This window comes from Flavobacterium sp. 102 (genome assembly GCF_003634615.1).
Lineage (GTDB): Bacteria > Bacteroidota > Bacteroidia > Flavobacteriales > Flavobacteriaceae > Flavobacterium.
The window spans coordinates 2,768,019-2,998,704 of record NZ_RBKX01000001.1 but is presented as its reverse complement, the minus strand read 5'-3'; the positions used below and the strand labels follow the sequence as shown (position 1 = coordinate 2,998,704).

The following is a 230,686-nucleotide window of genomic DNA, read 5'->3' as shown; positions in this document are numbered from 1 at the left end:
GAAGCGGCACAAGCAAACATCAATTCTGCCAAAGCAAGATTGTGGAATGCTGAACAAAATTACAACCGCTACAAAAATTTATTGGCAGACGAAGCCGTTACACGCCAGCAGTTTGACCAAATAAAAACCGAATATGATGCCAGCAAAGCTCAATTGGGAGTCATAATTTCTCAATATCAAGCAATTACAAATACAAAAGAAACAAGTGTGTTGACAGTTAATGAAGTGCAATCTCGTTTGGGAATGAATGATGCGGAAATAAAACGTGCCGAAAATGCACTTCAAATGGCAAAACTCAATCTTTCCTATACGGTAATTACCGCCCCACACGATGGAATTATGGGAAGAAGAACCGTAAATGTAGGCCAGTTGTTAAATATAAGCCAGCAGGTGGCTACAATTGTTGACATTAACAACATTTGGATTTCAGCCAACTACCGTGAAAAACAAATGGAAAAAGTTGCCATCGGTGGTTTTGCAAAAATTAGGGTTGATGCATTGGGCGGAAAAGAATTTGAAGGAAAAATAACGGCTATTTCCGGAGCTACAGGAGCCAGATATTCGGCTGTTCCGGTTGATAATTCGACAGGAAACTTTGTAAAAGTGCAGCAGCGTATCCCAGTGCGGATTGAGTTTACCAAAAACAACAATCCTGAAGATCTGAAATTGCTGCGCGCAGGCATGAACGTAGAAGTTACCTTAAAATAGCAGCGTTATGTACAATAAAGGACCGTTTGCCACTTGGGTTCCCAAACCGATTATGCTGCTGCTGATTATTATTTTTCTGTTACCGCTGTTAGCGTTAAATGGCATTTATACCAGCAATATATCTGATATTTCTGGAGCATTGGCAACCTATTCGGAATATATTTCTATGGCAAATAATGCCACAACTATCGGAATGGCTGTTGCCGGTACTATCGTGATGCGTGTCAAAATGCGTTTTCGCTCCAAAGAAATAATTGTTTTTTGCACTGTTGTCGTTGCTGGTATTTCTTATTTGATAGGAACAACAGACAATATATTGATGGTCATTGGAGGAAGTTTTTTTATTGGCTTGCTTAAAATGTTTGCCATGATAGAAATGATGTTGCCAGTTATGTTCATCCTATCACCAACAGGAGAAAGAGGGAGATTCTACTCTATATTTTACCCTATAACGATTGGCATCGGGCAACTCTCCTCTTACCTTATGGCTGATTTAATCTTCAACAGCAGTTGGCAGGCACCTTACTTCTATATGTCGATAATGATGTTAGTTATTGCTTCCCTGTCGTTGATTTTCCAGCACAACCAACGCTTTGGCTTTAAAAAGCCTTTGTATCAGATTGACTGGCTGTCTTTGGTTTTATTTTCCGTTTCCGCAATGTGCCTGAATGCAGGGCTTACCTTTATGCGACAGCAAGGTTGGTTCAGTTCACCCTTTATTACAGGTTCCTTTTTGATAAGCGTAATACTTTTGGCGGCCCTTATTTACAGGCAAAAATTTCTAAAACGCAAACTCATCAAATTTGAACTGATTGTTCAAAAAGTAAATGTATGGCATGGGATGATATTACTTTTGTTTCTAGGCGCATATTTGGCAAGCAGCAGTATTTTTGTCCAATACACAGTGGGTGTTTTAGGGTATAACAATCTTATTAATGCAAAGCTGAACCTATGGATGATTCCCGGAATTGTTATAGCAGGGTTTCTTGCCTTTCATGGTTTTAAAAATAAATGGAATGTAAAATACTATATTATTTTGGGCTTTATGGCTTTTTTTCTTCATACTCTGATGTTGTATTTGATGATCCAACCGCAAATGAATATAGAGTATCTCTATTTTCCAATGTTTATAAAAGGTTTAGGATTAGGAATTCTTTTCATTGGGATCTGGTATTATGCTACCTTAAACTTACAAATAGACGATATGCTTAGCCTTATAGGCATCATGTTGTTGGTGCGGACTTTTATAGCAACAGCGTTTGCAGGAGCAATTATTAGTTGGGCAGCTTATCAGGGACAATGGCAAAGCCTGAGTGATATTTCTGTCTATTTGGATACAGGAGATTTCAGCGACGGCATGAGTATGTACCAAACAACACAAGTCAATGCCATGATGGCTTCTTCCAAGATTGTGTTGGGATATTTGTGTTGGCTCATTATACCAATATTGATTTTTGTATTAACCCATCATTACGGACAATTCAATAACCGGAGGATAGTGTTTTTAAGAAAGGTAATAAGGGGGAATAGGTTACGGGGTTATAAGTTTTCATAACAGAATATCAGAATTATTTTTATTAAGATTACAAGAATTAGGTATTAAATAAATCAAGATGACGATGAGACCAATAGTAGGCCTTTTACTTATATCGGCGATAAGCATCCATAATTGCAGAGCGCAAGAAAAATTGGAAGAACATGCTTCCTTAAAAGGGAAAATAGGGATATCTGCTATAATGGGGGATGCCTTCATCAAACACAATATCGATACGAAAAAAAATGAAATCAGTTCTGCAGCTGCTCTCGGATTGAACGTAAATTACTGGATTTCCAATAAATTTGCTTTAGGGGTGCATTCGGATATGATTTTTGAAAGTTTTATCATTGAAGAAAAGAACGGAGAACTGGAAAATAATTTTATTGAAAGAGAATATCCATTATCTGTAAATGCGGTAGTTACCTATAACCCTTTACATTCCTTGGGATTGCTGGCAGGATATGGTAAGGAGTTCAGTGAGGAGAAGGATTTTTCTATGTTTCTTGTTGGGGCAGAATATATGGTAGAAATTCCCCACGACTGGGAACTTGGCCTTTCTGCAACGTATGAAGTGAAAAATGACGCCTACGATACTTTTGTGGTTGGGTTAGGGCTTACTAAATTAGTAAGTTTTGAAAAAAAGCATCACTTATAAATTTAAAATGAAAAAGATATTATTTCTAACGGATTTTTCGGACGTAGCAAAGAATGCCTTTATTTATGCGTTGTCGCTTGCCGAAAAAATGAATGCTGAGGTACACATACTTCACATTGTCCCTATTGTGGAAACTAAAGACCCCGAAGAATTGAAAAATGTGCATCCGTTAGCAAAAATTTTTAACGACACTTTGGAAGATGAAGAATGGGGAAGGTTTAAGGCTGAAGCGAGGAAACTTGAAAAAATAGCCCAGGATAATAATAAATTAAAAATTCAAGTAGAGTTTCATTTTGAGAAAGGAATATTTCTTGATACAATTACAGATTATATTTACGAAAAGGCAATAGATATAGTGGTAATGGGAACTTCAGGGGCTAATACCATTGACAAGAAATTATTTGGTTCCAATACAAGCAAACTCATCAATCATATTGACATTCCGTTTTTAGCAGTTCCCGAAAAAGCAGTATTTGTTGCCATGAATAAGGTCACAATTGCAGTTATGTTGAACACAAACGAGCATTCCATTATTCTACAATTGCTGGAGAACTCACTGAAATATAATTACAGATTTAATTGCGTACACGTAGTTGAATCTGAGAAGATGGCTGCACAAGCAGAAAATAAAAAAAGAATTTGGCTTGAAAATATTGGGAATGACAATCTCATCGTTGATACTGTCGTCGATACCGATGTTGAAAAGGGTTTAGAAAACTATATAGCGCATAATGGAACGGATATTCTCTGTATAATACATCGTAATCTACCATATTTGCAAAGATTGTTCAAATTGAATCATAGCAATCGTTTGCTGCAAAATTCAAAAACAGCTTTGCTTATTTATAATAACAAAAGTTAGTAACAATATAAAATAAGGGATTTTTAGGTTTCTTCAAAAATGCTGCCTTATGGATAACATTTATCTGGAAAACTAAAATTAGGAACCCGAATTACGTCCTTTAAGCCAACCTATGAAACAACACGAGGCACGACAAAAACCTCCTGTCCCTAATTCCAATCAAATAAAAAGGGAACCCAATTGGGTTCCCTTTTACATTGAATTAAGTGGTATGCTTGGGATTAAACCCGTCGCTCAATTCTGTATGCTCATAATCGGCTACCATTTCAGCCTCATAATCAGTTTTCTCACCTTTGGAGAATTTGGCGATTATTTTCTCCATGATTTCGTAGATTACAGGAACCACAATTAAAGTTAAGAATAAAGAGGAAATCAATCCACCAATGATCACCCAAGCCAAACCGTTTTTCCATTCTGCTCCAGCTCCAGAAGCCAATGCAATTGGAAACATACCAAAGACCATGGCAATGGTCGTCATTAAGATTGGACGCAACCTCGCGTGATTGGCCTGAATTAATGCCGTTCTAATACTTTCTCCAGCTTTACGTCTTTGGTTCGTGTAGTCCACCAACATAATCGCATTTTTACACACCAGACCAATTAGCATGATGATACCTAAAATGGTGAAAATATTCAATGTATTGTTTGTTAAAGCTAAAGCTAACATGGCTCCAATAAACGAAAGCGGAATCGCAAACAATACTACAAATGGATGCACAAAACTGTCGTATAACGAAACCATTACAAGGTAAACCAAGATAATAGCAGCTAATAAAGCAATTCCAAGTGTTCCGAAACCTTCACTTTGGTTTTCCATATCACCACCCCAAATGTAATCTACACCGGTTGGTTTTTCTAATTTATCAATTTTTTCTTGCCATTGCGAAACAATAGTTCCCGAAGCAACTCCCACATTTTGACCTTTTACAGTTACGGATGCTGATTTGTCTCTTCGTTCTAATTCACTTGGACCAGAACTTTCTGTTACTGTAGCAAATTGTGTTAATTTAATTTGTTCGCCTCTATCATTAATGAAAATTAAGTTACTTACATCTGCAATACTTTTTCTATCGAACGCATTATATTTAATATTGATGTCATATTCGTATTCACCAGCTCTAAATTTTCCATCGGTATTTCCACTAAATGCAGTTTGCATAGTCATACCTATCGTTTGTAAACTTAATCCAAGAGCTGCCATTTTATCTCTATCCACCTGAACATTCACTTCTGGATTTCCGTCTTCTACTGATAATTCGATTTCTGTAGCTCCTGGAATAGTGCGTAATTCTTTTTCAGCTGCTTTTGCAAATGCCATAGCCGTTTCTACATTTGGTCCTGTTACAATTAAACCTAAAGTTGCATCTTGTGCAGTTCCTAAAATACCTACTGGAACTGTTTTAACTTTTGCTCCAACTAATATTTTTTCTAATTTACGTTTTGTTTTTGCCGCATACACGTTTGCAGGTTCATCACGTTTATCTAAACCAACCATTTTTACATTAATCTCAGATTTATAGGCTGTTGCTTGAGAAGCTCCAAGACCTTCACTGGTTTGACCAATAGTTGTAATTTGACTGTGAACGTATGCTTCTTTTTTTAAGAAAGCTTCTGCTTTTTGTGTCATGAAATTGGTTTGTTCTAGTGAAGCGTCTTTAGGCATTTCAATTTGAACTAAAAATTCACCACTATCAGATGCTGCGAAGAATTCACCACCAATAAATCCACCACCCATTAATCCTATGGTTGATCCAAAGAATAATACTAAAACGACCAAAATCGTTTTGATGTAATGATCTAAGCACCACGTTAACAATTCAGTAACCCAATTTGTAAATCGAGTTAAATAACTTTCAAATCCAAGAATAATTCTTCCAAAAAAGTTTTTCCCTTCAATGTGTTCTAATTTTGCGTATCTTGATGATAGCCAAGGAATAATGGTAAATGATGCAAGTAATGACAACATTGTTGCAATTATAACAGTTACACAGAATTGCGTAATAATGTTAGAAACCAAGCCAGTACTCATAGCAATTGGTAAAAAAACCACAACAATCACTAAGGTAATTGATACTACTGTTCCGCCTATTTCGGCAGTTCCATCATAAGCAGCCCGAGCTTTGTTCTTGCCCATTTCCATGTGCCTATATATATTTTCAAGTACCACAATGGCATCGTCAACAAGAATACCTACTACGAGTGACAATCCTAATAAACTCATTAAATTTAAGGTGTAACCCATTAAATATATCCCAATAAAAGTTGCAATTAATGAAGCAGGAATAGAGACCATTACAATTAATGAGTTTCTGATACTATGTAAGAAAAATAACATTACTAAAGCAACTAAAAGCACTGCAATTAACAAATCGTGCACTACTGCGTCTGCTGCTTCAAGTGTAAAAATGGTACTATCTTTTGCAATTTCGAGTTCTAAACCATTTGCTGTGTATTCAGTTTCAAGCTTTGCAATTGTTTTAACTAATTCTTCACTTACAGCAACAGCATTCGCATCCGATTGTTTTATAATTTGTAAAATTATTGCACTTTTTTGATCTACTCGAGCAACTTTTTCAGCAATTTTTTGGGTATCTTGAACATCTGCAATATCACCTAAGCGAACTTGAATTCCGTTTTTAGAAGATACAATTAGATTTCTTAGTTCTTCAACATTTTTATATTTTCCAGCTAAACGTATTAATATTTTTTGCTCACGCGTTTGAATGTTTCCTGTAGGGAAGTCTAAATTAGAAGATAAAATATTTTGTTGCACTTGCGGAATTGAAAGTCCGTAACCTTGCATTTTTACAGCATCAAGATTTACTTGAATTTCTCTCTCTTGCCCACCAATAATGTTTACTTGAGCAACACCTTGAACTCGAGATAAAATTGGAGCTAATTTTTTATCAATTAAATCGTAAAAAGCAACTTCGTCCATTTTCCCGTTGGCACCAATTGTCATAATTGGTAAATCACTTAAGGAAAATTTGGTTAACGAAGGTGTCTCAGCATCATCTGGTAAATCACTAATGATCGCGTTAATTTTACGTTGCGCATCGTTCATTGAAACATTAACATCAGCATTTGAAGTTAATGTGATAGAAACTGTTGACAAACTTTCGTAAGATTTGGCATCAATCTTTTTGATGTTTTCTAAAGATGCTACAGCATCTTCAATTTTTTTAGTAACCGTATTTTCAATTTCACTTGGTGATGCACCTGGATAAATTGTGGCAATTGTAATTACGTTAGTTTCAAATTTAGGAATCAATTCGTAGCCTAAATTGCTATAACTGAACAATCCACCAAGTGTTAGAATTGTAAACAATACAATTACTAACGACGGACGTTTTATCGATATTTCTGCTAATTTCATATATTTTTATTATTTAATAATTTCAACAGCGTTTTCGTTTTGAAGGTTGATTTGTCCAGTTACAATTACAATTTCTCCGTCAGATAATCCGTTTAATATTTCTACTTTATCTCCTAAAATTCTACCCGCTGTTACTTTTTTAAGTTTAGCTGTTCCGTTTTCAATCACAAAAATTTCGTTACTACTAACACTTCCTACAAAAGCATTTCTTGGTACGATTTTCAAGGTTTGTTTTTGTTGGTTTGAAGCGAATTTTGCGGTTCCATACATCCCTGCTTTTAAGTCGTTTGAAGTGTTGTTTGTAATTTCAATTTCAACAGGAAAATTTAAACTTGCATCTGCTTTAGGAGCAATAAAAGTAATTTTTCCAGTAAATTCTTTGTCTGGATACACATTTGAACCCACTTTAATTAAGCTTCCTACTTTTAGACTTGAAACTTGACTTTCGTTAACCGTAACGTTTAATTTTAATTTAGAAACGTTTACAATTTCAAATAAATCGGTAGATGGCATTCCTGTTAATATTGAACCTGGTTCAATGAATTTTTTGTTGATAAAACCACTAATTGGTGCTTTAATTCTAGTATCACCTACACTAATGTTAGCTTGAGTTAAATTCGCTTTTGCATTTACCATTGCCAATCTTGCTTGGTCTAATTGTTGTTTGGTTACACCACCCGTTTTAAATGCATTTTCAAATCTTGTGTAATCTGCAACAGCGTTTTGATATACGGCATTTGCGTTTTGTGCATTTACATTTATAACATCGCTTCTCACAATAGCAAGCGTTTGTCCTACAGTTACATAATCACCTTCTTTTACCAAAACTTGGGTTACTTTTCCAGATTTTTCAGCTTTGAAAATTAATTCTTGAATTGGTTTAAAGTTACCGTTTGAAACGAAATCTAATGAAACTTCTTCTGTTTTTACGGTATCAACTTTTACTGAAACTGAAGCGTTTTTTTCGGCAACAATAGCTGTTTTAGCTTCGTTTTCTTTTTTATTATTTGATAAAACAACAGCTATTAAGGCTAATGCTCCTAAAATTACTACTATTGTGATTATAATTTTTTTCATTTTGATTATTTATTGGTTAGTGTTTTAAGTTCTCCTTTTGATTTTATGAATTGAATTTCTGCTAATTTATATTCTAATATGGCTGTTGTATAATTATTTTGTGCTTCTACTAATGCATTTTCTGCATCTAATAAATCGGTTAATGTAGCTAATCCTTGCGTATAATTGTTATTGGTATTATTAAAAACTTCTTGCGCAAGTTGTGCGTTTTCTTTTTGATTATTAATGGTTATCAAACTGTTTTCAAGTTGTTTTTTTGCATTATCAAAAGCCAAATCCAAAGCTAATTTGGTTTCGTCTAAATCAACTTTTACTGATTTTAAAGCATTCTCAGCTTGTCTTACTTTTGATCTTGTTCCAAATCCTGTAAATAATGGAACTCTTAAACTTAATCCAATAGAGGCAAAGTCTGACCAATAAACACCATCTACAGGTTTTGCAAACAATGGCATTTCTGGACCTTGACCAATATAATTATAATTTCCACTTAAAGTAAGAGTTGGATAATATGCTGCTTGTACTGCCTTTTTTTGGTATGTTAATAATTGTTCTCGTTTTTTAAGTAACAAATATTCGGTTCTTCCAGTTACATCAGCTGTTGCAGATAAATCTTGTGGTGTTACTTCAAAAGCAGTATTAGGAATAATGATTTTGTTTTCAATTGGCATTCCCATATAAAACTTCAACGCATTTTCTTGTAGTGTAATTGCATTTAAAATTTGTTGACGTTGCGAATTGATATTGTTTACACGAACGGTAATTCTGTCAAAATCAATTTTTTTTGCCAAACCATTGTCAAATTGACCTTTAATAATATCTTTAACTTTGTTGGTATTTTTCAAGTTATTATCAACCACAATTAGTTTTTGTTGCTGAACATACACTTGATAATACGCATTTGCAACACGTTCGATAACTTGTTCTTCGGTTAACTGTGCGTTAATTTGATAAAATTCTCTTGTAGACTTAGCTGCTTTTAAACCCGTAAAAACAGATTGGTCAAACAAAGCTTGATTCAAAGAAACGCCAGCAATTGAGTTCCATTCTTGTCCAAGTGGTGCTAAAATTGTAGTTCCTGGTGCTCCAAAAAAATCGCCTGGTAAAGCATTTAGTTGAAGAATAGGATTGTATGTCATGCTTCCATTAGCCGAAATTTGCGGTAACGCTTTAGAACGTACTTCTTGAATTTTATACTCGCTATTTTCAACTTCTAATTTAGCCTTTTTCGCATCAGCTTTGTTTTCAAGTGCAAAGGTGATAGCATCTTTTAATGTTAGCTGTGCTCCTTCTTGCGCACTTACAGATAACGTAAAAGTTAATAATGTTATGAGAATTGTTTTCTTCATCGTTTATATAATTGGGTTTTTAAGGTGTTTTTCTAATTCAATAATTCCTGCTAATGTAGCCATGGCTCTAATATGATATTCCAAAGCTTTCACTTCTAATTCGTGTGCGTCTTTTTCTAACATGGTATTTTCGTTAATGTTGAATATTAAAGTGTAATAAAATTTTATATAATTTTCGATGTCTAAATTTTCTCGGTATAAACCCTCATTAATGCCTTTTACGATGTTTAGACGTAATATTTGATTAAAATCTTCCATTTCATTAGCTATCGTTTTTTCATAAATTTCAGGATAATGTTTTTTGAGTTGATAAGCTGGAGATTGATCAAAAGACTGAAACATTTGCTTGAACATTTCTCTGATTTGAAAATTCTCAACAATCGCATTATGGTTTTGAGCCACTATATTATCCATTAATAAGTGAATTTTTTGATGAACCACTTCAGTGCCTTCTTCAATCAATTTTTCTTTATTGCTGAAGTATTTGTAAATTGTTTTCTTTGAAATACACATTTCAGAGGCAATATCATCCATAGTAACGCTCTTGAAACCCAGCTTCAAAAACATGTCTGTCGCTTTTTTGATGATCTTATCTTTCATGATAGTGTTAAAATTATAGCGCAAAGTTAACGCGGAAACTAGTAATACTAAATTAGTTTCTATTTATTAACGTAAATTTAACATTGAAGAAAAAGTAGCCAACAAAATCTATCTAATCATGCTGATAATAAGTATGAAGTTTCACGCTCAGCAAACGATTACAGAATTCTAGTGGGTAATAAAAATGAAATTTGACAGAATTGAAAAATAAATAAGTTCGCATAGCCGATGAAAGCTAATAAACGGAATTGATCCTTTTTAGGTTTCAGAAAGATATTTTTCAGAACTTCGTTTCAGTTTATGGTGAAAATTCCATAAATTGCAGTGCCAATTGGGAGAACCTTAACCGTAAGTTAAAACTAAAAAATGGTAGAAAAAAACATTGAATTTATTAAACAAGTAATTGAACAAAACATCCCAATTCATAGATTTTTAGGACTAAAATTATTAGTTCTCGAGAAAGGGTTTGTAAGGGTTAGTGTTCCTTTTAGAGATGAAGTAATCGGAGACTTTAGAAGAAACAGATGGCACGGAGGAATTATTGCAACAATAATGGATTCTGTTGGAGGAATAGTTGGAGGAACTTATTTCAAATCTTTTGAAGATAAATTAGTAACAATTGATTTAAGAATAGATTATTTAAAAGGAGCAGAAGCTTCATCTATAATTGTAGAAGGTAAAATTGTTAGATTCGGAAATAGAATACTTGTAACGAAAATGAAGGCCTTCCAAAATAATGAACTAATTGCAGAAGGAAAAGGTGTGTATAATTTTTTTCCAATTGATAATTCAATAGAAAAGTAAAAATGACTTGAAATTAAAATATAACGAAGAAATAAATTAAAACCTTAATAAATATTTATTATGCTTACTAAGATAAATCCAAAATTACCAATGCGTGACAAAGCAGTAACCAAGCACTTTTATTTAATCAATTTGAGTTTTAAAGAACTTGGAGATTATGATAAATATTTAATTGTTGGGAAAGACAACATAGAAATTCACTTTTTTGAATTTAAAAAACTTGACCCAAAGAAAAACTATGGTCAGGTATATATTAGAGCAAATGAAATTGATAAACTTTACCAATCATTACTTGATAATAAAACGAGTATTCACCCAAATGGAAATTTAGAAATCAAACCTTGGGGACAAAAAGAATTTGCTCTACTTGATCCTGACAACAACTTGCTGACCTTTGGAGAAAGTATTTAAAGAATAATAAATGTTAAATGTTTAAGTAACACGAAACATTGTTTGAGGATATATTTGGTCATTATCGAAGGAAAATGAAAAAATCAAACAGATGCGACTCAGGTTTTGAAAAATAAAAGAAATTGACATAGAACATAAGATTTACATAAAATCTTTCACTAATTGCTATGTTTACTCTCTTTATGTAAATTCATTGTGAGTACTGAACAAGTAGTCGTACCTTCTTTAAACTATATAAACAAAACATTTTAAACGAAAAAAAACGTTTCCAACTTGGAAAAGCACACAAAAAATTTTGAAGAAATAAATCTCTCCTGACTTCATGTACATCACCGTAGAAAAAAGCATTGTAATACTTTCTTTAAACGGAGGTATATACAAAACACAATATTTTTCAAAAAAAATACGAGAAACAGACAAGGTTTAATATAAAGAACAAACTCAAATCATTGAGGAAATGAACAACGTTTAGGGTTCTTTTGCCAGTCCTGGCCAACGCTCCTAAAAAAATTACCGTCACAATTATTGATGCAATAATGCGTACACTGCGTGACTTGCGCCGGTAATTTTTTCTCCCAAGCTTCTTTACATAACGTGGCGTTATAGTTCATAAAGAAACTCCCTGCTACTATTGACGCCATAGGATGAACTATAACAACATTATGTAAAAAAGCCGCGCACCCAACGCTCTCGTCGGCGGTTCAGCGGCAACTTTTTTAATAGCTCCCGTCGCATCACCCAGCTATTAAAAAAACCACCACTTCACCGCCGCCATAAACAACGTTCTCCATTTCTAATGAAGTATTTGGTTATCTCCATTTCAAAGAACTTTTACGTTCACTGTCTTTAGCAACTAACTGGTTAAATCGGTAGTATTTGCATTGCTTTTGTAAGTACTGAAAAATGGCTTATAAGTGCAGTTGTTTTGCCTATGGTTATAGCCATTTTCAATACCCACAAAACCAAAAGAGCCAGCAAGAGTATCATTTTTCATTTGCCACCAACCACCAATACATTGCTTTCACAACTAGCCAATGCCTTTGCCATTTCATAACATTATTTTTCTGCAAACTAAACCCGGTATACTGAACACTAATCAAGGCATCGGCTATTCATAAAAGCAATCACAAAAATCCCGATATGCAAATAAAAAATAATACCCTTGCCCGCGCTACTGCCACGCCGCACTCGGTATTATAATTCATTGTTTTTTGAAGATGCTTTCCTTCAGCACAACAACTTTTACTGTAAATGGAACCCTCCGTCTGCAAACTCGTTAAGGCATCCTCAAAAATCAAACGGTAGGAAAGAGTATTAAATTTTAAAGCAGAAAAAAGAGTTTTAAATTGATTTGCATCTGATATTTTTTCTGCTTTAAAATTTAATACCCTTTCTGAAGAACTAATGTCTATCTCAAGACCGTTTTTAGATTTTTCTTCGATTGAAACTTCTCGGATTAAAAGAAAAATAAAAAAATAAAAAAAAGATAGCAAAGGTAAGTTCCGGGTATTCAAAAAAGCAAGTTCAAGCCCTGCGGGTTTTGAAAAAAATCTCCACCCAAAACTTTCCACAACACCTTCTGTCTTCAGTATAATATTACCGGTACTATAGTACGAATCGGGTAGTATTTTTTTCAAAAAACTTGCTTTTTTGAAACCCTCCACTTCAACGACTGGCTTTCTTTTTTTCCTTTTTTTCTTTTGAAAAATTTTGTGTGCGAAGCGTTAGCGAAGCCACATCACTTTAAATCCGAAGCCATGAAGAATTACATTATTAGAACCCACAGAAAAGACACCTTTTACGCAAAACCCCATTTATTCATACTTAACAAGGGGATGAATAGCGGCAAGCCCCAGAAAGAGCAATTTACTAACAGTTTTGTTGTCATTTTTGAAAATGAAGAGGACTGCGAAAATATCTTTTGGATAACTTACAGCCTTTGGCAATCCAAATTTTGGCACCGTAACCTCTGCGGTTCTGTAATCCCTTTTTTGAGATTAGCGGATTTTATAAAAGAGTTTTCAGCGAAAGCTGACGAAATGCTTCAAGACTTTGAACAGCACAAAAAAGATGTGCACGCGCTGCGGTTATTAGAATTGCAGGAAAAACAATTCCATCAAAATATGAATCTCATAAATGACTTGCGCAGAGTTATTCTGCACAGGTATTGCAAATAACTAATCTAAAACCAATAGCTATGACACTATTTATTCTCTTTCAAACTGATGTTTGGAAATCTAAAGCCTCACGCGTTTTTTTCGGAGTATTTGACAGCCGAAACAAAGCAGTAGACTGCGCAAAATACCACGGTCTATATTCCAATGCTACTGAAGTAGTAATCGAAGAAGTAACACTAAATTTATGTGAGGAATGCCAATAAAAAAAGCCTGGTCTTGCGACTAGGCTTTCATTTTGTTTAACCCAAAGGTCACCACAACTAGAGTTAAACTATTTTTTGTGCTTCTTAATAATACTTTTGAGTACTAATGAAATTGTAAAACTGACAACCGCACCGATAGCTGCTAATAAAACAGTTTTCAAAACATCCGCCGATTGAATATTGGGAATAATACTCAAAAATGTCCCTCCGGCGGTACCCATTAAAGTATGACTATTTGTTTGCATAGTCTTGAATTGTTGTTAACTGGCTTACCGCAGAGGCGACACCACCAGCAACAACCAAATAGCCACCAACTGATGTTACTAAAACTGGCAAAGCAATTGGAGCCGCCAAGATAGTTCCGCCAACAGCTGCCAATACCAAACCAACATTTCGAAGCACTTTAAAAAATTTCGGAGTGGGAGCTTGCGCTCTTTTAACAAGTTTCATAATTGATTTTGATTACTCGGTTATGTCCAAAGGTCTAAGGACACAACCATATCTTTCAATTTTCGAAAGTTTGGATAAAGCACCCTCTTCGTAAAAGCCAATTCCTCCCGGAGTTCTTCCGCCTGTATCAAATATAAATCCTGTTCCGACATCGCCTCTTCCTCCAATGTCACCAAATGGATTTAAACCTCCTCCAGTATCCCGACCTCCGGTATCTGAAATGGCAAATTCGCCAGTGGTGCTTTTTCCTCCATTTCCTCCACCTGTATCAGGACATAATGGACAGTAAATTTCCAAACCTCCTGTGGAGTTTTTACCTCCTGTGTCAAGGTCTGTCAAATCTCCACCAGTACTTCTACCTCCAATATCCATTATTGGTAAACCGGGATTTAATCCACCGTCGGTACTTTTTCCACCGCCTGTATCTCCATCAAACAATTGATCGGAATAAGTTATTTGTCCTGTATCGGTTGAAGTGCCTTTACCGCCTATATCTGAATCATCCATATCATCAGGAGAGTCAACTTGACCAGTCCCTGAATCTGTACCTTTTCCACCTCGTCCGCCAGTATCATTTAAATAGGCAAACGTACATTTTGTCGGCTGACTAGCAAATGGAGCTATTAGACCAAGACCTCCGTCGGAACTTTTACCTCCGCCGATATCGAGCAAACTTCCAATATCACCAGGCGTATTTTTTCCTCCAATAGTTGGGTTTTGTGTTGACTGCGAAAAGCCAACAAATGTTCCTAGAACGGCAATTAAAAGAAACAGTACTTGTTTCAGTTTATTTAAAAAATTTGTTTTCATAATAATAAAAATTTAAGATTTGATAATGATTAAAACTCGTTGCTTTTCATCCAAAGCTCTATAAACAATAGTTCTAAGCTTGGTAAAAGCTTTTCGGGACATTAGACCTAAACCGGCTCCCGAAATCTTTGTAACCGGTGCGATGCAACCATTAAGTTCTTTTATCGCATTATTGGCTGGATGAAACAAAATCGATGTTCGATTGGAAACATTCATAATTTCAATATGCCATTTAAACTTTTTGCTATATCGCTTTTGTAATAAATATTTCCCTTCCGGAATGCAGGAAACCTTTTTCTGATTTTCCATCCAAGGCAATTCAATTGTTTTGCAAATTAATTTGCCCTCATATTCAAGATTTCCGTTAGTTCCTTCAGGGAAATAAGTTCTGGTAATTAGGAGAACCATTACACACCGCTGTCAACTTTCACAAGTGATAATGGGTTAAAAGCACCGTTTTTAAGCGGATACATCTGTCCATTAACCTCTTGGTAAAACTCGATTCCTAAAGCAAGGAATAGCGGTTTAGTGCTAGCTGCCGTAACTTGATTGGTTTGTGCAATTGCTACAGTAGCTACAGCATCCCATGGTAAAATAGCAGTCTCCGAATGTTGTTCGAAAAAAGTTTCAGCTTCAAAGTCAATTTCTGCACCTGCAGAAATGATTTTGTAATGTGTAGTCCCAGATGGAGCTGAAATCATGTTAACAGGAACAAACGGTGGAATATCCACTGTAACTTCACCACTAACGCGGTCAATAGCACCAGTATATGGAGCATAAAGACTAGTTCCAAGCTTACCTCTGATGTTAAACTCAAAGCCCAATAACAATTCAGCTTCTCCATCAATCACGTTTCGCAAACCTCTTTCACTGACCAAGTCAGCTTGAATAACTTTAACCATTTCTTTGGTAAGTCGACTTACCATTCTGCCATCGGCAGAATTCAATAGCAAAGCTCTTAATGCAGTTCTAAGTAATTTTCCGGCCTTCCCAGCCCGTCCAAATTCAGAACCGTTTTCTCGGGTTCTTTGAAACGCAGGATCACTTTCAATCCTACTTTTTTCGATACCTCCTTTCTCGCGGGCAAGGTGCCCGTCTTGAGAAGTCTTGTAAAAGGTAATACCTCCGATAGTACCTTTTAGTTTAATTATGCCTTTCTGTCTTGCCATAATTTCTAAACTTTTGATTAATACTCATTTTCACAATTCACTTTCATTTCGATAATCGTTGCAACTAAATCCCGAATGATTTAATCAAAGGTTCATACATAAAAATCACATTTCAAACACAGGTGGTTGGTAACCATACATAACCATATATAATCGACTCTATTAGCGCATAGTGATTTCAAAAAAAAGCATAGATTTGTAGTAGCCACTTACTCCTGGTCAAAGACTAGGCAAAGGCATGGTTAAAGTATTAAAAGATAAAAAAGTGATTCCAAGCAGCACGAGGGTATGTATATATCCAAAAGACGTGCAACGTATCATGGGAAAAGAATATGCTCAGGCAAGATTATATTTATTGAAAATAAAAAAGCACCTAAATAAAGAACCTCATCAGCTAATATCGATTGAGGAATTTTGTGAGTATACGGGACTTAAAATAGAGCATGTAGTGCGTTGCATAGTTGGATAAAAAATGAACAGCTAAAAGACTGCTAAACCTCTGAAAATAAAGGAAACCTGTTCAAAAAATAGTCTACATGATTTTGCAGGATAAAGTTAATTTATTATCTTTACGAAGTCAAAAAGGTACAAATCGAATTAATCCATAAGGGGCACAATTCGGGGTACTTTAAAGTAGTAAAGCTGCAACGTCAATAAAATCAAGACATACGAGAGCGGGTTGCAATCCCTCTTTCTCCGCAGATTAAAAACGTAACTAATTAATTAATAATTGGTTACGTTTTTCTCATTTAAGAATAAGTCAAAATTTAGACAATTATCCTCACTTTTTACATTAATCAGTAATTTGTATACTAATCATGGATTGTGACAATTTAAATTTCTTAGCACTTCCAAACGAAGTTCGACGCCAAGCAGAAAATGCGTTGAAAGTATATTCCAGTATCGGAAAATTAGTCTTCAATCAAGAAATATTTGATTCTATTGGTCAACTTCGTGAAGAAAATCAGGTTTTCGACATCCAACTTGACGATGTTGAAAATGATATATATGTTCCTATTTCGGATGAGAAGTGGGACAAATTTCTTAACATTTACTCTTCAGCATTTGGTGAGGGTAATAGTGATGCCCGAAAAGCAATTTCGATTTTGCCGAAAAATTCTGATGAGCAACTATTCAAAGTTTTTTCAGGTGTCTATGGCTTGAGTGAACAATTTCACCTACCAACAATAGTTGTTGATGGCAAACACATAATAAATAATTCTACAATTAGCGATTTTGGATTTAGGACTGGCAGGTTCATTGCGTTTTGGGATTTTATATTTCTTAATCCACAACCTTTTGAAAATCTGTTCCTTTCAAAATTAGGAAGGTCTTACGCGGGAAAAGGTGTGAAATTTCGAGGTACACAAATGCAGTTATTTGAAGTAATGCATGCAATGATTGCCAATGGCGACTTGTCAGGAACAAAGAAAGAAATTGCCGAGGAGTTCAGTATTTTTTTTGGCGTCGAACTCACACACATTTACAAGTATAGGAATGACCTCAATAAAAGAAATGAAGGAAACGAAAGTAAGTATTTGGATACTCTTAAAGCTTCCTCATTGCGCGATCTCCAAAAATAATCGCACGTTAGGTTAACGTTATATCAAGTGTAGGTATGAAGCAATAGATAGAAGTTTGTCGGGTAAAATTTAAAACCCAAAAAAAATGAACTCTATCCAATTCACACAAATCGAACCTCAACAACTTAAAGAGGAAATCGCTTCAGCGGTAAAAGGACAATTACAAAATTTCTTTAATGAATTTAAGCACCTACAGCCTGACGAGTGGTTGACACGCGAAGATGTCGCCAAACTGCTGAAGGTTAGTATTTCGACAGTCAACAATTGGAAGAAAGCCGAAAAGTTGATTTCCTACGGTATAGGAAATCGAGTATATTTTCGTAGGTCAGAAGTTGAACGCTGTTTGCAGCCTTTAAAATAAGGGTGCAATGAAAAAAAAAGATACTCGTTACTTTAACTTTCCAATACAGTTACTTCACGGTTTCCTTGATGACACTCCTGCTGTCCTAAAAAATATTATAAGTTATAGCTTATACTCTCACGCCATTAGCCTCGATTGTCATGAGTACAACATCGAGAACGCAATGAATGTTGCAGCAAAGTTTCACAAGGCATCTTTAAGAGACTTTCAGGCAACTTACGACCGTGGAATGGAACTTTATGATTCTTTGCCGCAAAATAGTCCTAAGTGTGGAATTAATACAACTACCTATTGGGATTTTCGAAAAAATCACAAATCGGAGTTTGAGAAAGTTGCTTTGCTGGCTTTTCTTTCGATTAAGAGCATTCTCGGAAAAAAGCCTTATTGTAAAATTACTAATGAGTTTTTTATTGCACGGATGGACGGGAAAATCAAAACATGTGAACAATCCGAAATATCTCCTGCGCTACAAAAATACTGTAAAGAGTATCGACTTAACAAAATAAAAAATAATCTAAAATTAAAATGGTACTTAGTGACCTACGGGAGACGAATGCGCGGCTTTTATGTGGCGTTCGACATGCTTCTTGAGGATTTAATTTTGCATGCCGAAATGAACCGAGAGAAGAACTTGAAAAAAAAATTGAAAACAGAAGAAGATATTGCTTTAAAGAAGGCATTGGAAAGAATCAGAGCGGAATGATTCCAGAGACACGACCTATATAAAGATATTCTACAAACATACTAAAGTAAGATACTGTATTAAAAAAAAAATAAGATAAAAAAAAGAAACAAAACAAAGATGGTGTATTCGGAATTCATGGCCGCAGCTTTTCCATTGCATTACAGTGCTGATACCAGTTACAGTACCATGTTAGAGCCGTGGTAATGCCGTGGCAATGCCGTGGTAAATGCCGCGGTAAATGCCGCGGCATTATAACCTCAAATACTATACATTCCGAGAAAAAAAGTCAAAAACCTACAACGCTTTTCAATAAGAAATACCCCATCCCCTAAAACAATTCGGTTTTCCTTTTGAAAAGCAATTTTCGACGGGTGGGTATGGTCGCAACTATGGTCACATATCATCTTTAGGTTTTAAACAAATGTGCCGGATATTTCAACACCATCAGCAAACCATTTTTATAAACAACACACCTAAAATAGTTCAAGTTTGTAGATGTATTTAATCGCCCCGCGCCTATGCATTATGGCATAATCTACGCGCGCGCGTAAGACTTGGTTTTAGACAGTTGAAAATATGCACATATTACACTTGCAGAAAAACGGTCATAGCGTATTTTAAATTAAAAAAAAAGTATGTAGTGGGATAATTTAAAAATTGTCCTTTAAAAAAATTCGAGCATCAACATAGCCTTTATAGTCTGCTTGTTTGAGTAGATGTTTCGCCCGTTTGCGATATTTCCTGTCATCCAGTTCAATCGAAATTTTAAAGCACGACACAGCGGCGATATACATGAATGAAGCATCAGATAGGTATTGGTTTATGCCACTTGCCTTTTCGTATAGATAAATGCAGTTCTTAAAGTCATTTTGTTTAAATGCTACCTGTGCACTGTCTTGCAGTTTTTTGTATGCTTCTCGTTCTTTTTTCCCAGCCTCACGAAGAAGTTCAATTTGGGTAGTATTAGGCTTTGACAAAGATTTTTCTTCAGGCAAAATAACATCACCAGATAAAGGTTGTAGTTTTTGATTTGCAGTCTGATTTTGCGAGTAACTACTGCACGAAATAAGAATGACGAAAAGTATAGTCTTCATGGCGTTCCCTTTAAGATTTGATTCAAACATTTTAAAAAGAAATCAAATATAGTAAAAGTTCGTACTATAGTACGTGTCAGAAGAAGAAAATTAACCCGCTCGTTTGTTTTCTTTGCTTCATGCAGAATCAAATTGATAATAGCGAGGCACAACTTAGCCAACGGATTTACGAGATTTTCCTCGTGAAATTCGAAGGCAATAAGTCGGCATTCGCTCGTGCTTCAAAATGTTCAGAAGGTGCTGTTAGAAAGGTTTTTCAAAACAAACAAAGCATTACTTTTAATCTTTTGCTTCGCTTTTCCCGTGCGCTTGATGCTGATCTTTCTGAACTTGTGAAAGGATTGGATTTAAAAGCAGAAAAAGAACCATCATAGTGTGGTTACCAAAAGCCCCGTCATTTGGGTTTTAGTTAACAGTACTTATATTTTTGACTCTATTATAAACTTTTCTTCAATTATTAGATTTTTAGAAAATATCTGTTAATTTTACCATTGTGAAATTGTTAACTGTCATATTATCCATCTATATTTTTACTCTTTCGGCTATTCCTTGCGTTGATGTCGAAATTGGAAGTGCAGGACATTCAACAGTTATTCTATCATCGGAAAATGAAAATCGTTCTCACAATAAGGATAATGACTTATGCTCTCCTTTTTGCATTTGTAATTGTTGTTCAGGGGTAACATTGTCTTATGTTCCTACAATCGTCTATGATTTTCCTGTTCAGTTTGAACAAATTCAATCTACAGATTCAATCTACACTTCAGCCTTTCATTCCAATTTCTACGGAAGTATTTGGCAACCGCCAAAAATTAGTTAAATGAACTCACTCTCTTTTAAGAGATAATAAGCACTCTATTTATTTAACTAATAATCATCATAATGACAAAAATTGCTCTGCCATTGCTTTTGCTATTTAGCATTTGCAGTATGGCACAAGTCCAAAATGACACTATAAAAAAAGAAAAAGAACCTGAAGAACTTGAAGAAGTTAAGGTTCAATCAACAAGAACAAGCCGAACAATCAGGAACACACCAACAAGGATTGAAACAATTGATGCCGAAGAATTAGACGAAAAAGGTAATATGAAACCTGGAAATGTATCAATGGTTCTTCACGAAAGCACAGGTTTACAAGTTCAGCAAACGTCAGCTACAAGCGGAAATGCAAGTATTCGTGTTCAAGGATTAGATGGTAGGTACACACAACTATTAAAAGATGGTTATCCAAATTTTGGAAACTTCGCAAGTGGTTTGAGCATACTCGAAATCCCACCTCTTGACTTAAAACAGGTTGAGGTTATAAAAGGTCCGGCATCTACTTTATTTGGTGGTGGTGCTATCGCCGGAGTAGTAAACTTCATTTCTAAAACTCCAAGCGAAGAAGGAGAATACAATTTCATACTAAACCATTCCAATATTAGACAATCCAATTTTGGAGCTTATGCTTCAGAGCGCAAAGGGAAATTTGGTTATACGGTTTTAGGGTTGCTTAACCTTCAAAAAGCTTATGATGTAGATAATGATGATTTTTCAGAAACCCCAAAATCCAATAATTTCACCATTAATCCAAAAATATTCTATTACCCTAACGAAACAACAACCTTTATGCTTGGTAATAGTTTTACTAAAGCATCAATGACAGGTGGTGATATGTTTGTAATTGCTGGAAGTTCCAATGACTTACATACCTATTTTGAAAAAAACGAAACGATAAGAAACACAACAGTCTTTGAATTTGACAAAATAATGGCCGGGAAAAACAGTTTCAAACTCAAACAAAGCCTGAGTATCTTTGACAGAAAAATAAACATCCCTAATTATGAATTTGCAGGGTTTAATACAAATGTTTTCACTGATGCTTCTTATCTGTGGAATACTAAAAAACAAACTATAATTGCAGGGTTGAATATTTTGTATGATAATTTCGAGCAAAAAAATATTTCCACGCTCGATTCAAAATCATTTACAACAGGCGCTTATATTCAGCAGACTTGGGATATTTCAGAGAACATTAAACTTGAAAATGGATTACGTATTGACAATGTTAGTTATTCCAATCCTAACTTTTCGAAAAACCAAACTTTCATATTGCCAAAAGTATCGGCATTGTTCAAATTCAACAGCAAATGGAGTTCGAGAATTGGCGGTGGTTTAGGGTACAAAATCCCAACCATTTTTACAGAACAAACGGAAACCATCCAATATCAAAATGTAGAAGCTCTTAACAATGTGAAATCAGAGAAAAGTATTGGCGGTACAACTGATGTAAACTTCAGAACCAACATTTCAGAAGATTTTGTTTTTAGCATTAATCAAATGCTTTTCCTGACACAAATAAACAAGCCATTGATTTTGCAAAATAATGGCAGTAGCATTTCCTTTATTAATGCTGAAAAGCCAATAGTAAGCAATGGCTTTGAAACCAATGTTAAGTTCATTTTCAAAGAAGATTTAAAGTTCTTTGTTGGGTACACTTTTACTGATGCTAAAGGGAAGTATTTATCAGGTAATCAGTTCTTACCCCTACTGCCAAAAAACAAGCTAAATATGGCATTGATTTTTGAGAAGGAACACAATTTCAAACTTGGTTTGGAAGGTTTTTTTACTGACAAACAATATTTATACAACGGAACACAAACTTCCACATTTTGGGAATTTGGATTTATGGCTGAAAAAACTTTGTGGAAGAACTATTCCTTTTTTATAAACTTTGAGAATTTCACCGATACCCGCCAAAGTAAGTATAAGCCTGTTGTTAGTGGTTCGCACAGCAACCCAACTTTCGACGATATTTGGACGCATACCGAAGGTGCAACGATTAATGGAGGGATAAAATTGAAATTCTAAATCTAAATATCATAAAATGAAAAATGTATTAAAATCAGCAGTATTATTATTCACATTGCTATTAGTTTCTAACACTGCCATTGCTCAAAAGAGTAACCAAAAAGCAGTAATCAAAACAACCTTACATTGTAGCCATTGCAAACAATGTGAAACCTGTGGATTAAAATTCAGTACTGAAATGCTGAAAATAAAAGGTGTTAAGATGTATGAGCTTGATGATAAGAATATGACTTTCACTATTTATTACAACCCAAAGAAAGCAACTTTGCAGGAAATCAAAGAAGGAATTTCTAAGTTGGGGTATGATGCTGATGAGGTAAAAGCTACTGCTGAAGGTATAGCTTCTCTTGATGGATGCTGTAAAGCTTAAAAAAATGAAACATCAACACAAATATGATGCTCAGGGAAAGCAACTCTGTTGCACTCAGGAAGAAAAAATCTATACCAAAGCCGGTGCAAAAGATTTGATTCAGGATGATAGTTGCTGTACTACCAAAAGCAAAAAGCATCACGAACATCCAGAGGATGACGGTCACGACCATAGCCACAATGCAAATGAAAGCACTTTCAAAATGTTTTTGCCTTCAATCATCTCATTGGTATTGCTTTTAGTGGCTATTGCTTTTGACTACTATTTTACTCCTGTTTGGTTTACAGGCTGGTTAAGAATTGTATGGTATGTAATCGCCTATATTCCTGTTGGTTTTCCTGTAATGAAAGAAGCATTTGAAAGCATCAGGGAAGGTGAAATATTTTCAGAATTTCTTTTGATGGTTATAGCTACTATTGGAGCGTTTGCCATTGGCGAATATCCTGAAGCGGTTGCTGTAATGCTCTTTTATTCTGTTGGTGAGGTTTTTCAAACTTTAGCGGTCACAAGGGCAAAAGCCAATATCAAATCACTATTAGACCAAAGACCGGATGAGGTAACAATTTTGATCGGTTCTGATACACAAACCATAAAAGCCACTGATGCTAAAATTGGTGACATTATCCAATTAAAAGCTGGTGAAAAGTTAGGTTTGGATGGTGAATTGATTTCTGATTCTGCTTCCTTTAATACCTCAGCGCTAACAGGTGAAAGCAAACCTGATACAAAGGCAAAAGGAGAAACGGTTTTAGCTGGAATGATTAACCTAACAAAAGTTTCACAGGTAAAGGTTACCACAGCCTATAAAGATAGTAAGCTTTCAAAAATATTGGAATTGGTGCAAAATGCAACAGCACAAAAAGCACCAACCGAATTATTCATTAGGAAGTTTGCCAAAATCTATACTCCTATTGTCGTTTTATTAGCCGTTTTGATAGCGCTTCTGCCTTACTTCTTTGTTGAGAATTACATCTTTTCAAATTGGTTATACCGTGCTTTAATATTCTTGGTTATTTCCTGCCCTTGCGCCTTAGTAATCTCTATACCATTAGGCTATTTTGGTGGAATCGGTGCTGCGAGTAGAAACGGAATATTGTTCAAAGGAAGTAATTTCCTCGATGTTATTGCTACTGTGCAAAACGTTGTAATGGATAAAACCGGAACAATGACTGAAGGCGTTTTCAAAGTACAGGAAGTTGTATTTGATAAGCAGTTCAAAGAAAAGGAAATACTAAAAATGGTAAATGCCTTAGAAAGTCAAAGCACGCATCCGGTAGCAACCGCCATACACGAATTTGTTGGCAAAGTTGACACTTCAATCAAACTTAGTAAAGTTGAGGAAATTTCAGGGCACGGCTTGAAAGCAACAGTTGACGGAAAGAGCCTTTTAGTTGGAAACTTTAAGCTTATGGATAAATTTTCCATTCCATACGACATAGACCCAAATTCAATCGTTTACACGCTTATTGCTGTTGCCTATGATAAAAAGTTTGTTGGTTATATCACAATAGCCGATGTTATCAAAAAAGATGCTCAGGAAACCATTAACAAACTAAAGGCATTGAATGTGAGAACAACAATGTTAAGTGGCGATAAAAGCACCGTTGTTAAATTTGTGGCAGATAAATTAGGCATAGCAAACGCTTTTGGCAATTTGTTGCCTGAAGATAAGGTAAACAAGGTTAAGGAAATTAAAGCCAAAAATGAAACTGTTGCCTTTGTTGGTGATGGTGTTAATGATGCTCCTGTGGTTGCATTAAGCGATGTTGGTATTGCTATGGGTGGTTTAGGCAGTGATGCCACTATTGAAACCGCTGATATAGTGATTCAGGATGATAAACCAAGTAAAATAGCAATGGCTATCAATATCGGTAAGCAAACCAAAAAAATAGTTTGGCAAAACATCACATTAGCATTTGTAGTAAAAGGGATTGTTTTAATTCTTGGCGCTGGTGGCTTAGCAACTATGTGGGAAGCGGTTTTTGCTGATGTCGGAGTTGCATTATTGGCTATACTTAATGCAGTTAGAATTCAACGTATGAAATTTTAGTTACTGCGAAGTAATGTCAATACAGTTTGAAAATATAGCATTGAGTTGAGGTTTTGGCTTATATTTGTGATGCATTGTTAACAATAGCAAACACTCTTTAACAAGAACTTTTGATTATGATTATAGGATTTTAACTAAATTTGCATTAACACAATGAAAAAACACTATTTCATATTATTACTTCTTTTTGGCTTATTCTGTATGCCTAACAGTCTTTATGCTTGTGGTAGCTCTACTAATAAAACAGAAAAGCATTCTTGCAAAAAGGAAAACTCATCAAAATCATTAAAGGATTGTTGTTGTAGTAAAGCAAAAAACAAAAAACATAATGGTTGTGGTGGAAAGTGCGGACATTCAAATTGCACTACCTCTACTATTAGTGTTAGTTCTATTCTTAATAATGAAATAGAACTTAATCTAAACAGATTTGATTTTTTTGATAAAAAAGAAAAGTTCTATATGTCAGAAACCAATACTTCTAATGGTTTCTATTCAATGTGGCTTATACCTAAAATAAGCTAAATTTCAATTCTTGACAGCCATAGTTGTGGCTAATTGAAAGCGTTTGCTTTCAAAATTATTATTTCCAAAAATTAAAATTTTCACTATGAATCTAATATCAAAAACATTGATAGCAATTACCGTATTGTTATCGTTCAACTTGTGCAAGGCACAAATAAAAAATGCAACTACTGAAAAAGTCAAAATATATGGCAATTGTGGTATGTGTGAAACAGCAATTGAAAAAGTAGGAAGCATCAATAAGATTGCCAAAGTGGATTGGGATAAAGACACCAGTATGGCTACTTTAACTTATGATGAGAAGCAAACCAGTCAGGAAGCGATACTTAAACGAATTGCATTGGCAGGTTATGACAGTGAAAAATTCCTTGCTCCTAATGAAGCTTATTCGAAACTTCCCGGATGTTGTCAATATGAGCGTCAGGCAAAAATACCAGTTAAAACCGAAGAAAATAAAATGGTGATGGAAAACACTCCTTCTATGCCTGTACAGCAGGATTCAAATCAACTTCAATCTATTTTCGATAATTATTTTGCAATAAAAGATGCTTTAGTAAAAACTGATGGCAGTACTGCATCGGAAAAAGCAAAAGAAATGCTTTCAGCAATTAATAATGTCAAAATGGAAAAATTGGAAATGGATGTTCACATGGTTTGGATGAAAGTTGTTGCAAACCTTAAAGAGGATGCTGAACATATTTCAGACACTAAAGACGCAGGACATCAAAGAGACCATTTTATGACCTTATCAAAAAGCATTTACGATTTAATAAAAGTTGCTAAACAGGAAACGCCAACTTTTTATCAGTTCTGCCCAATGGCAAATGATGGGAAAGGTGCTAACTGGCTAAGCAAAGAAAATTCAATTAAAAACCCCTATTACGGTTCACAAATGCTAACCTGTGGCAAAACGGTGGAGACTATTAAATAACTTAAAAAATAATAAAATGAAAAAAGTAATCTTTTCAGCCATAGTAATGGCTTTCGTATTGGTTTCATGTAACCAAAAAAATAAAGAAGAATCAACAGAAATTCCAATGGAAACAAGTAATGATACTGCTACAACTCCAATTGATACCACCAAAGTGGATTCTAAAGTAACAGCAGAATTATATGCCTGTCCAATGCATCCTGAAGTTAAAGGGAAATTGAATGATGAATGCCCAAAATGTGGTATGAAATTGACAGAGCCTGTTACCGAAGGTGAAGCTAATACTAAGTAAAAGGAATACACCTTGAAAATTAAATTAACCTTGCTAAATTCTTAGCAGGGTTAGTTTTACAGTATGTACGCTAAAGGAATCTACTATGAAACTTTATATAAAGAATATGGTTTGTAGTCGCTGCAAAATGGTAGTGAGATCAGTTTTTGAAAACATGGGAATTAACCCTATCGCAGTTGAATTGGGTGAAGTTGAATTGGAAAATGACATTCAGGAAAGCCAAAAACAGGAATTGCTCAAAAACCTTCGTGCTATTGGCTTTGATTTAATTGATGATAAGAAAAGTAAAACTATCGATAGGATTAAAACACTCATCATTGATTTGGTTCAGAACAAAAACAACGATTTGAAAAGTAATTTATCCGATTATCTTGCACAACAACTGCATCAGGATTACAATACTTTAAGCAATTTATTTTCAGAAGTAGAAAACACAACTATTGAGAAGTATTTTATCAATCAAAAAGTTGAGAAAATAAAAGAGTTAATCATTTATGATGAACTCTCATTAAGTGAGATTGCCTATTCTTTAAATTATAGTAGCGTTTCCCATTTGAGTAACCAATTCAAAAAAGCAACTGGCTTTTCACCAACCTACTTTAAGAATTTAAAATCGATCAAAAGAAAGCAAATAGAAGATTTATAAATCTTGCAAATCAAACCCAAAATTGTGCAAGTCCAAAAAACTGTTAAACTGGAAATTTGTATTAAAATAACAAAAAGATGATACATACCTATAACATTACCGGAATGACTTGTGATGGTTGTCGCACCAAAGTCGAAAAAACATTGAATACTATTGATGGCGTTGAAGCTAAGGTTTCATTAAATCCGCCAATAGCAACAATAACGATGGAAAAACATATTCCAACAGAGCAATTGCAACAAGCATTAACAGCCGTTGGAAAATATACCATAGAAATGAGCAATGGTAAAATTCCACAACAAGCAGCAACGGATGGAGTTACTGAAAAATCTTGTTGCGCTGCGCATTCCCATAGCGATAAAAAAGAAATCAAAGTCCCCGCTAATGCCAATGGTAAATACTATTGTCCAATGCATTGCGAAGGAGAAAAAGTTTATGACAAGCCGGGCGACTGTCCTGTTTGTGGCATGGACTTAGTTAAAGCTCCTGATTTGACCGTTAGTAAAGCCCTATATACTTGTCCGATGCACCCCGAAGTAATTAGTGAAAGTCCGGGTTCATGTCCTATTTGCGGAATGGATTTAGTGCCTATGAATCCAAGTGATACCGAAGACCAAAAGACTTATAAAGATTTGGTGAAGAAAATGAAAATAGCAGTAGTCTTTACTGTTCCTGTTTTCGCCATTGCCATGATAGAAATGGCACACAACAATCCTTTATTGAAATTAATGGATGCCTCAAAATGGAATTGGGTACAATTACTGCTTTCACTTCCTGTAGTTTTCTATGCTTGTTGGATATTCTTTGTCCGTGCGTGGAAATCAATACTCACTTGGAACTTGAATATGTTTACCCTTATCGGAATTGGAACAGGTGTAGCGTTTCTATTTAGTTTAGTCGGAATGTTTTTCCCTGATATTTTTCCGAGTGAATTCAAAACCGAACACGGTACAGTACTATTATACTTCGAAGCGACAACCGTTATTCTGACTTTGGTCTTATTGGGACAATTACTCGAAGCCAGGGCACACAGTCAAACCAGCGGAGCTATCAAGGAATTATTAAAACTGGCACCAACCGAAGCTACTTTGGTGATTGACGGAGGTGATAAAGTAATTTCAATAAACGATATAAAAAAAGGTGACTTATTACGGGTAAAACCCGGAGACAAAATTCCGGTTGACGGAAAAATAACCGATGGCGAAAGCAGTATTGATGAGGCTATGATTACCGGCGAACCAATACCGGTAGACAAAAAGAAAGATGATCCCGTAATTGCAGGAACAATCAATGGTAACAAATCATTTATAATGGTTGCCGAAAAAGTAGGTTCAGAAACCTTGCTTTCCCAAATTGTGCAAATGGTAAATGATGCTTCCCGTTCACGAGCACCAATTCAAAAATTAGCCGATAGTATTTCCAAATATTTTGTGCCAATTGTAGTCATCATTTCTGTAATTACCTTTTTCGTTTGGGCAAAGTTTGGTCCCGAACCGGCATTGGTATATGGCTTTATAAATGCCATTGCCGTTTTGATTATTGCTTGCCCTTGTGCTTTGGGTCTTGCAACGCCTATGTCCGTAATGGTTGGCGTTGGTAAGGGCGCGCAATCAGGAGTCTTGATAAAGAATGCCGAAGCGCTGGAAAACATGAATAAGGTTAATGTTTTAATTACCGATAAAACAGGAACCATCACCCAAGGAAAACCATCTGTCGAAAAAATATATGCTGCCAATAACAACGATAATGATTTACTCCAAAGTATTGCTTCTTTAAACCAATACAGCGAACATCCATTAGCACAGGCAGTAGTCAATTATGCCAAATCAAAAACAGTTTCATTAATCAAAGTAAAAGATTTTGAAGCCATTGCAGGCAAAGGAGTTACGGGAACTGTTACCAATAAAAAAATAGCATTAGGAAATAAAAAACTAATGGAACAGGTAAAAGCAACAATTGCTGACGATTTAGAAAACAGAATTATTGCCGAACAAAAACTGGGAAAAACAGTTTCATACATTGCCGTTGATGGCGTTGCTGTAGGTTTTGTGTCAATTTCCGATGCTATTAAAGAATCAAGCGCAGCAGCCATTAAAGAATTGATGCGCCAAGGGGTTGAAGTAATTATGCTAACCGGAGATAATGAAAATACCGCCAAAGCTGTTGCTGATGAATTGGGACTAACGTCATATAAAGCAGGATGCTTACCTGAAGATAAGCTAAAAGAAATTAAAAAATTACAAGCCGAAGGTAAAATTGTGGCGATGGCAGGCGATGGTATAAATGATGCTCCGGCATTAGCACAAGCCAACATTGGAATTGCAATGGGAACAGGAACCGATGTAGCCATCGAAAGTGCCAAGATAACTTTAGTAAAAGGCGATTTACAAGGCATCGTAAAAGCCAAGAATTTAAGTCATGCCGTTATGAAAAACATTAAGCAAAATTTATTTTTTGCCTTTTTCTATAATGTGTTAGGAGTGCCTATTGCAGCAGGGGTTTTATATCCGTTTTTTGGAATTTTACTATCTCCAATGATTGCCGCTTTAGCAATGTCATTCAGTTCAGTCTCTGTAATAATAAACGCATTACGATTACGAAATTTAAAACTTTAATTAAATGAAAAAAATAGTCTTACTTGTATTTGTTCTATCTATATTTTCTTTCGCTGATGCTCAAGTCAAAAACGAAACACAGCAAACATTCTATACCTGTGTTATGCATCCCGAAATCCATTCACCAAAGCCGGGAAAATGCCCAAAATGTGGAATGGCTTTAGTAAAAGAAAAAACTAAAACAGTAAAGAAAAAAGCAGTTGTCCAACAGCCTAAAACACCACCAAAGAAAGAAGTTAATAGCAATGTTGAGGTTGTCACTCCAAAAAAACAGGTAAATGTAGAAACTGCACCAACTATCAACGTGCTAAAAAACGAACCGCCAAAAACAGTTCGATACGATTTATATGTGCGTGATACCATTGTAACTTTTGGAGATAAGCCAAAACGGGCTATTGCTGTAAACGGGCAAATCCCCATGCCTACACTCACATTTACTGAAGGAGACACTGCCGAAATTTACGTTCACAATGAATTAGATGAAGATACTTCATTACACTGGCACGGTTTGTTTTTGCCCAATCAATATGATGGCGTTCCAAACCTTACCCAAATGCCGATAAAACCACATACTACACACCTTTATAAATTTCCAATAATACAACATGGAACGCATTGGTATCATAGCCATACTGAATTGCAAGAGCAAATTGGTATGTATGGAAGCTTTGTAATGAATAAAAGAAATGAAGACCCAACTTTTAGGAAAGGAATTGATGATTTGCCTACTAATCCAATAGTTTTAAGTGAATGGACAGATTTAAACCCTAAAAATGTACATCGGATGCTGCATAATGCTTCAGATTGGTTTGCCATTCAGAAAGGCACAACACAAAGTTATTTGGAAGCTATTCAGCAGGGACATTTCAAAACCAAAGTTACCAATGAATGGAAGCGCATGAATGCTATGGATGTGAGTGATGTTTATTATAATAAGCTTCTAATTAATGGAAAAAACGAAAGCCAACTATCCCAATTCAAAGGAGGTGATAAGGTACGTTTGCGAATTGCCAATGGTGGTGCTTCAACTTATTTTTGGCTCACTTATGCCGGAGGCAAAATAACTGTTGTTGCCACTGATGGTAATGATGTTGAACCTGTTGAGGTTGACAGACTGATTATTGCTGTTTCGGAAACTTATGATATAATTGTAACAATTCCTGCTGATAAAACCGCTTTTGAATTTTTAGCGACCTCTGAAGATAGGACTAAATCTGCATCATTGTATTTAGGTGATGGCATCAAACAACTTACTTCTCCTTTACCAAAGTTAAAATATTTTGACGGCATGAAAATGATGAACGACATGATGAAAATGAATGGCGATTTAGATGACATGGGAATGAATATGTCTTACAATCAAATGGACATGAATGTGGTGATGTATCCTGAAATTACAGGTGGAGTAATGAAAGGAAATGGTAAAATGGAAGAAATGAAAATGGATGATAAATCAAAATCTGATGCTCCCATGAATCATGCTGAACATAAGATGGAAAATCAATACGATAGTAATGGTCTTTCTGATATTACTACATTAAATTATGCCATGTTAAAATCTCCGGTAAATACAGCATTGCCAAAAGATGCACCAGTGAAAGAATTTAAATTTGAACTTACCGGAAACATGAACCGCTACGTTTGGAGCTTAAATAACAAAGTCGTTTCCGAAACAGATAAAATCCTTATCAAAAAAGGCGAAATCATCCGATTGGTAATCCATAACAATTCTATGATGAGACACCCAATGCATTTACACGGTCACGATTTTAGGGTAGTAAATGGTCAAGGTGAATATGCTCCAATGAAAAACATTATTGACATTATGCCAATGGAAACTGATGTTTTAGAATTTGCGGCAACTGAAAGCGGCGATTGGTTTTTTCATTGCCATATCCTTTATCATATGATGGCAGGAATGGGAAGGATTTTCTCCTATGAAAACTCACCTCCAAATCCTGAGATACCCAATCCAAAATTGGCGCAAAGAAGGCTGTTTGCTGATGACAGGAAATTTCATTTTATGGCAGAAAATGATTTTGCTTCAAATGGAAACGATGGTGAAGCAATGTTTAGTAATACGCGCTGGAGCATTGGGACTGAATGGAGATTAGGATATAATGAAATGCATGGTTATGAAACCGAAACCCATATTGGAAGGTATGTTGACAAAATGCAATGGATTATGCCGTTTATTGGATTTGACTGGAGATACAGAAAAATGGATGAAGATGAAATGGAAGAAAACCTTTTCGGGCAAACAAGTACTAAGGATGAAAGGTCTGTTTTTAGTGCCGGATTAGAATATACTTTGCCAATGCTTATAAAAGCACAAGCTGAGGTATTTACTGATGGCAATTTTAGGCTTCAGTTTGAAAGGATGGATATTCCGGTTTCAAAAAGGCTACGAATGGATTTGATGTGGAACACTGACAAAGAGTATATGGCAGGACTGAGATATATCATAAAACGCAATTTTGGAGTAACAACACATTATGATAGTGATATGGGATTAGGTGTCGGTGTCAATCTCAATTATTAGGCTGAGGTTCTTTAACTGTGAATGACTCTTTTTTTCTCGGCATTTAATCCAAAACACTCAAACATGCGGATGCCTTTCATAGCTGTTGCTTGGATGGCAAGATAACAACAATTTTAAAATCTGTCATGTCACATATTTTTCTAATAAAAAAAAGCCCATGAAGGGCTTTGAAAATAAAAATATTTTATTACTAAACTGCTTTAAGTGTCAGCAATTGAGTTGTACATTTTTTTTCAGACTTTGCCGCCCAAATCTCCGCCAACTGAATCGCATAATCCATAGGTTTTTTACCGATATACTCCAAAAACATTGTTTCTGTCGAATGTCCAGTAACCGCCATCAGTAGTGGGGTTGGATATTCGTTTTTAGCATAAAAGTTTGTGGCAAAGCTTCTTCGTCCAATGTGTGACGAAACCAACATCCACTTTGGATAGTTTCCTTTACCATATTTCTTGGTTTTGGGATCGGTGAGGTTTCCTTCTGTGATGGTATTGATTTTTGCTATTGCGCACACATCTTTCAAAAGTCGGTCATACATTGCGCTGTTGCTGCCAAGATTTTTAGCGAAAAGCGGCGGGAATTGACCGCTATACTTTTTGAGAATAATATCCACTTCTTCGTGGATTGGTATCTGCACCGCTTTTTGTGTTTTCTGTTGTGTTAGAGAAATAAATCGGTATCCGTGATGCTTTTCAACCATCTGTTTATTCATCCTGAAAAGGTCACTCGCACGCTGTCCGAGAAAGCAAGACATCACGAGCCAATCGCGTGCAATATCCATTTTCTCGTCTTTGTAAACAGCCGCTTTGACTTGCTCGATTTCTTTAAAGGTCAGCGTCACAATTGGAACTTTTATGGAAAATCCCTTGAAGTCGGCAATTTGAGGGCTGATTGTGATTCCGTTCTTTTGTGCGTTTAAAACGATAGTTTTTACAAAGGCCAAATAACGCCCGGCTGTATTATCACTAATACTTTCAACAGTTTCAAGATACTCGAGAAACTCAGCATGGAATGTCATATTTACATCACGTACCAAATACGTTTTATTCATGTGCTCTTGAAATCCTCTAAGCTTTTCGACAATCGTTTTATATTTTGTAATGGTTGAAGCATCTACACCTTTCTTTCCCTTCGAAGTAGTTTGATATGGTAAACGTTTCAAAAAGTGTTCGCCGTATGGAATCAAGTAATCCAAACTATCAGGTTCGATGCGGTCGTGGAACTTGTCAATCGTTTTCTCTAACCAGTTGCCATCAATTGTCAGCCCTTTGGCATCATCAGCGTTTAATTGCTTCTGTACGTATGATTCAAGGTCGATGAGCTTTGATTTTAGGTTTTTGCCTTCGACTTCCTTGTCGTTCGGATAGCCTTTTGCCTTGCTCCATGATTTGGCATCGATGAACTCTCTCGTCTTACGTTTTGGAGTATTGCCCTTTCCGACTGATAGTCTGAGATAAATCGGAGCGTTGTTGCTTTCGCTTTGCAACATAAATTTGATTGTCGCCATTGGTACTGTAATTTAATATATAACAAATATAGTAATTAAAATAACTTAGACAACAATAAGACAACAACCTTTATGTTTGTTTGATTTTATTTGCTCTCATCTGTGCTGTTAAAATTGTAAATTTAACAGTATTTACAAGGGTTTGTAAAAATTCATTGAGTAAGCAAGATTAAACATGAACAGTTGTTGTAGTCCCTCTTTCTCCGCTAGCTGAAAAGCAAAATGAAATAAACCTCACTAAATTCAAGGATTTAGTGGGGTTTTTTCTTTTACAGAATATCAAATTATTCATAAAATATCAAACCTTAGGTGTCCTAAAAGGAGTCACTTGCTTTTTCAAAATTAAGTGACTCCTCGCAGAAATCTTCTCACCAATCCGGCAACCTGTTCACTAACCTATTCAAATAGTGAACATCTTGTTTGTCATTATTGAAAATTTTAAATTTAATAATAACTAAAGGTTACCACTTATGAATTCACCCGTTTCAATTCTCTTTTATATTAAGAGAGCAAAAGTCAACAGTAATGGAGTTTGCCCTATTTATGTTAGGGTTACAATCGATGCCAAAAGATTTGAATTTAGTGCCAATAAAAGTGTGTCTCCTGACAACTGGTCTAGCGAAGGGTCTAAAGTGAAGGGCGGCACTAAAGAAGCCCGTACAATAAATGAATATCTTGATTATTTAAAAACAAAAGTTTTAGACGCTGAAAAGCGCTTGTTTAAAAAAGATATGGAAGTAACATCTGAAAATTTGAAAAACGAAATTTTCGGAGCCAATGACCGCAAAAGAATGTTGATACCGATATTCCAGGATCATAACAATAAAATTAAAGAATTGGTAGGCAAAGAATATGCTCCAGGAACATTGGAACGTTACAAAACATCATTAAAGCATACGGAAGAGTTTCTGCAATGGAAATATCAAATATCAGATATCGACATCACAAAAATAGACAATGCATTTGTTTGTGACTACGAATTCTATTTACGAAGCGTTAGAAACTGTGCTAATAATACAGCGGTCAAATATCTTAAAAACTTCAATAAAATAATCAAGCTTTGTTTGGACAATGACTGGATAGATAAGAACCCATTTGCTAATTATAAATCAAAAATCAAAGAAGTTGAGAGAGTTTATCTAGCTGAAGCAGAAATCCAATCAATAATTGAAAAAGATTTCAAAACAGAAAGACTTTCACTAGTTCGTGATATCTTTCTTTTTAGCTGCTTTACTGGTTTGGCATACATAGATGTCAAAAACTTAACAAAATCGCATATAAGCTATGGAATAGATGGCGAGAAATGGATATTCACACATAGGCAAAAAACTGAAAGTGCTTCCAAAATTCCAATCCTTCCTGTAACACAATTGATAATCGATAAATACGAAAATCATCCACAGTGTGTAAATGAAGATAAGCTACTACCTATCCTATCCAACCAAAAGATGAATGCCTATTTAAAAGAAATAGCAGGAGTTTGTGAAATTGAAAAAGAATTAACCTTTCACATTGCTCGACATACATTTGCCACTACTGTGACACTTACCAATGGTGTTCCTATTGAAAGCGTGAGCAAAATGCTTGGGCATAAAAATTTAAGAACTACACAGCATTATGCTAAAGTTTTGGATAGAAAAGTGAGTGATGATATGAAGATTTTAAAAGATAAATTTTCAATTTTAGACAATAATATATTGAAAAAATCTTCTGTCGCAAGCTAAAAATTTCTAGTAATCAAGGCTATTTAAAGCTATTAAGATTTTATTATTTGTTAAAAAAAGCATAAACACCATTTTAGTAATTTTCTTTTAGTAATTTTGTTAACCAAATAGTTAAACTATATAATTAAACAATATGGATAAAATTAAAACTGAAAATACTGAAAATGAAATATTAATAGCTGCAAAAGAAATCTTTCAGCAAAAAGGAATGGCAGGGGCAAGAATGCAAGAAATAGCAGATAAAGCAAAAATTAATAAAGCATTATTGCATTATTATTATAGAAGCAAACAATTATTATTTGAAGCTGTTTTCAAAAGTGCTTTTTCGCTTTTAGCACCACAATTAAATAAAGTGCTAAATGATGATAGTGACTTATTTGAAAAAATACGAAAGTTCACTGAAAATTATGTTTCGTTTGTAATCAAACATCCCTATTTGCCAAACTTTGTAATACAAGAATTAAATAAAAACCCAGAATTTGTTAAAAAGCTTCGCTCTGAAAAAAAATTTCCTTCCATTGAAAAATTTAAACTTCAAGTAAGTGATGCTATAATTCAAGGAATTATTAAACCAATTGAAGCGGAACAGTTATTTATCAATATTATCTCTTTAAATATTTTTCCTTTTATTGGAGAACCTCTATTAATGACCCTTGTTAATGTGGATAAAGAAAGCTACAATAAAATACTAGAAAATAGAAAAACTGAAGTGGCTGAGTTTATCATCAATTCAATAAAAATATAAATTATGAAAACTAAGTTAATCATACTGATATTATTGCTTTTATCAATATATACAAATGCTCAACAGACTTTAACCTTGGAAGATTGTTACACATTAGCCACTAAAAATTATCCTTTATCAAAACAAACAGGATTAATAGAACAAAAATCAAGCTATGAAATTGAAGCATTAAGCAAAGGAAAGTTACCAAAAATCGATGTAAACGCACAAGCAACTTATCAATCTGAAGTGATAGGTTTACCTACTTCTCTGCCAGGAGTTCAATCTTTAAAAAAAGATCAATATAGAGCAACTTTAGATGTAAATCAATTATTATACAATGGTGGAATAATTGATGCAAATACTAAATTAAAAGAAGCGCAAACCAAAACACAACAACAACTAATCGAAGTTAGTTTATATCAGATAAAAACTCGAATCAATCAATATTTCTTTTCTGTTTTGTTACTTCAAGAAAAAAAAGCACTACTATCTTCAAAAAAAGAGTTATTAAATTCCAAAGTTAAGGAAGTGAAATCGGGAGTCAAATTTGGAGCAATTCTTCCATCATCAGAACAGGTTTTAGAAGCAGAAATTATTAAAATAAACCAGCAATTAACAGAAATTAAATTTGAAAACATCAAATTATTAAATAACCTTTCAGAATTAACTTTTTCAAAAATTGATACCGAAACAACTTTAATACAACCATTATCATATACAAATAGCACTAATTTAATAAGACCCGAAATTGCTTTTTATGATTTACAAAATCAGCAATTAGAGTTCTCAAAAAATGTTTTATCTAAATCAAATCTTCCAAAAATAAATGCTTTTGGTCAGGCGGGTTATGGTAATCCAGGATTAAACATGTTAGACAATTCTTTTCAAACATTCTATGTTGTTGGGGTAAAAGCTAATTGGAATATTTTTGATTGGGGTAAAACAAAAACAGATAAAAAAGCATTAGATATATCAAAAGAAATAGTGACATCTGAGAAAGAAACATTTGAATTAAATAACAAAATACAATTAGAAGAGCAAGATTATGAAATTAAAAAAATAGAACAACTGCTACTTTCTGATGCCGAAATAATTCAAATACGTGAAAAAATTATTAAATCCTCAGATGTTCAATTGAAAAATGGTGTTATAACATCGTCTGAATATCTTATAGAATTAACCAATTTATTTGAAGCAAAAAATATTTTGAAAACGCATGAAGTTCAATTAACAGCGGCTAAATCAAATTACGAAATAATTAAGGGAAAATAAAATAGGATCCGAAAAATTTAAAAAAAATGAAAAAAATAAGCATTATAATTTTAGCAACGATAGGGTTAATTTCTTGTAACAAAAATAACGACAAAGCTGACGGTTATGGGAATTTTGAAGCAACTGAAATAACTATTTCTTCAGAAGCTAACGGTAAAATAGAGTTTTTAAAAGTCGAAGAAGGAGATGAATTAAAATCTCAATTACAAGTAGGATTAGTTGATACATTACAATTACATTTTGCGAAACAACAATTAATTGCCTCTAAAAGCACCGTGTCGTCAAAATCCGCAAATATAATATCACAAAAAAGCGTCTTAAATGAACAATTAAAAACAGCTAAATTAGAGAAAAACCGAATCCGTAATATGTATGCTGAAAATGCTGCAACTAAACGACAAGTAGATGAAATTGAAGGAAAGGTAAAAGTTATCGAAGAGCAAATAAAAAGTGTCGGAACTCAAAATGCACCTATTTTAAATGACTTAAAATCGATAGATGTACAAATTGCTAGAATCAATGATCAAATAGCAAAAAGTAAAATTATTAATCCTATTAATGGAACTGTTTTAACTAAGTATGCTGAACCAGGCGAAATAACAGCATTTGGAAAACCACTATACAAGGTAGCTGATATTTCTGAAATGACTTTACGAATCTATGTAAGCGAAACACAGTTGTCAAAAATAAAAGTTGGACAAAATGTATCGGTAAAAATTGATGCTGAAAAAGATATGAAATCATATCAAGGAAACATTTCATGGATTGCATCTTCGGCAGAGTTTACTCCTAAAATTATTCAAACAAAAGAAGAACGAGTAAATCTCGTTTATGCCGTAAAGGTAAAAGTAAAAAATGATGGCAGTCTAAAAATCGGAATGCCGGCAGAAATGTGGTTTAAATAATAATTAAAAAAATTACAAGAAATGTTAAAAATAAAAATTGCCTTTTTAGCCACAGTTATATTACTCCTTTTCTCTTGTAATACGAAATCGAAAGAAGAAAAAGCTACTGAAATTAAAACTGAAGAACACCAACATTCTCAAAGCGAAACAATTCAATTAAACAATGGTGAAAAATGGAAGGTAGATGATAATATGATGATACACATTCGTAATATGGAAAAAGATGTAGTCCATTTTGACCAAGAAAAAAACACTAATTATTCATTATTAGCTGATAAATTAAAGACAAATATTGATATACTAACATCAAATTGTACCATGAAAGGACAAGCTCATGACGAACTTCACAAATGGTTAGTTCCTTATATAGAATTAGTCGATTCGTTTTCTAAAGAAAAATCAGCAAATCAGTTTACAGAAATTCAAAATTCGTTTAAAACATTTAATCAATTTTTCCAATGATTTTAAAAAACTTACATACCGAAAATAAACCCGTTCAAACACAATTATTATTTGAACCAAAAGACGCTAAAGTAATTTCATTGCAAATAGCAAAAGGTGAAATACTTAAAGAACACGTTTCAAAAATACCTGCATTGTTAGTTTGCATTTCGGGAAATGCTGTTTTTACAGATGAAAAAGGAACAGTCATTAATCTCAATTCAGGCACTTATGTAATGATCGAAGAAAATGTTAAACACGCTGTAAAAGCAATTGACGAAAGTAATTTCTTATTGATAAAATAATGAGTATTGCAGTAAACAACATATCAAAATCTTACAAAAACATAAAAGCAGTTGAAAACATTACTTTTAATGTAAATGACGGGGAATTATTTGGCCTAATTGGTCCAGATGGTGCCGGAAAAACAACTATTTTCAGAATACTGACAACACTTTTAGTAGCCAACGAAGGTAGCGCAGAAGTGGCAGGTTTTGATGTAATCAAAGGCATTAAAGAAATTAGAAATTCTGTGGGATATATGCCTGGTAAATTCTCATTGTATCAGGATTTAACCGTAGAAGAAAATTTGGAGTTTTTTGCCACTATTTTCGGAACCACCATCGAAGAAAATTATGATTTAATCAAAGACATTTACGTTCAAATTGAGCCTTTCAAAACAAGAAGAGCTGGAGCGCTTTCTGGCGGAATGAAACAAAAATTAGCTTTGTGTTGTGCGTTAATTCATGCGCCAAAAGTATTATTTCTTGACGAACCTACCACTGGAGTGGATCCCGTTTCCCGAAAAGAATTTTGGATTATGCTCAAACGATTGCAAAAAAAAGGCATTACCATTTTGGTTTCAACTCCTTATATGGACGAAGCTTCGCTTTGCGATAGAATTGCATTAATTCAAAAAGGCAAAATTTTAAAAATAGAAACACCTGAAAATATCATTAACAACTACGAAAAAGTAATTTATGATGTACGAGCAAAAAACACACATGGTTTGATTCACGACTTGAAAAATTATCCCAATCAATACAGTGTTTATGCGTTTGGCGAATTCATTCATTACATTGATAAAAAAGCAGATTTTAATCCAAATGATTTACACGATTATTTAAAAAATAAAAATCATGCGGATATCGTTATTAAACCCGCAATAATAACGATTGAAGATGTTTTTATGGACTTATAAATAAAAAAATGGACAAAGAAAAAATTATATCTGTACAAAACCTAACCAAACAATTTGGCAACTTCACGGCTGTCAAAGGTATTTCTTTTGATGTGTATAAAGGAGAAATTTTTGGGTTTCTAGGAGCCAATGGAGCAGGAAAAACAACGGCAATGAAAATGTTGATTGGAATTTCAAATCCCACTTCTGGAGAAGCCAATGTGGCTGGTTTTGATGTACATACACAAGCCGAAATGGTTAAAAAAAGTATAGGATATATGAGCCAAAAATTCTCTATGTACGATGATTTAACGATAAAAGAAAACATTACTTTTTTTGGTGGAATTTATGGATTATCAAGAATTCAAATTAAACAAAAAATAGCCCAATTAGTCGAAGAATTACAGCTTCAAGATGTGGTCAATAATTTAGTGGGATCGTTACCATTGGGTTGGAAACAAAAATTGTCGTTTTCAGTTGCATTACTGCACGAGCCAAAAATTGTTTTTCTCGATGAGCCAACAGGAGGCGTTGACCCAATAACCCGAAGACAATTTTGGGAAATGATTTATACACAAGCTTATAAAGGTACTACCATTTTTGTAACCACACATTACATGGATGAAGCAGAATATTGTGACCGTGTTTCTATTATGGTTGACGGCTCTATTGAAGCTTTAGACACTCCAAAAAATTTAAAACTACAATTCAAAGTAGATTCTATGAATGATGTTTTTTTAAAATTAGCAAGGAATATAGAATAATAAATCACTACAACACTTGAAACTTAAACTAGAAACAAAAAACAAATGAAAAGATTTATCGGATTTGTAAAAAAAGAATTCTACCATATTTTCAGAGATAAACGTTCTTTGTTTATTCTGTTTGGTATGCCGATTGCCCAAATTTTATTGTTTGGTTTTGCCATAACAAATGAAATTAACAATGTTGACATTGCCATTTTAGACCAATCAAATGATATAGAAACACAAAAAATTATCTATAAAATAAAAGCATCACCTTATTTTAATGTTGAAAACCAAATTGAAAAAGAAAGCGACATAGAATCAGAATTTAAAAAAGGAAAAATCAAGGCAGTTCTTATTTTCGAACCAAATTTTAGTAAAAATCTAGAAACCAAAAAAGTAGCAGTAGTTCAAGCAATTACCGATGCGACCGAACCTAATGTTGCCAACACAATAGCAAATTATACCTCAGCAATTATACAAAATTATCAATCGCAAAAAAAACAATCCAATAGTAATCCGGTAAAGGTTGAAGTACAATCGAGAATGTTTTATAATCCTGAACTCAAAAGTGTTTTTAATTTTGTTCCAGGTGTAATGACCGTTATTCTAATGCTTGTTTCAGCTATGATGACCTCTATTTCTATCACACGAGAAAAAGAATTAGGCACTATGGAAATTCTTTTAGTTTCTCCATTAAAACCATTTCAAGTAATTATTGGAAAAGTATTTCCTTATATTTTTCTTTCCATTATCAATGCAATCGTAATATTAACATTAGGCTATTTTGTGTTCAAAATGCCTATAAATGGAAGCATCTTTTTGTTAGCTTTTGAAAGTATATTATTTATCATTTCTGCTCTTTCATTGGGGATATTAATTTCTACCGTTTCTAATTCTCAACAAACCGCAATGATGTTATCATTAATGGGTTTGATGCTACCAGTAATTATTCTATCAGGATTCATATTTCCTATAAATAGTATGCCTTTACCCATGCAAGTAATCAGTAACATCATACCTGCAAAATGGTTCATTATTATTGTAAAAGCCATTATGCTCAAGGGAGTCGGAATTCAATATATTTGGAAAGAAACCCTTATATTAATTGGGATGACCGTATTTTTTATAACATTGAGCATCAAAAAATATAAAATTAGATTAGAATAATTTTTAGGAGCTATTTCCTGCTTTCCGCTCCAATCTTTTCTTTTTTAAAGAAAAAAAGAAAAGGATTTCCACTGCAATCAGGGCTAAAAATCACACAATGAAAACAATATTATTCATCATACAAAAAGAATTCAAGCAAATTTTTAGAGATAAAAGCATGCTTCAACTTATATTTATATTACCCATTTTGCAATTATTAATCTTGTCAAATGCAGCTACATTCGATGTTAAAAATATTGCAATAACCTTTGTTGACAATGACCAAAGTCGGGAATCAAGAGATTTAATAAATTCGTTTAAATCCTCAACCTATTTTAAAGTTACAGAACCCTATTTTTCTGAAAAAGAAGCTATCCAAGAAATGCAAAAAGGAAAAACCGACATTATTGTAAATATTCCAATTCACTTCAATCGTGACCTTCAAAAAGACCAAAAAACAAGTATTTCAGTAAGTATTAATGCTATAGATGCTGCAACAGCAGGTGTTGAAAATGTATATGTAACACAAATCATAAATACATACAATCAAAATATTCAAATGCAGTCCAACTATTTTTCAGGAAACAAAGAAATACCTCAAAATATTATAGTTATACCGTCTTTTTGGTACAACAAAACCTTAAACTACAAAACCTTTATGGTTCCAGGTATCTTGGTTTTATTGGTTACTATGCTTACTTTATTTCTGTCATCAATGAATATAGTTAGAGAAAAAGAGTTAGGTACATTGGAGCAAATTAATGTAACACCAATAAAAAAATATCAGTTTATAGTTGGAAAATTATTTCCATTTTGGGTACTTGGCTTAGTGATTTTGACTGTTGGTTTGCTTATAGCTAAAGTTGTTTTTAATGTTCCCATGCTAGGTAATATTTTCCTTGTTTATGGTTTCACATCAGTGTATTTACTATTAATTTTAGGATTCGGACTATACATATCTAATCATACCGAAACCCAACAACAAGCAATGTTTATTGCGTGGTTCTTTATGGTGATTTTCATATTAATGAGTGGTTTATTTACACCTATCGAAAGTATGCCAAAATGGGCGCAAAGCTTAACATTGTTAAACCCTATTCGATACTTTGTAGAGTTCATAAGAATGGTTCTACTAAAAGGATCCGGATTTTATGAAGTATTGCCAAACCTATTAATTGTTACCGGATTTGCAGTATTTGTAAACGGCATGGCGGTTTGGAGTTATAAAAAATCAAATTAGAAGTTTAAGTTTTTAAAAGGTATTAAAAATGAATGGTAATAAATTAGTTACGAATGAATCTTTATTCTTTCGAGGTCCGCTATCGAGATTTAAAGAGCTAATGTTCACATTTAGGGTTCAAATTAATTTTATAAGAGCATTTAGAAAATTACATTTCCTTGGTCCATGCGTAACTATTTTTGGTTCGGCTCGAACGCGTATCTAAAAGAAATTGCTGGAGTTTGCAAAATCGATAAAGAGTTGACTTTTCATATTGCGCGGCATACATTTGCCACAACAGTAACATTGACAAATGGCGTTCCAATTGAAAGCGTAAGCAAGATGCTTGGTCATAAAAACATCAAGACTACACAGCACTACGCAAAAATTTTAGACAAAAAAGTTAGTGATGATATGGCAATTTTAAAACAGAAATTCGCTCAAAAAAGCTATAATGTAAAACAAGCTTAATAATTCATTTCAATAGCGGACTTATTAGACTTTTTTTAAATAAATTTGACTTTTAAGAAACTATTTTATGAACGAGTCCTCCTTAGTAAAAAACGAATATTTTTCAGGAAAGTATTATGCTATTCAATTAAATAACTCCAGTCATAGAAGTTGGAAAGAGCAAGACAATAATTTCAGTACGGTCAAATTTGATTGGTCGGAAATTCATGGAAGCATCCATGAAAATATGAGCAATTTGACAATTGAGGTTGCAAAGGCTCACCCGGAGCAGGAAAATGGTGAGATTAGAAACTTAGTAGCAGCTGTTCGAAATACCTCCAAAATACGAAAGCATGATAGAATATTAGGAGTTGAAAATCAAACAATTAAAAAATTAGGATTTATAGAGAATAAAAATATTTTAGATGGGAATGAAGTAATTTTAACTATTCAATGGGCTCGAGAAAGTGATTTTGGAGAAGTAAATAGAAAAATTTTTCATGAAAGCAATGAGATACAACAACTGAAATCAGTTGATCTCTCTAACATAGAACGTCAATTTGGAAATTCAATCACACGAATCTATGAAAACTTACATGGTTTTAAGGATGATTTAGGTTTTCAATCTTACGAAAGTCATAGCGCATCTCATGAAATCGAAAAGTTAAATTACATTTTACCTGCAAAAGAAGATAAAGGCGGTAAAATCAAAATATTTTACGCTACTAATCGCGAAGTCCTTCAAAAGAAAGGCAACATACAATCATATGGTTCAAATAGCGGAAATGAGCTTCAATATGGACATTGTGAAGTTCAAATACCTATGGGGCATATTCAAGGTGAGCTTGAAAGACCTGGTAAAATTATTTTGTGGAGTTTACCAGAAGATGAAAATGAACATGTTATAATTAAAAGTGTTGAAGCCTTAGATGATACGACATTTCTTAAGGAATTTAAAAAACATATTTCAGGATTTCCAAAAAAAAATGCACTCCTTTTTGTCCATGGTTACAACACAAGCTTTGAGGATGCTGCGCGTAGAACCGCCCAACTTGCTTGGGACTTACCTTTTGATGGTTACGCTGGGTTCTTTAGTTGGCCTTCTTCCGGAAAACTTCCAGATTATTTATCTGATGAAGCTAAAGCCCGAAGTAGCGCCCCCGAGTTTGAATTATTTTTACAACAGATATTGACAAAGACTGACCTAGAGCATTTACACATTGTCGCTCATAGCATGGGTAGTTTAGTACTTACACTTTCATTAAACTTACTCAGACGTAACCCTCTTTACGTAAAGGAACTTATAAAAATTCAACAACTCATTCTAGGAGCACCTGACATTGATCAAGAAGAGTTTCGCAATACAATACTCCCGGAATTTAAAATGATTGGACAGAGAAGAACCATTTATGCTTCAGACCATGATAAGGCGCTAAATGCTTCAAGCTTCGTAAGGCGAAAAAGATTGAGGTTGGGACAAATTGGTGACGAAATGTTTTTAGATAAAAATGTTGACACAGTTGAAGCATCTAATATTCTAAGTCAAAACTCTCATAGCTACATCTTTGAAAGTAAAATTTTATTAAGTGATATTTATTACCTTCTAACCCAAGGCTTGAGTCCCATCGACAGAAGACTCCGAGAAATAACAAAAAACAACTTGCCTTACTGGCTTTTTCCAAAATAGAATTTTATTTCATTCATCCACCTCATCCATTCTCCTAACCAAAGTTTCCCTCAAAGAATTTAAAAACTTAGTCCGCTCACTCTTCCGCGCGCGCATTTCAAAAAACGTTCTGTGAAATTGCCCCAAGTCAATATCAAACGTTTCCTCAAAGAACTTCGCAGTTTCTTTTAAGTCAGTCATTCCATTATTGAAAACGCCTTCGGCGTGTAGCGCATAAATTAATTCAATCAATGCAACTTTCGAACCGGTCCATTTTTGCACCTGCCTTTCAGTAATCGCATACGGCACCGGTTTATTATCCAGCTTAATTATTTCCCGTTCAAGATAAGTCTGGATTAAATCATTAGCGATAATCTTGGCCACTTTAAAATCATGCGATGTAGTAAAACGATTGTCAGCCTGAAAATATGAACTATCTAAAGTCAGTTTAATATCATAGCGGCCGCGGACAAAATACTTCTTATCAAGGTAGACACTTCCTGTCCTGTAGTACTTATAAAATTCCACGTTTTCATTAAAGTAGGATTTCAATTTAGAAAGTTCGGCCGAATAGTATTTCCGTAGATACTTTGTTCCACCAAATGGCTTGTTCGATTCAATGTTGTAAATCTCATTGTGATAGATCAACTTCGAAACAAATTGTGGTTTTACGAATTTGAAAAAATTAATTTCATCAATTTTGTTCTCAAACTCATGTCGGACGAAGTGAGTTTTGAGTTTTTCTAAAATAACAATTGTTGCCTTAATGGAATTTTCAGCTGCTTTAATTAAATCTCTCTCTACTTCAATTTCATTTAACTGAGCCTCTAAATTTTCCAACAACTCGGTTGCAAAATCTGTCATAGGGAAAACTGGTAATGTTTGTTCGTAACAAATCTAAAATCAGAAGTTCTGATTTCCAAGCCATAGCAAAAGCCATTAAACAATTGTTGATTCGCAAAAATGCAAGGATTAATTAATCCTTCTCTAATTTATTAAATGTAATTAATTGTTTATTAATCAATTACACATTCAAAGATTGAAGCTTTGAATTTCCCCTAAATTCTCAATTTGACATTATTATTTTAATTACTATTTTTCACACCTCAATTAAATACCCGAAGATTTCATACAGATTGCCCCAAATAGTAACCTACATAATCAAGAATGAAAACACTTAAAATCATTTTGGCAGTTGCCTTTATTCTTACTCAAAAAAGTAACGCGCAGCAAAAAGTATTTAAAATTCCTGACACGCTTAAAAACAAAAGCATTAATTACATTGTTGATAGAATGGACGAAAATGAGGACAATGATTCTCTGGATTCCATTTATGCCTATACCTATCTTTTAAAATCAAAGTCCGCAAATGATTATGAGAATATAATCAAGGCTTACAATACTGTGCATTGAATAGTTAATCTTTCCGCTTCAACTTTGCTTCATCAAATTAATAGTAACAATTTTAAAATTTAAAAGCATGAAAAATTTAATTTTAACCATCGGATTATTTACAACATTATTAACTAATAATGTATCGTTTTCACAAGAAAAAAGAACACCTGCTTCTTTAGGTAGAGCAGAATATATTGAAGTAGAAAAAGGCGTAAAACTTCACGTAACCGACCTTGGCGAAGGCCAGCCCATCGTTTTAATTCATGGTTGGCCATTAAGTGACGCCATGTATGAGTATCAGTACCAATATTTAAGTCGTAAAGGCTTCAGGGTTATTGGGATTACCTTGAGAGGTTTTGGAAAATCAGACAAGCCTTATGGGCGTTATGATTTTGATGTTTTCTCGGACGACATTAAAGTAGTTTTGGAAAAACTGAAAATTCAAAATGCCGTGATGGGTGGTTTTTCAATGGGTGGTGCAGTTGTGATTCATTATGTAACAAAATATGACTCGGCACATGTTAGTAAACTGGCATTATTTGGTGCAGCTGCACCTTCTTGGAAAAAAAGAGCCGGCGCTCCTCATGGCATTTCAGAGGCAGATGCAAGTGGATTAATCACACAAACCATGACCGCAAGACAAGATTTAATTGCCGGATTTGGCAGTGCTTTTCCTGCGAAAGAAGGTACTATTTCTAAAAATGTAGAAAAATGGTTGGAAAGTATCAACTTAGAAGCTTCTCCCTATGCTATCACGGAATCGATAAAAGCCTTATTGGACCTTGATTTACGTCCGGAACTATCAAAAATTAAAATTCCGGTGGCCATATTCCACGGTACTCAAGACAAATTATGTCCATTTGCATTTGCAGAAGAACTCCATAAAGGAATTAAAAACTCTTTCATCATTCAATTTGAAAATAGCGGACACGCCTTATTTGTGGAAGAAATGGAGAAATTCAATACAGAGTTAGAGAAATTTGCCAAACAATAATTTAGGTAGCTTAATGCTAAGAAACGAAAACACACGAAGAAAAAAATCAACTTCATGTGTTTTCGTTTTATTAAAGGTGGTATTCTAAATAGTCAATACTTAACTTTCATTACTTCATAATCTTAATAAGCCAAGATAATTAATTTTCAACTCTATTTCATAATAAGAGTTCTCAACCGTTCTTCATTTTCATCACCCCAATTGCCCAAAGCTGAAATCACTGGAATTAAAGTTGCTCCAAAATCGGTTAATGAATATTCAACTTTAGGAGGAACAACAGGATAAATGATTTTTGTAACTAATTCATGTTCTTCCAATTCTTTCAACTGAATATTTAATACGCGTCGAGATGCATCAGGAATTTTACGTTGAAGTTCACTTGGGCGTTTATGACCTTCATTTATAAACCACAGCAAACGAATTTTCCATTTGCCATAAAGCACTTCGCCAATCAAGTCAAGACCACAATTTAAGTTCAAAGGAATTTTTCTTTCTTTCATAAAACAAATTTAGTTCAATGTACCAAATTGAGCAATAGGGGAGAAATTTATCCCTATGTGAATCGTATTTCCGTAATTGACTGATATTCATATATAACTGAATTTTGTACAAAAAAGTAAACAATGAAACACGATTTTAATTTTAACAACGAATTATCCGGAAAAATTGCTTTGGTAACCGGAGGCACAAAAGGTTCAGGAAAAGCCATTGCAGAAAGACTTTTAGCGGCAGGTGCAACAGTAATCATCACAGCAAGAAACTTTCCGGACGAACCCAATGAAAAACTGCATTTTATTGCGGCTGATTTGACTATTCCATTAGGTACAAAAAAAGTAGTTAAGGAAGTACTTACCAAATTTGACACATTAGACATTTTAGTAAACAATTTGGGTGGTTCTGAAGCAAAAGGAGGTGGGTTTTCCGTTTTGAATGACGAAGATTGGCTGCAGACTCTTCAAAGTAATTTGCTGGCACCTGTTCGTTTAGACCGTGGTTTTCTGCCACAAATGATAGCACAAAAAAGAGGTGTGATTATTCACATCGCTTCCATTCAGGGCAAATTACCTTTATATGATTCCACATTGCCATATGCTGCAGCAAAAGCAGGTTTAATTAATTACAGTAAGGGTTTATCGAACGAGGTTGCTTCCAAAGGCATTCGTGTATTGACGGTTTCACCGGGTTGGATAAATACTAAAGCCTCAAAAGCAATGATGGAGCGAATTGCTGAAAGTTCAAACACAACCATTGAACAGGCAACTCAAAGTGTTATGGATGCTTTGGGCGGAATTCCAATAGGCCGTCCGGCAGAACCGGAAGAAATTGCAGAATTTGTCGGTTTTTTAGTTTCGCCAAGGGCTAACTACTTATCCGGAACCGAGTTTGTAATAGACGGTGGAACAATACCAACAGTTTAATAATCAACATAATTTTAATGAATATGAAAAATTTACCTAAAGTAATTGTCGACCTTGTAAAAGCACAAGATAATTTTGACAGTATGGCTTATGCCAATTGTTTTTCTGAAATGGCTGTTGTATTTGATGAAGGAAATACACACAAAGGCAGAAAAGAAATCGAAAGATGGATTGATAAAGCCAATAAAGGATATCAAGTCGTAATGAAACCTCTTGAATATTCCGAAATTAAGAAGACTTTGAAAGCACAAATTTCAGGAACCTTTCCGGGAAGTCCACTTGTGTTGACGTATCAATTTGAATTTAAAGACCAACATATTCAATCGCTGAAGATTATCTGATAAATAATTACAATTAATACTCAAAATTTATAACATTAAGAGCTGATGTTTATTCATCAGCTCTTAATGTTATTGGATTGAATCAGGTCTGTAATGAAATTAAATAAAAGCTGTATAAAAATTAGCTTATCATTTTTATATCAAAAGTATGTTTAATAAGCCACATATTCTGTAATCTCCAATCCATACCCAATCATCCCGACACGCTTGGTTTGGGTAGTATTAGAGATTAATCGAATCTTTGCGATATCAATATCGTGCAATATTTGTGCACCGATACCAAAGTCTTTGATGTCCATTTTGATTTGTGGGGCTTTTAAAATGCCTTCGGCTTGTAATTGTTTTAATTCGGTTAGCCTATTTAATAGGTCTGAAGAGTCTTTTTCTTGGTTAATGAACAATACCGCTCCTTTGTTTTCTTGGATGATTCTGTTGAATACATCGTCTAGTTTTTTATCCGGACAATCGGTTAAGCTATTCAGGATATCGTTATTGGCTTGGGTCGAAATTATACGTGTTAAGATAGGTTCTCCGGCATTCCAACTGCCTTTGGTCAAAGCCAAGTGTACTTGTTTGTTTGTCGTTTGCTGATAAGCTCTCATGCGGAACGAACCAAAACGGGTTTCTATGTCAAAGTCTTCTTTCTTTACAATCAGACTATCGTGTTGCATTCTGTAGGCTACCAAATCTTCTATAGAAACCAATTTCAAGTCAAATTTCTTAGCTACTTCTACCAATTCCGGTAAACGCGCCATGCTGCCGTCTTCATTCATAATCTCCACAATCACACCAGCAGGTTTGAAGCCGGCAAGTCTTGCAAAGTCGATAGCCGCTTCAGTATGGCCAGTTCTTCTCAAAACACCTCCTTGCTTAGCGGTTAAAGGAAAAATGTGTCCCGGACGTGCTAAATCATGGGGTTTGGTCTCTTCATTCACTAAAGCCAATATAGTTTTAGCCCTATCGGCTGCGGAAATTCCCGTGGTAACACCATGACCTTTTAAATCGACCGAAACCGTAAAGGCAGTTTCCATGTGGTCGGTGTTGTTTTTCACCATCGAGTGAAGTTCCAATTCGTTGCAACGACGTTCGGTTAGTGGGGCGCAAATTAATCCGCGTCCGTGAGTGGCCATGAAGTTGATCATCTCCGGAGTTACTTTTTCGGCTGCTGCCAAAAAATCGCCTTCATTTTCACGGTCTTCATCATCAACAACGATAATTATTTTGCCTTGGCGAATGTCTTCAATGGCTTCTTCTATAGTGTTGAGTTGGATTTTTGTTGTAGTGGTTGTGTCCATTAGACAGTAGTGTTAGATTCTGAAATAAGTTGGTTGACTAAAAGCCTATTGTAACCATAGAACAGGAAGTAAAAAGGAAACCCTGCCAATAGGAGTACAAAAAGTGGAATGTCAATGTTTTTATCGGCACGAATACCTAAAGTAGTTAAAGCTTGTTGTGATTTATATACACTAAAGAATAGCGAAACAGCGATTACCGCCGCCATAATTATCATGGTTAAAGTATCGGGTTTGCCCCAAAAGAAAACAGCAATCAAAAGAATATTACTCACTAAAGCAATCAAACTAAACAAGTGGTATTGTTTGGTTATTAATTCGATAGTGCGATTATCAGTAGGTCGTACTTTTTCTTCAATTATAGTCTGCGGCATGCTATCTTCCGGTAAAGTATTCAAATACTGCTGTACTTCTTCAGCATCAATAGCCAAATCAGGGGTTAAGGTTGAGGCTACCGGTACCGGCTGAGTTTTATCAGGAAAGATACGGTTGAAGAAATTGGTCAACCAATCAAAGTTCATACTAAAGCCTTTGTCATCGGTCGCTCTTTTGGTTAACAAAATAGCAAAAGGCGTCAAGACAAAAGACGACATCCAACAACCTAAGAAAGGAGAGATTTCATCTTGTTGTGCTACTTTTTTGCCAAAGGTATTAATGAAGTGGAAGATGATAAAAATAAGTATGGCAAATACAATTGGCAATCCTAAACCACCTTTGCGAATAATCGCTCCGAGTGGTGCGCCGATAAAGAACATTAGCAAACATGCATAGGCAATCACAAACTTGTCATACAACGCAATCCAGTGTTGGTTGATGTTTTTCTGTTTGTCCTGCATTTCATATTTTGAAGTTTCCAACGAAAAGTTGATGCCATCCACATTGCTGCTGGCGACTTTCAGAATTTGGCTTTTATCACTTTTGGAATAGGTTCTTAACAGATCAGTGTTATTAAGCGTTGGCGCAACGGAATCCCTATTAATGTCAACCGCAGTCATATTCGCCCGCTGGTTGATGTTTTCGGTATAAGAGATAATGTCTTTTTTATAATTTTTTTGAAGAGAGTCGAGTGTGTATTTCAATTCTCCAACGTTCAACATGGTATTGGTGTTGGTGATTTTCTCTTCTTCTAAACTGGAACTGTTCAATTTAGATAAATCGATATTGATTACATAGCGCTGAAATTCACTTTTGGCAAAAGGCAGTTTATTGCGTTCTTCAAACTTCTTTGGGACGATGTCTTCGTAATAGTTACCATCTTTGAGAATCAACTTCAAGGTGTTCGAATCTTCGCTACTGACCAATTCGCCTTTTTTGGCTTTGATCACAGTATTACTTGCCGAACCCAAAGTCGATTTTTTGTGAATGGTTACGCCGCTAAGGTATTTGCCGTTTTCTCCCGATTTCTTTTCGACTTTAATGTTATAGCTCCCAACTTCACTAAACTGTCCTTCGGCTATAGCCATAGCGGGCTTAACCTGAGCAATGTTTCTTCGGAAGTTAATGAACTTATATTCGGCAAAAGGAATGACGTTATTGGCAAAGAAAAACGCAACGATACTCAACAGCAGGATAAAAACCGTTAGACTTCGCATCGCCCGTTGCAGAGAGATTCCGGATGATTTCATTGCGGCAAACTCATAGTTCTCGGCCAAGCTACCAAAAGTCATGATAGAAGCCAATAATACTGAAAGCGGTAAAACTAAAGGAATGATACTTGGCATTTTGAAAAGTAAGAACTTAAGAATCATAAAGATGTCTAAGTCTTTTCCGGCCAATTCGGAAATGAAGAGCCAAACTACTTGCAATACGAATATAAAAAACAAGATTACAAATACCGTAGTAAATGTAATCAGGAAAGATTTTAATAAGTACCTGTCAAGTATTTTCACCCGAGCTTAATCTATTTTGTTGATATAGTAATTTGGATATTTACTCGGCACAAAGGTAAACTGATTTTTTGATAAAGGTTGGTTGGTTTTAAAAGAATTAACAGTAAGGGTGGTTTTAGTTCCGTTTTTGCCCATTTCAATCACATTGTAGATGTTTTTGGTTTGGGAATCGATACCTAATAGCACTTCTTTGCGTTGGTCTTTAGGGTTGATAGGTACCAATTTGATATACTGAATTTTACGTCCTTTTACGTCTTGAAGAATGTCCCAATAATACTTATAACCGCTATTGAAAAAGGTAAGCATTTTAGAAGGCGTAATAGCATTTTCGTCTTTGTCATTTACGCTCGAAATCGTTACTTCTTCGTCTTCTGGAACGATGGTGTAGCTTTTTTTGCCATCATATATTTTGGTTACACCTAAGAAATTTAAAACATATTTGTTGCCTTCCAACACCAGATTGCCTTTGCTTTCTTTGTTGATGTTCTCTTTACTGTTGTAGAGTGTGTATTTAAAATCGATGGAGATATTCTTATAGGTTTTTACCTTAGCGGTAACTTGGTCGAGCAAGTCTTTGGCTTTTTTATCTTGTGCATTAGTAGTAAAACTAATGAGTAGTAGTAATGCAATAGATAGTAGTTTGTTCATTTTAATGATTGTTTTGTTCATTGCTAAAAAATTGGTCTAACGAAGTCAAGTCGGGAATGTTGACACTACGCGCTTTACTTCCTTCAAATGGCCCTACGATTCCCGCGGCTTCGAGCTGATCTATCAGTCTTCCGGCACGGTTGTAGCCTAGTTTCAATTTTCTTTGCAATAATGATGCCGAACCTTGTTGGGCAGTTACGATTATTTCGGCAGCTTCTCTAAACATGCTGTCTCTTTCGGAGATGTCAAACTCTAAATTCACGCTACTACCATCTTCACCCACATACTCCGGTAACAAGTAAGCACTGGCATAAGCTTTTTGAGAACCTATGTAATCTACAATCTTTTCTACTTCAGGCGTATCTACAAAAGCACATTGCACACGCACCAAATCATTTCCGTTAGAGAACAATAAATCACCACGACCTATCAATTGGTCAGCACCGCCTGAATCTAAAATAGTTCTGGAATCAATTTTAGAAGTTACTCTAAACGCAATACGCGCCGGGAAGTTGGCTTTAATCATACCGGTAATTACATTCACCGAAGGTCTTTGCGTAGCGATGATTAAGTGAATTCCAATCGCACGGGCTAATTGGGCCAAACGCGCAATAGGGGTTTCTACTTCTTTACCGGCGGTCATAATCAAATCGGCAAACTCATCGACCACCAAAACGATATAAGGCAAGAAACGGTGACCGTTCTCCGGATTCAATTTTCGGCCTTTGAACTTTTCGTTGTATTCTTTAATGTTACGCACCATGGCGTCTTTCAGTAACGAATAACGATTGTCCATTTCCAAACAAAGCGAATTCAGTGTATTGATTACTTTGTTGTTATCGGTGATAATCGCGTCCTCGGTATCGGGTAATTTGGCCAAATAATGGCGTTCTATCTTATTAAATAAGGTAAGCTCTACTTTCTTTGGGTCGACCAAAACAAACTTTACTTCCGCAGGATGTTTTTTGTATAATAAAGAAGTCAGTACCGCATTCAATCCAACCGATTTTCCTTGTCCGGTTGCTCCGGCCATCAAAAGGTGCGGCATTTTAGCTAAATCGACCACAAAGGTTTCATTCGAAATGGTTTTTCCTAAAGCGATAGGCAATTCCATTTCCGCTTCTTGGAACTTAGCCGAAGAGATTACACTCTTCATCGGTACCATAGTCGGATTCTTATTCGGTACTTCAATCCCGATGGTTCCTTTCCCCGGAATAGGCGCGATGATACGAATTCCTAAGGCAGAAAGCGATAACGCAATATCGTCTTCCAAACTTTTTATTTTTGAAATACGGATTCCGGCTTCGGGTACGATTTCATAAAGTGTTACCGATGGTCCAACCGTCGCTTTGATTTGGGCAATATCGATTTTATAGTTGCGAAGCGTTTCTACAATTCGGTTTTTATTTTCTTCTAATTCTTCCTGATTGATGGTAATGCCTACGGAAGCGTATTCTTTAAGCAAGTCAATCGTTGGGAATTTATAGTTGGACAATTCTAAGGTTGGGTCAAACAAACCAAAATCGGCTACTAATTTTGCAGCCAAATTTTCTTCCATTACATCTTCATCCGCTGCTTTTTCAATGGTAAAAGCTTCGTCATTGGTTTCTATGATTTGCTTTACAGGCTCTACATAAACCGGTTCTACCGGAGTAGGCGTAACCGCCATTTTAATGGTTGGTTCCAAATTGATTTCAGAAGCATTTTCAATGGTTGGTTTCAACGCTTCTTTATTGATTTCAAATTGAGAAGGTTTGAGCGTTGGCTCTTCGATTGGCTCTTCTTCCGTGTCATTTACGGCAAATTCTTCTAAGTTGTAATCGACACCTTTGTCATTGGAACCTACAATACTGCTTAAATCTTCTTTGATGTCTTTGTGTTTCTTTTCGAAGAAAGACTTAATCGCATCCGGAGATATTTTTATTTTAAAGATGAGATAAATAATGATGGAGAAAACCAACACCAATCCGGTTCCGGTCTTTCCGATATAATCCTGAAGGAATAAATTCATTTCAAAACCAATCGTTCCGCCTAATTCCGGTAAAGTATAGGCAAAGAAACCAAATAGGATGGACAATACCACTAGGGCAAACAAATCCCAAAACCAAGTATTTTTTAGCTTTTTAACCGGTAAATCCAATACCAGGAAAGCACCGCTCAAAAAGAATAGCTTTACGAATAGGAAGGAAGCGATACCAAAACCACGGTAGATAAATAAATCGGCTAAGTAAGCGCCGAATTTACCCAACCAGTTTTTCACCGGTTCGTTTCGATCTGTTATAGCATTAACAGCACTTTGGTCGGCTTGACCATGTAAAAAGAAAGAAATGAAGGAAACCAAAAAGGCGATAGAGAGTAAGACCAATACAAAACCAAACAGCATTCTGTATTGCTTTTTAGTCTTGAGTATTTTAAGTTCCAGATTTGGATCTTTCTCTTTTGCTTTAGTCTCTTTTTTTACTGTTTTTGCCATTAGTTAAGTATAACGCTATAAAAATAGAAATTTAATCGACTATTTATAAAAATTTTGGAACATAAATGAGCAAACCTATCGCTATTGCAGCTAAGGCAGCAAACATTACGGCACCGGCGGCAATATCTTTGATAAAACCAATTCGGTCATGAAACTCAGGATGCACAAAGTCGGCTATTTTCTCCACGGCTGTATTCAAACTTTCAATGCCTAACACTAACCCAAAAGCCAATATTTGCATCATCCATTCATAACGGTCAATCTCAAAATAAAATCCGGCTATAATCATAATGATGGCCAGAGTAAATTGCACCATCACACTGTGTTCCGTAGTGATAAGTTTGAGGGCACCTTTGACCGCATAACCAACGCTTTTTAATCTTCCGGTGATGAAGGAATTGTCTTTTTCGAATGCCATAATCTTATTTATAGCGCTGCTAAAGCGGATTCGTAGTTAGGTTCGTTGGCAATTTCGGCAACCAATTCGGTATGGGTTACTGTTCCGTTTTCGTCAATTACAATTACAGCTCTTGCGTGTAAGCCTGAGAAAGCGCCATCAACGATTTCCAAACCATATGCTTTACCAAAGTTTCCGGTGTTGAAATCAGAAAGGTTGATTACGTTGTCTAAACCTTCCGCACCGCAAAAACGTTTTTGGGCAAAAGGCAAATCGCGAGAAATGCACAATACTTTGGTGTTTGCTAAAGTACTCGCTTTGGCATTAAACGTTCGTACTGAAGTAGCGCAAGTATTGGTGTCAATGCTTGGGAATATGTTTAAAACAACTTTGCTTCCGGCAAAATCGGCTAGCGTAGTGATGCTTAAATCTTGTGTTACTAATTGAAATTCAGGGGCTTTTGAACCTGTTGTTGGTAATTCGCCATTGGTGTTTATTGGATTTCCACCCAAAGTAATTGTTGCCATTTATTTGCGTTTTTTTGAATGCCAAAAGTAGTGAAAATATTTAGGATTCAGGATTTGCGAATTATGATTTGTTAAATTCTTCAGGAAATGTTTGGTTCTTATTATTGTTTTATCGTAATATTGCAATATAATAATTTAAATAAACCATGGGCGCATCAAAAACAGAATCTTTTTCTATTGAACAAAACGAAATGGCCACCTTATTCAAAGCTTTGTCGCATCCGGCGCGAATAGCCATTGTGGATTATTTATTAACGGTAGATAGTTGTATTTGTGGCGATATTGTCAACGAATTGCCATTGGCACAGCCAACCATTTCCCAGCATCTAAAAGAATTAAAAAACGCCAATATCATCAAAGGCACTATCGAAGGAACCGCCATTTGCTATTGCATTAACCCGGATACTATTGATAAAATTGAAAACCATTTTGGTGTGATTCGCCACAAATTAAAAAATAAATGTTGTTGAATAGGATGGAAAAGGGAAAAGGGAAGAGGGAATAGGGAAGAGGGAATAGGGAAGAGGGAATAGGGAAGAGGGAATAGGGAATAGGGAAAAGGGAAAAGGGAAAAGGGAAAAGGGAAAAGATTTTCTTTCTAAAAATCTAACAATCTAATAAGTCTAATAATCTAATAAGTCTAACAATCTAATAAGTCTAATAAGTCTAAAAATCTAATAAGTCTAACAATCTAATTATGAAACTCTCAGAAATTAAAAACGAACTAAAAAGCTTGTCAACTATAGCTTTCCAATTGCCAAACGGCGAGTTGGTTCCCAGTCATTTCCACGTAACTGAAGTGGGCAAAGTGACCAAACATTTTATCGATTGCGGTGGCGTAATTCGAAAGGAAGAAGTGGTGAATTTCCAACTTTGGGAAGCCAATGATTATGACCACAGATTGCATCCGGAGAAGTTGGTTCACATTATTGAATTGTCAGAAGCAAAACTTCAAATCCCCGATTTAGAAATCGAAGTGGAGTACCAAATGAAAGACACTATCGGTAAATTCAGTTTAGATTTTGACGGGACTAATTTCCAATTAAGATCCAAAATGACCGATTGTTTGGCGAAAGACCATTGTGGCATTCCACCGGAAAAATTAAAAGTCAAAATAGGCGAGTGGAAACCAAAAGAAGCTTCATGTTGTACACCTGATTCGGGTTGTTGTTAGTTAGAATAATATTACGAAAAATCTAATAAAAGTCTTAGCGAACTCTGCGTAAACCTTTGCATTCTTTGCGGTTAAATTTAATCATATGTTTGAAAATTTATCAAAAACGATCAAAACCATCACTGAAATTCCGGTTCCAAATGAAAGAAAGGATGTTTTAAATCCCTTAGTGGATTACATTCAGACTAAAGTCAATAGCCAAATGGAAATTCGTTTAAATTTCATTTGCACACACAATTCCCGCAGAAGTCATTTGTCCCAAATTTGGGCTCAAATGATGGCGTTTCATTTCGGAATTCAAAATGTATTTTGCTATTCGGGCGGAACCGAAGCTACGGCTATGTTTCCTAAAGTGGTTGAAACTTTGACTAATGAAGGATTTGAAATTCAAAAATTGAGTCAGGAACAAAATCCGGTATACGCCGTCAAATTCGATGTAAATCAGCATCCGATAGTTTGTTTTTCCAAAACGTATTTTGATGAATTCAATCCGAAAACCCATTTTGGCGCTATCATGACGTGCAATAATGCCGACGAAGGTTGTCCGATGGTTTTTGGTGCAGAAGCCCGATTCCCTATAAAATATGATGATCCAAAAGCCTTTGACGGAACGGATTTGATGGATGAAAAATATACGGAACGCAGTTTGCAAATTGCGAGTGAGATGTATTATGTGTTTTCTCAAATAAATTAATATTTTGATTATGTCAACAACTGCAACCTTACTTCAATTGTGGATGGAGTCCAGAACCCGATTTACCAATCAATTGGCAACTTTAACCGAATTGGATTTGGTTAAAAAATTACCTCCGGCAAAGAATAGTGTTGGTTTTTTAATTAGACATATTGGAGAGGTTGAATTGCTTTTTGCTAAAAATGTTTTTGGCTCTGAAGAGGCAAAAGTGGTTGCCAAAACAGTGATTGAAAAGAAAGACACCGGTGAATGGACAGATCTGGATGCACTCAACGCCTTTGTTGATTATTCTTTTGAAACTTTGAAGAAAATAGTGGAACAACAAAAGGAAGAAGATTGGGAAGTGAAAATTGAGACCAAGGAGTTTGGGATAAAAACTAAAGCAGAAGCTTTTGGGAGAATTGTTTCACACACCGCATACCACGCCGGACAAATGGCCATTACAATTAAATATGGCAGTAGTCAATAAATGATAAATGTACTGTAGATAAGAAATTTTACTATGAAAAAAAGACTTACTTTTTTAGATCGATTTTTAACATTGTGGATTTTTTTAGCAATGTTAGTCGGCGTTGGAATTGGCTATTTTATTCCAAATTCAGCTGATTTTATCAACTCGTTTTCTTCGGGAACAACCAATGTTCCTTTGGCGATTGGGTTGATCTTGATGATGTATCCGCCGTTAACCAAAATCGATTTTTCGAAAGTGCCGCAAATGTTCAAGCAGCCTAAATTGCTTACGGCTTCCTTTTTTATCACTTGGCTAGTCGGGCCGTTCTTGATGTTTTTATTGGCGACTTTTTTCTTGAAAGATTATCCCGAATACATGACCGGACTAATCATCATAGGGATTGCGCCTTGTATTGCGATGGTGATTGTTTGGAACGAATTGGCCGAAGGCAATCGCGAATTAACCGCAGGCTTGATTGGGATTAACAGTTTGCTGCAAGTTTGTTTTTTTAGTTTGTATGCTTATTTTTACTTGGAAATCATGTTGCCTTTGTTTGGGATTAAAGGACTGGAACTAAATATCACCATAGCCGAAATAGCCAAAACGGTTGGGATTTACCTTGGTATTCCTTTTGCTTTAGCGGTTATCAGTCGGTATGCGATTAAGAAATTTATAGGCGACAAATGGTTTAACCAAAAATTCATTCCCTTCGTTTCACCGATTACTTTGATTGCGTTATTATTCACCATTGTCATTATGTTCAGTTTGAAAGGCGAAATGATAGTCGATTTGCCGATGGATGTGGTTCGAATCGCTTTTCCGTTAGTAATCTTTTTTACCGTTATGTTCTTTTTGATGTTTTTTGTGTCGAAAAAGATTGGTGCCAATTACCGTGATGCGACAGCTTTATCGTTTACCGCTTCGGGAAATAATTTCGAGTTGGCGATTGCGGTTTCTATAGGTGTTTTCGGTATCAATAGTGGACAAGCTTTTGCAGGCGTAATTGGTCCGTTGGTGGAAGTACCGGCATTAATCATTTTGGTCAATGTGGCCTTTTGGCTTAGAAAAAAATATTTCACCACAACCGTTTAAATTTATGGAAAGAAAAGAACATTGGGAGAATGTGTTTTCCACTAAAACCGAAATGGAAGTGAGTTGGTACCAAAAGTATCCTAAAACTTCCGTTGATTTTATCACAGCTTTGCATTTGCCTTTGGAAGCTAGAATCATCGATATTGGTGGTGGCGACAGTTATTTGATGGATGCTTTGCTGGATTTAGGTTTTACCAATTTGACTTTGCTTGATATTTCGGCAAAAGCCGTTGAAAGAATCAAAAGTAGGTTAGGTGATAGAGCTTCAAAAGTCACTTTTATCGTTTCAGATATTTTGGATTTTATGCCTAAGGAACAATATGATATTTGGCATGACCGTGCTTGCTTTCACTTTTTGACTAAAGCCAATGAAGTAGAAAAATATTCTAAGATTGCTAGTCAGGCTGTAGCCAATGACGGAAAGCTTTTTATGGGTACTTTCTCTGATGCTGGTCCGAAAAAATGCAGTGGTTTGGAGATTTCCCAATACAATATGGAAAGTTTACGTTTCGTCTTTGAAAGAGATTTTGAATTAAGCGGATGCTTTACCGAAGCGCATCAAACGCCTTTTGATACAATCCAAGACTTCCTTTTTTGCGGATTTAAAAGAAAATAATGTATGAAAAATATACTAGTTTTATGTACAGGCAACAGTTGTCGAAGCCAAATGGCGCATGGTTATTTGGCGCATTTCACCGATTCGGATAAAGTAACCGTGTATTCAGCCGGAGTGGAAACGCATGGTGTAAATGCTTTGGCAGTAGCTATTATGAAAGAAGACGGTGTTGATATTTCGAAACACACTTCTAATCATGTGGAGGAATATTTCGAAATTCCTTTTGATTATGTGATTACCGTTTGTGACAATGCCAAAGAACGTTGTCCGTTTTTTCCAACGCAAGCGGTAAAGTTGCACTATAATTTTCCCGATCCGTCGAAAGTGAAAGGTTCTACGATGGAAGTTATTGAAGAATTTAGAAGGGTAAGAGAAATGATTAAAGACTATTGTAAAGACTTTGTTGCAACCCATAATCTATAAATGAAAACGTCCCGAAATCATCGGGACGTTTTTTATGGTCTAATAATCTAACGATCTAAAAATCTGATTACACGTGTAATGCTCTGTTATCCGTAGCGGCTAAAGCAGCTTCTTTTATAGCTTCTGCAAAAGTTGGATGCGCATGTGACATACGTGAAATATCTTCGGCACTGGCTCTGAATTCCATGGCGGTTACGGCTTCAGCAATCAAATCGGCACAACGGGCACCAATCATGTGGATTCCTAAAACTTCGTCAGTTTTAGCGTCTGCCAAAATTTTAACAAAACCATCGTTGTCTGCACTGGCACGAGCTCTTCCTAACGCTTTGAAAGGGAAACTTCCGGCTTTGTAAGCCACTCCGGCTTCTTTTAATTGCTCTTCGGTTTTACCAACAGCTGCTACTTCAGGCCAAGTGTAAACTACACCCGGAATTAAGTTGTAATCGATGTGTGGTTTTTGTCCCGCCATAATTTCAGCCACCAAAGTACCTTCTTCTTCGGCTTTGTGAGCCAACATGGCACCACGAACTACATCACCAATCGCATAGATATTTGGAACATTCGTTTGTAAATGGTCATTGACTTCAATCATACCTCTTTCCGTTACTTTTACACCGGCTTTATCAGCATTTAATCCGTCAGTATAAGGACGACGACCAACGGCTACTAAGCAATAATCGCCTTCAAAAGTTACCGTATTTCCTTTAGCATCATCGGCTTGAACGGTTACGTTTTTACCTTTTCGGGTTACCTCTTTCACTTTGTGAGAAGTATAGAATTTCATGCCTTGTTTTTTCAAGACTTTGGTCAATTCTTTAGACAAACCGGCATCCATACCTGGAATGATTCGGTCTAAATATTCTACCACAGAAACTTGTGCGCCTAATCTTAAATAGACTTGTCCTAATTCGATGCCAATAACGCCGCCACCAATGATGATTAAGTGTTTCGGTACTTCAGGCAATTTCAAGGCTTCGGTAGAAGTGATGATTCTTTCTTTGTCGATTTTGATGAATGGCAACGAAGACGGTTTTGAACCGGTTGCGATTACGATATTTTTTCCTTCGATTATTTCAGTTGAACCGTCGGCTTTGGTTACTTTAACGTGAGTGGCATCTTCAAAAGAACCTAATCCTTCGAAAACGGTGATTTTGTTTTTGTCCATTAAGAACTTCACGCCGCCGGAAGTTTGGTCAACCACTGCTTGTTTGCGGGCAATCATTTTTTCTAAATTGACTTTTACTTCGCCCGAAACCTCGATGCCGTGATCCGCAAAGTGTTGCAATTCTTGGTAATGATGAGAAGAAGCTAAAAGTGCTTTAGACGGAATACAACCTACATTTAAGCAAGTTCCTCCTAAAGTAGCATATTTTTCAATGATGGCGGTTTTGAAACCTAATTGGGCACAACGAATAGCTGAAACATATCCGCCCGGACCTGAACCTATGATGACAACGTCAAATGAACTCATAATACTATAAAAATTAGTGTGTTTTGTTTACTGTGGCACAAAATTACGAATTAAATCTCAATGCCCATATCAATGACAATGGCAAATTTGCAATCAATTTTTATAGTGTAAAAGCCGTAGTGTTTTTGACCTCGCCGATCATAAAAGTGCTGTGTGTACTGCCGATGTGTTGCAGTGTAGTCAATTTGGTTACCATAAACTCTCGGTATTCTTCCATGTCTTTGACACAAACTTTTAAAATGTAATCATAATCGCCACTCACGTGAAAACACTCTAAAACTTCATCGAGCTTTATAACTTGATGTTCAAAAGTAGTTAGGAATTCTTTCGAATGTTGGATGAGTTTGATATGGCAAAACACGACAAAACCTTTGTGGATTTTATTGCGATTGAGTAAAGCGACATATTTATCGATGATACCTTCGCGTTCCAATTTCTTGATGCGTTCGTAAACTGCTGTCACGGAAAGATTGAGTTTTACTGATAACTCTTTGGTGGTTTTTTTGGTGTCTTGTTGGAGTAGGGCGAGGAGTTTTTTGTCGATGGTATCCATGTCGCAGGTTCTAAGTTGTAGGTTTTTAAATAGTTTTAAAAACTGATAAAGTGTGTTTCTTGATGTAAAGTTAAAAATATTTTCTATAAATTTCTACAAATTTAGTTTTAAAATCTATATTAATCTATTTGTGTTGTTTTTTTAACTGTAATATATCAATTTTGAATCGTAATAAACCAAATCCAACTTATGACACACAACTTAGAACCTACAACCACTATTGATTTTCATCCTGCAGATAAAATTCAGGATTTACAATACTTCGGAGAATTCGGAGGTGTAAATCCTTCAATATCTGACAGTTCTACTTATACCTTTCTTTCGGCCAAAACCATGTTTGATACTTTTGAAGGCAATGCCGAAGGCTGTTATTTATACTCGCGTCATTCTTCGCCCATGAATTTGTATTTAGGGCAAGCTTTGGCCGCGATGGAAGGTACGGAAAGTGCCAACGTTGCTGCCTCAGGAATGGGTGCGATTACGCCTGTTTTGCTCCAGTTGTGTGCTGCCGGAGATGAAATCGTCTCCAGCCGCACCATCTATGGCGGAACTTATGCTTTTATGAAAAACATGTTGCCAAAATGGAACATCAAAACTCGTTTTGTTGACATCACCAAATTAGATTTGGTTGCCGCAGCAATCACGCCAAATACTAAAGTGCTGTATTGCGAAACGGTTAGCAATCCTTTATTGGAAGTAGCTGATATTGAAGCTTTGGCGATTATTGCCAAAGAACATAATATTAAATTAGTTGTTGACAATACTTTTTCACCATTGTCTGTTGCGCCGGCAAAATTAGGGGCTGATGTGGTGATTCACAGCTTGACGAAGTTTATCAATGGAAGTAGTGATACTGTTGGTGGTGTAGTTTGTGCTTCACAGGATTTTATCAATGATTTGAAGAATGTGAACGATGGTGCTAGTATGCTTTTAGGACCAACCATGGACAGTTTAAGAGCGTCGAGTATTTTGAAAAATATGCGTACACTTCATATTCGCATGAAACAGCATAGTCATAATGCCATGTATTTAGCCCAAAAATTTGAGGCAGCCGGACTGAAAGTAGTTTATCCCGGATTGCCCAGTCATCCGAGTCACGAATTGTATACCGGCATGATTAATCCGGAATATGGTTTTGGCGGCATGATGACAATCGATGTTGGAACTTTAGACAAAGCCAATGAATTGATGGAATTAATGCAACACCGTAACTTGGGTTACTTAGCCGTAAGTTTAGGCTTTTATAAAACATTGTTTAGTGCACCGGGAACATCAACTTCGAGTGAAATTCCTTTGGAAGAGCAACATGAAATGGGTTTGACCGACGGATTAATTCGTTTTTCCATCGGATTGGATAATGACATTGAGCGCACGTATCAAATGATGAAACAGTGCATGAATGAATTGAATATTATTTAAGTTGTTATAATTTGATTTTTAAAAGTCCGTTGGAATGCCATATCCAGCGGACTTTTATTTTAAAATTAAATTTTCCCAAGGTATTCCACCAAGGAAATATTGAGGATGTGGTTCCAGCCCATTTCAAAGTTTTCTCTTTTGAATGCCGGTTCGTTAACATCAAAAGGAACCGTAAAGACGTGGCTGAAATGCAATTCGGTAGTATTTTCATCTATGGGATGTAATTCCCAAGTAACCACAGAAGTTCCGGACGAACCTACATATTCCCAGCTGTGAACCAGTTTTTTATGGGGGATAATTTCGAGCATTACTCCACGATGTTGCCATTCTTTGCAATCATTATCTGTTCCGTACCAGTCAAATTGTTGGCCTACTTTTAGTTGCCAATCTTCGGTAAATTCAAAGTACCATTGTTTTAAATGTTCTCTTTCGGTAATTACTTTCCAAAGTGTTGTTGCCGATGCCTTATAAACTTTTTTGAGCGTAAGGCTGTTGTCTGTTTTTTCCATTTGTCTTTAGTTTATAGATTCTTTAAATAAGCTTCCATTTTTTCTATGTTTTGCTGTAAGCCTTCTGAAATATTGTATAGATTCATAATCCTTATTAATTCTTCTTTAGACTCAAATAGCATTTGCCAATGAAGATAGGTTTGATTGCCTCTTTCTTCGAATAGAATAGTGGCTATAAATTCATGACCAGAGATATGATGGTAAACAATTTTTTTCTGTTATTCGACTTCGGTAAAAATGCTTTCATTGTCGTAATCGGTTCCGTCAGGTCCGTGCATTACTAAGTTCCATAAGCCGTTGGAAATAACTTCCATTTTGGTGATGGTATTGGTAAAACCATTTGGTCCCCACCAATTTTTTATGTGGTCAGGATTGGTCCAGACTTCCCAAACCAAGGCTATTGGAGCGTTTAGCAAACGAGAAACAGTAATTTCTCTGTCTGCGGTGTTAGCTGATGTTGTCATTGTTATTGTCTTTTTGAAGTTGGTCTAAATAGGTTTCTAAAGCATCGAGTTTGGTTTCCCAGAACTGTTTGTATTGTTCTATCCAAACTGAAACTTCATTGAGTTTTTCAAGTTTGGCTTCGCAATAGCGTTCCCGACCTTTGTCGGTAATTTCGATTAGGCCACATTCATTTAGAATTTTAATGTGTTTGGATATTGCCGGTCGACTGATGTCAAAATTTTCGGCAACTGCATTGAGCGTTAAAGTTTGTGCAGCTAAAAGGCTAAGAATGGCTCTGCGAGTTGGATCGGCAATGGCCTGAAAAACATCTCTTCTCATTAATTAATAATTTAATAGGTAACTAATCGGTTACAAATATATGTGTAACTGTTCAGTTACGCAAATAAAAATTATTTTTTTTAGTTCATAAACCATTAATTTCCAATTTGTAATCAAATACTGGTGATTATTTTATAAATTTATATGCTATAAACTATTATTGTCGTGGTAAAAAAATACTTTTTTATGTTTTGTGTTATATGGGGATTAAGTACACAAGCACAGATAATCAATATTCCTGATGCCAATTTTAAAAACGCCTTATTGAATACTTTGTGTGTTGATAACAATTCTTTTTATGGTGGTGATGTTGATGCGGATGTCAACAATGATGGAGAAATTCAGGTTAGCGAAGCTTTTTTGGTCACTAAATTGATCTTAAATAATAGTAACATTTCCTCAGTGATGGGTATTGAATATTTTACCAATTTAGTTTCTTTGGAAGTTGGTAATAATCCTCTGGTAACTTTAAATTTGCAAATACCTTCCTTAAAAAAATTGACTTGCCACAATGCCCAGTTGACTGAACTTATGGTTGATGGATTGCCAAATTTAGAGGAAATTTATTGTGGAGATAATTGGATAACTTATCTCGATTTAAGTGCTACTAATGTTTTTCAATTAAATGTCAGTAACAATCCTAATTTGGTTTGGGTTAATATTCGAAACGGTGTTTTGAATGGATGTGTTATTTTATTGATGCCCGGTGTTGATTACACTTGTGCTGATTACTTGAATTGTCCGGCTTTGCGTTTTGTTTGTTTGGATGATGAGGAAGCAAGCAGTCAATCTTTTTATTCCAATTTTCCTCAAGACGAAGTTCAATTTGTTACCGATTGCAGTCTAGCAGTGAAGGACAATGTGATTAATAAACTATTCACCCTTTATCCCAATCCCACAAACGGAGTATTAAATATTGATATAATTAATGGAGAAACCGTAAACCAAATTAGTATTTATAATGCTTTAGGACAAAAAATATTGAACAGAACTAACACTGACGCTATTGATGTAAGTTCCTTAGCTCAGGGAACCTATTTAATTACAGTAGAAACGAATAATGGAAATAAAACTCAGCAGTTTGTAAAGTTATAAGTTCTGATAGGCTTCCAATTTTTCCTTGATATTATACAAAGGCGTTGCAATTGCATTCACATATTGGAAATTCCCGTCTCGTTTGTTGTCAATCGATAATTGTATTGGACAGGCTTCACTTTGAATGGCATTGACCTTAAACTCATTTTGCTTTGTGTCATAAACGAAATAAGGTGCGCCCGAAGAACCAAATCGGAAATAGCCTTTAATCAAATAGCGTAATCCTTCCAAAATATAATTGCCGCCAATGCGTTCTTGAAAAATGGCAAAATGCTCCGTAAAACCGTCAATTTGGGCTTTGTTGAGTAATTTGCCGACTTCACTTGTAGGTGAGCTCTGCAAACAATAATAGTGTTCTTGTTCATCACTTAAAATGGAGTAATCGATTGTGGCACTTGGCATGGCATCAATGACTTCCTGTGGTGTATTGATGATTTTGTACAAAGCAATATCGTCACTGTAAAAAGCTTCTACGAGTTCTACTTCAACTAAAAAAGTATGGCGATTGATTGCAGGTTCTGCAAAATAAGTGGCTGCCGTAAAATGTTTTGAAAGTGTAGCATTATTATAAAATTGATCGTTTTTAAACTGAATTATTAAATGTGCTTTGCAAATCTTTTTCTCCAGAAAAGTAACCCAACGTGTATCAAAATTGATTTGCTTTAAAGCATCAATGGTGAATTGAAAATCACTTGGGTTGTTGCTGTTCCAATATCTTTTTTGGGTTGTAGAATCTAATGGATAGCAATTTAAAAATAATTGTTTTTGAGCTTCATTTAGATAGGGCAGAATGTCGTTGTTGAAAATACTTTCTTCAATTGATTTAAAAATTTTCGCCTCCGGTTTTAAGTTGTGTGCTACCGATAAAATATAACCGTTACCAATGTGAAATGCACAAATGTTATTTTCAAAATGTCTTTTGTTAGCTATATTGATGTTTTGTGTAAACATAATGCGAAATAAAGGAGAAGTTTGTTCGTTAGTGAGTTCGAGTTGTTTTTGAAGTCTTTCTTTATTTGTCATTGAAAATTTTTTTGTTGGTGTTTATCAAATATACCAAAGATATTCTAACGGATATTATAAGTGTAGTGTCTTTTAGCTCATTGCTCTAACTTATTAACAAGAAATTCGTTAATAAAAAAAAGAGGTTTAGTATTTTTTGAAAGTTTAACAGTTTATTTTTGAGCTAAATAGAGGTGTTGTTATCGGCTTTTATTTTCCCCAAATTTTTATTGAATTAGCTCTGATTAAGAAACAGGGTTCATTATTTTTTTTGTCTAACTCAACAATAAATTAAATGAGTTTAAAGAAATCATTGTTTGTGGCTGTGCTTATTAGTGCGGTTAGTCTCGGAGCTTTTGAGTTTATTGGCGTTAGCAACTTATAGTTTTGTCAATTTTACTTGGGTTTTCTTTAGGGTCAGAAAGTTTGAAACGGCCTAAAACATGATTGAATGGATGTTGTTTATGAATGGAGATGGTGCGAAAATATTATATGGTTTTTTCGATTATAAAAGTATTTACGTTGATTTTATTGACCTTTATTTGCCCTTGTATGATGAGTACTTCATTAGAAATGGTGTCTTAAACGAAATCTCCTTTAGTTCTGGAAGTGGTTTGGGCTGTTATGTTTTTCCTAATAGCCATTGCTCAGGGAAATGGTAAACAGTTTATTTATTTCGAGTTTTAATTGCGTTTTTTTTTGGATGGGAGAGTCGCTTTTTAGCGGCTTTTTCTTTTTTATGTGGTTGTGATTTTAGAGAAATGATGTCAGTTATAAAAGAAATGACTTCACTTAGGTTGGAAATGACTTTAGTTATGGAGGAAACGACTTTAGTTAAGGCGGAAATGATGTTACTTATGGAGGAAACGGTGTTACTTATGGCGGAAACGACTTTAGTTAAGGCGGAAACGGTGTTACTTATGGAGGAAACGATGTTACTTATGGAGGAAACGGTGTTACTTATAAAGGAAACGTTTTTACTTATAGAGGAATTGACAATGTTTAGAGTAGATTGGTAGTAACTTGTTTTAGCAGAATGGCGAGGTTGGATGAAAATGATTTGAGCATAAAAAAAGTCCCACGGAGTACGCAGGACTTAAGATTTTCATCTACGGCATATAGCCTTATTGTGATAAGATTAAAGATTAGAATTTTAATCTGAAGTAAAAATAAAGAATTATTTTTTACTAACAATGTGGAAAACCGTAAAAAGTAAGAAAATTATTTTGTAGTTTTATTCTTTACTTAAAAAGGCAGTTTATTATGGCAAAGATTTTAGGATTGGATTTGGGGACTAATAGTATTGGGTGGGCGATTGTAGATAAAGATGGAAGTGAATTTGCCCTTGTTGATAAAGGGGTAAGGATATTTTCTGAGGGGGTGAATATTGAAGCAAAAACTAATAGTGAAAGTTCTAAAGCCGCTAAGAGAACAGAGTACAGAAGTGCAAGAAAATTAAAGTATAGAAGGAAAATAAGAAAGATAGATATACTTAAAGTATTGTCGGATAATGATTTGTGTCCTAAATTATCAGATGATGACTTAAATAAATGGAGATATAAAAAGATTTATCCTCAAAATGACGAATTTAGAGTTTGGTTAAGTACTGATAGTCATGAAAATGAGAATGAAAGAAAAAAGCAAAATGAGAATCCATATTTTTTTCGATATAGGTCAGCTAATGAGTCATTAAATCTAAACAATAAAAAAGATAGGTTTGTTTTAGGTCGGGCTTTTTACCACATAGCGCAAAGAAGAGGTTTTTTAAGTAATAGATTGGATAGTTCAGACAATTCTATTATTGAAGAAAAAAAAGATGAAATAACATCTTTAATCAATGATGCAGTTACTATATTTGATTTTTCAGAAATGTTTTCTGATTTCCTTTTGAATTTTGATAAAGATGAAGCAAGTGATAAACCATTATTTGCACTTTCAAGAGCCTTTAATACTATAATAAAGGAACAAGCAGTTTTGAACTATAATGATTTAAAGGAAAAGCTAATTGAGCGTCTAAACAGAAAAGAATTTCTTGGTCCGGTAAAGAGAGCTATAAGTGACTTGTCTGAAAAAATTGTAAAATCGAATTGTTCCACATTAGGTCAATATTTTTATACATTACATCAAACTGGCCAAAAAATTAGAGGAGAATATACTCATCGAGAAGATCATTATTTAGCAGAGTTTAATTTTATATCTGATAAGCAAAGCTTAGATACTGAATTAAGAGAAAAAATTAAGGAAGCTATCTTTTTTCAGAGGCCTTTAAAATCTCAGAAGGGTTTAGTTGCTAAGTGTCCATTAGAAAACAGAAAAGCATGTGTGCCAATATCTCATCCTGATTTTGAAGAATTCAGAATGTTAAGCTACTTGAATAATGTAAAAATTAAATTGCCTATTGATGAAAAATTAAGGCTGTTAAACGATGATGAGAGGCAGCAAATTCAATCTTTATTTTTTAGAAAGTCAAAAGCAAATTTTGATTTTGTTGATATTGCAAAAAAACTCACTCCAAAAAATCTAAAATCAGGTTACTATAGAGATAAAAATGTAACAGAATATGATGTTTTATTCAATTATAATTTTGGCAGTAATGTAGCTGGTTGTCCTACCATAGCAAATTTAATCGAAGTTTTTGGTTTAGATTGGAAAACCTATTTATACTCAAATTTTGTAAAAAATACTAAAATAGAAAATAATGTAAGGGTTAAAAAGACGGTTGAGGATATTGTTGATGATGTTTGGCATGTATTATTTCGCTTTGATAAAGAAGAACGTTTAAAGCAATTTGCTATTGATAATTTTAATTGTGACGATAAAATCGCCACAAAATTTTCAAAGATAAAACTCAAGCTAGACTATGGTTCTTTAAGTTTAAAGGCTATTCGAAATATACTTCCTTATTTAAGAATGAATCTTATTTATTCGCATGCTGTTTTCTTGGCTAACATGAAGAATGTTTTGCCAAAAGAAATTTGGGATAATGAGGAAAACAAAGCCATAATAAATAATGAAATAAATTCAATCATTGAAAATTATAAAGCTTATAGTAATAGAATTGATGTTGTAAATGGATTAATTAAGAACGTTAAAAAAGACAATGGTACATGGAGTTCAGATAACCAATTTGTAGCAGAAGCCTATAGGAATAGCTTAAACAAACAGATTAAAGATTTTTTTGGTGCAAAAAAATGGAATGAAACCTCTGAGACTTATCAAAATGAGATTTTATCTGAATGTTTTGAATTATTTGTAAATCAAATGAAACTCAATTCAGGAAGAGGAGAATTTGCTAAAAAGAAAACAATTGATGAAATTTTGAAGGTTTTTTTAAGCGATAATTTTGATGTTAATGATGATGATTTAAAACGCTTATATCACCCTTCAGCAATTGAAGTATATAAAAAAGCTAAGCGTGGTGAAGACGATGGTAAGTTGTACTTGGGAAGTCCTATAATTTCGTCTATTAAAAATCCAATGGCAATGCGTTCATTACATCAATTGAAAAAAGTAGTTAATCAATTGATGAAAGATGATTTAATAGATGAAGATACGATTATACATGTTGAAATGCCAAGAGAATTAAACTCTGCTAACGAAAGAGTTGCTATCAGGCAATGGCAAGAAGATTTGAAAAATAGACGTAGTAAATATGGCGCAGAAATAAAGTCTATTTTTAATGGAGAAATTAAAAATGATTCTTGTAATGATTCAAATACAGGTTATAGTGATTATGAACCAACTGAAACAGATATTTTAAAATACCAACTTTGGATTGAGCAAAACAAAGTATGTCTTTATACAGGGAAAACTATTTGTTTATCTGATTTTATTGGTAATAATCCAAAGTATGATATTGAGCATACTATACCTAGAAGTAGGAGTTTAGATAATTCACAAGTAAATAAAACCTTATGTTGTGCTATTTACAATAGACAGATAAAGAAAGATAAAATTCCATTTGAATGCGAAAACTATGATGAGATTTTACCAAGAATTAAACATTGGTATGCTAGGTATAAAACTTTAGAAGAACAAATTAAAGAATTGTCTAAAAAAGTTAAGGCAGCTTCAATCAAAGAGAAAAGAGATAAATATATTATCGACAGAACTAAATTAAGATTTGAGCACACTTATTATTATAAAAAGTATAAATCATTCACAATGGAAGAAGTTCCTGAAGGATTTAAAAATAGTCAATCGGTTGACATAGGAATTATTAGTAAATATGGAAATTTATTTCTTAAAACAGTATTTAGTAAAGTATATCCAATAAAAGGTAAGACTACAGCCAATTTGAGACAAATGTGGGGATTGGAAGAAAAGACAAGAGATAATCATGCGCATCATGCTAAAGATGCAGTAGTTGTTGCTTGTTGTACAAGAGATATAAACGATGCGTTGGCAAATTATTATCATGATTTAGAACAATTTGAGTTTTTTGGAAAACCAAAACCTTCTTTTGCCCACAGAATTCCATGGGATGGATTTCATAAAGATGTTGCTGACTTTGATAAAAACACATTGATAAGTCATCATACACCGGATGTTTTACCTATTCAAAGTAAGAAAGCTATTAGAAAGAGAGGAATCATTCAAAGAAATGAAAAAGGAGAAATCAAATATAAGCAAGGAGATACTGTTCGTGGTGCATTGCACAAAGAGAGTTTTTATGGAGCCATTTTACGAGAGGAGATTAGTAAAAAAACCGGAAAACCTGAGGAAGTTGTTAAATATGTGAAACGTCAAGCAATTGAATTATTTAAAGACGCTGATTTAAAAAATATTGTTGATGATAAAATCAAGGAAATTGTTATAAATGGGAGAGAGCAAGAGAAGCAATTAAAAAAGGAAATTGACGACCTAAAAAAACAAATGCGAGACCTTAAAGAAGAGGATGAGCAACCGCTTAGAGATTCTATTCAACTTTTGGAGAATAAAATAAAAAATGGATTGTATGTTTTGCCAAATGGTAGTGGTGCTCCAGTTCCAATAAAAAAGATAAGATATTATACTAGTGATGTTACGAATCCATTATTTATCAAGAAACATAGGGATGTTTCAAGGCATGAACATAAACAATTTTATCATGTTAAAAATGATGGGAATTATTGTTTCGCTTTGTACAGTGGAAAGGATGATAAAGGCAAGATTATATCAGAATACAAAGTTGTTAATAATTTTGAAGCTGGCAAATACTATAATTCAAAAGAAAACACTCATAAATATCCTTTAGAGTTTAATTTGCAGGATAAAAATAAAAATATTTTAGATTTAAAATTTCTATTAAAAACGGGAACTTTAGTATTGTTTTATAAAGATTTTGAAGATGAAATCTGGGAGCTAGAAAATTTTGATTTAGTAAAAAGATTATATAAAACAGTTGCTATAGAATCTGATGGAAGAGTACAGTTTAGACTACATTCTACATCAAAACCTGATGGGCTATTGGAAAAATCATCTGAAATTAACTTTGATATTGCTAATGAAAAATTAAGATTGTCAAAGTCTGCATTGAAAATATTAGTTGAAGGGTTTAATTTTAAAATTTCAGTTTCTGGAAAAATTCAAAAAGTGTAGTGTTGTCATTTCGACGGAGGAGAAATCACATAATTTTGAATGGTGTGATTTGATTCTTCCTTTGTCTGAATGACAAAAAGGGAAGGCGGAATGATAAAAAAGGAAGTTGAACGATTATAGAAAAAACGATGAATAATAGCATGATTGAATATAACGAAGGACACTATTCTTTTTATGTTTATATCATTACAAATAAATACCGTTCGACTTATTATATTGGGATGACAAATAATCTTGGTGAACGATTGAAGCAGCATAAAGAGAATATTGAAAAAGGAATTAAAACTTTTGCATCGAGATATAATATTGAGTTTTTGGTGTACTATGAAAAGTTTACTTGGGTACAAGAAGCTATTGCTAGAGAAAAGGAATTGAAGGCTTGGAGAAGGGAAAAGAAATTGGATTTAATTAGGAGTTTTAATCCCGAATTTGAATTTTTGAATGATAGGTTTGTGAATAATAAATAGTTTGTCATTTCGACGAAGGAGAAATCACATAATCTTGAATGGTATGATGAGATTTCTCCTTCGTCGAAATGACAAAAGAGAAGTCGGTTTGACAAAAATAGAATAGTTCTTTGACATAAAACTTTTTAATCTTAAGCAACCAAACCACAACGGAGTTTCTACGGAGTCACTCCGTTGTGGTTTGATTAAAGATTAGAAAACACGATATTGATTTGACTTGAACGCATCTACGCCGGTAGGTTGTGGTTTGATTAAAGATTAGAAAACACGATATTTATGGATGTGTTGTATGTATTAGGCCAAGGGTTGTGGTTTGATTAAAGATTAGAAAACACGATATTTTGCCATCTGATGCTGTTGGAGTAAGCCAGTTGTGGTTTGATTAAAGATTAGAAAACACGATATTCTAAATCAGTTTCAGATACACGCTTACAAGTTGTGGTTTGATTAAAGATTAGAAAACACGATATTTACACCGAGGCCCCGATACGAAACGGTAAGGTTGTGGTTTGATTAAAGATTAGAAAACACGATATTCCGTTTACGGATGCAACCAATACACCTGTAGTTGTGGTTTGATTAAAGATTAGAAAACACGATATTAGTTGGCTTGTTACCTTCTAATAATCAAGGATATATGGTGTATATCGTGATAAAAAAATGCTTCTTTTACAGGATGATAAGCTGTGATTGAGGCATTTTTTGTTTTCTGAGGTTGTGGTTTACAAACACTTTGTGTTTATTTTTCAGCGGAGTGTTTGTTAATCTCCCGAAAAGGGAGATTTGATTAAGATTAGAAAACACGATATTTACACACAAAAAGATATTTACTGTATTGCGAGGGAGATTTGATTAAGATTAGAAAACACGATATTCCAACATCCTCACGTTCGTAAACTTCGATAAGGGAGATTTGATTAAGATTAGAAAACACGATATTAGTTGGCTTGTTACCTTCTGATAATCAAGGATATATGGTGTATATCGTGATAAAAAAATGCTTCTTTTACAGGATGATAAGCTGTGATTGAGGCATTTTTTGTTTTCTGAGGTTGTGGTTTACAAACACTTTGTGTTTATTTTTCAGCGGAGTGTTTGTTAATCTCCCGAAAAGGGAGATTTGATTAAGATTAGAAAACACGATATTTGGTGAATGATTTTATCAAGTTTCATTATCAGGGAGATTTGATTAAGATTAGAAAACACGATATTAGTTGGCTTGTTACCTTCTAATAATCAAGGATATATGGTGTATATCGTGATAAAAAAATGCTTCTTTTACAGGATGATAAGCTGTGATTGAGGCATTTTTTGTTTTCTGAGGTTGTGATGAGATGTTTCCTTCGTCAGCATGACAAGTTTGAGGGAGAAAAATTGTGGGTATTCCCCTGACTGCGCTCGGGATGACAAAAAAACGGTTGATAGAGATAACTGATATGTTTTAGAAAAGTTCTAATTGGGTTGGTTGTGGTTCTTTGGGTATTTCTGCTTTGCCCCAGAAGTTGAGGATGTTGCCGAATTGTTTGTCGGTTATTCTTAGGACGCTTACTTTGCCTAGTGGTGGTAATAGTTTGTGAATTCTTTTTTCGTGTACATCGGCGCTTTCGCTACTGGCGCAATGGCGGACATAGACGGAGTATTGCATCATGGCAAAGCCATCTTTCAAGAGGTTGTTTCGAAAGCCACTTGCGAATTTCCGATCTTTTTTGGTCTCGGTTGGTAAATCAAAAAATACAAATAGCCACATAATTCTGTATCCGTTTAGCTCCATAGTTTTGGATATTTTATTTTCTTGCGGTCACCGGTATAGCATTGTTGTAATGAGCTTGCGGTTTTTTGAAGTGCTACCATTAAAGGGCTTTTTTCTTCTTTGAAGTATACTGTTCGGGTTAGTATTTGTAAAAGTTCGGCTTTGATGGCTGTATTTAGTTCTTGTTCTTCGAAGTTTTGCATTATTTCATAGACCTTTTCATCGACTATTGGTCGGAATGGTTCCATGATGTCGTCTGCTAGGGCAAAGGCATTGTACTTGCTTTTGTGATGGATGCCAAGTGTGTTGAGTAATCCGCTTCCGGATAATGCTCTGGCGGTTGCTGCTCTTAGAATGGCATAGCCGTAGTTTAGAAAACTATTAGGATAGTCGCCGAAACGTTCGCGTTTAAACTTTATTTCGAAGAAAGATTTCCAGTATTGATTAGCGGCAACTCCTTCCATATTAGTGCTATCTCCGCTAAGCACTTTTGAGGCTAGGAAAGGAAAAGTGTTTTTTGCTTCGGTAATTTGTTCTAATAGTATTCCTTGATTGGTTATTTTTTCGACAATGGTTTGTTGCCATAATTGCTTTTTTAATGGAGTGCTTGCGTTTATTTGATTTTTAAATATTTCTTGTTGGATGTGATGACTATTAAGGTTTAGAAACATACCGTTAGGTAAATGATTGGTGCTACAAATGATGACAGCGGTATTGTTTTGGATTAATAAGTTCATTGCAGGAATACTGAGGTAGGTTTCGGCATTGTCTATTACTAAAAAACCGATGTCTTCAATAGGAACTGTGCTTTCTTTGATTTCTGATTTTAAAACAAGTTGTAAATTTTTTGTTGTAATGGTTGTCTTGTTTTCTACTAATAAAGTTCTTTTGATCATGCTAGTGTTTATTTGTTGTTAATCAGATTCTTATGGTAAGAAGTGGTAGTTTGAATATATTTAAAAGTAATTATTTTACTATATAAATTTTGTTTTCGGGTGATTTGGTGGCGTTTTTTTTGAAAAAATGTTAATTGGAGTCATTAGAATATTATTTTGTAGTAATTGTCTTGGTCAATAAATCTTACATTTTAATGAGAATATTTTAAAAATGAGAACGTTATTGATTTGTGTAAAATGAAATTATTAATGATTTGTAAGAAATATTAATTATTTAATAAAAATGTATTTTCTGATGTTTTTGTGTTGTTTCGTAGGGAAATATTTTTATAACTTTGGCTTGAGTGAATCCCAAATCACTGAATGTTAACCTATTAATATTAAAAATTATGAATCAATTACAAGAGCGAAAACGCTCAATGTACTATGTTGTAGAAGATTTTCTTGCAACAGTACCAGCGGCTATTATAGCCAGTATGCCTGAGTTTGAGGCAAAACTTGTTACGTTTACCAAAAGTGTTGCGGACATTAGACAACTCAGCGAAAGTCAAACCACTAATCGGGTTGGTTACAGAATTGTAAAAGACGACCTTAAACTAGCCTTGACAAGAAAGGCTATTGATGTTGCTACTAGAATTAAGGCTTACGCCATCAACATTGATGATGTAGTTTTACGAGAAGAAATGTATCAGCGCATTAGTAATTTAATTAAGAAGCCCGATACTATATGTGCTGACATTTGCCAATACATTCACGGTAAAGGAAGTTCGTTATTGGCTAATTTATCGGATTATGGTGTAGATAATGTGATGTTAGATTCATTAGATGATAGTATTAGTGAATACACATCTTATATCCCTAAGCCTAGAGCCGGAATAGTAGAGCGCAAACAGGCAACAAGTGAAATGAGTCAACTTTTTGCAAGTTGTGATGTAGTTTTAAAAAAAATGGATGCTTTGGTTAATATGCTTCAGTTTAGCGATTTGGAGTTTTATTCTACTTATTATTCAAGTAGAAAAATCATAAGACCAGGTTATCGCACGATTGCAATAAGAGGCATTGTTACTGATGCGGAAGGTTATCCGTTGAATAAAGTTGATGTTGCTATTGAAGATACTGCATTTAGCCGTAAAACAACTAATAATGGTGGTTTTGAGATAAAAGACATTGACAGTGGTATGTATACTGTTATTGTTAAAAAACCGGGATATGCCGATACTAGAACTATAGTTGCTGTTACTGCAACAGAGCGAACAGATGTTAGTATTGTGATGGAATCAGTGAATAGTAATGCTCAAGAAGTAGCTTAAAAAACTATGATGCCATTTGGAGAGCCGCTTTTAGCGGCTTTTTCTTTTAAGTGTTTTGGTAATTAAATAAAATAGGAGGTCTTTTCAGACCTCCTCAATTTTATGATTTTGATTTATCATTATTAACTTGCACCACTTGATGCATCCAACTATTGAATTCTCTCTTTGAGACCTTCAAGTAATTAATCAAAATCATATTCAAATGTACTTAATTTTTAAATGCAATTATTTTAAAATAAGGACTTTAACACTCATTTAACTTTGCTTTAGTAGTGTAAATTTGATGTCTTTTTTGAGATTATTAGTTAAGCGTATGACTGACGCTGATTTTGGTATTTAGTAATTTTGAAATTGGACAATTTGTTTCAGCATCTTTTACCAATTCGTCGAATTTATCTTTTGAAATTCCGTCAACAGTTGCGGTCAAAGTAAGATTTGATGCTACAATGGATCCGTCTTCAAAAACAATCTCGCAATTGGTTTTTAATTCGGTTGGTGTGAAACCTGCTTCTTGTAAGTTGAAGGCCAGTTTCATTGAAAAACAACCTGCATGTGCTGCGCCAACTAATTCTTCTGGATTGGTTCCGATTCCTTCTTCAAATCTAGAGCCAAAGGAATATTGTGTCTGATTTAATACGGTACTTTGTGTGGTTAAATGTCCTTTTCCGTCTTTGCCTGAGCCGTTCCAAACGGCAGTTGCTCTTCTTTTCATATAGTAGTTATTTTAGTTTTAAAAACTTCTAATTTACAAAAAAGGAGATTAGGAGTTGTTACTTTGAAGTTAAATATTCACTGACCGGTTTACTGTTTTGTTACTTGATTTTTTTGAAATTAGTTTCAGCGAATTCAAACCCCAAAAAAAAGAGGTCTTTTGACAGACCTCTCATTTTGACTTTGATTTATTATAACCTCCATTTTGCGCTTTTCAGCACTATGGTATATTAAACAATTTTTCAACTGTTCAGGTCTTTAATTAATCAAAGTCTTAATATCAAATTTAGCTCAAAAAAAATATAAGCCTTCTCTTTTTTTATGCTTTAGTTATTAATTAATACCTTAGTATTGTTAATCCTAGCGCTCTGAGAAAGTATTCGAAATATATGCCGCTAAGGTTTGATCCAATTCAGTAATGGCTTTTTTGCTATAGGTGAATAAAGTGATTTCAACAGTAAAAGCTTTGAAAATTTTATAATCGGGATGATGGTCCATTTCATCAGCTTGTTTGGCTATTTTCAATATGAATTCGGCCAATGCTGTTTGAGATTTAAATTCAAATGTATTGACTAGTTTTCCGTCTTTAACAATCCACTCCATTATTTTAGTATTACGATTTATAAATAGCCTAACAAAAAGTAGATAATTATAAAAACTATAATGGTTCCTATGCAACCACCACCTAATTTTTTGGCACTGTAACCGGCAATTAATGTTTTGAAAATCCCATTCATACGCTATACTTTTAGGTTACTATTTCAATAACATAAAGATAATCAAGCCTAAAAAGAAAGAGTTATATAATTTTCAGTAATTTTTTTATAATTCTAGTACTTTCCGTTTAACAATTCTCCACCAATAGCCGATTTGGCTTCAATACCCAATTTTTTCATCATTTCATATGTCGTGCAAACCGCAGCAGAAGTGACCGGAATGCCACATTCAGCCTGAATCAAATCAATCGCTTCCAAAGAAGGCATTTGCACACAAGCCGAAGCAACTAAAACATCCACATCAGTCAAATCCAATTGTTTGTAGATTTCCAATAAGTTCATTGGGTTTTGTGCAGCTACTTCCAAGTTGTCCGGAATTTCGAGTGCAATACTTTGCTTGACTTTGATTCCTTGGTGCTCAATATAATCGACAACCATATCGGTTAACGGACGCATATATGGCGTAATAATCGAAATTTGTTTGGCACCCAAAACTTTCAAACCGTTAATTAAAGCACCGGCAGAAGTTACGATAGGTGTTGGAAAATCATTCGCCACAGTTTCTTGGTGTAAATTCACTTCGGAAACGCAATGGTAACCGCGTCCCATACTCATAATGGCTACCAAACAAGCATAACCCATCACATCTACATGTGCATCGGACAATTCCTGAGCACATTTTAAACTCATCGCATCCATCGCTTCTAGTTCTTCTTTGGTGACTTTTTTCATGCGCATGCGACTGCTGTGGAACGTAAAATGTTCCGGTAGGATGGTTTCTCTGGCTCTGAAAATAGCCGGTATTTCGGTTTCCATCGTTACGTTGGATGATGGCACTATTTGTCCTATTCTAATTGTTTTGTTCATTTTATTAAATTTAAAAAAGGAAATATTATTACTTTCTTTTCGATTGGAAATAAGCCAAAGTCTTTTAAAATAAAATCGGAAAACCTTATTTTCTTTTTGTTTTTTCCAACAATAACCGTGTGATTATAAAAATTTGAAGGTATCACATGCTTCCCAAATGTTTCTTGGTACCTACTGCCTTGACACCTTACTATTGATTCGATTTCATCAAAGTTAATTTCAGCTTTGATATTGTTCTTGTAGTGGATAATCTTTTTTTCGGAATAATCAATTTCTAATATTACGTCTTTATCATTAAAATAATAATTTACATGAAGAGTAATTTGTAATAAAAACGGAATAGACAGAAAAAGAAAAACCCCAATTAAAAATTCAAATTCCTTAACAAAATAAAGGGCTAACAATGTAAAAATTAAGATTTCTAAATAAAACCATTTTGATTTATGAATAGGTTCTAAACTTTTCTTTTTATCATAAGTATACTTGACTTTCATTCAGTTTAAATCTCTTTCACGGTATTTACAATTGTTCCTATGCCTTCCACAGTAGCTTCAATAACATCGCCATCATGCAACCATTCTTGCGGATCACGACCGGCACCAACGCCCGCCGGAGTGCCGGTGGCAATGATATCTCCGGGTTCTAAAGTGAATACGATACTCAAATCTTCAATCAAATCGTTAATGTTGAAGAGTAAGAATTTAGTATTGGAGTTTTGTTTTTCCACGCCGTTTACTTTCAAGGATAAGTTCAAGTTGTGTGGGTTTTCGATTTCATCTTTGGTGACTAAAATGGGTCCCATCGGCGCAAAAGTATCTTGTCCTTTGGAAACGATCCATTGACCTTCTCTACGACAATCACGTGCCGAAATATCGTTAATTACGGTGTAACCAAAAACATAATCCATCGCATCAGCTTTGGGAACATATTTGCCGTGTTTTCCAATTACTACAGCCAATTCCACTTCCCAATCCAATTGTTGGGTTAATTTGGTGTTCTTGATTACTTCAGTATTTGTTCCTGTAACCGTTGTTGGCGGTTTGGAAAAGATAATTGGTTTTTGTGGTAACTTTCCGGTGGTGTCTAAAGTACGGGCACTTTCCGAAACGTGTTCCGTATAATTCAAACCAATACCAATGATATTTTTTCTCGGTTTTTGAATCGGAGCGAGTAGAGTCACTTCGTCAAGCGAATAGGCGATTTCTTCGAAGAAGTTTTCCGGTGTATCGGCTACCATATCGTTTAATTCTTCTACCAATTCGATGCCCATATCAATCAAATCGAGCATATCGCTTGGTAACGGGAAATTAGAGATTTCGCCAAAATCTTCCATGTCGATGACTTGGTTGTTGTGGAGAAAGCCTAAACGTGGTTCAGTGTCTTGAGTGGCGTAGGTGAGTAGTTTCATTTGTTTTCTATTTTTACTGTTCTAGTTTGATTGTCTTTAGATCGTACTTCTATTTCATAAGGTTTTTGGGTGTCAAGGTTTTTTTTCAGTTTAATGATGTCACAAAAATCCATTTCACTCAATAGGTGATTGTCAATTCTGATGACTTCATCTCCAAATTTTAGTTGGTCTTTATAGTTCTTGTCCCATACGTGACCTATTACAAATTTTTGACCGATTACTGTTGGTGAATAAACCGGTGCTTTATGATCTAAAGTGACTGTTTTATCGGCTTCAAAATAGAATTTTTTATTTTTAAAATCAATTACAATATCACCATATTTGAGCAAATCCAGTCCTAACCTTGAATTGTTGTCATCGGTAGTATTGGTGATTAAGTTTTCGAAAGTAGTATCGTTTATTTTTAACAAATAGGGTTTTACCAATATTTGTTCTTTAACCGGTGCGGCACCAAATAAACCAATATTAGAAGTTCCCATGCTTTTAGAGAGTTCTTCAAAAATATTCTCTTTAGAAAATACGGAATAGGCTCGGTTTGAAATTTCGTAGAAACCATCCATGCCGGTATCTACTAAGACATCTTCACTTCCTTTTTCGTTATTATTTCCGGTAAAGTTTATCTTGATGAATGGCGATTTTTGGTCACCAAATAATGTTAAGTTGCTTGGTTTTGATTTGAGTTGTAGCTTCTTAATGTTATCAGTAATGGTAATTTTTTTATTTTTAAGACTTATCTTTAGAATTGAATTTTTGAACAAATTACTTCCAATAAACCCATCAATTTTATAACATTTTAGAATAAAATGATTGTCCAAGTCGGTGGTTAAAACCACGTTGTTTTCAAAGTTTAGGTTTTTTAATTTAATCGATTTAATGGCAACCATTTCAAGTGTGTCTACTTGATTGTTGGCATCATAAACAGGGATTTTTTTTAGGTTTTCTGTGCTGATTTCGTTTAGTAAGCGTTTGGTAATTAAATTTGGAGCTCCCGTATCCAAAAGAAATTTGTATGTTTTGTTATTAATAGTTACCGGAATGATGATTTTGTCATTAACGATTTCAAAGTCGATTTCTTCGTAATACTGTTTTTGATTTATTTTTCCTTGGTTAAGAGCTAATTCTTGTGCTTGAATACTGGTCGCCAAAAGAATAAAGAACAACAACAGATTTGTCTTCGATATGTTTTTAAGTATTATGTTACTCAGCAGTTTCATGTATTTATTGCTTTTTAAAAAGTTTTATTACTGCTAACAGAATGATTCCGGAAAAGAAAATGACGTTGGCATAACCCACAATAATAGCGGTTTTGTCTTCTTTTTGAATTAAGTAAAGTCCGAGCAAAACAAAAAGGATTGCTATTCCGATTCCCATTAATGGTTTTAAATTCCTCATGTTTTTTTGTTTACTGAAAATGATTCGTTTCTTTAGCCCTGATGGAGCCATTGTTGGAGCTCGTTCGCAAAGCGGACAGCGACTGGCGAGAGCAGGAACCAGAGTTGCTGACAGCAGAAAACAACTGCTCCTATATCAATTGATGCCCATTGTTTTCTTCATATGCTCTTTCCTGATACAATCCCAGTTTCTCAATCACCGGTAAATCATTGAAGGAGAATAAGCAGGCATCTTCGGTATCGGAAGCATTGTGGTGTTCGTGCCAAGCCCAAGACGGGACGCAGAAAATGTCTCTTTCCTTCCAATCATAACGTTTGCCATTGATGATAGAATAGCCTTTGCCTTTGGCGCATTGGTACACAAAAGATCCCGTATGCTTGTGGGCTTTTCCTTTGAAACCTGCAGGTAACAATTGAATCGATGCGCCCATGGTTTGCATCACATGACCACCGGTTAACGGATTGGAATAACGCATGATGATTCCGTCAAACGGATTGCCATCATTGACTTTGGCTGCTTCCAACAACGCCGGATACACTTTTTTCCAAGAATATTTGAATAGAGGAGAATAAGGCTTGTCCCAAACCAAATCGGCCGGAACAATACCATTACCGTCAAAAGACATCGGTAAATGATTTACCGGTGCAATCAAAGGTTGTTTGCCGTCATACACCGCATAATCATTGGCTTCTAAAGCATTAACGAGTGGAATATCTAAACCATCTTGCCAAATGCAAGTTTGCCCGCCTTCTTCTACACCGTGTTCGTGCCAAGTAGAATTAGGCGTAATCACGAAGTCATTCACTTCGAGCATGATTTTATTACCATCAACCACCGTATAACCTTTATCGCCTTCCATAATAAAACGTAGGGCAGAAGCTTTATGTCGATGAGCCGAAGTACTTTCGCCCGGACGTGTGACTTGGATTCCGGTGTACAACCAACCAACAGCAGCGGAAACATCTTTTCTCTTGTCGTTGACCAAATACACTACGCGTCTTCCGGCTTGTTCCGGTGTTACGAGTTCGGAGGATTTTAAAACTAAGCTTCTCAAATCTTCATATTTCCAAAGCATCGGCACAGAAGAACTTCTCGGTTCCCAAGGTTCAATATCGTTGGCTACTGTCCATAACGCACCAGCGCCAAAACCTTCGAGTTCTTTATAATAGGCTTCGAGTTCCGGGCTGTCTTGTACTCGGGCACGACCGATGACGTCGTCTGAATGTTTTGCTTCCATAAATTATTTTTTTGGAGCGAATGGTTTGGGCTTTTTTGGTTTCCTTATTCCTGCTTTCCGTCTCGTCCAAAAAAACGAGACTGCAATCAGGGCTAAGTAGCCATCCATTGGCTTTTATGTTATCGTTTGTTAAACTCCTCGTGATTGTCTACAAAGGTAATCTTTCTCGTTGGAGCAATATTCACTCGTAAATCAAAAATATCAAATCGGTTGTAATGACCGAGTATGTCATGCATTTGTTTGGGTTGGATGCATTTCTCCAAATCGATTTCGGCGTAAATTATCCCTTCGTCGTCAATGAGCGGTTCGCCAATCACGGCACCATTCGGACCAATAAATCCGGAGAAAGCCGAGTTTTTTCGCGTCAGCAGTTCATCTACATTCGGTACATCATCGCGCAAAGCGTCTTTGATTTCCTGCGAAATCGTTGAACACGACACTATCGTAAACAATTTGCCTTCAAAAGAATGCGCAGCAGCTCGAATCTTAATCGCTTCCGCCATGTCGTAATCCGGTGGCGCAACCGGTAGTGAAATATAATTGGCAATGTGAATCAATTCGCCTTGTGATAACAAAGTAAAACGTGCTAACGTATTCGTGTTTTCACCGCAAGCCAAAGTCCCGATTGGTCCAACTTCTGTATCATACACTTTCAATGAAGAACCGTCGCCGCTTGTCCACGTGAGTTTTTCGGCCCAAGTTGGAACAAGCTTTCTGTGTTTTCCGATGAGATTTCCTTGGTTGTCAATAATCAAATTGGTATTGTAAATTTCGCCATAACTGTCGCCGCGTTCGTTGATTCCGATGACGATATGAATATTATGATCTTTCGCTGCTTGGAACAAAGGTTTCATACTTTCATCAGTAACCGTAACTGAGTTTTTATACAATTGCTCGTACCATTTGCTGCCTTGAACAGGAGTCATAATCCAGTTCCAATATGGATAACCGGCGACAAATACTTCCGGAAAAGCAATGAGTTGCGCACCATTGTCGCTGGCTTCTTTCACGAATGAAATCACCTTTTCTATCGTTTTTTCTACGTTGAGAAAAACGGGTGACGTTTGGACTGTGGCGGCTTTGAATTTTTTGAAGTTTAAACTCATGATTTTAATTCGTATTTCGTAATTCGTAATTCTTAATTTTTTTCTTCATTTCTTCGTTGAAAGCTTCTGCTTTGATGTTATTTCTGTCTTCGGCTATGGCAACATTAACCAATGTCACTTCGCCTTCTAAGCAAGTTTTTCCGTTTTCATCTTCAAAACGGAAGCCGCAATTTACAGAAGCACCACCAAGATGGATTACCCAAAGTTTCTTGGTTAAGATTTCGCCCAAGCGTGCCGCTTTTTTGAATTGGACTTTTAAATCCACGGTTGGAATGCCATTGGTTTCATGGATTTTAGAGAATGGTCTCTCTAAAGCTTCTTCGAACCAGTCTTCGACTAGGTCGTTGAGCATTTCTAAAAAGCGTGGATAGAACACTATGCCGGCATAATCGACGTGTTTGAAGCGTATTTTTTCTTGTTTGGTAAAGGGTTGGTTCATGTTTTTATTTTTTGCCGCGGATTAGACGGATTGTACTGATTTCTGTTTTTTTGCCACGAATTACACAAATTTTCACAAATTTTAAATTTATTACTTGTCATTGCTGATATGTTTAGCCCCGATTACCTCACTTTCTCCTATTTTCAATTGGAGTTCGGTGAACACTACGTGTTTGTAGTGGAAATCATTTTATTGCTTTTTAGAAAAGCCCTTCGACTGCGCTCAGGGTGACAAAGTAATAAAAGATTGGAACGAATAGCGGGAATAGCTCCTAAAAACTCTCCGCAGTGGCTCTTTTCCAAAATTTGAACATATCGTTAGGCACTTTGCTACCATCGAGTAAAGATCCGACTTTTAGTTCAGGATAGGTTTCTTCAAATGTTTTTATTAAGGTTCTGTCCACGCGCATACTCACGACGCTTCGGTCAACTTTATCCGGATGATCGATTCCGGCTGAGGCCATTAATTCCATCGCACTTTTGACGGTTTCGTGTTGGAAACGTGCCACGCGAATGCTTTTTTCTTCGGGAACTAATCCTTTTGTTAGTCTTGGATTTTGTGTTGCAATTCCGGTCGGACATGTATTGGCGTGGCATTCTAGTGCTTGGATACAGCCTAAGGCAAACATCATTCCGCGTGCCGAATTGCATAAATCCGCTCCAATGGATAGTGTTTTGATGATGTCGAATCCGGTGATGATTTTTCCGCTGCAGATGATTTTGATGTCTTTCTTTAAATCGAAACCGACTAAACAATCGTAAACAAAAGCCAAAGCGTCTCGCAAAGGCATTCCTACATGGTCTGAATATTCTTGTGGCGCTGCACCGGTTCCGCCTTCGCCACCGTCAACGGTGATAAAATCAAAAGTGATTTTGGATTGTACCATCGCTTTGCAAATGGCAATAAATTCTGATTTGTTACCGATACAAATTTTCATTCCGATGGGTTTTCCGCCGGAACCTTTTCGCAATAATTGGACGAATTCCATTAACTCCAACGGTGTTTTAAAGGCTGAATGTGTTGGTGGCGAAATGATATCATGTCCTTTTGAAACCAAGCGAATGTCCGCAATTTCATCGGTTACTTTTTCTTTGGGTAAGATTCCTCCATGACCTGGTTTTGCGCCTTGTGAAAACTTGATTTCAATCATTTTGACGTTGTCTAAAGTCGCTCTTTTGGTAAATTCCTCGTAAGAGAAATTTCCATCATAGTCGCGGCAACTGAAATAACCGGTTCCAATATTCCAAACGACATCGCCACCTTGTAAATGATAAGGAGACAATCCGCCTTCGCCGGTATTGTGGTAAAAACCACCTTCTTTCGCACCATTGTTTAAGGCCAAAATAGCGTTTTTACTGAGTGAACCAAAACTCATAGCGCTGATGTTAAACAAGCTGGCGTAATAAGGTTTTGTACATTGAGAAGAACCAATTTTAACTCTTGGATTACTGTTGACTTCAGAAAAAGGAATCGCTTTGATGCTGTGATTGATCCATTGGTAACCGATTTCATAAAGGTCTAATTGGGTTCCGAAAGGGTTAGAATCGGTTTCTTTTTTACTTCGTTGGTACACTAAACTTCGTTGCAAACGGTTGAATGGTTTACCGTCGGTATCACTTTCAATAAAGTATTGTCTGGCACCAGGACCAAGGGCTTCGAGTAAATAGCGCATTCTACCTAGTAGAGGGAAGTTCCTGCGAATGGTTTTTTTGGATTGGTACATGTCGTAAAAACCCATTAAAATCAGAGGAACAAATATCAATCCTAAAAAACTAAACTTCCAGTTGATATAAGTCAGTATTCCTATAATAGATACGGAAGTGATTGCGAATATTATGAATGCCTTTCTCATTTTTTATTTTTTGCCACGAACTAAACGGATTAGACGGATTATTTTTTTTATCACTAATTAGGCAAGTTTTCACCAATTTTAAATTGATTACTTGTCATTGCAGATAAGCTTAGCCCCGATTCCTTCGGCAGTCGCTGCGCTCGTGTGGAGCGAGTTACCATGTAACGCGGAAAGCGGGAAATAGCTCCTGATATTTTTAATTTTTCAACTTAAATCTTTGAATTTTTCCGGTCTCTGTTTTGGGCAAAGCTTCGGTAAAATAAATCACCCTTGGATATTTGTATGGTGCGGCTACTTCCTTGAACCAGTGTTGAATATGGTTCTTCATATTGTCAGTCGCTTTACTGTGTTCCTTTAAAACAATGTGCGCACAAACTAACATTCCTCGTTCTTCATCGGGCAAACCCACTACGGCACATTCTAAAATCTCTTCATGGGTTAACAGGACGCTTTCTACTTCAATCGCTGCGATATTATATCCTGAAGAAATAATCATATCATCACCTCGTGCTACAAACCAAAAATAGCCTTCTTCATCTTGGCGGAAAATATCTCCGGTGACATTCCAACCGTTTTCGACGTATTCTTCTTGTTTCTCAATTCGATTTAAATATTTACAACCGGTGATGCCACGTACAACTAATCTTCCGGGTTCATTTGTTGGAACATTATTTCCCTCTTTATCGACAATTTTGGCTTCATAACCAGTAATCGCAACACCGGTTGCGCCGGGTTTCATGTTTTCTTCCTTTGAAGATATAAAGATATGCAACATTTCGGTAGCACCAATACCGTCAATGATTTTTAAACCGGTTGTATCGTACCAATCTTGCCAAACTTTAAGCGGTAAAGTTTCTCCGGCTGAAACACATTTGCGCAGACTGGAAATATCAAAATCATTGACTTTCGTAGTGATGATTCGCCAAGCTGTTGGTGCTGTAAAACAAATGGTGATTTTAAAGTCTTGAATCGCTTGCAAAAGCATATCGGGCGTTGGTTTTTCGATTAAGAAAGTGGAAGCACCGAAATACATAGGAAATAAAACCAATCCGCCTAAACCAAAGGTAAATCCGAGTGGCGGACTTCCGGTAAAGATATCTTTTGCTGTTGGTTGGAGTGAATATTGAGGAAAGGCTTCGCAAATGTTTAGAATGTCTTTGTGGAAATGCGACGTCATTTTGGGTAAACCGGTTGTTCCGGAAGTAAAACCGATTAAGGCGATGCTGTCTGATTTTGTATGGTAATTGGTAAAGGTTTTGGGTTTGTTTGCCATTAATTCTTCCAAACGAGAATTACCGTAAAAGCAAACCGATTTTAAATGTTCGGATTTGACCAAATGCATTTCGTCAGCCAAACTGTGGTCGCAAATGGCATGAGAGATTTCGGCACAATCGATAATCGTAGTCAATTCTTTGGCACGCAACAAAGGCATAGTTGCTACGACTATGCCACCGGCTTTTAAAACCGCATACCAAACGGCGACCATCATTGGGTTATTGGCCGAACGAATTAATACGCGATTGCCTGATTTTAACCCTAAATCGTCTACTAAAACATGGGCAATTTGATTCGCTTTTTCGAATAAATCTTGGTAGGTCCAAGTGGTTTCGAAAGTGCGGATGCAGACATTATTTCCGCGACCTTCTTTGATGTGGTTGTCCAAAAGAACGTCCACACAATTGAGCATTTCCGGTCGGTTAAACTGTGGTAAGTCGAGGAAAACATAGTCGGGTTGCAAGTCGGGACTTGGTAAATGATCGTGAGCGAAATTGTCTTGGTAATGTTTCATTTTTAGGTTCTAAGGCGCTGAGGCGCTAAGGTTCTAAGGTTTTATTCTTTTTTATTGCTTTTTGGTTTCAAGGCGATTTTCATGCCTTCTGTTTGCTTTCTTTCTGTCGCTTTTAGCGGATAAAGATGCGAACTTCCGGCTTTGTATTGGTTTGGAATGTCTGTGGCTTCAAATTGCTCGTAGGCTTGTGCGTTGCGAACGAAATTGGCATCGGCTAATAAAGGTCGGCCCAACGCCACCAAATCAGCTTTGCCGTTTAAAATAATGGTGTTGATTTGATCAATGTCTTGAATAAAACCGGTGGTTATGGTTGGGATGTGAACCGTATTTCGAACGGCATCCGCAAAAGGGGTTTGCCACATTCTACCAACTTGTGGTTTTTGATTGGCGACCGTATTTCCGGTTGAAACGTTGACAATATCGGCTCCTGCATTTTTGAAGACAGTTGCTATGGTAATAACTTCTTCTTCTGAAATTCCGTTTTTTGCCCAATCGGAAGCGGAAATTCTCACTGACATGGGTTTGTGTGATGGAAAAGTGTTTCGCATTTCGTTGAAAACTCTTAATGGGAATTTTAATCGGTTTTCGATGCTTCCGCCAAATTCGTCTGTTCTGATATTGGTTAAAGGCGATAGGAAAGAGGCCAATAAGAATCCGTGATGCGCTTGTAAATCGATTAAATCAAATCCGGCTTGGTCCGCATTTTTGGTGGCTCGGACAAATTCGGAAACTATTACATCCATATCTTCGGAAGTCATTTCTCTTGGAATCGGAAGTTTGTCATTGAACGCTATTGGCGAAGCCGAAATCAAATCCCAAGGTGTTTCAATCGGTTCGTTTTGTCCTTCCCAAGGTTTTTTGGTAGCGCCTTTTCGGCCAGAATGTCCCAATTGAATTCCGATTTTAGTTTGGGTATTTTGATGGATGAAATCGGTTATTTTTTTCCAGTCAAGAAGTTGTTCTTGAGTATAAATGCCGGCGCAACCTAAAGTGATTCGGCCTGTTTCTGAAATGGCTGTCATTTCGGTGATAATTAGTCCGACACCGCCGGTAGCTCGACTTCCGTAATGGACTAAATGCCAATCGGAAACCTTACCATCGATGGCTGAGTATTGTCCCATTGGTGACATGACGATTCGGTTTTGGAGTTCTACATCACGGAGTTTGAATTTAGAGAAAGCGGCAGGTGCTATCTTAGGCACTTCGACAGGCTCAGTGTGACAGTTGTTATTTGTATTGAATTCGGCTAAAACTTTATCCGTAAAAGATTTATCGCGAAGTCTTAGGTTTTCAAACGTTACTTTTTTGGCGCGTGTCATACAGCCGAAAGCGAATTGATAAAATGGATGTTGGTTATTTCTATCCATATTTTCAAACCAATCGAGTGACACTAGCGCGGCGTGTTGAATCATTTCAACGGTGTTTCTTCTGGTTTTTTCGTATTGTTCGAAAGCGGCTTGCACATTGTTTGGATTTGCAATTACGGCATCGGATAAACCTATGGCGGAATCCATTGCCAATTTGGTTCCCGAGCCGATAGAGTAGTGCGCTGTGGCTTTGGCATCTCCTAATAAAACAATATTGTTGTGAAACCATTTTTCATTGGTCACATGCGGAAATTGACGCCAGTGTGATTTGTTTGAAATCAATGGATGTCCATCGAGTTCGACTTTGAATATTTCGGAAATTTTGGCCATCGTATCTGCTTCATTGGTCACTTCGAATCCGTGTTTTTGCCAAGTTTCGTCGCTGCATTCAAAGATCCAAGTGCTCATGCCTTCTTCGTATTGGTAGGAATGTGCGACTATGATTCCGTGCGGCGTAGTTCTGAAAAAATAGGTAAAAGCGTCTAACGGTTTGGTTGAACCTAGCCATACAAAGCGGTTTTTCTTTAAAGTGATTTTGGTGCCAAATTCGGATTCGTATTGTGTTCTGATGCCGCTTGCAATACCATCCGCAGCTAAGATAATGTCGGCATCTTGGTATTGGCTTAAATCATCTATGTTTTGCTCGAAATGAAGGTTTATACCTTCTTCACGACAACGTTGGTGTAGTAACTTGAGCAATGTTTTTCTCGAACAACCACAAAAACCGTTTCCGGCAATACTAACTTCTTGTCCGTCACGCGCTACGATGATGTCGTCCCAATAGGCAAATTTGCTTCGGATTAACTCATAGGATTGCATGTCGCGTTTGAGAAATTCGCCTAAAGTTTCATCGGAGAAGACTACGCCAAAACCAAAACTATCATCGGGTTTGTTGCGTTCGTACACATCGATTTGGCAATCGGGCATTGCTTTTTTGGTTAGTATCGAAAAGTAAAGTCCGCCCGGACCGCCACCTATAACTGCTATTTTCATTTTTTTGAGATTCTAAGTTTCTAAGGTTCTGAGGTTTTTTTAACCTCTTTTAATCGAAAATAATTCTCCTAATTTGGCATAATTAGAACCTGCTAATCGCGAAATTGGTTTGTAGGTTTCTAAATTGATTTTATGATTTTCTAATAATACTTCGTCATTGAAATGCATCATTACGATCCTGCCGATAACGATACAAGCACCGCCGTGTTTGTGGTCTTCCAAAAAATAATGATGTACCAATTCGCATTCGAAAGTAATTGGACTTTCTTTAACGCGCATTGGTTTTACTTTGACTGATGCGATTGGTGTAACACCTGCTAATTCAAATTCGTCCACATCGTGTGGAACTGATTGTGCAGTGGTATTCATTTGTTCAGCCAACTCTTCGGTGACCATGTTTACCACAAATTGTTTGGTGGCCAGCACATTATTTAAAGTATCTTTATTAGTATTGTTGCCTCTTCCGGTAGAAAACATCACGGTTGGCGGATCATCACCAACAGCATTGAAATAGGAAAAAGGCGCTAAATTGTTGATTCCGTCTTCGCTTACTGAAGAAATCCAGCCGATAGGTCTTGGGATAATGGCACCGGTTAGTAGTTTGTAAACAGCCGAATACTCGAGCTCGTTAGGATCAAATAGCATGTTGTTGTTTGTTTACTACAAATTAAAGCTATTTTTTGTTATTTTTTTGAATCGAAGTTAAATTTATGAGCTTGAAAATGATAATTCTTGAATTTTAGACTAAGGTTTGTCTCTGCCGATAAAATGCTCTTTTTCTAATAAAAAATTAATGGCTTTTGTTACATTTCTATCGATGCTTTCTTCGGTTTTCAGGAAAGAAATGTACTTGACAATTTCCAATCGGCGTGAAGCAGGTAAATTATCGAATTTGCCTTTGGCTTCTGTATTGTTTTCTAAAGCTTTTGCCAATTTAGGATGTATGGTTATTTCTCTTGGCTTTGGATCAAAAGCAATGGTAAATAGGGCAGTATCGCCCAATTCTTTTCCAGTGGCTTTTCGCATAGGTGTGTTTAAGTACAATCGCCAATGTCCGCTATATTTGACTAAAGTTTGAAGAAATGGATGTCCGTCAATGGATATGGTTACCGGTATTTTGCCTTTGTCTTTTTGGGCTTGACCCAAAACAACTAGTAACACTTCTTCGGGCAAATACACGAATGGGTTGATACCAATAATTTCTATTTTGGCACTAAACGAAATAGGCGCATTAGCTTTCATGAATTTTGAAAAAGCGTTTGACTAAGGAAACTATTGTTGTGGCTAAAATGGCTCCTAAAAAGGCTAGAAAAATGTCTTTTTGGGCATCCCAAATATCGCCTTGCGTTCCTAAATAAGCAACACCTTGCGCCGGAAAGAAAATATCGGCTACAGCCCATTCAATCAATTCGTAGAAACCGCTTATGGACAAAGTGATTTCGATTGGTAAAACCCATGCGACTATTGTTGGGTATTTTATCCATTTTAGAAACAATTCCCTCATGGGGTAAGCCAATAAAAATCCGAAACTGAAATGCACAATTCGGTCGTAGTGATTGCGCTCCCAAACCATATAATCTTTGAGCCAATAGCCAAAAGGGTTTTCGGCATAAGTATATTTGGCGCCATAAACGTGCAAACACATGTAAACACAAATCAGCAGATAAGTTAAATCGCTGAACTGGTATTTTTTATAAGTGAAAATTAAAAACAAGAAGAAAATAACTGTCAAAGTATTTTCGAGCAGCCAATTATTCATGTCGTTTGTGCCTATTAATGTGCTTGTCCAAATGATGGTAAATATGCCCAGAAACGCCCACAACCATGGGTTTTTGGCAAATGGAGTTCTTTCAGGTGAAATGGCGGTGGTGAATGGCATAACTTATTGGTTTAGGAATCGAAGATAGGAAAATAAATGGTTTTGTATTATTTGGACAAAAGAATTTAAATCTTTAGCATGCCACGAAATGCTCGCACAGCATAGTAAGATTCGGCACCGTTGTGGTACACAAAGACATTTCCATAACGATAATCACAGAAAAGTGCGCCACCGAGTTTTCTAATTTCGTCCGGTGTTTTTATCCAGCTTGATGTTTTGGTGTCGAAGTTCCCAAATTGCTGTAATGCTCTGTATTGTTCTTCTGTTAAAAGTTCAATACCCATGGCAGTTACAACATCAATAACGCTGTTTTGCGGTTTGTGTTCTTTTCTTGAGTCTAATGCTTGTCGGTCATAGCATAGACTTCTTCGTCCTTTTGGACTTTCGGCTGAGCAATCATAAAAATGATATTCATCAGTTTTTTGATCGTAACCAATGACATCCGGTTCACCTTCAGTTTTTTCCATTTCATTGAGCGACCATAGTTTTTGAGGATTCGCTTCTAGTTTGGCTTGTATTTTAGCCCAATCCAAATTTGGATGGCGGTTACTGTTTTTCTCAAAACGATTTTTTAAAGTGTTGAGTAGTTCATTACGCTGTTCCGGTGACAACTGTTTTTTATCTTCCATTGACATGTTATTTTTAGTGTTTTTTTTATCATTTCTAAAAGACTATCATTTTTTAGTTTTCTACTTCTGCAATCTAAAAGTCCTTTACCTTTCTTGCTTATAGAATATGTAAATACAGTTAAGCTAAATTACTATTTTTTCAAAAGTATTGGTTATTTCTTTAGATTCTTCAACGGCTATTTTAGGATTTTGTTTGACACTCAAAAAAAAACCATCTGAATATCACAGATGGTCTTTTAAAACAATTAACGTAACTAAAATTTAGAAACAATAGCTATTTTCCGCCACTAACTTGGTGGTAATAGTTTCTCTTAATCCAACGATGTTTGGCATGTTGGTGTATTTGGTAAATCGGCGTAATCCCATTAGCATCATGCGTTGTTCGTCTCCTTCAGCAAAAGAGATAATACTTTCTTTTCCTTTTTGGGTCACAACGTCTACTGCTTTGTATAAGTATAGCTTAGCCATCGCGATTTGCTCCGTTACTTTTGATTCTCCTTCTTTCTTGGCCAATTTTTCTGTTCTTAAAATCGTACTTTCCGCAACATAGATTTCAATTAACATATCGGCAGCAGCCATTAATAATTGTTGGTGTGCGTCTAAATCCATTCCATATTTTTGAACCGCAGCACCAGCTACCATTAAGAAAGCTTTTTTCAATTTGGCCACCATCTCTTTTTCTTCTGAAAATAATTCAGAATAGTCAGGTGTGTCAAATGATGGAATACCCATTAATTCTTCTTGTACTTTCATCGCCGGTCCTAATAAATCAACATGGCCTTTCATGGCTTTTTTGATTAACATGCCGACTGACAACATTCTGTTGATTTCATTCGTTCCTTCGTAAATACGAGCGATACGAGCATCACGCCAAGCACTTTCCATCGGTGTGTCTTCAGAGAATCCCATTCCGCCATAGATTTGGATGCCTTCATCTGCTGCATTTTGTACGTCTTCTGAAACGGCTACTTTTAGAATAGAACATTCGATAGCAAATTCTTCAACGCCTTTTAATTCGGCTTCTTGGTGTGTTGCACCTTCGGCTTCACGTAATTTGATTCTGTTCTCAATGTCTTTCGCAGCGCGATAGGTAGCACTTTCTCCGGCATAAGCGGAAGTCGCCATTTCCGCTAATTTATAGCGAATGGCACCAAAACTGGAGATTGGTGTATTGAATTGGATTCTTTCATTGGCATAATTAATTGCATTCGATGTCACTCGGCGTTGGGCATCTAAGCAAGCGGCAGCCAATTTGATACGACCAACATTTAACGCATTCATTGCAATTTTAAAACCTTCGCCACGTCCGGCCAACATATTTTCAATCGGAACTTTAGTATCAGCAAAGAAAACTTGACGAGTAGAAGAGGCGCGAATGCCGAGTTTGTGTTCTTCTTCATTCATCGTGATTCCGTTGCTTGGATCGTTTTCTACGATGAAGCCGGTAATGTTTTTGTCATCTTCAATACGGGCGAAAACAATAAATACGGAACAAAAACCTGCGTTCGAAATCCACATTTTTTGTCCGGTAATATTGTAATGTTTTCCGTCAGTAGATAAAACTGCTTTTGTTTTTCCGGAGTTAGCATCAGATCCAGCGCCCGGTTCGGTCAAACAGTACGCGCCAAACCATTCGCCGGAAGCTAATTTAGGGACGTATTTTTGCTTTTGCTCTTCGGTTCCGTACAAAGTAATCGGCATCGTTCCGATTCCGGTATGTGCTCCAAAGGCTGTAGAAAACGAACCGGTTGCGCCCGAAATATAGTCGCAAACGAGACACGTATCTACGAATCCCATTCCCATTCCGCCATATGCTTCCGGAACAGCAACACTTAGAAATCCCATTTCTCCGGCTTTGCGCATTACTTCTTCGGTAAAGGCATAGTCTTTCTTTTCGAAACGGTCTTTGTTAGGCCAAATTTCTTTGTCGACGAATTCTTTAACAGAATCGCGCATCATAATTTGTTCTTCTGAGAAATCTTCAGGAGTGAAGATGTCTTCGCATTTGGTTTCTTTTACGAGGAATTGACCTCCACGAGTGATATCGCTCATTTTTTTATTTTTTTAGATTGTTGATTATAATAATTCATAAACGCCTGCGGCACCTTGTCCGGTTCCGACACACATTGATACGATTCCGTATTTATCACCTCGGCGTTTCATTTCGTCAAATAATTGTACAGATAATTTTGCCCCTGTACAACCTAGTGGATGTCCCAAAGCAATGGCGCCACCGTTTACATTTACGATATCAGGATTGATGCCCAATTCGCGAGTAACTGCTAAGGCTTGAGAAGCAAAAGCTTCGTTTAACTCAATTAAATTGATGTCGTTTAAAGTCAAACCTGCTTGTTTTAAAGCTTTCGGGATGGCTTTCACCGGACCGATTCCCATGATTCTTGGTTCTACACCGGCTGCGGCATAACTTACCATGCGAGCGATAGGAGTCAGGTTTAATTCTTTTACCATTTCTTCGCTCATGATTAAGACAAAAGCCGCTCCGTCACTCATTTGTGAAGAGTTACCGGCAGTTACACTACCATCAGCGGCGAAAACAGGGCGCAATTTACTTAAAGCAGCTGCATTCGTATCGGCTCTTGGTCCTTCGTCTTTGGTTACGGTGTAGGACTTGGTCTCTTTTTTACCATTTTCATTGATAAAGGTTTGTTCGATAGTAATGGGAACAATTTGTTTATCGAATTTGCCTTCGGCTTGCGCTTTGATGGCTTTTAAATGTGAATTAAGTGCAAATTCATCTTGGTCTTCACGAGATACGTTGAATTGTTTGGCTACCGCTTCTGCTGTTAAACCCATTCCCCAGTAATAATCTTCGTTGCCTTCTTTGGCTACTGCATAATCAGGCGTTGGTTTGTAACCGCCCATTGGGATAAAACTCATGCTTTCGGCACCACCGGCGATGATACAATCTGCCATACCACTTTGTATTTTAGAAGTCGCCATGGCAATGGTTTCAATTCCGGAAGCACAATAACGGTTCACGGTTACACCCGGTACATCGGTTACTTTTAATCCCATTAACGAAATCAAACGCGCTACGTTTAATCCTTGTTCAGCTTCGGGCATGGCGTTTCCGACCATGACGTCGTCAATTCTTGTTTTGTCGAAATCAGGCAGTTCATTCATCATGAATTGAATGGTTTCGGCGGCTAGTTCGTCAGGGCGTTTGAATCTGTAAACTCCTTTAGGTGCTTTTCCGACGGCGGTTCTGTATGCTTTTACTATATATGCTGTTTTCATATTTTTTGTTTTGAGATGATAGACAAAGAGATTATAGATGATAGACTTTTTGTCTATTTTCTTTTCGTCTATTATCTATTATCTAATTTCTCAACGGTTTTCCTTTAGTTAACATAAACTGAATTCTTTCCAATGTTTTTCTTTCAGTACAAAGTGATAAGAAGGCTTCTCTTTCAATATCCAATAAGTACTGTTCGCTTACCAAAGTTGGTTCAGACAAATCGCCACCGGCCATTACGTAAGCCAGTTTGTTTGCAATTTTTTGATCGTGTTCCGAAATGTATTTTCCGGCTACCATTTGGTCTGTTCCAACTAAGAACATTCCTAAGGCTTGTTTGCCCAAAACTTTTACATCGGTTCTTTGAATTGGTTGTGTGTAACCGGCTTCTGCCATTAACAATGCATGTTTCTTGGCTTCGGCTATTTGACGGTCTTTGTTGACTACAACGACGTCTTTTCCTTTTTGTAATACGCCCATATCAAAGGCTTCGTAAGCTGATGTAGCTACTTTTGCCATTGCGACTGTTAGGAAATATTCTTGTAGTGTATTTAATTCAACGTCGTTTTTACGGAATAGGTCGGATGCACGCAAAGTCATTTCTTTAGAACCACCACCGCCGGGAATTACACCGACACCAAATTCTACCAAACCAATATAAGTTTCTGCCGCAGCAACCACTTTATCAGCGTGCATACTCATTTCACAACCGCCGCCAAGTGTCATGCCGTGTGGCGCAACGATTACCGGAATAGAAGAGTAGCGACAACGCATCATCGTGTCTTGGAACATTTTGATGGCCATATTTAGTTCGTCATATTCTTGTTCGACTGCCATCATGAAAATCATTCCGATATTGGCTCCGACAGAGAAATTGGCACCTTGGTTTCCTATTACTAATCCGTTGTATTGTTTTTCGGCTAAGTCGATAGCTTTGTTGATTCCGACTAAAACGTCACCACCGATGGTATTCATTTTCGATTGGAATTCAAGGTTTAAGATGCCGTCACCTAAGTCGTGAATTACAGCACCGCTGTTGCTCCAAACTTTCTTGCTTTCGCGGATGTTGTTTAGAATAATGAAACTGTCTTGTCCCGGTACTTTGGTTTGTGACTTAGTTTGTATGTTATAATAATAAGTTGCGCCTTCTTTAACTGTGTAGAAGCTTGTACTGCCTGAAGCAAACATTTCATTTACCCAAGCGGCCGGTTGATAGCCTTCGGCTTGCATTAATTCGATTCCTTTGGCAACTCCTATAGCGTCCCATATTTCGAATGGTCCGTTTTCCCAACCGAAACCTGCTTTCATTGCGTCGTCTATTTTGTAGAAGTCGTCTGTGATTTCGGGAACTCTGTTAGAAACATAAGCAAACATCGCTGAGAAGTTTTTTCTGTAGAATTCGCCTGCTTTGTCTTTACCTTTTACCAAAACCTTGAACCTGTCGATAGGTTTGTCAATCGTTTTGGTCAGTTCTAAAGTACCGAAAGATGCTTTTTTAGCGGCTCTGTATTCTAAGGTATTTAAATCTAAAGATAAGATGTCTTTGTCTACTTTTTTATAGAAACCCTGACCGGTTTTGCTTCCCAGCCATTTGTTTTCCATCATTTTATTGATGAAGTCAGGTAATTTGAATAGTTCGTGCGCCTCGTCGTTTGGACAGTTTTCATATATTCCGTTGGCCACGTGAACCAAAGTATCTAAACCAACGACATCAACCGTTCTGAAGGTGGCCGACTTTGGGCGACCAATTACCGGACCGGTTAACTTATCAACTTCTTCGATGGTTAAGTCCATTTCTTTTACCAAATGGAATAAACTCTGAATGCCAAATATACCAATACGATTTCCGATGAACGCCGGAGTATCTTTGGCCACGACCGAAGTTTTGCCTAAAAATTTAGAACCATAATCAAATAAGAAATCTAATACTTCGTTAGCAGTTTCTGGTCCCGGAATGATTTCAAATAATTTTAAATAACGCGCCGGATTAAAGAAATGCGTTCCGCAAAAGTGTGCTTGAAAATCCTCGCTTCGGCCTTCGCTCATAAACTTAATAGGAATACCTGAAGTGTTTGAAGTCACCAAAGTTCCCGGTTTGCGGTATTGGTCGATTTGTTCGAATACCAATTTCTTGATGTCTAAACGCTCTACTACAACTTCAATAATCCAATCGTAGTTGGCAATCTTAGACATATCATCAGTAGTATTTCCTGTAGTGATTCTGCCGGCAAACTTCTGACTGTAAATAGGCGATGGGTTAGACTTCAAAGCATTCGCCAAATGTTCGTTGACCAAACGGTTGCGAACCACTTTACTGTCAAGCGTTAATCCTTTCTTTTCTTCGGCTTCTGTTAGTGCATTTGGAATAATGTCCAAAAGTAAAACTTCTACACCAATGTTAGCAAAATGACAAGCAATTCCCGAACCCATGATTCCGGAACCTACGACTGCCACTTTTTTAATTGTTCGTTTCATAATTTATTTGTTGTCTGTTATCGGTTGTTTGTTGTCAGTTGCAAGAATATATCTGATAGCAAACATGGATTAAAATATTTTTTTCTCTGAAATTAAGTCATTGATTATATCAGCTACTTCTATAAAATGCTGTAGCTTTTCTTCGGTGATGTTTTTTCTGATGGTTTCGTTAAATTTTAGAACGGTCTTTTTGGAGAGTTCTCTTTTTTCTTTGCCTAAGTCGGTTAAGTAGATTAACACACCACGACCGTCTTGTGGGTTTTTCTTCCGGATGATTAGTCCTTTTTCTTCCAAGGTTCTTAGGGTTCTGGTTAAGCTTGTCGCTTCCATTCCCATTCGTGAACTGATAAAAGTGGAAGGTGTTCCTTCTTCTTTATCGATACTCAATAGTGCAAATCCTATCGCCATCGAGCCTTCAAACTTGGACGCTTCTTCGTTGTACATACGGGCAACAGCTTGCCAAGTAGCACGGAGTATATAATCTATAGTTTTATCTTTCATACCTAAAAATGCTAAAACGTTTTCGTTCTGAATTCAAAGATAATAAAAATATATTATGCATGCATACTATTTAGTAAAAAAAAATTAAGTCCTCTGAATTACTGAGAAATGAAAGCGGTAAGGGGATGAAAAAAGGTTAATCCAAGCCATTCATTTCTCAAAAATGAGGTTGAGTTGACTGACGAACAAACTATTTGGTATTTTTCCAAAACACTTCAACCTCATTTTTTTTAATTCTTGTTTTTACCCATAGCTCTAATTTTTGGGTATCATCTTTATTTAAGGCTTTTTCACTTGAATAAATGACTACAGGAACGATATTGTTTTTTTCCTGATCAACATTAAAGGGATGGTTAGAAATTGAAATATCACGTAAGGAAGGGAAAAGGATTCTTGCTTCATTTAGCAGAGATTTATTGTCAAATTTATTATCTTGAATTTCTTTTCTCAATGTGGCAATTACAGCATCTTTTTCATTTACGTTGGTCCTTTCATTTTTTATTTGATTAAGGATATCTTGCTTTAAATTGGTCGTGTCCTGACGAATTTTAAATTGAACACCCTTTAAATCATAAACGTTTAACCGTTGCTTGATTTCTGCATTTTCTTGAGCGTTGAATTTTTTAGAAAGTAATGCAATTTCCAAACTACTATTATTCGATTTGTAACGTGTTTTTTTGTAAATTATAGTGTAACCTTTATCCGTGAATTCATTTTGGATAAAAGTATTTACTTTTTGTTCAAATTTTCTTTCCTCAAAAAGCGTGTAGCCAAAGTATATACTTGGTAAAAGGAGTATGATTGTTAGTAGGGTAATGACAAAAGTAATTTGTTTTTCCCGTGCTTTTTCAAATTGAATTAAACGCGGATAATCCAAGAATTTAACGATTAGAAAAGTAGCCACACAGATGAAAACACAATTAATAGTGTATAGATAAATGGCTCCCCCAAAAAAATGAAAATTCCCTATAGCCAAGCCGTAACCTGCAGTGCAAAGTGGCGGCATCAAAGCGGTTGCGATTGCAACTCCGGGAATAGGATTTCCTTTTTCTTTTCGGGTGATGGCAATTACACCGACCAAACCGCCGAAGAATGCAATCAAAATGTCATATATATTTGGTGATGTGCGGGCGAGAAGTTCTGATTGCGTTTCTTTAAAAGGACTTAAATAGAAATAAATAGTAGACACTGCCAAACTCACAACAGTCGCAATCAGTAAGTTTTTTAATGATTTTTTTAGAAGCTCGAAGTCGTATATACCAAGTGCAAATCCAGCTCCGATTATTGGTCCCATTAAAGGAGAAATAAGCATCGCCCCAATGATTACAGCGGTTGAATTTACATTCAATCCAATGGATGCTACTACGATTGCACAAGCAAGAATCCAAAGATTCGCACCTCTGAATGAAATGTTTGATTTTACATTTTCGAGTACGGATTGTTTGTTGTCTTCTCCTTTTGTAAGATCTAAAAAGGTTAATAACTTATTCATTTAATTTGATATTTATCTCAAATATAATGATTTTTGTTTCATATGCTTGCAGATGGGTTCTTGGGTTGCAACAACGGCGATGCATAATTAATTTAATCTTTTTGGTCGTAAGGAATATAATTTTCCCAACGCCATGGAGTATAAATATCACCAAAGGTAATTTCCAATAATTCTTTAAAAATACTTTCTGCATTATCACTATTACTCATTATTATAATCCCTTTTCCTTTTTGTGGAAAAATAATGGAATAATGTTGAAAGCCATCACCGTGCCCTTCTTTGAAAGCACCAAATCCGTATGGGGAGTCAAGTAATCCCCAACCAAGTCCGTAACCCAAATTAATTCCGTCATTACTATCAGAGTCTTTTAGGCGCATTGGTCCAAATTGGGCTATCGACCTAATTTTGATTTGCTGAGTAAACATCTCTTTTGTAGTAGATGATGTTAGTAATTGGTTTTTAAGTACGGCTTCGGTAAATAGTGTATAATCATCGAGCGTAGTTTCTAAAGTGCTGGCAGCTCTCGCCTCATTATCTTTATCTTTTTCATACAATTCACCGGTTACGTTGTGACCAATACAATAATTTTTTTCAAATTTCGGTTGCCATGTGTAAGAAGAATTCTTCATTTTTAATGGTATAAAAATGTTTTCCTGCATTAGTTGTTCCAATGACTTGTTTAAAAGATGTTCTATTACAACTTGAAGATAAACCAATCCTTCTCCAGAATAACTATATCGAGAACCAGGAATTGATTTGACTTTCAGTTTTTCGTCTGGTTCATCCCAACGCCAATTTGGAAAACCGGATGTATGATCTAGGCACATTCTTGTCGTTATTTTTAAGTAAGCTGGGTCGTTTTTTAAATCTACGTATTTATCGTGCCATTTTTTTGTTGGTTTGTAATCAAAAATAGGTTTAGGCAAATATTCCTGAAGCGGTTTATCCAAGTCAAGTATGCCTTTTTCAACAAGTTGCATTACCATTACAGCAAATACAGACTTGCTTAAGGAGGCGCCGTAAAAATTGGTCTCAGTTTTAATTGGCTCTTTTGTGATTGCATTTTTATATCCGAAAGTTTTTTTGTACACAGGTTCGTTATTATTAAAAACAACTATACCTAAACCATGTACATTGGCAACTTTCATTAATGTTGTAATCTTATCATCCAAGTCATCTTGTGAAATTTTAGTTTTGTCAAGCTTTACAATTTCCTGTCCTAAGCAAACAGTTGTAAGATGAACTAATAAAATAAGAATAAACCAATATTTTGATGTTACCATATTGTAGTTGTTTAATTGTGCATATCGTGTTCCGCTTCTTGCAATAGCTGCTACGATTTATTACTGTCCATTTCAAATATAAAACTCCTCTTTGAGTTTTCAGAGAAAATTCGGGACAAGCCCAAGCGCGCAGTTGTTACAAACTGCCTTAAGTTTACAATCATTAAATTTATACTTCAATCAGAAAGAACAAAAGAGAGGATTAAGGTTCTCCATAACTGCAGGAACTATAGATTCCGTTAACAGTGATAATCCCCTCTCTTTTCTACTTTTATTTCGTACAGTTCTGTGAGACCTGGATCTCGATTTCAAGGTGATGAAACATAAGTAGATTGTCCTTTCCAAAATCATTTTCTTATGGATAAAGATAAAAAAACATTTGGTATCGACATCAGTAAAAATACATTTGATGTCATGGATTGTTCGGGTAATTATTATCAGTTTGATAATAACACTAAAGGATTTGTCAAGTTTTTAAAGCTATTATGTCCTGTTAGTCATTGTGTAATGGAAGCTACAGGTTATTATCATTATCAATTAGCTTACTTTCTTGTTGATAATAATATAGCAGTATATGTTGAGAATCCATTATCGATAAAGCGTTTTATTCAGATGAAACTCAGTAGAATTAAAACCGATAAGTCAGATGCCAAAATGATTTGTATGTATGGTCAGGATCAGGAATTAAAGCTATGGGTTGGTTATTCAAAAAATCAAATGGAATGCCTTCAGCAAATACGCTTATTGGACACTTACACTAAACAAAGTACTGCTCTTCAAAATAAGGTTCAAGCTGAGCAAACATTGGGTAATCCGAGTAAAGTTGTTATTAGTTCTCTCAAAAGAAGCTTACGCAACATAGAGAAAGAAGTAATTCTTATTGAAACCCAATTATTAGAATTGGTTAAATCAGAATATCAAGAAGTATTGACCAAAGTAGAGAGTATCCCCGGAATCGGCAGAAAAACAGCTATGATGTTGGTAGTGTTGACAGATGGGTTTAAACGCTTTGAAAGCAGTAGCCAGCTTTGCTCTTTTTGTGGTTTAACACCAGTTTTGCGACAATCAGGCAGTAGTGTAAAAGGCAGAACCAGAATAAGTAAAATAGGGAATGCCAAACTTCGAAATCTACTCTTTATGTGCAGCTTCACAGCTTGTAAATGCAATAAAGCTTGCAAAGCCATTTATGATCGAATTACAGAAAAAGGGAAAAGTAAAAAACTGGCATTAATAGCAGTTTGTAATAAACTGTTGAGACAGGCTTTTGCCATCGCAAAATCAGGAGTAGAATACAGTAAGGAATATAGAAGTCCTATGCCAAAATTTATTTAAAAAATATCATTTTTTATTTGTTTTTAAGCACAGTTCTTTGTTAGTGGCTGCGCTAATTTTTCTTATTCTGCTTTACCCAATCTTGAAACTTTTTATCATCATCACAAACATTATTTCTAAATTTTCCGTTTTCATATTCTACTTGAATAACCTTTCCACCAAATTCTTTATTATGAATTTCACTGTCTGTGCTGTAACTTATTTTAGCTTTGTTTTTCTCAAACCAATCTTTCCAAATTTGAATTTCACTTTCTGTCGGAAAAAAAGAAATTCCAAAATAATTTCCATCTCCATTTTTAGGCTCAATATTTGTCAAGCAAACTATTTCTTTTAAATCTCCTTGATTTAGTTGTTTTTCTTCTTTTAATGCAACTTCAGCTTTTAGGATTTTAGATAATATTTCATCAGCAGCTTCATTTTTTTGCGCTTCCATTTTTAGAATTCCAAAACTAAATAATATCAAAATTTGTATGATTATTTTTTTCATAAAGAGTTCTATTATAGCGATTTTTTCTGGCGTTGCCACTAACGTTCCGCCGCTTCTCGTCAGTTGCGAAGTGCGGAACTGCGTACTTTCTGCTAAAATAAGATTTTCCAGCGGAAAATCAACAACCGGCTTAAACAAAATTCGCAATTGCGAGAAACGGCTGTTATGCGACGTTGCTTTACTTTTTCATTAAACTTCCAAAACATTTACACAAACTGCAAAAAACTAAAATATGGATAAAATTTAATCCAATTCCCCAATTTTCTCCATTCGACGTCGTATTGACAAAAGCGAATATATTGAAAACTTTAAAATCCAGTTTAGTAGTTAAGTCGCCTTGCCTAATTAAATAGAATGATAAGTCAGTTCCAATGATTAATTTCCAAATTAAATTTCCGATTAAAATTGAAAATGATTGCAAAAAATAAATAACACACAAGACAAAATAAGATGTTTTTACAATTCTATTCGATTGAATACAGAAATAACAAATTAAACTCAATAAACTTATTAAAGTTAGACTTATGTCGCTAAATTTTGGGCCATTTAGAAATTGATTTACCAGACAAATTATCAAGCAAATTGAGTTGACTATTAAAACATAAGTTAAGGCTATTTTTTTCATTTCAGCAAAGTTGAGTGGCAATGTCGCATAACGTGCCGCCGCTTCTCGTCAGTTGCGAGCTTCGTGACGGCATATTTTCTACTAAAATAAGATTTTCCAGCGGAAAATCAACAACCGGCTTAAGCAAAATTCGCAATTGCGAGAAACGGCTGTTATGAGCTGCCTTTTATTCTCCCCATAACTGATAAACTGTAAGTTGAGTTCTTTCTGAATTAATTATTGCAAAGCCATTTATTTCCGTGTCGCTTTCATTTCCTGGTTTAATTGCAATCCAGCCAGTTTTGAATCTGTAAATTGTCAAATCGTTTTCTTTCAGAGTTGATAAAATATTATCGATCAATATTTCGTTTGAATAATTTGATTTCTTTACTTTTTCTGAATCAGGTTTTAAACTATCAATTAATTTCCACCCATTATTTTCAGCATAATTTATTACATCACGACTTTCAAATTTTTGTTTGTTTTTCCACGTAACTTTAGTTTCTCCACCATATGGTCCATTGTCAGTATGTTTTGATGCAATTAAATTGTCTTTATAATCTAACCAAAATCCCGAAGGTTTTGTTTTATTACAGGCAATGAATAAAAATGAAACTACAATTAAGATATTAGGTTTTAGAAACTTCATTCGTTTAGTTTTTTACGATTCGTGTGAAGGTTGCTCATAACGTGCCGCCGCTTGGTAGTCGTGGCGACTTTTTAAATAATTAGTTGTAAATATAATCAAATTTTGAACTTAGTACTTTCCGGCTAAGAAATGCAAAACCAGCCATGCTACCAAACGGCTGTTAGCAGTAGTGCTTTACTTTTTCCAGTATGTTTCGCCTTCCACTAGTTTGGCTGAAATAATTTCTTTAGAACAAAACATATTTTCTTCTATTTCGTTTACTTTAATTTGAACCTTAACTTTCTTTTTATGCGCTAACAACTCTTGAAGATTAAAATTTAATAGTCTTTTATTTTCCTTCTCAGAAATGTATATTGTTATTATGGAATCCGAACTGTTTTTTAAATTTATACACGGCGAATTGAGAAGGTTATGTCTCTTCAGTTTATCATAAAGATCAAGAAACTTTTTTTCTTCTTTAGAAAGTTCAGATTTTGTATGCAGCTGACCCATTTTGAAATCAATTTCTCGTACGTCGCTTTCCGAAAAACCATAGAAACTACCTGGATTAACTAATTTGAAATATAAATCTCCAGAAACAACTTTTTCACTTTTTTGACATTGAACAAAAATGATCAAGAATAAAAAAAATATTAATTTCTTTTTCATGGTTAAATTATTTACGCAGGTTTTTGAGCATTACTGCTAACGTCTTGACGATTGGTATCGTGGCGATTTTTATAATTTATAGTTGTAAATATAATCAAATTTTGAACTTAGTAGTTTCTGGCTAAGAAAAACAAAACTAGCCATGATACCAAACGGCTGTTAGCGACCGTTCCTTTTTTATTAAGCAAAATTTTGCCACCAACTGAAAATGTAGAGTTTTAGTGTATCAAATTGTCATTTTTTTCGGCTAACTTCACTAAGCTTTTAAGCGGTTTCGCTTAGAAAATAAATTTTCTCACGAATGGCTTAAAAGCTTACCGCGTTTGTTTTATAAATTTTCGATTTCATTTCAAATAACGCTAAGTTTCTTGCTGTTCTGCAGAGATTGAATTAGCAATACAGTCGATCTGTTCTGCACTTTGGAATGGACGCTAACGTTCCGCCGCTTGGTAGTCGTGGCGACATTTTAAATTATTAGTTGTAAATATAATCAAATTTTGAACTTAGTACTTTCCGACTAAGAAAAGCAAAACTAGCCATGCTACCAAACGGCTGTTATGCGCTGGAGCGTTTTCCTTTATTCAAAAACCAATTCCTTATATTTTAAAAACCTTCTTCCAAATAAAGTAAAAACTGGTTTCTCAATTATCTCAAATTTTTGGCTTGAAAAATTATTAATGTATTCTAAAATATCTTGTTGCATTTCCTGAATTTTAGTTTCTTTTGAACCTTCATAATAGTCAAACCATTCACTAAAAATTTTTTTCTTAGTCAACTTTTCAGTTATCAAATATTTCCAGTCAATGTTTACGGAATCATATTCTATTTCTTGAACATCATCATTTGGAAATTCCAACGAAATTTCAACCTTATCATCAATTTCAAGTATCAATTTATGAAATCTCTTTTCTTGGTCAATTTTGTAACCAACTTTAATAGCATGTTCAACTAAATTACTAAATGTCATTTTATATACGGTTTTGAGCTCTTGCGCATAACGTGCCGCCGCTTGGTAGTCGTGGCGACTTTTTAAATTATTGTTGTAAATATAATCAATTTTTGAACTTAGTACTTTCTGGCTAAGAAATGCAAAACCAGCCATGCTACCAAACGGCTGTTAGGAGTAGGCAAGCCACGTCACTTGAGCAACCCAAACTTTTCAGTAACTTCTGTTTGCGTTATCATTTTCAAAGTCGGCGCGCTTCCACCATGATATTCAGAATTTGAATAAAATAACAACCAATAACGTTTATCTTTTGGATCTTGGTAAAGTATTTCCCAACCACTTTTGTCAACGGTAACCTTTTTTAGATAATTATCTTTCAGTTTTTCAATTCTCTCGCAAACTTCGTCCACGACAACTTTTCCTCCGTCCATTTTCCACGAACCGATGAGTAAATTTTCGTCTGATTTTAATTCGATGTTGAATTTCATACTCGGTTTCAGGTTTGCTTACTCCTAACGTCCTGACGATTCACACAGTTGCGAATTTCGGAACGGCTTATTTTCTGTTAAAGATAAAAATTATTGCGAAACGCAAACGTGAACTTACAACAAAACTCGCAATTGTGTGAAACGGCTGTTAGCATTTCTGTGCTTTGAGTTTGATTGTCACGCAACATAACCATAAACACTTTCAAGTTTCATTTCGTTTTCTATTCCGGTTTCCATATCACTCAAACTTTTGTAACAATAAATTTGTAACATTTTATTTTGTTACACTTTTTTTTGTTACAACTTTTATCCGCAAACTTTTCACGCAATCTTATTCAACTTTCAAGATTCTAGCGCAACTTTTCAACGAGAAAATTTCCATTTCTGTTTCCACAAAACTTGGCAAATAGGAGTGAAGTTTAATCAAAAAGTTGTTGTTTGGAAAGCACTGAATGCTAACGTGCCGCAGATTGTGATAGTTGCGACGATTTATTACTGATGCTTACAAATATAAAATTCCTTTTTGAGTTTTCAGAGAAAACTCGGGATAATCCCAAACCTAGCAATTATCACAAACTGCTGTTATAAGCCGTTCTTATCTTCTTTCGGTTTAATTTTATTCTCCAATCTTTGAATTAGCTCAAAAATGTATTTATAATATTCGAAAGCATTTTCTTTGGCAAAATTTTCCAGTTGAACTTCTGCTATTGTTAACATAACTCTTCTGTCAATTTCAACATCTTTAATTTCTTGAGTTTTAAAATCCCCCATTTTCATTGGGATTTTCGTTGGAGTTTTACCAAGAATATTTTCAAAACTAGCATGAGAAAATCCGTTCCGTACCACATCATTTATAATCTTTTCTAAATGGTTCTTTTCTTCATTACTGATTAATTTTCTATTCCAACAATTGGTGATAGTATTTTTCATTGCCATTCCTTGAAACTTGTTGTAAGCCTTAATGGCAATTTCTTCTGTTTCTCCCAAACTGTTTTCATAAATTAATGCCAATTTTAGCAACCTTTCAATTATATGATTACTTATTGTAATACTTGCTACATATGCTTCCACCATTAAACATCTGTAGTTTTCATTCATTAATCTATTCAGTCCTGAAAACAAATCACTATCAACGTCAAAATATGGATTTAGCTTATCAAAATTTAAATTGATTTTTTCTTCAAAATATTTCTGATATTGATTTTTATCTATGTGCATTTGTCTTCAATTAAAAATGTGCTGGAATGGCTTATAACGTGCCGCCGCTTGGTAGTCGTGGCGACTTCGTGAATAATTTGTTTCTGCTAAAGTAGAGATTTTCCAGCGGAAAATCGACAACCGGCTTAAGCAAAACCAGCTATGCTACCAAACGGCTGTTATGTGAAGGTTTTTTTAGTTTGGTGGAGTAATTTCTTTTTCAATTTCTTCTGACATCATCATCATTTGATAATCTTCTACGCCACGGTAATAAGAATAATATTTCCAACTTTTATTTTTTGTCAAGCAAGCAATTATAAAATCCCCTCCGCCAATATCTTTTTTATACCTTCTTTCACCTTCTTCAAAATGGTAAGCTCTAATTAAGTTTCCAATTTTTGATTCATCAGCTTCATTAAATTTCACCCAAGGTTTTTCCATTGATACTTCAGTTCCTACCATCATTATGGTTTCCGGTTTAGTTAGTTTTGAATAAGTAAAAAGACTAATAATAATTAGCAAAAAGATTAAGAAAAAATATTTTAACTTTTTCATACAGAAGGTCTATTGAATTCGGGGTTAAAAACTTTCACATAACGTATTGCAGATTGTGATAGTGGCGGAATTCAATCACTTTCCATTCCAAATATAACTAAAATTTCAATTAGCGAATACATTTCCGATAAAGCCAAAACCAGCCATTATCACAAACTGCTGTTATAGCCAGTTTTTATGCAATTTCCTGACCATTGTAATCAAACTTATACTTTCTGTTTTCCCAATCTTTAGCTAAAATGAATTCATCGGTAATTTCAAAGTTATCTTTTCCATCCAATGTGATAAAAATATCTTCACCGCTTTGTTGCCAAATTATTTCTCCATTTTGGTTAAGTCGTGAAATTTGTAATTCTCCATGAATTATATAACTGTCTTTGTATTTATAAATTCCAAAACACGTTGTCGAGTCTGCTTTTGTCTGCCAAAGTAAATTCAATTCAGGAATGGATAAGCAAAAAATAGAATGAGAGCAACAGATCAAAATTCTATTGCTTTCAATTATCACTGAATTATCATATATTCCTGTTCCACCGCCGGAAGAACCAATAACTGCACTTTTTATTTCGATGTTATTTTCAAAAACTTTAATGCCAACAATTGATGTACAACGAAACTCTGATTCTTCAAAGTATGCAAAGTCATATTTGCTTACATTTTCTTTCGACCTTTCGTCGAAATCTTCCTCTAAATAAATATCAATTCTATATCTGTCCATTTAATACTAGGCGTTCTGAAAATTGGCTATAACGTGCCGCCGCTTGGTAGTCGTGGCGACTTCGTGAATAATTTGTTTCTGCTAAAGTAGAGATTTTCCAGCGGAAAATCGACAACCGGCTTAAGCAAAACCAGCCATGCTACCAAACGGCTGTTAGCGGTGGTTTTGACTCGTTAACTTCCTCACAATTAGCCAAGAATATTCCACGTATCTTTTAAACTCTTCGGAACTTAATTCGTTTCGCGTTTTTCCCTCATTTTGAAATATACAGTCTACTTGAAAATCAATTTCTAAATGACCTAAATCTGCGTTTTGCTCTGTCCAATTAATACCGTCATAAATTGCTTCTTGAAAGTGACAAGGAATTAATGAAAGTCTTTCTTTTGTGAGCGCTTTCGGAAAACCATTTTCTAAGAAGTAATCATAAATTTCTTGAAGCGTATTACGTCTATGACTTACAACTGAAGTGTTATTTCCATTGTATGCTTTGAGCATTATTTCGATTTTGCCTTTAAAATACTCGTTATTGTCCATATTCATTTCGTTCTATTGAAAAGCGGTCTGTTAAAATCACCGCTAACGTGCCGCAGATTGCTACAGTTGCGACGATTTATTACTGATGATTCCAAATATAAAACTCCTTTTTGATTTTTCGGAGAAAATTCGGAACAAACCCAAGCCTAGCAATTGTAGCAAACTGCCTTAAGTTTACAATCATTAAATTTATACTTCAATCAGAAAGAACAAAAGAGAGGATTAAGGTTCTCCATAACTGCAGGAACTATAGATTCCGTTAACAGTGATAATCCCCTCTCTTTTCTACTTTTATTTCGTACAGTTCTGTGAGACCTGGATCTCGATTTCAAGGTGATGAAACACAAGTAGATTGTCCTTTCCAAAATCATTTTCTTATGGATAAAGATAAAAAAACATTTGGTATCGACATCAGTAAAAATACATTTGATGTCATGGATTGTTCGGGTAATTATTATCAGTTTGATAATAACACTAAAGGATTTGTCAAGTTTTTAAAGCTATTATGTCCTGTTAGTCATTGTGTAATGGAAGCTACAGGTTATTATCATTATCAATTAGCTTACTTTCTTGTTGATAATAATATAGCAGTATATGTTGAGAATCCATTATCGATAAAGCGTTTTATTCAGATGAAACTCAGTAGAATTAAAACCGATAAGTCAGATGCCAAAATGATTTGTATGTATGGTCAGGATCAGGAATTAAAGCTATGGGTTGGTTATTCAAAAAATCAAATGGAATGCCTTCAGCAAATACGCTTATTGGACACTTACACTAAACAAAGTACTGCTCTTCAAAATAAGGTTCAAGCTGAGCAAACATTGGGTAATCCGAGTAAAGTTGTTATTAGTTCTCTCAAAAGAAGCTTACGCAACATAGAGAAAGAAGTAATTCTTATTGAAACCAATTATTAGAATTGGTTAAATCAGAATATCAAGAAGTATTGACCAAAGTAGAGAGTATCCCCGGAATCGGCAGAAAAACAGCTATGATGTTGGTAGTGTTGACAGATGGGTTTAAACGCTTTGAAAGCAGTAGCCAGCTTTGCTCTTTTTGTGGTTTAACACCAGTTTTGCGACAATCAGGCAGTAGTGTAAAAGGCAGAACCAGAATAAGTAAAATAGGGAATGCCAAACTTCGAAATCTACTCTTTATGTGCAGCTTCACAGCTTGTAAATGCAATAAAGCTTGCAAAGCCATTTATGATCGAATTACAGAAAAAGGGAAAAGTAAAAAACTGGCATTAATAGCAGTTTGTAATAAACTGTTGAGACAGGCTTTTGCCATCGCAAAATCAGGAGTAGAATACAGTAAGGAATATAGAAGTCCTATGCCAAAATTTATTTAAAAAATATCATTTTTTATTTGTTTTTAAGCACAGTTCTTTGTTAGCCAACGTTATTCTCACTTCCACGCAATCTTTTCACTTTTCAGAATCTCCAAAGCTTTTTTAGTTTCATTTTCTCCATCACTCAAAGAACCTGGAAGCATAATTAATCGAGTTTTTAGTTTTCCTTTTCCGTCTTCGAAAAGTACTTCAAATCTTGAACGTGTTGCGCCATATTTTGCATCAATGAATTTTACTTCTTTAATTTTATTTCTCTCAATAATGGAAGTTGCCGAATAGTTCATGCTTTGCTTGACTTTATACAATAGAAAGCCAGCAAATAAACTATAAAATAATGCAGTAACAATTTTTTCTTCTTGATACGCTTTGAAAGAATAATAGAATAAGAAAACTGCAAATGCTGAATAAATAATTAGGATTCTTGAGATTCCATTTCCAACAACAACTTTTGAGACATTTCCAATTATTCCATCTCTTGTCAAAATAATTTTGTTTGGCAAAATATGACAATATCCGGTTTTCGTTTTAAATGTGTTCTCGTTTTGCATAATGTTGTTAATAATGGTGGCTAACGTGCCGCCGCTTCTCGTCAGTTGCGAACTTCGTGACAGCATATTTTCTACTAAAATAGGATTTTCCAGCGGAAAATCAACAACCGGCTTAAGCAAAATTCGCAATTGCGAGAAACGGCTGTTAGCTGTTGGGTTTTTATTTTTGGCGTATAAATTTTCCAGTATTAATTGTCACGTTTAATTGTCGGTCATAAGTTGTTCGAAACGATAATGTGTCTGCATTAATTTCTTCAACTTCCATAATGACTTTCCCCAATGTATTTAATTTTAAAGAATCAAGAGTTACTTTTTGTTGCACAAAGAGAAAGTCATTTAAATAATATATCTTTTTCGAGTTTCTTCCTTCCACAGCTTCTATTCCGCCAACTACTTTTTCACCGTCTGAGAATTCTTTGGTATATTTATTCTCATTAATTATAATTACATATTTTGAACCATGGTTTTTGAAGTTAAAATCTAAAACAACATCATACTTTCCTGAAATTCCAGTAACACTTTTAAAACCTAAAAGGAAAAACATTCCTAATATAAAACAGTATTTTTTCATAATGTTCTCTTTTGCACAGATTTTCTGAAACTCACAGCTAACGTTTTGCCGCTTCTCGTCAGTTGCGAATTGCGGAACTGCGTACTTTCGGCTAAGATAAAAATTATAGCGGAAACTGAACTTGAACTTACGGTAAATTTCGCAATTGCGAGAAACGGCTGTTGTACACCGGTGTTTTGAGTTTGATTGTCACGAAACATAACCACAAACACTTTCAGCGTTTTGTTCGGTTTCTTTTTCCAATTTCTATTTCACGCAAACAAAATCAGTTTCATTTCTAGCAACCTTTTTAGCGCAAACTTATTTAAATTTTGACACAAACATTTTCAGTAACATTTTGACGCAAACTTTTTTAGTAACATTTTCAGCGAAACATTTTCAAGTCTAAATTTCCATTTCTGTTTACGCAAACTTGGCAAATAGGAGTGAAGTTTAATCAAAAAGTTCTCGTCAGGAAAACACTGGTGTACAACGTTCCGCCGCTTCTCGTCAGTTGCGAACTTCGGAACGAATTATTTTCCGTTAAAGATAAAAATTCTTGCGAAACGTGAACGTGAACTTACCACAAAATTCGCAATTGCGAGAAACGGCTGTTAGCGGTAGTGCGTTAGTTATCATTGGCAGGAAACTTAATTCTAACTTCTGTTATCACTCCGTTTTTCATTTTCAACTTTCTGCGTGAACCAATTGCTTTTCCAGGAACATAAATTCCAGATAATTGAACATATTTTTCATCGTATCTTTTGACTGTGTTAAAGCTGCTATTTTCAAATAAAAACATAAAGCAAACAGAGTTATTTATTCGCTTATTTTCAAAGTCTTCTTTTGAAATAAATATTCTGCTGATTTTTTGTTTATCAAATTTTACATAGCCATACACCGAAATATTTTTCTTTTCATATTTTTCGGAATGTTTAATTAACTCTTCTATGGAAACTTCAATTGGTTTTTCAATTTTAGCTATTGTGTCTTGAGCAAAGCAATTGATATTTCCTAAAAAAAGCAATATGAGTATTGAAAAAGTTTGTTTCATTTGTGAGCTGTTTTAGCATTACCGCTAACGTATCGCCGCTTGGCGTCAGTGGCGACTTATTTAATAATTTGTTCTAAAGATAAGCAAAATTTCAACTTAGTAATTTCCGGCTAAGAAAAACAAAACTAGCCATTGCGCCAAACGGCTGTTGTAGGCAGTACTTCTTAATTTAATTTTTTTTTATACATTGCGCAAAAATATTTTTATAATGTCATCTTCCATTATAGGTTTTCACGGAACTAGTTTTGATAGTGCTAAAAGCATTGTGAAAGGAGATTTTGAAATTTCTAAAGGAAATGCTGAATGGATAGGAGATGGAGCATATTTTTTTATAGAAGGTATTAGTAAAGTTCCTAATGAACAAGCTGAACAATGGGCTATTGCTCAGGCTTGGGATAATAAAATTAATGATTATAAATATAAAGATATTAGTGTAATAAAGTCTGAAATTACTGTTGAAGATGATAGATTGTTAGACTTAACTACAAGCGATGGTGTAGAGATATTGTTATACATACTTGAGCAACATGAAAAGAAGATATTAAGAATTAGGAAAAGTTTAAGTTATTTAGATGGATTAATCATTAACTTTGCACGAGGAGAAGGATTATTAGATATAGATGTTGCAAAAGGTAATTTTTATATTAAGTTTGCAAAAGAAAGAGTATACAAAATAGATCTAAGAACAGCAAATTGCACAATTTGTTCAGTATTTAATCCTAAAAAAAACCTACAAAATAATACTATTATTAGTAATAAAAAAATTTAATAATGAAGCTAACTAAAGAATTAAAAGCGCGAATTGACAATTATTTTGGCAATATCACGTCGGCGGAATTATATGAAATTTCAGTTAATAAATATGGTTTTGCTGAGAATACAAATCTTGAAATAGATAATCAATCATTTGCTACATTAAACGTTGAAAAGTATATTTCAGTTGATAATGGTTTTGATGTATCTAAGGAAACTTCAATGCCTTTTGCAGCTTAATTATGAAAATAAAATTAAATGATTGGAAAGTTCAAGAGATGACTTTTTCTGTTGTCAAAAATGATGATAGAAAAGAAGATTCATTTGACTTAAAAACAAGTCAATTCTTTCCAGAAGACGATAAAAGGAGTTTTAGTTTACTTTTTGAAATAGATGTTAAAGATACTGATTTTGATATGTTTATTAAAATGTTGGCAATCTTTGAACTTGACGAAGATATAACTGAAGAATTTAAAGTTTCAGATTTCCCAGTAATAAATGCTCCAGCTATAGCATTCCCTTATTTAAGAGCAGTAATTTCGAATATTACTCTACAAGCTGGATATAGACCTGTTATGTTACCTTCAATTAATTTTGTAGAATTCGCTAAGAAATAATTTACTTCTTTTTTGCACGAGGTTAGTATTGCCTACAACGTCCTGACGATTCACACAGTTGCGAATTTCGGAACTGATTATTTTCTGTTAAAGATAAAAATTATTGCGAAACGCAAACGTGAACTTACAACAAAACTCGCAATTGTGTGAAACGGCTGTTAGCATTTCGGTGCTTTGAGTTTGATTGTCACGCAACATAACCATAAACACTTTCAAGTTTCATTTCGTTTTCTATTCCGGTTTCCATATCACTCAAACTTTTGTAACAATAAATTTGTAACATTTTATTTTGTTACACTTTTTTTGTTACAACTTTTATCCGAAAACTTTTCACGCAATCTTATTCAACTTTCAAGATTCTAGCGCAACTTTTCAACGAGAAAATTTCCATTTCTGTTTCCACAAAACTTGGCAAATAGGAGTGAAGTTTAATCAAAAAGTTGTTGTTTGGAAAGCACTGAATGCTAACGTGCCGCCGCTTGGTAGTCGTGGCGACTTTTTAAATTATTGTTGTAAATATAATCAATTTTTGAACTTAGTACTTTCCGTCTAAGAAATGCAAAACCAGCCATGCTACCAAACGGCTGTTATAGCCAGTTTTTATTTCACAAGCCTTTCCATTATCATTATCAGAATTATTATTCCGATTACAATTCCAGCAACTTTCAAGTATAATTTTTGCGCTTTCTTTTCATCGCGATAATCAGAAATTGAAATTGTTTCTGTATGTGCAATTATTTTGTTTTCGGTGAATATTTTATCCAGTTTCATTCTGTCAACATCTTGAATGAAATATCTAATTCCATTTTCAAACATTGGTTGGTTTTCTATGTCACAATAATATTCAACGTTTTGCTTTTCAAGCTCACTTTCAAACGTTATTTTGTCTTTCGGCAAAACATAAATTTTAAAAGGACTTTTGAATAATATCTCCGGATTTTCCATTTGCATTTAGTTTCTCGAAAAAATTGGCTATAACGTGCCGCGGCTTGCGATAGTGGCGAAGCCAGCGAACTAATTATTTTCTGTTAAAGATAAATATTTTCGTGAAGAAAAAACGTCAAGGTAACAAAGCAATCCAGCCATTATTGCAAACCGCTGTTAGCAGCCGTTTTTTTTCGGTTGAATTGAAAAATAATTTCCCAAGTCAATATGGAACTTATCGCATTACTCCATATAGCAATTCTAATTCCATCCCAACCCAAATTCAAATTCGCAACTACAACGCCTGATAAAATTCCAATTCCAGTAACAATTGAAGCAGCAATTATATGATTCGGTAATCTGTTGGATGATTTCAATATATTAAACGCCAACAATACATTTACTAGTAATAAAAATGCGACAATTATATAGAAATAATAGTCATCATATTCCATGAAAATCTGTTGAACAATTCCAGGAAGAAATATGTATATAACCAATGGAATCATATATGTCAATAGTCTTTTTATCATATTTTTTTTGAGTTCGAGTGGTAATGGCTGCTAACGTCTTGCAGATTGCTACAGTTGCGACGATTTATTACTATTGATTCCAAATATAAAACTCCTTTTTGAATTTTCAGAGAAAATTCGGGAGAAACCCATGCCTAGCAATTGTAGCAAACTGCTGTTATGCAACGTAATTTTATTCACGACATTTCTGTCCTTTACAATAAATTCCTCTGCTCTTTGCTTTCAGAATTCCATTCTGACTTACTTCTATTTCAAAAGATTCCTTACTTAAAGGATTGTCATTAAATCTCATTAAGTGCAATTCAAATCCATTTTCAACTTCTCTATATTCACTTCCTCGAATGTCGCTGTCTAGAGAATAGTCATAGGTTTCAGCTAAAAGCATTGCTTCTTCCAGATTATCTATTGTTCCTAAAAAGCCTCGAAATTCTTCCTCGTTTATGTAATTTACTTTTCCATTTTCAATCGTTATTGCATAATAGCAACTAAAAAAAGGATGTCCGCCTTTAAATATTCCATATTTAATTTTATCAAATTCTCTATCAATTTTTTTTCTCAATAAAGTGTCACCGCTTTCATTTAGAATGGTATGTCTTAACATACTGCTTTTATAGCGAGCGTACTGCCAATATTGGTATTTTCTATTAGGATTTATTTTTTTTGCCAAAGAATCTAAATAGCTATTTGCCAAACTGTAATTAATTTTCTGAAACTTTATTGGCTTTTGAATCTTTGGCTCATCTTTTTTTGTGCAAGAACTTACGATTAAAAGTAATAAGATGATTAAAGTTCTCATTTTGCAGAGGTTAAATTATGTTGCATAACGTGCCGCCGCTTGGTAGTCGTGGCGACTTTTTAAATAATTAATTGTAAATATAATCAAATTTTGAACTTAGTACTTTCCGTCTAAGAAATGCAAAACTAGCCATGCTACCAAACGGCTGTTAGCTGTTGGGTTTTTATTTTTGGCGTATAAATTTTCCAGTATTAATTGTCACGTTTAATTGTCACGTTTAATTGTCGGTCATAAGTTGTTCGAAACGATAATGTGTCTGCATTAATTTCTTCAACTTCCATAATGACTTTCCCCAATGTATTTAATTTTAAAGAATCAAGAGTTACTTTTTGTTGCACAAAGAGAAAGTCATTTAAATAATATATCTTTTTCGAGTTTCTTACTTCCACAGCTTCTATTCCGCCAACTACTTTTTCACCATCTGAGAATTCTTTGGTATATTTATTCTCATTAATTATAATTATATATTTTGAACCATGGTTTTTGAAGTTAGAATCTAAAACAACATCATACTTTCCTGAAATTCCAGTAACACTTTTAAAACCTAAAAGGAAAAACATTCCTAATATAAAACAGTATTTTTTCATAATGTTCTCTTTTGCACAGATTTTCTGAAACTCACAGCTAACGTCCTGACGATTCACACAGTTGCGAATTGCGGAACTGATTATTTTCTGTTAAAGATAAAAATTATTGCGGAACGCAAACGTCAACTAACCACAAAACTCGCAATTGTGTGAAACGGCTGTTACCGGTTCGGTTTTACTCTTGAATTACTGACACAAAAACGAACTTAGCCGAGAAACGTAATCAGCGAACAAACAAGTTACTGTTGAACTTCCACAAAACCTAAAGTTTACAGACACAAAAATGAGCAAACCTTAGAAACGTGATTCGGTTACAGATTGTTTTACTTCAACTTTTAATTTATGAAACTTTGTTTTTTTTCTCTGTTAAACACAATTTTAAAAAGTGTAGAAATGTCACGGATTTTGCAGATTCAAAACTGACCGGTAACGTGTCGCCGCTTGGCGTCAGTGGCGACTTTTTTAATAATTTGTTCTAAAGATAAGCAAAATTTCAACTTAGTAATTTCCGGCTAAGAAAAACTAAACTAGCCATTGCGCCAAACGGCTGTTACCGGCTGTGTTTACTTTTAAAGGTTAGGTTGGCACTCTTCTAACTTTTTCGACTTTCTTGTTTTCATTATAATCTTTTCTACTTCACTTTTGAAACTTTCCAAAGTATTTGTTTTTTCTAGAAGCAATTTAGTTCTTTCTTTAAGTTCATTTACCCATGGGAAATTATGCTCGACATTCAGTAAACTTTCGTAATAAACTTTCAAGGAATTGAAATCGCCGATAAGTCCCGAAACTGTTCCTTTGTGATAGTTTCCCCACAAAGAATCACTGGCAAATTCTGAATTGCATATTTTCTCGCGAGATGTATTTAATGTTTTGAATGATTCACGATATTCTGATATCTTTTCAAGCGCTGATTTGCAAAGTTTTTCAATTTCATTTTCAAACTGACTTTCATCACGAAATTCTATAAAAGGCGATTGTCTATATCCAATATCAAATGAAAAATAATCTTGGTCATACCAATGAAAATTCACACCAACATTTAGAAATGTTCCCTTTTCCCTTGAATTTGGTTGAAATTCTATAATAGTTGTAAACCAACAATTGTCATCATGAAAAGTTCGAGATTGTCCTTTTCTCTTTATTCCATGATTTTTAAAAAACGCTGTTGCTGTTTTAATTATAATTTTATTATGGTCGATATCTGTCATTTAAGATTGAGTTGTTCAACATTGCCGGTAACGTGCCGCAGATTGTGATTTTGGCGTTCTTCACTCACTTGTGTTTCCAAATATAACTAAAATTTCAGTCAGCCGAGACATTTCTGATACGACCAAAACCAGCCATAATCACAAACTGCTGTTGTAGGCAGTTTTAATTAATTCCGGTTTCAGTTAGCTTCCCAAGAAGATAAGTATCACCACTGTCAAAACCACTACCGATATATATATCTTTGTTACTAGTTAAAATTTCATTCTTAAAGAACTCAATGTTATTTATTATTAATAAATTCAAGATTCCATTATATATTAAAACCTCCAAATCTCCATTCAATTCATAATTTTGGCTTTTAATTGATTCAAAGTATTTAGGAATTAAATAATATTTAGGAAAATAAATTGGATCAACATTCCAATCGTTAAAATCTTCTTTTGGAGTCTTACCTGAACCACTTAAATAAATTGTTATTGATTCCTTCTTATCAACAATTGAAGTAAATATACCAAAACTTAAAGCTTTAACATTATCTGGTAATTTATTTTCATCCAAGACTTTTTTCATAAAACTATTCAATTCAGATTTTAATTCATCTGACTCAGCATTGGTTATTAATTCAATATTTTTATCAAGATTTAGTATTGTTTGAAAATCTTTAATTCCTTCATTAAAAGTTGGTTTGTCTTTTATATGTTTTTTTAATACTTCATCAACAGTTTCCCAATCCACTTCGATATTTTTTAGTGATAGACTTCTGTTTTGAGTATGACCAATGCCAACTATTCCAAACAAGGTGTAAAAAAATAAAATTAGTCTTTTCATTGCTATTTTTCTGAATTGCCTACAACGTGCCGCCGCTTGGTAGTCGTGGCGACTTTTTAAATTATTGTTGTAAATATAATCAATTTTTGAACTTAGTACTTTCCGGCTAAGAAATGCAAAACCAGCCATGCTACCAAACGGCTGTTAGGCGCTGTACTAATCCAATAACCTTCCATTGAGAATTAAATTAAATGTCATAATTGGCACCACGAATGATAAAAAAATTATCATCATAGTTGAGAATAAATCAAAGAAATCTTTTCTGTTTGGCGACATGTCAATACTGGATCGAATAGAATAAAATTTCCTTTTATTTAGAGCAAAAGATAATAAATTAAAAAGATTTAAAATGACTAGAAAACTAACGGGCATAAAATATACAGAAGTCTGTACAGTAATTGTGAATGAATAAAAATCTATTGCGTAGCCAATAACTCCAAACAATAAAGCAACCCAAAAATTTACAATTAAAGTCTTTCTTTTTATCAATAAATTATAGTATCTATCACTTTCCTCAAATCTTCCCCATAATGAATAAAAGATATAGATTAAAGAAACAAAATAAGAAATAAATTGGAAATTGTTCATTTAGATATAGTTTCTGAGTATAGCGCCTAACGTGCCGCCGCTTGGTAGTCGTGGCGACTTTTTAAATAATTAGTTGTAAATATAATCAATATTTGAACTTAGTACTTTCCGTCTAAGAAATGCAAAACCAGCCATGCTACCAAACGGCTGTTAGCAGCAGTATTATATTTGTTTTATATGACTTATTAAGTCTGTAATTAACTTGTTGAGTTCAACAATCACATCTTCGATTTTATATGCTGTAAACACCATTTCTTTTTCCATGTCGTTGTTTTTAAACCCATAGCTAAAAACTAATGGATCAAGTTCGCCAAGATGATTATGAATTTCGGAATTTAAGAATGAATGTTTGAAAGTGTTTGAAATGTTATTAATGATTTTTAGAATATTCAAATGTTTGTCTTTTATGTCTACAATAAATTCTTTAGAACCAATTAAATGACCAATTGATTCTATCTTTATGTTAGTTGGATATTTGTTTGTTTTCTTTAGATATTCTAAGACATAAATCATGGCAATCATTTCATCTAATGTTTTTCTAATCCAATAAAATATTTGCTCTGTTAAGAATTTCTGTCTATAAAAAAGAGGCGTTTTTAGAACTGAATCTTCAATAACGTTATCAGACATTTTTGTATTTATCAAATCAAAGTCATGAAATAATTCTTTTATCAAAAGATTTACATTATCAATCCTCTGAATTATCTCAACCCATTTCAGTGTAAGATTCGAAAATTCGGTATTGGGGAATTCTCTAATAATATTATCTCGGTGAAGAGAATACTCACTTTTTTTTTGTAGGTCGATTTCAGGTGGAGTTCTCATAATATTGCTGCTAACGTCTTGCAGATTGCTACAGTTGCGACGATTTATTACTATTGATTCCAAATATAAAACTCCTTTTTGAATTTTCAGAGAAAATTCGGGAGAAACCCATGCCTAGCAATTGTAGCAAACTGCTGTTATGCAACGTAATTTTATTCACGACATTTCTGTCCTTTACAATAAATTCCTCTGCTCTTTGCTTTCAGAATTCCATTCTGACTTACTTCTATTTCAAAAGATTCCTTACTTAAAGGATTGTCATTAAATCTCATTAAGTGCAATTCAAATCCATTTTCAACTTCTCTATATTCACTTCCTCGAATGTCGCTGTCTAGAGAATAGTCATAGGTTTCAGCTAAAAGCATTGCTTCTTCCAGATTATCTATTGTTCCTAAAAAGCCTCGAAATTCTTCCTCGTTTATGTAATTTACTTTTCCATTTTCAATCGTTATTGCATAATAGCAACTAAAAAAAGGATGTCCGCCTTTAAATATTCCATATTTAATTTTATCAAATTCTCTATCAATTTTTTTTCTCAATAAAGTGTCACCGCTTTCATTTAGAATGGTATGTCTTAACATACTGCTTTTATAGCGAGCGTACTGCCAATATTGGTATTTTCTATTAGGATTTATTTTTTTTGCCAAAGAATCTAAATAGCTATTTGCCAAACTGTAATTAATTTTCTGAAACTTTATTGGCTTTTGAATCTTTGGCTCATCTTTTTTTGTGCAAGAACTTACGATTAAAAGTAATAAGATGATTAAAGTTCTCATTTTGCAGAGGTTAAATTATGTTGCATAACGTCCTGACGATTCACACAGTTGCGAATTGCGGAACTGATTATTTTCTGTTAAAGATAAAAATTATTGCGAAAAGTGAACGTGAACTTCAAACAAAACTCGCAATTGTGTGAAACGGCTGTTATAAATCCGGCGTTTTATGTTGAATTACATTAGCACGCAAAGTAACCACAAACATTTTCCGTTTCCTTTTCGGTTTCTTTTTCAGTTTCCATTTCACGCAAACTTTGTTAGTGTCTATTTTCTAAAACTTTTGTAGCAATATTTTTGTAGCATTTTATTTTGCTACATTTTTTTTGCTACAACTTTTTCACGCAAACCTTTTCGGAATATTTTTCTCAATTCCATAACTTAATGCAACAAAATTCCATGTTAAATTTCCATTTCTGTTTAAGCAAACTTGGAAATAGGAGTGAAGTTTAAATCGAAAGTTCTAGCGATGGAAAACGCTGGTTTATAACGTTCCGCCGCTTGGTAGTCGTGGCGACATTTTAAATTATTAGTTGTAAATATAATCAAATTTTGAACTTAGTACTTTCCGACTAAGAAAAGCAAAACTAGCCATGCTACCAAACGGCTGTTATGCGCTGGAGCGTTTTCCTTTATTCAAAAACCAATTCCTTATATTTTAAAAACCTTCTTCCAAATAAAGTAAAAACTGGTTTCTCAATTATCTCAAATTTTTGGCTTGAAAAATTATTAATGTATTCTAAAATATCTTGTTGCATTTCCTGAATTTTAGTTTCTTTTGAACCTTCATAATAGTCAAACCATTCACTAAAAATTTTTTTCTTAGTCAACTTTTCAGTTATCAAATATTTCCAGTCAATGTTTACGGAATCATATTCTATTTCTTGAACATCATCATTTGGAAATTCCAACGAAATTTCAACCTTATCATCAATTTCAAGTATCAATTTATGAAATCTCTTTTCTTGGTCAATTTTGTAACCAACTTTAATAGCATGTTCAACTAAATTACTAAATGTCATTTTATATACGGTTTTGAGCTCTTGCGCATAACGTGCCGCCGCTTCTCGTCAGTTGCGAACTGCGGAACTGCGTACTTTCTGCTAAAATAAGATTTTCCAGCGGAAAATCAACAACCGGCTTAAGCAAAATTCGCAATTGCGAGAAACGGCTGTTAGTGGCAGGATTTTTTACTCTGTTTTAACCAACTTTGTTTTGTATGTTCTTCTATTGAGCCATCATTTGACTTCAAAAGGAAATCCAAGTTTATTAAGTTTTCAAAATAATAATCTAGTTTTTCTCCTTCAGGTTTTTGAGCAACAATTGAGTTATTTTTAATCAAATAATAACGCACAACCTTGTTTTCAATTAAGCTCAAAGTATCATTTTCAATTTTCCACTTGCCAGTTATCTTTTTACATTCTTCTTTTTCTTCTTTCCAGTAAAACAAATTCAGTGCAAATGTGTTGTTTTCTTTCAAGTTCAAATTGGAAAACTGTGAAGTACAATTTCTCCCGTCATAAGGATTATAAAATTCCCACATAACATATTTCCCCGATTGAGAAAATCCAAATTCGGTTGAAAGAAATAAAAATATGATTATTAAGTTTTTCATCTTTTGATAACTGGGCGAAATCTTGCCACTAACGTTTTGCCGCTTCTCGTCAGTTGCGAATTGCGGAACTGCGTACTTTCGGCTAAGATAAAAATTATAGCGGAAACTGAACTTGAACTTACGGTAAATTTCGCAATTGCGAGAAACGGCTGTTGTACACCGGTGTTTTGAGTTTGATTGTCACGAAACATAACCACAAACACTTTCAGCGTTTTGTTCGGTTTCTTTTTCCAATTTCTATTTCACGCAAACAAAATCAGTTTCATTTCTAGCAACCTTTTTAGCGCAAACTTATTTAAATTTTGACACAAACATTTTCAGTAACATTTTGACGCAAACTTTTTTAGTAACATTTTCAGCGAAACATTTTCAAGTCTAAATTTCCATTTCTGTTTACGCAAACTTGGCAAATAGGAGTGAAGTTTAATCAAAAAGTTCTCGTCAGGAAAACACTGGTGTACAACGTGCCGCCGCTTGGTAGTCGTGGCGACTTCGTGAATAATTTGTTTCTGCTAAAGTAGAGATTTTCCAGCGGAAAATCGACAACCGGCTTAAGCAAAACCAGCTATGCTACCAAACGGCTGTTATGTGAAGGTTTTTTTAGTTTGGTGGAGTAATTTCTTTTTCAATTTCTTCTGACATCATCATCATTTGATAATCTTCTACGCCACGGTAATAAGAATAATATTTCCAACTTTTATTTTTTGTCAAGCAAGCAATTATAAAATCCCCTCCGCCAATATCTTTTTTATACCTTCTTTCACCTTCTTCAAAATGGTAAGCTCTAATTAAGTTTCCAATTTTTGATTCATCAGCTTCATTAAATTTCACCCAAGGTTTTTCCATTGATACTTCAGTTCCTACCATCATTATGGTTTCCGGTTTAGTTAGTTTTGAATAAGTAAAAAGACTAATAATAATTAGCAAAAAGATTAAGAAAAAATATTTTAACTTTTTCATACAGAAGGTCTATTGAATTCGGGGTTAAAAACTTTCACATAACGTTCCGCCGCTTCTCGTCAGTTGCGAAGTTCGGAACTTTTTATTTTCTGTTAAAGATAAAAATTCTTGCGAAACGTGAACGTGAACTTACTACAAAATTCGCAATTGCGAGAAACGGCTGTTACCTGCTGGTGCGTTTAGTCTAATGGATACTTAAAAATGGTATACAGTAAACTCATAGCTTCTGTTGCGTCTTTTTCCAATTGTTCTTCTGGTCGCAATCTGTTTTCAAAACTTCTTTTGGATAAAGTATGTGGATAATCCCAATCTTTTGAGTGAATAAATGGATTTCTTTTCAAGCGCAAATTATTGAGAAGTTCTAATACTTTTGGGTGTAGAATATTTTCTTTTTACAGCAACTTTAATCATTTTCTCCAGTCCATATTTTGTTACTTTTTCAAACCCTTTTTTTGATAAATGAATATCAAGCAATTTTTCTAAGAATGACTGTGACAACACTATTGTCGCGATAAAATGGCCGTTAACGTAACATTGTTGAATTTCACTAAATGTAAACACAAATTCCATATCTCCAAACATTGAATAGCCTTTAGGATTATGTTTTTTCACAAACTTTAATCTTTCTAATCTTTCTGAAAATAAAGCTTTGTCATAGTTAATCAATTCCTTTTCAGTGGCTGATTTATACGTTTTCTTCTTGATTTCATTTCCAAATAAATCTGTATTTTTTTCCATTGAGCAAAGATTGGTTGAGCACTTGCAGGTAACGTGCCGCAGATTGTGATAGTTGCGACGATTTATTACTGATGCTTACAAATATAAAATTCCTTTTTGAGTTTTCAGAGAAAACTCGGGATAATCCCAAACCTAGCAATTATCACAAACTGCTGTTATAAGCCGTTCTTATCTTCTTTCGGTTTAATTTTATTCTCCAATCTTTGAATTAGCTCAAAAATGTATTTATAATATTCGAAAGCATTTTCTTTGGCAAAATTTTCCAGTTGAACTTCTGCTATTGTTAACATAACTCTTCTGTCAATTTCAACATCTTTAATTTCTTGAGTTTTAAAATCCCCCATTTTCATTGGGATTTTCGTTGGAGTTTTACCAAGAATATTTTCAAAACTAGCATGAGAAAATCCGTTCCGTACCACATCATTTATAATCTTTTCTAAATGGTTCTTTTCTTCATTACTGATTAATTTTCTATTCCAACAATTGGTGATAGTATTTTTCATTGCCATTCCTTGAAACTTGTTGTAAGCCTTAATGGCAATTTCTTCTGTTTCTCCCAAACTGTTTTCATAAATTAATGCCAATTTTAGCAACCTTTCAATTATATGATTACTTATTGTAATACTTGCTACATATGCTTCCACCATTAAACATCTGTAGTTTTCATTCATTAATCTATTCAGTCCTGAAAACAAATCACTATCAACGTCAAAATATGGATTTAGCTTATCAAAATTTAAATTGATTTTTTCTTCAAAATATTTCTGATATTGATTTTTATCTATGTGCATTTGTCTTCAATTAAAAATGTGCTGGAATGGCTTATAACGTGCCGCAGATTGTAATTGCTGCGACGATTAATTACTTTTGATTCCAAATATAAAATTACTTTTTGAATTTTCAGAGAAAATTCGGTACACAAACCAAGCCACGCAGTAATTACAAACTGCTGTTATGCACCGTTGTCTAACTCTTTACTCTTACTTTGTTTTAACATGTCTTCAATACCTTTAATTAATAAAAATATTCCACTTCCCAATGCTAATGCATAAAGTAATGTATTTTCGAAATTTTTTGAAAATGTTGTTGATATAGTCCAAAATCCGCCAAACAATTCCAGCAATCCAAACGCACCAATTAATTTTTCTTTTAATTTATATAGCAATAATGCAATCACAAACGCCACAAATAAAGCCACAATTTGCCAACTTTTAGATTGTTGCAATGGTTCTTTTACATATTCCAAAACCGAAGCAAGATTTGGCGGCCATAAAAAGACATACTTTATGAGATAAACAAAAATAATTGTACTAATTATAATTCCAATTAATTTGATTCCGAAGCTATTTGTCTTTTTCTCCATATGTTTTTTTCTCAATTGAAAACGATATTTCATGCAATGGTGCATAACGTGCCGCCGCTTGGTAGTCGTGGCGACTTTTTAAATTATTGTTGTAAATATAATCAATTTTTGAACTTAGTACTTTCCGGCTAAGAAATGCAAAACCAGCCATGCTACCAAACGGCTGTTAGGCGCTGTACTAATCCAATAACCTTCCATTGAGAATTAAATTAAATGTCATAATTGGCACCACGAATGATAAAAAAATTATCATCATAGTTGAGAATAAATCAAAGAAATCTTTTCTGTTTGGCGACATGTCAATACTGGATCGAATAGAATAAAATTTCCTTTTATTTAGAGCAAAAGATAATAAATTAAAAAGATTTAAAATGACTAGAAAACTAACGGGCATAAAATATACAGAAGTCTGTACAGTAATTGTGAATGAATAAAAATCTATTGCGTAGCCAATAACTCCAAACAATAAAGCAACCCAAAAATTTACAATTAAAGTCTTTCTTTTTATCAATAAATTATAGTATCTATCACTTTCCTCAAATCTTCCCCATAATGAATAAAAGATATAGATTAAAGAAACAAAATAAGAAATAAATTGGAAATTGTTCATTTAGATATAGTTTCTGAGTATAGCGCCTAACGTTCCGCCGCTTGGTAGTCGTGGCGACATTTTAAATTATTAGTTGTAAATATAATCAAATTTTGAACTTAGTACTTTCCGACTAAGAAAAGCAAAACTAGCCATGCTACCAAACGGCTGTTATGCGCTGGAGCGTTTTCCTTTATTCAAAAACCAATTCCTTATATTTTAAAAACCTTCTTCCAAATAAAGTAAAAACTGGTTTCTCAATTATCTCAAATTTTTGGCTTGAAAAATTATTAATGTATTCTAAAATATCTTGTTGCATTTCCTGAATTTTAGTTTCTTTTGAACCTTCATAATAGTCAAACCATTCACTAAAAATTTTTTTCTTAGTCAACTTTTCAGTTATCAAATATTTCCAGTCAATGTTTACGGAATCATATTCTATTTCTTGAACATCATCATTTGGAAATTCCAACGAAATTTCAACCTTATCATCAATTTCAAGTATCAATTTATGAAATCTCTTTTCTTGGTCAATTTTGTAACCAACTTTAATAGCATGTTCAACTAAATTACTAAATGTCATTTTATATACGGTTTTGAGCTCTTGCGCATAACGTTCCGCCGCTTCTCGTCAGTTGCGAACTTCGGAACGAATTATTTTCTGTTAAAGATAAAAATTCTTGCGAAACGCAAACGTGAACTTACAACAAAATTCGCAATTGCGAGAAACGGCTGTTATAAGCCGTTTCTTCTCATTCCATTCTTTTTCACGCCACGAAATTTTTTCTTCAACTCTTCTTTGGTAAAATAATCGGTTTTTCCAGTTTCCAAATATTCTTTCCAATGCTCAAAATTTTCTTTTGTCAAATCAAAACCAATTTCTGGATTATCCCAGTCATATATTACTTCACTAACAATTTTACCATCCTGACTTTCACCATTCCAAATAAAATAATCAGAAAACATAAAAGCAAACGCAATTGTATTTACATCAATCGGTTGTAATTTTCCATTTAACAAGTCGTCACAAATTTTAATTAGATGACTTTTTGTAATTTCAAATTCTCCATCCTCAATTTGTTCAATATGAACTGAAGTATTATCATATCCAGTTTTCTGTTGACTATTTTCCAAATCAGTTACAAATTCTTCAACGGTCAGAGAATTTTCCAGGTATTCTTTAAGCTTTAGTTCTCTCATAAATCGGTTTTTGGAAATGGCTTATAACGTCCTGACGATTCACACAGTTGCGAATTGCGGAACTGATTATTTTCTGTTAAAGATAAAAATTATTGCGAAACGCAAACGTGAACTTACAACAAAACTCGCAATTGTGTGAAACGGCTGTTAGCATTTCTGTGCTTTGAGTTTGATTGTCACGCAACATAACCATAAACACTTTCAAGTTTCATTTCGTTTTCTATTCCGGTTTCCATATCACTCAAACTTTTGTAACAATAAATTTGTAACATTTTATTTTGTTACACTTTTTTTTGTTACAACTTTTATCCGCAAACTTTTCACGCAATCTTATTCAACTTTCAAGATTCTAGCGCAACTTTTCAACGAGAGAATTTCCATTTCTGTTTCCACAAAACTTGGCAAATAGGAGTGAAGTTTAATCAAAAAGTTGTTGTTTGGAAAGCACTGAATGCTAACGTGCCGCCGCTTGGCTTTCGTGGCGACAATTTAATAATTAAGTCGAAAGATAAGCAAATTTTGACTTACCGGATTATTTTCCAAGAAAGATAAACCAGCCATGAAGCCAAACGGCTGTTATAGCCAGTTTTTAATTTTCTGAGTATAATAATCCCCAATATCCAACTTTCATTTTTTTGCTAAACTTTTCACCAATTAAATATGGTTTACTCACTTTTAATTTAACACTTCGATTTAATTTTAGATCTTGTATTTTAATATAATGTCTCGTCGTTCCGCTACTTTCCATTGAGTAATAATCTACAATCTTGGCATTCAAGACAATTGTTTTATTTTCTCCCAAAGAGTCATTTGTCAACATTATAATTGAAAGCGTTGTTGTATATAAAACGGCTGTCATTCCAATAGTTAATGTAATAATACGAAAAATGGTTCTGACGTTTGTCCATATTTTTTTTGTATACTTTTTCGCTTCATGCTGAACAAGAAACTTTAAATATGTAATTAAACAAACAGGAAACATAATTACTAGAATTGGTAATGAAAAGTATTTCATTGTTATCTCATGGGCAAGATTAGTTTCAACGTAATCAAATGAATTAAAAGCAACAATAACTGTCAAAATACAAATAGTCAAAAGAGTAAAAAATATTATTTTGAATTTGTTCATTGTCATTTATGATGATAGTTGTGGAAATTGGCTATAACGTCCTGCAGATTGCAGTAGTGGCGACTTTTTAAATAATTAATTGTAAATATAATCAAAATTTCAACTTAGTAATTTCCGGCTAAAAAAAACAAAACTAGCCATTGCTGCAAACTGCTGTTACCGCTAGGTTTTACTCATAGATTTCTGAAACAAAAACGAACTTAGCCGAGAAACGTAATCAGCGAACAAACAAGTTACTGTTGAACTTCCACAAAGCCTAAAAGTTTACAAACACAAAAATGAACAAACCTCAGAAACGTGATTCGGTTACAAGTTAATTTTTTACAAAAAACTATAAAACTTGATTTATATTCGGTTCAAATTTCCACTTAAACTTGGTGCAAAAGGTGATAATTAAGCCGATTTTGCTCGGACGAAAACTTAGCGGTAACGTCCTGACGATTCACACAGTTGCGAATTTCGGAACTGATTATTTTCTGTTAAAGATAAAAATTATTGCGAAACGCAAACGTGAACTTACAACAAAACTCGCAATTGTGTGAAACGGCTGTTAGCATTTCGGTGCTTTGAGTTTGATTGTCACGCAACATAACCATAAACACTTTCAAGTTTCATTTCGTTTTCTATTCCGGTTTCCATATCACTCAAACTTTTGTAACAATAAATTTGTAACATTTTATTTTGTTACACTTTTTTTGTTACAACTTTTATCCGAAAACTTTTCACGCAATCTTATTCAACTTTCAAGATTCTAGCGCAACTTTTCAACGAGAAAATTTCCATTTCTGTTTCCACAAAACTTGGCAAATAGGAGTGAAGTTTAATCAAAAAGTTGTTGTTTGGAAAGCACTGAATGCTAACGTATCGCCGCTTGGTGTCAGTGGCGATGCCAGCGGACTGATTAATTTCTGTTAAAGATAAAGTTTTTTCGTGAAGAAAAAACGCCAAGGTAACTAAGCAACCCAGCCATTGCGCCAAACGGCTGTTACCAGCAGTAATCTTACTATCAATGTTCTTCAACATCAATTGGATCAGCTTTCATTGAATAATAACTCAAAACTTTTTTCGCCTTGTCTTTAGTTAAAATTTCGAGTTTAGAATTTTCTATAGCTTCCTCTTCAGGCATCATTGAGCGTGAAAGTATGAGTTTAAAAACTTCTTTTTTAGTTTTTAAATCGAGCTTATTTTCACTATTCAAATACTTTTCATAAGTGTTAGCCATTTCAAGCCAAATTTCAATTTCACTATCTGGATTTTGATCTCTTTTGAAATTAGTAATTGTCTCTTCTAAACTAACAGGATAAACTTCAGCAAAAGTGGACTGTATTTTTTCAATTTTATGTATTTGCTCTTTAGATAAAGAATCATGAATTACCTCATTAAGTTTGATATTTTTTGGGTCAATTGTTTGAACGTTATCTTCTGCTTTATTGAAATTGCAAGAAGAAATAATTATTGCTAAGAAGATTAAAAGTACACGATTCATATTTATTTGCAGGGTTTTGGATTATTGCTGGTAACGTGCCGCCGCTTGGCGTCAGTAGCGACTTTTTTAATAATTTGTTCTAAAGATAATCAAAATTTCAACTTAGTAATTTCCGGCTAAGAAAAACTAAACCAGCTATTGCGCCAAACGGCTGTTAGCGGTTCGGCGTGTTTCTATATTTATCAAACTCTGTTTTCAATAATTTTTCAAGCTCATTAAAGTTATAACTTAAACTATTTGATGTTATTGATAACGGAGTTCCATACATTTTTAAGTTACTCTTCATCAGAGTTGCCTTGAATTTTGGGCTATTTTGAATAAATTTTTCTGGACTTAAAACATCAATTAAAATGAATTTAGTTGACATAACTTGTTCAGTTCTAATTCCGATTATTTCAGACCATTCAATTAATCCAAAACTTGTAAAGTTTGAATTATCTGTTATTCCATTTTCATTAACAATTAAACCTGGTTTTTTATCAAAAGCTTTAAAAATTATATAAATCAAACAAAGACCAAAAAAGATTAATGATGCATAACCAACTATTCTGATTAGTTCAAAATTTCTATGAGAAAAGGAAACATAGCTTTCAGGTTTTAAAATAAATTTTATTCCAATCGCAACAAATATTATTGATGCAATAAATGCAAAAATTAATTTTCTCTTACTCAATGCAATTCTAATTTCACTCATTTTTTTTGTCGTTAAATCTAAAAGTTCTGACGCTGACCGCTAACGTGCCGCAGATTGCAATAGTTGCGACGATTAATTACTGTTGACTCCAAATATAAAACTCCTTTTTGAATTTTCAGAGAAAATTCGGTGAGAAACCCAAGCCTAGCAATTGTTGCAAACTGCTGTTAGCAACCGTTTTTTTTATTTAGTTGCCTTAAAATAGTATTGTGTTCTTCCACTTCCGCCTGCTGCTAACAAGAATACATTTCCACCTCTTTTGTAATAACTATCAATTATTAATTCTTTTTCTTTATTCAAACTTATTCGTAATCTATAAATGTCAATTTTGCTGTACAATAGATGCAAAACAGGTGGAATTTGAATGTTCTTTTTTCGAATAAAAATTTCGTAATATCCTTTCTTTGAAAACTTACCTTGATAATATTCAGTAGTTTTTCCAATAACATCATCATAAGTTACTTTCAATTCATTATTTGAAGTAAAGCTAATTGAGACGGAATCCGATTTTTTATTTTTAAGGTTTATTAAAGTCAATATGTCTGAATCAGAAGATGCTTTATTTTTTGAGTTCTTTTTGTGTGAAATATTAATAAAAGTTCCCTTAAAATTTGAGTTTATTCCAGATAGTTGCTCTTGTGGAATTTTCAACCCTGTTCCACATGAAATTAATAGAAATGAAATTATCGATATAAAGAAAAATGTTCTTGTTTGCATTTTTAAAATGGTTGCTAACGTTCCGCCGCTTGGTAGTCGTGGCGACTTTTTAAATATTTAATTGTAAATATAATCAAATTTTGAACTTAGTAGTTTCCGTCTAAGAAATACAAAACCAGCCATGCTACCAAACGGCTGTTATACGCAGGCAATTATTCTCTATTTTGGTTTTTCCACCAAACTTTTAATTCTTCGGCTTCTTTTTCGTCAACTTTTGGACAACTATATAGTCCGAAATCTACTTTTTTATTTTCTTTAAATGCTTTTATAAATTCAATCGCAAATCCACCGACTTGCGCGCTGTCATTTGGAATGTAAGAAGATAAAGGATCGAGGTAACAATTGCATGTTTCTTTTGAGTCAACAACTAATATCAGTGAATCTAAATCTTTAGCTGTAATCCAGCCTTTTTGAAAGTCATTTTCAATTGAAGAAAAATCAAATGGATTAACAGTTTTTTTAGCTGCTTCTATAAAACTCAAAGGTGTATATTCTTTTGTGGATTTCAAAACCCAATTGTTATCAGTTTTAGATATATTTTTCTGTTCTTTCTTTTCACAACTTAATGTGAGAAAAGCAAAAGATAGTAGGTAAAGATATTTTTTCATAGATGCAGTTAATTGCTTGCGTATAACGTCCTGACGATTCACACAGTTGCGAATTTCGGAACTGATTATTTTCTGTTAAAGATAAAAATTATTGCGAAACGCAAACGTGAACTTACAACAAAACTCGCAATTGTGTGAAACGGCTGTTAGCATTTCGGTGCTTTGAGTTTGATTGTCACGCAACATAACCATAAACACTTTCAAGTTTCATTTCGTTTTCTATTCCGGTTTCCATATCACTCAAACTTTTGTAACAATAAATTTGTAACATTTTATTTTGTTACACTTTTTTTGTTACAACTTTTATCCGAAAACTTTTCACGCAATCTTATTCAACTTTCAAGATTCTAGCGCAACTTTTCAACGAGAAAATTTCCATTTCTGTTTCCACAAAACTTGGCAAATAGGAGTGAAGTTTAATCAAAAAGTTGTTGTTTGGAAAGCACTGAATGCTAACGTCTTGACGATTGGTATCGTGGCGATTTTTATAATTTATAGTTGTAAATATAATCAAATTTTGAACTTAGTAGTTTCTGGCTAAGAAAAACAAAACTAGCCATGATACCAAACGGCTGTTAGCGACCGTTCCTTTTTTATTAAGCAAAATTTTGCCACCAACTGAAAATGTAGAGTTTTAGTGTATCAAATTGTCATTTTTTTCGGCTAACTTCACTAAGCTTTTAAGCGGTTTCGCTTAGAAAATAAATTTTCTCACGAATGGCTTAAAAGCTTACCGCGTTTGTTTTATAAATTTTCGATTTCATTTCAAATAACGCTAAGTTTCTTGCTGTTCTGCAGAGATTGAATTAGCAATACAGTCGATCTGTTCTGCACTTTGGAATGGACGCTAACGTCTTGCGGCTTGCAACAGTTGCAAATTTTAATTACCGCCGATTCCAAATATAAAACTACTTTTTGAATTTTCAGAGAAAATTCGGTGAAAGCCCAAACCTTGCAATTGTTGCAAACTGCCTTAAGTTTACAATCATTAAATTTATACTTCAATCAGAAAGAACAAAAGAGAGGATTAAGGTTCTCCATAACTGCAGGAACTATAGATTCCGTTAACAGTGATAATCCCCTCTCTTTTCTACTTTTATTTCGTACAGTTCTGTGAGACCTGGATCTCGATTTCAAGGTGATGAAACATAAGTAGATTGTCCTTTCCAAAATCATTTTCTTATGGATAAAGATAAAAAAACATTTGGTATCGACATCAGTAAAAATACATTTGATGTCATGGATTGTTCGGGTAATTATTATCAGTTTGATAATAACACTAAAGGATTTGTCAAGTTTTTAAAGCTATTATGTCCTGTTAGTCATTGTGTAATGGAAGCTACAGGTTATTATCATTATCAATTAGCTTACTTTCTTGTTGATAATAATATAGCAGTATATGTTGAGAATCCATTATCGATAAAGCGTTTTATTCAGATGAAACTCAGTAGAATTAAAACCGATAAGTCAGATGCCAAAATGATTTGTATGTATGGTCAGGATCAGGAATTAAAGCTATGGGTTGGTTATTCAAAAAATCAAATGGAATGCCTTCAGCAAATACGCTTATTGGACACTTACACTAAACAAAGTACTGCTCTTCAAAATAAGGTTCAAGCTGAGCAAACATTGGGTAATCCGAGTAAAGTTGTTATTAGTTCTCTCAAAAGAAGCTTACGCAACATAGAGAAAGAAGTAATTCTTATTGAAACCCAATTATTAGAATTGGTTAAATCAGAATATCAAGAAGTATTGACCAAAGTAGAGAGTATCCCCGGAATCGGCAGAAAAACAGCTATGATGTTGGTAGTGTTGACAGATGGGTTTAAACGCTTTGAAAGCAGTAGCCAGCTTTGCTCTTTTTGTGGTTTAACACCAGTTTTGCGACAATCAGGCAGTAGTGTAAAAGGCAGAACCAGAATAAGTAAAATAGGGAATGCCAAACTTCGAAATCTACTCTTTATGTGCAGCTTCACAGCTTGTAAATGCAATAAAGCTTGCAAAGCCATTTATGATCGAATTACAGAAAAAGGGAAAAGTAAAAAACTGGCATTAATAGCAGTTTGTAATAAACTGTTGAGACAGGCTTTTGCCATCGCAAAATCAGGAGTAGAATACAGTAAGGAATATAGAAGTCCTATGCCAAAATTTATTTAAAAAATATCATTTTTTATTTGTTTTTAAGCACAGTTCTTTGTTAGCAGCAGGTATATTTCATATTTCCTATTCAGATGCAATCACAACAACTTTTCAATAAAAATATTGACTAATATGAAAGAAAGTAAAGTAAGAACAGAATAAATAATTTGAATAATTATAAAATTAATTATTGCATAACTTATGGTAATTTTTGAATATTCTGATGTTTTCCAACGCTTTCCGAGATTTGACATATTTATTCCAATAGCAACGGTTGTAAAAATGTAAAAAATAAAAAAAACAACCATGGTTAATAAAGTCTTTCCATTTTGACTTTCAGCATATAAAAAAGTTGGTGTAAATGGTAAAAATAAAACGATTAAGTAATACAACGACTTAAGCTTATAAAAAGGTATTTCTTGATAAAACCCCAAAATTTTTATAGTGCTTATTACATATGTTTTTAAAATTTTTTCCATTGAAATATTTGCTCTATTTCACGCATTTTTTTGTGACTTGCTGCTAACGTGCCGCCGCTTGGTAGTCGTGGCGACTTTTATAATAATTAGTTGTAAATATAATCAAATTTTGAACTTAGTACTTTCCGACTAAGAAATGCAAAACCAGCCATGCTACCAAACGGCTGTTAGACACCGTTTAATTGAAGCCGATTTTTTTCAGGTCACTACTAAAAACTTCCTCTAACTTTTTCATACTATTCTGAAATTCAGTTCCAGTAATCACTTCTGATTTACGTAACCATTGAAAATTACTTTTCTGAGATTCATATGGTATATTTTTGTTGGGTTCAAAAAAATAAGTTTCTCTTAGATAATTGTCACGTGTTTTAAAAAGGCATTCTAAAAAATCATCAACTTCTTTTTTGTTTGGAATATTTTTGAAAAAGAATAAATATGTGTTGTATTGAACCCTTACTTTCCATAGGTTTTCAAGGCTTATCAAATAAATTGGTATTGAAATCAAAAACAAAATACTCCAAAAAATCCAACGATTTTCACCAAAGTCTTGCTCAAAATCTTTATCATTTCTCCACATAAAACTACATAAAGTAAAAAAGCCTAGGACGATTACCGGAATGTAAAAGTTCTTTCTGTTTAAAAGGTAAGATTCTTTGTGACGCGTTAAATCTTCGTATGGAATTGTAACCTCAGATTGTTTTCCAAACAAAGTAGATTTATATACAACTTTTGTTTCCATTATAGTGGCTTCTCTTTTCGTGAAAATCCTTTTTTGAAGCAGTTCTTTGTGCATAGTTCTGATTAAATGGTGTCTAACGTTCCGCCGCTTGGCGTCAGTGGCGACTTTTTTAATAATTTGTTCTAAAGATAATCAAAATTTCAACTTAGTAATTTCCGACTAAGAAAAGCAAAACCAGCCATTGCGCCAAACGGCTGTTGTGAGCAGTTTTTATATTAACTCTAAGTACTTTTTCCAAAGCAGTGTTGATTCCACTTTTCCTTTGTCAATCCTCTCTATCATAAATTTAGCACCATATTTTCCCCAATTGATTATTTCTTCTTCCATAGTGACGTCATTGATTAAAACTTCACTATTTATAAATTGCAAGGCAAAGTTTTTAGAACTATGGCACAATGAAGCAATCATTCCGACAAGTGAATAACCGCTTATCACTACATTTGCTATTAGGTCCATATATTCTACTTTATTATAATTTGCAAAATACATAGCGCCATAAATACATTGATGATTACTAGGTTCAGATTTTATTAAATTCACAAAATAGTCCTCTATGTTACTATCCTCTTGAAAGGTTAATAAACCCGCAATAAAATCTTCAGTATTATTATCGTCAGCTTTACTTAGAACTTTTAGAAGTTTTATCACTTGTATTTCTGTGAAGCCTTCACTTTTATATGTGTCGAGTAAAGTGTAACTCGTTGGTAAACTTTGTGTGGTTTGGGATAAAAAACTTTCAATAGCTTGATCTATTAGTTTGTTTTTATTTTTTCTTAGATGTTCTTCAAAACTCTTTTCGAAATCATCATCAATTTTTTTTATTAAACTTTTAGTCTCTTTGATAGTATCTAATGATGGCCTTATTTGCACCATGTAAATAATTAAAGGAAATACAATTCCAAATAATGCCAATAGAATTCCAAAGCCGTACGAATAAAGATTATTTAAGTCCTTATATTCTTCAACGATTCCTGAAAGTTCATTTTTACTTTCTAATTGATGAATTTTTCTTTCGAGTGAATCCACTTTTATTATTAACTCGTTAGATTTCTCGTCTATCTTTTTTTGGGAATGTATGCTTGAAAAAACTAGTAATGAAAGAACTAAGAAGTAATAAAGGTGATTTTTTTTCATATGGTGTCGTTTAATGGGTGTGAAAATTGCTCACAACGTCCTGACGATTCACACAGTTGCGAATTGCGGAACTGATTATTTTCTGTTAAAGATAAAAATTATTGCGAAACGTAAATGTGAATTTACTACAAAACTCGCAATTGTGTGAAACGGCTGTTAGCATTTCGGTGCTTTGAGTTTGATTTTCACGCAACGTAACCATTTTCTTTTTCCGGTTTCAACTTCGGATTCTCCATTCGGCGCAAACTTTTTCATTTTACGCGAACAATTTCAATGTTTCATTCGGTAACTTTTCACGTAAACTTTGCCACAAACTTTTCACGCAATCTTATTCAACTTTCAAGATTCTAGCGCAACTTTTCAACGTGAAAATTTCCATTTCTTTTTCCGCAAAACTTGGCAAATAGGAGTGAAGTTTAATCAAAAAGTTGTTGTTTGGAAAGCACTGAATGCTAACGTCCTGACGATTCACACAGTTGCGAATTGCGGAACTGATTATTTTCTGTTAAAGATAAAAATTATTGCGGAACGCAAACGTCAACTAACAACAAAACTCGCAATTGTGTGAAACGGCTGTTACCGGTTCGGTTTTACTCTTGAATTACTGACACAAAAACGAACTTAGCCGAGAAACGTAATCAGCGAACAAACAAGTTACTGTTGAACTTCCACAAAACCTAAAGTTTACAGACACAAAAATGAACAAACCTTAGAAACGTGATTCGGTTACAGATTGTTTTACTTCAACTTTTAATTTATGGAACTTTGTTTTTTTTCTCTGTTAAACACTATTTTAAAAAGTGTAGAAATGTCACGGATTTTGCAGATTCAAAACTGACCGGTAACGTGCCGCAGATTGCTACAGTTGCGACGATTAATTACTGATGATTCCAAATATAAAACTCCTTTTTGAATTTTCGGAGAAAATTCGGGAAAAACCCAAGCCAAGCAATTGTTGCAAACTGCTGTTAGCGGCAGTATGATATTAGTACGCTATTTTTCATATTCTTTTAGAAAATTGTAAATCATATTTTTAAATGATTTTTTTACATTGTTACTTGCTTTTCCAGCACCGCCAGTTTTATGACTTCCACTAATTGGAAAAATTTGGTTTTCGGAAATTGTGTAAGTTGCATCTGAGTACATTGTTGCGGATGAAAGTCCAAACTTCCACAAAAGCTTGGTTACTTTCACATCTATAATTACCATATTAGGGTTTAAATCTGTGTTGGTTGTGTCGGCAAAAACTAAATTCAGTTTCGTTTCTAAAGCAAGTTCTTGAATAGATTTCTCAAATTCCCTTTTCACATCAGGTTCTTGAAATTCTCCACCAATTGTTTGATTTGGACCTTTTCTAACAAGCCAATCTTGACTTTTTGAGTTTAATTTAAAACAGATAACTTTACCTCTGTAAAAATTATTGTCCAGTGTTTTTTTTGAGTAGTCGCTTGCTGCGCCACAACCGAAAAGAGTAAACAGTACTATAATCGGAATCAGTTTTTTCATTTAGCTTATTTTTGTGTTATAATTAGTTTTTTGCAGATTTTTTCTGATATTGCCGCTAACGTATTGCAGATTGTGATAGTGGCGGAATTCAATCACTTTCCATTCCAAATATAACTAAAATTTCAGTCAGCGAATACATTTCCGATAAAGACAAAACCAGCCATTATCACAAACTGCTGTTACCAGCTGTATTATAGACTATCAAGAATCCCATTTATAAAACTTCGAAATATCGACGGTTTTTTTCCTTTCGGTTTTGGAGCTCTTTTATTTGGATCTTGTAGCCAAAAGTCGCAAACATTACAAATAATTTCATCTTTGTAAGTGGCTTTTCCCATTAAACCATCTCTGGCCGCAACTTCGTCTTCATATCCAATTTTCCCATATGTTTCTGTCCATTCAACATTGTTTATTAATAATTTATTAGTTCCACAACGCGGACAACATTTTGAGGCTTTTTTATACTCTAATGTGCGTTTCGTTATGAGTGAAGCAATACTTTGAGAGTTTAATTTTCGAGATTCAACATATTTTTTAATTTCCAATTGGGTATCTGGCATATAAGTGTGCTGTTTGAATGTGACAAAGAAAGCCAATTCATGGTCTGATAGTGTATTTAGAAAATCTCTTGTTCTACTCATTTTGTGATATAGCTGGTAACGTTCCGCCGCTTGGCGAAGTGGCGACTTTTTTAATAATTTGTTCTAAAGATAAACAAAATTTCAACTTAGTAATTTCCGGCTAAGAAAAACAAAACTAGCCATTGCGCCAAACGGCTGTTATGCACAGGTAATTATATTTCATCGAGTTCTTTCTTCATGGATTCTATGATATCTTCTTTACATTTTACTATTCTTTCTCCAATTTTTTTATGCTCCTCAGCTTGAGCGTTTATAGCTTCCATATTTTTATCTAGAATATGAGTGCTTAAAGTTTTCATCATTTCTCCCCATCTTTCTAATTGTAAATCGTAAGCGTTTTCCATTTCGGTTAGTGCTTTTAGAACTTTTTCCCCTCCAATTAATCGAATGCTGTTAGTTTCTTGTTTCAATTTCATTTGACTTTGGTGCATTTTCAACATTACATTATTGGTTGAAGTTGAAAGTTCACTAGCTGCTTTCAAAATTTTGCCTGTATCTCCGTTGGCCGCTAGATAATCTTGTGTATATTTATTTACACTCGGCATAACTTCATTTTGAGCAATAATGTTAGCTTCTGTAGACATTTCGTCGAGCAGACTAAAATATTTGAAATAAATTGCTCTCTTGTCTTCATATTTATATTTCCTTTTTGAAACATCCAATTCGTAGTGGGAAGAAACTTTTTCTTTTTCTTCGGTCATTGCCTTCATATCCTCAATGATGGCTTTATTCTTTCCCTTTTCATTGAAATATGATGTTAGATATCCTAGAAAGAAACCTAAAATTAAGCTTATTATTCCGATAGTTATTTCTGGTGTCATTTAATCGATAGTTGTGAATTACTTGTGCATAACGTCCTGACGATTCACACAGTTGCGAATTTCGGAACTGATTATTTTCTGTTAAAGATAAAAATTATTGCGAAACGCAAACGTGAACTTACAACAAAACTCGCAATTGTGTGAAACGGCTGTTAGCATTTCGGTGCTTTGAGTTTGATTGTCACGCAACATAACCATAAACACTTTCAAGTTTCATTTCGTTTTCTATTCCGGTTTCCATATCACTCAAACTTTTGTAACAATAAATTTGTAACATTTTATTTTGTTACACTTTTTTTGTTACACTTTTTTTGTTACAACTTTTATCCGAAAACTTTTCACGCAATCTTATTCAACTTTCAAGATTCTAGCGCAACTTTTCAACGAGAAAATTTCCATTTCTGTTTCCACAAAACTTGGCAAATAGGAGTGAAGTTTAATCAAAAAGTTGTTGTTTGGAAAGCACTGAATGCTAACGTCCTGACGATTCACACAGTTGCGAATTGCGGAACTGATTATTTTCTGTTAAAGATAAAAATTATTGCGGAACGCAAACGTCAACTAACAACAAAACTCGCAATTGTGTGAAACGGCTGTTACCGGTTCGGTTTTACTCTTGAATTACTGACACAAAAACGAACTTAGCCGAGAAACGTAATCAGCGAACAAACAAGTTACTGTTGAACTTCCACAAAACCTAAAGTTTACAGACACAAAAATGAACAAACCTTAGAAACGTGATTCGGTTACAGATTGTTTTACTTCAACTTTTAATTTATGGAACTTTGTTTTTTTTCTCTGTTAAACACTATTTTAAAAAGTGTAGAAATGTCACGGATTTTGCAGATTCAAAACTGACCGGTAACGTCCTGACGATTCACACAGTTGCGAATTGCGGAACTGATTATTTTCTGTTAAAGATAAAAATTATTGCGGAACGCAAACGTCAACTAACAACAAAACTCGCAATTGTGTGAAACGGCTGTTACCGGTTCGGTTTTACTCTTGAATTACTGACACAAAAACGAACTTAGCGGAGAAACGTAATCAGCGAACAAACAAGTTACTGTTGAACTTCCACAAAACCTAAAGTTTACAGACACAAAAATGAACAAACCTCAGAAACGTGATTCGGTTACAGATTGTTTTACTTCAATTTTTAATTTATGAAACTTTGTTTTTTTCTCTGTTAAACACAATTTTAAAAAGTGTAGAAATGTCACGGATTTTGCAGATTCAAAACTGACCGGTAACGTGCCGCCGCTTGGTAGTCGTGGCGACTTTTTAAATTATTTATTGTAAATATAATCAATTTTTGAACTTAGTACTTTCCGGCTAAGAAATGCAAAACCAGCCATGCTACCAAACGGCTGTTACCAGTAGCTTTTTATTTTCTACGGTTTGATACTCTTTCCAGTAACACTTCCAATTCTATTTCTCCATCATCATTTTCATTCTGTTCAATCTCAAATACTTTCAACAACGACGTCAAAGATTCTATTTTCCACGCATCTTTTTCCACTTTTAAAGTTTTTGAAAACCTTTCAATATTCTCAAATGTAAGTTTCTCTTTTATTTCGAGTTTCAATTCTGATATAAGCTCAATTGGTTCACTTAAATTTTCTTTTGGCCAATCTCTAATTGCTTCTAATAAATTTTCCGCAACAGATTTAAAGTTACTTTCTGTCGAATCATTTTCCACAACGTTAATTAATTCTTCTGAAGTTATCATTTTCTCGTTTTATGCTTGCGTTGTGAAAGTTACTGGTAACGTCCTGTGGCTTTGCGACTGTTGCGGAAATTGGAACTGAGTTCGCTCGGCTGGACTGGACGAAGTTAGGAAATCTGAACATAATTTCATAACTTAATGCAGCAATAGCGCAAAACCGCTGTTAGAAGCCGTTTTACATGTTAACCAGTTTTAATTTTCTAATTGCGTACGGCTTTAAAGTTTGATTTACTGGAATCAATTTTTTTCCTTTTAATTTATAATGAACGATCCGATTTGAATCTCTCCAAGCCTTTTCAGTTTTTTGATCGTTTTGCTCTTTTATATTTAATATGAGTATTCCGCTTTCAAATTCCCAATTTCCTTTGTATTCAGAATGATCGATTTGATGATATTGATAAGACTGCATTTGAAAAAAATTCCCATTCTTATATAAAACCAAACTATCAAGTTCGAAATAACTAAAATTTCTTTTTTTCGCTTCCTTTTTAAACTTAAAAACATAATCAACCTCTTGCGAAAAAGAGAAATTGAAAAAATTTAGGCAAACTAGTAATAATATGATTCTTTGCACAATCGTGATTTAAAATGGCTACTAACGTCCTGTGGCTTTGCGACGGTTGCGGAAATCGAAGCTGAGTTCGCTCGGCTGGACTGAACAAACTTATGAAAAAGAAAATGAACTTTTACAACTGAAACAGCAATCGCGCAAAACCGCTGTTATGCGCGGTCATGAATTTTGAAAACTGAATATTATTTTACTAAAAACAAAAAATCGAAAAATTGAATTTCTTGAAGTTTGACAAAAATTTTCCGCAACCAAATTCGACAATGAAATTCTTCTAATTTTTTTAGCTAGAATTTCGACAATCAAAATCGACAAAGCTTTCCTCAAAGATTTTCTTTAAAATTGTCTGCAAAACTGATAATCAAATTCCGCAAAGATTTTCAGAAAAGTGGGAACGCAAAAACGAAGTTTTTTGACAAAGAAATTGGACAAAGATTTGAGACAAACTTTTTCAAAGAAGATTTTTTTTAGCGTTCCGAAATAGAGGTTTTTCTTTTTATCAGCGAAAGTCAAAATGATCTCGCATAACGTCCTGTGGCTTTGCGACTGTTGCGGCAATTGGAACTGAGTTCGCTCGGCTGGACTGAACGAAGTTATGAAATCTGGACGTAATTTCATAACTTAAAGCAGCAATAGCGCAAAACCGCTGTTAGCAGCAGTATTTGATGAATTTAATTATAGAAATTTTCGCATTCGACTTCCGAATTAATTATATAATCGTTAACTTTTTGTCCAGCATTTAGAAAAATTTTGAACGTATAAGTGTCATTAATAACTTCACCATTTAAATTTATATCAAAACTTATTGAACCTTTTATATAAGTGAAATTTTTGTCAATTATAATTTGATAAAGATTTATGAATGCGTCATCATTTTTTATCCAATCATTATTTTTTAAAGTATAAATGTTTCTAGAAATTAAACCTAAAAATATTTCTTGTCCGTCTATCAAATGTACTTTAGTTGATAAAGATTCTTTTTGAAAAGTAAAATTTCTATCGAACTCTATACTGATTTCTGTAAATGTGGAAAATGTTTGAATCAATGTATTTCTTCTACCTGTGTAGTTAAGATAGAATTTAGCAGGATAAGGAGGATAATTGATTTTAACCATAATTATAGAAAGCTAGATAAGAGTTCATTATTTTTAAGTTTTTCCCTAAAATTGATTTTGCAATTTTCCGGAATTTCATTCCATTTTATTACGGGATCTTTTGTGTTTTTGGTTTTTAATTCCAAAGCAATATTCCAAGGAATTTCGTAGATATTTTTGAGTTTATAATCTTCGTCAAAAATTACTATTACAAAAAGATCGATACAAGCATTATCAGCATATTTAAAATCAGTATTTGATCTCGTAGTTGTTTTCGCTTTCGAGTGAGATTTTACTTGAATATGTTTTTCTTCAAATTTCATATCCCAATCTTTCTGTTTTCCATTTGTGGCTATTGTGGCTCCATACATTTCAGAGATCAACCATTCTCCTAATTGAGAAGTAAAATCTTTTTTATTGACTATGATATTTAAATCACGTAATTTTTTAACTGCTAAAAAGTAATCCTCAAAAGCTTGCTTACGTTTCTGTATAAGTTGCATTTCGGAAAAATTCATAAGCTATTTTAAAGACAATTGTTATTGAAATATTGCTGCTAACGTTCCGCCGCTTGGTAGTCGTGGCGACTTTTTAAATATTTAATTGTAAATATAATCAAATTTTGAACTTAGTAGTTTCCGTCTAAGAAATACAAAACCAGCCATGCTACCAAACGGCTGTTATACGCAGGCAATTATTCTCTATTTTGGTTTTTCCACCAAACTTTTAATTCTTCGGCTTCTTTTTCGTCAACTTTTGGACAACTATATAGTCCGAAATCTACTTTTTTATTTTCTTTAAATGCTTTTATAAATTCAATCGCAAATCCACCGACTTGCGCGCTGTCATTTGGAATGTAAGAAGATAAAGGATCGAGGTAACAATTGCATGTTTCTTTTGAGTCAACAACTAATATCAGTGAATCTAAATCTTTAGCTGTAATCCAGCCTTTTTGAAAGTCATTTTCAATTGAAGAAAAATCAAATGGATTAACAGTTTTTTTAGCTGCTTCTATAAAACTCAAAGGTGTATATTCTTTTGTGGATTTCAAAACCCAATTGTTATCAGTTTTAGATATATTTTTCTGTTCTTTCTTTTCACAACTTAATGTGAGAAAAGCAAAAGATAGTAGGTAAAGATATTTTTTCATAGATGCAGTTAATTGCTTGCGTATAACTAGTCTATATGTATTACAAAATCATATTCATCTGTCATTTTCAGACGCGATAAGTATGATTGCCATAATATTTATTTACTGTGGCTAATATATTAAAAATATTACAAATCATCAAACGGACTTCTTATTTGTTGCAAACTATTGGTACTCACATGAGTATATATTTCCGTAGTTCTACTTCGGCTGTGCCCCAAAAGTTCCTGAATGTAACGCAAATCTGTGCCACTTTCCAACAAATGCGTAGCATAACTATGACGCAACCAGTGCAGCGTAACCGGTTTGGTTATTCCGGCTTTCTTTACCGCTTGCTTTAAAATCGTTTGCAAAGTTTGCTCTGAGTAGGGTTGGCCTTTCACTTTACCCTCAAAAAGCCAAACTTTTGGTTTGTAACCTTTGTAATAATCCCGTAACAACGCCAAAATTTTCGGACTCAAAGGCGCAATCCTATCTTTCTTGCCCTTGGCTTGCCTAATAAACACAATGTTTCGTTTTGAATCAATATCAGCAAGTTTCAATTGCAACAACTCACTACGTCTCAATCCACAACTGTAAATCAAACACAACATCGCCTTATGCTTAATGTTATTTTGCGATTCCAAAATCAATTTTACTTCCTCTTTACTCAAAACATTCGGCAAAACCTTCTCGCGTTTTGGCCTGTGAATACTCTCAATTTCAACCTTTCGATCCTGAACAGTCGTGAAATACAACTTAATCGAACTCACAATTTGATTCTGATACGAAGCCGATAAATTGTTTTTCAAAATATACTCGTTGTTATACAAAATCACATCTTCATTCGAAATAGTATTACTGGCTTTATGCTTAAAAAAAACTAAAAACGACTTCGCCGCTTCCATATAAGTCTTTATGGTACTGTCACTATAGCGCTTTGACCGCAACCAACGCCTGAAATTTTCCAAACTTTGCGCACCTTCTTCACTCGGAAGCGAATCAATAATCAGCGGTAACCCAAACATTTTTCGGTTTTCATCATGGTCAGGCAAGTGCCAAACCTTCATCGTTTGGCTCCATTTCGATCCATCAATCGCCTTTATTGCAGCAATCAATCCATCATCTCGGTCAAAAAATACCGCTACTCGCTTTTCACCTCTATGCGTAATAATTTTGGCTGTATACTTCATTTTTTTGGCATTTAAAAAATAAAAGTAAGAAAAATATAGATTAAAATTATTTTTCCGATTAATATTTATGCAATAAAACGTACAAGTTAAGATGCGGTTCTAATTATTTGAAGCGAATGGCTTGCGTATTCTTGTAATTCATTTTCCCGCTGTCCGTTATATCTCGTCCCCAAAGACGAGATGCCACTAACATCGGGGCTAAAAAGTAATCGTCTTTTGTCAAGGTTACATTTAATTTCCCTAAAACTTGTCATTCCGAAGACTGAGGAATCATACAGCATCCTTCAAAACCTTGTTTCCTCCATAAGTAAGATCGTTTCCTCTATAAGTAAAGTTTTTTCCTTTATAAGTAACATCGTTTCCTTCACAAGTAAAGTCGTTTCCTTTATAAGTAAAATCGTTTCCTCTATAAGTAAACTTGTTTCCTTCACAAGTAAAGTCGTTTCCTCTACAAGTAAAGTTGTTTCCTTCACGAGTAAAGTCGTTTCCTTTATAAGTAACATCGTTTCCTCTTTAGCGGAAGCATATTTTGAGAGTCTATCAGGAGCGAGCACCCATCAAAACCCACTTACTGAGCTTGCCGAAGGAGCGCGCACCTATGCAAGATGGTCCGCCCATCTCTCTGAAGCCTTGTCCTGAGTCTTTCAAAGCAATCCTTCCACAACACCTAACGATAACCCATAACAATCAACAGATAACCGATAACAGACAACCGATAACTATTTTAAACATTCCACAATAAAAACCCAATAAAATTAAAGGGTGTGTAATTTTTTACTAAAAAAAATAACAAAAACACTTTTGTATATTTGCTAAATAAGTATATTTATGCAAAATTTATATATATGGAGATTTTAGCATGTCCCAAATGCCAAAGCGACGCGATTGTCAAAAGCGGTGTTATCAAAGACAGACAAAGGTTTTTATGCAAAAAATGCAACTATTATTTCACAGTGAATAAACTGGGTAAAAAGATAGATAGTTACTATGTCACTAAGGCATTGCAGTTATACCTCGAAGGGTTAAGTTACCGCGAAATAGAACGTATAATAGGCGTTTCACACGTTACCGTAAGCAATTGGGTAAAGGAGTTTAAAATAGCCAAACCCAACCATACCGATTACCATCCTACCTACAAGATATATAACCATTTAGAACTCGTTGAATTCCTCAAAAACAAAGAAGTTTTAAAAGGAGCAGGGATGATCATTACCGAACTAGGCGACAAGTTTATGCTTATAAAATGGGAACGTTTCAAAGATTAACTATAGTAGTTTACAACAATATATATCATAATTTTTTTCATTCACAAATTGTTAGAATTTGGTCGAACAAAACATAACCAAAACCAACAATTCAAATGATGAAAAAACTATTATTATTAACCTTTGCAATCGGCTCTTTTTCAAGTCAAGCACAAACAACTTCGGCACCGGCAACACCAGCTACTCAGGCAGTGCCAACAGCAAAAGAGTGGGACGTAAGTGTTTACGGTTTCATCAGAACCGATTACATTTGGGACACGCGTCGTTCCGCTCAAGTACGCGAATACAACTTAAACCTTTATCCGCTTGACGAGCAACTCGATGCAAATGGGAATGACCTTAATGATGCCGGTGCCTCTAACTTCCTTTCGGTAGTAACTCGTTTAGGAGTAAAAGCCAAAGGACCAAATGTTTGGGGAGCCAAAACCGCAGGAACGCTAGAGGGTGATTTCTTTGGTAACACAGAGTCAACCATAGGATTACTTCGCCTGCGTCATGCCTACGTAACACTTGACTGGGAAAAAACAAGTTTAATGTTGGGACAAACATGGTATCCAACATTCATCCCCGAAGTATTTCCGGGCGTAGCTAATTTCAGCACCGGAATCATGTTCAATCCTTTCGGATGGGTTTCGCAAGCCCGTATCAAACAAAACTTCACCAAAGAATTGTCCTTTGCCTTAACAGCCTATAAAGAAAGAGAGTTTACTACAGCAACTGCGACCGGCGGTACACAAAACTCGGCTTCATTCAATTCGCCGTTGCCAACATTACACGGACAATTACAATTCAAAAACGTCAATTGGATTGCCGGTTTAGGCTTCGAATACAAATCATTACAACCATTAACAGTAAGCAATGGTTTAGCCACTTCAGAGAAAGTAAATACCACCTCAGTAGTTGGTTATTTCAAGTACAATAACGATAAATTCCACATCAAAGCTTACGGAATCACCGGTAAAAACCTATTCAATATGGTAATGCTTGGGGGTTTTGCAGGCTATGCCGATCCAAATGGAGGCGTAGAAACTTACGAAGGAATCAAAACCACAGCCATGTGGGTTGACATTGCGGGCAACGGGAAAAGTGTAGCGCCGGGAGTATTCTTTGGCTACACTAAAACAGACGGTGTGAGCAAAGACAATCCAACCACTTTATACGGAAGAGGTTTCGCCGGAACTCGTGGCGTAGATAACGTAATGAGAATATCAGCCAGAGTAGATTTCAAACAAAACAAGTTTAGAGTAACACCCGAAATAGAATATACAGGAGCCACTTGGGGCGATTTAAAACCCGATGCTACTTTTGACGGAAACAATAAGAAAGTAGGCAATTTCAGAGCTATGATTTCTTGTTGCTACAGTTTTTAATAACCAACCAAATTATATAGTATGAGCAATAAAAAAACAAAAGGAATTTGGAAAGTGATTTCCGCTTCCTCTATGGGGACAATGATTGAATGGTATGATTTTTACATCTTCGGTAGTTTAGCCGTAGTATTATCAACCAAATTCTTCCCAACTGACAATCCAACAGCGGCGTTCTTGTCAACGTTGGCAACTTTTGCCGCCGGTTTCGTAGTGCGTCCGTTCGGAGCATTATTCTTCGGCCGATTGGGTGACCTTATCGGAAGAAAATACACTTTCATGGTAACATTGATGTTAATGGGTGGGGCCACCTTCGTAATCGGGTGTATTCCAAGTTATGAAACCATTGGTTTTGCCGCACCAATTTTAGTATTAATTCTTCGTTTGTTACAAGGTCTTGCCCTTGGAGGAGAATATGGTGGTGCCGCAACTTATGTAGCAGAACACGCACCAAAAGGCGAAAAAGGCTATTGGACTTCCTGGATTCAAACCACTGCAACCGTAGGTTTATTCATTTCGTTAATGGTGATTTTAATTACCAAAAGCTTGCTGTCCAAAGAAGCGTTTGACGAATGGGGTTGGAGAGTACCATTTTGGGTGTCTATCCTAATGGTATATGTATCTTACCTTATCCGTAAGAATATGGATGAATCACCTGTATTTGCCAAAGCAAAATCAGAAGGAAAAACATCAACCAATCCGCTAAAAGAAAGTTTCGGTAACAAATACAACTTAAAATTTGTCTTATTGGCTTTATTCGGAGCAACAATGGGACAAGGTGTTGTTTGGTACACCGGACAGTTTTATGCTATGAACTTCCTAAAGACCGTTCAAAGTATCGATTCTTCACAAGTCGACATGCTGTTAGGAGTCGCGTTAATTTTAGGAACACCATTCTTTGTATTCTTTGGTTGGTTGAGTGACAAATGGGGTAGAAAGTCCATCATGATGGCAGGAATGTTTTTAGCCATTATTCTATACCGTCCAATTTACAGAGCCATGTATAACAGTACCGATTTAACTAAGAAAACGGAAATCGCTGCCAATACCAAAGTGGTTCCATCTTTAAAAGAAATCGACGCTACTAAATCAGATTCTATCTATACCACAACAAAAGAATACACAGACGGGACCAAAGTAGAAGAAATCAAAACCATGCACTTCAAAGCCGGTAAACTAATGGTAGATGACAAAGGCAAAGACAAAATTGAAACCAAAGTCACTAAGACCATCAATGGTTCAGACCGCTGGTTCTTAATCTTTATGGTATTTATTCAAGTAATATTTGTAACCATGGTCTATGGTCCAATCGCTGCTTTCTTAGTAGAAATGTTCCCGGTAAAGATCAGATATACGTCAATGTCGTTGCCATATCACGTTGGAAATGGTATATTTGGTGGATTGCTGCCGGCCATTTCAACCTACTTTGTAACCCAATCCAAAGAAGCCGGTGATGTCGAGTTTTACCTCGAAGGATTATGGTATCCCATCGGAATTGCAGCCGTATGTTTTGTCATCGGTATGATTTACATCGATAGAAAAATTAATACACTTCACGACTAAAACAGAAACTATGAACACAGTAAAGAAATTTTTAGGAATAGTTTGGATTGCTTTAGCGATAGCTGTAGCGTACTATGCCATCGGTATTTTCGGAGGGAAATTAACCTCAGGAAAACAAGACGATTTAGTTTTCGGGATAATTATATTTTTCATATTATTACCTTTGATTGTAACCGGGTTAACCATCTTCGGTTGGTATGCCTTAACAGATGAATATGAAGATTAATAACAAATAGTTAATTGGTTGCCTTAAGCTCTTAATTCGTTAAGGGCTTTCGGCTTTTAATAGTATGAAATGAGCATATCGAAAATTCGAAACAAACACAGATAAAGATATATGCGAATTCCATATGACCAATAAAAAACAATAAATCGCTACATATGAAACAAAGACACCAACAAAAATTAGTCATCATCACCATGATACTGCTTATCGGATTAAATCTTCCGATACTGTTGCTGTTTGACAGCGCCGAAAGTTTGATGGGTTTTCCGGTGATTTACATTTATGTTTTTTCGGTGTGGTTGTTTTCAATTTTGTTGTCTTTCATCATCATAAAGCGCTACCATGAATAGTTTTGTTTTATTAGTCATATTAGCCCTTTATTTGGGAATTCTTTTCTTTATCGCCCATTGGGCAGAGAAAAAAGGAAACTCTAAATGGACCAACAATCCTTATATTTATTCCCTTTCCTTAGCCGTTTATTGCACTGCATGGACGTATTACGGAAGCATTGGCGTGGCCGCCAACTCGGGGTTGAATTATTTGCCGGTGTATCTAGGGCCAATCATTATCATTCCCGCATGGATGATTGTTTTAAAGAAAATCATTCGCATTTCAAGAGTCAATAAAGTCTCCAGTATAGCCGATTTTATTTCGCTGCGTTATGGCAATAGCCGATTTCTAGGCGCAGTCGTTACGATAGTTTGCTTGTTCGGAATTTTGCCTTACATCGCACTCCAATTGAAAGCCATTTCGGAAACCTTTCACTTGGTAACCCAAACGCCTTCGAACTCCAATGTTTTTGACGATAGTACTACTTATGTGGCTTTTGCGTTGGCCATTTTTGCCTCTATCTACGGAACGCGCTACGTAGATGCCTCCGAAAAAAGAAAAGGAATCGTCACTGCGGTGGCTTTGGAAAGTGTCTTGAAATTGGTTTTCTTTATCATTATTGGTGTCTATGTAACGTTCTTCGTCTTCGATGGTTTTGATGATATTTATGCCAAAGCATCGCTGTTAGAAAACTTCCAACAAAAGAACACCATCGGTGGATTGCCGCAAGCCATTAACTGGTTTTTTCTATGCATTCTTTCGTTGTTCGCCATCTTTTTGTTGCCGAGACAATTCCAAGTTTCAGTGATTGAAAATACCAGAGAAAATCATGTGAATACTGCCGTTTGGTTATTTCCGTTGTATTTGTTGTTGTTCAATATTTTTGTCTATCCAATTGCTTGGGGCGGCAATATTTTATTCGATGGACAAAGTGTAAATTCGGATACGTATTCATTATTGATTCCGCAATTTTTTGACAATAAAACATTAACAGTAATGGTTTTCTTGGGTGGATTTTCTGCAGCGATTTCCATGATAGTCGTTTCTTCTATCGGTTTGTCAACAATGGTGAGTAACAACTTGATTATTCCTTATGGTTTATTGGGAAGACTAAAAAATAACGAGCAAAGCACCATCAACAAAAAGATTGTCAATATTCGTAAGATTGGGATTTTCTCTTTGATTATCATCGCTTATTTCATTTACCGTTACTTTGCTTTAGATTATAGTTTGTTCTCTATCGGATTGGTAGCATTTGTCATTATTGCCCAATTGGCACCATCGTTTTTCGGTGCTTTGTTTTGGCGAAGAGGCTCAAGAACCGGAGCAGTTTCGGGCTTGATTGTTGGTTTTTTGATTTGTTTGTACACGCTGTTAGTGCCTTATGCATTAGGCATTACTTCATCCGATACGTCTTTTATTACCGAAGGTTTTTTGGGTATCGAATTATTAAAACCATTGCAACTTTTCGGATTAGATTATTTACAACCTGTGCCGCACGCCTTGTTTTGGAGTTTGTTGTTCAACTTCATGATTTATATCGCCGTTTCAGTAAGTTTCAAAGGCAATTACCGCGAGCGCAACTATGCCGAAATGTTTTTAGACATCAACAAATACATCACCATGCACGAAAATGCGTTTGTGTGGAAAGGAACGGCTTACCGAACCGATATAGAAAAAGTGCTGATTAAATTCCTTGGCGAAGACCGAACCAAACGTGCCATGAACATCTTTAACCTAAAATACAACGTCGATAAAAACGAAGAGTTGGCCGATGCACGTTTGATTAAATTCTCCGAAAACCTCTTGACCGGTCATATTGGTACGGCTTCCGCCAAAATATTAATCTCGAGCGTAGTCAAAGAAGAAAAGATAACGTTGCCCGAAGTGTTGAAGATTTTGGAAGAATCTAAAGAGAACATCATCATCAACAAAAAGCTGATTGAAACCTCCAACGAACTCAAAGAAATCTCCGCCAAGTTGCAAGATGCCAACGTTTCTTTGATGGAAAAAGACAAGCAAAAAGATGAATTCCTTGATACGGTTACCCATGAATTACGTACACCAATCACCGCCATTCGTGCTTCAAGTGAAATCTTGTATGACGATGACGAAATCCCGGAAGAATTACGCAAACAGTTTTTGCAAAACATCATTTCTGAATCGGATAGATTGAACCGTTTGATTGACAAAATTCTCGACTTAGAAAAGTTTGAAACCGGACGCCAAAAAGTTAACTTTGCTACACACAAAGTTTTAGAAACGATTGAAAATGCTATAGAACCTTTGCAGCAGCTCATTAACAATAAGTATATTCATGTTCATGTCGAAGGCAATAGTAATTTGAAAGCCGATTTCGACGAAGATAGAATGGTACAAGTGGTAACCAATTTGGTTTCCAATGCGATTAAGTTTTGTCCCGAGAACAATGGTTTGATTACCTTAGCGGTTTATGACAAACATGATTACGTGCAAGTCGAAGTCAGCGACAATGGTAAAGGAATTGCACCCAATGATTTTGAAAACATATTTGACAAGTTCTATCAATCAACCAATCAGAATTTTAAAAAGCCTATTGGCAGCGGATTAGGATTGGCGATTAGCAAACAAATTATCGAACACCACAAAGGAAAAATTTGGGCCACCAATAATGCTACCGGCGGTGCGTGTTTGAGTTTTACAATACCCAAAAAACAGCAGCCATGAAAAAGATTTTAATTGTAGACGACGAACCCAATATTGTAATGTCATTGGAATACACTTTCAAAAAGAACAACTTTGAAGTGTTTATTGCCCGTGACGGTCAGGAAGCTTTGGATATTTTAAAAGATCAGTTTCCCGATATTATTATTCTCGATATCATGATGCCTTTGGTTGACGGATTTGAAACTTTGGAACAAATCAAGAAAAACGAACAACTCAAACACTGCAAAGTGATTTTTCTATCCGCCAAAAACAAAGAAAGCGATATCGAAAAAGGAATGGCACTCGGTGCCGATGCCTATTTAACCAAGCCTTTTTCCATTAAAAAAGTAGTCGAACAAGTCAACGAACTACTCGAAAGCTAAACATTTAGCAACTATTTATTGAACAATACATTGTCTTTTTCAAATGAAAAGGATGCCATAACTACATTTATAACCCAACCATGAAATACCAAGAACTATACAACCAAAGCATACAAAACCCAGAGCAATTCTGGTCGGAACAAGCCAATGAAATCGATTGGTTTACCAAACCGAAAAACATTTTATCTGAAGACGAAACCGGTTATCCATTATGGTACAAAGACGGAAGCCTGAATGCTTGCTATTTGGCTTTAGACAAACACATTAATGATGGTTTTGGAGACCAAATTGCCATCATTTACGATTCGCCCGTAACCCAAACGGTAAAAAAATATACTTACAACGAAGTCAAATCGGAAGTTGCAAGATTAGCCGGAGGTTTATTGTCTTTGGGATTGAAAAAAGGGCATACGGCGATTATTTACATGCCCATGATTCCGCAAGCAACATTCGCTATGTTGGCTTGCGCCAGAATAGGAGTAACACATTCCGTTGTTTTCGGTGGTTTTGCGCCACATGAATTGGCGATTAGAATTGACGATTGCAAACCCAGAGTCATTTTAACCGCTTCTTCCGGAATTGAGATTGACCGCTTGATTGCCTACAAACCTTTAGTGGACGAAGCGATTGAATTGGCTGAACACAAGCCTAAAAAAGTAGTGGTGCTCAACCGAAAACTCGGCGCCAGAATTCCGTTTAAAAAATACGATGTCGATTACGACGCTTTAGTCTACGGTTCGGAAGAAGCCGATTGCGTTCCGGTGGAAACGACGCATCCGCTGTATGTTTTATACACGTCTGGCACCACAGGAAAACCGAAAGGAATCGTTCGCGATACCGGTGGTTATGCTGTAGCACTAAAGTTTTCTATGCAAAAAATCTATGGTGTAAAACCGGGTGAAGTGTTTTGGGCTGCTTCTGATGTGGGTTGGGTTGTAGGCCATAGTTTTATTGTTTATGGACCCTTAATCAACAGAAATACAACCATAATTTTCGAAGGTAAGCCTATTAGAACACCCGATGCAAGTACGTTTTGGAGAATAATTGAAGAACATAAAGTCAGTGTGATGTTTACTGCACCAACTGCCATTCGTGCCATTAAAAAAGAAGATCCAAACGGTGAATTTATCAAGCAATACGATTTGACAAGTTTAAGAACTCAATTCCTTGCCGGAGAACGCTGCGATGTAGCAACTTTAGAATGGTACCGCGAACACATTCCGATTCCGGCAATCGACCATTGGTGGCAAACTGAATCAGGCTGGCCGATGATTGCCAATATGATGGGTGTCGAATATTTACCCATCAAACCGGGTTCTTCAGGTAAAGCCGTTTCTGGTTATGACATTAGAATTTTAGGTGAAAACGGACAAGAATTAGGCCCAAATGAAGAAGGTTATGTTGTTGTTAAATTGCCTTTGCCACCTGGAACTCTACTCGATATTTGGAATGACAATCACCGTTTTCAAGCGGGTTATTTGCAAAAATTTCAGGGTTATTATTTCTCAGGCGATGGCGGATTTAAAGATGAAAGCGATTATATTTTTATCACTGGTCGTGTAGATGATGTGATCAACGTTGCCGGGCACAGATTATCCACCGCAGAAATGGAAGAAATTGTAGCGTCACACCATTCCGTTGCCGAGTGTGCTGTCATTGGGATTAACGATGAGTTGAAAGGACAAATTCCGTTGGCTTTAGTTGTAACCAAATTTGGTGAGGCGATTGAACACTTCCAACTGCAACACGAAATTGTGAAACTGGTCAGAGAACAAATCGGAGCCGTAGCTTCTTTGCGTGATGTCGTTATTGTTAACCGTTTGCCTAAAACACGTTCCGGCAAAATACTGCGCAAATTACTTCGTAGCATAGCCGACGGAGAAAATTTCCAAATTCCCTCTACCATTGATGATGAAGCGATTATTGAGGAAATAAAAGAGGTGTTGGAAATAGGAAAAATAGGGAGTTTTAAATAGGAAGTAATCTCATGAGCAATACTTATAACTTACAACCTAGAACTTACAACTTAAAACCTATACTTATTTAGCAAGAAAATTAATCACCACACCAATAGAATATTTATATTTACAAAACAAAACGATAATAAACAAGATTTACAATGAGTTATTACAAAATACTGAATCTGGAGCATTACTTCAAAATGTATAAAAAATCTATTCGCGAACCCCGAAAGTTTTGGGACAGAATAGCCGATGAAAATTTTACTTGGTACCAAAAATGGGACAAAGTTTTCGAGTTTGATTTCCAGCAAGCCAAGTTTAAATGGTTTGTCGATGCCAAAGTCAACATCACTAAAAACTGTATAGACCGACATTTAGCCCGACGAGGCGATAAAACTGCTATCATTTTCGAACCCAATAATCCGGAGGAAGAAGCGCAACACATTTCTTATAACGAATTGTATGCTCGTGTCGCCAAACTAGCCAATGTGCTTCGAGAACAAGGTGTTCAAAAAGGTGACAGGGTTTGTATTTATTTGCCCATGATTCCGGAATTGGCTGTAGCCGTTTTAGCTTGTGCCCGAATCGGTGCTGTTCACTCGGTGGTTTTTGCCGGCTTTTCAGCTTCTGCCGTTGCCACTCGTATTAATGATTGTGAATGTAAAATGGTGATCACTTCCGATGGTAGTTACCGCGGGAATAAATCCATCGACTTAAAAGGAATTGTTGACGAAGCTTTAGAAAAATGCCCGACTGTGGAAAAAGTATTGGTGGTAAAAAGAACCAATACCGAAGTGACTATGAAAGAAGGACGCGACCTTTGGTTACAACCATTACTGGATGAAGCTGTTCCAAACAATGTTGCTGAAATCATGGATGCAGAAGATCCTTTGTTTATTCTTTATACTTCGGGTTCCACAGGAAAGCCAAAAGGAATGGTGCATACCACAGCCGGTTATATGGTGTATACCGCTTATACATTCAAAAATATTTTCAACTACGAAGAAAACGATATTTATTGGTGTACCGCTGATATCGGTTGGATTACCGGACATTCCTATATTCTTTACGGACCGTTATTAAACGGAGCAACTACAGTGATTTTCGAAGGTGTTCCTTCTTATCCAAACTTCAGTCGTTTTTGGGAAGTCATTGAAAAACACAAGATAACTCAATTCTATACGGCGCCAACAGCCATTCGGGCGCTGGCCAAAGAAAGTTTGGATTACGTTCAAAAATATCCTTTGAGTTCGTTAAAAGTTATTGGTTCAGTTGGTGAACCTATCAATGAAGAAGCTTGGCATTGGTACAATGATCACGTAGGCGGAAAGCGTTGTCCGTTGGTAGATACTTGGTGGCAAACCGAGACCGGTGGAATTATGATTTCGCCGATTCCTTTTGTGACTCCAACAAAACCAACATATGCTTCGCTGCCATTACCGGGAATCCAACCTGTTTTAATGGATGAACTGCGCAACGAAATCGAAGGCAATCAAGTAACCGGAAGTTTGTGTATTAAATTCCCTTGGCCATCGATTGCGAGAACCATTTGGGGCGATCACCAACGTTATAAAGAAACCTATTTCACCGCTTTTCCTGGTAAATATTTCACAGGCGATGGCGCTTTGCGCGATGAGGTTGGGTATTACAGAATTACCGGTAGAGTAGATGATGTGATTATCGTTTCGGGACACAATTTAGGAACGGCACCAATTGAAGATGCTATCAACGAACATCCGGCGGTTGCAGAAAGTGCGATTGTTGGTTTCCCTCATGATATCAAAGGCAATGCACTTTACGGTTTTGTTATTTTGAAGGAAGTTGGTGAAAGTCGTAATCAAGAAAACTTATCTAAGGAGATTAACCAATTGATTTCCGACCAAATCGGACCTATCGCTAAATTGGATAAAATCCAATTCGTTTCAGGATTACCTAAAACGCGTTCAGGTAAAATCATGCGCCGCATTTTGAGAAAGATAGCCGAAGGTGATTATTCTAACTTTGGTGACATCTCTACACTGTTGAATCCTGAAATAGTCGAAGAGATTAAAACCGGGAAATTATAAAAAGCAAGACGCCAATTCAATCGAATTGGCGTTTTTTAATTCCGCTAAATCATAAATCACTTTAACAGAATTATATAACAATACTTGCGATCATTTCGCTAAATTTACTTTGTTATGAATCAGAGTAAAGTAGTAATTATTGGCGGTGGTTTAGCAGGCTTGACGGCTGCAATTCACTTGCGAAAGCTGAATATTGCCGTGACTTTAGTAGAAAAAAATACTTATCCAAAACACAAAGTTTGTGGCGAATATATCTCGAATGAAGTCGTACCTTATTTCCAATGGTTAAACATTGCTGTAGAAGATTTAAGGCCTACCGATATCAGTAAACTACAATTTTCCACCGTTTCAGGGAAAACCATCAATACTGTTTTGCCCTTGGGCGGATTTGGTGTAAGCCGATATGCTCTGGATAATTTTTTGTATCAAAAAGCATTAGCCGATGGTTGCCACGTTATTCACGAAAGTGTAGAAAATATCCATTTCGACAATGGCAAATTTACGATTATAACGTCATCCGGAACTACAATTCAAACTGATTTAGTGATTGGTGCTTTTGGCAAACGGTCTAATATCGATATCCAATTGAACCGAAATTTTATCCAACAAAAATCACCTTGGTTGGCTGTAAAAGCCCATTACGAAGGCAGTTTTCCCAATGATATTGTCGGTTTGCACAACTTCAAAGGCGGTTATTGCGGCGTTTCTAAAGTAGAAGACAACCGAATCAACATTTGTTATTTAGCGAGTTACAAAACTTTCAAAGAACATAAGAATAGTGATGGGTACCAAAAGGAAGCTCTTGAGCAAAATCCGCATTTAAAAAACATTTTTAAAAATACTAAATTGCTTTTCGAAAAGCCGTTAACCATCAGCCAAATTTCATTTGAACCAAAACTTCCGGTTGAAAATCACATTTTGATGATTGGCGACACCGCCGGATTAATTCATCCGTTGTGTGGAAACGGAATGGCGATGGCGATTCACAGTGCCAAAATTGCGGCTGAAGTGATTGATGATTATATTCATCAGAGAATAAAAACGAGAGCACAATTGGAAAAAAATTATACCCAACATTGGAACCAAACCTTCAAAAGCCGTTTGAAAACCGGAAGACTGTTGGCGAATATACTTTTGAAACCTAAACTATCCCATATCGTATTTCGTATAGTAATGATAGCGCCATTTTTGTTGCCAATGATTATTAAAAAAACGCATGGTCAACCGATAACTATTTCCGCCTAAATGAGTATTAACACTAAATACCGAACCAATGCCACCGAAATCATGGACGACTTTGCCTTAGAAGGCGAAACGTTGCGCGATGCATTGGATAAGATTGCCCGAATTAATCGGCTTTTAGGAGGTAACCAATTAACTTTACAAGGTGTTCAACAATTGCTCAAAGTTATTTCAAAAGATAAAGAAATATCCATAGTCGACATCGGTTGCGGTAATGGTGATATGTTGCGGGCTTTGGCAGAATATGGAAAAGAGAACAATTATAGTTTTAGTTTAATTGGAATCGATGCCAATGCGTTTACCATTAGTCATGCGAAAACTTTATCAAAAGAATATGGAAATATTAGCTACGAATGCGAAGATATTTTCGAAGCCGAATTCAAATCCAGGCATTATGACATAGTTTTGTGTACTTTGACTTTACACCATTTCAAAGACGAAGAAATTCTGAGTTTGGTAAAAGTGTTTTATGAAAATGCCAGGGTTGGAATTGTGATTAATGATTTGCACCGAAGCGCAATAGCTTATAGATTATTTCAGGCTTTGTGCTTTGTTTTTCAATTAAATGACATGTCAAGAGAAGACGGTTTGGTGTCCATTCTACGCGGATTTAAAAAAAGCGAATTAGAACAATATTCAAAAAAATTACAGTTAATAAATTATACGATTTACTGGAAATGGGCGTTTCGCTACCAGTGGATTATCCAAAAATCATGAGTGTAAAAATCAAAACGGTTGCCAAACAATTGCCTCAATTCTCAAGAAATACGGAAGAAATTCTGCCTTATCTTGACGCTTGGCTTTTTGGTCAGGACGAACGCTTTATTCGGAAAGTTAGAAAAATTTTTGAAGGTGCGATGGTTGACAAACGCTATTCTATCATGGATCCGATTGAAGTTTTTACCAATACTTCTTTTGAATCTAGAAATAATATTTACGTGCGAGAAATGATTGATTTGGGCGAAAAGGTTTTGGTTAAAGCTCTAGAAAAAGCGGCTTGGAAACCAACCGATTTAGATTATATCATTACAGTAAGTTGCACCGGAATCATGATTCCGTCACTCGATGCTTATTTGATAAACAAACTACAATTGCGCCAAGACATCGTGCGTTTACCGGTAACCGAAATGGGCTGTGCAGCAGGAATCTCGGGAATGATTTATGCCAAAGAATTTTTAAAAGCCAATCCGGGGAAAAGAGCTGCTGTAATTGCAGTTGAAAGTCCAACCGCAACGTTTCAGCTGAATGATTATTCGATGGCGAATGTGGTCAGTGCTGCTATTTTTGGCGACGGTGCGGCTTGTGTTTTGTTGTCGTCACATGAAGCCGATGAAGGACCGGAAATTGTAGATGAATCGATGTATCATTTCTATGACAACATTCATATGATGGGTTTTAAACTCACCAATATGGGTTTGCAAATGGTATTGGATATCGAAGTGCCTGAAACTATTTCGGCTCATTTCCCGGATATCATTCATCCGTTTTTGGCCAAAAATAAGTTGAAGATGGAAGATATCAACCATTTAATTTTTCATCCCGGTGGCAAAAAAATAGTGCAAACGGTGGAAGATTTATTCGGTGCTTTAGGTAAAAATATTGACGATACTAAAGAAGTGTTGCGATTGTATGGCAATATGTCGAGCGCGACAGTATTGTATGTTTTAGAACGTGTTATGGACAACCAACCTGCAAAAGGAGAAAAAGGATTGATGCTGAGTTTTGGTCCGGGATTTTCAGCGCAACGTATTTTATTAGAATTTTAAAATGACCAAAGAAGAAATCATAATCAGCTTGCCTTATTCCAAACCGTTTTTGTTTGTGGATGAAATTATCCATATCGATGAAAACGGAGTAGAAGGCAGTTATATATTTGATGAGCATTTAGATTTTTATAAAGGACATTTCAAAGACCATCCGGTGACGCCGGGTGTGATTTTAACCGAAGCCATGGCGCAAATAGGCGTAGTGTGTCTGGGGATTTATTTGCTAAATAATGAATTTACTAAAAATAGTGTAATCGCTTTAACCTCAAGTCAAATAGAATTTTTAAAACCGGTTTATCCCAAAGAAAAAGTAATTGTGATTTCCGAGAAAATGTATTTCCGTTTTGGTAAGTTAAAGTGTCAAGTAAAGATGTTAAATGAAGCTGAAGAAACAGTTTGCCAAGGTACCATTGCCGGAATAATCAAAACATAAAATGAACAAAAGAGTTGTTATAACAGGCCTGGGAATTGTCGCTCCAAACGGAGTCGGACTTCCTGCGTTTACCCATGCGATTCAAAACGGCATTTCGGGAATTAGCCATGACACTGAATTGGAACGATTGCAATTCTCTTGTCAAATAGCCGGAAAACCTGTGATATCAACCGAACTATCCTTACGATATTTCACCGAATTGGAATTGCGCAATTTCAATTCGTCCGGGATTTTATACGGTGTAATTGCCGGAATAGACGCATGGAAAGACGCCGGTTTGTCAATGGAAATTAATGACGAACCCGATTGGGATAGCGGAACTATTTTCGGCACCGGAACTTCGGGGATTGACAAATTTCGCGAAAGCATTTATAAGATTGATGAATTGCAAACCCGAAGATTAGGCAGTACCGCCGTGGCGCAAACCATGAACAGCGGTGTCAGTGCTTATATCGGCGGAAAGTTAGGTTTAGGAAACCAAGTCACGACGAATTCTTCCGCCTGTACAACCGGAACCGAAAGTATTTTGATGGCGTATGATCGAATCAAGTTGGGACAAGCCAAACGCATTTTGGCAGGAAGTACCAGCGATTCCGGACCTTATATTTGGGGTGGATTTGACGCCATGAAAGTTTGTACCTTTAAACACAACGACACTCCTGAAAAAGGTTCCAGACCAATGTCAGCTACAGCTTCAGGATTTGTTCCGGGAAGCGGCGCCGGTGCTTTGGTTTTAGAAGATTTAGAAAGTGCTTTAGAACGCGGTGCCAAGATTTATGCGGAAGTTTTAGGTGGCAACATCAATTCCGGTGGACAACGTGGTGGCGGAACGATGACAGCACCAAATGCCACAGCGGTGAAAAGATGTATTACCGAGGCGTTGAAAAATGCGAATGTAGACCCAATTGAGATTGACACGATTAACGGTCATTTGACAGCAACGGCTAAAGATGGTTTGGAAATCCAAAATTGGAGTGAAGCTTTGCATTTAAACGGAGATAATTTTCCGTATATCAATTCGTTGAAATCGATGGTTGGCCATTGTTTGTCGGCTTCCGGCAGTTTGGAAAGTGTGGCTTCGGTGTTGCAATTGCACCACGGTTTTATATTTCCGAACATCAATTGCGAAGATTTACATCCTGAGATTACGGCCATTATTGGCGAAAGCCGAATTCCACAGCAACTCATTAAAAAAGAATTAAATATAGTAGCCAAAGCGAGTTTTGGTTTTGGTGATGTAAACGCCTGCGTACTATTTAAAAAATACCACTATGACTAAAGAAGACATAATCGAAAGATTAAAGACTATTGTAAAGCCTTTTGTAAACAATCAGGAAGCGTTTGAGAATCTCACTGAAGAAACTGATTTTATTACCGATTTGCAGATTAATTCAGCGAATTTGGTCGATATCGTTTTGGATGTCGAAGACGCTTTCGGAATTGACATTGACAATTTGGCGATGGAGAAAATGATTAGCATTAAAGCGACGATAGAAATCATTGAGACTAAATTGGCAGAGAAATGATAGGGAATGACATTGTAGATTTGGCGAAAGCCAAAAAAGAAAGCAATTGGCAGCGAAAAGGTTTTTTGGACAAGATCTTTACTGGGAATGAACAAGAACTTATCTTAACTTCCAATAATCCCGAACAGATAGTTTGGAATTTGTGGAGTAGGAAAGAAGCGGCTTATAAAATCTACAATCGTCAAACCGGAGAACGCTTTTTTAATCCGAAAAGGTTTGTTTGTGAAGAGGATGAAGTAATTTTAGGAACCCATCATTATTACACACAAACGCAAATCACGCCCGATTTTATTTATACTATCGCCGTTACTTCAAAAGATAGATTTATGGCTATTCAACATTTGGAAAGTCGAGAGGCGATTCAAAAGAAAAACGGGATTCCCAATTGGTTTGATTTGGCCGAAGGCAAGTTTCATCCGGCATCAATTACGCACCACGGAAGATTTGCACGCATAGTTTATTTGGAAGCTGAAAAAAAAAGTTTAGCTTTTTATAAAAATTTCAGCAGTATAGATTCCATTTTTTTGTAGCCGGTTACATTGGGATGTACTCCGTCTTCACCGTATTTTTTCTGCAATCCTTTTTTATCATCAACCATTGCCGAATAATAATCGACAAAAGGAATTTTGTTTTTTTGGGCATAATCCTTAATCATTTTATTTAAGGCTACGACTTTATCGGCAGGTTCAATTTTTGGGTTCCAATAAAAATGATTAGCAGGCAAAACCGAACATAATACAACTTTTATTTTATTGGTTTTAGCCAATTCAGCCATTGATTCTATATTCTCAAAAACAGCTTCAAGGGTTATCGGACCGGTATTTTCTGCTATGTCATTGATTCCGGCCAATATTACTACGGTCGAAGGTTTTAAACTGATAACATCTTGCTGAAATCGAAGCAGCATTTGTGAAGTGGTTTGGCTGCTGATGCCTCGATCTATAAAAGGATGAGAAGTAAAGAAATTTGGACTGGTGGTTTTCCAGAATTCAGTAATGGAATCACCCATAAAAACCACCGAATTTTTGGCAGGTATAACCGATTTATTCTCCATTTCATACTTTTTTAAGTTAGCCCAATCGTTATTGTAATCGTTTTGGCTTATTGCATTGGTCGTATTGACAATCAACGTTAGTAAAAATAGAACCTTAAGAAGCGATTTCATTAATTAGTGCGTTTACAGTTTGGTAATTCTATATTCAAAAAAAACTTCATCCATTTCTTGAAAAACCTTAAGAATAAAGATTTTAGAGAAATGAATGAAGTAAAAATTTAGGTTATTTTTCTTTTTTTTCGGTATTGTTTGGTTTTTCCTCAACAATTTCTGATTTTACTTCTTCAACCGTGTCTTCGCCTTTTAAATAGGTTGGAAGATTTAATCCGGCCATGTTGAATAAGTCATTCAATGGCGGTACGGTTTTCATCATACCCGAAACAAAATTGGCGGTAGAACCGTTTCCGTTATCGCTGTTGTTGCCCGAATCCCAAACGGTAATTTTATCAATTTTGATATTTTTAACCGCTTCCACTTGGGTTTTAACCAACTCAGGTAATTTCTCAATCAACAATAATTGGAAGGCTTTTGTCGGATCACCACCTGCGGCGCTAACCACTTCTTTGTAACCTTCAGCTTGCTTGGTTAAGATTTCGTATAAACCTTTGGCTTCGGCTTCCATTTTGGCAAAAATGGCATCTGCTTCACCTTTGGCTTGTTCACGAATTCTTTCAGCTTCTGCCTGAGCATCAATGATGGCTTTTTGCTTGGCAATTTCGGCCGGAATTACGATGTTGGCATTTTGAGTAGCGCGTTCTCTGTCGGCACGTGCATCTTCTGCTTTTTGTTCGGCCAAATAAGATTCTTCTAACGCTTTCGCTTGTTGTACTTTTTCTGAGGCTAAGGCGATACGCAACGCTTCAGCTTCTTTTTCACGACGCGCGGCTTCCGATTGTGCAATGGCAATTTTGGCTTCGTTTTCTCCTTGAATCGCAATAGCATTGGCTTCTGAAGTCGCTACACGCGTATCTCTTTCGGCTTCAGCCTTACCGATACTTTCATCTTTAAAAGCAGACGCAATACTAACTTCACGGTCTTTATTGGTAATCGCAATTTTAACGTCACGATCTCTGTGGGTTTCGGCTATTTGAACGTCTTTTTCACGATCTGCCAAGGCTTTACCGGTTTCCCCGATTTTTTCTTGCTCGGCAACCGAAATTTTAGCTTCGTTAATCGCTTTTGCAGCCGCTTCTTTACCCAAAGCTTCGATATAACCAGATTCATCTTTGATGTCGGTAACGTTTACGTTAATCAATTTCAAACCGATTTTTTTCAATTCAGAATCGACGTTTTTAGAAATATTATCTAAGAACTTATCACGGTCAGAGTTGATTTCTTCAATGGTCATGGTAGCAATCACCAAACGCAATTGACCAAAAAGGATATCTTTGGCTAATTCCTGAATTTGCTCCTGTGCTAATCCTAATAAACGTTCCGCTGCGGTATTCATACTGTCGGTTTCAGTTGAAATGGCAATGGTAAATCGACACGGAACGTCAACACGAATGTTTTGTCTTGACAGCGCATTGGTCAAATTGGCTTCAATAGAAATCGGTTTTAAATCCAAGAAAGCGTAATCCTGAATCACCGGCCAAATGAAAGCACCACCACCGTGAACACACTTGGCAGAAGTACCGCCTGTTTTTCCGTAGATGACTAATATTTTGTCGGAAGGACAACGTTTGTAACGAGAAATTAAGGTTGTAATGGTTACAAAAAGCACTACAACTAAGACAACAATGATAATGATTTGTGACATATGTAAAGGATTAGATTTTTTCTACAATTAGAACTGCATTATTTTCTATTTTGATGACTTTAACCATCGTTCCGGTTTCGATACGGTCATTTTCGGTTAAGGCATCGAGTTCGTGAAAAGAACCGTTGATACTGATTTGGATTTTACCTTTGCCCGATTTTTTTTCAGGAATGGTTAAATAAACTGTTCCGGTTTGGTTGATGGTTTTGGCTAAAGAGAAGGAATTGTTTTCATTCAAACGCATCATTTGCTTGATGGTAAAAAAGAACAAGGCTACGAAAACAACCCCGACTAAAAAAGCCACTACAACTAAAATGGTTTTGTTGGTAATGGAATCGTAAAAGGAAATACCACTCCAGCTAAATCCTAAAAGGAAATTAATCAGATTTCTAAGGGTAAATAATTCGAAAGGTGTGTCAGTACTATGATGACCTTCGGATTCTAATTCGGTTTCTATATCTTCACCGCCAACGCCCATAAAGGTCATTACGGTCTGCAATACAAAAAACAAACTAACCGGAAGTGCAATGTACCAAAACGCTCTAAGTAAAGGGTCGTAGTTTTCTAAAAAGTTCATGGAGGTTTTTTTTGAGATTATGCTGATTATACGCACAAATTTTTAAAAGGTTACAAATTCTGTTTTGTAAAAAGAATTTTATTTATTTCAGTCGTTCTAAGACGCCTTTTCGCTTGACAATATTTTTATAATCCCATTGAATATTTTTTGATTTTTGAAGCCAACGTTCAATATCTTCAACATTGAGCTGATCAATTGAGGTATAAGTGATTGAAGCATCTTTGAACTTTCCGGTTCCCGGTTTTAAGTCTTTTTCTTCAAAGGTAACGCCGCTCCAAAACATTAGCCGAAGACCATTTTTTAATTTATCGTAACCAACAATCGGATTACCGTCTATAAACCAAACAGGATGCGAGTGCCAGACTTTGTTTTCGGCTTCGGGTAAATTTTTAAGAATAATTTCGGCTAGTTTGTCGCAAATAACTTTGTACTCTGGTTCTTGAGTGTTATAGTAGTTTTGAATATCAGGATGCATGTGTTGAGTTTTGGTTTTATAAATATATAAAAAAATCCTCAAGAAGTTTTGAGGATGATTTTGATTTAAATAAAATGGGCTATTGTTAGATTGTTTCTTTAGACACTGATTTTCGTTTTAAGATTAAGGCACTAATTACCGGAACCAATAATCCTATTGGAATCAATATTTCTGCATAAGTCAGTAAGATAACCATGATTGGGTTTTTATACCATTCTTTAAACATGTTTATTTCATCGGTTTTAGCTTTGATTTCAGTTGCTGTCATGGTAGTTTTGTCAAGATTCTTGAGACTCATGGCAGTGAATTTTTCCATAAAGTCAGGGAAGAAGCAGTAATATTCGATTAACCAAACGCCGACATAAATGGTTGACGCAATTAAAGAGATAAGCATTCCAATTTTAAAACCTTCTCCAAAAGTAATGACACCGTTGTTGTGATTGTCACGGTAATTTTTAATGCCTAAAAAGACAAAGACATAAGCAATAAGCATTCCGGCATAGCCCAGAACCATACTTGGCTCAAAGTCGGGTTTGTTCATTTGAATAGTGCCATACACCATAAAAGCGGCTACGATAGCACCGGCAATAAGTCCGTTAGTAATAATAATTTTTTTCATTATATAAAAAGTTATTGATTAGGATGCAAAGGTTAGTGTTTGTACTGTCTTCATGCTCATCCTTTCGGGTGATTTTTAAAATATCATCCTAAAGTAGGAGGCAAGAGTTGTAGTTTTTTGGCAGTTTCTATCGCTTGTGTTCTTCTCTTGACTTCAAGTTTTTCAAAGAGTTTAGCACTGTGTGTTTTTACAGTGTTGAGTGAAACAAACAACTGTTCGGCGATTTCCTGATTGCTCATTCCTTGTGCCATTAAAGTTAACACTTCGAGTTCTCGTTTGCTGATGTTTCTTTGTTGTAATTCGGTTTCATTTAGAATGAAGTTATCTATGGGCACTCGAACTTCTTTTTCGACTACTATGGTTTTTACTTTGGGTTTGGTTACTTTATTGGACAACCAAATACCAAAAAGCAAAAAGAGTAGAGAGATAATCCCGATGTAGATTTCGTATTGATGTTCTAAAATCAAAAAGCGAAATTCCAGCCAACGCAATAACAAAAGCAATAAACCCATGGCTATAGCATAGCTGATGATTTCTTTGTATGGTTTTAGTTTAAGCAAAATGGTGGAATTGATTTACCCAAAAATAGGGAATAATTACGTCAGTTTAGATATTCGTGTTTTAATAACCCAAACACTAGCGAGTCTTCCATTTGATTGTTCGTGAAATAGTGCTCTCTTAAATGGCCTTCATAAGTAAAGCCAAATTTTTTGACAAGATTAAGAGAAGCCTCGTTTTCTTTACCGATAAAAGCTTCTACGCGATGGAGTTTCATTGAGCCAAAACCATAATGAAGTATGGCTTTCATCGCTTCGCTCATCAATCCTTTTTGCTTGAAATTATCGTCAAATAATCCGTAGCCGATTTCCGCGCGGTTGTGGTCTAAATACCAAGTGTGATAGCCGCACCAACCGATAATTTTCTCGTTAGTTTTGTCTAAAAGCTGAAAATAAAGATAGGTTTTGTTGAAAGTAGCCAATCCTTTGCGGTACTTTTCTTTTTCGATGACCAAAGCTTCTGGTTTTGTCAATCCCAAGAATACAAGCAATTCATCATCGGAATAATTTTGGTAAATAAAGTCAAACGTTTCAGGAGATAGCTTTCGCAATAAAAGTCTTTCTGTAGTAATTATTTCAAAAGTGTGCATCTTGGTAAAGTTGAATGCCACTAAAATACACAATTCTCTTTATAAAAAAGACATCCTTTTCAGAATGCCTCTTTCGCAATTGTGGTATCTGATTTTGGACTTATTTTTTTCCTTGGTATTTGACTCTTTTTTGCTGTTCGGTCAAAATAGTTTTTAAAAAAGGGGTTGCCTGTTTTGTGATTTCTTTCTCTGATATGGCTAGTGCTTTGGGATTGGCAACCAGTTGCGACCAAGGTTTTGGCGCGTCAAAATCATAGGAGCCAAAAACAATCACAGGCGTCCCTTTAATAGAAATGGTATTGTCGTCTAACAATACCCACTGATCTGCCCATTCATAAAGATATCTGGCATCTTTTTCCTGTAGTCTCAAACAGGAATGCGATGCCGGATAACCGGGCAGTTCGTATTGGTGCCATCCGACACCTAATTTATTAGCGATATTAAAATTCCATTTTAAATCCCACTCATCGTTGAAAGTACTGGTGGTTTCTTCGGCTTTCCAGTTAGTAAAGAAAAGTCCGGTTGGAGTTTTATCTGCTTTCCTTCCCATATTGGTTGGTCCGGTATGGGTTAATTCTCCTTTTTCGTAAGTCGCAAAAGTCTGCGAAGGATAAGAAAAAAAGATGATTTTATTCACTTCTTCTAAAGCTTTTACTTTGAATGGAAACGGAAGGTAAAACTCAATATCACCTGTCAAATCGGTTGGAATGATAACCGAATCCATTTTTACAAAATTGGCCACATCGGTTCGGTTAGCTATCAAAGCAATCTTAATTGCGCTACTGTCTGATGTTGTGGCTAACCATTCTTTGGTTTTTTGCCACTGGTAAGCTACAGTTTTAGGTTGACGTCTTTCGGGTGCTGTTTTTTTGATAACAACGTTTTTTGGCTCTTGTTTACAAGACCATAATACTAAACCTATAATTGCCACTATGATGTACTTTTTCATAGCAGTAAAATTCAATTACTGTGTTGAATAAAGTGTTATAAAATTTTGGTAAATTGTTATGAGATTCACAGTTGCCTGGCAAGACAATTATTGCTTTTTCATGACCATTTCAATCTGCGCATCTTCAATAAAGAAGATGATTTTCTTTTCTTCTGTTCGCACTATAAAAGTCATGTTTGAATACCCTTCCTTTTTCAGTCCGACTTTGATTTGTTTTTTCTTTTTATCAAAAATCCATTGGTTATTTTGGAACAATTTTTCGAGTTGTTCTAACATTTTAGCGGAGCTTTTACTTTCAAAGGTAAAGCTGTGATCTTCATTGAAGCTATAAGTTGCTTTTTGAAAACCGGTTACCAGTTCTTTGGTTTCGGGTTTGTCCGCATCTTTGAGTGCAGTAGCTTTTTTGACTTTCCATTTACCGGTAATCAAAGCTTCGTTTATGGTTTGACTTTGCGCTGAGGCAAAAGTAAATAGAAAGGCTAAGAGTAGGAATTGGGTTTTCATTAATTTTGGTTTTTCGATAGAGCTAAGATATAAAAATATTGTAAAATTCAAGTAATTCTATTGTGCTCAAGGTGATAGTAAGTTTTAGTTATATTTTCACTTCGTACTTCAAAAACTTAGCATCTTAGTACCTTTTTTTTTAATAAAAAAAAGCCCCAATAGTGTAGGCTATCAGAGCTTTATTAGATTAGATACTACTATCTAGATCAAAGGGCAAACAGGATTTTATATGCAGGACACAATCAAACAGCTTAAGAAGACTATGATTATCCCGGCAACAATTAATTCGAGGTGTATTTTTTTTCTTTTTGGCATTCCTGATACCTCAAAAGGATTTTGATTTTCTACCTTTTTTTGTCTTTCTATATAAACTAACCAACCATCATTTTCGGCGATGTATTTTCCCAGTTCGGTTAACTCATAGCGGAATTCATTTTCGGAAAAGTTTTTTATCAAGTCTTTTTGCTGCATTATTTCCGCCAACATTTTAGCACCCGGAAGTGGCTTTCCTGCACTGTCTCTGAAATCAGGCAACACTATAATTTGATGCTTTGAATTGAACAAAAGCATCAGGTTTATAGCGATTAGTTGGTTAATTTGATCAATCATAATTTGGAGACTTATATATCATTAGAAAAAAATGGGACGGTTAACTATTGGATAAATCGAAACTTATCTTTGAAATAAAATCCAATAAATGGCAATGGTAGTCTCACACCATGATAGGCACTTATTAATCCGGCAATCCAAAGTATCACCAATCCCATGTTGTTAATAATTAGCAATAAGATGAAGAACGAGTCGAAAAAAACAGGTATCATCATTATAATATTGGACACAACTACAATGACAGCCAATCCAAAAGACTGTTCCAAATGGAATTTAGCCAAAGAAGATTTAGCTCCTTTTTCATATTCCCTATAAGCAATTATCCAACCGATGATGGTGATGTAGCTTATTACTGAAATGGTTTTTCTGTGCATCATTGGTCTATCTACGTCAAAATTTGAGGGATAGTTTTTTAATTTTCCATTTCATTAATCCTTTCAAATCCCATTGACTAAATAGAGTGAGCTATTTTGCTAGCCGATGGGATTTTAAGGATTACCCACAATCATTAATAAAACTACTTACTACATCATGGCTACTACTATACCATCCATGATTTCGCAGGAACAAATCTAAAGCAGCAAACAGGAGTTAATTGTAGAATTGGCAAGGGTTTATTGTAGAATTGCTTCTACAAAAAAAGCAACCGTTGAGGTTGCTTTTCGTACTAATGGGTTAGACTAGTAAACTAATTTTCGGAAACAAAAATTAGATTTTATTTAATTATACAATTGGAACAAATCGATTAAATCGGCTAGGTTGTTGATTTCCAATTTTTCAAAAATTCTGTTTTTAAAAGTACTTACAGTTGATTTTTTTACTTGTAACTGATCTGCAATTTCCATATTGCCATAACCTTTGATTAATAGTCGGGCGACTTCAACTTCTCTGTTGGATAAAAGCTCTAAAGGATTGATGGGTTTTTTAGAAATATAGGAATCCAAAATTCTGTCTTTGATATTTTGTGTAATGTATTTGCCCGAAAGAATCATGCTTTTTAGCGCTTGCTTCATTTCTTCTTCGTTACTGCCTTTATTCAAGTAACCGGAAGCACCGGCATTGAGATAACGAAGTGCATAAATATCTTCGTCATAAGCTGATAATATCAATATTTTTAAATCGGGTTGAATGGCTTTGATGTCGGCAATAATATTCAGGCTGTTGCCGTCTGGAAAGTTAATATCGAGCACTAGCAAATCGATCGGAGTTTCTCTGAGTACTTTCAGTGTTTCTTTGAAGTTTCCGGCTTGATGTATTTTGGCACTAAAAAACAACTCTTTAATCAATAAAGAAACGCCTTGTCTGACAATGCTGTGATCATCGGCAATTAAAAAGGTAAAATTTTGAGTGGTTTTCATTTTAATTATGCGTTACGTTACATTTTATACTCTGCTTAAAATCAAATTAAACATCACTTTAGTTCCTTTACCTATCTTGCTTTCAATGTTAATTTCTCCTTCAAAAAGTTCGATAATTTCTTTGCAAAGATTTAACCCTAAACCAACCCCTAAATCATTTACTTTGGCAGAAATGGTTCCTTGGTAATACGATTCAAAAATATTTTCTAAATCATTTGGAGCAATTCCTATGCCGTTGTCTTCAATAGTGACTTTTAAATTCACTTCGTAATCTGAAACATTGTCTTGTTGTATGTTGACTTTGATTTGACCTTTATCAGTAAACTTATTGGCATTGCCAATGATATTGTAGAAAAGTTGGTGAATCTTAGTCGCATCGGAATACACTTCATAATCGGCCTTTAAATCAGAATTTAAACTTAATTTATTGCCTTTACTTTCTACCAAGGAAGTCATCGCGGTAATGATTTGACCGATTTCCGTTTTAAGCAAAAAATTCTTGTGTTTTAATTCCGGCTTGTGATGCTCGTCTTTAGAATATTCCAAAATTTGATTGGACAATAACAATAAGGAATTGGTGGTAAATTCAACAGACTTAAAAGTTGCTCTTACTTCTTCCTCTTTGACGGAAGCACTTATCTTTTTACTGTAAATAGCAATAAGACTAAGCGGTGAACGAATTTCGTGGCTTATCATGCCCATAATTCGGTTTTTGAAATTCAAGCTTTGTCGAATTTTTTCCTGCGCAGTAGTCAACCTTTTTTCATATTCAAATGCCAAACGCGTGAATCCGAACAAGATAAGTGATACTATAAACATTAAAATGATAACCGCTACTATCGAATAATTCCGAATGGCTTTGTTGGTTTCAAATTGGTTTTTTAAGTTGTGCTGACTGTTCAATTTTAAATCATTGGCCGCATTGGTGAAATCGGGTAAAGTGGCTTGACTTAATAAAAGTAATTCGCTATTAAACTTCACCAGTTCGAAGTCTTTTTTTCGTAGGTTTAAGAAAGCTGATTTTAGTTTGTTGAACTCTATTGCATAATATTTGTTACTGGCTAAAATCAAAAATTTCATTTGCTCTTCGAGCGTTCCGGTGACGACTTTGTCCTTGTATTTCATGGTGACAACCGTGTTCAATTGTTCTTTCTGAATTTCAATTTTTCCCGAAAAAGCATCTACTAATCGCGTCAATAATCCTTTTCTCGAAATGCTGTCAATTTTTATGGAAGTATTGGTGTCAACACTGTCTAAGACTTTGTTATAGTTAAGACTTTCGAATTTAAAAGGTGCAGCCACTTCATGCTGCTTTGGATAAAGTTGGCTGTTAAGGATAGAATCAATAGATGATTTTATCAAATGGATTTCAGTAGCAGCCTTATTTCTCTTCGCCAAAAGAGTTTTGAATTCCTTATGGTTTTTAGTGGTAACAGTTATGCTGTCAATAAATGCACTTGTTTCTTTTAAGGAAGCTAAATAATTATTCAACGAATTTTGATCATTACTGGTGATGTAATTGTTGAAATGTTCTTGTGATTTAATAATGGCATTGTTCACGTTACCGGTAAATTGACTGACTTGATTGGCTTGGTCAATAGTGTCAAATGACGCGGCAATCTTGTCTTCATTAATGGTTTCGTTGTACCAAATGAGAATAGCAAGAATTTGTAAAAGAATGATACACGCTAACAACGTGTAATGCACAACTTTTCGATCTTGAAACTTTAGTTTTTTAAGATAGATTGAGTTCAATATGGAGCTTTTTACTATTTGTTTGTTGTAGGTTGAAACAAATGCTAAAGACTTGGGGCGGCAAAAATAATTTTTTAATTTAATTATTAAACAAAAATAGCCCTCTTTCAACTATTTGTCTGTAATACATTTGAATGTTGATTGTAGAATATGTTCGACAAATCAGATTGATGAATTAAAATAAAAATCAGGTTGTTGTACTGGTTGTTTTAGAAGTTACTCACTTTGGTTAATGCTATTTTTTTGTTTTTAAAGAGTTGAATTACAGCAACTTTTTATTGTTTTAAAGTGTATTTAAATTGGCAGTTCAATAATGAATTCGGTTCCGATGCCGGGTTGGCTTTCAACACTTATGGTTCCGCCTAGGATTTCCACTTGGTTTTTTACCATAAACAATCCAATTCCGTTGCTTTCAATATCCAAGTGGAATCGTTCGTATAGATTGAATATTTTTTTACCGAATTTATCCAAATCCAAACCCCTTCCATTGTCTTTAAAATGGATGCGTACCTTTTCATCCTCTACCGATGTTTTTATCCAAATGATAATGTCTTTATCGGTTTGTTTGAATTTGATGCTGTTGGAGATTAGGTTATAGAAAATACTTTTTATAAAGCTTCTTAGAGAAAAGATAGTATCTGTCGCAGTAAAATCGGTAATGATTTGCGTGTTTTCACACGGAATTAGATGAAAAATACCCGATTTAATTTGGCTAATCAATTCTGAGAAAACCACATCTTCCTTGCTTTCTGTAATTTGGGTTCGAATCTGTAAAACTTCATTAAGCACTCGAATGATCTGATCTAATTTTTCGGCAGAAGTGACTAAAGATTGTTCTAATTCTATTCTTTCGGCTACGGTAGGATTGCTGTTTAGCATTTTGGTGATGCCAATAATGGCGGCTACCGGAGCACGCAAGTTATGAGAAACAATAAACGAGAACTCTTCCGATTTTTTATTACGGTGTAGTATATCCGTTACCATTTTTTCTCTTTCCAGCTCGATTTTCTTTTTTTCCGTTATATTTCGCAATACACCATCCACGTGGGTTTCCGTATTCTCATCACCTGTTATTAATCGGGCATTGAGTGAAACGTAAATTGGTTCGCCTGTTTTTGATTTCAACAGGAATTCATAATCCATGATTTTGAAATGCTCTTGTAACACTTGATAGATTTTTTCTCTGTCACTTGAATCCCAATAAAAATTTTCGGTTAAACTGCCTATCAATTCATCACGTTTATACCCGATATAAGTTTCTACAGAAGGACTTACTTCGAGAATTTTGCCGTCAAGATTAGCCTGATAAAAGACATCTTGTACATTCTCAAAAATGTTCCGGTATTTCTTCTCACTGATTTTTAGAGATTCTTCTATTTCTTTGCGCTCGGTGATGTCTACCAGAACACACAAAAAGCATTGCTCGCCACCGAGTTCTATTAGTTCAGTAGACGAGTTGACTATTACTGTTTTTCCGCCTTTGGCGCGAAATCGGAAATCGTGACCGTGTAATTGACCTTTTTCTGCGAGTTCATTAACTAAAAAGTCTCTGTCGTTTTCATTGACCCATATATTTAATTCGGTAGTCGATTTCCCAATCAGTTCTTCTCGGGTATAGTTGAGGAGTTTTTCGGTAGCTTCATTAACTTCAAATAACGTTCCGTCACTGATTCGGCTGACAATGATAGATACCGGAGCTGATTTAAAAGCTTTTGAAAACCGAATCTCTGATTCGCGTAATAAATCTTCTGTCTTTTTTCGTTCGGTAATGTCTCTGGTAATCGAGTATAGTTTTCCGTTATTCGGATCTACAGTAGCATTGGATTCAAACCACAAATATTTACCATCGGCTTTGCGATAACGGTTTACAAAGTTGATCGTGTCTATTCCTAATTTTAGTTTTTCAATTTCCTGTGTGGTAGCTTCAATATCCTCGGGATGAATAAAATGAAATACTTTGTTTTTTTTCAATTCTTCTTCAGTATAGCCCAAGATTTTGGCAAACTGTGGATTCACAATTTCTAAATAGCCGTCAGTATTAGAGATACTGGCTAGATCATTACTGTTGTAAAAAAAATGTTTGTATGTTTTTAGTTGTTCTTTCGCTCTTTTTCGCTCGGTAATGTCACGAACAATAGCGATATAACTTTTGCCGTCAGCCAAAATCTTTCTGCTGATTTCCACTTCCACCATGGTTCCGTCTTTTTTTAATAAAAAACGTTCATCCATCAATACAGTATTCTGTCGCAGTTGGTTCCACTGGTCTTCGATGGCGGTATATTGATCTGAGGCATTTAGTTCAGAGGTTTTTTTGCGCAACAATTCTTCCTCACTATATCCCAGTAATTCACAGGCACAATGGTTTACATCAATAATAGCATTGTCTTCTGCGATGATAAAAATAGCATCACCGGCATGTTCCAATATCGAATGGTACTTTTCTTCGCTTTGGGTAATTTCGACATTCTTCAAACGTAAATTTTTAATTAAACCGTTTACATTTCTGATTAGATAATATGAAAAGGGTAGGGCAAAACCCAAAGAGAGGGCAATTAAGAAAAGAAATTTTTTATTAGCGGATTCATAAACCTCGTTGTTGTTTTCATACAATTTTTGGCCCACTTTAATCTGAATACTAACTAAGGCATCCAACTGGGCAATCAGCGGATTTATAGTAATGTATAGTTTGTTTTTGATGAGGTTGTTCAGTGCCGCTTCATTTTCTTGTTGTAGTGCCAACTTGAATTGTTCTACGATATCATCTGATTGTTTCATTAAAACCTCCGTTTGATCAACAAGGATAGTTTCCTCCGGCGTCAGATAAGTTTTGAGGTAGGCTTCCCAATTGACCTTAATGTTCTTTTGGGAAGTTTCTATTTGCTGTAAAGCGATTGCATTTGAAAATTGTTTGGCATGTATCTGTTCGGCTGAAGCAATGATCCCGTCTAAGTAGGCATAGCGGATATTGTTCAGTTGTTCCAATGGAATCATTCGGTCGGCATAGAGTGTTTGCATCTGCCGATTCATTTTTCGCATTTCATTGATACCATAAAAACCTATCCCAATAATAAAAAGGGACAGTATGAATACCAACAGATATAACTTTTGGGACGCCCTTATTTTATTTTTTAATATCATTCTCACTATAATATTATTTTCAGCTTTATTTGGGAGTCAAGGCAAGCTGATGGTTCAGGTTTTCTTGTGGGTATTATTATCTAAGGTGAAGAATTGGCGTTTAGATAGTTTAACGGTTTGCAGATGAATTAGATATAAGTCGCAAAGTGCGAAGGTAAGATAATTAAGTGAATCCTCAAAAGGATTTTAATAGACTTAATATTACACAAGACACTTTTTTTAATACAAAATGATGAGGTTTTAAAGGCCATAGCCTTCATTGATGCAGTCTATTCCTTTTAAATCCTCTATCGGAACTATTTTTTGGGTTTTGGTATCAGCGCGCCAAGCTTTGACAATGTTGGTATAAAATTCTATACCGTCATTGGCTTGACTTTTAACAATGGCAATTATTTCTGAATCGGGAATTTTATTGTGTCGGCAGGTACAAATAGCGATATTTTCTTCAATACTTAATTTTGAGATGTTTAAGGTGTCAAGGATTTTGTATTTTGGTTTAGGATTGTTGGCTTCTCTTATTAGTTCATCAAAAAGGAGTATATAGTTTTTATCATTACCATATTGCGAGAGTCCATATTTATAGTCTCCGTTTGCATCTTTAACTTTTTCAATGATAGAGCCTGCTTGGTGTTCATATTCTTTTAATGATGCCACTTCAGTTATGTTTCTGTAAATAGTTCCAAATAATTCGCTAGGCTTTTCAGTGATGAGACTATCAGTCACGACAATTTCTTCCGCAGGAATTTCTGTTTCTTCGGTTTTTTTGCAACTGAATAGGGCTAAGAGGATCAAAAGGGAGAAGACTCTTTTCATTGGTTATTAGTTTGTAATAAAATTACAAAAAATACTTATAGCCGAACAAATAATTCTCTATTTAGATTTATTGATGGTATAGATTCCGCCTGCAAAAAGCACGATGGCTAATCCTATATACATATAACCTTTTCGTTTACCGGTTTCATTCGAGGCTTCAATGTTTACTCCTAAAACTTTAACCGAATTACTGCTTTCAGACATGGTCTTAAAACCTAAATAACCAACACCCAAACTAATGAGAATTAATATCGCTCCTATTATTTTTCTAACATCCATCTTTTTACTTATTTGATTCGGTCTAAGGTAGTGAGAAAATAGGAGTAAAGAGTTATATGTAAGGAGTTATAAATTATAAGTTTCCTATTTATTGATTCCTATTGCCTATTGCTTTCTTTGGCTTGACTTTTGTTTATCTCTTCCCAAATGATAAAAAAGAAACTATGAAAAATCTAATCTTACTGTTGTTGCTTACTTCAGGAGTTTATGCTCAAAAACAAGTTTTTAACGTGCAAGAGTATTGCATCGATGAAAAGCCATTGAAGGAAGGACAATGCGATCAAAAAGGGAATGAGTATTCGTTTTTGTTTTTAGATCCTGATAAGAAAGAAGTCGTTTTTTTTCTCACCGAGATCAAGTTTGAATATCAAATTACGGCAACCCAAGCGGATTCAAATTATACCATTTATACTTTGAAAAATGATAGAGGAGAAAGTACTATGAAAGTGAATAATGCCAAGACTAAAATTGAGTTTCGTTCGCCCGAACGACATATCTTCTTAACAGTAGGGAAATCTACTAAGGCGGAGAAGTAAGAAGGAGTAAAGAGTGAAAAGGGATAAGTGAAAAGGGATAAGGGATAAGTGAAAAGTGAAAAGGTATAAGGGATAAGTTTGTCAGCGATATGCTTTTTATCCTTTCCCTTATCTTTTCCAAAGAAATCAACATTTATCTCTTCAATCTGTTCATAACTAATTGTATGGCAACGATGAATGGCTTGGAATAGTTTTTATTTTTATTTTAAAGTAAACGTAAAACTATGAAGTCAAAAAATTTACTCTTTGCTGTTTTACTGTTTTTTGCAGTTAACAGTTTTTCTCAAACCAAGATTGAAGCCAAAGATGGCATTCATTACCTCACGACTAACATTGATTATCCGATTACCGGTACCTACTTCTTTAAAGGAGCTGAACCTACGGTGGAATTAAATGGCAATGGTGCGGGTTTTTACCAACTGCATGAACAACCCAAAAAAGCGGTGACTTGGGGTATTGAATGTGACGAAGCCGGTGTGCCTATATTTAGTAAAGGTTTTGACAATGTGGCTTACACACTTTGGTACCAATATACCAACCCGGAGACGGAAGAGGAACAGCATTGGAAAACGGTGCCTTTTACGATTCATTTTAATAGTTTAAAGATGTATATTCAGGGGGAACGAAGTAAAGATTATACTGAATAAGTAAGTATAACTGAGGTTTATAATTTAATTTTTTGCTTAGCACTTGTGACAGCTTGAGTTGGCGAAGGCCATTTTTTGAATTTGTTCAGTACTTTTCGGGTTTTGTCAGGGGTTAATTGAAGTTAGTAAGGGTTGAAACTGTTTGAGGAAAGCCATAGGAGATACAATAAACGTCTCTTATGTTAAGTACGATTATTTATTTGGACATTAATAAAAGCCATTATTTCTGTATAATTATCAAATTTATCTGGAGAAATTATTAAAGTTTTTCCTTGCTTTAAAATGATTTTACTGTATATAAAACCGTCTGTTAAAGGCACACCATGTGTTCTAAATATTTGAGTTTTTTCCTTTTGTATTTTATCTATTTCTGAAAATGCTATTTCATAGGAAGATTTAGCATTGTAAACTTTTATACAATTTGTGTTTACAATGATTTTTTTAGGATTCATTACTCCTTTCCACACTGAGATAATGTAAATTAACATTGAGGCAATAATAACTCCAGCTGTTATTCTTTTTTCAACGTAGAAAATATCTCGCAAATAAGTTGCACTTATTGTAATTATTGTAAAAGCTATAATATGAATAAAAACTACTGAGCCAATATATAATTTTCTAATTCTAGATTCGATGGATTGCATTTAAGTATTTTTTTTGAAGTATTTATTGGGACTTTGCTAGGTTTGCAATGGAAGACGATTTATTACTAATGATTTCAAACACAAGCCTGCCGGCAATCTACAATACCATCTCGCATCTGTGTTTAGTCTTTATCATAAATAAATTCCGGCCAGTCCGAAAACTGTTTTCCGAAACTTTCGGCTAATTCTTTGAACGCTGTATTTTTTTTATTGCTTTCGAAATAAATGTAAGCATTTTTAAGTGTTGGATTTTGAAGAGCAGGGATTAAATCTTCAGGCTGTTGTTGGTATATTTCAGTATAGAAAAAGTCTTGCAGGTTTGGAGCAGTTTTTAAAGCGTTAAAATCCTCGAGCCCTTTCAGGTTCATCAGTGAGAGGCGCCTAAGTTTTGGGAGATTGATAAATGACGGTAAGGCGTTCACGTTTATCAACGACTGGAGCAATAAGTTTTGAAGCCCGGTCATTTTTGAGATAAAGGACAAATCAGAAAGCCCTTTGATTTGCCATAGTTCCAGATATTTGACTTGTGGTAATTGTTCCAAAACTGAAAAGTCTTTTATGCCTCCAAGTTTAATGTCAATTGACCACAACTTATTCAGATCCTTTAGGAAATTAATATTAGGAACAGAAACAGAACGTAAAACAATCTCTTTCAAGTTTTCTAATTTCCCTATTTCTTCAATATTTTTGGAGTGTTCTTCGAGAAATAAATACTCCAACTTGTTAAACCTTGGGATAAAATCAATATTCAGCTTTTTAGTCAAGGACTTTCCAACGGATAATACTTTAAGGTCGGGTTTTATTATCCTTAAAATTTCAAATAATTCGGCTTCACAGTCCACTATACTTAACTCTTCCAGATTGTTCAGCAGAAGTAGTTTATCACTATGAGTTACCTTGATTGCATTGCTTATACTCAATCTTTTTATGGAAGGAACATATTGAAGAAAACCTAAACTTGTAGTGTCAGGAACATAGTCATACTTTGATAGCAGCACATTGTTGTTTTTGGAAAAAATATGTTTTTCAAGGTTTTCATAATCGCGTTTAGCTAATGGCTCACGAACGCTAATTACTTCTAAATAAGGGTCGCTTACAATTTCTTCAATCTCACTGATTGAAATCCCTTTTTTGATATTGTAAACTCCTCTGTTGATGGATGAGTAGTGGGCTGAGAACTTTGTTTCCATGTACAATTATTTCAAGATTGCCGATTGATGTGCCGTAGCTTGTAATCCCATAGCTTTTTGGGTCAGTTAAAATTTGGGTAAACCCTAAACTTTTAGGTTACTTTTTTTATTATCCTTTCGATGAGTGTGAGCATTAGCTATCGCTTAATTTCTGAAAACACACCGTTTTTTCTTTTAAAGAAATTTTCTCAACCTTATAACCATATTGAAACAATTCCTTTTTATAATTCAAAAAGGAATGATCTATTGCAATTCCTGCAATATTTTTAATGTCATCAAACGATAATTTAAATGATGGTTCACCATTTTTCTCAATATATTGCCACAAGGCATCATATTTACTCATTCTTTTAGCTTTGTATTAGGCAAATTAAAAGACCTTTCTGCAACAAGGTCATTAACGTTTAGATTACTCAAATTTAGAACTTCTTTTCGATTTTCGCAAAGAAATTGGGGAGAAGCTTAAGCGCGCAGTAGTTTTTATTTTGATTGATTCTCAAGCCATTATTTTAGTGGAAGTGAGATATGTTTTTAATTCAGAAATTTCTTTTGGACTAATTTTGTTTGATGAAATTCTCAATGTATTCAGATGGGTCATATTAAAGATGCTTCTGGGCAATTTCTCAATCAGATTATTATCGACGTCTAACTTTTTAAGCTTATTTAAACTTGAAATTGTTTCCGGAATTGCTTTAATACTTTGGCAACTGTAAAGTTCAAGCGTTTCCAAATCGGTTAATTTATATATTTCATCAAATAGGTTTTTAGCGTCGAAGTTGTTCTGCCAGTTTGAGTTGAGTTTCAAAATTTTCAATTGAGTCAATTGACCTATTCCAGTCGGGATTTCTTTTAATTGATTAATTCCCAAATTGAGCACTTTTAATTTCGTTAAATCATGTAGCGCTTTATTATAAGAAACAATTAAATTGTCTTCTGCCGAGAAAACCTCTAATTGTTTCAATAGTTTAATGGATTCCGGAATTTGTTTTATTCCGTTACTATTGAGATGCAACTCTTTTAAACTATGACATTGCGATAGGTTTTTAAATAATTCTTCAAGATGTAATGGCACGTATTCGTCGTCCGGTAAAAATACCGCTTGGCTAATTGAAAACTTTTTTAAAGATTTTAATTTTTCAATTTCTTTGGGAACCGTAGAGATTTGAGTGTCAAATAGTACCAATTCCTGTAGAGCCGAAAGATTAAAAACGGACTTTGGAATCTCATTAATTTTCCCGCTTACGGTTAATGATTTGAGCTTTGTCAGTTTTTCAATTTCGTCAAAAAAAGTATTACTGCTATTAGCGTGCAATGACAGCTTTTCTAATGGTTGTGAAGCAGAAAATGGGATAACCTGGTTTCGCAATTCTTCACATCCTGCAAAGTGGAGCTCCCTTAGTTTAGGAAGATCGAAAATGTAATTTGGAATTTCCCGAATTGGGGTAAATGATAGGGTAAGTTTTTCAAGAGCTTTACATTCTTTTATAATGTCCGGCAATTCATATAAAGAATATTGTTCTGACAGATTGATATATTTAATAGTCTCTTTTTCGGCTACTATTTTATCTGTAATTTTTTTCATAAGTCAAAGGTTGATGGAAAATTACTGCTGTTAGCCGGTAGTGTTTTGAATTCCCAACCGCCGCCTTAAGTCTTCATAATTTTTAACTTTTGATTCTAAATGGATTTTTTTAAAGCCCTTTGTATGGATAATTATTAATGAAATTATTGATGGCAGAAAAAGAGCCATTCCTTTTTTGAAACTTCCTGTTTGTATTAAGTTTTCTATTGAACCACAAACGAATAATAAAAAAAGAATATAAGCCGAAGTTGAAGCCAATATAAAAGTTATCAAATACAAATTATCTTTGCCATTCAGATAATATTTTATTTGGAAAATCGCAACTACAAAAATTAACCAGCCAAAAGCATACGCAAAGAAAACAAGAAAACCATTTATGCCATAATCGTGATGACTTTTCGAAGTATAATTGGGGTCATATTTTATATTTACGAAAATTGTCCATAGATAAATTGCAATAAATATAATTGATACAAAAATGATGTAATTAAAGTTTTTTTTGATCTTCATTCTTAAACTATACGTCTTTAAAAATTACCGCTAACGTAGCAATTGCACTTATTAGCTGTTCGCATAAATGATTCTTTATTTGTTTATGGTGAAAGTATAAATGGGAACATTATCTTTTGAAGATTTTTTCCAATTTTCTACTTTACGCGGATCATTAAACTCAATTCCCTCTACAGGCATAATTTCAAATTTGGAAAACCAATAATGCGGATTTTCGCCATCTCTTTTAAAATACGTTTGTCTGGCAATGATGCTATCATTTGGTCGTACAGTGAACGAACTTGTTATTTCCTGTGGTCCCATAATTTGAGATTGCTTAATAACACTGGCAGAAAATGTGATAGGTTTAGCCGAAGTATTTTTTACTATAAATGCAGTCATTGGGTGATTGCCGTCTAGTACAGAACAGCTAATCATTGAACAGCTAATTAATAAAGTTGCTATTAGTTTTTTCATATTTTGTTATTAAGGTTTTCCATCATTGCTGCTGAAGTTTCGCAAATAGTAAAGCGGCTAATATTTATTACTGATGATTCCAAATATAAAATTACTTTTAAGCTTTATCAATTGAATATTTTCCAGCTCCTGCTAGAAATATCACAACAAAGGTTATAAAAAACAATAAAGCATGTTCTTTAGTTGCTAAATCGTCTTTGGCATGTACTATAAATCCGGCAACAAACATAGTAATTGCAGCAGGGATTGCAGCCCATTTTGTTTTAAAACCTATGATTAACATAATAGGAGCGACAACTTCTCCAATAAGTGCTAAAATTAAGGATGTTGTGGCGCCAACACCTATAGGGTCACCAAAATCGGAAGGGTTTGATAACATACTTATTTTTGGAATTCCATGGGTAAGCATAAAGCCACCAAAGCCAACTCTTAATATTAAAAGTGCTAAATCGTTAAAGTTTTTTTTCATCATTGTAAAATTTATTTAATTACTCTTTAGACATTAATTCTTATTGTTGCCAACGTTTTGCGTCTTGAACAGTTGCAATGATTAATCACCGCCGATTCCAAATATAAAATTTTTTTTTGAATTTTCGCAGTCCCGAACCGAACCGAAGGCGAACTGGCGCAGCAAAATTCGGGACAAGCCAAAGCGCGCAATTGTTGCAAACTGCTGTTAGTCGATGTTTTTATATTTACTCTAATGCTTTAATAAATTGTTTCATTTCTGTCATTGTACCAATGGTAATTCTTGACCATTTTCCTTTTTCTTCGTAAATCTTTGTCCCAAGAATATTGTTCTTTTTTAACTGCTCAAAAAAGTCTTTGTTATAATTTTCTAATGAAAAATAGACAAAGTTTGTATGCGACGGAATACAACGTATTTTTAGATTCTCCAATTGTTCAATTGTGTATTTTCTTGCTTCGGCATTAAGCAAAATTGTTTCTGCTACAAATTTATTGTCCTTTAACGAGGCTAAAGCTCCTGAAGCTGATACTATGCTTACACTTCCATTTGTAGAAAATTGTAATTGGCTCATTTCCATTATGGTTTCCGGATGTGCTATTGCATATCCAATGCGTGAACCTGCTAAACCATATATTTTTGAGAAGGTTTTGGCAATAATTATATTTTTATTCTCTGTTACAAGATTGGCAAGTGATGGTTGGTCTGTATAATCCAGGTAGGCCTCATCCACTAAAACTTTTGTTCTTTTTGTGGCTTCCTTTATAAAATTTAAAAGTGCTTCACTTGCACAAATTGTTCCCGTTGGATTATTAGGATTACATATATAAATCAATCTCGTATCAGAGTCAATGGCATTTAACATTGCTGATAAATCATGCTTTTTATCAGCGGTTAATGGGATTGCAATTTTTTTAAGCCCTGCGTTTTCAGCGGTTATTGTCCAATAATCAAAAGTAGTTTCTGCAATAATTAAATTTCCTGTTTTTTTTGAGCAATACAAAGCAACTAAATTTAAAATTTCCGAAGAACCCGCACCCAATAATATGTTTTGATCAGTTAAATTATGTTTTTGGGCAATTTTTCCAATTAGTTCGTCTGTCAATTCCCAATCATAGCGATTGCTGACATTTATACTATCACTCATTGCATTTCTTGCCAATACTGATGGGCCATAAGGATTTTCGTTTGACCTTAACCGAATTAGGCTTACATTTTTTTCTTCAATGAGGTCTTCTTTTGTTGGAATTGCAAAACTCTCAAACGGAATAATCCCTAAACCTACAATACCTAAACTTGTTTGCTTTAACCAATTTCTTCTATTGCTCATAGTGAATTTTTAAAATTTTAATATCACTCAATATGTCTGTTATTTTTAAATTGGTTACAATTTTTCAGTTGGATTTCAGTTGCTAGAAAATAGCCCACAACCTACCGCGGTTTTGCGCATTTCCAAACTTCGTGATGTCTTTTCTGAAGTTCGTGACGCCTTTTCAGACTTTGTTGACAGCTTTTCGGAAGTTCGTGATGTCTTTTCAGACTTTGTTGACAGCTTTTCGGAAGTTCATGATACCTTTTCGGACTTTGTTGACAGCTTTTCGGAACTTCGTGATACCTTTTCAGACTTTGTTGACAGCTTTTCGGAAGTTCGTGATGCCTTTTCGGACTTGGCAGGTATCTTTTCAGACTTTTCCCATGTCATTTTAGGACTTTCCCATGTCGTTTCAGAACTTTCCCATGTCATTTTGGAACTTTCCCATGTTATTTTGATAACTTTAGCTTCTTCTTTTGCGCAATCCGAAAACTGGCGCATAACGTGCCGCCGCTTGGCGTTAGTGGCGACTTTTTTAATAATTTGTTCTAAAGATAAGCAAAATTTCAACTTAGTACTTTCCGGCTAAGAAATACAAAACCAGCCATGCTACCAAACGGCTGTTAGCGGCTGGGTTTATTGATTAATATCTTCTTTAAACTGTGATTTATTCTTTCGGTAGGTTTTAAAATCGTCTTCAAGCAATCTCTTAGCAATTTCTTTATTTTGGTCATTGTAATTTTTCCAAAATTCTATTGAGCGAAATTCGTCTTCAGTTATCTTTAATTTACTTGCAAGTTCTTTAAATCTAAATCTATTCATGGGACGATTTACCGGATTGTTTTGTTGAGCTAGAAAACTTTCGAAAGATTCTTCGTTTGATATTATATAAGCACTCATATATGTTCTGATTATATACAAGGGAAGGTTTTTTAAATTCATTATTTGATTAATACTTGATAATGAAATATTAGTTTTCTTTTTAATAATACTTTGCTGATATAGCGATAAATACAACAAAAAGCTATCATAATCTTCATCGATACTTAGCTTTGTATCATTTCTATTTAATATTCCAGTTAGTAAATTACATGTGCTTGCTTGGCATGACAAACTATTTTTAAGAATGTAAACAATAGTTTTATGAAAAACTTCATCGCTCCATTCTTTACAATTGACAATTTTCACAAACTCTTTATTTCTGTCACTTGAACATATTTCTGGATTAAGTAGTTCATGATAAATATTTAATAGATGCTCTTTGTTTGAAGTATTATTGTATGCAGTCATTAAAACAAAAGCACGATTTGGGAAAAGATTTTTCTTATCAATGATGTAACTTTCAATAACCTCATTATAGATATTCTTCGGAGCTTTCTGAATATCTTCTCCGAAACGGGAATAGATTTTTGGGTTTTTTGAATAATAAAAATCTGTTTGAAAATCAATAACTTCTAGATATTTAGACAAACCTTTTTTGGAAAGTTCATCGGGAAATGTTTTCAATTGACTAGCATATCCCTCTGTTAAAGATTTGAGACGATTATTTTCTTTATTTTTAGTTAAAATATCCTCATTTAGTTTTTGAACTGTAACGGAAATTTGTTTTTGTTTTTTTTCATCTTCTGCAATTGACTTTCTTAACTCATCTTTTTGTTTTGTTAATTCAATTGCTTCTAGAACTAGCTTGTTGTTTTTAAGAGTATTTTCATTAGATACATTGAGGTTCAACATTCTTTTCTCGTTTTCGTTTGAGACAATACTTTTATAAAGTACGAATATTGAACTGACAGTAACTAATGCTGAGATTGTTGTTGGAACCAAGATTGGAAAAATAATTCTATAAAAGTAGCTATTGTTTAAATGCTTAATTTCTGCATTAAGTTTCTTTATCTCTAATGCAGTTTTTTCATCTAACTCTTTTAAGTCTTTTGTTTTTTTTTCTTTTGGCATTTATAAAATGTTGTTAAAATACGAGAATTTCTGAAACATTACTGCTAACGTCCCGCTAAGCATTATAAATCAACTCTATAATCTCTTATCTAAATTAGTATTATCAAATTTAACACATTTAAAAGTGAGAATCAATCCCCATTAGTAGTGATTTATAGCGAAGTTATTAACATAAATTTCTTATAAATGGAGTGTCCTTCGACAAGCTCAGGATGACAATTAGGAAAAGGGACAAGACAGTTGATAGGAATACAAACTATAACTTTGCTCAGTGTACTTAATAAGTTTACTGCTTGAAACCTCAGCACCTTTTTCCTTACTCTGCTATGTCCTGTTGCAACAACAAAGTAGCACAAAGATTAGCCAGTAAAAACCGTTCTTCAGGGTTAGTAGGGGCAAGGTAAACTAGTCCGTTGTCCATGAGCGAAACCGCCGCAACAGCTTGGTTGTTAGGGTTGCATATTTCGTAGCCTACAGAGCCCATCCAAATGGGTTTTGGGCCTTTATTGGTTTGTAACTCGGTAATAGGTTTTAGCGTGTAGTATCGGTTTTGGTCATAGCCAAAGTAACCTACATATTGCTTGGCGTCCCGTTGCGAAGCGTTATTGTCGAGCACCAATTCCCAAGGTTTGTTGTCTTGGTTTACAAATATTTGGGCATAAAACATATAAGACTGATCAATTCCTTTACCGGTAACGTCTTTAATGATGTTAACGATGCTGTTAGGGTTATTGCCTACCAATAGCCGCTCAGAAGCAAAGTCAGTAGCCGCATAAACATCGGTGTAGTTTTTCAGGCCGTCATTCATTTGGAACGCAAAGGTTTGGTAGCGGTTGCTGTTGTCTGCCGTAAGAATCTCCGGATAAAGAAAATCAACCACCGGAGAAACCGATACCGGCACACGGGTATTGCCGCCTTTAGTCCATGAGCGTTTTACTTTAGACGTGGTATACTCGCCAAAAGTAAGTTTCTGATTGATTAAAATGCCTTGTCTGCCTTTGACCTTATACTCGGTTAAAGTGTTGATGTCGGCATGGCTAATAGCAGGTTTGAAAGGAGTACAGCTCATGACAATAAAGCATAGCGCTGCTGATGAAAGGTAGTTTTTCATGTGATTTTTGATTTGTTTTGATTGATGATTTTGGGGATTAGTAGGGGAAAGAGGGGAAATGTTACAAGGATAGGCAATAGTAACTATTCGCAATCGCTACACACTTGTTAAACTAATGGCTATTGACTAATTACTAATACCTAATTGTGCTATTCCTTTACCACTTTCGTTTTCACTTCCGCCACCTTAACGGCATGCTCATCGGGTGCGACTTTGCCGTCTGTTTTTTCAGCGTAGATGTGGGTGAATTCGGCACCAAAGAAGACTATCATAGACGAGTACGATGCCCAAAGCAGGATTAAGATGATAGAACCCGCAGCACCATAACCCGAACCCGGATGGGCTTGACCGAAGTATAAGCCTAGACCAAATTTGCCTGTTTCAAATAACAAGGCGGTTACTAAAGCACCTACCCAAACATGTCTCCATTTTATTTTGGCGTCGGGAAAGAATTTGAACATTACTGCAAATAGTAATGCCAATATGCCCAAGGAGACGATAAAATTAAAGAATTGAAGTACGACCAAGAATAGGGTAGAGAAGTAATAGGTAATCAAATTACTCAGTGCCGCCAGTGCCGCCGAGATAACTAATGATAGGATAAGGATAAAAGCCATGGCGATAATTACCCCGAAAGAGAACAGTCTTGTTTTAAGAAAACTGAGTATTCCCGACTTGGAAACATCGGCTTGAACGTTCCAAATGTTGTTTAAAGATTTTTGGAACTCTACAAAAACACCGGTGGCACCTACTAAAATAGTAGTTATCCCAATGATAGTCGCCCAAACGGAGTTTCTGGATTGGGTGGCTTTGGCAATAATATCTTGAATTTGCAGTGCAGTATCGGCACCCATAACGGCAGTGAACTGTCCGGTTATTTGTCCGTTAACCGCTTCTTGACCAAAAAAATAGCCTGCCAGCGTAATGATTACGACCAGTAATCCGGGCAAGGCAAAGATGGCATAATAGGCTATAACGGCGCTTTCTTTAAAGGGATCTCTGTCCCACCATTTTTGGGCAGTGATTTTTAATATGGTAAAGAAATTTTTGAAACGAGTAGTCATTCCTTTTTTCAATTGGTTTTACTGCTTTTTTTGTTGAAGAAACTTTTAAACATATTACCAGCAATGGCTGAAAAGCCTCCGGTGTATTTGGAAACCAAGTTGGTTACCGCAAATTGAACAACGGTTCCGATTACTTTTCTAACCGGGCTGTGTGAGCTTCCCACCACAAGTTTTTTACCCATAATACCCGAAGTTAGACCAATGGCACTACTGACCATGTTGTCTTTGATATCGGGTGTATTGGTCATATTGTGAAAGACGTTTTTAATGATGTTGGCAGGTTTCAAACTTTCATATGTCAATTCAAACTGCTCTTGCAGTAGTCGCAAGTCGGTTTCGTTTTGTGCTTGGGCAACAAGAATCATCTGGTTTAATTCTTCGGTTTCGTTGTTGGTTTTCATAGCACTTTTTCTTTCATCATTTTTTTAACAATCGAATTGCTGATAGGATGTTTGATCCATTGGTAACGGTAAATGTGAAGCATCAATGCCATTAAAGCATAGAAGCCGCCAATGATTAAAAATCCGTAGAATACTTCGCCCAGTAATTTGCCTACCCAAATGGATATCCCGATATTAATAATTACGATTGACAATACAACTGTCATGATAACAGTAAGACGAGCCAACATTGAAGATACAACGTCTGCCGACTTGTCTATGGCATTAAGCTTAAACAATTTGACGGTAGATTTGCTGTAAACTTGAGCGCGCTCAAAAAGCGTTTCTATGGGTGTTGCATTGTCAATCATAATAGGCTTATTTATGATTTATAATTAGACATCGTATTGGCGGCCTCTTTTTTTATGTCTTCAAATTTAGCTTTTCCATTTTCGGCTATTTCTTGTGCGTCATGTTTGGCACTTTGAAACTTTTCCGATACTGAATCAGCAAACTCTTTATACTTTGATTTTAAATCATCAGCATAATCATTTCCTTTGTCTGCAATTTGCTGACGCGTTACTGAACCTTTTTCGGGTGCAAAAAGAATTCCTAAAACTGCACCAACAGCTAAACCGGCTAATGTTCCTAATACTACTTTTCCTGTACTCATAATTTTTTTATTTACTTGTTATTAATCATTTTTAAAATCCAACTGTATTGTACAACAAAGGTCAACCTATTGGAAGCAAAATATGTTATAATACTCTTTGATAAACTTTTAAGATTCACATGTTTGAGTGAGACTAAAGTTGACTGCAAATGGTACTAAGCCAATCAATTGCTTACCATAGTGATCAGATTCATTGTTATTCAAAATGAGTTTAGATAATTTATATCGCTTCAGAAGCAGCTTCCACATTAACAGCACCAATGGCTACAGTTGACAATTTTTCGTCAGCTGCTTTTTCTTCCTGAAGTGTTGCGGCTAACAGCACCACCACTCTGGTCAAATTTAGGGTTTCCCCAAACTGACGCAAGGTGCCATAAGTGGCCATTTCGTAATGCTCTACTTTTTGTGCAGCCGAAATGATTCCTGCATCTCGCATAGGACCTTCTTCGCATGACTTCATAATCTCGCCTGCTTCCTCTATCAAGCCTTGCATGGCTTTACAGGGTTTAGTTTCCGGTTTTTTGCCGAGGATTTCAAAGATTTGTCTCACGCGCTCTACATGATTGTGAGTTTCTTCAAGGTGATTGGTTAACGCCTCAATTAATTCTAAGGAGGAGGCATTTTGAATCATCGTTGGAATGGCTTTGGTTAGTGCTTTTTCTGCCCAATAGATATCCTTTAACTCATCGACAAACAACTTCATTAATTGTGATGATTTCATTGGCGGATGAGCTTGTTTTTGTTTTGTAGTTTTCAAAGTGTCTTTCATATTTATTATTGTTTAATTATTACTGATTATTTGTTTCGAGTATCGGCTTCTCTACTAGTTGTTTCAGTTGTAGTTTTTCTGTTTTTATCCTCTGATTCTTCCTTAGTTTCAGTGTGTTGGTTTTGGGCATTCTGACGAGTTTCAGTAGCCGATGGCGTATCGTCTAAATCCATATTTGTTCTCCCTTTTGACGCGCTTTCTCTTTGCGGACTGCGGTTGTCATTTTGATTTTTTTCCATTTTGATATAAGTTTAATTACAACTTATTGTTGTTTTGTAAAGTTGAACATATTAAAAATGAAAGGGTTGCGAAATTCTTTTTTTAAATTGTAATATTCCCACTTTGACCGTATACAGACGGGAAAGGCGAATAAAAAAGCCCCATTAGTCATTACAACTAATGGGGCTTTTCAATCAAACTAAAACCAATTTATTTATTTTAAGTTAAAAGAGAAGAAGGAAAAGGGATAAGTGTTTTTGCTTTAACGAGTGCAAAACTTATGTCTTATTCAACCAACTCACTTTGATTTCTAAATACCAACTGTCCATCAAAACTATCTAACAAAATAATACTATCTGTAGTGACTTTACCGGCTAAGATTTCCTTAGACAATTGGTTAAGCACTTCGCGCTGAATAACACGTTTTACCGGTCTTGCTCCGAATTGTGGATCGTAACCTTTTTCAGCTAAATAAGCAATGGCTTCCGGTGTGGCATCCATAGTGATGTTTTGCTGTGCTAGCATTTTGGTTACACTTTGCAACTGTAAGCCCACGATTTGTTTGATGTTGGCTGCCGTCAATGGTGTAAACATTACGATTTCATCGATACGGTTGATGAACTCCGGACGAACCGTTTGTTTTAATAGCCCTAAAACTTCCGTTTTTGCGGCTTCGGTTGCGGCTTCAATACCACCTTTAAGGTTTTCAAACTTCTCTTGTATAATGGCGCTTCCCATATTGGAAGTCATGATGATAATTGTGTTTTTGAAGTCGGCCAAGCGTCCTTTGTTATCGGTTAATCGACCTTCGTCTAGTACTTGTAACAAGATATTGAAGGTATCAGGATGTGCTTTTTCGATCTCATCTAATAAGATAACAGAATAAGGTTTTCTACGAACAGCTTCCGTGAGTTGTCCACCTTCGTCATAACCTACATATCCCGGAGGCGCACCAACTAAGCGGCTTACACTATGGCGTTCTTGGTATTCACTCATATCAATACGCGTCATGGCATTTTCATCATCGAATAAATATTCCGCTAAAGCTTTGGCCAATTCGGTTTTACCAACACCGGTGGTTCCTAAGAATAAGAAAGTACCAATGGGTTTCTTCATGTCTTGCAATCCGGCACGACTACGGCGTACAGCATCGCTAATGGCTTCGATGGCTTCTTCCTGACCAACAACTCTGTGATGCAATTCGTCTTCGAGGCGCAATAGTTTTTCTCTTTCGCCTTGCAGCATTTTGGTTACCGGAACGCCTGTCCATTTGGCTACTACTTCGGCTATGTCTTCGCGAGTGACTTCTTCTTTGATTAAAGAAGTTCCGGCTTGGTTTTCGGCCAATTGGGTTTGCAAAGCATCTAAACGTTCTTGAGCATCTTTTATTTTTCCGTAACGGATTTCGGCTACTTTACCATAATCACCATCGCGCTCGGCACGTTCGGCTTCAAGTTTGAAGTCTTCGATTTCCTGTTTGACCGCTTGGATATTGTCTACAACATCTTTCTCTGATTTCCATTTGGTAAAGATTTCGTTGCGCTCTTCTTTTAAGTTGGCTAAATCCATGCCCAAACCTTTCAGCTTGGTTTCATCATTCTCCCGTTTGATGGCTTCAATCTCGATTTCCAACTGCATGATCTTTCTGTCTAAGACATCGAGTTCTTCAGGTTTGGAGTTGATTTCCATACGCAACTTAGAAGCCGCTTCGTCCATCAAGTCAATCGCTTTGTCCGGTAAGAAACGGTTAGTGATATAGCGTTGTGATAACTCGACAGCCGCAATAATCGCATCGTCTTTGATACGCACTTTGTGATGGGTTTCGTATTTTTCTTTAATCCCGCGAAGGATAGAAATAGCGCTTTCGGTATCCGGTTCATCGACCATTACCTTTTGGAAACGACGCTCTAAAGCTTTGTCTTTCTCGAAGTATTTTTGGTATTCATCTAAAGTCGTGGCACCAATGGCTCTCAGTTCACCACGCGCTAAAGCCGGTTTTAAAATATTGGCTGCATCCATCGCTCCTTCGCCACCGCCGGCTCCAACAAGCGTGTGGATTTCATCTATAAAGAGAACGATATCGCCTTCAGCGGAAGTCACTTCTTTTACGACAGATTTCAATCTTTCTTCGAATTCGCCTTTGTATTTAGCACCGGCAATCAGCGCACCCATATCAAGCGAGTAAACGATTTTGTCTTTAAGATTTTCGGGCACGTCGCCGTCAACGATACGATGGGCTAAGCCTTCGGCTATAGCGGTTTTACCAACACCCGGTTCTCCCACTAACATTGGATTGTTTTTAGTACGACGGGTTAAGATTTGTAATACGCGTCGAATTTCTTCATCGCGACCAATCACCGGATCGAGTTTACCATTTCTGGCTAGTTCGTTGAGGTTTTTGGCGTATTTGTTTAGTGCGTTATAAGTTTCTTCGGCCGAAGCAGAAGTGACTCTTTCGCCTTTTCTGATTTCGGCTATGGCGGCTTCCAATCCTTTTTCAGTTACGCCTTGGTCTTTTAAGATTTGGGCGACTTTGCTTTTCGATTTAAAAATAGCCAAGAGCAAATGTTCAATCGAAACGTATTCGTCGTTCATTTTTTTGGCAATGATGTTGGCTTCGTTCAATGCCGTATTGGCTTCGCGAGACAACATAATATCGCCACCGGAAACTTTCGGGAAGCTTTGCAAAGTGCTGTCGAGTATCTTCTTAAATAAATCGACATTGACATTGAGTTTCTTTAAGATAAAAGGCGTCACATTCTCATCGACTTCGAGTATTCCTTTGACAAGGTGCTCGTTTTCGATTTGTTGGTGACCGAAGCTTTGAGCGATTTGCTGCGCTTGTTGGATAGCTTCTTGAGATTTGATGGTTAAATTATTAATATTCATAAGTTATATTTTTTTGTGTGTTGTTTAAAAGTTAAAACGAATTTTATAAAAATATATTTTAGTTAACTTTGGAGAGTAATCGACAATATGTGTTCCAATTTGCAAAATGAGACAAAATGACCGATTTAGTTATAAATTTATGTTATTTTACAGTCAAAATGTCCTAAAATAAGTCAAGATGAACCTATTTAAAAATATATTCGGGTCAAACGAATCAGAAAGCACCAATTCAAAAGTCAATTGGAGACCATTGATCGATATGGGTCAGCTGAATGAAATTATTAATGAATCCACCGAGAAACCGGTGATTATTTTCAAACATAGCACACGTTGTGGTATTAGCCGTATGACGTTAAAGCAGTTTGAGAATGAGTATGATTTAAACGATTTGGTGATGCCTTATTTTCTTGACTTGCTTCAAAACAGAGATATTTCCAATGAAATAGCCAAGCGTTTTGGCATTGAACACCAATCGCCACAATTGATACTAATCAAGAATGGCGAACCCATTTATAATGCTTCCCATGGCGATATTTATGCCGATGACTTGAAAAGATATATTTAAAAAAAACGCATTTGAATTTCAAATGCGTTTTTTATTGCTTTCTGTTGTCTGCTTTCAGCAGTTTTATTTCCTGAACTTATTTCTCGTGATGATGTCTTTCAGCTTATTCTTTAAATCGTTTCCGGTGTCGTAAACCATTTGCTCGTTAGAAGGAAAAGGCACCGCTCTGCGGTCGAGGTATTGGTAATAGTCTTGTTCGCAAGCACGTTTGTCACCACGTAATTTGGCATACATATAATTAAAAGTAAACTCACTGGCTAAAGGGAAAGTTTGTAATAATTGATTGTTTCTGAAATCAATATAATCAACTTTGGCGGTAACTTGACAGGCTTTGAATTGAGAGAATTCATAAACTTGAGCGCGCACAGTTCTCATATCATCCACTTTAATGTTGTTGCCTAAACTGTCTTTAACGATATTTCCATTAGCGTCGAGAAGGTTTTTAAGCCCAACTTTAATCAGTTTTTCTTTTTGGATTTCCTTTTCTTTAATTTGCTCCGGAGAAATATTGATTTGACGGAAGTTCACCACTAAGCCATAATCATAATCCATTCCTTTTACACGGTTGCTGTGGTAAACGGTCCATTTGTCATTTAAACCTAAGGTGCTAAAGTCTAATAAATCATTTTCCAAACGCACCGGAATAACCATATTGGTTTCGTTCTTCGTGTAAACATTGACAAAGTCAGTGCCTTTGAATTGGGCTTCTTCAATAAGTTTTTCGGTGTCTTTGAATCCGGGATTTAAACTTCTCAAATACAATAAATCATCATAAGCACGGCGAATGGTCATTTTGTCTTTGGTTACCAATAAAGCTTTCGAATTGTCATATAAGTATTTGGCTAAAGCATTTTTGCTGCTTACAATCTGATCAGAGTAATCGTCAAAAGGAAATTTAGCGTCGCGACCTTCTTTTAATAATTTCAACGGCAATAAAGGACGAATCTTTTCTTGGCGATTGTTGAGTTGTACATAAGTCTCATAAATTTTCTCTAAATTCTGCGGATTGGCATCTTTGAACCATATCTGGATGTTGCGTAAATCGCTTTCTTTGGCTTTTGCAAAAGCTTCTTCGAGTAGGTAAACATAATCTTGTTTGCCTTTAGCATTTTTGTTACCGCCACGTAAACCTTCGACTGCATTTTGAATGGCACCGTCGTAATCACCGGAAGTCAACATATCACGAGTTTGGCGAACGCCACAAGCAGAAACTATAATCAATAGTGCTAATAGAGAAGTAATTTTTTTCATTGGTTAGATTTTGAACAAATATAGGAGAAATCACTTTGTTTTTTGCAAACAAGATTCATTTTAGTTCGTCAATTTATAATGGTTTCCTTTTTCCGAAAAGCAACAATTACATCATATTCCAGTTTTCCTTTTTGAATATCCAACAGCACGGTTTGTCCTTCTTCTACGGTTTCAAAAAAAGATTCGGTTACTTCAAAACGTTCTTCAGATAAAGGCTTTGTTTGGAGAAATAACCAATGACTTGCGTTGCGTTTACCGCCGGTACTTTTTCGTTTGAGGACAAATTCTTTAGTGCTTATTGAAGGCTCAGCGTAAAAATAGTTGACAAAACTACCTGCGGAAGCTGACCATAAGAAGCAACCTATAAATAGGCCAAAGTGAACAGTATAGCGTCTTTTGCTCTCAAAGTAAACAGTTGGAGTTAATTTTTTGAGGATTATTGTTATTACACTCGCCACAGCAATTCCCGTAAATCCGGCTTTCCAAAACAAGTTGGTTCCACTGAGTGTGTTTTCTAAGTGTTGAAGTTCAAAAAGCAGGAAAACCAAACCGGTAAAAAAGAATCCACTTGAAAAATAATAGAGGAATCGGTCAAATAATCTAGTCTTCGTTTCCATGGTTGTAACCGGAGGAAAAAAAGAATCAATAATGAGTTGGGATAGGTATACAATCGTTATGATTTGATACATTCCGAATAAAAACAATAGCAGGACAACATAACTCAACGGCGGCTTTTCTTCTGCCCATATCCAGATTGGTATTACACAAAGAATAATGTAAAAAAGGCGTTTGCAAAAATCCTTTCGGATGGAGCTATCAAATTCCTGATTGTGGTTCAGGATTACTTTTTTCTTTTTAAGCATGGACATTACTGATTTTCCAAAAATGATTTCAAATCTTCATAAGTCTTAATCTTTGTCGAAACTTTTTCTTTCCCTAAAACACTTTCGATTTGTGTTGGAATTGGCAGTTTTAAATCCAATAAAGGTTCCACCACATCTAAAAATTTAATCGGATGTGCCGTTTCAAGGAATACACCGATGCTGTCCGGTTGTTTTTGCATTTCTTTTTTTAGTCCCAAATAGCCAACGGCGCCATGTGGTTCGGCAATGTATTGTGTGTTGTTGTAAATGTCTTTGATGGCGATTTCTGTTTCAGCATCCGTGAAAGCGTAAGAAGAGAAGTCTTTTTCAAATTGGCTTAAATCATAATGATACAATTCCTGAATACGAATAAAATTACTCGGATTCCCAACATCCATCGCGTTTGAAATCGTAGCAACAGAAGGTTTAGGTTCGTAGTTTCCTTTTTCTAAAAACCTTGGCACGGTATCATTGGCATTGGTGGATGCTACAAAATGGGCGATAGGCAAGCCTAAACGTTTCGCCATAATGCCGGCACAAATATTCCCAAAGTTACCACTTGGACATGAAAGGATAATCGGTTTGTCATATTTCTTCAATTGTTTGTATGCAAAGAAAATATAGAACATTTGCGGTAGCCAACGTGCAATGTTAATTGAGTTAGCTGAAGTTAGGTTTTTATGGTTTAACGTATGATCTAAAAAAGCCTGTTTGACCATATCTTGACAGTCATCAAATACACCATCAACTTCTAAAGCTTTTATGTTTTTACCCAGTGTAGTTAATTGACGTTCTTGTATTTCGCTGACTTTACCTGAAGGATAGAGTATGATTACTTCAACACCTTTTACATCTAGAAAACCACTAGCGACAGCACCGCCGGTATCGCCTGAAGTCGCCACTAAAACAGTTACTTTTTTATCGTCATTGCGATTAAAATAGCCTAAGCACCTCGACATAAATCGGGCGCCTACATCTTTAAACGCCATGGTTGGTCCGTGAAATAATTCCAAAGAAAAAATATCGTTTTCCACCGGAACACAAGGAAAGTCAAAACACAAAGTTTCGGCTATGATGCGTTTGAGTTCGGCTTCCGGGATTTCGTCTCCTACGAATTGTTTGATGGCTTCAAAAGCGATTTCCTCCTGTGTAAGGTTTTCTATGTTTTGAAAGAAAGAATAGGGAAGCGGTGTAATACTTTCCGGGAAGTACAAACCTCTATCGGGAGCCAAGCCAAGCACAACGGCTTTTTCAAAACTAACTCTCGGAGCATTCTTGTTTAAACTAAAATATTTCATTATTCGTAATTTATTCCGCTGCGCTTCATGCAATTCGCGGCTCAGGTTCTAATTAACTTCGTTCAATTCGGCTTTTTAGCCTCGGGTCGTAATTGTTTTAACTCCTTCATCATTCACTTTGGATATATGTATGTCAAAAGCAATTCCGGTATTCAGATAACTATTGCTCATCACGTAAGCTACTTTTTCGGCAAATATTTGTCCTTTGCATAACGCAAAAATTGAAGGTCCGGCACCTGATATTCCTGAGCCGAGTGCTCCATTTTGTAAAGCAGCATTTTTAACTTCTTCAAAATTAGGAATTAATCTTTTGCGCAAAGGTTCGATAATCACATCTTGTAAAGAGCGACCAATGAGCTCGTAGTCTTTGGTATATAATCCGGCAATAAATCCACCTACGTTTCCCCATTGGGTTATGGCATCTTTCAAAGCCACAGTTGGAGAAAGCACGGCTCTCGAATCGGAAGTTTTGACTTCAATATGCGGATGCAATACTACAGCGTAAATTTCACTTGGGCTTTCAATTTTAATCACATCTAACGGATTATAACCGCGAACTAAAGTAAATCCGCCCAATAGACAAGGCGCCACGTTATCAGCATGTTCGCAACCACTGGCCAATGCTTCACCTTTCATGGCAAAATCAATCAATTCGTGACGTGTGTAAGGCTTGCCTAATAACTCATTTATTCCAAAAACGGCTCCGGCCGCACTGGCAGAAGAACTTCCAATGCCACTTCCGGCTTTAATCTTTTTATGGATTTCAATTTCGAAACCACAATCGGGATTAGCGGCATTTACAATGGCAAGCGCAGCAACACCAGCCACATTTTTTTCGGTTTCTAAAGGCAAATCGGCACCGGTTATTTTGGTGATGCGAATGCCTTTTTCGTTAACCTTTCGGATAATCATTTCATCGCCAATGCCGTCTAAACACAAACCTAGCACATCGAATCCGCAATTGAGGTTGGCGATAGTGGCTGGGCAGAATATTTTTATTTTGTTCATTTTATTATTTTTCATTGTAGACGCGATTAATCGCGTCTCTACGACGTTAAACATTTCCAATTCGAATCACATCTGCAAAAATTCCCGACGCAGTTACAGCTGCTCCGGCTCCGGCACCTTTGATCAATAAAGGTTGATCGACGTAGCGGTCGGTATAAAACTGCACGATGTTGTCTTTTCCTTCTAAATTGTAAAACGGACTGTCAGCCGGAATAAATTGTAAACCAACACTGGCTTTGCCGTTTTCAAAAGAAGCCACAAATTTTAAGCGACTGTCTTTGTCTTTGGCTTCAGCCAAAAGATTGTCAAAATGGCTTGCGTGTTTGGTTAAAGATCTGAAAAAATCGTCGTTGTTGGTGGTTTCCATGCATGCTGCCGGCAGGAACGAATTGTTGGTAATGTCTTCCATTTCCATTTCGTAACCACTTTCACGAATGAGGATTAATATTTTACGAGCCACATCTACACCACTTAAATCTATTTTTGGGTCAGGTTCTGTAAATCCTTGAACTCCTGCTTCTTTTACAACATCATGAAAGTTGTAAGTGTCGCTGAAATTGTTAAAAATAAAATTCAAACTTCCGGATAAAACAGCATTGATTCTGTTTACTTTATCGCCCGAAGCAATTAAGTGTTTTAGCGTGTCAATGATGGGTAAACCGGCTCCTACATTGGTTTCAAACAAGAACGGCGCATTGTATTTTCGGGATAAATTTTTAAGGTTTCTGTAGTTACGGTATTCCGATGAACAAGCAATTTTGTTACAAGTGACAACGGCTATATTTTGCCCTAAGAACTGGTCGTAAATGCTTGCAATGTCATAGTTAGCGGTAATATCTACGAAGATACTGTTGCGTAAATTTAACTCTTTGGTACGAGTAATAAAGGCTGTCGGATCAGCGGTTTCGCCTTGGTTAAGCGTTTCTTTCCAATCTTTTAAATTGATGCCGTCTTCATCGAAAACCATTTTTCTGGAATTCGATAAAGCGATGACACGCACGTTGATTTTGAGATTTTCTTTTAGGAATTTCTTTTGTTGGCTGATTTGGTCTATGAACTTTTCGCCCACATTTCCAACACCCATAACAAATAAGTTTAATTGCTTGGTATTGTCTTCAAAGAAGCGTTCGTGTAACGTATTCAGTGCTTTTTTAACATCTTTTTCATTAATGACTACCGAGATATTTCTTTCGGAAGCACCTTGGGCAATGGCTCGAATGTTAACGTTGTTTTTACCTAAAGTGCTGAACATTTTGCCGCTAATGCCTTGGTGGTTTTTCATGCTTTCGCCTACGAGCGCTACGATACACAAATCTTTTTCTACGATACTCGGATCTACTTTTCCTTGGGCAATCTCCATTTCGAAAGCTTTATCGATAGCATTTTTGGCTTTATCGGCATCGGCATTTAGAATACCAATACAAATGGAGTGTTCCGAAGAAGCTTGCGTGATAAAAATAACGTTGATGTTTTCATTGGACAAGACTTCAAACAAACGTTTGGAAGAACCGGCAACGCCTATCATTCCTGAGCCTTCTAAGGTCAGCAAAGCGATATTGTCGATATGAGAGATGCCTTTTATTGGATTAGTTGAAGCTTCCGGTTGGTTTGAAATCAACGTTCCGTAAACTTCCGGTTCGAAAGTGTTTTTAATAAAAATAGGAATACTGTCTTTTAATACCGGTTGAATCGTTGGCGGATACAATACTTTGGCTCCAAAATGCGATAACTCCATCGCTTCCTGATAGGAAATCGTTTCAATCGGTTGGGCTTGCTTAACGCTTTTAGGATTGGCTGTGAACATTCCGTTTACATCAGTCCAGATTTCTAAAACTTCAGCTTTTACTGCAGCAGCTATGATGGCAGCGGTATAATCAGAACCACCACGACCTAAAGTGGTTGTATTTCCGTCTAAAGAAGAAGCAATGAATCCGGGAAATAAGGTCACTTGATGGTTATTGTTTTTAAAGTATTCTGCAATTAATTCGTTGGTTGTTTTAAAATCAACGGCCGCCTTTCCGAAATTAGAATCGGTTTTAATGATTTCGCGACTGTCTTTAAAAGCTGAATTGCTGACTTTTTGTTTCAAAGCCACAGCGATTATTTGGGATGACAACAATTCGCCAAAACCAGCTACGATATCAGCAGTTCTGTTTGTTAATTCACCCAAAAGATAACAACCATCTAACAATGTCTTTAAATGATTGATATTGCTGTTAATGGTGTCGATGATTTCGCTTTGGTCGCTTAAGGAAATCAATTCCTCGATAGCGTCTTTGTGTTTTTTCTCGATTTGACTAACGATATCTTTGTAGCCTTTGTCTTTATTGGCAGCGGTTTTTCCGGCTAAAATTAATAAATCGGTTACGCCGCTAAAGGCTGAAACGACTACAGCGAGTTGATTTTCTTTGCTTTTATTGGTTATTATGGCTATGGTTTTCGAAATGTTTTCAGCATTAGCTACTGAAGTACCGCCAAATTTTAATACGATCATGACTTGTTTGAGTTATGAGTTAGGAATGATGAATTATGAGTGATTTGCTTTCTTGCGAAAGTACATGTCAAGTGGATTATATGTGAAAATTATACCCCAAACGGGGTTGTAGTTGTTGATGTTGTTGTAGCCAAAGAAGCAGCCAAAGTATTGGTTGTAGGAGAGAATTGATATTGGACTAACAGTGACATCATGTTTTTCAAATGTATAACTTTTTAAGAATTAAAAAAGGTTTCCTTAAATTTTTAAGAATATCGCAATAATTCTTTTTAACCAATAGCTTTTTGTTTATTTCACTATTCTAAAGCTGATTTTTTTAATGAATCCTCAAAAAATACTCGACTAAATTGTTGCTTTTTAACAATCGTTTACGGAATTTTGGGCTTTTAATCCTCACCAAAAATGGAGCATTCGCATTACATCAGTACGGAAGTATTGACATTAGAGACTTTACAAGAAATTATTTCAGAGCACAAAACTTTAGCCCTTTCAGAAGAAGCTAAGATTAGCATTCAACAATGTCGTGATTATTTAGACCAAAAAATGGCTTCTAATGATGCCCCGATTTACGGTATCAATACTGGTTTTGGTTCGTTGTGTAATGTAAAAATATCGAATGAGAATCTGTCTCAACTTCAAGAAAACTTAGTAAAATCACATGCTTGTGGTACAGGAGAAGAAGTGCCTTCAGCCATTGTAAAGATAATGTTGTTACTTAAAATTCAATCGTTGAGTTATGGACATTCGGGTGTGCAATTGCAAACGGTAGAGCGTTTAGTAGATTTTTATAATCATGATATTTTACCGGTAATTTATACGCAAGGTTCGCTGGGTGCGAGTGGTGATTTGGCACCATTGGCTCATTTGTCATTGCCATTATTAGGCGAAGGCGAGGTATTTTTTGAAGGAAAGAAAGTGCATTCGTCAGAAGTATTGAAGCAATTCAATTGGCAACCGATTGTATTGCAATCCAAAGAAGGTTTGGCACTGTTAAACGGAACCCAATTCATGAGTGCTTACGGTAGTTATATCTTATTGAAAGCGATGAAATACTCGTATTTGGCTGATGTCATTTCGGCTATTTCTTTAGAAGGTTTTGATGGTCGTATTGAGCCATTTGATGAATTGATACATTATGTTCGTCCGCACAAAGGGCAAATTGTGACGGCTAAACGAATGAGAGAGCTGTTAGAAGACAGTCAAATCATTGCTCAGCCAAAAGCACACGTACAAGATCCGTATTCTTTCCGTTGTATACCGCAGGTACATGGTGCTTCTAAGGATACGATTGATTATGTAAAGAAAGTATTTAAAACCGAAATCAATTCGGTTACCGATAACCCCAATATCTTTAAAAATGAAGATGTAATTATTTCCGGAGGTAATTTCCATGGACAGCCTTTGGCATTAGCCTTAGACTTTTTGGGATTGGCTTTGGCTGAATTAGGAAGTATCTCCGAAAGAAGAACCTACCAATTGATATCAGGATTGCGCGGTTTACCGGCTTTCTTGGTTGACAATCCGGGTTTGAATTCAGGCTTTATGATTCCGCAATATACGGCGGCCAGTATTGCCAGTCAGAATAAACAATTGGCGACTCCGGCGAGTGTGGATAGTATAGTTTCCTCTAACGGACAAGAAGACCATGTGAGTATGGGCGCGAATGCAGCGACTAAAACACTTCGCATTATGGAAAACTTGGAACGCATTTTAGCGATTGAGTTGATGAATGCTTCGCAAGCCATTGCTTTCAGACAGCCTTTACAATCTAGTGAGTTTATTGAAATGTTCTTGAAATCCTACAGAGCAGAAGTGCCATTGGTGAAAGAAGACAGAATTCTACATTACGACATTGAAAACTCAGTGGCGTTTTTGAATAGTTTTATGATTGATTTGGAGGAGTAAGGAAGGAGTAGGGAGTAATGAGTAGGAGTGAGACTTTTTTCGTTTTTCAATAATTTTTTATTTTCTTACATCTCGTTTCTATTCCTTTATTAAATACGCTTTTCTAATCAAATCAAGCTTTGGAAAGGTTTGGTAAAATAAGTCACGATTCTGATATAAGTTGGGGTCAGACATGGGTTCTTCGGCATAGCCTGAGTATAATTTATCTACAGTTTCCATTCCATTTTTAACCTTGCCGATAGGAGTGAAGCCCTTTACGTCTTCAAAGTTCAAGGTATCAAGAACTTTGTTGTCTTCCAGATTAATAAAAACTTCTAAATCACGCGAGTCTTTACCGAAACGGGCAAAACTGATCGTACCTCTGGTGTTGCTGTGTAACACCGGTTCGTCGGGTATTTTGATACTTCTCCAGTTATTCATAGTCTTACTATCGGTATTGCCAAACTGCGCTACAAAACCCGGTACTACTCGGTAAAAAATGGCATTGTCGTAGTAGCCATGTTTGATTAGTTGGTAAAGTCTATCGGCTGCCTGAGGTGACCATCTTCGGGTGATTTCAATTTCAAAGTCGCCTTTGGTGGTTTCGAACTTAGCCGTGAAGGTTTCAGGTGCTTGCTCTTTGGTCCATGCTGTATTGAATTCGGTTTCTTTACAGCTGATTGTTAGTAGTATTAGCAATAGAAGGATTAGCTTTTGCATGTTTAAAGTTTGATGGTGTATAGATGCTAAGTTAGCGTTCTATTCAGTTTTTACAATTATACTTCGTATGAGGTTTTTGCAAACTTGTTTCTGTAGTCGATAGGGGTGAGACCGGTTATTTTTTTGAAGATATCTCTGAAAGCCTTGGTATCGGTGTAGCCTACATCAAACATTACTTCAGTTACATTTTTTCTTGAGGCTTCAAAGAAGGTTTTGGCGGCCTCAATTCTTACTCTTTGAAGGTATTCAATAGGCGTATTGTTAGTGGCTAGTTTGAATCTTCTTTCAAAGGTTCTGCGGCTTGCGTTGGCTAAATCAGCTAAGCTTTCAATGGTTATTTTTTCTTCATAATTCTTTTCGATGTAATCTTGCACTTTTTGTATTTCAACATCGGTGTGGTTGCGTTGTCCTCTAAAAATGGTAAAAGCGGCTTGACTGTCTCTGCCAATATCTAAAGCAAAATATTTTGAAATCATAATGGCGGTTTCCCTATCTGAATACTTTTCTATTAAATATAAAACTAAGTTCCACAAACTACTGGCACCGCCGCTACTGTATATGTTTTCATGTTCAGTGATAATGGCACCATCTTCTACTTCTACCTCGGGATATCGTTCTTTAAATTCATTGATGTAAGCCCAATGGGTAGAACACTTTTTACCATTGAGCAAACCGGTTTCAGCCAACAAGAATGCACCGATGCAAAGACTAGCTACACTACTTCCTTTCTTATACAATTCAGTAAAATAAGGGATAGCTTCAGCATTAGCTTCAATACCTTTTAAAGTATCGCCATAAGTAGGCGGAATGATTAATAGGTCGGTTGTTGAAACGTCTTTTAGTAATCTGTCGGTTTTGACGGTGTATTCACCATTATTGGCGGGCACAAATTTATTTAGGCCGACATACTCTACGTTGAATATAGGTTTTTTACCAAAGGCTGTAAGAAACTCATTGGCGGTATTAAATGATCTAAATGGTGGTGTAATTGCTTCTATAACGCCATATTCAGGAACAAAAACAGATACTTGCATCATGGTAATGTATTAAAAAACAAATATATAAAATACAGTTGTCATAATCAACCCCTAAGGTTGGCGTAATTGCACATTGTAAATAAAACGAAGCTTTAGCACCTTTGTAATATCAAATTAACAAATAAAAAAAATGACAACAACCACAAAAATTACAGTAGAAGCCACCATCAATGCTCCTGTACAAAAAGTTTGGAATGCTTGGACTAATCCGAGTGATATTATGATTTGGAATACAGCGGATCCCAGTTGGCATTGTCCAAGTAGTGAAAATGACCTTAAGATAGGCGGAAGATTCAAAACAAGAATGGAAGCCAAAGATGGTAGTTTTGGTTTTGATTTTGAAGGCACCTACAACAAGGTAGACCTGCATAAAGAAATTACCTATACCATGGATGATGGTAGAGTTGCCAAGACTTTATTTACCGAGGATGGAGATACTACTAAAGTAGAAACCACTTTTGATGCAGAAACTCAAAACACTATAGAGTTGCAAAAAGGCGGTTGGCAAGCCATTTTAAATAATTTTGTAAAACATGTAGAAGGTAAAAACTAACGGTAAAATCAAAAAGATGAAAAAAGATAAAATAATATACTGGACCGCAACCATCTTCATATTACTGTTTGAAGGTCTAATGCCTTTAGCTACACTATTATTTGCACCACAGTATGCTACGGCAGGAACTGAACCCTTGGGTTATCCTAATTACTTTGCTTATGCTCTTATTGTATGTAAGGTGTTGGGAGTCATTGCTATAACATTGCCACAAGTTTCTCCAAAGGTAAAAGAATGGGCTTATGCCGGATTTACTTTTAACCTTTTGTTTGCCGCATTGAGTCACGCTGTGGTTGATGGCAATATTGGGTTTGTGATTATGCCCATTGTGATTTTAGGAATACTGGCTGTTTCTTATTACTATGCTGATAAAATCTCTAAAAATGATTAGTATTTGTTATCAGATGACTGACCGAATTCAGGAATTGCTGTAGTTTTTAAATGCATTATTATGCAAACAAGAGATAAAATAAAGAGTGCCTTTTTCATTACTTTCAACGGTAATTGCAAAAGGGCACTCAAGTTGTATCAAACCTGTTTTGGTGGTGAATTGTATTTTGACACTTTTGCACAATCAATTACAGGTCTTGAGGAATTACCGGTAGTAGGAGGATTTTTTATTTCTAATAAGATTACTATCTATGGTTCAGATTTGGTACATAACGAAGGCAGACGAACAGGTAATCATATCGCGCTTTATGTGTATTGCGATAGTCATGAAGAGCGATTATTGTATTTGCAAACGCTAGATGCCAATGTTCCTGAAAATTATAAAGAGCAAAAGCTTATAGAGATTACAGACCTTTATGGAGTGGTGTGGGTTTTTGGGGTGTAGCTAGTATTAGTGGCTTTGTTGTATTCTGAGAAATACATAGGGCGCCAAAGCAATCCAAACGGGAATTAATAACCAGAGTTGACCTTTCGTTATGTTATAAGCTTCTAACAATTGCGCTAAAGAATTATCTCTGTAAAGACCAAAACCGAATTCAAAGGCTAATGTCAGTGTCATCCACAATAATCCTATGAGTAAAGACTCGGTTACTGATTGTGGTGGGTGTTTTTTAAGAACAAAAAAGATATATATACCCAAAAGTATCATTAATGATACCGTTGAGATTTGGTGAGCTGACAAGTCGTTAATGTGTTTCTTATACCATAAATCCCTTGCTGTTCCGTTTATGATAGCCAGAACAACCATTGGAAACCAAAGTAAAACATATTTGAGCATGGCGATACTACATTTAAGCTGCCGATTTAAAACTCGACTTATAAATATCTAAAAGTATAAGAATTCCCAATAATAAAGAAGCTATGGCGCAAATTTGTAATCTTCCGCTTCCTAGTTCCAACATATTTAAGGACAAACTTACTGCCCAAATGATAAAGATGTTTAGATTGAATAAACCACTCAGAACATATAAGAAATTGGCTTGTAAAGGATTGGCTTTCTTTTGATAGTGATAAACCAACCTGATGAGTAACAAGATACCACCCAATACTACTGCTGCTACTGCGGTATAAACAAAGTTAAGGAATAAGCCCAGACTGTGCATTATCTCATCCTTCTCGGTGAAGTAGTCAAAAAACAAATATAAGGTCCAAATATTTATGATGGCAAAGCTGATGACAGCATAGGTTAAGATTTTTTCTTTCATTTTTCTTTTTTTTGAGTATTTCACAAGGTAGGTCAATTGGGATGAGTAATGCTATTATTTAACAATTTATGTATAGTAAGAGAGAAGAGGGAAAAGGGAAAAGGGAAAAGTTATATAAGGGAAATTAAGCCACACAATTGTTACAAATAGCGGTTATGCGTTCGTATTTATTATTTCCAAGGTCCTTTTGTAGTTACGTTTATGATTTCCCCATTCTGATTAATTCTATATAATCCACCTGCTCCGCCTAGCCATAAATTTCCTTTTCGGTCTTCCCTCATTCCCATAATTGAAATTGGAACATTGTAGTGTTTAAATGCTACTCCATCGTATCTATATACACCATTTTTTACGGTCGCTATCCATATATTATCAGATTTGTCTCTGTAGATTTCGTACACATCGCCATCATTAAATCCTGCTATTTCCGGAAATGAAATAATTTCATTCCCTATCATTTTATTGATTCCACCCTTTCCAAATCGCTTTTTAGGGTCAGGATCATCTCTTTCGGCGACTCTCGTTCCAATCCAAACACTTCCATCTTTGTCAAATTCAATTTGGGTGATATTATTAGAGTGCAGTCCATCTTTTTTCAGAAGATGAGTAAATGATTTTCCATCAAATTTACAGACACCATAACCATCTCTTCGAAACCAAATATTGCCTTCGGTATCTTCTCTGATACCCGTTACCCAATATTTGGTATCTTCATTTATTTTGGTATCTACTTTAGGATACGGAATTGAAAATGGATGAAATGCTTGTCCGTCAAATTTATAGACACCATTCCAAGTGCCAACCCAAAAAACGTTCTTACTATCAATAAGTAAATTGGTAATCACATTGCTGCTAAAATCGTCTCCTACTAAAAAATTCGTAAAATTCTTCCCATCATATTTGGATACGCCTTCTCCAGTATGTAACCAAAAGATACCATTTGAATCCTCAATTATTCCTGTCACTCTATCAGATGGCAACCCGTCCTTTGTTGTAAAATATTTTAAATTTTCACCGTCATACCTTGCAATTCCATTTCCATTTGTTCCGAACCACAAGTTTCCTTTGGAATCTTCGAAAATACTTGTAACATATTCTCCAATTTGAGATTCAATTTCTACTTTATCTGAATCACTTTTTTTATTAGTGTTTACTTTCTTTTCTTGTGAGTTACAAGAAGTTGATAAAATCGATAACGTTAGTAGAATAATCAGTTTCATTTTTTTCTGTTTTTATATGACGCACTACATTTTGCAGCTTGTAATCCCAAAGCTTTGGGACGATGATTTATTACTATTGATTCTAAATATAAAATTCCTTTTGAGTTTTCAGAGACCCGAGCCGAAGGCGAACAGGCGCTGCAAAATTCGGGAAAAGCCTAAGCGCGCAGTTGTTACAAACTGCTGCTAGCAACAGTTATTATTTTAGAGATTGTAAAACAGACAACAACTCTGGTGACTTGCTAATTTGAGTTTTAGTCCAAAAATAGCATTGTTCGTCAACAACTCCTTCATCTTTGAGATAGACAGAAATTGTATTGTTAAAATCTCCTATGATAAAACTTATAATAATTTCTTTAGATTTAAAAATATAAGTAATAGACTTTCTTTTTTCTGCCTTTTTTGAAAGGTTTGGTATAATATAAGTTTCAACAAAGATTATAAATTCCGATATTTCATTAAGATCAACCCACGAAGATTTAAAATATGTGAAACCACGACAATTTACAGTCATATCTACTTGAAGAGCTTTTACTTTTTGACCCGTTTTCAAATCTGTTATTTCAACAGGGAAAAACGATACGGTTTCACCAAGTCCTGATGCTAGATTCGCGACAATATTCCAATCTCTATCGATTCGGGTTATATCTGCGTTCTCAATGAATTTCCTAGTATCCGAATTTGAATTATTTTGTGCTGACAAAAAATTGCTAGCGAATAAAAAAAGTATTATTATCTGTCTTCTCATATTGTACATAGGTGAATTATAATTGCTGCTAACGTGCCGCAGATTGTGATAGTTGCGACGATTTATTACTGATGATTACAAATATAAAATTCCTTTTTGAGTTTTCAGAGAAAACTCGGAATAATCCCAAGCCACGCAATTATCACAAACTGCTGTTATAGCCAGTGGTCTTAATTTTTTAGCTGGGCGTATTAATTAATCTTGTTCAAATTCCGTTTATCATAAATCCAGCTCTATAGATTTTAGGTTGAATAAATTTATTTGACCCATCTTATCCTTATGTATTATGATAGCTAGTTTTGCAGGATATTTAAATTTCATTTCACTTAGTTTAAATGTCCAGAGCATAATTTTCAACAAATCTTCATCAGCGATATTTTTGTGCTCTTTTATTCGCGTGATACCAGAACCAAAGATGGGAACCGATACAGTTTTTTGAGCGTACACTCGGTTTATTCTATCCCAAAAATTTATAAGAAATTCTAAATATTCAGGCATTGTTAGGGTTGCCTTATTATGCTCGTCAAATTTTGTAAACGCAGTCAGGACAAAATCATTATAAACAAAAATAGTACTTAATTTAAATTTTACTGTTTTGCCTCCGAGATTTCTTTGACATTCACCATCAATAACATCTGATGAATTTGTGCTGGCTTCTATAAACTGGTCTAGCTCGCTGGTATTTTCTCCAAAAATGCGGTTAATGAATATTCCGTTAAGTGATTTTTTTGAGATAATTTTATCGTCAACCAGTGTGTCAAAATACTCATTAAATGCTATAACTTTCAATCCATTTTCTAAAAATATATCGCCACATTTTATGTTTACATTGCTTCCGTCCACGTCAATATTTATATCGGTTAACTTGTTTGCACGGTACCAGATAACGAGGTAAATAACAACTAGTATAAATGCAAACAGACATCCAAGATAGACTAGATATTCTTCATATTCATCTTGCACGACATTGAAAAGTAATATAAAAGAAAGAACAGCTGAAACTATTGAAAAATATTTCCAGAATTTATTCCTTACGTTTTTATCAAAAAATTTTACTTTCATCCGAGCCAATTAATAATAATAATTTCCAGCGTTTTTTCCTGAGCCGACGATGAAATTCGAATTATTCAGAGCTTGACGAATGGTATCTTTGCTCATTGGGACATGTAATACCGGTACTTTCGACATTGAGTCTTTGAAAATAGGCAATTTATCCCAAAGGCCTTTTACTTTATTATTTAAACCGGTTTTATCGACATTTAATAAATCACTATTACTTTTTAAGTCAGGATATATTACGATAACAGGTAACTCTAGAGTATTAATTCCATAATCAATTTCTTCCTTCAAAGCTTTTGAATTTATTGTGTCGTCACTCAGAAATAATACAATATTTTTGGAATTTCTCAACCTTTCCCTAAGTCGGGGTTTGAGTGTAGTTTCCCAATCGCTATTATCACGAACGTTATATGTTGTGTCATGAGCGTTATTAAAAGGAAACGAATTGTCCAAGCCTTTCCACGCTTTCAACATATTGTAATAACAAAAATCTTTTGTTGCGTGTGCCCCGAGAGCTGATTCACTGAATGGTTCACTCACGTAGAATGCACTGTAATTGCAATTTTTACTCATAATTTTTTTGGTGTTGATTAATAAAGTTAATTGCGGGGCGAAGCAAAGGTAACAAACTTCTCAATGTTCTGATAATTATTTTATTTACGAGGCATTAGTGTTGTTGTAACGTAAGCGTCGATTACCATTGGCTATAACGTGTTCATCAATATGATAAAATATTCAATTATCATCTTTATTTGCTAATCATCTCAAATTTAATCAATTTAAAAGTGGCAAGGAATCTGCGGTGGTAGGGATTTATAATCAAGTTATTAACACCATTTTCGTACAAGCAGCCGATTGAATATAGTTTTCTGAGGATTATGTTCTTAGTTTTATTTTATGAAAAAAACTTATATTTGATGGTAGTAACAAGTTTCACTCAGGAATTATATTCCATACAAACTAACCAAAACAAAACACAAAGGCATGAAAAAATTGTTCTTCTTCTTAGTAGCTATTGGCTACTCGGCTATGGCATTGGCGCAACAAGACAAGCGCTTGAAAGGGATTGATGTTGAGTTAAACAAGATTTTAGAATCCACAAAAGCCGCTGGATTTGCGGTGGCAGTAGTAGAAGGCGATAAGATTATCTATGCTAAAGGTTTTGGGTATAGAGATTATGAAAATAAGGTTTCGGTAGATGCGAATACTTTGTTTGCTATTGGCTCTTCTTCAAAAGCTTTTACTTCGGCTATTTTAGGTCAGTTGCGCAAAGAAGATAAATTGTCTTTTGATGACAGCCCGAGAAAATATATTCCGGAGTTGAAATTCTTTAATGATAATATGAATAACAACATTATCATTAAAGACCTGATGTGTCATCGCACGGGTATGTCGCGTCATGATTTTTCATGGTATTTTTTTCCAACTACTTCCAAAGACACTTTGGTACAGCGCTTAGCACATCAGGAACCTTTTGCCGGTGTGAGAGAAAAGTGGTTGTACAATAATTTTATGTTTTTAACCCAAGGTGTTATTGCCGAGCGCATCACCGGGAAAAGTTGGGAAGACAATATTAAAGAACGTTTTTTTCAACCGCTGGGCATGACAAGGTCTAATGCTTCTATTGGAGAAATGAAAACGGCTACCAATGCTGCTTTTGGATATGAGTTGAAGAAAGAGACTGTCATTAGTAAAATGGAGTATTATGATATTTCGGGTATGAGTCCGGCAGGAAGCATCAACAGTAGTGTAAATGATATGTCTAATTGGATGATCACTTGGCTTAACAAAGGAAAGTTTAAAGGGCAACAACTCATTCCTGAGAATTATATTGAAGAAGCTATGAGTTCTCAGATGGTTATTGGCGGAGCCTTATTTGATAAAGAAAACCCGGATATTCATTTTGCTAATTATGGTTATGGTTGGTTTTTAAAATCTTATAAAGGACATTACCGCGTAAATCACGGTGGAAACATTGATGGTTTCTCAGCGGATGTTACCCTTTTTCCGAGTGATAATATTGGGATAGTGGTCTTAGTGAATCAAAATGGTTCAGCAGCTCCGGGTTTGGTTAGAAATACGATTTCAGACTATATCTTAAAGGTAAACAAAACCGATTTCGTAAAAATGTATAATGAAGATATGGCTAAGGCCAAAAAAGCAGAAAGTGAAGTAAAGAAAAAAGCCGCTGCCGAAAAAATAGTGAATACCAAACCTTCTCACATTTTACAAGAGTATACCGGTAAATATTCTAATCCGGGTTATGGTGAGTTTAGCATTACCAATGTAAACGATTCCTTGTTTGCTAATTTCAAATTAAAAAAACTCTATTTGAGACATGCTCATTATGATATTTTTGAACCTTTTGAAGTGAATAATAAAGTGATCGACACAACAGAAAGCGATGGCAATACCCGTTTTAATTTTGCTACCAATGACATGGGTGATATAGCTTCATTAAAAGTAAAGTTGGATGAATTATTAGAGCCTATCGAATTTAAACGCAGACCTAATACGATAAAAGTTAGTAAAGAGGTTTTGGCCCAATATGTAGGCGAGTATGAGTTGGCCGGAATGACCGTTAAAGTTTATACCAAAGACGATACTAAACTGTTTTTGTTTGTAGCCGGACAGCCGGAATATGAATTGTTGGCTACCGACACGCATCAATTTTCTTTTAAAACCATTGAAGGTTTTAAAGTGAAGTTTGAAGAAGAAGCCGATAAAACGATAAAAAGCGTGATTTTAATTCAGCCTAATGGGAAGTTTACGGCAAAGCGGAAGTTGTAAGGGTTGATTTTGATGACCGTTATGTATCCAAGATTATAATAAAAAAACTCCTCAGCAATGGGGAGTTTTAATTATTTATGGTGAGGAGAAATGACAAATAGGCTGCCACAATCAATTACACCTCGGACTAACAAATAAGAGAGTAAGAATAAAATACTGTAAGCAAGTCTTATCGGATTTTGCTTTTCTTTTTCTGAAGTGAATTTGATATTATGGGGTAACCTTTTCATAGGGTCATTTATTTGACAAATCTTTGAAGGATATTGCCGAGTATTTTTTTTATAGGGTTTTGAAATTGACTTAAAACACTGTTTCGGGATAAAAATTTTGAGGTTACATTGACCACAGTATTTATTAAATCAGATTTAAAGTCAGTTGATAAACCGGATGAATTCTCCTCATTTGGAAACAAAAATGACTTTAGAAGCGTTAACGGATTTAAGGATTGGGTAAAGTTATGAACCTGTGATCTGAGTTCGAGCAATTCTAAATCTTGTTTCTTTTGCAGGTGCTCAATATGTTCCATCAAAAGCTGTTCTTGTGTAATTGTTTTCATGTTGGTTTTCAAGGGTTAAGGCAACCTATTGTTGGTTTGTAACATGCTCTTGATTACCATATTGCTTATGGGAGTTCTAATCCAAGTTTTTCTAAAGACTAAAATAATGACCCAAAGAAGGAGATAACCTAAACCAACTATAAAAAAACCGTAATAATTTTTGTCAAGAACATCGCCTAACCAAAGAGCGATGCCAATAGAAAAAAATAAGGAAACCAAAGCAACAACCATAGTTAGGATAAATCTAACCGATAATGTAGAGGTGAGTGAGGCTATTTCATAAATGGCTTTATGTTTATAAAGTTCAAATGAAGTTTTGCCATACTGTTCTACGTTTTCAAATAGATTTTCTAAAGTTGTTGCCTTGTTTTCCATAAATTATATAATGCTTATTTTACCTGATGATCTGTTGCTAATTCTTTGGCTTTATCTACAGCGCCATCATATTTATTGGCAGCGTTGTTATACAAGTCCTCGAATTTGTTTTTAAGCTCATTGGAATAATCATTTCCTTTTTGTAGAATTCTTTTTCTGGTTTTAGTTCCTTTGTCAGGCGCTAATAAAATTCCGGCCAACGCACCAACGGCTACGCCACCTAAAACTCCTAATATTATTTTGGTTGTGCTCATAACGTTTGTTTTTAATTAGTTATAAATTTATAATCTTTTACCTTGAATCAATCTTAGAACGATAGCGATGACAGCGATGACTAACAGAATATGTATAATGTTTCCGGCACTATAGGCAAAGAATCCTATTGCCCATAAAATAAGTAGCACAACGGCTATTGTATAAAGTAAATTGCTCATAATCTTCTTGTTTTTTAGTTAATTTAATAATAGTATAAAGTTAAAACAGTTTCAAGTCAAACCTCTTACAGAATTTATTGTAAGAGTTGCATGATTCACACTTGTTAGACTGAACTTATTTATTTTTAAAGTTAAAGCTTTGTAGGTTAAAATATTATAGTTGTTCTAACAGGAAAAAGTCGGAAACAAAATCATTTTGCTGTTGGTGAGTCAAAGTGTCCGTGGGTTTGATCGCTATGTTGATATTGTAAAATCGATTGTCATTAGCAATCATATCAAAAAGTTGTGTAATTGCTTTTGATGTTCCGAACAACAATACTTCATTGTAGTACAAGATGTACTCGCTTATTTTTTTGAAGTAATAATTTTGCAGATGTGATTCTCCGAAATCAATATGATTTTCATTAGCTTCTTCTGATTGTTTATCCTCATAAGAATTTGTTGGTTTTTTTTCCAAAATAGCAACAGTTAGCTCAATTAAATTGGCTGACGATTGGTCGATGTAGATGCCCAGTTTTTTCATAATGGTAAATTTTAATAAAATAAAAATGTACTTTTTTGAGCATAACTTATTTGTGATTTTAAAAGCACTAATCATTTAGTGCTTATTTCTGTTATTATTTTTGGAAGCAAACAGTTCTTTTTTTTGAAGTAATTGATTTGAATATGAAAAGAGATTGTCACAGCAATAGCGGTGGAATTAACTTAAAAGAGTATCACTTTGCAAAAATTGATTCTTGAGGACAATATTATTGCGGATGATATTTTCAGTAGCCACTAAAAAGAACAATCTCTTTTCAAAATTCAAGAACAAAAATTATATCCTACCTTTCAAAAGCATCAGTAGGTGTTATGCTTCGAAATTACCTAATCGTGTAGATTAACTACATTACAAATTTCGAAATTCTGACTCCTATTTGTATTATATAATATTCTGATAATGTTTCATAATTTTCATTTTCGACTACTTTTTATTTTCCAATAGCTTTTTGGCTTCGAGTTCTTTTTTCTTCTTCGCCTCTAATTCCTTTTTCTTTTTCTCTTCCAATTCTTTAATTTTTTTCTCTTCGGCTTTTTTCTTTTTATTGAAATAACCTTTCAACAGAAAATTGTGTTTGGCGGCTTCCATATTCTCATTTAATCCTTTGGTAGCATTTTGCATATTGACTAAAGTGGCATCGAGTGATTTCCCCATTTTGTCATCGTTAACCAATTTAGACAACATGCTGTTTTCATTGTTCATTTTAGAAGTGAATTCAGCCAATTCATAGGTAATAACCTGTGCATTATCGACACTAATTTTGATGCCTTGCATGAGATCTTCCATTTCTACGGCTTTGGTAGAAGCAATAGTACCATTGTTTTTTACAATCATTTTAGATGATGACCCGGGTGAAATGGTCAGTACTTTGTCGCCCATTAATCCATCGGAACCAATGCTTGCCATAGCATCCGATTTGATGTATTGATGCACTTCTTCTTTTATCGCCACCAATACTACCACTGAAGTGTCGGAGACAAATTCAATCGCTTTTACGGAACCAACATTAATACCCGAAAACCGGACATTGTTACCTACTTTTAATCCACTGACATTATTGAAGTGTGATTTTAATTCAAAGGTCTCCCCAAATAAATTTTTGTTTTTGCCAATAAAATAAATGGCAATTATAAAAAGTAAAACACCTAATATGACAAACATGCCTAATTTTAATGTATATCCTGATTTCTTAGTCATAACTACTGTTTTTTAAATTATATAAAAAATGATCTTACCCATTCGTCTTTGCTTTTTTCTAATGCTGCATAAGTGCCCTCTGCATGAACGACACCTTCATTGAGAATCATAATCCGATTACCGGTTAATTTGGCGCAAGCCATATCATGAGTAATGATGATGGAGGTTGTTTTGTATTTCTTTTGAACAGAAACCATCAATTCACTGATTTCCCTTGCGGTGATAGTATCCAATCCCGAAGTAGGTTCGTCATACAAAATGATTTCCGGTTTGATGATTAAAGTTCGCGCCATCCCAATGCGTTTGCGCATACCGCCGGAAAGTTCCGAAGGCATTTTGTCAATCGCTTCCAGTAAACCCACATTGTCCAATGCTTCAGATATTCGGGTTTCAATTTCTTCTTTGGAGATGGATTTTTCGTGATGCTTTAACGTAAACGTTAGGTTTTGTTTGACTGACATCGAGTCGTATAAAGCACCATTCTGAAACATAAAACCTATACGAGTTCTGATTTGATTCAATTCGTTGCCGTTTAGTGTGGTAATATCGGTACCAAAGACTTTTATTGCGCCTTGGTCCGCTTTTTCTAATCCGACCACACATTTAATGGTTACTGATTTTCCTGTACCCGAACGACCTAATATTACTACGTCTTCACTTTTGTTTACGGTAATATTAACGCCTTTGAGCACTTCGTTTTCACCAAAGGCTTTGTGTAAATCATTGATTTCTATAACTGCTGCGTTGCTTTCCATATTTAAAAGAATAAATCGGTTATTTGTACGGCCAACATATCAATAATGAAAATAGAAAGAGATGCTGTTACTACCGCCGAATTGGCTGCGACACCAACACTGGCTGTTCCGCTCGAAGCATTAAACCCTTTATAACAACCAATTAATCCGATAAAGAAACCGAAGAAGAAAGTTTTAATCGTTGCCGGCACTACATCTAAGAATTCTAAATGTTCAAAAACGCCTCCGAAGTAGCGGTACATACTCATGTTTCCGTGGACGTTATAGCCAATATAACCGCCAAAGATTCCAACAAAATCGGCAAAAATTACCAATATGGGAATCATTAAGGTAGTAGCTAAAATTCGGGTAACCACTAAATATTTATAGGGATTAATAGCCGAAACTTCCATGGCATCTATTTGTTCGGTTACTTTCATCGAACCTAATTCGGCACCAATGCCCGAAGCAATTTTTCCGGCACAGATTAAGGCGGTAATTACCGGCGCAATTTCTCTAATCAGCGATAGCGAAACCATACTGGGCAACCAGGACTCGGCGCCAAACTTTGCCATTGTCGGACGCGATTGTATAGTGAGAACTAAGCCCATGATAAACCCAGTGATGGTGACTAGGGGCAATGATTTATAGCCCACAACATAACATTGTCGGATAAATTCATTGATTTGAAACGGTGGTTTAAACAATTCTTTAAAAAACCTTAGGGTAAACAAAGTAATGTTACCGGTATCTTCAAATGTATTTTTGAGACTTTTAATCATAAATTTAAATCTGGTTTAGTTAGACATTATAATGAATCGTTGTCACCAAACTCGTTGAATTTTTTTTTGATGTTTTGCTTGGAGTAAGGCGATTTATTACTGGTATCCGTAATGGTTGAATTTTTGTTTGCAGCAGGCTTTCTGGGTGCCGGTTTTTGCTTTTTAAGAAAGGTCATTGGGTTGAATTTTAAAGTGAAACATATTGAGATGGTCTATTGGTTTTTGGTAATCTGTTTTGGGATACTTTAGCAGTTGTTTGCCTTTTATTTTGAGCGCCAAAATACTTTTCAATGGTTAATCTGGCCATCAAATAACTCACGGTAGATTCAGCTCCTTGGTTGAGGTTGATGTAATCTTCTTCCAAGCCGTCATAACAACCGCCGGTACAAGGATTATAAATGATTTGGTTTAAATGGTTTTTACCTAAAAACCAATTGAAAGCAATTCTCATTTTTTGCAAATAGTCTTCATCGTGGAAGGCATCGTAGAATTTGCTTAATGCCATAATGGTGTAAGCCACATCAATAGGTTGTTCACCACCGATTTTTTCTTCCCGCGTTTCCTCATTGTTATTCATCCAACCTTTATTGGAAATGACTTTTATACTGTTTTCGGTAAAAATTTTATTCAATAAAAAGTCAAACGAAATAATCGCTATTTCTTTGTAAATGGTTGTGCCCAATGTTAAATAAGCACACAACATGGCTTCAGACAAAATGCTGTTTCCATAAGTTAAATAGCTTTCATACCATTGCCATTTTTCTTTAGATTCATGCTTGTACATTTGTACCAACTTATCTGCCAAATGTTTAATCAAGAATAAGTTAGAGGCTTTGTTGTTTTTACTATTACTATAATATATTCCTTTTATAATAAACGCCATCGCTCTGGGTGAATGAATATTTAAAACATTAGATAAAGACAATTTCATCACGTTTCTGGCATCTTCAATCAATTCTTCGGGCATTATATCGCTGAAGGAAATCAAATAGCCTAAAGCCCAAATGGCTCTTCCGTTAGAATCAGCCAAATTGGTTTCACTATTTTGTTTGGTGAATTTTTTATGTTTGTCTACATAGTTTAAAAAGTAATTTTCGTCTTGCAGACATTCTTTAATAAAATTGAAATAGAGGTTGATGTATTCTAAATCAGATTCTTCTTTTGTAATCTCATAATGTTGGCACATGGCCACTAAAGCTCGAGCATTGTCATCTAAAGTATAGCCCGATTCTATATCCGGTTGGTTAATATCAGAAAACTGAATCATCGCATAATCGGTAGTCATTTTTTTGACATGATTGAGATTGATTTCAGGGATTTTATAAGTTAAAGCCAGATTGTTTTTTGTTACACTATCAAATAGTAAAGCATGCGCAATAGCGGAGTTTTCCCAAACGGTTGGTGCTATTCTATGGATTCCGTTGGCTGAAATTCTAGAGCACAGTTCATTGTCTTCTATCAAATTAATAACATTTCGAGCCAATTGTTTTGGGTTTTCAAAATCGACTATGATGCCGGTTTCATCTTGCAATACTTCATTAGCATGTGGAAAAGGCGTAGAAATGATGGGACAACCACAACTCAAAGCATACGCAAAAGTGCCGCTAACGGCTTGATTTCGGTCTTTGGAAGTGAAAAGATAGATGTCGGTAAGCTGTAAATATTCCAGTAAATCTTTAAGTGATAAATATTGGTTGATGAATTTCACGTTGTGTTGCAAATGCATTTCTTCAATTTTTTCTTGTAACCTATCGCGGTAGCGTTCACCTTCTTCTTTAACCACATTGGGATGTGTTTTTCCAATAACGAGAAAAAGTACTTCCGGATATCGCTTTACAATAAGGCGTAAGGCACTAATACTGGTTTCTATGCATTTTCCGGAGCTGAGTAAACCAAAGGTAGCCAGTACTTTTCTGCCACTTAAATGGTGTTTTTCTTTTAAAGTTTCTTTGTCTAAATGCTCCACTAAATGCGTTCCGTGTGGAATAACTTCTATTGAAGTATTTTCTATGCCATAATCCTCTACAAGAATTTTGGCGGAGGTTTTAGTCATCACTATGATTGATTGTACTATTGCTTCTATATTTTTTACCAATTGTTTTAAATTTTCGTTTGGTTTTGGCAAAACGGTGTGAAAAGCAATTATTACAGGTTTGTTGAGTTGTTTTAAGAATTGTAGAAAATGGTCTTCATGGTTTCTGAATAACCCAAACTCATGCTGTACCAAAACCATATGAATCATATCGTTTTCATTAATTTGTTGGGCAGTTTCGGTATAAGATGTTGCATTGTCTGTTTCTAAAATGTATTTGACTTCCTTAGGATATAGCAGCTCTTCATTTTTGTATTCTAATGCACAAATATTTATTTCGAATGATTTTCCGAATTTGTTTTTTAAGGCACAAACCAAATCTTGAGAATAGGTAGCAATGCCACATTCGCGTGGCGGATAAGAGGTAACACATAGGATTCCCGGGAAAGTAGTGGTATTGAGATTTTTATTTTTCATTGGGAATACTGTTTAAAATTAGTTCTTTTAATAGTTCGGATAAGCTCATAGAAGCACAAGCAATTCTTTTATCGGCTGCGCCATAATAGACGTATAAAGTGTCATTCTCAGTTACGGCACCCGTTGGAAAGCATACATTATTTACTTCTCCTTTAAGTTCCCAGTCGTGTTCAGGTTTGAATAAGGGATAGGGCAGTCGGGCAATTTCTTTTTGCGGATTGCCCAGGTCTAACAGAGCTGCACAAGCGCAATACACATAGCCTTTAACCGTGTCATAAACACTGTGGTAAATAATCAGCCAACCTTGTTCGGTTTCAATAGGAGGACAACCTCCGCCGAGATAACTGATTTCATGTTTGTGTTTGGAGGTCATAACCACATTATCATTAAATTGGAGAAAGTAGTTTTGCCAAAACTCGGCAGTAAGATCTTCTAATTCATCGACGACTACAATTTGAATGTCCGGTTTGATACGGTGCAAAAAATGTAATTTCCCATTGATTCTTCTTGGGAATGGAATCACATTTTTGTCCCAAATAAATACCGGTTTTCCTTTTTTTTCTTTAATACTTTCGTGTTCGTTATAGCGATGGTATTTTTCATTGATTTTGCCCTTGGTTTGTGCCAATCGGTAAAATTCTTTAAATGCAATTTGCGGCGCAATTAGCCCTTTCTTTTCCCAACTAATTAAATCGGTTGAAGTGGCAAGCGCCGCTAATGCATTTACGCCATCATAGGCGGTATAGGTTAGATAAAACAACTCGTCAATTTTAACGATACGAGGATCTTCAACACCATGGCTTTCATACTCACATTGCGGAAACAAAACAGGAACATCTGAACGCTCTTCGACTATCATATGGTTTTTTAGTTTGCAATAGCCGATGGAAGAATAATTCCCTTTGGCTACGGCTCTGTAAAACATATGAATATAGTCTCCCGAACGGATAATCGCCGGGTTGAGTACGCCTTCTATCTCAAAACCTAATTCGGTTTTTTCAAGTACAATGCCTTCTTTGATGATGTTTACCATGGTAGAAAATAGTGGATGTTATAGGATTAAAATCAGTAATAATATGATAATGATAATAGCTCCAAGTGATAAATAAACGCCGTTATTACTAGCTTTTAATGTGGCTTTAATATCTTTAACTTCTTTGCGAAGCGCTTTTCTTTCGGCTCTGGAGAGATCAGATTTGTCCATATCTCTGATTTCTTTTATTCGATTTACCATTGCGTCTACTTTCGCTTTTTCATCAACAGTGTTGGTGATTGGTGCTTTTTCATTCGGGTTGTTGTTAGCGAATGAAGGCACAACAGTAGCCATAGAAAGCAGTAATATTAGCACTTGGAATTTTGAAATTGTTTTCATGATAATGTGTTTTTAAGAATTAGTTAATTCCTTTTTCAAGTTTGGTTAGTAAAGGATTTTTTCATAATTATAAATTTCCTTTTTTTTAAGTAAAAGGCTGTTACACAAATCTGTCAATAAATTACATTATTCACACTTTCAATAATTTGGACTTCAATTCGGTGTATTTAAAAAAGGCTATCCGATTGGGACAGCCTTTAATTAATTGGGGTAAATAAGGTTTTATTTAGTACGAGGTTCTCAATTCAACTCTTCTGTTTTTTGAGCGACCTAAAGTTGTTTTATTGTCGGCAACAGGTTTGGTTTCACCATATCCGGTGGCAGTTACTCTACTATCAGCAATACCTTTTCCGATCAAATAAGTTCTAACTGAATTGGTACGTTTTTGTGACAATACTTGGTTGAATTCTTCTGAACCATTACTATCGGTATGACCATCTATGAAAAGAGTAGCTCCTTCATATTTGTTTAAGATTTTTGTCAATTCGTCTAATAAAGACAAGGAAGCTACTTTTAATTTATCACTACCATTTTCGAAGAAAATTTTACTTCCGATATAAGTAATTCTAACAGCATCTTGTTTGGCAATTTCTGGACAACCTTTGTTTTCAATATTCCCTTTTGTATTTGGACAACGGTCATCAATATCAGCTACGCCATCACCATCGGTATCAGGACAACCTTTTAAACTTACCGGTCCGGAAGCGTTTGGACAACGGTCAACGTCATTCATTACACCATCTTTATCATCATCCATTGGACAACCATTAGCATCCACTTTACTTCCAGCTGGGGAATTCGAACATTTATCATCTAAATCGGCTACACCATCGCCATCAGCATCAGGGCAACCTTTTAGGGCAACGGTTCCTTTGGTATCCGGACAACGATCGCTTAAATCAGTCACACCATCATTGTCTCTATCGGGACAACCATTCATCAATGCATTTCCGGCTACGTCAGGACAAGCGTCTAAATAATCGGCAACACTATCTCCGTCTTTATCAAGCGGACAACCTTTTTTGTCAACCGCTACACCGGCTGGCGTGTCAGGACATTTATCATTACTGTCTGAGACACCATCACCATCGGCATCTTTTTTCTCTCCAAAATTGAAAGTCAAACCAGCCATATGCATTAAGAAATCGTCTTTTTTACCCGAAACAGCTCCGTCTCTGCGGTCGTTATTGGTAAACATAAATGTTTCCTGAAGGTTAAGTGTAAGCACCGGAGATAATTTAAAGTTGATTCCACCACCAGCTACAGGAAAAGTTGTATCGATTTTTTCTTTGTGAAAATTCAATTGGCTGTCAAAAAGGATGACACCAATTCCACCAAATACATAAGGTCTAATCACATATTCCGGTCCAATTAGATTCAATCTTAAATTCATGGCTGCTGAACTGTAATCACTTTTAAAACCGGTAACACTGCTATCATAGCCTAATGTTCCGCGAGTATAAAGAAAGTTTAAATCCAAATACTTCCATAAGTATCTTGATACAGTCAAACCCGCAAACCCGTAAGCGGTTTTGTCTGTTTTGTACCAATCTCTGCCCAAATCGCCATGATATTGAATCATTCCGCCATGGAGACCGAAATTCCATTTTTTGTCTTCGGTTTGCGAATTTGAGGTAAGTGTAGATGCCAGGCATATACATAATAGTAGTAATTTTTTCATATTATAATTGTTTAATTATTTAGGTCAAAGGTCTAGAAGATAGTAAGGGAAAGAGTTATACAAAAATTATTATAGTTTGTGTTATTCACACATTTTTAGGACAAAAAAAGCCCTGCCGCAGTATGCGCAACAGGACCCCAATAAATGGTCTCACATTTATTAAACCAACCAAAACAATCTTAATCTGCGTTTCACAGGATGGTATTTTTGTAATGTTTAATGATAACGCAGTTCTTTTTTTCTTGTATTTTTATTTGGTAATTTCCAGTTTGCTGATAAAAGGAAAATTCTTTTCTAATTCTCTTATATGCTTTCTTAAATAGATGCGATGAACCGTTAACATTTCGACTAATTCGAAAGTGGTTGCATTACTAATCAACATCGGAATCACTATTAAAAGTTCTTTTTCGTGCCAATAGATTTTTCTTAATTCCTCCATTGATTTTTCACACAAGAGCACTTTTTCGTTATAACTATTGCTGTCGACCATGCCTTTTATTTGATAATTTAAACCCTTTGTTAAAAAATTTGTCGCTCTGTTCTTCATCTTCCTTTCGCTTTTAGTTTCCATTATTTATTCGCAAAAAATTCTTTGACGAAATTGTGTTTTTGTTGTGCAGTCATTTTATCCGTTTGTTTGACTTGGATATTAATGTTTTCAAAACGATTGTCAGATGAAATAGCGTTGAAGAGTTCTTCCTTAGCATCTGTTGGACCAAAAAGGACGACTTCTTTATATTTTTTGACTACAGCCATCAGTTTTTTGTAATACTTGGATTGTAATTGTTGCTCTTTGTTGTACAAGTGGTCTGTTCCTTTTAATAGGCTCTTGATTTTTTCCTGATGGGTAAAATCGGATTCAATGGTTTCAATTTCGAATGGATTGTTAGAATGTTCCATCAAATGAGCAATGGAATGATCCATCCAAATACCGATTTTGTTTCTTGTAGCTGCCATATTACCTCTGTATTGATTAGACATAATACCGCTAATGAGCCATATTATTAATACAAAGTTGCAAGGAATGAGTAGTATGTTTGTTATATTATTGTTAGCTTTTTTTTAATAATTCACACATTATCAATGGGGTATGGTTTACATTCGGTCCATATACCAACTGAGTTCTTTCTCCATTTTTTGGTATTTGAAAATCGTGGAGATTACTTTTTGCAAACGAACAAAAGCTGTTTCGCTTTTTACAACATAATCAAATGCTTTGTGATGCATACAACTTACTGCCACATCAATTCTATCTTGACTGGAAAGCATAATCACCGGAATTCCGCCATTGATTTCTTTGATTTTATCTAAGGTTTGCATCCCGTTGATTGCATTTTTTACCTCACCGTCAAGATGATAGTCTAAGACAACGACATCGGGTTTTCTATTTAAATTTTCAATGCACAACTCGCCTGTTGGATAGGTTTCTATTTCAAAATCAGCATGCTCCAAGAATTGGATTTCCATTGATTTTAAGAATACGGCATCATCATCAACCAGAAAGAGTTTGATTTTATTTTCAATTTTCATAACTTATATTTTTATATTGAGCAATTCATTTTTTAATTCGATAAGCGATTGATTACAAACATTTTCAAGCTGTTCCACCAAATCATTCAATTCTATTGAAAGTTCTAATTTTTCAGCATACTCTTGAATTTTTTGGGCCAATTCCGTAAACTCCTGATTGATTCCCATGATGGCAAAAGACGGAATCATTTTATGAGCGGTTGCTTTTAATAATCCCCAATCTTTGTCCTTAAAGCTTTGTTTCATTAAAGAAACCAATGGTGGTGTTTGTTTGATATATGCATTAATCATTTCGGTCATTAATTTCGGGTTCGCCTTGGTAAGTTTGGTCAAATAACTCAAATCGACGTATTTGATAATTTGGGTTTGTTTATTCCCGACTGTATTGTTTTCGATTATGGCTACCGGTTTTTTGATAAAACTGATTAATTTGCTGTACAACAAGCGTTCGTCAACAGGTTTTGAGATGTAATCATTCATTCCGACGGCTTTGCATTTGGCGACATCGACTGTAGTGACATCGGCAGTTAAAGCAATGATTGGCAAAGTTAATTTTAATGTTTTCCGAATGTATTCTGTAGCTTCAAAACCGTTCATTTCGGGCATTTGCAGATCCATCAAAATAATATCATAAGTATTTTTTTCCAGTTTATCAATGGCAATTTTGCCGTTAGCGGCAATTTCGCATTCAAAACCAAAGTCATCTAATACTGTTTTCATCAGGAGTTGGTTGAGCTCCATGTCTTCAACGACTAAGATTTTGGTGTCTTTTATTTCGGTATCAATTTCTGAAATTTCCGGTTCTAAAACATCTTCAATATTGGTCTTGTCAAAATAAAGGACAAAGCTAAAAGTAGAGCCTTTCCCAATAATACTTTCTACATCAATTGTTCCGTTTTGGGCTTGAACCAATTGTTTTACAATTGCCAATCCTAAGCCGGTACCGCCAAATATTCTCGAAGTTCCGCTAGTAGCTTGTTGGAAATTTTCAAATATGGTTTCGGTTTTAGCATCATTGATACCAATTCCGGTGTCGGTTACCGAAAATTGTATGGCAACATCATCATCGGTTTCGGAAACCAATTTGACGCTGACGGTGATTTTTCCAACGTTAGTGAATTTGACAGCATTGCTTACCAGATTTAAAATAATTTGGTGCAAACGAACCGGATCGCCCACTAAAACTTCGGGAATAGTGGCATCATAGTGCGTTACTAATTTTAAGTTTTTTTCTTGGATTTTGGTTTCAAATAAATGCAGCATCGCTTTGATAGACAATTTCAGTTTGAATGGCGTTTTTTCAAAAGTCATTTTTCCGGCATCTACTTTGGCTAAATCTAAGATGTCGTTGATAAGTACAATGAGTGCATCGCCGCTCATTTTTATAGCGGTGAGATATTCCTTTTGCTTGGCAGTTAATTCTGTTTTGAGTACGACTTTGGTAAATCCTATAATTGCATTCATTGGTGTTCGAATTTCGTGGCTCATATTGGATAAGAATTGTTGCTTTGACTTGACTGCTTCATTGGCTATTATAGTAGCTGATTCTGCAAATATTTTGGCTTCGATTAATTCTTTTTCTGCCTTTTTTTGTTCGGTAATATCACGAGCTACGACTACGGCTCCAATCACATTGTCGTTTTGGTCTTTGTATACTGAACCATTAAACAAGACAGGGACCAATTCTCCATCAGTAATTACTAAAGGATAATCGATTACGAATCCTTTTTTAAAAACTTCTTCGTATATTTTTTTGGCTTGCTTTGGCTCGGTAAAATAATTGAAAAAGTTAGAACCAATCAGTTTTTCTTTTGAAACGCCGGTTACCCGAACGGAAGCTTGATTGGTGTCAGTAATTTTGCCTTTTGGGCTAATGGTAAATAATGGATCTCGACTCGCTTCTATTAAACTTAAGGAATAATGTGATGCCAATTTTAAGGAGTAATTATAGGCTATGAGCTCTTTGTTTTCAAAATCGCGTTTTTCTTTTTCTTCATTTTGAATGTTGAGTTCTTTATTCGTCTTAACTAATTCGGCAGCGCGTTTTTCTTTTTCTTGGTTCTGAAAAACCAGTTCTTTATTAGCAACGACTAATTTGGCAGTGGTTTTCTTTTGTTTTGTAATATTTATAAAAGAAATAAGAGCGCAATCATTGCCCTCGTATTTCATAGCTTGACTGGATGCTAAAAACCAAAATGGTTCTCCTTTTTTATTTTTCAAAATAATTTCAATGCTATTGATATCTTCCTCATTTTTCAACTGTAAGGTCATTTTTGCTCGAAATTCATCATCAATAATGCCTAGTTCGGTAGAGGTTTTGCCCACAATTTCGTTTTTAGTATAGCCAAAGCATTTCAGAAATGATTTATTGATATATTGAAATTTAGAAGTTTTATTGTCAATAAAAACCATGCTGATTGGGCTATTTTCAAACAAATCAGAAAACAAATCGTTGTCTTTGCTGTTTTTATCTTCTGCTTTTTGGATTTGGCTCATGTGTTTTTATATTAAGATTAAATACCCAATTCTTCAATCGGGTTGCGTCTTTTGTCTTTTAATAGTTTGAAATGTGATGGTGATAATCCGGTTACTTTTTTGAATTGGGTTGATAAATGTGCTACACTGCTGTAATTCATTTTCCAGGCGATTTCGGTGATGTTGAGTTCATCGTAGATAATTAATTCCTTGATGCGTTCCACTTTGTGCAAAATCATAAATTGTTCAATAGTTGTGCCTTGCACTTCGGAAAACAGATTGGCGAGATAGGTATAATTTTGATTTAGTTTTTCACTCAAATATTCCGAAAAGGTAACTTTGATTGGTTCTTCGGAATGGTGAATCATTTCAATAATGACATTTTTCACTTTTTCAATAAGGATGGCTCTTTTGTCATCCATTAGTTCCAAACCAGAATCTATTAGATTGGCTTTTAAGAGTTCTCGTTTTTCAGGAGAAATAGTTTCCATGATTTCAACCACGCCCAAATCAACGATAATGAAATGAAGCCCTAATTTTTTCAGTTCATCTTTCACCATCATTTTGCAACGATTGCTGACCATATATTTAATGTAGAGTTTCAAAGTACGTTGTTTAAACAGTTGTTCAAAGATGTACTTTTAAAATAAAAATGAATTGTATAATGTTTGAAATAAATGACATAATTCACACATCGTCAAGCGGAGTGCGTTTTTTGTCTTTTAGGTTTTTAAAGAAGGTTGGTGTTAATCCGGTAACCTTTTTAAACTGAGTAGATAAATGGGAAACACTACTATAGTTCATACGATAGGATATCTCGGTAAGATTGAGTTCATCGTAGAGCAGCAGTTCTTTTACTTTTTCGATTTTGTGTGCAATGATATAGTGTTCTATGGTAATTCCTTTTACTTCGGAGAATATATTAGCCAAATAGGTGTAATCGTAACCCATTATTTTACTGATGTATTCGGAGTAAT

General features: G+C 35.1%; 245 protein-coding genes, 2 pseudogenes and 1 CRISPR repeat array (2 of these 248 only partly in view). Of the genes and pseudogenes, 85 read left to right on the top strand and 162 right to left on the bottom strand.

All coding sequences use genetic code 11. The features are described from left to right. From C8C84_RS13235 to C8C84_RS13220, 4 genes are all read left to right on the top strand, one after another. Positions 1-708, top strand: partial view of an HlyD family secretion protein gene (locus tag C8C84_RS13235; RefSeq protein ID WP_121314097.1) — the 3' portion only. 435 nt of this gene lie to the left of the window's left edge; the window shows 708 of its 1,143 coding nt (coding positions 436-1,143); its start codon lies off the left edge, out of view; its stop codon occupies positions 706-708. A 7-nt stretch (positions 709-715) separates the two neighbouring features. Next, on the top strand, positions 716-2,263 hold the full coding sequence (locus C8C84_RS13230; protein WP_121314096.1) for an MFS transporter: 1,548 nt from the start codon (positions 716-718) through the stop codon (positions 2,261-2,263). A 64-nt stretch (positions 2,264-2,327) separates the two neighbouring features. Continuing rightward, complete coding sequence (locus C8C84_RS13225) at positions 2,328-2,900, top strand: porin family protein (protein ID WP_147406863.1); 573 nt, start codon at positions 2,328-2,330, stop codon at positions 2,898-2,900. 7 nt (positions 2,901-2,907) lie between these two features. After that, positions 2,908-3,762: a universal stress protein gene (locus tag C8C84_RS13220; protein WP_147406862.1), complete on the top strand. Its 855-nt coding sequence runs from the start codon at positions 2,908-2,910 to the stop codon at positions 3,760-3,762. 202 nt (positions 3,763-3,964) lie between these two features. On the opposite strand, the gene C8C84_RS13215 is transcribed toward C8C84_RS13220, so the two are convergent. Genes C8C84_RS13215 through C8C84_RS13200 form a run of 4 tightly spaced genes read right to left on the bottom strand, consistent with a single transcriptional unit; the run spans position 3,965 to position 10,161 of the window. Further along, entirely contained in the window at positions 3,965-7,138 is a 3,174-nt protein-coding gene (locus C8C84_RS13215; RefSeq protein ID WP_121314093.1) for an efflux RND transporter permease subunit, read from the bottom strand. Between the two features lie 9 nt (positions 7,139-7,147). Then, the gene (locus C8C84_RS13210) at positions 7,148-8,215 is read right to left on the bottom strand and encodes an efflux RND transporter periplasmic adaptor subunit (RefSeq protein ID WP_121314092.1); all 1,068 of its coding nucleotides are present in this window, start codon (positions 8,213-8,215) and stop codon (positions 7,148-7,150) included. A gap of 5 nt (positions 8,216-8,220) precedes the next feature. Next, positions 8,221-9,561, bottom strand: coding sequence for a TolC family protein (locus C8C84_RS13205; RefSeq protein ID WP_121314091.1), 1,341 nt, complete (start codon positions 9,559-9,561; stop codon positions 8,221-8,223). Between the two features lie 3 nt (positions 9,562-9,564). Next, entirely contained in the window at positions 9,565-10,161 is a 597-nt protein-coding gene (locus C8C84_RS13200) for a TetR/AcrR family transcriptional regulator (protein WP_121314090.1), read from the bottom strand. A gap of 366 nt (positions 10,162-10,527) precedes the next feature. Here C8C84_RS13200 and C8C84_RS13195 point away from each other — a divergent pair, with 366 nt between their 5' ends. Together C8C84_RS13195 and C8C84_RS13190 are read left to right on the top strand one after the other, a co-directional pair. After that, positions 10,528-10,965, top strand: coding sequence for a hotdog fold thioesterase (locus tag C8C84_RS13195; protein WP_121314089.1), 438 nt, complete (start codon positions 10,528-10,530; stop codon positions 10,963-10,965). Positions 10,966-11,025: 60 nt separating this feature from the next. Continuing rightward, positions 11,026-11,376, top strand: coding sequence for a VOC family protein (locus C8C84_RS13190; protein ID WP_121314088.1), 351 nt, complete (start codon positions 11,026-11,028; stop codon positions 11,374-11,376). Positions 11,377-12,500: 1,124 nt separating this feature from the next. Here C8C84_RS13190 and C8C84_RS13185 read toward each other — a convergent pair. Further along, the gene (locus tag C8C84_RS13185) at positions 12,501-13,013 is read right to left on the bottom strand and encodes a hypothetical protein (RefSeq protein WP_147406861.1); all 513 of its coding nucleotides are present in this window, start codon (positions 13,011-13,013) and stop codon (positions 12,501-12,503) included. 120 nt (positions 13,014-13,133) lie between these two features. Between C8C84_RS13185 and C8C84_RS13180 the strand changes: the two genes are divergently transcribed. Both C8C84_RS13180 and C8C84_RS13175 read left to right on the top strand, forming a co-directional pair. Then, positions 13,134-13,553 carry a hypothetical protein gene (locus C8C84_RS13180; RefSeq protein ID WP_121315071.1) on the top strand — a complete coding sequence of 140 codons (420 nt, stop codon included), beginning with the start codon at positions 13,134-13,136 and terminating at the stop codon, positions 13,551-13,553. Positions 13,554-13,573: 20 nt separating this feature from the next. Next, positions 13,574-13,756, top strand: a complete 183-nt coding sequence (locus C8C84_RS13175) for a hypothetical protein (protein WP_121315070.1) — start codon at positions 13,574-13,576, stop codon at positions 13,754-13,756. Between the two features lie 68 nt (positions 13,757-13,824). Here the strand turns inward: C8C84_RS13175 and C8C84_RS13170 are convergent, their stop codons facing one another. Genes C8C84_RS13170 through C8C84_RS13150 form a run of 5 tightly spaced genes read right to left on the bottom strand, consistent with a single transcriptional unit; the run spans position 13,825 to position 16,185 of the window. Then, the gene (locus tag C8C84_RS13170) at positions 13,825-14,001 is read right to left on the bottom strand and encodes a hypothetical protein (RefSeq protein WP_199717172.1); all 177 of its coding nucleotides are present in this window, start codon (positions 13,999-14,001) and stop codon (positions 13,825-13,827) included. Beyond that, positions 13,988-14,206: a hypothetical protein gene (locus C8C84_RS13165; RefSeq protein ID WP_121314086.1), complete on the bottom strand. Its 219-nt coding sequence runs from the start codon at positions 14,204-14,206 to the stop codon at positions 13,988-13,990. Before C8C84_RS13165 ends, C8C84_RS13170 begins: the two co-directional genes overlap by 14 nt. Before the next feature lie 12 nt (positions 14,207-14,218). Further along, positions 14,219-15,016 (bottom strand): hypothetical protein, encoded by a 798-nt coding sequence (locus C8C84_RS13160; protein WP_121314085.1) that lies wholly within the window; start codon positions 15,014-15,016, stop codon positions 14,219-14,221. A 12-nt stretch (positions 15,017-15,028) separates the two neighbouring features. Beyond that, positions 15,029-15,424: a DUF5675 family protein gene (locus C8C84_RS13155; protein ID WP_121314084.1), complete on the bottom strand. Its 396-nt coding sequence runs from the start codon at positions 15,422-15,424 to the stop codon at positions 15,029-15,031. Continuing rightward, complete coding sequence (locus tag C8C84_RS13150; RefSeq protein ID WP_121314083.1) at positions 15,424-16,185, bottom strand: hypothetical protein; 762 nt, start codon at positions 16,183-16,185, stop codon at positions 15,424-15,426. The genes C8C84_RS13155 and C8C84_RS13150 overlap by 1 nt, the downstream gene beginning before the upstream one ends. 238 nt (positions 16,186-16,423) lie before the next feature. On the opposite strand from C8C84_RS13150, the gene C8C84_RS13145 reads away from it, so the two are divergent. The 4 genes from C8C84_RS13145 to C8C84_RS13130 all read left to right on the top strand — a co-directional run bounded on the left by C8C84_RS13145 (position 16,424) and on the right by C8C84_RS13130 (position 18,832). Continuing rightward, positions 16,424-16,654: a hypothetical protein gene (locus tag C8C84_RS13145; protein ID WP_233549802.1), complete on the top strand. Its 231-nt coding sequence runs from the start codon at positions 16,424-16,426 to the stop codon at positions 16,652-16,654. A 349-nt stretch (positions 16,655-17,003) separates the two neighbouring features. Then, complete coding sequence (locus tag C8C84_RS13140; RefSeq protein WP_121314082.1) at positions 17,004-17,768, top strand: RteC domain-containing protein; 765 nt, start codon at positions 17,004-17,006, stop codon at positions 17,766-17,768. 85 nt (positions 17,769-17,853) lie between these two features. Next, entirely contained in the window at positions 17,854-18,129 is a 276-nt protein-coding gene (locus tag C8C84_RS13135; protein ID WP_121314081.1) for a helix-turn-helix domain-containing protein, read from the top strand. Positions 18,130-18,136: 7 nt separating this feature from the next. After that, positions 18,137-18,832, top strand: coding sequence for a hypothetical protein (locus C8C84_RS13130; protein ID WP_121314080.1), 696 nt, complete (start codon positions 18,137-18,139; stop codon positions 18,830-18,832). A 632-nt stretch (positions 18,833-19,464) separates the two neighbouring features. Here the strand turns inward: C8C84_RS13130 and C8C84_RS13125 are convergent. Next, the gene (locus C8C84_RS13125) at positions 19,465-19,908 is read right to left on the bottom strand and encodes a hypothetical protein (protein WP_147406860.1); all 444 of its coding nucleotides are present in this window, start codon (positions 19,906-19,908) and stop codon (positions 19,465-19,467) included. A gap of 119 nt (positions 19,909-20,027) precedes the next feature. Here C8C84_RS13125 and C8C84_RS13120 point away from each other — a divergent pair, with 119 nt between their 5' ends. From C8C84_RS13120 to C8C84_RS13070, 11 genes are all read left to right on the top strand, one after another. Further along, on the top strand, positions 20,028-20,282 hold the full coding sequence (locus tag C8C84_RS13120; protein WP_121314078.1) for an XRE family transcriptional regulator: 255 nt from the start codon (positions 20,028-20,030) through the stop codon (positions 20,280-20,282). Between the two features lie 119 nt (positions 20,283-20,401). Then, positions 20,402-20,728: a DUF6660 family protein gene (locus tag C8C84_RS13115; RefSeq protein WP_233549800.1), complete on the top strand. Its 327-nt coding sequence runs from the start codon at positions 20,402-20,404 to the stop codon at positions 20,726-20,728. A 62-nt stretch (positions 20,729-20,790) separates the two neighbouring features. Then, positions 20,791-22,758: a TonB-dependent siderophore receptor gene (locus tag C8C84_RS13110; RefSeq protein ID WP_121314077.1), complete on the top strand. Its 1,968-nt coding sequence runs from the start codon at positions 20,791-20,793 to the stop codon at positions 22,756-22,758. 16 nt (positions 22,759-22,774) lie between these two features. Beyond that, entirely contained in the window at positions 22,775-23,128 is a 354-nt protein-coding gene (locus C8C84_RS13105) for a heavy-metal-associated domain-containing protein (RefSeq protein WP_121314076.1), read from the top strand. Between the two features lie 4 nt (positions 23,129-23,132). After that, positions 23,133-25,178 carry a heavy metal translocating P-type ATPase gene (locus C8C84_RS13100; protein WP_121315066.1) on the top strand — a complete coding sequence of 682 codons (2,046 nt, stop codon included), beginning with the start codon at positions 23,133-23,135 and terminating at the stop codon, positions 25,176-25,178. Positions 25,179-25,331: 153 nt separating this feature from the next. Next, complete coding sequence (locus C8C84_RS13095) at positions 25,332-25,700, top strand: hypothetical protein (RefSeq protein WP_121314075.1); 369 nt, start codon at positions 25,332-25,334, stop codon at positions 25,698-25,700. 85 nt (positions 25,701-25,785) lie between these two features. Continuing rightward, positions 25,786-26,631: a DUF3347 domain-containing protein gene (locus tag C8C84_RS13090; protein ID WP_121314074.1), complete on the top strand. Its 846-nt coding sequence runs from the start codon at positions 25,786-25,788 to the stop codon at positions 26,629-26,631. A 16-nt stretch (positions 26,632-26,647) separates the two neighbouring features. Next, positions 26,648-26,923, top strand: coding sequence for a heavy metal-binding domain-containing protein (locus C8C84_RS13085; protein WP_121314073.1), 276 nt, complete (start codon positions 26,648-26,650; stop codon positions 26,921-26,923). Positions 26,924-27,050: 127 nt separating this feature from the next. Continuing rightward, positions 27,051-27,569, top strand: coding sequence for an AraC family transcriptional regulator (locus C8C84_RS13080; protein WP_233549880.1), 519 nt, complete (start codon positions 27,051-27,053; stop codon positions 27,567-27,569). A 77-nt stretch (positions 27,570-27,646) separates the two neighbouring features. After that, positions 27,647-30,184, top strand: coding sequence for a heavy metal translocating P-type ATPase (locus tag C8C84_RS13075; protein ID WP_121314071.1), 2,538 nt, complete (start codon positions 27,647-27,649; stop codon positions 30,182-30,184). Positions 30,185-30,188: 4 nt separating this feature from the next. Next, positions 30,189-32,726 carry a multicopper oxidase domain-containing protein gene (locus C8C84_RS13070; protein WP_121314070.1) on the top strand — a complete coding sequence of 846 codons (2,538 nt, stop codon included), beginning with the start codon at positions 30,189-30,191 and terminating at the stop codon, positions 32,724-32,726. A 190-nt stretch (positions 32,727-32,916) separates the two neighbouring features. Here C8C84_RS13070 and C8C84_RS13065 read toward each other — a convergent pair whose 3' ends face one another. Continuing rightward, the gene (locus C8C84_RS13065; protein ID WP_121314069.1) at positions 32,917-34,233 is read right to left on the bottom strand and encodes a phage integrase SAM-like domain-containing protein; all 1,317 of its coding nucleotides are present in this window, start codon (positions 34,231-34,233) and stop codon (positions 32,917-32,919) included. Between the two features lie 470 nt (positions 34,234-34,703). Between C8C84_RS13065 and C8C84_RS13060 the strand changes: the two genes are divergently transcribed. The 12 genes and pseudogenes from C8C84_RS13060 (at position 34,704) to C8C84_RS13000 (ending at position 45,733) form a co-directional block, all read left to right on the top strand. Next, entirely contained in the window at positions 34,704-35,957 is a 1,254-nt protein-coding gene (locus tag C8C84_RS13060) for a site-specific integrase (RefSeq protein ID WP_121314068.1), read from the top strand. Positions 35,958-36,090: 133 nt separating this feature from the next. Continuing rightward, positions 36,091-36,702 (top strand): TetR/AcrR family transcriptional regulator, encoded by a 612-nt coding sequence (locus C8C84_RS13055; protein WP_121314067.1) that lies wholly within the window; start codon positions 36,091-36,093, stop codon positions 36,700-36,702. Positions 36,703-36,705: 3 nt separating this feature from the next. After that, the gene (locus tag C8C84_RS13050) at positions 36,706-37,956 is read left to right on the top strand and encodes a TolC family protein (protein WP_121314066.1); all 1,251 of its coding nucleotides are present in this window, start codon (positions 36,706-36,708) and stop codon (positions 37,954-37,956) included. A gap of 26 nt (positions 37,957-37,982) precedes the next feature. Then, positions 37,983-38,861: an HlyD family secretion protein gene (locus C8C84_RS13045; protein WP_121314065.1), complete on the top strand. Its 879-nt coding sequence runs from the start codon at positions 37,983-37,985 to the stop codon at positions 38,859-38,861. 21 nt (positions 38,862-38,882) lie between these two features. Further along, positions 38,883-39,323 carry a hypothetical protein gene (locus tag C8C84_RS13040; RefSeq protein ID WP_121314064.1) on the top strand — a complete coding sequence of 147 codons (441 nt, stop codon included), beginning with the start codon at positions 38,883-38,885 and terminating at the stop codon, positions 39,321-39,323. Then, positions 39,320-39,607 (top strand): hypothetical protein, encoded by a 288-nt coding sequence (locus C8C84_RS13035; protein ID WP_121314063.1) that lies wholly within the window; start codon positions 39,320-39,322, stop codon positions 39,605-39,607. The genes C8C84_RS13040 and C8C84_RS13035 overlap by 4 nt, the downstream gene beginning before the upstream one ends. Then, positions 39,607-40,503 carry an ABC transporter ATP-binding protein gene (locus C8C84_RS13030; protein ID WP_199717170.1) on the top strand — a complete coding sequence of 299 codons (897 nt, stop codon included), beginning with the start codon at positions 39,607-39,609 and terminating at the stop codon, positions 40,501-40,503. Before C8C84_RS13035 ends, C8C84_RS13030 begins: the two co-directional genes overlap by 1 nt. Before the next feature lie 8 nt (positions 40,504-40,511). Continuing rightward, the gene (locus C8C84_RS13025; protein ID WP_121314061.1) at positions 40,512-41,246 is read left to right on the top strand and encodes an ABC transporter ATP-binding protein; all 735 of its coding nucleotides are present in this window, start codon (positions 40,512-40,514) and stop codon (positions 41,244-41,246) included. Positions 41,247-41,291: 45 nt separating this feature from the next. After that, positions 41,292-42,398 carry an ABC transporter permease gene (locus C8C84_RS13020; protein WP_112112172.1) on the top strand — a complete coding sequence of 369 codons (1,107 nt, stop codon included), beginning with the start codon at positions 41,292-41,294 and terminating at the stop codon, positions 42,396-42,398. Positions 42,399-42,495: 97 nt separating this feature from the next. Next, positions 42,496-43,617 (top strand): ABC transporter permease, encoded by a 1,122-nt coding sequence (locus tag C8C84_RS13015; RefSeq protein WP_121314060.1) that lies wholly within the window; start codon positions 42,496-42,498, stop codon positions 43,615-43,617. Positions 43,618-43,809: 192 nt separating this feature from the next. Beyond that, positions 43,810-44,067, top strand: a pseudogene (locus tag C8C84_RS13005) (tyrosine-type recombinase/integrase); the annotation flags it as partial. 67 nt (positions 44,068-44,134) lie between these two features. Next, positions 44,135-45,733: an alpha/beta hydrolase gene (locus C8C84_RS13000; RefSeq protein WP_121314058.1), complete on the top strand. Its 1,599-nt coding sequence runs from the start codon at positions 44,135-44,137 to the stop codon at positions 45,731-45,733. 9 nt (positions 45,734-45,742) lie between these two features. Here the strand turns inward: C8C84_RS13000 and C8C84_RS12995 are convergent, their stop codons facing one another. Beyond that, positions 45,743-46,552 (bottom strand): RteC domain-containing protein, encoded by an 810-nt coding sequence (locus C8C84_RS12995; protein ID WP_370453647.1) that lies wholly within the window; start codon positions 46,550-46,552, stop codon positions 45,743-45,745. Positions 46,553-46,879: 327 nt separating this feature from the next. On the opposite strand from C8C84_RS12995, the gene C8C84_RS12990 reads away from it, so the two are divergent. After that, complete coding sequence (locus C8C84_RS12990; protein WP_121314056.1) at positions 46,880-47,125, top strand: hypothetical protein; 246 nt, start codon at positions 46,880-46,882, stop codon at positions 47,123-47,125. 67 nt (positions 47,126-47,192) lie between these two features. Then, positions 47,193-48,101: an alpha/beta fold hydrolase gene (locus C8C84_RS12985; protein WP_121314055.1), complete on the top strand. Its 909-nt coding sequence runs from the start codon at positions 47,193-47,195 to the stop codon at positions 48,099-48,101. Between the two features lie 152 nt (positions 48,102-48,253). Here the strand turns inward: C8C84_RS12985 and C8C84_RS12980 are convergent, their stop codons facing one another. After that, complete coding sequence (locus tag C8C84_RS12980; RefSeq protein WP_121314054.1) at positions 48,254-48,601, bottom strand: helix-turn-helix domain-containing protein; 348 nt, start codon at positions 48,599-48,601, stop codon at positions 48,254-48,256. 123 nt (positions 48,602-48,724) lie between these two features. On the opposite strand from C8C84_RS12980, the gene C8C84_RS12975 reads away from it, so the two are divergent. Together C8C84_RS12975 and C8C84_RS12970 are read left to right on the top strand one after the other, a co-directional pair. Continuing rightward, the gene (locus C8C84_RS12975; protein ID WP_121314053.1) at positions 48,725-49,519 is read left to right on the top strand and encodes an SDR family oxidoreductase; all 795 of its coding nucleotides are present in this window, start codon (positions 48,725-48,727) and stop codon (positions 49,517-49,519) included. 23 nt (positions 49,520-49,542) lie between these two features. After that, complete coding sequence (locus C8C84_RS12970) at positions 49,543-49,860, top strand: nuclear transport factor 2 family protein (protein WP_199717168.1); 318 nt, start codon at positions 49,543-49,545, stop codon at positions 49,858-49,860. Between the two features lie 152 nt (positions 49,861-50,012). On the opposite strand, the gene ribB is transcribed toward C8C84_RS12970, so the two are convergent. From ribB to tpx, 6 genes and pseudogenes are all read right to left on the bottom strand, one after another. After that, positions 50,013-51,155 (bottom strand): 3,4-dihydroxy-2-butanone-4-phosphate synthase, encoded by a 1,143-nt coding sequence (gene ribB / locus C8C84_RS12965; RefSeq protein WP_121314051.1) that lies wholly within the window; start codon positions 51,153-51,155, stop codon positions 50,013-50,015. Between the two features lie 476 nt (positions 51,156-51,631). Then, positions 51,632-53,041: pseudogene (locus C8C84_RS12960) on the bottom strand (LptF/LptG family permease); the annotation flags it as partial. 6 nt (positions 53,042-53,047) lie between these two features. Then, on the bottom strand, positions 53,048-53,689 hold the full coding sequence (locus C8C84_RS12955; RefSeq protein WP_233549798.1) for an outer membrane lipoprotein carrier protein LolA: 642 nt from the start codon (positions 53,687-53,689) through the stop codon (positions 53,048-53,050). A 1-nt stretch (position 53,690) separates the two neighbouring features. After that, positions 53,691-56,072 carry a DNA translocase FtsK gene (locus tag C8C84_RS12950; protein ID WP_370453656.1) on the bottom strand — a complete coding sequence of 794 codons (2,382 nt, stop codon included), beginning with the start codon at positions 56,070-56,072 and terminating at the stop codon, positions 53,691-53,693. Positions 56,073-56,205: 133 nt separating this feature from the next. Next, on the bottom strand, positions 56,206-56,580 hold the full coding sequence (locus C8C84_RS12945) for a diacylglycerol kinase family protein (RefSeq protein ID WP_121314047.1): 375 nt from the start codon (positions 56,578-56,580) through the stop codon (positions 56,206-56,208). 8 nt (positions 56,581-56,588) lie between these two features. Then, positions 56,589-57,086, bottom strand: coding sequence for a thiol peroxidase (tpx, locus tag C8C84_RS12940; protein ID WP_121314046.1), 498 nt, complete (start codon positions 57,084-57,086; stop codon positions 56,589-56,591). Between the two features lie 146 nt (positions 57,087-57,232). Between tpx and C8C84_RS12935 the strand changes: the two genes are divergently transcribed. The 7 genes from C8C84_RS12935 to C8C84_RS12905 all read left to right on the top strand — a co-directional run bounded on the left by C8C84_RS12935 (position 57,233) and on the right by C8C84_RS12905 (position 61,536). After that, on the top strand, positions 57,233-57,556 hold the full coding sequence (locus C8C84_RS12935) for a helix-turn-helix transcriptional regulator (protein WP_121314045.1): 324 nt from the start codon (positions 57,233-57,235) through the stop codon (positions 57,554-57,556). A gap of 227 nt (positions 57,557-57,783) precedes the next feature. Then, the gene (locus C8C84_RS12930; protein ID WP_121314044.1) at positions 57,784-58,260 is read left to right on the top strand and encodes a DUF6428 family protein; all 477 of its coding nucleotides are present in this window, start codon (positions 57,784-57,786) and stop codon (positions 58,258-58,260) included. An 85-nt stretch (positions 58,261-58,345) separates the two neighbouring features. Further along, a complete protein-coding gene (locus C8C84_RS12925; RefSeq protein WP_121314043.1) occupies positions 58,346-58,954 on the top strand; it encodes a low molecular weight phosphatase family protein in 609 nt (202 codons plus the stop codon). 10 nt (positions 58,955-58,964) lie between these two features. Beyond that, on the top strand, positions 58,965-59,423 hold the full coding sequence (locus C8C84_RS12920) for a DinB family protein (RefSeq protein ID WP_121314042.1): 459 nt from the start codon (positions 58,965-58,967) through the stop codon (positions 59,421-59,423). A 33-nt stretch (positions 59,424-59,456) separates the two neighbouring features. Next, positions 59,457-60,497 carry an ACR3 family arsenite efflux transporter gene (gene arsB, locus C8C84_RS12915; protein WP_121314041.1) on the top strand — a complete coding sequence of 347 codons (1,041 nt, stop codon included), beginning with the start codon at positions 59,457-59,459 and terminating at the stop codon, positions 60,495-60,497. 4 nt (positions 60,498-60,501) lie between these two features. Then, positions 60,502-61,113 carry a trans-aconitate 2-methyltransferase gene (locus C8C84_RS12910; RefSeq protein ID WP_121315065.1) on the top strand — a complete coding sequence of 204 codons (612 nt, stop codon included), beginning with the start codon at positions 60,502-60,504 and terminating at the stop codon, positions 61,111-61,113. A 3-nt stretch (positions 61,114-61,116) separates the two neighbouring features. After that, positions 61,117-61,536, top strand: coding sequence for an arsenate reductase ArsC (locus C8C84_RS12905; RefSeq protein ID WP_121314040.1), 420 nt, complete (start codon positions 61,117-61,119; stop codon positions 61,534-61,536). 67 nt (positions 61,537-61,603) lie between these two features. Here C8C84_RS12905 and lpdA read toward each other — a convergent pair whose 3' ends face one another. Both lpdA and C8C84_RS12895 read right to left on the bottom strand, forming a co-directional pair. Continuing rightward, positions 61,604-63,007: a dihydrolipoyl dehydrogenase gene (gene lpdA, locus C8C84_RS12900; RefSeq protein ID WP_121314039.1), complete on the bottom strand. Its 1,404-nt coding sequence runs from the start codon at positions 63,005-63,007 to the stop codon at positions 61,604-61,606. Between the two features lie 100 nt (positions 63,008-63,107). Beyond that, positions 63,108-63,560 carry an Lrp/AsnC family transcriptional regulator gene (locus C8C84_RS12895; protein WP_121314038.1) on the bottom strand — a complete coding sequence of 151 codons (453 nt, stop codon included), beginning with the start codon at positions 63,558-63,560 and terminating at the stop codon, positions 63,108-63,110. Between the two features lie 189 nt (positions 63,561-63,749). Here C8C84_RS12895 and C8C84_RS12890 point away from each other — a divergent pair, with 189 nt between their 5' ends. Then, a complete protein-coding gene (locus C8C84_RS12890; RefSeq protein WP_121314037.1) occupies positions 63,750-64,979 on the top strand; it encodes an aminotransferase class I/II-fold pyridoxal phosphate-dependent enzyme in 1,230 nt (409 codons plus the stop codon). A 65-nt stretch (positions 64,980-65,044) separates the two neighbouring features. Here C8C84_RS12890 and C8C84_RS12885 read toward each other — a convergent pair whose 3' ends face one another. The 3 genes from C8C84_RS12885 to C8C84_RS12875 all read right to left on the bottom strand — a co-directional run bounded on the left by C8C84_RS12885 (position 65,045) and on the right by C8C84_RS12875 (position 66,271). After that, a complete protein-coding gene (locus C8C84_RS12885) occupies positions 65,045-65,488 on the bottom strand; it encodes an SRPBCC domain-containing protein (protein ID WP_121314036.1) in 444 nt (147 codons plus the stop codon). Positions 65,489-65,706: 218 nt separating this feature from the next. Beyond that, positions 65,707-65,952 (bottom strand): SRPBCC domain-containing protein, encoded by a 246-nt coding sequence (locus tag C8C84_RS17145; RefSeq protein ID WP_199717166.1) that lies wholly within the window; start codon positions 65,950-65,952, stop codon positions 65,707-65,709. Further along, positions 65,936-66,271 carry a helix-turn-helix transcriptional regulator gene (locus tag C8C84_RS12875; RefSeq protein WP_121314035.1) on the bottom strand — a complete coding sequence of 112 codons (336 nt, stop codon included), beginning with the start codon at positions 66,269-66,271 and terminating at the stop codon, positions 65,936-65,938. The genes C8C84_RS17145 and C8C84_RS12875 overlap by 17 nt, the downstream gene beginning before the upstream one ends. 186 nt (positions 66,272-66,457) lie before the next feature. Between C8C84_RS12875 and C8C84_RS12870 the strand changes: the two genes are divergently transcribed. Continuing rightward, the gene (locus tag C8C84_RS12870) at positions 66,458-67,366 is read left to right on the top strand and encodes a T9SS type A sorting domain-containing protein (RefSeq protein WP_121314034.1); all 909 of its coding nucleotides are present in this window, start codon (positions 66,458-66,460) and stop codon (positions 67,364-67,366) included. Here C8C84_RS12870 and C8C84_RS12865 read toward each other — a convergent pair. Further along, positions 67,361-68,389 (bottom strand): hypothetical protein, encoded by a 1,029-nt coding sequence (locus C8C84_RS12865; protein ID WP_121314033.1) that lies wholly within the window; start codon positions 68,387-68,389, stop codon positions 67,361-67,363. The two genes, C8C84_RS12870 and C8C84_RS12865, sit on opposite strands and share 6 nt — an antisense overlap. Positions 68,390-68,811: 422 nt before the next feature. Here C8C84_RS12865 and C8C84_RS12860 point away from each other — a divergent pair, with 422 nt between their 5' ends. The 4 genes from C8C84_RS12860 to C8C84_RS12845 all read left to right on the top strand — a co-directional run bounded on the left by C8C84_RS12860 (position 68,812) and on the right by C8C84_RS12845 (position 74,415). Next, the gene (locus tag C8C84_RS12860) at positions 68,812-69,030 is read left to right on the top strand and encodes a hypothetical protein (protein WP_121314032.1); all 219 of its coding nucleotides are present in this window, start codon (positions 68,812-68,814) and stop codon (positions 69,028-69,030) included. Between the two features lie 99 nt (positions 69,031-69,129). After that, entirely contained in the window at positions 69,130-69,387 is a 258-nt protein-coding gene (locus C8C84_RS12855; RefSeq protein WP_121314031.1) for a hypothetical protein, read from the top strand. A gap of 244 nt (positions 69,388-69,631) precedes the next feature. Beyond that, positions 69,632-73,948, top strand: coding sequence for a type II CRISPR RNA-guided endonuclease Cas9 (gene cas9, locus C8C84_RS12850; protein WP_121314030.1), 4,317 nt, complete (start codon positions 69,632-69,634; stop codon positions 73,946-73,948). A 140-nt stretch (positions 73,949-74,088) separates the two neighbouring features. Then, complete coding sequence (locus C8C84_RS12845; RefSeq protein WP_233549796.1) at positions 74,089-74,415, top strand: GIY-YIG nuclease family protein; 327 nt, start codon at positions 74,089-74,091, stop codon at positions 74,413-74,415. A gap of 173 nt (positions 74,416-74,588) precedes the next feature. After that, a CRISPR array of direct repeats spans positions 74,589-75,018; the repeat unit is 36 nt; unit sequence GTTGTGGTTTGATTAAAGATTAGAAAACACGATATT. Positions 75,019-75,856: 838 nt separating this feature from the next. On the opposite strand, the gene cas2 is transcribed toward C8C84_RS12845, so the two are convergent. Both cas2 and cas1 read right to left on the bottom strand, forming a co-directional pair. After that, on the bottom strand, positions 75,857-76,186 hold the full coding sequence (gene cas2, locus C8C84_RS12840; RefSeq protein WP_121314028.1) for a CRISPR-associated endonuclease Cas2: 330 nt from the start codon (positions 76,184-76,186) through the stop codon (positions 75,857-75,859). Next, on the bottom strand, positions 76,177-77,061 hold the full coding sequence (cas1, locus tag C8C84_RS12835; protein WP_121314027.1) for a type II CRISPR-associated endonuclease Cas1: 885 nt from the start codon (positions 77,059-77,061) through the stop codon (positions 76,177-76,179). Before cas1 ends, cas2 begins: the two co-directional genes overlap by 10 nt. Positions 77,062-77,450: 389 nt before the next feature. Between cas1 and C8C84_RS12830 the strand changes: the two genes are divergently transcribed. Further along, positions 77,451-78,371, top strand: coding sequence for a carboxypeptidase-like regulatory domain-containing protein (locus tag C8C84_RS12830; protein WP_121314026.1), 921 nt, complete (start codon positions 77,451-77,453; stop codon positions 78,369-78,371). 301 nt (positions 78,372-78,672) lie between these two features. Here C8C84_RS12830 and C8C84_RS12825 read toward each other — a convergent pair whose 3' ends face one another. The 23 genes from C8C84_RS12825 to C8C84_RS12715 form a co-directional block, all read right to left on the bottom strand. Beyond that, positions 78,673-79,083, bottom strand: coding sequence for an OsmC family protein (locus C8C84_RS12825; RefSeq protein WP_121314025.1), 411 nt, complete (start codon positions 79,081-79,083; stop codon positions 78,673-78,675). 359 nt (positions 79,084-79,442) lie between these two features. Then, positions 79,443-79,685 (bottom strand): 4a-hydroxytetrahydrobiopterin dehydratase, encoded by a 243-nt coding sequence (locus C8C84_RS12820; protein WP_121314024.1) that lies wholly within the window; start codon positions 79,683-79,685, stop codon positions 79,443-79,445. A 227-nt stretch (positions 79,686-79,912) separates the two neighbouring features. After that, the gene (locus tag C8C84_RS12815) at positions 79,913-80,665 is read right to left on the bottom strand and encodes an Asp/Glu racemase (protein ID WP_121314023.1); all 753 of its coding nucleotides are present in this window, start codon (positions 80,663-80,665) and stop codon (positions 79,913-79,915) included. Next, positions 80,662-81,159, bottom strand: a complete 498-nt coding sequence (locus C8C84_RS12810) for a hypothetical protein (RefSeq protein ID WP_121314022.1) — start codon at positions 81,157-81,159, stop codon at positions 80,662-80,664. The genes C8C84_RS12815 and C8C84_RS12810 overlap by 4 nt, the downstream gene beginning before the upstream one ends. 5 nt (positions 81,160-81,164) lie before the next feature. Next, positions 81,165-82,073 carry a fumarylacetoacetate hydrolase family protein gene (locus C8C84_RS12805; RefSeq protein WP_121314021.1) on the bottom strand — a complete coding sequence of 303 codons (909 nt, stop codon included), beginning with the start codon at positions 82,071-82,073 and terminating at the stop codon, positions 81,165-81,167. Further along, complete coding sequence (locus tag C8C84_RS12800; protein WP_121314020.1) at positions 82,070-83,287, bottom strand: retropepsin-like aspartic protease; 1,218 nt, start codon at positions 83,285-83,287, stop codon at positions 82,070-82,072. Before C8C84_RS12800 ends, C8C84_RS12805 begins: the two co-directional genes overlap by 4 nt. Before the next feature lie 4 nt (positions 83,288-83,291). Beyond that, a complete protein-coding gene (locus C8C84_RS17060; RefSeq protein ID WP_158592573.1) occupies positions 83,292-83,465 on the bottom strand; it encodes a hypothetical protein in 174 nt (57 codons plus the stop codon). Positions 83,466-83,595: 130 nt separating this feature from the next. Then, entirely contained in the window at positions 83,596-84,702 is a 1,107-nt protein-coding gene (locus C8C84_RS12790) for a cupin domain-containing protein (RefSeq protein WP_121314018.1), read from the bottom strand. Positions 84,703-84,821: 119 nt separating this feature from the next. Further along, positions 84,822-85,808: a carbon-nitrogen hydrolase family protein gene (locus tag C8C84_RS12785; RefSeq protein WP_121314017.1), complete on the bottom strand. Its 987-nt coding sequence runs from the start codon at positions 85,806-85,808 to the stop codon at positions 84,822-84,824. Between the two features lie 4 nt (positions 85,809-85,812). Further along, complete coding sequence (locus C8C84_RS12780) at positions 85,813-86,247, bottom strand: thioesterase family protein (RefSeq protein ID WP_121314016.1); 435 nt, start codon at positions 86,245-86,247, stop codon at positions 85,813-85,815. A 271-nt stretch (positions 86,248-86,518) separates the two neighbouring features. Next, positions 86,519-88,099 (bottom strand): FMN-binding glutamate synthase family protein, encoded by a 1,581-nt coding sequence (locus tag C8C84_RS12775; RefSeq protein ID WP_121314015.1) that lies wholly within the window; start codon positions 88,097-88,099, stop codon positions 86,519-86,521. A 196-nt stretch (positions 88,100-88,295) separates the two neighbouring features. Beyond that, positions 88,296-89,888, bottom strand: a complete 1,593-nt coding sequence (locus C8C84_RS12770) for an AMP-binding protein (protein ID WP_121314014.1) — start codon at positions 89,886-89,888, stop codon at positions 88,296-88,298. Positions 89,889-89,929: 41 nt separating this feature from the next. Further along, complete coding sequence (locus tag C8C84_RS12765; protein WP_121314013.1) at positions 89,930-92,248, bottom strand: bifunctional salicylyl-CoA 5-hydroxylase/oxidoreductase; 2,319 nt, start codon at positions 92,246-92,248, stop codon at positions 89,930-89,932. A 39-nt stretch (positions 92,249-92,287) separates the two neighbouring features. Then, the gene (locus C8C84_RS12760; RefSeq protein WP_121314012.1) at positions 92,288-92,893 is read right to left on the bottom strand and encodes a flavin reductase family protein; all 606 of its coding nucleotides are present in this window, start codon (positions 92,891-92,893) and stop codon (positions 92,288-92,290) included. A 99-nt stretch (positions 92,894-92,992) separates the two neighbouring features. Further along, a complete protein-coding gene (locus tag C8C84_RS12755; protein ID WP_121314011.1) occupies positions 92,993-93,490 on the bottom strand; it encodes a YdeI/OmpD-associated family protein in 498 nt (165 codons plus the stop codon). Then, positions 93,480-94,127 carry a DUF2238 domain-containing protein gene (locus C8C84_RS12750; RefSeq protein ID WP_121314010.1) on the bottom strand — a complete coding sequence of 216 codons (648 nt, stop codon included), beginning with the start codon at positions 94,125-94,127 and terminating at the stop codon, positions 93,480-93,482. The genes C8C84_RS12755 and C8C84_RS12750 overlap by 11 nt, the downstream gene beginning before the upstream one ends. 65 nt (positions 94,128-94,192) lie before the next feature. After that, on the bottom strand, positions 94,193-94,756 hold the full coding sequence (locus tag C8C84_RS12745; RefSeq protein ID WP_199717164.1) for a DUF4256 domain-containing protein: 564 nt from the start codon (positions 94,754-94,756) through the stop codon (positions 94,193-94,195). 261 nt (positions 94,757-95,017) lie between these two features. Then, positions 95,018-96,808 (bottom strand): acyl-CoA dehydrogenase family protein, encoded by a 1,791-nt coding sequence (locus tag C8C84_RS12740; protein ID WP_121314008.1) that lies wholly within the window; start codon positions 96,806-96,808, stop codon positions 95,018-95,020. Between the two features lie 24 nt (positions 96,809-96,832). Further along, on the bottom strand, positions 96,833-98,014 hold the full coding sequence (locus C8C84_RS12735; protein ID WP_121314007.1) for an acetyl-CoA C-acyltransferase: 1,182 nt from the start codon (positions 98,012-98,014) through the stop codon (positions 96,833-96,835). Positions 98,015-98,096: 82 nt separating this feature from the next. Next, positions 98,097-100,487 carry a 3-hydroxyacyl-CoA dehydrogenase/enoyl-CoA hydratase family protein gene (locus C8C84_RS12730; RefSeq protein ID WP_121314006.1) on the bottom strand — a complete coding sequence of 797 codons (2,391 nt, stop codon included), beginning with the start codon at positions 100,485-100,487 and terminating at the stop codon, positions 98,097-98,099. Between the two features lie 69 nt (positions 100,488-100,556). Beyond that, the gene (locus tag C8C84_RS12725; protein WP_121314005.1) at positions 100,557-100,988 is read right to left on the bottom strand and encodes a MarR family winged helix-turn-helix transcriptional regulator; all 432 of its coding nucleotides are present in this window, start codon (positions 100,986-100,988) and stop codon (positions 100,557-100,559) included. A 190-nt stretch (positions 100,989-101,178) separates the two neighbouring features. Then, the gene (locus C8C84_RS12720) at positions 101,179-102,480 is read right to left on the bottom strand and encodes a DUF389 domain-containing protein (RefSeq protein WP_121314004.1); all 1,302 of its coding nucleotides are present in this window, start codon (positions 102,478-102,480) and stop codon (positions 101,179-101,181) included. Positions 102,481-102,572: 92 nt separating this feature from the next. Then, a complete protein-coding gene (locus C8C84_RS12715) occupies positions 102,573-103,763 on the bottom strand; it encodes a serine hydrolase (RefSeq protein WP_121314003.1) in 1,191 nt (396 codons plus the stop codon). 357 nt (positions 103,764-104,120) lie between these two features. On the opposite strand from C8C84_RS12715, the gene C8C84_RS12710 reads away from it, so the two are divergent. Then, complete coding sequence (locus tag C8C84_RS12710) at positions 104,121-105,095, top strand: IS110 family transposase (RefSeq protein WP_121313965.1); 975 nt, start codon at positions 104,121-104,123, stop codon at positions 105,093-105,095. A 52-nt stretch (positions 105,096-105,147) separates the two neighbouring features. Here the strand turns inward: C8C84_RS12710 and C8C84_RS12705 are convergent, their stop codons facing one another. From C8C84_RS12705 to C8C84_RS12660, 9 genes are all read right to left on the bottom strand, one after another. After that, positions 105,148-105,720 carry a hypothetical protein gene (locus tag C8C84_RS12705; protein WP_121314002.1) on the bottom strand — a complete coding sequence of 191 codons (573 nt, stop codon included), beginning with the start codon at positions 105,718-105,720 and terminating at the stop codon, positions 105,148-105,150. 653 nt (positions 105,721-106,373) lie between these two features. Continuing rightward, positions 106,374-106,835, bottom strand: coding sequence for a hypothetical protein (locus C8C84_RS12695; RefSeq protein WP_121314000.1), 462 nt, complete (start codon positions 106,833-106,835; stop codon positions 106,374-106,376). A 174-nt stretch (positions 106,836-107,009) separates the two neighbouring features. Then, positions 107,010-107,483 (bottom strand): hypothetical protein, encoded by a 474-nt coding sequence (locus tag C8C84_RS12690; RefSeq protein ID WP_121313999.1) that lies wholly within the window; start codon positions 107,481-107,483, stop codon positions 107,010-107,012. A gap of 577 nt (positions 107,484-108,060) precedes the next feature. Further along, a complete protein-coding gene (locus C8C84_RS12685) occupies positions 108,061-108,585 on the bottom strand; it encodes a hypothetical protein (protein WP_121313998.1) in 525 nt (174 codons plus the stop codon). A 35-nt stretch (positions 108,586-108,620) separates the two neighbouring features. Then, positions 108,621-108,917, bottom strand: coding sequence for an Imm27 family immunity protein (locus C8C84_RS12680; RefSeq protein ID WP_121313997.1), 297 nt, complete (start codon positions 108,915-108,917; stop codon positions 108,621-108,623). Between the two features lie 582 nt (positions 108,918-109,499). Continuing rightward, entirely contained in the window at positions 109,500-110,135 is a 636-nt protein-coding gene (locus C8C84_RS12675; protein WP_121313976.1) for a hypothetical protein, read from the bottom strand. A 174-nt stretch (positions 110,136-110,309) separates the two neighbouring features. Next, positions 110,310-110,669, bottom strand: coding sequence for a hypothetical protein (locus C8C84_RS12670; RefSeq protein ID WP_121313978.1), 360 nt, complete (start codon positions 110,667-110,669; stop codon positions 110,310-110,312). 175 nt (positions 110,670-110,844) lie between these two features. Continuing rightward, positions 110,845-111,387, bottom strand: coding sequence for a hypothetical protein (locus C8C84_RS12665; RefSeq protein ID WP_121313996.1), 543 nt, complete (start codon positions 111,385-111,387; stop codon positions 110,845-110,847). A gap of 153 nt (positions 111,388-111,540) precedes the next feature. Continuing rightward, entirely contained in the window at positions 111,541-111,882 is a 342-nt protein-coding gene (locus tag C8C84_RS12660; protein WP_147406859.1) for a hypothetical protein, read from the bottom strand. Positions 111,883-112,298: 416 nt separating this feature from the next. Here C8C84_RS12660 and C8C84_RS17300 point away from each other — a divergent pair, with 416 nt between their 5' ends. Together C8C84_RS17300 and C8C84_RS17295 are read left to right on the top strand one after the other, a co-directional pair. Further along, positions 112,299-112,838 (top strand): transposase, encoded by a 540-nt coding sequence (locus C8C84_RS17300; RefSeq protein ID WP_370453646.1) that lies wholly within the window; start codon positions 112,299-112,301, stop codon positions 112,836-112,838. Positions 112,839-112,840: 2 nt separating this feature from the next. Continuing rightward, the gene (locus C8C84_RS17295; RefSeq protein ID WP_370453645.1) at positions 112,841-113,272 is read left to right on the top strand and encodes an IS110 family transposase; all 432 of its coding nucleotides are present in this window, start codon (positions 112,841-112,843) and stop codon (positions 113,270-113,272) included. Between the two features lie 56 nt (positions 113,273-113,328). On the opposite strand, the gene C8C84_RS12650 is transcribed toward C8C84_RS17295, so the two are convergent. From C8C84_RS12650 to C8C84_RS12635, 3 genes are all read right to left on the bottom strand, one after another. Beyond that, on the bottom strand, positions 113,329-113,940 hold the full coding sequence (locus tag C8C84_RS12650) for a phosphoribosylaminoimidazolesuccinocarboxamide synthase (RefSeq protein WP_233549794.1): 612 nt from the start codon (positions 113,938-113,940) through the stop codon (positions 113,329-113,331). 40 nt (positions 113,941-113,980) lie between these two features. Beyond that, on the bottom strand, positions 113,981-114,391 hold the full coding sequence (locus C8C84_RS12645; RefSeq protein WP_121313994.1) for a hypothetical protein: 411 nt from the start codon (positions 114,389-114,391) through the stop codon (positions 113,981-113,983). Positions 114,392-114,998: 607 nt separating this feature from the next. After that, positions 114,999-115,424 carry a hypothetical protein gene (locus tag C8C84_RS12635; RefSeq protein WP_121313992.1) on the bottom strand — a complete coding sequence of 142 codons (426 nt, stop codon included), beginning with the start codon at positions 115,422-115,424 and terminating at the stop codon, positions 114,999-115,001. Between the two features lie 208 nt (positions 115,425-115,632). Here C8C84_RS12635 and C8C84_RS12630 point away from each other — a divergent pair, with 208 nt between their 5' ends. The 3 genes from C8C84_RS12630 to C8C84_RS12620 are packed head-to-tail and all read left to right on the top strand — an operon-like array spanning position 115,633 to position 116,794. Next, positions 115,633-116,193, top strand: coding sequence for a hypothetical protein (locus C8C84_RS12630; protein ID WP_121313991.1), 561 nt, complete (start codon positions 115,633-115,635; stop codon positions 116,191-116,193). A 2-nt stretch (positions 116,194-116,195) separates the two neighbouring features. Next, complete coding sequence (locus C8C84_RS12625) at positions 116,196-116,417, top strand: hypothetical protein (protein ID WP_121313990.1); 222 nt, start codon at positions 116,196-116,198, stop codon at positions 116,415-116,417. Between the two features lie 2 nt (positions 116,418-116,419). Next, positions 116,420-116,794 carry a protein-export chaperone SecB gene (locus tag C8C84_RS12620; protein ID WP_121313989.1) on the top strand — a complete coding sequence of 125 codons (375 nt, stop codon included), beginning with the start codon at positions 116,420-116,422 and terminating at the stop codon, positions 116,792-116,794. A gap of 600 nt (positions 116,795-117,394) precedes the next feature. On the opposite strand, the gene C8C84_RS12610 is transcribed toward C8C84_RS12620, so the two are convergent. The 22 genes from C8C84_RS12610 to C8C84_RS12490 all read right to left on the bottom strand — a co-directional run bounded on the left by C8C84_RS12610 (position 117,395) and on the right by C8C84_RS12490 (position 134,956). Further along, positions 117,395-117,739: a hypothetical protein gene (locus C8C84_RS12610; protein WP_147406858.1), complete on the bottom strand. Its 345-nt coding sequence runs from the start codon at positions 117,737-117,739 to the stop codon at positions 117,395-117,397. Positions 117,740-117,879: 140 nt separating this feature from the next. After that, positions 117,880-118,251, bottom strand: coding sequence for a hypothetical protein (locus C8C84_RS12605; protein WP_147406857.1), 372 nt, complete (start codon positions 118,249-118,251; stop codon positions 117,880-117,882). A gap of 172 nt (positions 118,252-118,423) precedes the next feature. Next, on the bottom strand, positions 118,424-119,047 hold the full coding sequence (locus tag C8C84_RS12600; protein ID WP_121313981.1) for a hypothetical protein: 624 nt from the start codon (positions 119,045-119,047) through the stop codon (positions 118,424-118,426). A gap of 191 nt (positions 119,048-119,238) precedes the next feature. Then, complete coding sequence (locus tag C8C84_RS12595) at positions 119,239-119,634, bottom strand: hypothetical protein (protein WP_147406856.1); 396 nt, start codon at positions 119,632-119,634, stop codon at positions 119,239-119,241. Positions 119,635-120,203: 569 nt separating this feature from the next. Continuing rightward, positions 120,204-120,842 (bottom strand): hypothetical protein, encoded by a 639-nt coding sequence (locus C8C84_RS12590; RefSeq protein ID WP_121313984.1) that lies wholly within the window; start codon positions 120,840-120,842, stop codon positions 120,204-120,206. A 163-nt stretch (positions 120,843-121,005) separates the two neighbouring features. After that, the gene (locus C8C84_RS12585; RefSeq protein WP_121313983.1) at positions 121,006-121,800 is read right to left on the bottom strand and encodes a hypothetical protein; all 795 of its coding nucleotides are present in this window, start codon (positions 121,798-121,800) and stop codon (positions 121,006-121,008) included. 621 nt (positions 121,801-122,421) lie between these two features. After that, entirely contained in the window at positions 122,422-123,147 is a 726-nt protein-coding gene (locus C8C84_RS12575; protein WP_147406855.1) for a hypothetical protein, read from the bottom strand. An 89-nt stretch (positions 123,148-123,236) separates the two neighbouring features. Next, positions 123,237-123,860 (bottom strand): hypothetical protein, encoded by a 624-nt coding sequence (locus tag C8C84_RS12570; RefSeq protein WP_121313981.1) that lies wholly within the window; start codon positions 123,858-123,860, stop codon positions 123,237-123,239. Positions 123,861-124,489: 629 nt separating this feature from the next. Then, on the bottom strand, positions 124,490-124,879 hold the full coding sequence (locus C8C84_RS12565) for a hypothetical protein (protein ID WP_121313973.1): 390 nt from the start codon (positions 124,877-124,879) through the stop codon (positions 124,490-124,492). 152 nt (positions 124,880-125,031) lie between these two features. Next, positions 125,032-125,337 carry a hypothetical protein gene (locus tag C8C84_RS12560; RefSeq protein ID WP_147406854.1) on the bottom strand — a complete coding sequence of 102 codons (306 nt, stop codon included), beginning with the start codon at positions 125,335-125,337 and terminating at the stop codon, positions 125,032-125,034. A 735-nt stretch (positions 125,338-126,072) separates the two neighbouring features. After that, positions 126,073-126,432: a hypothetical protein gene (locus tag C8C84_RS12550; RefSeq protein ID WP_121313978.1), complete on the bottom strand. Its 360-nt coding sequence runs from the start codon at positions 126,430-126,432 to the stop codon at positions 126,073-126,075. A 179-nt stretch (positions 126,433-126,611) separates the two neighbouring features. After that, the gene (locus tag C8C84_RS17055) at positions 126,612-126,773 is read right to left on the bottom strand and encodes a hypothetical protein (protein ID WP_158592572.1); all 162 of its coding nucleotides are present in this window, start codon (positions 126,771-126,773) and stop codon (positions 126,612-126,614) included. Between the two features lie 7 nt (positions 126,774-126,780). Next, positions 126,781-127,170: a hypothetical protein gene (locus tag C8C84_RS12545; RefSeq protein WP_121313977.1), complete on the bottom strand. Its 390-nt coding sequence runs from the start codon at positions 127,168-127,170 to the stop codon at positions 126,781-126,783. Between the two features lie 155 nt (positions 127,171-127,325). Further along, positions 127,326-127,961, bottom strand: a complete 636-nt coding sequence (locus tag C8C84_RS12540) for a hypothetical protein (protein WP_121313976.1) — start codon at positions 127,959-127,961, stop codon at positions 127,326-127,328. A gap of 161 nt (positions 127,962-128,122) precedes the next feature. Beyond that, complete coding sequence (locus tag C8C84_RS12535) at positions 128,123-128,533, bottom strand: hypothetical protein (RefSeq protein ID WP_121313975.1); 411 nt, start codon at positions 128,531-128,533, stop codon at positions 128,123-128,125. 782 nt (positions 128,534-129,315) lie between these two features. Then, positions 129,316-129,705, bottom strand: a complete 390-nt coding sequence (locus tag C8C84_RS12525; RefSeq protein ID WP_121313973.1) for a hypothetical protein — start codon at positions 129,703-129,705, stop codon at positions 129,316-129,318. 152 nt (positions 129,706-129,857) lie between these two features. Continuing rightward, positions 129,858-130,322, bottom strand: coding sequence for a hypothetical protein (locus tag C8C84_RS12520; protein ID WP_121313972.1), 465 nt, complete (start codon positions 130,320-130,322; stop codon positions 129,858-129,860). 589 nt (positions 130,323-130,911) lie between these two features. After that, on the bottom strand, positions 130,912-131,451 hold the full coding sequence (locus C8C84_RS12515; RefSeq protein ID WP_147406853.1) for a hypothetical protein: 540 nt from the start codon (positions 131,449-131,451) through the stop codon (positions 130,912-130,914). 1,006 nt (positions 131,452-132,457) lie between these two features. Beyond that, positions 132,458-132,937, bottom strand: coding sequence for a hypothetical protein (locus C8C84_RS12505; RefSeq protein WP_121313969.1), 480 nt, complete (start codon positions 132,935-132,937; stop codon positions 132,458-132,460). A gap of 154 nt (positions 132,938-133,091) precedes the next feature. After that, complete coding sequence (locus C8C84_RS12500; RefSeq protein ID WP_121313968.1) at positions 133,092-133,631, bottom strand: STM3941 family protein; 540 nt, start codon at positions 133,629-133,631, stop codon at positions 133,092-133,094. Positions 133,632-133,814: 183 nt separating this feature from the next. Continuing rightward, the gene (locus C8C84_RS12495) at positions 133,815-134,348 is read right to left on the bottom strand and encodes a hypothetical protein (RefSeq protein WP_121313967.1); all 534 of its coding nucleotides are present in this window, start codon (positions 134,346-134,348) and stop codon (positions 133,815-133,817) included. A gap of 152 nt (positions 134,349-134,500) precedes the next feature. Then, entirely contained in the window at positions 134,501-134,956 is a 456-nt protein-coding gene (locus C8C84_RS12490) for a hypothetical protein (protein WP_121313951.1), read from the bottom strand. Between the two features lie 1,182 nt (positions 134,957-136,138). On the opposite strand from C8C84_RS12490, the gene C8C84_RS12480 reads away from it, so the two are divergent. After that, positions 136,139-137,113 (top strand): IS110 family transposase, encoded by a 975-nt coding sequence (locus C8C84_RS12480; protein ID WP_121313965.1) that lies wholly within the window; start codon positions 136,139-136,141, stop codon positions 137,111-137,113. Between the two features lie 80 nt (positions 137,114-137,193). Here the strand turns inward: C8C84_RS12480 and C8C84_RS12475 are convergent, their stop codons facing one another. The 12 genes from C8C84_RS12475 to xerA form a co-directional block, all read right to left on the bottom strand. After that, entirely contained in the window at positions 137,194-137,574 is a 381-nt protein-coding gene (locus C8C84_RS12475) for a hypothetical protein (protein ID WP_121313964.1), read from the bottom strand. A gap of 178 nt (positions 137,575-137,752) precedes the next feature. After that, entirely contained in the window at positions 137,753-138,313 is a 561-nt protein-coding gene (locus C8C84_RS12470; protein ID WP_121313963.1) for a hypothetical protein, read from the bottom strand. Between the two features lie 210 nt (positions 138,314-138,523). Beyond that, positions 138,524-139,447, bottom strand: a complete 924-nt coding sequence (locus C8C84_RS12465) for a hypothetical protein (RefSeq protein ID WP_121313962.1) — start codon at positions 139,445-139,447, stop codon at positions 138,524-138,526. Positions 139,448-140,440: 993 nt separating this feature from the next. Further along, positions 140,441-140,953 (bottom strand): hypothetical protein, encoded by a 513-nt coding sequence (locus C8C84_RS12455; protein ID WP_121313960.1) that lies wholly within the window; start codon positions 140,951-140,953, stop codon positions 140,441-140,443. Between the two features lie 191 nt (positions 140,954-141,144). After that, positions 141,145-141,513 carry a hypothetical protein gene (locus C8C84_RS12450; RefSeq protein WP_121313959.1) on the bottom strand — a complete coding sequence of 123 codons (369 nt, stop codon included), beginning with the start codon at positions 141,511-141,513 and terminating at the stop codon, positions 141,145-141,147. Positions 141,514-141,746: 233 nt separating this feature from the next. Continuing rightward, on the bottom strand, positions 141,747-142,415 hold the full coding sequence (locus C8C84_RS12445; RefSeq protein ID WP_121313958.1) for a hypothetical protein: 669 nt from the start codon (positions 142,413-142,415) through the stop codon (positions 141,747-141,749). Positions 142,416-143,802: 1,387 nt separating this feature from the next. Then, a complete protein-coding gene (locus C8C84_RS12435; RefSeq protein ID WP_121313956.1) occupies positions 143,803-144,147 on the bottom strand; it encodes a hypothetical protein in 345 nt (114 codons plus the stop codon). Between the two features lie 172 nt (positions 144,148-144,319). Beyond that, positions 144,320-144,718 (bottom strand): hypothetical protein, encoded by a 399-nt coding sequence (locus C8C84_RS12430; RefSeq protein WP_121313955.1) that lies wholly within the window; start codon positions 144,716-144,718, stop codon positions 144,320-144,322. A 665-nt stretch (positions 144,719-145,383) separates the two neighbouring features. Then, positions 145,384-145,827: a hypothetical protein gene (locus C8C84_RS12420; RefSeq protein ID WP_121313953.1), complete on the bottom strand. Its 444-nt coding sequence runs from the start codon at positions 145,825-145,827 to the stop codon at positions 145,384-145,386. A gap of 2 nt (positions 145,828-145,829) precedes the next feature. After that, positions 145,830-146,324, bottom strand: a complete 495-nt coding sequence (locus C8C84_RS12415; RefSeq protein ID WP_121313952.1) for a hypothetical protein — start codon at positions 146,322-146,324, stop codon at positions 145,830-145,832. 176 nt (positions 146,325-146,500) lie between these two features. After that, a complete protein-coding gene (locus tag C8C84_RS12410; RefSeq protein ID WP_121313951.1) occupies positions 146,501-146,956 on the bottom strand; it encodes a hypothetical protein in 456 nt (151 codons plus the stop codon). A gap of 128 nt (positions 146,957-147,084) precedes the next feature. Continuing rightward, positions 147,085-148,128, bottom strand: coding sequence for a site-specific tyrosine recombinase/integron integrase (gene xerA / locus C8C84_RS12405; protein ID WP_121313950.1), 1,044 nt, complete (start codon positions 148,126-148,128; stop codon positions 147,085-147,087). A gap of 845 nt (positions 148,129-148,973) precedes the next feature. On the opposite strand from xerA, the gene C8C84_RS12395 reads away from it, so the two are divergent. From C8C84_RS12395 to C8C84_RS12320, 16 genes are all read left to right on the top strand, one after another. Next, complete coding sequence (locus tag C8C84_RS12395; RefSeq protein ID WP_121313948.1) at positions 148,974-149,393, top strand: helix-turn-helix domain-containing protein; 420 nt, start codon at positions 148,974-148,976, stop codon at positions 149,391-149,393. Positions 149,394-149,488: 95 nt separating this feature from the next. After that, entirely contained in the window at positions 149,489-150,763 is a 1,275-nt protein-coding gene (locus C8C84_RS12390) for a hypothetical protein (RefSeq protein WP_121313947.1), read from the top strand. 21 nt (positions 150,764-150,784) lie between these two features. Continuing rightward, complete coding sequence (locus C8C84_RS12385) at positions 150,785-152,323, top strand: MFS transporter (RefSeq protein WP_121313946.1); 1,539 nt, start codon at positions 150,785-150,787, stop codon at positions 152,321-152,323. 10 nt (positions 152,324-152,333) lie between these two features. Then, positions 152,334-152,549 (top strand): DUF6814 family protein, encoded by a 216-nt coding sequence (locus C8C84_RS12380; RefSeq protein WP_121313945.1) that lies wholly within the window; start codon positions 152,334-152,336, stop codon positions 152,547-152,549. Positions 152,550-152,704: 155 nt separating this feature from the next. Continuing rightward, the gene (locus C8C84_RS12375; protein ID WP_121313944.1) at positions 152,705-152,899 is read left to right on the top strand and encodes a hypothetical protein; all 195 of its coding nucleotides are present in this window, start codon (positions 152,705-152,707) and stop codon (positions 152,897-152,899) included. After that, entirely contained in the window at positions 152,892-155,585 is a 2,694-nt protein-coding gene (locus tag C8C84_RS12370; RefSeq protein ID WP_121313943.1) for an ATP-binding protein, read from the top strand. Before C8C84_RS12375 ends, C8C84_RS12370 begins: the two co-directional genes overlap by 8 nt. Continuing rightward, entirely contained in the window at positions 155,582-155,947 is a 366-nt protein-coding gene (locus C8C84_RS12365; protein ID WP_121313942.1) for a response regulator transcription factor, read from the top strand. Before C8C84_RS12370 ends, C8C84_RS12365 begins: the two co-directional genes overlap by 4 nt. Positions 155,948-156,027: 80 nt before the next feature. Further along, complete coding sequence (locus C8C84_RS12360; RefSeq protein WP_121313941.1) at positions 156,028-157,923, top strand: acetate--CoA ligase; 1,896 nt, start codon at positions 156,028-156,030, stop codon at positions 157,921-157,923. A 143-nt stretch (positions 157,924-158,066) separates the two neighbouring features. Then, a complete protein-coding gene (gene acs, locus C8C84_RS12355) occupies positions 158,067-159,974 on the top strand; it encodes an acetate--CoA ligase (RefSeq protein WP_121313940.1) in 1,908 nt (635 codons plus the stop codon). 114 nt (positions 159,975-160,088) lie between these two features. Beyond that, positions 160,089-161,219: an NAD(P)/FAD-dependent oxidoreductase gene (locus tag C8C84_RS12350; RefSeq protein ID WP_121313939.1), complete on the top strand. Its 1,131-nt coding sequence runs from the start codon at positions 160,089-160,091 to the stop codon at positions 161,217-161,219. Next, positions 161,220-161,933, top strand: a complete 714-nt coding sequence (locus tag C8C84_RS12345; RefSeq protein ID WP_121313938.1) for a methyltransferase domain-containing protein — start codon at positions 161,220-161,222, stop codon at positions 161,931-161,933. It begins immediately after the preceding gene. Further along, positions 161,930-162,982: a type III polyketide synthase gene (locus tag C8C84_RS12340; protein ID WP_121313937.1), complete on the top strand. Its 1,053-nt coding sequence runs from the start codon at positions 161,930-161,932 to the stop codon at positions 162,980-162,982. Before C8C84_RS12345 ends, C8C84_RS12340 begins: the two co-directional genes overlap by 4 nt. Before the next feature lies 1 nt (position 162,983). Beyond that, positions 162,984-163,415 (top strand): 3-hydroxyacyl-ACP dehydratase FabZ family protein, encoded by a 432-nt coding sequence (locus tag C8C84_RS12335; RefSeq protein ID WP_121313936.1) that lies wholly within the window; start codon positions 162,984-162,986, stop codon positions 163,413-163,415. 1 nt (position 163,416) lies between these two features. Then, complete coding sequence (locus tag C8C84_RS12330; RefSeq protein ID WP_121313935.1) at positions 163,417-164,694, top strand: beta-ketoacyl synthase; 1,278 nt, start codon at positions 163,417-163,419, stop codon at positions 164,692-164,694. After that, positions 164,687-164,941, top strand: a complete 255-nt coding sequence (locus C8C84_RS12325) for an acyl carrier protein (RefSeq protein WP_121313934.1) — start codon at positions 164,687-164,689, stop codon at positions 164,939-164,941. Before C8C84_RS12330 ends, C8C84_RS12325 begins: the two co-directional genes overlap by 8 nt. Continuing rightward, entirely contained in the window at positions 164,938-165,471 is a 534-nt protein-coding gene (locus C8C84_RS12320) for a 4'-phosphopantetheinyl transferase superfamily protein (RefSeq protein ID WP_121313933.1), read from the top strand. The genes C8C84_RS12325 and C8C84_RS12320 overlap by 4 nt, the downstream gene beginning before the upstream one ends. Here C8C84_RS12320 and C8C84_RS12315 read toward each other — a convergent pair. The 16 genes from C8C84_RS12315 to C8C84_RS12240 form a co-directional block, all read right to left on the bottom strand. Next, positions 165,432-166,106, bottom strand: a complete 675-nt coding sequence (locus tag C8C84_RS12315; RefSeq protein WP_121313932.1) for an SGNH/GDSL hydrolase family protein — start codon at positions 166,104-166,106, stop codon at positions 165,432-165,434. The two genes, C8C84_RS12320 and C8C84_RS12315, sit on opposite strands and share 40 nt — an antisense overlap. Positions 166,107-166,218: 112 nt before the next feature. Continuing rightward, entirely contained in the window at positions 166,219-167,754 is a 1,536-nt protein-coding gene (locus C8C84_RS12310; RefSeq protein WP_121313931.1) for a flotillin family protein, read from the bottom strand. Positions 167,755-167,764: 10 nt separating this feature from the next. Next, a complete protein-coding gene (locus C8C84_RS12305; RefSeq protein WP_121313930.1) occupies positions 167,765-168,331 on the bottom strand; it encodes an NfeD family protein in 567 nt (188 codons plus the stop codon). 82 nt (positions 168,332-168,413) lie between these two features. Beyond that, the gene (locus tag C8C84_RS12300; RefSeq protein ID WP_121313929.1) at positions 168,414-168,806 is read right to left on the bottom strand and encodes a DUF1801 domain-containing protein; all 393 of its coding nucleotides are present in this window, start codon (positions 168,804-168,806) and stop codon (positions 168,414-168,416) included. Between the two features lie 85 nt (positions 168,807-168,891). Further along, positions 168,892-169,425 carry a DUF4199 domain-containing protein gene (locus tag C8C84_RS12295; protein ID WP_121313928.1) on the bottom strand — a complete coding sequence of 178 codons (534 nt, stop codon included), beginning with the start codon at positions 169,423-169,425 and terminating at the stop codon, positions 168,892-168,894. Between the two features lie 83 nt (positions 169,426-169,508). Next, positions 169,509-169,985, bottom strand: coding sequence for a response regulator transcription factor (locus tag C8C84_RS12290; protein WP_233549792.1), 477 nt, complete (start codon positions 169,983-169,985; stop codon positions 169,509-169,511). A gap of 41 nt (positions 169,986-170,026) precedes the next feature. After that, positions 170,027-170,572 (bottom strand): GNAT family N-acetyltransferase, encoded by a 546-nt coding sequence (locus C8C84_RS12285; RefSeq protein ID WP_121313927.1) that lies wholly within the window; start codon positions 170,570-170,572, stop codon positions 170,027-170,029. A gap of 100 nt (positions 170,573-170,672) precedes the next feature. Then, positions 170,673-171,521, bottom strand: coding sequence for a L,D-transpeptidase (locus C8C84_RS12280; RefSeq protein ID WP_121313926.1), 849 nt, complete (start codon positions 171,519-171,521; stop codon positions 170,673-170,675). 87 nt (positions 171,522-171,608) lie between these two features. Beyond that, positions 171,609-172,025 carry a DUF5004 domain-containing protein gene (locus C8C84_RS12275; RefSeq protein ID WP_121313925.1) on the bottom strand — a complete coding sequence of 139 codons (417 nt, stop codon included), beginning with the start codon at positions 172,023-172,025 and terminating at the stop codon, positions 171,609-171,611. A gap of 225 nt (positions 172,026-172,250) precedes the next feature. Beyond that, the gene (locus C8C84_RS12270) at positions 172,251-172,634 is read right to left on the bottom strand and encodes a hypothetical protein (RefSeq protein WP_121313924.1); all 384 of its coding nucleotides are present in this window, start codon (positions 172,632-172,634) and stop codon (positions 172,251-172,253) included. A 44-nt stretch (positions 172,635-172,678) separates the two neighbouring features. Then, positions 172,679-173,011, bottom strand: a complete 333-nt coding sequence (locus tag C8C84_RS12265; protein WP_147406852.1) for a DUF4870 domain-containing protein — start codon at positions 173,009-173,011, stop codon at positions 172,679-172,681. A gap of 342 nt (positions 173,012-173,353) precedes the next feature. Next, positions 173,354-173,992 carry a response regulator transcription factor gene (locus C8C84_RS12260; protein ID WP_121313922.1) on the bottom strand — a complete coding sequence of 213 codons (639 nt, stop codon included), beginning with the start codon at positions 173,990-173,992 and terminating at the stop codon, positions 173,354-173,356. Between the two features lie 24 nt (positions 173,993-174,016). Further along, positions 174,017-175,747 (bottom strand): HAMP domain-containing sensor histidine kinase, encoded by a 1,731-nt coding sequence (locus C8C84_RS12255; protein ID WP_147406851.1) that lies wholly within the window; start codon positions 175,745-175,747, stop codon positions 174,017-174,019. Between the two features lie 294 nt (positions 175,748-176,041). Continuing rightward, on the bottom strand, positions 176,042-178,885 hold the full coding sequence (locus C8C84_RS12250; protein WP_121313920.1) for a PAS domain S-box protein: 2,844 nt from the start codon (positions 178,883-178,885) through the stop codon (positions 176,042-176,044). 240 nt (positions 178,886-179,125) lie between these two features. After that, on the bottom strand, positions 179,126-179,698 hold the full coding sequence (locus tag C8C84_RS12245) for a hypothetical protein (RefSeq protein WP_121313919.1): 573 nt from the start codon (positions 179,696-179,698) through the stop codon (positions 179,126-179,128). A gap of 57 nt (positions 179,699-179,755) precedes the next feature. Next, complete coding sequence (locus tag C8C84_RS12240; RefSeq protein WP_121313918.1) at positions 179,756-179,977, bottom strand: hypothetical protein; 222 nt, start codon at positions 179,975-179,977, stop codon at positions 179,756-179,758. 164 nt (positions 179,978-180,141) lie between these two features. On the opposite strand from C8C84_RS12240, the gene C8C84_RS12235 reads away from it, so the two are divergent. Both C8C84_RS12235 and C8C84_RS12230 read left to right on the top strand, forming a co-directional pair. Then, positions 180,142-180,513, top strand: a complete 372-nt coding sequence (locus C8C84_RS12235) for a hypothetical protein (protein ID WP_121313917.1) — start codon at positions 180,142-180,144, stop codon at positions 180,511-180,513. A gap of 224 nt (positions 180,514-180,737) precedes the next feature. Then, positions 180,738-181,160: a hypothetical protein gene (locus C8C84_RS12230; protein WP_121313916.1), complete on the top strand. Its 423-nt coding sequence runs from the start codon at positions 180,738-180,740 to the stop codon at positions 181,158-181,160. A gap of 182 nt (positions 181,161-181,342) precedes the next feature. Here the strand turns inward: C8C84_RS12230 and C8C84_RS12225 are convergent, their stop codons facing one another. The 8 genes from C8C84_RS12225 to C8C84_RS12190 form a co-directional block, all read right to left on the bottom strand. Further along, positions 181,343-181,804, bottom strand: coding sequence for a hypothetical protein (locus tag C8C84_RS12225; RefSeq protein ID WP_121313915.1), 462 nt, complete (start codon positions 181,802-181,804; stop codon positions 181,343-181,345). A 122-nt stretch (positions 181,805-181,926) separates the two neighbouring features. Beyond that, positions 181,927-182,994, bottom strand: coding sequence for a hypothetical protein (locus tag C8C84_RS12220; RefSeq protein ID WP_121313914.1), 1,068 nt, complete (start codon positions 182,992-182,994; stop codon positions 181,927-181,929). A gap of 133 nt (positions 182,995-183,127) precedes the next feature. Next, the gene (locus C8C84_RS12215; protein ID WP_121313913.1) at positions 183,128-183,340 is read right to left on the bottom strand and encodes a hypothetical protein; all 213 of its coding nucleotides are present in this window, start codon (positions 183,338-183,340) and stop codon (positions 183,128-183,130) included. Positions 183,341-183,490: 150 nt separating this feature from the next. Beyond that, the gene (locus C8C84_RS12210; protein WP_121313912.1) at positions 183,491-184,576 is read right to left on the bottom strand and encodes a leucine-rich repeat domain-containing protein; all 1,086 of its coding nucleotides are present in this window, start codon (positions 184,574-184,576) and stop codon (positions 183,491-183,493) included. A 30-nt stretch (positions 184,577-184,606) separates the two neighbouring features. Further along, positions 184,607-185,086: a hypothetical protein gene (locus C8C84_RS12205; RefSeq protein ID WP_121313911.1), complete on the bottom strand. Its 480-nt coding sequence runs from the start codon at positions 185,084-185,086 to the stop codon at positions 184,607-184,609. A gap of 75 nt (positions 185,087-185,161) precedes the next feature. Then, on the bottom strand, positions 185,162-185,542 hold the full coding sequence (locus tag C8C84_RS12200; RefSeq protein ID WP_147406850.1) for a hypothetical protein: 381 nt from the start codon (positions 185,540-185,542) through the stop codon (positions 185,162-185,164). Positions 185,543-185,639: 97 nt separating this feature from the next. After that, entirely contained in the window at positions 185,640-186,014 is a 375-nt protein-coding gene (locus C8C84_RS12195) for a DoxX family protein (RefSeq protein WP_349680448.1), read from the bottom strand. A 223-nt stretch (positions 186,015-186,237) separates the two neighbouring features. Continuing rightward, positions 186,238-187,338, bottom strand: a complete 1,101-nt coding sequence (locus tag C8C84_RS12190) for a histidinol-phosphate transaminase (protein WP_121313909.1) — start codon at positions 187,336-187,338, stop codon at positions 186,238-186,240. Between the two features lie 112 nt (positions 187,339-187,450). Here C8C84_RS12190 and C8C84_RS12185 point away from each other — a divergent pair, with 112 nt between their 5' ends. Next, the gene (locus C8C84_RS12185) at positions 187,451-187,909 is read left to right on the top strand and encodes a hypothetical protein (protein WP_147406849.1); all 459 of its coding nucleotides are present in this window, start codon (positions 187,451-187,453) and stop codon (positions 187,907-187,909) included. 47 nt (positions 187,910-187,956) lie between these two features. Here C8C84_RS12185 and C8C84_RS12180 read toward each other — a convergent pair whose 3' ends face one another. The 9 genes from C8C84_RS12180 to clpB all read right to left on the bottom strand — a co-directional run bounded on the left by C8C84_RS12180 (position 187,957) and on the right by clpB (position 196,378). After that, positions 187,957-189,273, bottom strand: coding sequence for a hypothetical protein (locus C8C84_RS12180; RefSeq protein ID WP_121313907.1), 1,317 nt, complete (start codon positions 189,271-189,273; stop codon positions 187,957-187,959). 316 nt (positions 189,274-189,589) lie between these two features. Continuing rightward, positions 189,590-190,384: a hypothetical protein gene (locus C8C84_RS12175; protein WP_147406848.1), complete on the bottom strand. Its 795-nt coding sequence runs from the start codon at positions 190,382-190,384 to the stop codon at positions 189,590-189,592. A 149-nt stretch (positions 190,385-190,533) separates the two neighbouring features. Continuing rightward, entirely contained in the window at positions 190,534-191,460 is a 927-nt protein-coding gene (locus C8C84_RS12170) for a YihY/virulence factor BrkB family protein (protein ID WP_199717162.1), read from the bottom strand. After that, the gene (locus tag C8C84_RS12165; protein ID WP_199717160.1) at positions 191,457-191,849 is read right to left on the bottom strand and encodes a hypothetical protein; all 393 of its coding nucleotides are present in this window, start codon (positions 191,847-191,849) and stop codon (positions 191,457-191,459) included. Before C8C84_RS12165 ends, C8C84_RS12170 begins: the two co-directional genes overlap by 4 nt. Continuing rightward, a complete protein-coding gene (locus C8C84_RS12160; protein WP_121313905.1) occupies positions 191,846-192,199 on the bottom strand; it encodes a hypothetical protein in 354 nt (117 codons plus the stop codon). The genes C8C84_RS12165 and C8C84_RS12160 overlap by 4 nt, the downstream gene beginning before the upstream one ends. An 11-nt stretch (positions 192,200-192,210) precedes the next feature. Continuing rightward, positions 192,211-192,501 (bottom strand): YtxH domain-containing protein, encoded by a 291-nt coding sequence (locus C8C84_RS12155; protein WP_121313904.1) that lies wholly within the window; start codon positions 192,499-192,501, stop codon positions 192,211-192,213. 220 nt (positions 192,502-192,721) lie between these two features. Then, entirely contained in the window at positions 192,722-193,270 is a 549-nt protein-coding gene (locus tag C8C84_RS12150; protein ID WP_121313903.1) for a ferritin-like domain-containing protein, read from the bottom strand. A 26-nt stretch (positions 193,271-193,296) separates the two neighbouring features. Then, positions 193,297-193,509, bottom strand: a complete 213-nt coding sequence (locus C8C84_RS12145) for a hypothetical protein (protein WP_121313902.1) — start codon at positions 193,507-193,509, stop codon at positions 193,297-193,299. A gap of 265 nt (positions 193,510-193,774) precedes the next feature. Continuing rightward, positions 193,775-196,378, bottom strand: a complete 2,604-nt coding sequence (gene clpB / locus C8C84_RS12140) for an ATP-dependent chaperone ClpB (protein WP_121313901.1) — start codon at positions 196,376-196,378, stop codon at positions 193,775-193,777. Between the two features lie 178 nt (positions 196,379-196,556). Between clpB and ytxJ the strand changes: the two genes are divergently transcribed. After that, positions 196,557-196,943, top strand: coding sequence for a bacillithiol system redox-active protein YtxJ (gene ytxJ, locus C8C84_RS12135; RefSeq protein WP_121313900.1), 387 nt, complete (start codon positions 196,557-196,559; stop codon positions 196,941-196,943). Between the two features lie 63 nt (positions 196,944-197,006). Here ytxJ and C8C84_RS12130 read toward each other — a convergent pair whose 3' ends face one another. The 5 genes from C8C84_RS12130 to thrA form a co-directional block, all read right to left on the bottom strand. Beyond that, positions 197,007-198,194, bottom strand: coding sequence for a hypothetical protein (locus C8C84_RS12130; protein WP_121313899.1), 1,188 nt, complete (start codon positions 198,192-198,194; stop codon positions 197,007-197,009). 68 nt (positions 198,195-198,262) lie between these two features. Continuing rightward, positions 198,263-199,057, bottom strand: coding sequence for a hypothetical protein (locus C8C84_RS12125; protein ID WP_147406847.1), 795 nt, complete (start codon positions 199,055-199,057; stop codon positions 198,263-198,265). A 5-nt stretch (positions 199,058-199,062) separates the two neighbouring features. Continuing rightward, positions 199,063-200,355, bottom strand: a complete 1,293-nt coding sequence (gene thrC, locus C8C84_RS12120; RefSeq protein WP_121313897.1) for a threonine synthase — start codon at positions 200,353-200,355, stop codon at positions 199,063-199,065. Positions 200,356-200,430: 75 nt separating this feature from the next. Further along, complete coding sequence (locus tag C8C84_RS12115) at positions 200,431-201,363, bottom strand: homoserine kinase (protein ID WP_121315060.1); 933 nt, start codon at positions 201,361-201,363, stop codon at positions 200,431-200,433. Between the two features lie 46 nt (positions 201,364-201,409). Next, complete coding sequence (gene thrA / locus C8C84_RS12110; RefSeq protein ID WP_121313896.1) at positions 201,410-203,857, bottom strand: bifunctional aspartate kinase/homoserine dehydrogenase I; 2,448 nt, start codon at positions 203,855-203,857, stop codon at positions 201,410-201,412. Between the two features lie 402 nt (positions 203,858-204,259). On the opposite strand from thrA, the gene hutH reads away from it, so the two are divergent. Next, positions 204,260-205,762, top strand: coding sequence for a histidine ammonia-lyase (gene hutH / locus C8C84_RS12105; RefSeq protein WP_121313895.1), 1,503 nt, complete (start codon positions 204,260-204,262; stop codon positions 205,760-205,762). 78 nt (positions 205,763-205,840) lie between these two features. Here the strand turns inward: hutH and C8C84_RS12100 are convergent, their stop codons facing one another. After that, positions 205,841-206,461, bottom strand: coding sequence for a peptidylprolyl isomerase (locus C8C84_RS12100; protein WP_121313894.1), 621 nt, complete (start codon positions 206,459-206,461; stop codon positions 205,841-205,843). A 56-nt stretch (positions 206,462-206,517) separates the two neighbouring features. Then, positions 206,518-207,498, bottom strand: coding sequence for a GlxA family transcriptional regulator (locus C8C84_RS12095; RefSeq protein WP_199717158.1), 981 nt, complete (start codon positions 207,496-207,498; stop codon positions 206,518-206,520). Positions 207,499-207,628: 130 nt separating this feature from the next. On the opposite strand from C8C84_RS12095, the gene C8C84_RS12090 reads away from it, so the two are divergent. Genes C8C84_RS12090 through C8C84_RS12080 form a run of 3 tightly spaced genes read left to right on the top strand, consistent with a single transcriptional unit; the run spans position 207,629 to position 208,886 of the window. Next, on the top strand, positions 207,629-208,051 hold the full coding sequence (locus C8C84_RS12090; protein ID WP_121313893.1) for an SRPBCC family protein: 423 nt from the start codon (positions 207,629-207,631) through the stop codon (positions 208,049-208,051). A gap of 16 nt (positions 208,052-208,067) precedes the next feature. Beyond that, positions 208,068-208,442, top strand: coding sequence for a DoxX family protein (locus C8C84_RS12085; RefSeq protein WP_121313892.1), 375 nt, complete (start codon positions 208,068-208,070; stop codon positions 208,440-208,442). A 60-nt stretch (positions 208,443-208,502) separates the two neighbouring features. Further along, entirely contained in the window at positions 208,503-208,886 is a 384-nt protein-coding gene (locus C8C84_RS12080) for a glyoxalase (RefSeq protein WP_121313891.1), read from the top strand. 6 nt (positions 208,887-208,892) lie between these two features. On the opposite strand, the gene C8C84_RS12075 is transcribed toward C8C84_RS12080, so the two are convergent. From C8C84_RS12075 to C8C84_RS12050, 6 genes are all read right to left on the bottom strand, one after another. Then, positions 208,893-209,279, bottom strand: a complete 387-nt coding sequence (locus tag C8C84_RS12075; RefSeq protein WP_121313890.1) for a hypothetical protein — start codon at positions 209,277-209,279, stop codon at positions 208,893-208,895. Positions 209,280-209,292: 13 nt separating this feature from the next. Continuing rightward, positions 209,293-209,706 (bottom strand): hypothetical protein, encoded by a 414-nt coding sequence (locus C8C84_RS12070; RefSeq protein ID WP_121313889.1) that lies wholly within the window; start codon positions 209,704-209,706, stop codon positions 209,293-209,295. Positions 209,707-209,876: 170 nt separating this feature from the next. Beyond that, on the bottom strand, positions 209,877-210,926 hold the full coding sequence (locus tag C8C84_RS12065) for a two-component regulator propeller domain-containing protein (protein WP_121313888.1): 1,050 nt from the start codon (positions 210,924-210,926) through the stop codon (positions 209,877-209,879). Positions 210,927-211,125: 199 nt separating this feature from the next. After that, positions 211,126-211,674, bottom strand: coding sequence for a hypothetical protein (locus C8C84_RS12060; protein ID WP_121313887.1), 549 nt, complete (start codon positions 211,672-211,674; stop codon positions 211,126-211,128). Positions 211,675-211,893: 219 nt separating this feature from the next. Further along, positions 211,894-212,736 (bottom strand): macro domain-containing protein, encoded by an 843-nt coding sequence (locus C8C84_RS12055; protein WP_121313886.1) that lies wholly within the window; start codon positions 212,734-212,736, stop codon positions 211,894-211,896. 9 nt (positions 212,737-212,745) lie between these two features. After that, the gene (locus C8C84_RS12050) at positions 212,746-213,306 is read right to left on the bottom strand and encodes a TIR domain-containing protein (protein WP_199717156.1); all 561 of its coding nucleotides are present in this window, start codon (positions 213,304-213,306) and stop codon (positions 212,746-212,748) included. 411 nt (positions 213,307-213,717) lie between these two features. Between C8C84_RS12050 and C8C84_RS12045 the strand changes: the two genes are divergently transcribed. Then, the gene (locus C8C84_RS12045; protein WP_121313884.1) at positions 213,718-215,523 is read left to right on the top strand and encodes a serine hydrolase; all 1,806 of its coding nucleotides are present in this window, start codon (positions 213,718-213,720) and stop codon (positions 215,521-215,523) included. 238 nt (positions 215,524-215,761) lie between these two features. Here the strand turns inward: C8C84_RS12045 and C8C84_RS12040 are convergent, their stop codons facing one another. The 19 genes from C8C84_RS12040 to C8C84_RS11955 form a co-directional block, all read right to left on the bottom strand. Next, a complete protein-coding gene (locus tag C8C84_RS12040) occupies positions 215,762-216,079 on the bottom strand; it encodes a hypothetical protein (RefSeq protein WP_121313883.1) in 318 nt (105 codons plus the stop codon). Between the two features lie 15 nt (positions 216,080-216,094). Beyond that, positions 216,095-216,454: a hypothetical protein gene (locus C8C84_RS12035; protein WP_121313882.1), complete on the bottom strand. Its 360-nt coding sequence runs from the start codon at positions 216,452-216,454 to the stop codon at positions 216,095-216,097. Positions 216,455-216,468: 14 nt separating this feature from the next. Then, on the bottom strand, positions 216,469-216,708 hold the full coding sequence (locus tag C8C84_RS12030) for a YtxH domain-containing protein (protein ID WP_121313881.1): 240 nt from the start codon (positions 216,706-216,708) through the stop codon (positions 216,469-216,471). Between the two features lie 27 nt (positions 216,709-216,735). Next, a complete protein-coding gene (locus C8C84_RS12025; protein WP_121313880.1) occupies positions 216,736-216,888 on the bottom strand; it encodes a lmo0937 family membrane protein in 153 nt (50 codons plus the stop codon). Between the two features lie 154 nt (positions 216,889-217,042). Continuing rightward, positions 217,043-217,411, bottom strand: coding sequence for a hypothetical protein (locus tag C8C84_RS12020; protein ID WP_147406846.1), 369 nt, complete (start codon positions 217,409-217,411; stop codon positions 217,043-217,045). A 441-nt stretch (positions 217,412-217,852) separates the two neighbouring features. Further along, positions 217,853-218,626 carry an MlaD family protein gene (locus C8C84_RS12015; RefSeq protein ID WP_121313878.1) on the bottom strand — a complete coding sequence of 258 codons (774 nt, stop codon included), beginning with the start codon at positions 218,624-218,626 and terminating at the stop codon, positions 217,853-217,855. Between the two features lie 17 nt (positions 218,627-218,643). Next, a complete protein-coding gene (locus C8C84_RS12010) occupies positions 218,644-219,381 on the bottom strand; it encodes an ABC transporter ATP-binding protein (protein ID WP_121313877.1) in 738 nt (245 codons plus the stop codon). 2 nt (positions 219,382-219,383) lie between these two features. Continuing rightward, positions 219,384-220,142, bottom strand: a complete 759-nt coding sequence (locus C8C84_RS12005; RefSeq protein WP_121313876.1) for an ABC transporter permease — start codon at positions 220,140-220,142, stop codon at positions 219,384-219,386. Between the two features lie 26 nt (positions 220,143-220,168). Beyond that, a complete protein-coding gene (locus C8C84_RS17050; RefSeq protein WP_158592569.1) occupies positions 220,169-220,318 on the bottom strand; it encodes a hypothetical protein in 150 nt (49 codons plus the stop codon). A gap of 11 nt (positions 220,319-220,329) precedes the next feature. Beyond that, positions 220,330-222,651 (bottom strand): glycosyltransferase, encoded by a 2,322-nt coding sequence (locus C8C84_RS12000; protein WP_121313875.1) that lies wholly within the window; start codon positions 222,649-222,651, stop codon positions 220,330-220,332. Continuing rightward, positions 222,641-223,684: a pesticidal protein Cry7Aa gene (locus tag C8C84_RS11995; protein ID WP_121313874.1), complete on the bottom strand. Its 1,044-nt coding sequence runs from the start codon at positions 223,682-223,684 to the stop codon at positions 222,641-222,643. The genes C8C84_RS12000 and C8C84_RS11995 overlap by 11 nt, the downstream gene beginning before the upstream one ends. Before the next feature lie 18 nt (positions 223,685-223,702). Further along, a complete protein-coding gene (locus tag C8C84_RS11990) occupies positions 223,703-224,023 on the bottom strand; it encodes a hypothetical protein (protein WP_121313873.1) in 321 nt (106 codons plus the stop codon). A gap of 226 nt (positions 224,024-224,249) precedes the next feature. Continuing rightward, positions 224,250-225,704 carry an OmpA family protein gene (locus tag C8C84_RS17280; RefSeq protein ID WP_121313872.1) on the bottom strand — a complete coding sequence of 485 codons (1,455 nt, stop codon included), beginning with the start codon at positions 225,702-225,704 and terminating at the stop codon, positions 224,250-224,252. A 250-nt stretch (positions 225,705-225,954) separates the two neighbouring features. Continuing rightward, positions 225,955-226,275, bottom strand: coding sequence for a hypothetical protein (locus tag C8C84_RS11980; protein WP_121313871.1), 321 nt, complete (start codon positions 226,273-226,275; stop codon positions 225,955-225,957). Continuing rightward, the gene (locus C8C84_RS11975) at positions 226,275-226,685 is read right to left on the bottom strand and encodes a hypothetical protein (protein WP_233549790.1); all 411 of its coding nucleotides are present in this window, start codon (positions 226,683-226,685) and stop codon (positions 226,275-226,277) included. The genes C8C84_RS11980 and C8C84_RS11975 overlap by 1 nt, the downstream gene beginning before the upstream one ends. A 114-nt stretch (positions 226,686-226,799) precedes the next feature. Beyond that, positions 226,800-227,234 carry a response regulator gene (locus tag C8C84_RS11970; RefSeq protein WP_121313870.1) on the bottom strand — a complete coding sequence of 145 codons (435 nt, stop codon included), beginning with the start codon at positions 227,232-227,234 and terminating at the stop codon, positions 226,800-226,802. A gap of 3 nt (positions 227,235-227,237) precedes the next feature. After that, positions 227,238-229,730, bottom strand: coding sequence for a PAS domain S-box protein (locus C8C84_RS11965; protein ID WP_121313869.1), 2,493 nt, complete (start codon positions 229,728-229,730; stop codon positions 227,238-227,240). Between the two features lie 17 nt (positions 229,731-229,747). Continuing rightward, the gene (locus tag C8C84_RS11960) at positions 229,748-230,293 is read right to left on the bottom strand and encodes an AraC family transcriptional regulator (protein WP_199717214.1); all 546 of its coding nucleotides are present in this window, start codon (positions 230,291-230,293) and stop codon (positions 229,748-229,750) included. 103 nt (positions 230,294-230,396) lie between these two features. Further along, positions 230,397-230,686, bottom strand: the 3' portion of a protein-coding gene (locus C8C84_RS11955) for an AraC family transcriptional regulator (RefSeq protein ID WP_121313867.1). Its footprint extends 271 nt past the window's final position; only the last 290 of its 561 coding nucleotides appear in the window; its start codon lies beyond the right edge, outside the window; the stop codon is at positions 230,397-230,399.

Coding starts and splice junctions, on each gene's coding strand:
- C8C84_RS13230 (WP_121314096.1), top strand. CDS start 716: ATGTACAATAAAGGACCGTTTGCCACTTGGGTTCCCAAACCGATTATG.
- C8C84_RS13225 (WP_147406863.1), top strand. CDS start 2,328: ATGAGACCAATAGTAGGCCTTTTACTTATATCGGCGATAAGCATCCAT.
- C8C84_RS13220 (WP_147406862.1), top strand. CDS start 2,908: ATGAAAAAGATATTATTTCTAACGGATTTTTCGGACGTAGCAAAGAAT.
- C8C84_RS13215 (WP_121314093.1), bottom strand. CDS start 7,138: ATGAAATTAGCAGAAATATCGATAAAACGTCCGTCGTTAGTAATTGTA.
- C8C84_RS13210 (WP_121314092.1), bottom strand. CDS start 8,215: ATGAAAAAAATTATAATCACAATAGTAGTAATTTTAGGAGCATTAGCC.
- C8C84_RS13205 (WP_121314091.1), bottom strand. CDS start 9,561: ATGAAGAAAACAATTCTCATAACATTATTAACTTTTACGTTATCTGTA.
- C8C84_RS13200 (WP_121314090.1), bottom strand. CDS start 10,161: ATGAAAGATAAGATCATCAAAAAAGCGACAGACATGTTTTTGAAGCTG.
- C8C84_RS13195 (WP_121314089.1), top strand. CDS start 10,528: ATGGTAGAAAAAAACATTGAATTTATTAAACAAGTAATTGAACAAAAC.
- C8C84_RS13190 (WP_121314088.1), top strand. CDS start 11,026: ATGCTTACTAAGATAAATCCAAAATTACCAATGCGTGACAAAGCAGTA.
- C8C84_RS13180 (WP_121315071.1), top strand. CDS start 13,134: ATGAAGAATTACATTATTAGAACCCACAGAAAAGACACCTTTTACGCA.
- C8C84_RS13175 (WP_121315070.1), top strand. CDS start 13,574: ATGACACTATTTATTCTCTTTCAAACTGATGTTTGGAAATCTAAAGCC.
- C8C84_RS13170 (WP_199717172.1), bottom strand. CDS start 14,001: ATGCAAACAAATAGTCATACTTTAATGGGTACCGCCGGAGGGACATTT.
- C8C84_RS13165 (WP_121314086.1), bottom strand. CDS start 14,206: ATGAAACTTGTTAAAAGAGCGCAAGCTCCCACTCCGAAATTTTTTAAA.
- C8C84_RS13160 (WP_121314085.1), bottom strand. CDS start 15,016: ATGAAAACAAATTTTTTAAATAAACTGAAACAAGTACTGTTTCTTTTA.
- C8C84_RS13155 (WP_121314084.1), bottom strand. CDS start 15,424: ATGGTTCTCCTAATTACCAGAACTTATTTCCCTGAAGGAACTAACGGA.
- C8C84_RS13150 (WP_121314083.1), bottom strand. CDS start 16,185: ATGGCAAGACAGAAAGGCATAATTAAACTAAAAGGTACTATCGGAGGT.
- C8C84_RS13145 (WP_233549802.1), top strand. CDS start 16,424: ATGGTTAAAGTATTAAAAGATAAAAAAGTGATTCCAAGCAGCACGAGG.
- C8C84_RS13140 (WP_121314082.1), top strand. CDS start 17,004: ATGGATTGTGACAATTTAAATTTCTTAGCACTTCCAAACGAAGTTCGA.
- C8C84_RS13135 (WP_121314081.1), top strand. CDS start 17,854: ATGAACTCTATCCAATTCACACAAATCGAACCTCAACAACTTAAAGAG.
- C8C84_RS13130 (WP_121314080.1), top strand. CDS start 18,137: ATGAAAAAAAAAGATACTCGTTACTTTAACTTTCCAATACAGTTACTT.
- C8C84_RS13125 (WP_147406860.1), bottom strand. CDS start 19,908: ATGAAGACTATACTTTTCGTCATTCTTATTTCGTGCAGTAGTTACTCG.
- C8C84_RS13120 (WP_121314078.1), top strand. CDS start 20,028: ATGCAGAATCAAATTGATAATAGCGAGGCACAACTTAGCCAACGGATT.
- C8C84_RS13110 (WP_121314077.1), top strand. CDS start 20,791: ATGACAAAAATTGCTCTGCCATTGCTTTTGCTATTTAGCATTTGCAGT.
- C8C84_RS13105 (WP_121314076.1), top strand. CDS start 22,775: ATGAAAAATGTATTAAAATCAGCAGTATTATTATTCACATTGCTATTA.
- C8C84_RS13100 (WP_121315066.1), top strand. CDS start 23,133: ATGAAACATCAACACAAATATGATGCTCAGGGAAAGCAACTCTGTTGC.
- C8C84_RS13095 (WP_121314075.1), top strand. CDS start 25,332: ATGAAAAAACACTATTTCATATTATTACTTCTTTTTGGCTTATTCTGT.
- C8C84_RS13090 (WP_121314074.1), top strand. CDS start 25,786: ATGAATCTAATATCAAAAACATTGATAGCAATTACCGTATTGTTATCG.
- C8C84_RS13085 (WP_121314073.1), top strand. CDS start 26,648: ATGAAAAAAGTAATCTTTTCAGCCATAGTAATGGCTTTCGTATTGGTT.
- C8C84_RS13080 (WP_233549880.1), top strand. CDS start 27,051: ATGGTAGTGAGATCAGTTTTTGAAAACATGGGAATTAACCCTATCGCA.
- C8C84_RS13075 (WP_121314071.1), top strand. CDS start 27,647: ATGATACATACCTATAACATTACCGGAATGACTTGTGATGGTTGTCGC.
- C8C84_RS13070 (WP_121314070.1), top strand. CDS start 30,189: ATGAAAAAAATAGTCTTACTTGTATTTGTTCTATCTATATTTTCTTTC.
- C8C84_RS13065 (WP_121314069.1), bottom strand. CDS start 34,233: ATGGCGACAATCAAATTTATGTTGCAAAGCGAAAGCAACAACGCTCCG.
- C8C84_RS13060 (WP_121314068.1), top strand. CDS start 34,704: ATGAATTCACCCGTTTCAATTCTCTTTTATATTAAGAGAGCAAAAGTC.
- C8C84_RS13055 (WP_121314067.1), top strand. CDS start 36,091: ATGGATAAAATTAAAACTGAAAATACTGAAAATGAAATATTAATAGCT.
- C8C84_RS13050 (WP_121314066.1), top strand. CDS start 36,706: ATGAAAACTAAGTTAATCATACTGATATTATTGCTTTTATCAATATAT.
- C8C84_RS13045 (WP_121314065.1), top strand. CDS start 37,983: ATGAAAAAAATAAGCATTATAATTTTAGCAACGATAGGGTTAATTTCT.
- C8C84_RS13040 (WP_121314064.1), top strand. CDS start 38,883: ATGTTAAAAATAAAAATTGCCTTTTTAGCCACAGTTATATTACTCCTT.
- C8C84_RS13035 (WP_121314063.1), top strand. CDS start 39,320: ATGATTTTAAAAAACTTACATACCGAAAATAAACCCGTTCAAACACAA.
- C8C84_RS13030 (WP_199717170.1), top strand. CDS start 39,607: ATGAGTATTGCAGTAAACAACATATCAAAATCTTACAAAAACATAAAA.
- C8C84_RS13025 (WP_121314061.1), top strand. CDS start 40,512: ATGGACAAAGAAAAAATTATATCTGTACAAAACCTAACCAAACAATTT.
- C8C84_RS13020 (WP_112112172.1), top strand. CDS start 41,292: ATGAAAAGATTTATCGGATTTGTAAAAAAAGAATTCTACCATATTTTC.
- C8C84_RS13015 (WP_121314060.1), top strand. CDS start 42,496: ATGAAAACAATATTATTCATCATACAAAAAGAATTCAAGCAAATTTTT.
- C8C84_RS13000 (WP_121314058.1), top strand. CDS start 44,135: ATGAACGAGTCCTCCTTAGTAAAAAACGAATATTTTTCAGGAAAGTAT.
- C8C84_RS12990 (WP_121314056.1), top strand. CDS start 46,880: ATGAAAACACTTAAAATCATTTTGGCAGTTGCCTTTATTCTTACTCAA.
- C8C84_RS12985 (WP_121314055.1), top strand. CDS start 47,193: ATGAAAAATTTAATTTTAACCATCGGATTATTTACAACATTATTAACT.
- C8C84_RS12980 (WP_121314054.1), bottom strand. CDS start 48,601: ATGAAAGAAAGAAAAATTCCTTTGAACTTAAATTGTGGTCTTGACTTG.
- C8C84_RS12975 (WP_121314053.1), top strand. CDS start 48,725: ATGAAACACGATTTTAATTTTAACAACGAATTATCCGGAAAAATTGCT.
- C8C84_RS12970 (WP_199717168.1), top strand. CDS start 49,543: ATGAAAAATTTACCTAAAGTAATTGTCGACCTTGTAAAAGCACAAGAT.
- ribB (WP_121314051.1), bottom strand. CDS start 51,155: ATGGACACAACCACTACAACAAAAATCCAACTCAACACTATAGAAGAA.
- C8C84_RS12955 (WP_233549798.1), bottom strand. CDS start 53,689: ATGAACAAACTACTATCTATTGCATTACTACTACTCATTAGTTTTACT.
- C8C84_RS12950 (WP_370453656.1), bottom strand. CDS start 56,072: ATGCTGTTTGGTTTTGTATTGGTCTTACTCTCTATCGCCTTTTTGGTT.
- C8C84_RS12945 (WP_121314047.1), bottom strand. CDS start 56,580: ATGGCATTCGAAAAAGACAATTCCTTCATCACCGGAAGATTAAAAAGC.
- tpx (WP_121314046.1), bottom strand. CDS start 57,086: ATGGCAACAATTACTTTGGGTGGAAATCCAATAAACACCAATGGCGAA.
- C8C84_RS12935 (WP_121314045.1), top strand. CDS start 57,233: ATGGGCGCATCAAAAACAGAATCTTTTTCTATTGAACAAAACGAAATG.
- C8C84_RS12930 (WP_121314044.1), top strand. CDS start 57,784: ATGAAACTCTCAGAAATTAAAAACGAACTAAAAAGCTTGTCAACTATA.
- C8C84_RS12925 (WP_121314043.1), top strand. CDS start 58,346: ATGTTTGAAAATTTATCAAAAACGATCAAAACCATCACTGAAATTCCG.
- C8C84_RS12920 (WP_121314042.1), top strand. CDS start 58,965: ATGTCAACAACTGCAACCTTACTTCAATTGTGGATGGAGTCCAGAACC.
- arsB (WP_121314041.1), top strand. CDS start 59,457: ATGAAAAAAAGACTTACTTTTTTAGATCGATTTTTAACATTGTGGATT.
- C8C84_RS12910 (WP_121315065.1), top strand. CDS start 60,502: ATGGAAAGAAAAGAACATTGGGAGAATGTGTTTTCCACTAAAACCGAA.
- C8C84_RS12905 (WP_121314040.1), top strand. CDS start 61,117: ATGAAAAATATACTAGTTTTATGTACAGGCAACAGTTGTCGAAGCCAA.
- lpdA (WP_121314039.1), bottom strand. CDS start 63,007: ATGAGTTCATTTGACGTTGTCATCATAGGTTCAGGTCCGGGCGGATAT.
- C8C84_RS12895 (WP_121314038.1), bottom strand. CDS start 63,560: ATGGATACCATCGACAAAAAACTCCTCGCCCTACTCCAACAAGACACC.
- C8C84_RS12890 (WP_121314037.1), top strand. CDS start 63,750: ATGACACACAACTTAGAACCTACAACCACTATTGATTTTCATCCTGCA.
- C8C84_RS12885 (WP_121314036.1), bottom strand. CDS start 65,488: ATGGAAAAAACAGACAACAGCCTTACGCTCAAAAAAGTTTATAAGGCA.
- C8C84_RS17145 (WP_199717166.1), bottom strand. CDS start 65,952: ATGACAACATCAGCTAACACCGCAGACAGAGAAATTACTGTTTCTCGT.
- C8C84_RS12875 (WP_121314035.1), bottom strand. CDS start 66,271: ATGAGAAGAGATGTTTTTCAGGCCATTGCCGATCCAACTCGCAGAGCC.
- C8C84_RS12870 (WP_121314034.1), top strand. CDS start 66,458: ATGTTTTGTGTTATATGGGGATTAAGTACACAAGCACAGATAATCAAT.
- C8C84_RS12865 (WP_121314033.1), bottom strand. CDS start 68,389: ATGACAAATAAAGAAAGACTTCAAAAACAACTCGAACTCACTAACGAA.
- C8C84_RS12860 (WP_121314032.1), top strand. CDS start 68,812: ATGATTGAATGGATGTTGTTTATGAATGGAGATGGTGCGAAAATATTA.
- C8C84_RS12855 (WP_121314031.1), top strand. CDS start 69,130: ATGATGTCAGTTATAAAAGAAATGACTTCACTTAGGTTGGAAATGACT.
- cas9 (WP_121314030.1), top strand. CDS start 69,632: ATGGCAAAGATTTTAGGATTGGATTTGGGGACTAATAGTATTGGGTGG.
- C8C84_RS12845 (WP_233549796.1), top strand. CDS start 74,089: ATGATTGAATATAACGAAGGACACTATTCTTTTTATGTTTATATCATT.
- cas2 (WP_121314028.1), bottom strand. CDS start 76,186: ATGGAGCTAAACGGATACAGAATTATGTGGCTATTTGTATTTTTTGAT.
- cas1 (WP_121314027.1), bottom strand. CDS start 77,061: ATGATCAAAAGAACTTTATTAGTAGAAAACAAGACAACCATTACAACA.
- C8C84_RS12830 (WP_121314026.1), top strand. CDS start 77,451: ATGAATCAATTACAAGAGCGAAAACGCTCAATGTACTATGTTGTAGAA.
- C8C84_RS12825 (WP_121314025.1), bottom strand. CDS start 79,083: ATGAAAAGAAGAGCAACTGCCGTTTGGAACGGCTCAGGCAAAGACGGA.
- C8C84_RS12820 (WP_121314024.1), bottom strand. CDS start 79,685: ATGGAGTGGATTGTTAAAGACGGAAAACTAGTCAATACATTTGAATTT.
- C8C84_RS12815 (WP_121314023.1), bottom strand. CDS start 80,665: ATGAACAAAACAATTAGAATAGGACAAATAGTGCCATCATCCAACGTA.
- C8C84_RS12810 (WP_121314022.1), bottom strand. CDS start 81,159: ATGAAAGTCAAGTATACTTATGATAAAAAGAAAAGTTTAGAACCTATT.
- C8C84_RS12805 (WP_121314021.1), bottom strand. CDS start 82,073: ATGAAACTACTCACCTACGCCACTCAAGACACTGAACCACGTTTAGGC.
- C8C84_RS12800 (WP_121314020.1), bottom strand. CDS start 83,287: ATGAAACTGCTGAGTAACATAATACTTAAAAACATATCGAAGACAAAT.
- C8C84_RS17060 (WP_158592573.1), bottom strand. CDS start 83,465: ATGAGGAATTTAAAACCATTAATGGGAATCGGAATAGCAATCCTTTTT.
- C8C84_RS12790 (WP_121314018.1), bottom strand. CDS start 84,702: ATGGAAGCAAAACATTCAGACGACGTCATCGGTCGTGCCCGAGTACAA.
- C8C84_RS12785 (WP_121314017.1), bottom strand. CDS start 85,808: ATGAGTTTAAACTTCAAAAAATTCAAAGCCGCCACAGTCCAAACGTCA.
- C8C84_RS12780 (WP_121314016.1), bottom strand. CDS start 86,247: ATGAACCAACCCTTTACCAAACAAGAAAAAATACGCTTCAAACACGTC.
- C8C84_RS12775 (WP_121314015.1), bottom strand. CDS start 88,099: ATGAGAAAGGCATTCATAATATTCGCAATCACTTCCGTATCTATTATA.
- C8C84_RS12770 (WP_121314014.1), bottom strand. CDS start 89,888: ATGAAACATTACCAAGACAATTTCGCTCACGATCATTTACCAAGTCCC.
- C8C84_RS12765 (WP_121314013.1), bottom strand. CDS start 92,248: ATGAAAATAGCAGTTATAGGTGGCGGTCCGGGCGGACTTTACTTTTCG.
- C8C84_RS12760 (WP_121314012.1), bottom strand. CDS start 92,893: ATGCTATTTGATCCTAACGAGCTCGAGTATTCGGCTGTTTACAAACTA.
- C8C84_RS12755 (WP_121314011.1), bottom strand. CDS start 93,490: ATGAAAGCTAATGCGCCTATTTCGTTTAGTGCCAAAATAGAAATTATT.
- C8C84_RS12750 (WP_121314010.1), bottom strand. CDS start 94,127: ATGCCATTCACCACCGCCATTTCACCTGAAAGAACTCCATTTGCCAAA.
- C8C84_RS12745 (WP_199717164.1), bottom strand. CDS start 94,756: ATGGAAGATAAAAAACAGTTGTCACCGGAACAGCGTAATGAACTACTC.
- C8C84_RS12740 (WP_121314008.1), bottom strand. CDS start 96,808: ATGAGCGATATCACTCGTGGAGGTCAATTCCTCGTAAAAGAAACCAAA.
- C8C84_RS12735 (WP_121314007.1), bottom strand. CDS start 98,014: ATGAAAACAGCATATATAGTAAAAGCATACAGAACCGCCGTCGGAAAA.
- C8C84_RS12730 (WP_121314006.1), bottom strand. CDS start 100,487: ATGAAACGAACAATTAAAAAAGTGGCAGTCGTAGGTTCCGGAATCATG.
- C8C84_RS12725 (WP_121314005.1), bottom strand. CDS start 100,988: ATGAAAGATAAAACTATAGATTATATACTCCGTGCTACTTGGCAAGCT.
- C8C84_RS12720 (WP_121314004.1), bottom strand. CDS start 102,480: ATGAATAAGTTATTAACCTTTTTAGATCTTACAAAAGGAGAAGACAAC.
- C8C84_RS12715 (WP_121314003.1), bottom strand. CDS start 103,763: ATGGTAACATCAAAATATTGGTTTATTCTTATTTTATTAGTTCATCTT.
- C8C84_RS12710 (WP_121313965.1), top strand. CDS start 104,121: ATGGATAAAGATAAAAAAACATTTGGTATCGACATCAGTAAAAATACA.
- C8C84_RS12695 (WP_121314000.1), bottom strand. CDS start 106,835: ATGAAGTTTCTAAAACCTAATATCTTAATTGTAGTTTCATTTTTATTC.
- C8C84_RS12690 (WP_121313999.1), bottom strand. CDS start 107,483: ATGAAAAAGAAATTAATATTTTTTTTATTCTTGATCATTTTTGTTCAA.
- C8C84_RS12685 (WP_121313998.1), bottom strand. CDS start 108,585: ATGGCTGGTTTTGCATTTCTTAGCCAGAAAGTACTAAGTTCAAAAATT.
- C8C84_RS12680 (WP_121313997.1), bottom strand. CDS start 108,917: ATGAAATTCAACATCGAATTAAAATCAGACGAAAATTTACTCATCGGT.
- C8C84_RS12675 (WP_121313976.1), bottom strand. CDS start 110,135: ATGCACATAGATAAAAATCAATATCAGAAATATTTTGAAGAAAAAATC.
- C8C84_RS12670 (WP_121313978.1), bottom strand. CDS start 110,669: ATGAAAAAGTTAAAATATTTTTTCTTAATCTTTTTGCTAATTATTATT.
- C8C84_RS12665 (WP_121313996.1), bottom strand. CDS start 111,387: ATGGACAGATATAGAATTGATATTTATTTAGAGGAAGATTTCGACGAA.
- C8C84_RS12660 (WP_147406859.1), bottom strand. CDS start 111,882: ATGCTCAAAGCATACAATGGAAATAACACTTCAGTTGTAAGTCATAGA.
- C8C84_RS17300 (WP_370453646.1), top strand. CDS start 112,299: ATGGATAAAGATAAAAAAACATTTGGTATCGACATCAGTAAAAATACA.
- C8C84_RS12645 (WP_121313994.1), bottom strand. CDS start 114,391: ATGAAAAAATACTGTTTTATATTAGGAATGTTTTTCCTTTTAGGTTTT.
- C8C84_RS12635 (WP_121313992.1), bottom strand. CDS start 115,424: ATGAAACAAACTTTTTCAATACTCATATTGCTTTTTTTAGGAAATATC.
- C8C84_RS12630 (WP_121313991.1), top strand. CDS start 115,633: ATGTCATCTTCCATTATAGGTTTTCACGGAACTAGTTTTGATAGTGCT.
- C8C84_RS12625 (WP_121313990.1), top strand. CDS start 116,196: ATGAAGCTAACTAAAGAATTAAAAGCGCGAATTGACAATTATTTTGGC.
- C8C84_RS12620 (WP_121313989.1), top strand. CDS start 116,420: ATGAAAATAAAATTAAATGATTGGAAAGTTCAAGAGATGACTTTTTCT.
- C8C84_RS12610 (WP_147406858.1), bottom strand. CDS start 117,739: ATGGAAAATCCGGAGATATTATTCAAAAGTCCTTTTAAAATTTATGTT.
- C8C84_RS12605 (WP_147406857.1), bottom strand. CDS start 118,251: ATGATAAAAAGACTATTGACATATATGATTCCATTGGTTATATACATA.
- C8C84_RS12600 (WP_121313981.1), bottom strand. CDS start 119,047: ATGAGAACTTTAATCATCTTATTACTTTTAATCGTAAGTTCTTGCACA.
- C8C84_RS12595 (WP_147406856.1), bottom strand. CDS start 119,634: ATGAAAAAATACTGTTTTATATTAGGAATGTTTTTCCTTTTAGGTTTT.
- C8C84_RS12590 (WP_121313984.1), bottom strand. CDS start 120,842: ATGACAGATATCGACCATAATAAAATTATAATTAAAACAGCAACAGCG.
- C8C84_RS12585 (WP_121313983.1), bottom strand. CDS start 121,800: ATGGCTGGTTTTGCATTTCTTAGCCGGAAAGTACTAAGTTCAAAAATT.
- C8C84_RS12570 (WP_121313981.1), bottom strand. CDS start 123,860: ATGAGAACTTTAATCATCTTATTACTTTTAATCGTAAGTTCTTGCACA.
- C8C84_RS12565 (WP_121313973.1), bottom strand. CDS start 124,879: ATGACATTTAGTAATTTAGTTGAACATGCTATTAAAGTTGGTTACAAA.
- C8C84_RS12550 (WP_121313978.1), bottom strand. CDS start 126,432: ATGAAAAAGTTAAAATATTTTTTCTTAATCTTTTTGCTAATTATTATT.
- C8C84_RS12545 (WP_121313977.1), bottom strand. CDS start 127,170: ATGGAAAAAAATACAGATTTATTTGGAAATGAAATCAAGAAGAAAACG.
- C8C84_RS12540 (WP_121313976.1), bottom strand. CDS start 127,961: ATGCACATAGATAAAAATCAATATCAGAAATATTTTGAAGAAAAAATC.
- C8C84_RS12535 (WP_121313975.1), bottom strand. CDS start 128,533: ATGGAGAAAAAGACAAATAGCTTCGGAATCAAATTAATTGGAATTATA.
- C8C84_RS12525 (WP_121313973.1), bottom strand. CDS start 129,705: ATGACATTTAGTAATTTAGTTGAACATGCTATTAAAGTTGGTTACAAA.
- C8C84_RS12520 (WP_121313972.1), bottom strand. CDS start 130,322: ATGAGAGAACTAAAGCTTAAAGAATACCTGGAAAATTCTCTGACCGTT.
- C8C84_RS12515 (WP_147406853.1), bottom strand. CDS start 131,451: ATGAACAAATTCAAAATAATATTTTTTACTCTTTTGACTATTTGTATT.
- C8C84_RS12505 (WP_121313969.1), bottom strand. CDS start 132,937: ATGAATCGTGTACTTTTAATCTTCTTAGCAATAATTATTTCTTCTTGC.
- C8C84_RS12500 (WP_121313968.1), bottom strand. CDS start 133,631: ATGAGTGAAATTAGAATTGCATTGAGTAAGAGAAAATTAATTTTTGCA.
- C8C84_RS12495 (WP_121313967.1), bottom strand. CDS start 134,348: ATGCAAACAAGAACATTTTTCTTTATATCGATAATTTCATTTCTATTA.
- C8C84_RS12490 (WP_121313951.1), bottom strand. CDS start 134,956: ATGAAAAAATATCTTTACCTACTATCTTTTGCTTTTCTCACATTAAGT.
- C8C84_RS12480 (WP_121313965.1), top strand. CDS start 136,139: ATGGATAAAGATAAAAAAACATTTGGTATCGACATCAGTAAAAATACA.
- C8C84_RS12475 (WP_121313964.1), bottom strand. CDS start 137,574: ATGGAAAAAATTTTAAAAACATATGTAATAAGCACTATAAAAATTTTG.
- C8C84_RS12470 (WP_121313963.1), bottom strand. CDS start 138,313: ATGGAAACAAAAGTTGTATATAAATCTACTTTGTTTGGAAAACAATCT.
- C8C84_RS12465 (WP_121313962.1), bottom strand. CDS start 139,447: ATGAAAAAAAATCACCTTTATTACTTCTTAGTTCTTTCATTACTAGTT.
- C8C84_RS12455 (WP_121313960.1), bottom strand. CDS start 140,953: ATGAAAAAACTGATTCCGATTATAGTACTGTTTACTCTTTTCGGTTGT.
- C8C84_RS12450 (WP_121313959.1), bottom strand. CDS start 141,513: ATGCCAGATACCCAATTGGAAATTAAAAAATATGTTGAATCTCGAAAA.
- C8C84_RS12445 (WP_121313958.1), bottom strand. CDS start 142,415: ATGACACCAGAAATAACTATCGGAATAATAAGCTTAATTTTAGGTTTC.
- C8C84_RS12435 (WP_121313956.1), bottom strand. CDS start 144,147: ATGATAACTTCAGAAGAATTAATTAACGTTGTGGAAAATGATTCGACA.
- C8C84_RS12420 (WP_121313953.1), bottom strand. CDS start 145,827: ATGGTTAAAATCAATTATCCTCCTTATCCTGCTAAATTCTATCTTAAC.
- C8C84_RS12415 (WP_121313952.1), bottom strand. CDS start 146,324: ATGAATTTTTCCGAAATGCAACTTATACAGAAACGTAAGCAAGCTTTT.
- C8C84_RS12410 (WP_121313951.1), bottom strand. CDS start 146,956: ATGAAAAAATATCTTTACCTACTATCTTTTGCTTTTCTCACATTAAGT.
- xerA (WP_121313950.1), bottom strand. CDS start 148,128: ATGAAGTATACAGCCAAAATTATTACGCATAGAGGTGAAAAGCGAGTA.
- C8C84_RS12395 (WP_121313948.1), top strand. CDS start 148,974: ATGGAGATTTTAGCATGTCCCAAATGCCAAAGCGACGCGATTGTCAAA.
- C8C84_RS12390 (WP_121313947.1), top strand. CDS start 149,489: ATGATGAAAAAACTATTATTATTAACCTTTGCAATCGGCTCTTTTTCA.
- C8C84_RS12385 (WP_121313946.1), top strand. CDS start 150,785: ATGAGCAATAAAAAAACAAAAGGAATTTGGAAAGTGATTTCCGCTTCC.
- C8C84_RS12380 (WP_121313945.1), top strand. CDS start 152,334: ATGAACACAGTAAAGAAATTTTTAGGAATAGTTTGGATTGCTTTAGCG.
- C8C84_RS12375 (WP_121313944.1), top strand. CDS start 152,705: ATGAAACAAAGACACCAACAAAAATTAGTCATCATCACCATGATACTG.
- C8C84_RS12370 (WP_121313943.1), top strand. CDS start 152,892: ATGAATAGTTTTGTTTTATTAGTCATATTAGCCCTTTATTTGGGAATT.
- C8C84_RS12365 (WP_121313942.1), top strand. CDS start 155,582: ATGAAAAAGATTTTAATTGTAGACGACGAACCCAATATTGTAATGTCA.
- C8C84_RS12360 (WP_121313941.1), top strand. CDS start 156,028: ATGAAATACCAAGAACTATACAACCAAAGCATACAAAACCCAGAGCAA.
- acs (WP_121313940.1), top strand. CDS start 158,067: ATGAGTTATTACAAAATACTGAATCTGGAGCATTACTTCAAAATGTAT.
- C8C84_RS12350 (WP_121313939.1), top strand. CDS start 160,089: ATGAATCAGAGTAAAGTAGTAATTATTGGCGGTGGTTTAGCAGGCTTG.
- C8C84_RS12345 (WP_121313938.1), top strand. CDS start 161,220: ATGAGTATTAACACTAAATACCGAACCAATGCCACCGAAATCATGGAC.
- C8C84_RS12340 (WP_121313937.1), top strand. CDS start 161,930: ATGAGTGTAAAAATCAAAACGGTTGCCAAACAATTGCCTCAATTCTCA.
- C8C84_RS12335 (WP_121313936.1), top strand. CDS start 162,984: ATGACCAAAGAAGAAATCATAATCAGCTTGCCTTATTCCAAACCGTTT.
- C8C84_RS12330 (WP_121313935.1), top strand. CDS start 163,417: ATGAACAAAAGAGTTGTTATAACAGGCCTGGGAATTGTCGCTCCAAAC.
- C8C84_RS12325 (WP_121313934.1), top strand. CDS start 164,687: ATGACTAAAGAAGACATAATCGAAAGATTAAAGACTATTGTAAAGCCT.
- C8C84_RS12320 (WP_121313933.1), top strand. CDS start 164,938: ATGATAGGGAATGACATTGTAGATTTGGCGAAAGCCAAAAAAGAAAGC.
- C8C84_RS12315 (WP_121313932.1), bottom strand. CDS start 166,106: ATGAAATCGCTTCTTAAGGTTCTATTTTTACTAACGTTGATTGTCAAT.
- C8C84_RS12310 (WP_121313931.1), bottom strand. CDS start 167,754: ATGTCACAAATCATTATCATTGTTGTCTTAGTTGTAGTGCTTTTTGTA.
- C8C84_RS12305 (WP_121313930.1), bottom strand. CDS start 168,331: ATGAACTTTTTAGAAAACTACGACCCTTTACTTAGAGCGTTTTGGTAC.
- C8C84_RS12300 (WP_121313929.1), bottom strand. CDS start 168,806: ATGCATCCTGATATTCAAAACTACTATAACACTCAAGAACCAGAGTAC.
- C8C84_RS12295 (WP_121313928.1), bottom strand. CDS start 169,425: ATGAAAAAAATTATTATTACTAACGGACTTATTGCCGGTGCTATCGTA.
- C8C84_RS12285 (WP_121313927.1), bottom strand. CDS start 170,572: ATGCACACTTTTGAAATAATTACTACAGAAAGACTTTTATTGCGAAAG.
- C8C84_RS12280 (WP_121313926.1), bottom strand. CDS start 171,521: ATGAAAAAGTACATCATAGTGGCAATTATAGGTTTAGTATTATGGTCT.
- C8C84_RS12275 (WP_121313925.1), bottom strand. CDS start 172,025: ATGAAAACCCAATTCCTACTCTTAGCCTTTCTATTTACTTTTGCCTCA.
- C8C84_RS12270 (WP_121313924.1), bottom strand. CDS start 172,634: ATGATTGATCAAATTAACCAACTAATCGCTATAAACCTGATGCTTTTG.
- C8C84_RS12265 (WP_147406852.1), bottom strand. CDS start 173,011: ATGATGCACAGAAAAACCATTTCAGTAATAAGCTACATCACCATCATC.
- C8C84_RS12260 (WP_121313922.1), bottom strand. CDS start 173,992: ATGAAAACCACTCAAAATTTTACCTTTTTAATTGCCGATGATCACAGC.
- C8C84_RS12250 (WP_121313920.1), bottom strand. CDS start 178,885: ATGATATTAAAAAATAAAATAAGGGCGTCCCAAAAGTTATATCTGTTG.
- C8C84_RS12245 (WP_121313919.1), bottom strand. CDS start 179,698: ATGAAAAGAGTCTTCTCCCTTTTGATCCTCTTAGCCCTATTCAGTTGC.
- C8C84_RS12240 (WP_121313918.1), bottom strand. CDS start 179,977: ATGGATGTTAGAAAAATAATAGGAGCGATATTAATTCTCATTAGTTTG.
- C8C84_RS12235 (WP_121313917.1), top strand. CDS start 180,142: ATGAAAAATCTAATCTTACTGTTGTTGCTTACTTCAGGAGTTTATGCT.
- C8C84_RS12230 (WP_121313916.1), top strand. CDS start 180,738: ATGAAGTCAAAAAATTTACTCTTTGCTGTTTTACTGTTTTTTGCAGTT.
- C8C84_RS12225 (WP_121313915.1), bottom strand. CDS start 181,804: ATGCAATCCATCGAATCTAGAATTAGAAAATTATATATTGGCTCAGTA.
- C8C84_RS12220 (WP_121313914.1), bottom strand. CDS start 182,994: ATGGAAACAAAGTTCTCAGCCCACTACTCATCCATCAACAGAGGAGTT.
- C8C84_RS12215 (WP_121313913.1), bottom strand. CDS start 183,340: ATGAGTAAATATGATGCCTTGTGGCAATATATTGAGAAAAATGGTGAA.
- C8C84_RS12210 (WP_121313912.1), bottom strand. CDS start 184,576: ATGAAAAAAATTACAGATAAAATAGTAGCCGAAAAAGAGACTATTAAA.
- C8C84_RS12205 (WP_121313911.1), bottom strand. CDS start 185,086: ATGAAGATCAAAAAAAACTTTAATTACATCATTTTTGTATCAATTATA.
- C8C84_RS12200 (WP_147406850.1), bottom strand. CDS start 185,542: ATGAAAAAACTAATAGCAACTTTATTAATTAGCTGTTCAATGATTAGC.
- C8C84_RS12195 (WP_349680448.1), bottom strand. CDS start 186,014: ATGATGAAAAAAAACTTTAACGATTTAGCACTTTTAATATTAAGAGTT.
- C8C84_RS12190 (WP_121313909.1), bottom strand. CDS start 187,338: ATGAGCAATAGAAGAAATTGGTTAAAGCAAACAAGTTTAGGTATTGTA.
- C8C84_RS12180 (WP_121313907.1), bottom strand. CDS start 189,273: ATGCCAAAAGAAAAAAAAACAAAAGACTTAAAAGAGTTAGATGAAAAA.
- C8C84_RS12175 (WP_147406848.1), bottom strand. CDS start 190,384: ATGAAAAACTACCTTTCATCAGCAGCGCTATGCTTTATTGTCATGAGC.
- C8C84_RS12165 (WP_199717160.1), bottom strand. CDS start 191,849: ATGAAAACCAACAACGAAACCGAAGAATTAAACCAGATGATTCTTGTT.
- C8C84_RS12160 (WP_121313905.1), bottom strand. CDS start 192,199: ATGATTGACAATGCAACACCCATAGAAACGCTTTTTGAGCGCGCTCAA.
- C8C84_RS12155 (WP_121313904.1), bottom strand. CDS start 192,501: ATGAGTACAGGAAAAGTAGTATTAGGAACATTAGCCGGTTTAGCTGTT.
- C8C84_RS12150 (WP_121313903.1), bottom strand. CDS start 193,270: ATGAAAGACACTTTGAAAACTACAAAACAAAAACAAGCTCATCCGCCA.
- C8C84_RS12145 (WP_121313902.1), bottom strand. CDS start 193,509: ATGGAAAAAAATCAAAATGACAACCGCAGTCCGCAAAGAGAAAGCGCG.
- clpB (WP_121313901.1), bottom strand. CDS start 196,378: ATGAATATTAATAATTTAACCATCAAATCTCAAGAAGCTATCCAACAA.
- ytxJ (WP_121313900.1), top strand. CDS start 196,557: ATGAACCTATTTAAAAATATATTCGGGTCAAACGAATCAGAAAGCACC.
- C8C84_RS12130 (WP_121313899.1), bottom strand. CDS start 198,194: ATGAAAAAAATTACTTCTCTATTAGCACTATTGATTATAGTTTCTGCT.
- C8C84_RS12125 (WP_147406847.1), bottom strand. CDS start 199,057: ATGCTTAAAAAGAAAAAAGTAATCCTGAACCACAATCAGGAATTTGAT.
- thrC (WP_121313897.1), bottom strand. CDS start 200,355: ATGAAATATTTTAGTTTAAACAAGAATGCTCCGAGAGTTAGTTTTGAA.
- C8C84_RS12115 (WP_121315060.1), bottom strand. CDS start 201,363: ATGAACAAAATAAAAATATTCTGCCCAGCCACTATCGCCAACCTCAAT.
- thrA (WP_121313896.1), bottom strand. CDS start 203,857: ATGATCGTATTAAAATTTGGCGGTACTTCAGTAGCTAATGCTGAAAAC.
- hutH (WP_121313895.1), top strand. CDS start 204,260: ATGGAGCATTCGCATTACATCAGTACGGAAGTATTGACATTAGAGACT.
- C8C84_RS12100 (WP_121313894.1), bottom strand. CDS start 206,461: ATGCAAAAGCTAATCCTTCTATTGCTAATACTACTAACAATCAGCTGT.
- C8C84_RS12095 (WP_199717158.1), bottom strand. CDS start 207,498: ATGATGCAAGTATCTGTTTTTGTTCCTGAATATGGCGTTATAGAAGCA.
- C8C84_RS12090 (WP_121313893.1), top strand. CDS start 207,629: ATGACAACAACCACAAAAATTACAGTAGAAGCCACCATCAATGCTCCT.
- C8C84_RS12085 (WP_121313892.1), top strand. CDS start 208,068: ATGAAAAAAGATAAAATAATATACTGGACCGCAACCATCTTCATATTA.
- C8C84_RS12080 (WP_121313891.1), top strand. CDS start 208,503: ATGCAAACAAGAGATAAAATAAAGAGTGCCTTTTTCATTACTTTCAAC.
- C8C84_RS12075 (WP_121313890.1), bottom strand. CDS start 209,279: ATGCTCAAATATGTTTTACTTTGGTTTCCAATGGTTGTTCTGGCTATC.
- C8C84_RS12070 (WP_121313889.1), bottom strand. CDS start 209,706: ATGAAAGAAAAAATCTTAACCTATGCTGTCATCAGCTTTGCCATCATA.
- C8C84_RS12065 (WP_121313888.1), bottom strand. CDS start 210,926: ATGAAACTGATTATTCTACTAACGTTATCGATTTTATCAACTTCTTGT.
- C8C84_RS12060 (WP_121313887.1), bottom strand. CDS start 211,674: ATGAGAAGACAGATAATAATACTTTTTTTATTCGCTAGCAATTTTTTG.
- C8C84_RS12055 (WP_121313886.1), bottom strand. CDS start 212,736: ATGAAAGTAAAATTTTTTGATAAAAACGTAAGGAATAAATTCTGGAAA.
- C8C84_RS12050 (WP_199717156.1), bottom strand. CDS start 213,306: ATGAGTAAAAATTGCAATTACAGTGCATTCTACGTGAGTGAACCATTC.
- C8C84_RS12045 (WP_121313884.1), top strand. CDS start 213,718: ATGAAAAAATTGTTCTTCTTCTTAGTAGCTATTGGCTACTCGGCTATG.
- C8C84_RS12040 (WP_121313883.1), bottom strand. CDS start 216,079: ATGAAAACAATTACACAAGAACAGCTTTTGATGGAACATATTGAGCAC.
- C8C84_RS12035 (WP_121313882.1), bottom strand. CDS start 216,454: ATGGAAAACAAGGCAACAACTTTAGAAAATCTATTTGAAAACGTAGAA.
- C8C84_RS12030 (WP_121313881.1), bottom strand. CDS start 216,708: ATGAGCACAACCAAAATAATATTAGGAGTTTTAGGTGGCGTAGCCGTT.
- C8C84_RS12025 (WP_121313880.1), bottom strand. CDS start 216,888: ATGAGCAATTTACTTTATACAATAGCCGTTGTGCTACTTATTTTATGG.
- C8C84_RS12020 (WP_147406846.1), bottom strand. CDS start 217,411: ATGAAAAAACTGGGCATCTACATCGACCAATCGTCAGCCAATTTAATT.
- C8C84_RS12015 (WP_121313878.1), bottom strand. CDS start 218,626: ATGACTAAGAAATCAGGATATACATTAAAATTAGGCATGTTTGTCATA.
- C8C84_RS12010 (WP_121313877.1), bottom strand. CDS start 219,381: ATGGAAAGCAACGCAGCAGTTATAGAAATCAATGATTTACACAAAGCC.
- C8C84_RS12005 (WP_121313876.1), bottom strand. CDS start 220,142: ATGATTAAAAGTCTCAAAAATACATTTGAAGATACCGGTAACATTACT.
- C8C84_RS17050 (WP_158592569.1), bottom strand. CDS start 220,318: ATGACCTTTCTTAAAAAGCAAAAACCGGCACCCAGAAAGCCTGCTGCA.
- C8C84_RS12000 (WP_121313875.1), bottom strand. CDS start 222,651: ATGAAAAATAAAAATCTCAATACCACTACTTTCCCGGGAATCCTATGT.
- C8C84_RS11995 (WP_121313874.1), bottom strand. CDS start 223,684: ATGGTAAACATCATCAAAGAAGGCATTGTACTTGAAAAAACCGAATTA.
- C8C84_RS11990 (WP_121313873.1), bottom strand. CDS start 224,023: ATGAAAACAATTTCAAAATTCCAAGTGCTAATATTACTGCTTTCTATG.
- C8C84_RS17280 (WP_121313872.1), bottom strand. CDS start 225,704: ATGAAAAAATTACTACTATTATGTATATGCCTGGCATCTACACTTACC.
- C8C84_RS11980 (WP_121313871.1), bottom strand. CDS start 226,275: ATGGAAACTAAAAGCGAAAGGAAGATGAAGAACAGAGCGACAAATTTT.
- C8C84_RS11975 (WP_233549790.1), bottom strand. CDS start 226,685: ATGTCTAATCAATACAGAGGTAATATGGCAGCTACAAGAAACAAAATC.
- C8C84_RS11970 (WP_121313870.1), bottom strand. CDS start 227,234: ATGAAAATTGAAAATAAAATCAAACTCTTTCTGGTTGATGATGATGCC.
- C8C84_RS11965 (WP_121313869.1), bottom strand. CDS start 229,730: ATGAGCCAAATCCAAAAAGCAGAAGATAAAAACAGCAAAGACAACGAT.
- C8C84_RS11960 (WP_199717214.1), bottom strand. CDS start 230,293: ATGGTCAGCAATCGTTGCAAAATGATGGTGAAAGATGAACTGAAAAAA.